Source organism: Bradyrhizobium sp. AUGA SZCCT0105, from assembly GCF_018129565.1.
Classification (GTDB): Bacteria; Pseudomonadota; Alphaproteobacteria; order Rhizobiales; family Xanthobacteraceae; genus Bradyrhizobium.
Window position 1 is genome coordinate 451,384 of the sequence record NZ_JAFCMK010000005.1, and the last position, 177,640, is coordinate 629,023.

Sequence of the window (177,640 nt, forward strand, 5' to 3'; positions counted from 1 at the left end):
ACCAGTCCGCCTTGCCGGTCTCACCCTCGACGTAAGGAAGGCTGGTCTTCCTGCGGTCGCCGACGAAGAAGAGATAGCCGAGGGTCTCGACGCTCGTGCGCTGCTGGCCTTCGCCGAGCAGCGCTGCGACCGGAAGATTGAGATGCTGGCCGAGCAGATCGAGCAGCGCGGATTCCACCGCGGTAACTGCATGGATGGTAACGCGCAGGTCGAAAGTCTGCTTGCCGCGGCCGCCGGCGTCGCGGTCGGCGAAGGTCCGGCGCATCGACGCCAGGATGTTGTTGCAGGCGCCGATGCTCTGGCCGACGACGAGGTCGCGGGCGTCCTCGAGCGTCTTGCGGATCTTCTCGCCGCCCGGCACCTCGCCGACGCCGGTGTGGCCGGAATTGTCGGTGAGGACCACGAGGTTGCGGGTGAAGAACGGCGCATGTGCGCCGCTCAGATTGAGGAGCATGCCGTCGCGGCCGGCGACCGGGATCACCTCCATCGCCGTGACGACGGGGGCGCCGGCAAAGCCGGTGCGGATCGTGTCTTGAATCATCTGCTCCTCCCTTGGTCGTTGGCCGTTCGGCTTATTCCGCCGCCTGCTGGGTCGCGGCCTGCGGCAGCTTAGCCACCAGCGCCGCGAGCTCGGCGATCTCCTGCTCGGTGAGATCGGTGAGCGGCGGCCGCACCGGGCCGGAATGGCGGCCGATCACCTTCATGCCGGCCTTGATGATCGACACCGCATAGCCCTTCTTGCGGTTGCGTATCGCGATCAGCGGCAGGATGAAATCCTTCAAGCCTGCATGGATGGTCTGATGATCGCGCCGGCGTACTGCCGCGTAGAACCTGATCGCGAATTCCGGCACGAAGTTGAACACCGCCGACGAATAGGTGGTCACGCCCATGTCGAGATAGGGCAGCGCGAAGGTCTCTGCCGTCGGCAGGCCGCCGATATAGGTCAGGCGGTCGCCGAGCCTGGTGTAGACGCGGGTCATCAGCTCGATGTCGCCGATGCCGTCCTTGTAGCCGACGAGGTTCGGGCAGCGCTCGCAGAGGCGCGCCAGCGTATCGGGCTGCAGGATCGCATTGTCGCGGTTGTAGACGATGACGCCGATCTTGACCGACGAACACACCGCCTCGACATGGGCGGCGAGGCCGTCCTGCTCGGCATGGGTGAGATAGGGCGGCAGCAGCAAGAGGCCATCGGCGCCGGCCTTTTCGGCGCCAACCGCGATCTCGCGCGCGATTGCGGTGCCGTAGCCGGTGCCGGCCAGCACGGGAACGCGGCCCTTGGTCTCTTCGACCGCGATCTTCACGACGTGCGGAACTTCAGACGGCGTCAGCGAGAAGAACTCGCCGGTGCCCCCGGCGGCGAACAGGCCGGCGACGTCATAGCCGCACAGCCAGTCCATGTTGGCGCGATAGGTCACCTCGTCGAACGAATAGTCCGGCTTGAACGGGGTCACGGGAAACGACAGGAGGCCGCCACCGATTCTCGCGGCCATTTCCTGAGGGGTCATCTTGCTCATGGCGCCACTCCTTGAATGATGTTGGGATCAGGGATGCGCGAGCAGCGCGCGTCCATGGCCGAATTCTTAGGGAATGCTTCGATGCGCGTCCAAGCCAAACGCGGTATCGAGCGATGCACAATCTGCATCAATCGCCGCGCAGATGCGGCGCGGCGATTTCGGTTGCGATCTCGATCAAGGACGGCAGCAACTGGTTCTCGTGATCGCGCCGCCACACCATGAACAGCTCGACCGGCACCGGCGTGCGCAGCTTCAGTGGCTTCAACTTGACGTCCGCGATCTTCAGGCTGGCGGCGGCCTCCGGCACGATCGCGATGCCGAGCCCGGCGCGCACCATCGCGAGGATCGAGTGGATCTGGCTGAGATGCTGCATATAGCGCGGCAGCACGTCGGCGCGCGTGAACAGCGACACCAGCAGATCGTGGAAGTAGCGCGCCTCATAGGGCGAATACATCACGAAGGGCTGGTCGTCGAAATCCTTGATGCTGACGGTCTCGGCCGTGGCCAGCGGATGCTTCTTCGGGATCGCGGCGAGCAGCGGCTCGGCCACAACGCGCCGGCTGGCGAATTCCGGCCGCGCGATCGGCGGGCGCAGCAGGCCGGCATCGATCTGGCCTGTGGTGAGCGCCTCGAACTGGTCGCCGGACACCATCTCCTTCAGGGAAAAATCGACTTCGGGCAGGCGGGAACGGGCGGCCGCGATCAGATCGGGCAGGAAGCCGTAGGCAGCGGCGGCCGTGAAGCCGATCTTGAGCGAGCCGGTCTTGCCGAGCGCGATGCGGCGGGCGACTTGCGCAGCGGATTCAGCGAGCTTGAGGATGCGCCGCGCCTCGGGCAGGAAGCTGCGCCCCGCCGGGGTCAGCCGCACCGAACGGCTGGTGCGCTCCAGCAGCGGCGCGTCGATGATGTGCTCGAGCACCTGGATCTGCCGACTGAGCGGCGGCTGTGTCATGTTGAGCCGCGCCGCGGCGCGGCCGAAGTGCAATTCCTCGGCCACCGTGACGAAACAGCGGAGCTGGTTCAGGTCGAACATCGATGCTAGCCTGGAATGGATCGCGCGAGGATTTGTACGTTCTAGCATCGATGCCTCCCACTGGCCAAGAAGACAAACAAGAAGACAAAGGCGGCGGCCGAAGCCGCCGTTTTGGGTTTGTGCCCAACTCCATCCCCGTCTTTGCGAGCGAAGCGAAGCAATCCATCGCGCGGCATATGCGGAACCATGGATTGCTTCGTCGCTGTCGCTCCTCGCAATGACGGGCGATAGACGTCGGCGGCCCGCTCAGGCCGCCTTCAGCTGCACCCGCTTGATCTCGCCGACGATGAACAGATAGGCGATCGCCGCGACCAGCGCGTTGGCGCCGACGAATACCAGCGCGCCGTTGAACGAGCCGGTGGCGGCGAGGATGTAGCCGATGATGATCGGCGTGGTGATCGAGGACAGATTGCCGAAGGTGTTGAACAAGCCGCCGGAGACGCCGCCGGCTTCCTTCGGCGAGGTGTCGGAGACGACGGCCCAGCCGAGCGCGCCGATGCCCTTGCCGAAGAAGGCGAGCGCCATGAAGCCGACCACCAGCGCCTGGCTGTCGACGTAGTTGCAGGCGACGATCACCATCGAGAGCAGCATGCCGCCGACGATCGGGATCTTGCGCGCCATGGTCAGCGAGCCGGTGCGGCGCAGAAGGTAGTCCGAGATCACGCCGCCGAGCACGCCGCCGACGAAGCCGCACAGCGCCGGCAACGTCGCAACGAAACCGGCCTGCAGGATCGAGAGCCCGCGCTCCTTCACCAGATAGACCGGGAACCAGGTCAGGAAGAAGTAGGTCAGCGTGTTGATACAGTACTGGCCGATATAGACGCCGAGCATCATGCGGTTGGCCAGCAGCTGGCGGATATGGCCCCAGCTCGGGCCGCTGTCGTGAGTCTTGCCGGCCTTCGCCGCATCCATGTCGACCAGCGCGCCGCCCTGCTTGATGTAGTCGAACTCGGCCTCGTTGATCGCGGGATGGTCCTTCGGCTCGTAGATCGTCTTGATCCAGGCGATGCCCATCACGATGCCGAGCCCGCCCATCACGTAGAACACGTGGCGCCAGCCGTATTCGTGCGCGATCCAGCCCATCAGCGGCGCGAAGATCACGGTCGCGAAATACTGTCCGGAGTTGAAGAACGCCGATGCGGTGCCGCGCTCATTGCCGGGGAACCAGGCCGCGACGATGCGGGCATTGGCCGGGAACGATGGCGCTTCGGCGAAGCCGACCAGGAAGCGCAGCCCGAACAGCAGGGCCACGGCCGCGCCCGCGGAGAGGAACCCGACCAGACCCTGCATCGCGGTGAAGATCGACCAGACGATGATGCTGATCGCATAGACCCATTTGGAACCGTAGCGGTCGAGCAGCCAGCCGCACGGCACCTGCGCGATCACATAGGACCATCCGAACGCCGAGAACACGTAACCCATCGCGACGGGGTCGAGATGCAGTTCCTTGGAGAGGGCAGGGCCGGCGATCGAGAGCGTGGCGCGGTCGGCATAGTTCACGGTGGTGACGAGAAACAGCATCGTCACGATCAACAGCCGGACGCGGGATCGCCGCGCGTCCGTGGCGGACACAATTGCGCTCATTCGCGCCTCCTTAAGATTTCCTCGGGGTCTGTCCTAGAGAGATGACGGCAATGGGTCCAAGCCGAAACGGGTATTGATCGATACCGATTTTGAATGGATCGGCCCGGTGCGATGCCACCTTCGCCGCTCTTGCTTCGGTTCCCAATTAGTGTACTATAAGTACAGTTATTGAGCGCGCAGCGCCGCGCCTGCTGTTCGAGGTCGAATGCGCATGACCACGTCACGCGACTACGAGGTGTTCGAGGCAGGCGAGGTGACCTTGCAGGGCGGCGCGGTGTTTCCGCAGCTTGCGCTCGCCTACAAGACCTACGGCACGCTGAATGCGGCCAAGGACAACGTCATTCTCTATCCTACGTCGTTCGCGGCACAGCATTACGACATCGAATGGCTGGTGCGGCCGGGCGGGGCGCTCGATCCCGAGCGCTACTTCATCATCATCGCGAACCTGTTCGGCAACGGCCTGTCATCCTCGCCGTCGAATTCGAGCGAGCTGCTCGGCGGCGCACCGTTCCCAGCCTTCACCTATCATGACGCCGTCGCCATCCAGCGGCGGCTGCTGGTCGAGCGGTTCGGCGTGACCAAGCTCGCGCTGGTCTACGGCTGGTCGATGGGCGGCATGCAGGCCTATCACTGGGCCGCGCGCTATCCTGACATGGTGGAGCGCGCAGCGGTGGTCTGCGGCAGCGCGCGGTGTTCGCCTTACAATCATGTCTTCCTCGAAGGCGTGAAGGCCGCGCTGACCGCCGATCCCGCTTATCGGGATGGATACTTCGTCACCAAGCCGACAATGGGCCTTCGCGCGATGGGGCGCGTCTATGCCGGCTGGGCGATGTCGCACGAGTTTTTTCGCGAGGAATCCTGGCGCGACGCCGGCTTCAACTCGCTGGAAGACTACCTCGCGGGATCCTGGGACGGGGCCTTCGCGCGGCGCGATGCGAACAATCTGCTGGCGCAGATTGCGATCTGGCAGGCCGGCGATATCAGCCGCTGCGACGAATTCGGCGGTGACTTCGACCGCGCAATGGCGGCGATCAAGGCGCATGTGCTGCTGATGCCCGGCCGTACCGACCGCTACTTCGATCCGCGCGACAACGAGGACGAACTCGGCCGCCTGGTCAATGCCCGCTCCGCGGCGCTGCACGCGATCCCCTCGATCCACGGGCACCGCGCCGGCAATCCCGTCAACAACGCCGAAGACCGCGCCTTCATCAACGCCGAAATCTCGGCGCTCCTGCAACGCTGACAGGTGAGACGACCATGAGCACCGCAGAGACCAGTGATGCCGGACCTCGCCTGAAGCCGCTCAACCCGCTGACCTTGCGCGATCTGTCGACCAAGTCGAACCTCGCCGGCGCAGTGCGGGCGGCAAGCCATTACGGTATGATCGTTATGGTCGGCGCGCTGATCTGGTTGGTCTCGTCGCGCTACGGCTTGCCATGGGCGTTGCCGCTGATTGCGATCCAGGGCTATTTCGTCGCGTTCCTGTTCATGGTGGTGCACGAGACCGCGCACAAGACCGCGTTCCGCAGTCACGTGCTCAATCTTGTGGTCGGCAATCTGTCCGCCTTCATGATCGGATTGCCTTACCAGTACTACTGTCTGTTTCACTGGGACCATCATCGCTACACCCAGGATCCGGAGAAGGACCCGGAGCTGATCGTCGGTCCCAAGCCGGCGTCGGACACCCAGCTCGCGATCGCCTATTCGGGTCTGCTGCAGGTGCTGGTCCGGATCCAGCTGATGTTTCGGCATGCCCTCACCGGGAAGGTGATCGTGCCGTGGATTCCGCAACACAAGCGTGCCGCGATCGTGCTGGAAGCGAGGCTTTATCTCGCGGGTTACCTGCTGTTGCTCGCGGCATCGCTTGTTCTGCACAGCGCGATCCTGCTCTTTGTGTGGATCGTGCCGCTGCTCGCCGGTCAGCTCATCCTGCGCCCGTATCTTTACGCCGAGCATACCGGTTGCGAGCGGACGCGGAGTGCGTTCGAGAACACCCGCTCCACGATGACAGGCCGGATCATGAAATGGTTCGCCTGGAACATGCCCTACCATGTCGAGCATCATGCCTATCCGACGGTGCCGTTCCATGCGTTGCCGAAGCTGAACGCCATCGTCGACGGCCACATCGTGTATCGCGGCAGCAACTACCGCGCCGTGACGCGCGAGACCTGGGCCTGGTTCCGCCGTCAGCGGCAGCGCTCTGCTTGATATTCACGCCTCGGCGTGCGGCCGCAGCACCAGATTGACGAGGTTACGGGCATAGGCCGGCGTCAGCGGCTTGATGCCGAAGACATAGCGATAGAACAGGCTGCCGTAGATCGCGTCATAGATATCGCCGGGGACGCCCGGCGCGCCGATGCTGCCGTCCTTCTGGCCGGCGGCGATGATTTCCAGCATCCTGGCGCGACGAAGGCCGAGGTAGCGCTCGTAAAACAATTCCGCCGTGCCGGTCTGCGAGATGCATTCCGAGATCACCGCGAGCTGCACCCGCCCGAACTCGCCCTGCAACGCCTCGACATAGGTCGCGACGTGGCGGCGGATGCGGGCCACCGGATGGCCCGCTTCAGGCAGCGGCACCGCGCGCGAGGCCTGGTCGAGGAAGGCATCGATCAGCAAGGCCTCGCGCGACGGCCACCATTTGTAGATCGTCATCTTCGAGACGTTGGAATGTCTGGCGATCGCGTCGATGGTGGTGGCGGCAAGGCCGGTGGTCGCCATCAGCGCATAGGCGCTGTGCAGGATCGCGGCCGTGGTCGCGGCAGAGCGCGGCCGGCCGCGCCGCCCCGCTGTCGTATCCTCCGTCTCCGCCTTGCTTCCCGCCATGGCCGGGATTCGTCTCCTGCGTGTTTGAATCATTGCGCTGCCTGCGGACATAGCATGAAATCGCGCGCTGTTTCAGATCATCGCCGCCGCTGGTACTGTACAACTCGCCAGCGAAGGCTCAGCTCAACTGCTCACCGAACAGGAGTATCCCGTGAAGGCCGTCTACAGTGATCTGCACCGCAGCCATGATCCGCAATTCTTCCTGGTCCGCGGTGTGGTCCAGCGCACCACCGAGCAGCCCGAGCGCGCCGACCGCCTGCTGGCGGGCCTGAAGGCCGGCAAGCACACGCTGATCGAGCCGACCAAATTCGGGCAGGGCCCGCGGGCGCGGGTGCACAGTCCGGAATATCTGAGCTTTCTCGCCGATGCCTGGGACGAATGGTCGGCGCTCGGCAATGCCGGGCCGGAGATGATCGCGAACATGCATCCGGTGCGCAACGCCGGCACCTATCCCACCCACATCGTCGGCAAGCTCGGCTGGCATACGGTCGACACCGCGGCTCCGATCGGACCCGGCTCCTGGGCCGGCGCCTGCGCCTCGAGCGACGTCGCGGTCACCGCGGCGCAGATGGTGCTCGACGACGAGGACGCCGTCTACGCGCTGTGCCGTCCGCCCGGTCACCACGCCTATCGCGATCTCGCCGGCGGCTTCTGCTTCCTCAACAACAGCGCGATCGCGGCCGAGCATCTGCGCCAGAAGCACGAGCGCGTCGCGATCCTCGATGTCGACGTGCATCACGGCAACGGCACGCAGGGCATCTTCTACGAGCGGCCGGACGTCTTCACTGTCTCGATCCACGCCGATCCGTCGTTCTTCTACCCGTTCGTCTGGGGCTATGCGCATGAGCGCGGCGCGGGGGCCGGCCTTGGCACCAATCTCAACATTCCCCTCGCCAAGGGCACCGGCGACGACGATTACATCAAGGCGCTCGCGGCGGCCGAGAAGGCGATCCGTTCCTTCGCGCCGACCGCGCTCGTGGTCGCGCTCGGCCTCGACGCCTCCGAGAAGGACCCGCTCGCGGGCCTCGCCGTCACCACAGACGGCTTCCGCCGGATCGGCGAGGCGCTCGCCCGTTTCGGCCTGCCGACCGTGCTGGTGCAGGAGGGCGGCTATCTCTCCGACATCCTCGGTGCCAACCTGGCGGCGGTGCTCGGCGGATTCGAGGCCGCGCGCTAGCGCGGTTTCGAATGGCGTGGTGACCGGTTCGCGTGAAGAAAACCCGTCAAAAACAACAGTCTGGAGCATCGGTTGTGATGGATCAGGACCGATGCCCCTGCCGTGCGGCGCACAACAAGGCGTCGTGGAGCTGCGCCTTTGCAACCAATGCCGGATCATGCCGTTGGTATCCGGTGCTGGCCTATGACCTTGCCTGGCGGCATTGGCCGTCCGGGCGGGCAGCAACGCGAGGACGGCCATGAGCGATCTGCTTCGCATCGCCATCGTCGGTTTCGGGGAGATCGCGTGCCGGCAACACGTGCCTGCGATCGCGAAGACATCCGGCGCCGCACTCGTCGCGGTGGCCGATCCCGCCAAGGCCCCGTCCGGCCTGCCGCATTTCCGCGACTTGCAGGAGTTGTTGCGCGACGGGCCGGAGATCGATGCGGTTGCGCTGTGCACACCGCCGCAGGCGCGTCACGCGCAGGCCGCCGCGGCGCTTGCTGCTGGCAAGCACGTGCTGCTGGAGAAGCCGCCGGGCGCCACGTTAAGCGAACTCACGCCGTTGATCGCGGCCGCGGCCGAGGCGGGCCGGACATTGTTTGCGACATGGCATTCGCGCTACGCACCCGCGGTTGGACCAGCGCGGCAATTGCTCACCGGTCGCACGATCAACAAGGTGACCATCATCTGGAAGGAAGACGTCCGCGTCTGGCATCCAGGCCAAGCCTGGATCTTCGAGGCCGGTGGCTTCGGCGTGTTCGATCCCGGCATCAACGCGCTGTCGATCCTGACTGAGATCCTGCCGTGTCCAGTCTTTGTCAGGAGCGCGATGTTGGACGTTCCTTCCAACCGGGAGGCGCCGATTGCCGCAGCAATCGAACTGTCCGATGAAAACGGCCTGCCGATCCACGCCGAGTTCGATTTTCGCCAGACCGGGCCGCCGAGCTGGGCCATCCTGTGCGAGACCGAGGCCGGGCCTGTGATGCTGTCGAAAGGCGGACGGCAGCTGCGCGACGGCAACAGGTTGGTGGTCGATGCCACGGATGAGGAATATCCCGCGCTGTACCGCCGCTTCGTTGCGCTGACGTCGGACGGAAAATCCGACGTCGACCTCGCGCCCTTGCGGCTCGTCGCCGATAGCTTCATGCTGGGGCGACGGCGCCTTGTCGAGGCGTTCGGGGACTGACAATGACATCAGCCAACTTTGCTTGCGCGCCCTTCGGCAAATTGCCCGACGGCACCGTGGTCGAGCGCGTTACGCTGCGCGGCGAACACGGCTTCGAGGCCAGCATCCTTCCCTTCGGCGCCACGCTGCAAGCGCTGCTCGTGCCCGATCGCGGCGGGCATTGCGACGACGTCGTGCTGGGTCACGACGAGTTCGACGGCTATCTCGCGCAGCGCAAATTCTTCGGCGCGACCATCGGGCGCTACGCCAACCGGATCGCCGGCGCGCGCTTCATGCTCGATGGCGAGACGGTGAAACTCGACGCCAACAACGGCCCCAACGCGCTGCATGGTGGCCTGCAGGGCTTTGATCGCAAGCTGTGGCGGATCGCCGAACTATCCGATCAACCGGGTCCGGCGCTGGTGCTGGAGCGCGAAAGCCCGCATGGCGAAGAGGGCTATCCGGGCAATCTTCAGACCCGCGTGACCTATCGCGTGCGCGCCCCGATGGAACTCGCGGTCACCTACGAGGCGACCACCGACCGGCCAACCTACGTCAATCTCACCAATCACAGCTTCTTCAATCTCGACAGCGCACGCTCGGGCACGCAGATCCTCGATCATAGGCTGACGATCGCGTCAGACCATTTCCTCGCGGTCGACGCCACCGCGATCCCGCTATCGGGGCCGCCGCGGCCGGTTGACGGCACGCCGTTCGACTTCCGCGAGCCCACCGCGATCGGTGCGCGGATCAGGATGAATGACGAGCAGCTGCGGCTCGGGCGCGGCTACGACCACAATTTCTGTCTGGCCTCCGGGACAGGCCTTCGCTTCGCCGCGCACCTCGAGGCGCCGCTCAGCGGCCGCGTGATGGAGCTGTTCACCGATCAGCCGGGGTTGCAGTTCTATTCCGGCAATTTCCTCGACGGCTCGAGCGCCGGCAAGAGCGATCGGCTGTATCGCCAATCCGACGCGCTCTGTCTCGAACCGCACGCCTGGCCGGATACGCCGAACCGGCCCGACTTCCCGTCGGCGCGGCTCGATCTCGGGCAGGTCTATCGGCGAACTGCAATTTATCGATTTTCGACCACGTGAGTGACGCCATGACCGACCGTGCCGCCGAGCCGCTGATCGAACAGGTGCCGACATCGGTGCTGTCCGCCGAGCGCTGTCATCTCGGCGAGGGCCCGACCTATGACGCGACGACCGACACCGCCTGGTGGTTCGACATCCGCGAGCGTCGCCTGTTCGAGCATCGTTTTGCAGGCGGCCGCACCGTGATTCACGAGCTGCCGAAGATGGCGAGCGCATTGGCGCGGATCGACGGCGAGCGGCAGCTGATCCTCACCGAGGATGGGCTTTACGTCCGGCAGGTCGCCAGCGGCCGCCTGGAACTCTTCGCCGCACTCGAAGCCGACAATCCGGTGACGCGCTCCAATGATGCGCGCGTGCATCCGTCGGGCACGTTCTGGCTCGGCACAATGGGGCGTCAAGCCGAGCATGGCGCCGGTGCGATCTATGCGCTGCATCACGGCCGCGTCACGCGGCTCTATCCCGGGATCACGATCCCCAATGCGATCTGCTTCTCGCCCGCAGGCGACGTCGGCTATTTCGCCGATACCGCGACCAATGTGCTGCATCGCGTCCCGCTCGATCCATCGACGGGATTGCCGACCGGCGAGCCGATCGACTTGATCAGACATCAAGGCACCGGCGGGCTCGACGGCGCGATCGTCGATGCCGACGGGATGATCTGGAACGCGCGCTGGGGCGGCGGCTGCGTCGATGTCTACGACCCCAGCGGTCGGCACCTGCGCTCGCTGAAGGTGCCGGCGAAGCAGTCGAGCTGCCCGGCCTTTGTCGGCCGCGATTTCGCGCGCGTGCTGGTCACCTCGGCCTGGCAGGACATGGACGAGGCCCAGCGCGCGGCCGATCCCGGCCACGGCCAAACCTTTCTGCTCAACGCCGCGGCGCGCGGCCGTGCCGAGCCCGACGTCAGACTGTCTTGAACGGGGCTCGCGGCCGCGTTGTTGACGCGACCTGAATATTTGGACGATAGTACAAATATGGTCCGTAAACCTGCCAAGTCCGGCGTGAAGGCCGATGCCAAGGTCGCCAGCACCCGCAAGCCGAACATGCGCGAGGCGATCCTCGCCGCGGCGGAGGAATTGTTCTCGACCTACGGCTTCAACGCCGTCTCGGTGCGCGACATCGCACAGGCCGCCGGCGCCAATCCCGGCAGCGTGACCTATCACTTCAAGACCAAGGACGGCCTGCTGCTGGAGATCTATCGGCGCCATTGCGGCCCGATGAATCGGCGGCGCTCGGAGCTGTTGGCGGCGGCGCGGCGGGTCCGCGATCTGCAGGACCGGCTGGAGGCGATCGTGCGCGCTTACGTGCTGCCGGCCTTCACCTCGGGCAGCGATCTTGCCGGCGGCGGGACGCGGTTCACGCGATTGCGCGCGATCATGTCGGCCGAGGGCAACGAGGTCGTGCGCAAGATCATCGCGCAGACCTTCGACGACACCAGCCATGCCTTCATCGACGCGATCCATGAAAGCCTACCGCATATTCCGCGCACCGATCTGGTCTGGCGCGGTCACTTCCTGCTCGGCGCGCTCTACTACACGCTGGTGACGCCGGAGCGCGTCTCGCGCCTGTCGCGCGGCAGCGCCGACGGCACCGATGCCGGGCATGCCATCGAGGAGCTGGTGCGCGCGACGGTTGCCGCCCTGCAAGCTGCGCCGCTCGATCAACCAGCGCCTGTGCCGCGCAAGGCCGCAAGCGTGAATCCAGGGCGCGCGCTGACCTGACCCCGCGGAGTTCGTCGCCATGGAGAAACTTCGGCTGCGCACGGTGCTTGGCAATCATCCGCACGTCCAGGCGGTGAAGAGCGGCGAGCTGCGCTCGGAGCTGTTCGATCTCGATTTCACCGAGTTCACGCCGACCAACGCTGCGTTCAAGCCGATGGTGCGCGAGCAGGCGTTCGACGTCTGCGAGATGGCGGTGGTGACCTATCTGATGGCGAGGGCGCACGGCAAGCCGCTGGTGCTGTTGCCCGCCGCGATGGTCGGCCGCTTCCAGCATGGCCATGCGCTCTATCGCGCCGACCGCGGCACGCTCACGCCCGCCGATCTCGAAGGCAAACGGGTCGGCATCCGCTCGTTCACGACCACGACGGGCGCATGGATGCGCGGCATCCTTGCCAACGATCATGGCGTCAACCTCGACCGGATCGACTGGGTCACCTTCGAGGGCCCGCATGTTGCGGAATATGTCGACCGCACCGAACGGGCGCCGAAGGGCAAGGCCATCATCCAGATGCTGAAGGACGGCGAGCTCGATGCCGTGCTGGGCGAGACCTCGAGCGATCCGGCGCTCAAGCCGTTGTTCGCCGATCCGGCCGCAGAGGCGGCGCGGTGGTACGCACGGCACGGCGTCGTGCCGGTCAATCATCTGGTGGTGGTGACGACGCAGCTTGCGACATCGCGCCCGGACGTGGTGCGCAGCCTCTACGAACTCCTCAAGCGCGCCAAGGCGAAGGCCGGTCCGCCTGATGTGCCGGACCTGCTGCCGTTCGGCGTGGAGGCGAACCGCAAGCCGCTCGAACTGATGATCGACTATTGCGTCCAGCAGGCGTTGATCCCCCGGCGGATCACGGTCGATGAGCTGTTCGACGACACAACACGGGACTTGAACTGATGACAATCTCCAGCGATCCGCGGCAGTGGCAGGTCGGCATGCTCGGCTATGGCGAGGTCGGACGCATCCTCGCCGAGGACCTGCGCCAGCAGGGCGTCAAGGTCGCTGCCTACGACATCAAGCTCGACCGCGGGGAGGGCGCGGCCCTGCGCGCCCACGCGGCGGAGACCGGTGTCACGCTCGCGCAGTCCCATGCCGATCTCGCGGCGCGGGCCGATTTCATCATCTCGGCGGTGACCGCGAGCCAGGCGGTGGCGGTGGCCGAGGCTTGCGCGCCCGCGATCCGGAACGGCGCCTGGTTTCTCGATTTCAATTCCGCCTCGCCCGGCGCTAAGCAGCGCGCGGCGGCGCACATCGATGGCGCCGGCGGCCGTTATGTCGAGGGTGCGGTGATGACCTCGCTGCCGCCCTACCGGATCAAAGTGCCGCTGCTGCTCGGCGGCCGCGGTGCGCGCGAGCTGGCGCCGCTATTGGTAGCGCTCGGTTTCGCGGCGAAGGTCGCAAGCGATGAGCTTGGCGTGTCCTCGGCGGTCAAGATGTGCCGCAGTATCATGATCAAGGGCCTTGAGGCCATGGTGATCGAGAGTTTTACCACCGCACGCGCCTATGGCGTCGAGGATGCGGTGCTGGCCTCGCTCAAGGAGACCTTTCCAGGCATTGATTGGGAGAAGCAGGGCGCCTATTTCTTCCAGCGGGTGATCGAGCATGGCCGGCGGCGTGCCGAGGAGGTGCGCGAGGTGGCCGAGACCGTGCGCGAGGCCGGGCTCGCGCCATGGTCCGCGTCGGGGACCGCCGAGCGGCAGGGCTGGATCGCCGATCTTGCTGATGACGGCGTGTTTGGGCCCAAGGGAACGCCGGACTTCGCGCGCAGCGCCGATTGGCGCACCGAGGCGGACCGGATTCTCGCGCGCATCAAATCCTGAGTGCTGCGCGCGGAGAATCCGCCGCGTTTCCCTGCCGACGCGCAATGCGCTATTGCTCCGTGAACAGTTTTGGTCTGGAGGCACTCCCATGAAGAATTCCGGCAAGGTCGTCGCCATCACCGGAGCGGCGCGCGGTATCGGCAAAGCCTGCGCCGCGCGGTTCCTGTCCGATGGCGCCAGGGTCGTTATCTCGGATGTCGATGCTGCGGGGCTCGTCCACGCCGCCCAGGAGCTCGGACATGAGGATCGGTTGCGGGCCGTCGAGGCCGACGTCAGCAAGCGCGCCGATGTCGATCGCATCGTAGCTCACGCGGTGAAAGAGTTCGGCCGGCTCGACGTCATGGTCAATAATGCCGGCGTCGCGCGCAACCGCGACTTCCTCGATATCAGCGAGGCCGAATTCGACGACGTGATGGGGATCAACCTCAAGGGCGCGTTCTTCGGCGTCCAGGCCGCGGCGCGCCAGATGATCGCGCAGGGCGGTGGCGGCGTCGTCGTCAACATGTCCTCGGTCAACGCGCTGCTCGCGATCCCCTCGCTTGCGACCTATGCGATGTCCAAGGGCGCGATGAAGCAGCTCACCTCGGTGGCCGCGGTGGCGCTGGCGCCGCACGGCATTCGCGTCGTGGCGGTCGGCCCCGGCACCATCCTGACCGAGATGGTGGCGACGGCGATCTTCTCGTCGGAGGACGCGCGGCGCAGCGTGCTGTCGCGCACCCCGGCCGGCCGTTGCGGCGAGCCGAGCGAGGTTGCCTCGGTCGTGGCGTTCCTCGCCAGCGACGACGCCTCCTACATCACCGGCCAGACCATCTATCCCGACGGCGGGCGGTTGATCCTCAACTACACGGTGCCGGTCAACGAGAAGAAGTAGGGGCAGGTTCAATCGCGAGCCCGCTGCCCAAAATATCGAAAACAACCCCATGCAAAGTAGCCGGCGGCTGCCGGCATTGGTCACGGCAACTTGACATGTCGGGCAAATCAGGGATATTCTTCTATTATTCCGAAATAGTGTAAACGACGTCCTCATCATCGTCTGTCATCGCCCGGTTTAACCGGGCGATCCAGTACGCCGCGGCCCGTCGGCTCAAGCACAACCGCCTCTGGAATACTGGATCGCCCGGTCGAGCCGGGCGATGACAGTGTGTTGTGTGGCAATGACGATGGCGGGTTGGACCACCGCTGTTACCGCACCCTCAGCTACCCGCGAAAGCATGCGCGGATGATGACACCGGATCGCTAGCGGCCCTTGAACTGCGGCTTGCGCTTTTCCATGAAGGCGTTGCGGCCTTCGCGGAAATCCGCGCTGTCCATGCAGTCGATGCCGATCTGCTTGATCGCGGCCATGTCGCGATCGGCGGGATCCTTCAGCACCTGCGCGATGGTGATCTTGGCGGCCTTGATCGCCAGCGGCGCGTTGCCCGAAATCGTGCGCGCGATCTCCATGGTCGCATCCCACAGCTCGGCATCCGGCAGCACGCGGTCGACGAGGCCGATCCGCAGCGCTTCCGCGGAGTCGATCCGCATGCCGGTATACATGATCAGCCGCGCCCAGGACGGGCCGACCAGCGACACCAGGTGGCGCAGCCCGTCATAGCCGTAGGCGATGCCGAGCTTGGCGGCGGGAATGCCGAACTGGCCGCTCGTGCCGGAGATGCGGATATCGGTCAGCATCGCGACCTGCATGCCGCCGCCGAGGCAGAAGCCGCGGATGCAGGCGATGGTCGGCTTCGGATAGTCGGCAAGCAGGGCGCGCTGGGCGGCGCTGCGCCGTGAATATTCCTCGGAGGCCTCGGCGTTGTGGCGGGTCTTCTCGAACTGGCTGATATCGGCGCCGGACACGAAGGCCTTGTCGCCGGCGCCGACCAGGATCACGACACGGACAGCCGGATCGTCGCGCAAGGCGGTCAGTGCCTCGCCGAGCCCCTCCCACATCTCCAGCGACATCGCATTGCGCTTGTCGGGATTGTTGAAAGTGATGACGCCGACGCCGTCGACCACGCTTTGCAGGATCTTGCCGTCGGCAAGCGACTTGTCTGAGATGGTTGGCATAGGAGAATCCGGTCTGATTTCGGCCAAGGCTAGGATCAAGGCTAGCACCCGGTTGCGAGCCGAGGCAGGCCGTTTGGAGCACGGCGCGATTGCAACGGCGTGCGGCAACTCTCCCGGTAGTTGTACGGCTCGCAAAATAAACACACCCGTAAGGGTTGCGCCATAGAGTGCGCCCCCCGCGCTCTGTCCCGGCTTAACTTTTTCCCTGGTGTTTTGACGGTACGACTGTACGCACCTGCGCGCCAGGACGATGCGCGACGCGCTGGGACGCAACCCGCGGCCTTCCCGCTGCAATCGCGTCGGTAACGGAAGTCCCCGCCACCAGACCGGCCGCCGATGTCGGTCAACCCCAGACCTCCGTGCACTCAGATCACCTCGGGCGAGGTCCAGTCGTGTCTGTCGAAAAGTTTCTCAAGCAACGCGCGGTCAGGATCATCGTCAACGGCAGCTACACGCTGCCGAACTGGTACGATGCGCAGGGCAAGCTGCGCAGCTTCGCCTGCCGCACCACGCGCGTCTCGCCGTTCCGGATGATCGTGGACGTGCCTGTTGTCGGCAAGGTCGGCGACTGGCTGACCTCGTACTTCGAGGAGTTCGGCAAGTTCGAAGGCTGCATCACCGACACGATGAGCGGCAGCTTCCTGCTCGAGCTCGAGATGACGCATGCCAGGCGCGAGAAGTTCGCCGACAAGTTGACCTGGATCGAGAAGAAGCAGAAGGATCCGAGCGTCCGCGAGGCGCGCAACAATCCGCGTTTTGCGCCCGTCGCTCCGCATGCCATGCTGACGCTGGCGGACGGCACCATGCAGAGCTGCTTCATCATCGACATGTCGCTGTCGGGCGCGGCAGTGTCCTCCGAGCTGCAGCCGCCGATCGGCATGCCGCTGGCGATCGGCGCCTGCGTCGACCGCGTGGTCCGGCATCTGCCGAACGGCTTCGCCATCAAGTTCGTCGAGACCTACAAGCAGGGCGATCTCGGCCGCTTCATCGCGCGCAAATCCAAGGACCTGCAAGTGGTGTCCGAAGACGCGGGTCCTGTTGCCTAGAGAAACCGCGCCCACCGAGGCCGGGACGGTACTGGCGAAGGCAGTTATGCGAAAGGGACGGAGAGGCAGCACGCGGGCAGCAAGGAAGCGAAGTTCATTTCACCCGGCCATGATGGCGTCCGTTGGACGAAAGGGGTGCTGGCTTACGCATCGCCAGGTTGTATAGTCCCGTCTTTAAGAATTGAGGCGGGGAAATGGACGAGGCCAAGGACGGCAGTGCCAAGGGCACTCGCCAAGCATTCCAAGTTGCCTATCATGGGGACGATCCGGACGACCATACGATCGGCGTCGAGGCGCTGGTCCCGGCGTTGAGGGGATTCGATCGGCTTGTCCGGGAATCGAACGCTATCCTCAACGGCGATCGGTCGCGAATGCGGGTGGTCGTCGCCTCAGACTTCGAGCACAAATGCTTTCATATCAACTTCGATGTTATCCAGCACGCGATCGAAGTGACGAAGACATTTTTGCAAGATGATTACGTCAAGACTGCGAAGGACATCCTTCAGGTAATCGGCGTAATCCGTAGTGTGGCCGGTAATAGCTCGTTGCTCGACTATTTGAAATGGAAGAAGAACAATCAGGTTGAAACGATTAAGCCGTCCGAAGTGCCAAGGCCTGCCGACGGACCGCAAACCCACGTTACCATTCAAATTGTTGGTGGTGAGCACAACACGATCAATGTTCACCCCGATGTTCTAAAGCTGGCGGAAAACCCTCGTGTTCTAAGCGCGGTGAAAGACACTCTTGCGCCTATTGAGATGCATGAGGCGGCTTGCGTTGAATTTCGCGATGACGCTCAGCTCGTTTCGAGCATCGATAAAGCTGATGTTCGCGATATCGTCCTTGCAGCTGACGCGCCCAAGAAGATTGAGGAACCCGAAGAACCGCCCCCGGAGACGGTCGTTGCAACGCTCTTCGTATATTCACCCGTTTTCGACGAGAAGGCGGAGCGTTGGCGATTTGTGTATGGGGACAAGCACATCTATGCCGACATCTCCGAAACGTCGATCGGAGTAGATGCGTGGACCCGCGGTGGTTCGTTCAGGGACGATCGGTATCGAGTACGAATGGAGGTGACGCCCCCGGCGACCCCAAATAGCGAAGTTCACTACAAAGTCGTTGAAGTGTTGGAATTCACGTCCGCGTCCCAACAACCCGGTCTTCCATTGCCCGTACCCAAACAGCGGAAGCGACGCGCACGAAAGGCAACAAAGAAGACATCGAAAACGAAGCTGAAGGGGAGACCGAACAGAGGCACATAATCGCGAGCCGGTCTCGTGCGGATGAAGCCCATGTTCGTATTTGTTTTGTAAGATTGCGGGAATGCCATGCCAGATTTGGTCGATCGGTTAGCGCGAGAGGTTACCTCCCGGCTTCGGGCGCTTGGCTTCAATGAGCCGAACCGCCAAGTGGTCGGCACCCTTCTTGAAATGGCCTACCTCGGAACGATGCGCAGCGAAGAGGGGCGATTTGTCAGAGGGAGCTTGACGTTCGCGAACCCAAAGCGGCCAGACGTGGATCCTCCGCCTCGGCGAAGAGCAGACTACCCAGCATTCACCAAATTCGAAACACCTGAGATTCTCACCGTTCAGACGCTCGTCAAGCTCGCATGCGCGATCGACCGATGGTCGGGATCCATTGCGGTATATTCAGCACGCCGAAACACGATTGTTGCGTGGGGAGTGGTCGATCAACTGGTCCAACAGAACGTGCGGTGGCATCGAGAATCGGATGGTGGTTTCACAAACCCTGGCTTGTTGACCGTCACAATGGACGGTATTGGCGATATTTCCGCGTACCATGGTGACCTATTCTTGGGCGGCCTGAAGGCGCAAACCTTTATAACTCGCGAATTTGATGCACTAGGTTCTGATATTGTCTCCGAGTACGCTTCTGACGCGTTGGCGCCGTTCGCGAAGGCGATAGCTCACGTTCTTGACCGCACTGGACGCGAATCAGAAATCCTCGCCCGGCTCGAAAGGATGTGGGTAACCTCCATTGCTCGGCTCTGCATAGGGCTGCGGCAGCGTGGGACCGGGGGAGCATTTCTGCTAACACCGAAGCCAATCAAGCGCATGCTGCAAGTTAAGACTCAGCTTGCGTATCCGCGCTTGGGTGACGCTGCGATCCTTCGCGTATTAGAAGAGCGGCATTTATGGGAAGTTGGAACTGTGAGGCGTGCATTCACGGACAAAAACGCGCCAGTTCCAGCAAGCTTGGTAAGACGGCTTTCGCTGGCTGAAGCGGATGCGGAAGATAGAGAAGAAGAAATGACCGGCGCGGTTAAGCTGATTGCTTCTTTAGCTGCAGTCGACGGGCTGGTCCTGATGACTCCAACACTTTCAGTGTCGGGCTTTGGTGTGAAGATCGGTTCAACACCGAATGTTGCAGCGGTCTATGACGGCGCAAGTTTCTCCCGTCGAGGAACTCGCGCGCGGAAAATCGATCCTTCAAAGTTCGGAACGCGACATGGATCTATGCTCCGTTACTGCACACAAGATCGCAAGGCTCTTGGCATCGTTGTGTCCCAAGATGGGTATGTACGCTTGATCATAACTGTCCGAAACAGCTTGTTGTTCTGGGACAACCTCAAACTGTTGGATCACGAGGATTTTTCTCGTCAAGAAGCTTCACACAGGAAATCTAGGCGCGAGTCTCGCAGTCGCGGTTGGAAATCGTTGGGACTAGGATACACGGACCTTCCGAAGACCATTAATGATTTAATGAAGGCGGCGTCTGGGCGTAAAAAAAGCTAAGACGTTAGCAACCGAACAGAGCATGAAATCATCGGGAAATGTGGGCCGGGCGTCCGGTTTGCCCGACTTTGTCTATCATCGCATCAATCAACGCGATGATCAGTCGTGCTTAGCTAGGGCGTGTACACCATAAATTCGTCACGTCCGCTTCGGTCTCGGAAGCTGACGTCGAAACCGACGTCGCTGCATGTCGGCCTTGGGCCAAGAGGCAACATTGTAGATCAGCCCGAACGTGACCTGAAAGGCGCGTCCTTAGCGTTTGCGTCATCATAGAGGCGGCAGAAGAATTGACGCCGCGCCATGGCAGCTTGTAACAGTCCTCGCTTTAAGGGCAGCTTGGAGAATTGCACTTTGATGCGGTTCAGAAGGTTAATCGTCGTTTTAGGTGTCCTCCTCGTGTCGGTGGGCGCCGTAGTGCTCGGACGTAGGGCCTATGTTGAGGCGTTCGGCAGCGATGAGATGGATTACCGCGGCGAGAAGATCCGACTGTCAAAGAAGTATGTCGATTACGACGACTACAAGAACGATCCGGCCAACCTTGCAGCATCGGAGATTCCGCGCGTTGAGAAGCTCATGACAGATGCGCAGGTTGGCCCGGATTTCGCGGACTGGCACGACGTCGCGCATCAGCTCAGCAACATCAAGTTTCCGGGCTACGGCATGGCAAGCGGTGCAAACGTTGTCGCCGCCGGACGAGAGTTTGCCGTCCGATCCATGGAAATCCCGCAAGTCGCGAAGGAACGCTATTTCGTTCTCGAAAAGCTGGCAGAGGGGAGGTTCCGTCTGGCTGATGATTTCGTGACCCGGCGCGACCCTGGGTCGGCTTTTGCCCCGATATCCTCCATTCACCTCGTTGACGACAGACTGGTTTATGCCGACCGCAATGGCAGGGTTGTCCGCGAGACGCCTGCAGCACACTGAGAGGCCGCGTTCATTCCATCTACCGCTCACAAGGAATGGAGTCCGCTTCGGGTCAAAAGGCGACATCCTTGCGGTCGGGGCTGCGAGTCCGCTTTACCTCTCGAAAGCGGACGTCCTGGATTTATGAGTATGCGCCCTACGTCAGCTGTTCCGGATCTTCGGCCGCGCGCATGCGCGCGATACTGTCTTCGGTCGCCGCTGCGCCGGCCGCCGCGATCGCGATCTCGCGCGCAAGGTTGGTGCATTCGGCCCACAGCAGGAAGAACACCAGCGGCGGCCGCTCGCGCGCCTCCAGCATCTGCCGGCAGCGTTCCGCGGCGCCGTCGAGTGCCCACCACTGCCGGGCGACGACCATGACCTTGCGGAAGCTGCGCAGCGTGCCGGAGAATTTTTGCGGATCGGCACCCACGATGGCGCCGCAATGGTTCAGCCAGTTCAGCGCCGCATAGATCGCGATGCCGTAATCCTCGATCGCAGTTCCCGTGAAATCGACGACGGTGTTGTCATGCGCGCGCTGGCGCAGGAAGGCGTCGATCATCTCGGCCTGGCGCGCTGGATCGACCAGCAGCGAGGTGTCTTTCCGCGGCACCATCGGGACGTAGCGCATCGCCTCGAGCCGCGTGTGCTCCCAGATCGCCCTGACATCGCCGGGCAGGTCGCCGGGCTTGCGCTTGCAAGCCGGATAGACCAGCACGCCGTTGTCGGCGAGATCGAGATAACGCGGCACCACCTTGTCGAGCGCGGCGAGAAACGCGGATGGATCGGTGAGGCCGCGCAAGTCGCTGGCGGCGTCGTCCGTCTGTGCAGGCTTGTTGCCGCGTGTCCAGCCGAAATTGGCCATCCCCGGACGCCCCGATCTCAACCTCGCCATCAGGTTAAATGGAAAATGTGGCGATGCAAATGCGGCATTTGCTGCTGCGCGGCCGCGCGCGTCCGCTGCTGCCGGTTGACGCGGGAGACCGCCGCGCTTAGCTCATGGTTAATGGTGCGCAACGCGGGTTGCTGCCGCTTTCGGGATCTATCGCCGTGACCGCTTCTGATCGTCAGTCGCATTGGCAGACCGTCTACCTGACCAAGGGCGAGCAGCAGGTGAGCTGGTCGCAGGCCGATCCGCAGCCCTCGCTGCGTCTGATCGAATCCGTCGCGCCCGGCCGCGACGCGTCGATCATCGACATCGGCGGCGGAGCCTCGCGCCTCGTCGATGCGCTGCTGGCGAGTGGCTTTCATGATCTGACCGTGCTCGATCTCTCGGAAGCTGCGCTGGCGAGCGCGCGGCAACGGATCGGCGCGAGCGGCCCGGCGGTGCGCTGGGTCGCCGACGATGCGACGGTCTGGCAACCACCGAAGGCCTTCGACATCTGGCACGATCGTGCGGCGTTCCATTTTCTCGTCGCGGAGAGCGACCGCGCGGCCTATCTCGAGAGACTGCATCGCGGCGTCAAGGCAGGCGGCCACGCCGTGATCGGTACCTTCGCGCTCGACGGTCCGGAAAAATGCAGCGGCCTGCCGGTGCAGCGCTATGATCCCGCAACGCTCAGCCGGACCATCGGCCCGGCATTCGAGTTGATCGCGCATGAGGCGCATCGGCACGTCACGCCCTGGGGCGCGACGCAGTCGTTCCAGTTCAGTGTGCTGCGGCGGACGTGACCGGCCGCGGAAGGAGAGGCGAGATGACGGACGGGCCACGGACGATCGGCGAGATCGCAAGCTATCACGCCCATGTCTATTACGACCCCGCCACCAGCCGGGGCGAGGCCGAACGCCTGCGCAACTGGATGGGCGAGCGTTTCCTGGTCACGCTCGGGCGTTGGCACGACGTCAAGGTCGGCCCGCACGATCAGGCGATGTATCAGGTGGCGTTTGCGGCCGAGCTGTTTCCGACCCTGGTGCCGTGGCTGATGTTGAATCATGGCAGCCTGAGCATCCTGGTCCATCCCAACACGACCAATCCGCGCCGCGATCATCGCGACGATCCGCTCTGGATCGGCACGCCGCTTGCCGTCCATGCCGACAAGCTGCCCGAAGAGTCCGAAATGGAGCAGGCGCCGGCCCCGAACACGTCGCCGACATTGCGTCCCTGAGCGTCGCGGCAGTTGCATAAAGTTTGACGCAATTCCGTTACAGCCAAGTCGCTTCAAACTCATCGCGTTTTGCAACGTGAGGTTAAGCCGGCATTCCTAGGCTTACCCGACATTTCAGGGTCGGGCGCATTGGGCATGTTCTTTTCGTTTCGAAGCTGGTCACTGTGGCGGGTGGTCGGGCCTCTGCTCGCCATCGTGCTGCTGCTGGGCAGTCTGTCCGCCGGCAGCCTGCAGGTGATGTCCGCGGTGCGCGCCTATGTGGCGGGCGAGAGCCTGTGGTCGAAGGGACAGAAGGACGCCATCTACTACCTTCAGACCTATGTCAGCACCGGCGCGCCGCTCTATCTGCAGAAGTTCGATGCCGCGATCGCGGTGCCGCTGGCCGATCGCACGGCGCGGCGCGCGCTGGAAGCGCCCGGCAACAACGACGCCGTGGCGAGGATCGGCTTCGCCAAAGCGGGCAATCATGACGACGACATTGGCGGCCTGATCTGGCTGTTCAAATATTTCCGCACGATGCACCACGTGGCCGGCGCGGTGACGGCCTGGCGGAACTCGGACGCGCTGCTCGATCAGCTGATCGAAATCAGGAACGAGGCCGCCAACGACGTCGCGCTGCATGATCCCTCGGCTGCGACCATCAAGCACTGGGCCGAGCGGATCGGTACGGTCGACGCCGCGCTGAGCACGCTCGCCGTCGATTTCTCCGACCAGTTGGGGAAGGCGTCGCGCCAGGTCTCCGCGCTGCTGCTGCTGGTCAATCTCGTGATCGCGGCCTGCCTTGCCGGCATCGTGCTGTTCCACACAAGGCGGATGCTGTGGCGACGCTGGCTTGCCGAGACCGCGCTCGCGGTCGAGAAGGAGCGCGCCCAGCTCACGCTGGCCTCGATCGGCGACGCTGTGATCGTGACCACGCAGGACGATCGCGTCGGCTACATGAACGGCGCCGCGCAGCGGCTGATCGCGTCGGGGCAGGACGTGACCGGATGGCAGCTTTCATCGCTGTTCAGCATTGCCGAGCAGCCGGTGCGCGGATCGTTCCGGAGCGCCGATGCCGACGACGAGAGCCGGCCGCAGCAGCGGCTGCTGGTGCGGACGGACCATTCCAGCGTGCCGGTCTCGGTGGTCGAGACGGCGATCGTGCATGCCGGCGAGCCGGCCGGCCGCGTCATGATCATTCACGACATGACCGCGGAGCGGCGGCTGGTCGAGGAACTGGCGTGGGCTGCGTCCCATGACGCGCTCACCGGCCTTGCCAACCGGCGGCAATTCGAGTTCGAGCTGCACAAGGCGATGTCGGGTTCGCCGATCGTGGGCGCCGATCTGATGCTGATCGACCTCGACCAGTTCAAGATCGTCAACGATACCTGCGGCCACATGGCGGGTGACCGGCTGCTGAAGCAGGTGGCGAAGCTGCTGGTCGCCGAGGTCGGCGACAGCGGGCTGGTTGCGCGTCTCGGCGGCGACGAATTCGGCATTCTGCTGTGTGACGATGGCTCCGCCACGCACGACGTTGCTGCCGATGTCGCGGAGCGGATCAGGGCGGTGGTCGAGCAGTCGAGCTTCGTCCATGAGGGCTCGAGCTTCCGGATCAGCGCGAGCATCGGTCTGGTCGCGCTTGCCGACAGCGCCGGCGTGCAGGACGCGTTGCGGCTTGCCGACGTCGCCTGCTTCCTCGCCAAGGACAAGGGGCGCAACCGCGTCCAGGAACACCGTCCGTCCGATACCGGCATGGCGGTGCGCGTCGCCGAGATGAGCTGGGTCAATCGCATCCGCAAGGGATTGGACGAGGGGCGCTTCTGCCTCTACGAGCAGGAGATCCGTCCGATCAACGGTGCGCTGAAGGGCAATGAGCGGCGCGAATTGCTGCTGCGGCTGCGCGACGAGAACGGCGCGCTGGTGCCGCCCGGCAGCTTCCTGCCCGCAGCCGAACGCTACGGGCTGATGCCGCTGATCGACCGCTGGGTGGTTCGCCGCGCCTTCGAGATCATCGCCGAGCGCAAGCGCCACCCGCGCAAGATTGCGAGCTACGCCATCAATCTCTCCGGCGCCACCATCGGGGACGGCGACTTCGTCGACTTCGTCGCCGAACTGTTCGCGCAGTATGATGTTTCGCCGGCATTGGTGTGTTTCGAGATCACCGAGACCAGCGCAATCTCGAATCTCGACGAGGCGCAGACGTTCATCGCGCGGCTGCGCGAGATCGGCTGCAGTTTCTCGCTCGACGATTTCGGCACCGGCATGTCCTCGATCGCGTATCTGAAGCACCTGCCGGTCGACATCATCAAGATCGACGGCTCGTTCGTGAAGGAGATCCTGAACAGCAAGGTCGATCGCGCGATGGTCGAGATGATCACCAAGACCGCGAAGATCATGCAAAAGCAGGTGGTCGCCGAATTCGTCGAGAGCCTCGCGATCCTGGACGAGCTGCGCCAGATCGGGGTCGACTACGCGCAAGGGTACGCCATCGGGAAGCCGGTTCCGGTGCTCACCCTCCGGGAAGAAAAGATCGCCTGAGTCGCCGAAATTGTCCCGAAACGGGACTTTTTCGGCCATTTCAGCCCGCCAGGGGCTGATTCGCTGGCACTTTCCAGCCGAAAAACGTTTAAAAATCCTGTCGTTGCCCGCTTCGTCTCGATTATGCCTTACTCTAATTCCCTGATATAATGAGCAAACGGTGAATCCAGCGTGGGCCGGGTAACAGGCCCCACAGCACCGACTTGGGGATGATGGGTCAACGTACGACGAAAGCTGCCGCGCGCAAGACAAGCCGCGGCATGTCTCTGGTGGGCAGCACGGCGTTTGCCGTGACCGCGCTCGTCATGTCGTCTGGCCTTGCCGCCTGGATGGTCGGCATCGACCCCACCGCATGGCTGCATGGACCGGCACTCGCCAACACCACCGCCTCGCTGAACTTCGACGATCGCTTCGGCGCTCGTTCCACGATCAATTCGGCTTCGCTCTATTATCCTTTGCGCCGCGGGTTCCGTTCGAGCCGCGGCGATTTCAATTCCGAGTTCGGTCAGATCGAGGACGCGCTGGCCGGCCAGCTGCGTGACACCCAGACCGAACTGCCGACCAGCCAGCCGGCGTCGGCGTCCGTCGCCGCGGCCGCCACGGCGACATCCACTGTGCCGATGCCGCGGTCGCGGCCGGCCGAGGCCAATCTGCTGGCGCGCAACGATCAGCCGCTGCCGCCGCAGGCGCCGGTGCAGCAGGGCGACAACCGGACGTTCCTGCAGAAGATCGCCGACATGATGCCGGGCAAGCTGCAACTGGCCTCGATCGATCCGAATGATGGCTTGTTGTCCGGCCCGAGCCTCGATCTCGGTGCACTCGGTTATGACAGCACCACGGCGGTCTACGACATCACCGGCCGCATCGTGTACATGCCCGACGGCACCAGGTTCGAGGCGCATTCAGGCCTCGGCAATCTGCTCGACGATCCGTCGCATGTGACCGCCCGCAACGCCGGTGCGACGCCGCCCGGCGTCTACGAGATGAAGCCGCGCGAGAAGTTGTTCCACGGCGTGCCCGCGCTGCGCATGACCCCGGTCGATGGCAGCGATACGTTCGGGCGTGTCGGCCTGCTCGTGCACAGCTACATGCTCGGGCCGAACGGCGACTCCAACGGCTGCATCTCGGTCAAGCACTACGACAAATTCCTGCAGGCCTATCGCAGCGGCACGATCAAGCGCATCGCCGTCGTGGTCAGCATCAAGGACGTCAAGTCGGCCTCGACCCGCGCGGCGTCGAACTCGTAAGCCGCACACCGGCGCGGCCGGTTCAGCGAATCCGTCGATCCTCAGTGAGCCTCCTCGCCTCCGGCGCGACAAGCGACGGGCGATGCGCCGTTGGCGTGGCGGAATGCGCCGGCAGAGCTCCCCGGCTTTCAACATTGGGTGTCAGTATACATTTTTATCCAGTATAGGTATTATAATACTTCGTATTGCCAAAATTGAAATGTTTATGTATGCATAAGGTATCCGATGCGATCCCGAGAGGGCGACCCGATGCCAAAACCCTTCCCAATGAACGCGTGGTACGCGGCCGGCTGGGATGCCGAGATCAAGCACGCGCTGTTACCGCGGACGATCTGCGGCAGGCATGTCGTGATGTTCCGGAAGGGCGACGGCGAGGTCGTGGCGCTCGAGGATGCCTGCTGGCATCGCCTTGTCCCGCTCTCCAAGGGCCGGCTCGACGGTGACACCGTAGTCTGCGGCTATCACGGCCTGAAATACAATGCGCAGGGCCGCTGCACCTTCATGCCCTCGCAGGAGACGATCAATCCGTCGGCCTGCGTGCGCGCCTATCCCGTCGTCGAGCGCCACCGTTTCATCTGGCTCTGGATGGGCGATCCCGCGCTCGCCGATCTCGCGCTGGTGCCGGACATGCACTGGAATCACGATCCGGCCTGGGCCGGCGACGGCAAGACCATTCACGTCAAATGCGACTATCGCCTCGTGGTCGACAATCTGATGGACCTGACCCACGAGACCTTCGTGCACGGCTCGAGCATCGGCAATGATGCGGTTGCCGAAGCGCCGTTCGACGTCACCCATGGCGAGAAGACCGTGACCGTCACGCGCTGGATGAGGGGCATCGAGGCGCCGCCGTTCTGGGCCAAGCAGTTGCAGAAGCCGGGCCCGGTCGACCGCTGGCAGATCATCCGTTTCGAGGCGCCGTGCACCGTCAACATCGACGTGGGCGTTGCGCCGGCGGGATCGGGCGCGCCGGAGGGCGATCGTTCGCAGGGCGTCAACGGCTATGTGCTCAACACCATCACGCCGGAGACCGAGAAGACCTGCCATTACTTCTGGGCCTTCGTCCGCAATCACCGCATCACCGAGCAGCGCCTCACGAGCGAAATCCGCGACGGCGTCGCCGGCATCTTCCACGAGGACGAGATCATCCTGGAAGCGCAACAGCGCGCGATGGACGAGAATCCGGACCGCGTGTTCTACAACCTCAACATCGACGCCGGCGCGATGTGGGCGCGGCGCGTCATCGATCGCATGGTGGCGAAGGAAAATCCGCCACAGCAGTTGCAAGCGGCGGAGTAGGCCGGGCCATGGCGGAACGCGAAGCCGATCGCTCAGTATCGCACACCGTGCGGGCGCAGCTCGCGCTGCGTGACCTGGTTCTCTCGGGCCGCCTGCGGCCAGGCGAGCGCATCTCGGAGCTGCAGGCGGTCGAGATCACCGGGGTGTCGCGCACGCCGGTGCGGATGGCGCTGGTCCGGCTGGAGGAGGAGGGCCTGCTGGAGGCGATCCCGTCCGGCGGGTTCATGGTCAAGGCATTTTCCGAGCGCGACATCCTCGATTCGATCGAGCTGCGCGGCACGCTGGAGGGGCTTGCCGCGCGCTTTGCCGCCGAGCGCGGCGTCTCGTCGCGCGATCTCGAGCCGCTGAAGGAATGCCTCAACGAGATCGACGGCCTGGTGCGGCAGGACCCGATCTCGGTCGAAGTATTTTCGTCCTATGTCGCGCTCAATGCGCGCTTCCACGCGCTGCTCACCGAGCTGTCGCGCAGTCCGCCGCTGATCCGGCAGATCGACCGCGCCTCGGCGCTGCCGTTCGCCTCGCCGAGCGGCTTCGTGATGGCGCAATCGGCGTTGCCCGAGGCGCGCCAGATCCTGCTGATCGCGCAGGACCACCATCGCGTCGTGGTCGACGCCATCGAGAACCGCGAGGGCGCGCGGGCCGAAGCGATCATGCGCGAGCATGCCCGGCTTGCGGCACGCAATCTGCGGCTGGCGCTGCGTAACCGCACCCACCTCGATCTGCTGCCGGCGCTGGCGCTGGTCACGGCCGGCTGAACGGAGCGCGCGATGCGATTCATTGAAACCTGGACGTCGGCCACGCTGCTGGCGACGCGCGATCTCACGCCCGGCATCCGCGAATTCCTGCTGCGGCCGGACAATTTCACCGGTGCGCCCTATCCCGTCGGCAGCCACATCGATGTCGGCGTCACCATCGACGGCCAGCCGCAGACCCGGTCCTATTCGCTGGTCGGCGAAGTCGATCCGCAAGGCTTCCGGATCGCGGTGCGGCACGCGCCGGATTCCCGCGGCGGCTCGCGCTACATGTGGTCGCTCGCGCCGGGGGCGCGGCTCTCCATCACGCTGCCGACCTCGCTGGTGCAACTCGACTGGACGCGGCGGCATTTCTGCCTGATCGCGGGTGGCGTCGGCATCACGCCGGTCGTCGGTGCGGCCGAGGTGCTGGTCCGCCGCGATGCCGACGTGACCTTGCACTATGCCGTGCGCACGCGCGGCGACGCGGCCTATCTCGATACGCTCGAGCGTCTGCTTGGCGACCGCCTCATCGTCCATGCCGGCGACGAGGGCAGACGGCTGAACCTCGACGGCGTCTTCGCAGGCTTGCCGCAGGATACGATGACGTTGTTTTGCGGCCCGATGCGGATGCTGGATGCGGCGCGGCGTGCGTGGGAGGCGTCCGGCCGCCCGCTGACCGATCTGCGTTACGAGACCTTTGGATCGAGCGGGCTGTTGCCGACCGAGGCGTTCCGCGTGCGCCTCAGGGGTGAGGGGACCGAGTTCGTGATCCCGCGCGACCGCTCGATGCTGGACGTGCTCAACGAAGCCGGCCATGAGGTGATAAGTGACTGCCGGCGCGGCGAATGCGGCGTCTGTGCGATTGACGTGGTCGATGTCGACGGCGCAATCGACCATCGCGACGTCTTCTTCAGCGACCACCAGAAGCAGGAGAGCCGCAAGATCTGCGCGTGCGTCTCGCGTGCCCGCGGCACCATCACGGTGGACACCCTGCATCGCGCCGACGCGCTCTGATGTGCCGGACCGGTGCGCGGCGCCCGATCGGCGTTACGCCGCGTGCTCCGAGTGCTGCGGATTGTGATCGAGCAGCGCGGAGATATCGCTGCCCGACATCGGCCGGCCGATCAAATAGCCCTGCACCTCGTCGCAGCTGGTCTGGCGCAGATATTCGAGCTGATCGGCGGTCTCGACGCCTTCGGCCACGACGCCGATCTGCAGGTCCTGCGCGAGGCCGATCACCGATTTGACGATCGCAGCGCAATCCGGCTGGGTCAGCATGTCCCGGATGAAGGATTGATCGATCTTGATGCGGCTGAACGGCAGCTTGCGCAGATAGGTGAGCGATGAGAAGCCGGTGCCGAAATCGTCGAGCGCGACCGTCAGGCCGAGCTCGAGCAGCCCGTTCAGGATCACCGGCGCCGATCCATATTTCGAGATCAGCATCGATTCGGTGATCTCGATCTCCAGCCGGTTCGGCGCGACATTCGCCTCGGCAAGCGCCTCGACGATGGTCTGCAGGATGCCGACGTTCTGGAACTGGACCGCGGAGAAATTCACCGCGATCCTGATGTCATCAGGCCAGCGGGACAGCATCGCGCAGGCGCGGCGGATCACCCACTCGCCGAGCTGGTGGATCAGTCCGCTCTCCTCGGCGATCGGAATGAAGACGCTCGGCGGAATCAGACCCCGTGTCGGATGCTGCCAGCGCAACAGCGCCTCGAAGCCGGTGACGCGGCCTTCGCGGATGTCGAGGAACGGCTGGTAGACGAGAAAAAGCTGGTCGGCCTCGATGGCCTGTTCGAGGTCGCGCTGCAGGGCGCGGCGGTCGCGCGCCGACTGGTCGTCGTTGGCCTCGAAGAAGCAGATGGTGCCGGGGCCGGATTTCTTCGCCCGGTAGAGCGCGATGTCGACATGCTTGAGCAGATCGTGGGAGGTGTTGCCGTCCCGGGGCGCGAGCACGATGCCGATGCTGATCGCGCTGGTGATCTCGAACCCGTCGATCGGGAACGGATCGGCGAAGGCCGCGACGAACCGCTCGGCGATCGCGAGCGCGTCCTCGGGCCGCGTCAAATTGGACATGATCAGCGCGAACTCGTCGCCGCCGATCCGCGCGACATGTTCGGCCGCGCGCGTGCAGCGCTGCAACCGGGCCGCAAGCTGCACCAGGAGCTCGTCGCCCGCCGGATGGCCGAACCTGTCGTTGATCTCCTTGAAGCGATCGAGATCGAGCAGCAGCACCGCGAATTCCTCGCCCGAGCGCTCCAGCCGGCTCAGCGCGCCATTGAGCGCCTCGTTGAAGGCGACGCGGTTCGGCAGATGCGTCAGCGGATCCTGCCGCACCGTCCGTTCGGCTTCGTGCTGGGCGATGATGCGGCGCCTGAACTCGAACGCATTGACGAACACGCCGCGCAGCAGCACGGAGCCGTAGACCAGGACGAGCACGACCATCAGCAGATAAATGAAGTCGCCGTCCCTGCCGAGGCAGATCGCGGTGCCGACGAAGATCGGCCCGGTGAAGGCAATCGCGGCGATCGGGATCGTGGAGAAGGCGAAGGCGCCGCCGGCCAGCATGCCGGCGCAAAGACAGGTGATCACCAATTGGGCGCCGCTCGATGCGTTCGCGAAGAAGGCGACGGGGACGACGCCCCAGGCCGCGCCCAGCGCCAGCGCATTGCGCACCAGCCGGTACATGGTCCGGCGCGACACGAATTGCGGCTTGGCGATGCGGCGCGATGCGCGCACCTGCATGCCGAAGAACAGCGCCGCGCTGCTCACCGCAGCGGCCCACACCAGCGCGAAGGCCCAATCCGGCGATTGCCACAGCGCAGCCGCGAGCACCAGCGCGTTGCAGGCGTTGGCCAGCATGATGCCGAAGGAATAGCCGAGCACGAGCGAAACCTGCTCGGCGCGGATGTGGCCGGCGAGCGCTTCATCCGTCGGTGGTGCGCCGAAGGCCGCGAGGTCACCCGCGAACAAGGCCGCGAAATATGATCTGAGATCGATACGCATCTCACTACGTTGCCTGCATGGTCTGGCCATCGCGGTGCCGAAGAATTCTCTGCAAACCTTTGACAAACTATGAACTATTGGAACGGACCGTGCCACCGCGGGCGCCCGCTTCGGTTTCACCGGGAGGCATTGCTAACAAATCGATACAAATGCGTGATGTGACGTCACGGATCGGCAGAGATTGCCCAATCCCACGCGGCTTGATCGCTTGCCGGTTTTTCGCAATGAGTTGGGTTCCCGCGACCGGCAAAACCAGAAGGTGCGCATGAGGTTCCCGACCACGAACCACGATCCCGGGTTTCGGATCACGCGGGCCAGCCACGTCGTCCTGACCGTCTGTGATCTCGCGGCAAGCCGGCAGTTCTACGAAAATGTGATCGGGCTGATCCTGACCGCGGAGGAGGGCGATGCGCTCTATTTCCGCGGCGTCGAGGAGGCCTGTCATCACAGCCTTGTGTTGCACAAGGGCGAACGCGCCGTCTGCGCGCGGCTCGGCCTGCGGGTGTTTAGGGATGATGACCTCGACCGGCTCAAGGCCTTCTTCGAAGCGCATGGCTGCGAGACCGCCTGGGCCGAGGTGCCGCACCAGGGCCGCACGCTGCAGGCGACCGATCCGGCCGGCACGCCGCTGGAGTTCTGCGCGACCATGCCGGTCGAGCCGCGCATGATCACCAAATTCACCCGCCATGCCGGCGGCTCGGCGCTACGGCTCGATCATTACCAGGTGCTGACGCCGGAGGTGCGCAAGGCGTGCGAGTTCTATACCGCGGCCGGCTTTCGGCTCAGCGAGTATATCGCGCCTGCCGGCACGTTCGATCTGCGCGGCGTGTTCCTGCAGCGCAAGGGCAATCCGCACGACATCGTGTTCTTCAACGGTGCGGGGCCGCGGCTGCATCATTTCGCGTTCCTCGCGCCCGAGGTCCATCACCTGCTGAACGCCTGCGATCTCGCCGGCGAGCTCGGCCATGGCGCGGCGGTCGAACGCGGACCCGGGCGGCACGGGCCGGGGCACGCGATGTATGTCTACATGCGCGATCCCGACGGGCACCGCGTCGAGCTGTTCAACACGCACTACCAGATCATGGACATCGAGAACGAGCCGATCGGCTGGGATCCGTCAGACACCAAGATCTCGTTTCCATGGGGGCTGCCGGCGCGACAGGCTTGGTTCGAGGAGGCGACGCCGTTCGAAAGTGTCGCGATCCGCGAGCCGCAGGTGAAGCCGAAGCCGTTGACGCTCGAGAGTTACCTCGCGAAATAGCATGTCGATGTCTCTCGCGAACCCCGGGCATGATCCCTTGTATGACGCGGCCATCGTCGGCCTCGGGCCGGTCGGCGCCATCTTCGCCAATCTGCTCGCGAAAGCCGGCCTGAGCGTCGCGGTCGTCGAACGCACTGCCGACATCTACGACAAGCCGCGCGCGATCACGCTCGATCACGAGGCGCTGCGCGTGCTGCAGGCGATCGGGCTCGGCGATTTCATGGAGCAGGCGATCGCCCCGCATAACGGCTCGCATTATCTCGGGGTCGACGGCGAGATCATCAAGATCTTCGACCCGATGCCGCCGCCATATCCGCTCGGCTGGATTCCGAACGTGACGTTCGTGCAGCCGGATGTCGAGCAGGCGCTGCGCGAGAAGCTTGCCGGCTATCCGCAGGCTGACGTTTTCCACGCAACCGCCGCCGTGGCGCTGGAGCAGGACGAGCGCGTGGTGACGTTGACCGCGCAGCGCGAGGGAGGCGAGGAGTTCCTGATCCGCGCGCGTTATCTGGTCGGCTGCGACGGCGCCAACAGCTTCGTGCGCAAGCAGCTCGGCATTGGTCTCGACGACCTCGCCTTCGACGAATGGTGGATGGTGGTGGACACGCTGACCAGCGATCCCGCCAAGCGGCCGGCCAGGAGTTTTCAGTATTGCTGGCCGTCGCGTCCCGGCACCTTCGTGCCGGGGCCGCGCAATCTGCGGCGCTGGGAGATCAAGCTGCTGCCGGGCGAGGATCCCGAGGCGTTCGGCGCACCCGACAACGTCGTGACGCTGCTGAAGGGCTTCACCGACATTTCCGACCTCACGATCTGGCGCTCGGCGGTCTATCGCTTCCACGCGCTGCTTGGGCAGCGCTGGCGCGACCGCCGCGTGCTCCTGATGGGCGATGCCGTGCACCAGACGCCGCCGTTCCTCGGCCAGGGGCTGTGCGCCGGCATCCGCGATGCCGTTAACCTGGCCTGGAAGCTGAGGCTGGTTCTCCGTGGCGACGCCCACGAGGCGCTGCTCGACGCTTACGAGATCGAGCGCAAGCCGCATGTCCGCGCCGTCGTGGCCAGCGCCAAGGAGTTCGGCAAGATCATCGGCGAACTCGATCCTGTAGCGGCCGCCGAACGTGACGTGCGGCTGCGCGCCGACCTGAAGGCCGGCAAGGCCGAAACCATCAGGCAGAAATTCATCCCGGATCTCGTCTCCGGTCTGATCGCGCGCGATGCCGTTCTGGCCGGGCGGCTGTTCGTGCAGCCGCATGTGCGTGCGCCGGATGGACGGACGTGCCGGCTCGACGATTTGCTGAGGCCGGAGTTCGCGATCGCGACGGCGGCCGCGGAGCCGATGGCGTGGCTGTCGGACGCGTCTTGTGCCGCCTGGCAGCATCTCGACGGCGAACGTGTCGTCATCGCCACGTCAGGTGAAGGCGGCGATGCCAACGGCATTCTGAACGTGGTCGAGCGCGACGGGCTGTTCGCCGACTGGATGCGGCAACATGGCGCCACCGCGGTCATCGTGCGGCCCGACCGTTACGTCTTCGGAGCCGCCGGCAGCGCCGACGAGCTCAATATGCTCGTCGGGCAACTGCTCGAAGGTCTCGGTGCGAGACATCAGCCGTTCCCGGCGACACCAGTCACTTCTTGATGTCGGCTGCGACCAGCACACGATGGCCGCGCAGCAACTCCTGCAAGGCCTGCAGGGCTGCGACGCCGCATTGGGTATCCTGCTCGCCATTGCCGCCGCTCAACCCGATGCCGCCGACAACCGCGTCGTCGACTACGATCGGAAAGCCGCCGACGAACACGGCGAATTTTCCGTCAAAACTCCACTGAATGCCGAAGGCCTCGTTGCCGGGCAGGGCAGGTCCGTTCGGTGGCTGGTTGAACAGATGGGTGGAGCGCTTGTGCCCGGCCGCCGTGAACGCCTTGTTCCAGGCAATCTGGGGACCGGTGATCCGCGCGCCATCCATCCGCTCCAGCGCCAGCGGATAGCCGCCGTCGTCGGTCACGCAGACCGTCTCCGCAACGCCGATCTCGGCGGATTTGCGGATCGCGGCCGCGATCATGTGGCGGGCTTCGGCAAGTTCGAGTTTGAAAGACTGTCTCATCGCTCTGGTCCAGGATTGGAGTGGGCGGTCGACCGCGGCTCAGGTGCCGCGGTAGACCGTCTTGATCTGGGTGTAGAATTCGAGGCCGGTGCGGCCGGACTCGCGGAAGGTCGAGGTGCTCGACCGTTTCAATCCGCCGAACGGCGCGTTGATCAAATTGCCCGTGGTGGTGCGGTTGATCTTCACCGTTCCGGACTGGATGTCATTGGCGAAATCGTGCATCGCGCGCGGGTCGCGCGTCACGATCGCGGCCGACAGGCCGTACTCGCTGGCATTGGCCTTGGCGATCGCGTCAGTATAGCTGTCGACCTCGATGATCGCGATGACCGGGCCGAAGATTTCCTCGCGTGCGATCGTCATGTCCTGGGTCACATCGGTGAAGATCGCGGGTGAGACGAAGTAGCCGCCGTCATAGGCGGCACCGGTGAGCCGGTCGCCGCCGTGGAGGTGCGTCGCTTCCTTTTTCCCGATCGCGACGTAGCGCAGCACGGTTTCGAGCTGCCTGGCTGTGGCGAGCGGCCCCATCTCCATTCCGCTTGTGAGGCCGCTGCCGATCTTGATCGCCTTCACCTTGGCGAGCAGCCGTGCGGTGAACTCGGCGCGCACCTGCTTCATGACCAGGACGCGGCTGGTGCCGGTGCAGGCCTGGCCGGCCAGCGACAGGCCGCCTTTGACGGTCAAATCGACCGCCAGATCGAGGTCGGCGTCGTCCATGACGATCAGTGGATTCTTGCCGCCGAGCTCCATCTGCGTACGGGTCGTGAAGCTGACCGCGCGGCAAATCTGTTCGCCGGCGGACGTCGATCCGGTGAAGGAAATCGCCCGAATGACCGGCGGCTCGGTGATGCTAGGCCCGATCTCGCCGGCCTTGCCGGTGATGAAGTTGAGCGCGCCGTTCGGCAGGCCTGCCGCAATCAGCGCCTCCGCGAGGCGATAGCCGCTCAGCGGCGCATCGGACGACGGCTTGAACACCACCGTGTTGCCGGTGACGAGGGCCGGCGCGATCTTGCGCGCCGGGATGGAAATCGGAAAATTCCAGGGCGTGATCACCGACACGACGCCGAGCGGCTCGCGCAACGTATAGACCGTCATATCTGCATCGTCGTTCGGAAACACCTCGCCGGTGAGCGACTGTCCCTCGACGGCATAGAACCGCAGGGTTTGGGCCGAGCGCAGCACCTCGTCGCGGGCGAGGCCGAGCGATTTGCCCATTTCCCGCGTCATCTCTCGCGCAATGTGATCTGTGCGTGCCTCGAGATGATCGGCGGCCCGGTTCAGGACGGCCGCGCGTTTCGTGATCGGCGTCCGCCGCCAGCCCTCGAACGCGGCGGCCGCGGCATTGACGGCCGCTTGCGCATCGGCGGCGGTCGATTCCTGGAAGCGTCCGACTAGGTCGCTGGTGTCGGCGGGATTGATGTTCACGAATAGTCGGCCGGACGCGCTCGCGACCCGCTCGCCGGCGATCAGGTTCGGAAATTGTTCGATCCCTGCGCTGCCCTCCGCGGAAGGGGGCGCGTTGCGTATCGTCGTTTCAGCTATCGTCACAGGATTCTCCTCAATGCCAGATCAGTACCGCGCAGACGGTCGACACCGCGAGCCCGGTCAATACGGGGATCATCGCCGTCCGCACGATCTGGAAGACGGGGACGCGCGCGAAGCCGGCCACTGCGATCAGCGACGACCAGGCCACCAGGGTGCCGCCGCCGGTCCACACCGCGCCCATCTGGCCGATCGCGGCGAGCGTCGCGGGCTCCATTCCGACCGACGGTGCCAGCGCGCCCGACAGTGAGCCGGTCAGCGGCAAGCCGGCAAAGCCCGAGCCGTCGATGCCGGTGATCATGCCTGATATCAGGATGCCGAAGGCGACGAAAATCTCGTTGCCGGGGATCCAGGCTTGCGCGGTCTGGATCAGTTCGAACAGGAGGCTCGGCGCCTGGGCCGCAGGCACCCCGAGGATCGGCGCAGACAGGCCCGGCTCGGCGCCGAGAAAGAAGAACCCCGCGATCGGCAGCACGGAGCCCATCGCCTTGAATGCGAAGACGAAGCCTTCGGTGACGTGGTCGGCGCTGGTGTCGAGGAATTTGCGCAGGTCGTCGGTGATGAAGGATGCGCAGATCATCAGGATCGCGGCGACGCCGCCGACCAGTGCGGCAGCGTCGCCGCCCTTGAGGTCGTGGCCGATGCCAAGCTTGGCCAGCACCATCACCGCGATGACGCAGAGAAAGGCGAGCGGGGTCGCAACCGCAAAGAATTTCGACCAGCCTTCGCGGCGGGTCGGCACCCCGGCGAGTTCCTTGTCGATCTGCGCCTGGGTCGCGAGCGGCCGCTGGCCGTCGGCGGTGCCGCGTGCGATCTCCGCCTTGTCGAAGCTGCCTTCCTGCTCCAGCCGTGCCAATTCGCCGTTACTGGACTGCGCCTGCCAGCGCTCCAGCAGCCGCTCGTCGGCCTTGGTGATCGACTTGCGGATCGAAAGATAGGCGAGCGTCAACGCGATGCCGCCCGTGATGAGGGATAGCACCAGCGCGCGGTCCGCGACGGTGGCGGCGCTGACCGCGGCGCCGGCCGCCTTGGCGCTGATCCCGGGCGCGACGCCGATCACGTAGTCCGACGACAGCGCCATGCCTTGCCCGGCGATCGCGATCGCAATGGCACCGCCGAGCGGCGACAGGCCGGCCGCAATCGCCGCGGGCAGCAGCACCGCGGAAACCAGCGGCACTGCCGGCGTCGGCCAGAAGAACAGCGAGATCACATAGGTGATGGCGGCAAGCACGAAGTAGGCGGTGTGTCCGCTCTTCATAATGGCGCGGAACGGTTCGACCATGCGAATGTCCGAGCGTAGCACCTTGAGCGCGTTCAGCAGCGCCGTCATCAGCGCGATCACCAGGAAGATGTTGAAGAGCTCCTTGGCGGCGGTGAAGCTCGCGTTGAAGACGCTGGCGAGTGCCGCGACCGGGCTGTGCGTCCAGGCAAGCGCGACCAGGAGTGTCGCGATCACCGACGGCACCACGACGTTCGCGCGCCAGATCATGGTGAGAACGATGACGGCGACGCCGAGCAAATAGACCCAGTGCGCGGCAACGATCGGAGCGTGCTGCATGGTTGTTGCTTCCCCCTCTAATGCGGCGAATAATGTATACTGTATTCCGTATTGGCAAGCGCAAATTGCGAGCTGCCAATCCGCGCGTCGCAGAAGGATGGGAGCATTTGCGACCGCATTTTTGTGCACGTGAAGCACAAAATAGCGGCGATTCAATGCGGTTGGTGTCGGGTGGGAGGGATGGCCGGGAACCCGGCCTTCGGTGTTGACAGGCGCGAAGATAGTATACAGTATACCCAAATAGCCGAACCGAAACGGACCGATGGTCGTTGCCGGACGGCCATTTCTTCACGGCACAGGAGCGCCACGATGCAAAAGCTGATGGATCACGTGGAATTTCGAGCGGCCCTCGAAAATGCCATCAAGGGAAAGAGCGCCAACAAGGCTCCGTTCAGCGTCGCCTGGGCGAGCGGCAAGCTCAGCCGCGCGCATCTCGCGCGCTGGGCCGAGAACCACTACCACTATGTCGGTCCGTTCGCCGACTACCTCGGCTACATCTATGCGCGGATGCCGGAGCAGTACCAGGAAGCCAAGGACTTCCTGCTCGCCAATATGTATGAGGAGGAGATCGGGGGCGACCGTCACACCGATCTGCTGATCCGCTTCGCGGAGGCCTGCGGCACGACCGCGGCGCGCATCAAGAATCCCGACAACATGACGCCGACGACGCGCGGGCTGCAGAGCTGGTGTTATTCGGTCGCGATGCGCGAGGATCCGATCGTCGCGGTGGCCGGCCTCGTGGTTGGCCTGGAGTCGCAGGTACCTTCAATTTACCGAAAGCAGACGCCGACCCTGCGCGAGAAGTACAAATTCACCGATGAGGAAGTCGAGTTCTTCGACCTTCACATCGTGTCGGACGAAATTCACGGCGAGCGCGGCTACCAGATCGTGCTCGAGCACGCCAATACGGTCGAGCTGCAGCAGCGCTGTCTCAAGATCTGCGAGATCGGCGCACAGATGCGGCTGCTCTACACCACCGCGCTGTACCACGACTATGTCGCAAGCGACATTCCGCTGGCGGAGCTTGATCTTGCCAGCGGCGTCTCCGCTGAAGAACGCGTGCTGTTGCAGGCCTGAGCCGCAGGGAGCAGCGGCGCGATGCCCAACGTCATCTTTCACCGCAACGGCGAGACCTTTGTCGGCGAGGTCAAGGAAAACACCAATCTGGTGGTCCGCGCCGGCATCCGCCAGTTTCCCTATCCCAACTTCCTTTACGGCTGCGGGATGGGGAAGTGCGGGAAGTGCGCGTCGCTGATCATCAAGGGCGGCGAGCACCTGCCGGAGCCGAACTGGAAGGAAAAGAAGCGCCTCGGTGCCAGGATCGAGCAGGGATATCGCCTCGCCTGCCAGCTCTGGCTCACGCATGACGTTGAACTGTCGCAGGAGGCAGCCCCGCTGGTCGACGTCGTCGCGCCGGCCGGCGCCGCGGTTGGGAGGACGTGACCGATGTATGTGATACTGACGAGCAAGCCGGGGCAGTTTCGCACCGAGATCACTGACGGCCTGCGGCCGCTCGCGGCCTATGACTACCTGTTCTACGGCATCAGGAAAGCGACGTTCGTGATTGCAGAGCTGGTCGAGGAGACCAAGGTCAAGGTGATCGACGAAGCCTGGTCGCCGCCGATCGTGAACGAGGTGCCCTCGAAATTCCTCGAAAAGTTCGAGACGCCCGAGCGGGCGCTGAACGAACTCGAGCACCTCATCACATTCGGTCACATGGACACCAAGCTGCGCAAGCGCTGAGCGGATGGCGGGATGATCGAAGTCACGTTTCTGACCAACGGCGGGAAAACCGTCACCGCGGCGGAGAACAGCAATCTGCTGCGCGTCTCGCTGCGCGAGCAGGGCGGCATTCCGTTCAAGTGCGGCGGCGGCCTGTGTGGAACCTGCAAATGCCTGATCGAGAAAGGCATCGAGAACACCGATGCGATCAAGCCGAAGGAGCGAAAGCACCTCACCGACGCGCAGTTCGCCGCCGGCTATCGGATGGCGTGCCAGACCTTTCTCACCGGCAGCGTGAGCGTGTCGTGGGTGCCGAAAGCCGCGGTGCCGGGGGCTCGACCTGTAGCTGTTGACGGCGAATGAGCGCGGCTTGATGGCATGCAGCCGGCGGTCTAAATACGCAACAGCGGTCATTCGGCCAGGACTCTGGCAGCTCGCTGGACCTCCGGTGTCCATGCATTGAGCGAGGCGCGGCCGGACAGGTCGGTTCATGGCAGGCAAGCTCGGAAGCTCCAAACGTCTCGGCGACGACTATCTCTCCCTCCACGGCAAGGTCATCGAGGAGCTGCGGCAGGCGATCCTGAGCCGGCGGCTGAAGCCGGGCGAGCGGCTGGTCGAGGGCCGCCTCGCCGACGAGCTCGGGGTTTCCCGCAATCCCGTGCGCGAGGCGATCCGCGTGCTGGAGTCGGAGGGGCTCGTCGAGGTGACCGCGCGGCGCGGCGCCTCCGTCATCACGATGAGCGATGAGGAAGCCCGCGAGACGGTCGAAGTGCGCGCGCTGCTCGAGGGACAAAATGCGCGCCTGGCTGCGCGTCGCCGCGAAGAGAGCATCATCAAGCGGATCGCGGCGGTGTTGAAGCAGGGCAACGAGGCGGTCGCGGGGCGGCGCTACGACCTGTTGTCGGATCTCAACCAGCAATTCCACCATGAATTGGCGGAGGCCGGCCGCAACCGCGTGCTTGCCGATCTGCTGAAGCGGCTGCGCGAACGCACGGCGATGCTGTTCTCGCCCACCGATCCGGTGCGCCAGGCGCGGACCTGGGATGAGCACGCTGCGATCCTGCGCGCCATCATCGCCGGCGACGAGCGCGCCGCCGCCACGCTTGCCGCCGAGCACGTGATGCGCGCCGGTGCGGACTTTCTCTCGAGCCTCCATGTGCCCGATGAGGAGACCTCGCTGGAGGCGGCGTCGGCGAAATACGGCCTGCCGTCCGGCTCCCGCGTGGATCAGACGGCGACCAAGCCGGCGCGCCGGAACCAGCAGCGCGCCGGTACGCGGCGGCGAAAAGCAGAGAGCTGAACGCACCCGTCGCGTTGATGGTTTGTGGCCGCCGATCCCGCGGTCAAAGGTCCGGTGGTACCGCTCCGGATCGTCAGCTAACTTTCTTGACCGTATCTGCCACGCTCGCTACGTCTCTTCCCAATGCTGGGCAGGGGCGCAACCCTGCCGGCCGCGCCGCATGGCCGGGGGAAACGAATGAACAACAACAAGGATGGCGCGTCGCCGAACGACGTCGCCGAATTTGATTACGTCATCGTCGGCGCCGGCTCGGCCGGCTGCGTGCTCGCCAACCGCCTGAGCGCCGACGGCAGGCACTCGGTGCTGCTGCTCGAGGCCGGGCCGAAGGACACCAACATCTGGATCCATGTCCCGCTCGGCTACGGCAAGCTGTTCAAAGAAAAATCCGTCAACTGGATGTACCAGACCGAGCCCGAGCCCGGCCTGAACGGACGCCAGGTGTTCCAGCCGCGTGGAAAAGTGCTCGGCGGCTCCAGCTCGATCAACGGCCTGCTCTATGTGCGCGGCCAGCACGAGGACTATGACCGCTGGCGGCAGCGCGGCAATGCCGGCTGGGGTTATGACGACGTGTTGCCCTATTTCAGGAAGGCGGAGGATCAGCAGCGCGGCGGCGACAAATATCACGGCGCTGGCGGTCCGCTGCCGGTATCGGACTGGCGGCATGCCGATCCGCTGTCGGAAGCTTTCGTGCATGCCGCGGCCGAGGTCGGCATCCCGACCAATCCGGATTTCAACGGCGCGACCCAGGAGGGCGCGGGCTTCTTCCAGACCACGACGCGGCGCGGCCGGCGCGCCTCGACGGCGCGGTCCTATCTGCGGCCGGCGCTGACGCGCGGCAATTTGCATGTCGAGACGTCGGCGCTGGCGCAGCGCATCCTGTTCGACGGCAAGCGCGCGAGCGGCGTCGCGTACAAGCAGAACGGACAGTTGCGGACGGCCAAAGCGCGCAAGGAGGTGCTGGTGTCGAGCGGCGCGTACAACTCGCCGCAATTGCTGCAGCTGTCCGGCGTCGGCCCTGCCGATCTGCTGAGGCAGCATGGCATCGAGGTTCTGCTCGATGCGCCCGGCGTCGGCAACGACCTGCAGGATCACATGCAGGTGCGCATCGTCACGCGCTGCGCCCAGACCGTCACGCTGAACGACGTCATCAACAATCCGGTGCGCCGCGTCATGGCGGGCCTGCGCTACGCGGCGTTGCGCAAGGGGCCGCTGACCATCGCCGCCGGCACCTCGGGGGCGTTCTTCAAGACCAGTCCGCGGCTGGCGTCACCGGACATCCAGATCCACTTCCTGCCGTTCTCGACCGACAAGATGGGCGAGAAGCTGCATCCGTTCTCGGGCTTCACGGCTTCGGTCTGCCAGCTGCGCCCGGAGAGCCGTGGCTCGCTGAAGATCAGGAGCGCGGACCCGGGCGCGCCGCCGGAAATCCGCATCAACTATCTGGCGACCGAGACCGATCGCCGCGCCTTCATCGACGGCATCCGCATCCTGCGCAAGATCCTGGCCGCGCCGGCGCTGAAATCATACTCGGTCGGGGAAGTGGATCCCGGCGCCAAAGTGGTGAGCGACGACGATTTGCTCGATTTCTGCCGCCGCACCGGCAGCACGGTCTATCATCCGACCTCGACCTGCCGGATGGGCAACGATGCGCTCGCGGTCGTCGACCAGCGGCTCAAGGTGCGCGGTGTCGAGGGTCTGCGCGTGGTCGATGCGTCCGTCATGCCGGACCTGATGTCGGGCAATACCAACGCGCCGACGATCATGATCGCGGAGAAGGCGTCGGACATGATTTTGGAGGATGCAAGGTAATATCTCGCGCCGTCATCCTGAGGTGCGAGCGAAGCGAGCCTCGAAGGATGCACGGCCACAGACGGGCCGTCGACCCTTCGAGGGCCGCTGAAGAAGCGGCCACCTCGGGGTGACGGTGAGAGGGCAGTGCCGCGAGGCCTCACCCCCTATACGCGCGCACCCGTGCGACCATCTGCTCGACATGGGCGATCGGCGTCTCCTGCAGGATGCCGTGACCGAGATTGAAGATCAGCCGCCCCTTGCCGAAGTTCTCCAGCACATCGTCGACCGCGCGGTCGAGCGCGGCGCCGCCGGCAATCAGGGCCAGCGGATCGAGATTGCCCTGCACGGCGACGCGGCTTTGCACGCGCTCGCGGATCATCGACGGCTCGGCGGCCCAGTCGATCGAGACGGCATCGACGCCGGTTTGCTCGACATAGGCCGGCAGCATGCCCGCCGCGCCGCGCGGAAAGCCGATGATCCGGGCACCGGGGACCTGCTTGCGCACCCCGGCAACGATGCGCCGGGTCGGCTCGATCGACCAGCGGGCGAACTCGCGCGGCGGCAGCACGCCGGCCCAGGTGTCGAATATCTGCAGGCAGTCGGCGCCGGCCTTGAGCTGGCCGACGAGATAGTGGATCGAGTTCTCGACCAGCACGTCGATGATTTTGGCGAAGGCGTCCGGATGGCGATAGGCGAGCATCCGCGCGGGGGCCTGGTCCGGCGTGCCCTGTCCGGCCACCATGTAGGTCGCGACCGTCCATGGCGCGCCGCAGAAGCCGATCAGCGTAATGTTTGGCGCAAGCTCGCGCCGGACGCGGCGCAGCGCTTCAAAGACCGGCTCGAGCTTGTCGAAATTGGCCCGCGTGGCCAGCGTCGCGATCTCGCCGGGCGTTGCCAGCGGATCGAGCCGCGGCCCTTCGCCGGCCTCGAAGCGCACCGAACGGCCGAGCGCGTAGGGGATCACCAGGATGTCGGAGAAGATGATGGCGGCGTCGAAGTTGAACCTGCGGATCGGCTGCAGCGTGATCTCGGTGGCGAATTCGGGCGTGAAGCAGAGATCGAGAAAGCCGCCGGCCTTGGCGCGCAGCTCGCGATATTCCGGCAGATAGCGGCCGGCCTGCCGCATCATCCAGAGCGGCGGCACGGCTTGCCGGTGGCCCGATAGGAGGTCGATGAGCGGCTTCTTGGTGGGATCCTGGGGCACGCGAAAGTTCCTGATCACGGTCAAAATTTGGCCCCTGATACACGCTGCGGCGCAATGGGCCAAGGCGATACTCAAGGCGGTTCTGGAACCCCGGTTTGCGGAGGGGCGTTGTCCCCCGGAATGGAGGGACGACATGGCCGAGAAATTCGATCCTGCAGCACATGACAAGCACGCCGAGAAGCCGCACGAGGCACGGGCTGCCGACCGCAAGGCGCGCTCCCGATTGAAGGAGGGGCTGGAGGATACCTTCCCGGCCTCCGATCCGGTCAGCGCCACGCAACCCGCGCCGTCGAAGCACGACGGCAATCGGGACAATTAGCTGTTATATCCCAGCGGTCGCTAACCACGATGCGACATGGGTTCAGCCGTGCGAGGAACGGCTCACTGCGGAGCGGTGGTTCGAAGGGCAACGCGCCCGCGGTGTGGGGCGCGATCGTCGCGGCAGGAATCGCCGTATCGTGATGCGCTGGACCGGCTAGACCGGACCGCCTTCGGGGCGCTGCACCCGGTCAAATTCGAAGGTCACGCCGAGCCGGCGCTCCAGGTGCCAGACCAGAATGCAGTGCCGCCGGATCGGTTCGCTCTCGATCTGGAGATCGAACGCGAACGGAATTGCGGCATCGCCTTCCACGGCCAGCCCCGCGCCGCCGGTCGAGATGTTGAGCACAAGACATCCGACGCTGGTGTTGCGGAAGAAGATCGTTCCGCGCTTCATCAGGACGGTTCGCTGGCTGTCGATCTTGTATCTTTTTATTGTTGTACTCACGCCAGTCTCCTACCCCGATGTGATGCCCGCGCGCATCGTTCCCCCGAGAACGCCCTAGAGCGGGATGACTTTTCGTCGAAACATCATCGCGCTCTATCTCTTTGTTTTGAGCATGATCGTTTCGGAAAACCGCTACACACTTTTCCGGATCATGCTCTAGTTCACCAGCACCGCGCCGTCGCAGCGGACGCCCAGCACCCAGACGTCGACCTGGCCGAGCCCGATGCCGAGCGTCGAGAGCAGGGACGCCAGCACCTGATCGATCGGGCTCGTCACGCCGTTCAGGATGCTCATGACGAGCGCGCCCAGTCCCGGGATCGGAAGCCCGAGCGGTCCGACATTGATGGTGAGCGAGAGGTCGCCGAGCAGGGTTGATGTGAGCGAGGTGAGGAAGTTGGTGGTCGTCACCGTCTTCTTCGTCCCCGACTGGATGTCGCTGTAGCTGAAGTTGACGTTGGTCGGCGTGGTGTTGCCCATGCCGGCATGGGCGAGGCCGGTGACGGTGATGAGGCCAAGATTGACCAGCAGCGCCGGCGGCGGATTGGGCTTGGTCGTGAAGTTGGTCATGTCGGCAACCGTGACGTTGCCGATCCAGGCGTCGACGATTCCCGGCGTCACGCCGATCGTGACCTGCGAGGTGTTGATGTTCGGATGGCCGCAGGAGACCGCGTTGAGCGTCGCGGTACCCGAGGCGACCTCGACATAGACCGGGAGGTTGATCGCGGAAACGCTGCCGGAGCCGAGCACATTGATGGTCGCCAGGATCCTGGTCTGCGCGGTGTGGACGCTCACGCCCTGGGTGCCCATCGCGATCCAGCTCGAGCCGACCGGACGCTCGCCGATCGTTGCGATCACGGATACGTTGGCGATGCCGGGCAGGCCGAGATTGACCGAGGTTGCGATCTGATGGTTGCCGTTGGCGATCTGCGCCACCGTGTTGATGAGGTCGAAGACCGAAACGCTGGCGCCGACCTTCGGTTTCTGTCCCACCGTGAGGTTGGCAAACGGGCCGAGATCGACCAGGGTGCCCGGCGAAATCTTGGTTGAGGAGCCGGTGACGGCCTGGGAGATCGTCGACAGTGCGGTCGTCGCCGCGTTGGCGCCGTTGGTGATCTGCTGTGTGGTCAGCGCGGCCGCCATGATATCGCCGACCTTGAGGTTGCTGCTCAGGAGGTCGCTATAGGTGACGCCGGTCAGGTTGACCCGGGTTGCCAGCGCCGACAGGAAGTCGAGGGCGTCGATCTTGGCGCTGATCAGCGAATTGTAGTCCATCACCGAGAGCGACAGTGTGGTGCCGAGCATCGAGCCGAGCAGCGCATTGATCACGCCGCCATTGACCGAGAGCAGCCGCGAGCCGATCGCGAACGTGGCCATTTCGGTCGATGTCGCGGTGGCGGTCGTCGTGATGTTGAAGCTGCTCGCGCCGGTGATATAGCGCGCGAAGTAGAGCGGGGTCTTGGTCGTCAACGTGACGCGCGCGGCGTTCGGAATGCCGACCGCCGGGGTCACGAAACGAGCCTGCGGCGCGATGGCGCTGCTTGCGGTGTAGGTCCCGGTCTCGACCTTGACCAGCGCGCTGGCCGGATAGTTGTTCTGCGTCACCGTCGCGGAGGCGGCGTTGACCGGATTGCTCAGATTGGCGGCAGCGACGATCGCGGCGAGGTCGGCGGTGCTCTGGGTCTTGCGCCGGTCGGCGAAGATCGTGCCGAGATCGATGGCAAGCCCGGCGCACCCGATCAGGAGCGTCATCAGGCCGGCCGACATCATCGCGAAGTTGCCTCGTTCGTCGGCGCCGAAACGCCGCATCAGCATGAGGATGCCGCTCATGCTAGAATCCCCCGTACTGGATCGCAGCGGAGCGGACGATGGTGCTCGCCGGAGTGGGGACGAAAGGCAGCTTGTAGATGAAGTTGCCGGCCGCGTTGTAGTTGACCGTCACGACGTAGACGTTGGCGTTCAATGGGGACGGTGCGGCATTGACGGTGAGATTGCTGGCTACCAGCAGCGGATAGGTCGATGCGTTGGCGGTGACGTAGCTCGTCGCGAGGCTGTTGCGTTCGGTGTCGGTCATTCCGGCGATCGACGACCGCGCCGCTTCGGCGGCGAGTTGCTGGACGCCATGCACCATCGCGAGATACGAACCGAATACAATGATGCCGAAAATGAAGGCGAGAAACAGCGGCAGCATCAGCGCAAATTCGACAGCAGAAGCGCCGCTTCGACACCGAAATAACCTGGTCATGGCACACCTCGAAACGCAATCTAGGGCGCCACGTTGCGAGGCTTTGATTAAGGAAAACTATGAAAACGCTTCCGCGAATCAGTGACGTCAATTCAGCTGAATGGCAGCGTTCGAATTTATTGGGTGGGCGACACGTTATGGGGCGATCAGGATTTTTGATGCCGTGTCCGCAGAAACCCGGGGTCTGATTGTGTTGAGGTGCTGCATGCGCGTGCAGATGCAGTCGTCCGATACCGTAGCACTACGTGGCAATGCACGTAACAATACATAAGGCCTGCAACTACAATAGCATCGCGGCAAATTGAAGCTAAACGAAAGTGCAACCAAATGTTAGTATAGCTGAATCGCATACTATGGAGATCGTAATTGCGTCCCGTGCTGAGATTGGAGGGCTCGCGATGCACAGACCACGTCAGCATTTGAATATTCCGACAGAGATCGTTCGCACCGTCGTTGCGATTGCGGAGACGGGAAGTCTATCGAAGGCCGGCGAGCGTCTCGGCCTCAGTCAGCCGGCGATCAGTTCGCAGGTCAAGCGACTGCAGAGCCTGGTCGGCGGCGCGCTCTTCGTCAGAACGGCGAACGGCACCACGACGACGGAGCTCGGCAAGGTTGCCGTGCAGCAGGCAAGGCGAATCCTCGAAGCGAACGACCAACTGCTTCGGCTCGGCGGCAATCACGAAGGACCGCAGCCGTTGCGGCTCGGAATAAGCACGATGCTCGCCGAGGAATTCCTCAAGCTGCATCCGGCCGACGTACTCGCCGACGTGCTGGTTCACGCCGACATGTCGCCGATCGTCATCAGAGGATTGATCGACGGCTACATCGACATCGCCTTCGTCTACAGCAACCCTTCGCTGGAGAACGAACACGAGGTGACGATCGCCGCCGAGGCCGAAGAGCGCTCGGTTTGGGTACGGTCACGCGATTTTGTTCTGCGGCCGGGCGCCCCGATCCCGATCCTGGCGTGGCCGGGCGACGACTGGATGATCCGGACGCTCACCAAGCACAACATCTCGTACAAGATCGTGTTCAGGAGCCCGAACCACCAGCTGCGACTCGAAGCCGCACGGGCCGGATACGGCCTGACGGCATGCCCAGAGCGGATGATCCCGTCCTCGCTGATCTCGGCGAAGGACTATTACCTGCCGGAGCTTCCGTTGCAGAAGCGCCTGCTGTGTGTTCGGCCGGGCCTCGAGGGAAGCCGCGCGACGGCGATGGTGCAGCGGTTGTCCAGCCTGTTCTTCAGCGGCGCGAAGCCGATGCGTCAGGTGAGCAACATGTAATCCGGCGCCGCCGGACAGCGGCGGCGCCGATCAGTAGTGCGGTGGGCGCTCGTTGGCGGGGCCCGGCGCCTGGCGTTCCGCCTCCTGAAGCCGGTCGCGCAGCTCGGCGAGCTGGCGCGTCAGCGCGTCGATCTGCTTCCATTGTGTCGTGATGGTCTGATTCAGCGTCTCGATGGCTTCGTCCTGGTAGGTCAGGCGGACCTCCAGCGCATCGATCCGTTCGCTCAGCTTGGCCGCGTCATTCATGGACGGCATCCTCGTGCCCACGTTCACGCAGGCCGTGGCCGAGCGCGACCCGTTCGTCGAACACAAAGCAGTCGCCGCGCCAGCGGCTGTCCTGCCGCGGCGTTTCCTCGAGATATTTCAGGATGCCGCCCTTGAGGTGATAGACCTCGCCGAAGCCTTGCGCGAGCAGATAGGCGCTCGCCTTCTCGCAGCGGATGCCGCCGGTGCAGAACATTGCAATCCTGCGGTGCTTCGCCGGATCGAGGTGCCGCGCGGCAAATTCCTTGAATTGTCCGAAGCTCGCGATCTTGGGATCGACCGCGCCTTCGAAACTGCCCATCGCGACCTCGAACGCGTTGCGGGTGTCGAGCACCATGATGTCAGGCGAGGCGATGAGTTCGTTCCAGTCGCCGGCGTCGACATAGGTGCCGACCTGCCGCGTCGGATCGACCGTGGTATCGCCGAGTGTCACGATCTCCTTCTTCAGCCGCACCTTGAGCCGCTGGAACGGCATCTGCGCGGCTTCGGAAAATTTCAGCTCGAGATTGTCGAGGCGGCCGCCGAACAGCGGCCCGTGCCTGAGCTCAGCGACGAAACCATCGATGGCTTCGTCGCTGCCGGCGATGGTGCCGTTGATGCCCTCATACGCAAGCAGCACGCTGCCCTTGAGATCAAGGTTGGTGCAGAGCGCGCGCAGCGGCTCGCGCAATGCGCGGAAGTCGGGCAGCGCGGCGAACTGGTAGAAGGCGGCGACCTTGAGGGGCATGGCCGGGGTGTTTATCAGGCCCGCCTGAGCGGCGAAACCCCGCAAAGCCATGCATTATCGGGATAATTCCTCTGGCATACCATGCATTGCCCTGCCGGGGACGAATGTGCCATGTACTCCGCATCCCCTTGGCATCCACCCGCCGCAGCAGCATCAGACCATCACGATCAAGCGAGCTCTCCGTCATGAGAAATTTCCACTTCGCCGGCCGTTCCACGGTCCACGCCCAGAACGCGATGGTTGCAACGTCGCATCCGGAAGCGGCGCTGGTGGCCATCGACGTGATGCGCGCGGGCGGCACCGCCGCGGACGCTGCGGTTGCGGCCTGCGCGCTGCTCGGCGTCATCGAGCCGCAATCGACCGGCATCGGCGGCGACTGCTTTGCGCTGATCCAGCCGAAGGGCGAGGGCAAGATCACGGCCTATAATGGCAGCGGCCGGGCGCCGATGGCGGCTACCGCCGAGTGGTATCTCGAACGCAAGATCCATTCGGTGCCGCTGACCTCGGCGCATGCCGTCAGCATTCCCGGCGCGATCGACGCCTGGGACGTGATCCTCAGGGATCACGGCAAGTTCGGCTTCGACCGGCTGCTGCAGCCCGCGGTCAAGGCCGCCGAGGAGGGCTATGTCGTCGCTCCGCGCATCGCCTTTGACTGGAAGAACGGTTTTGAGAAGCTGAAGAACGGTACCAACACCGAGCGCTATCTGCTGCCGCACGGCAAGCCCGCGGTCGCCGGCGACGTGATCCGCCAGCCGGAGCTCGGCAAGACGCTGCGCGCCATCGCGCAAAAGGGCCGCGACGCTTTCTATAGCGGCGAGATCGCCGCCGACATGGTCGACACGCTGCGCGGCATCGGCGGTCTGCATACGCTGGAGGACTTTGCGGCGCATTCGACCGAGACGACCGCGCCGATCGGCACGATGTACAAGGGCCATGACGTTTGGCAGTGCCCGCCGAATGGCCCCGGCATCACCATGCTGGTCATGCTCAACATCCTGTCGCGCTTCGACCTGACCAGGTTCAAGCCGCTCAGCATCGAGCGCTTCCACCTCGAGGCCGAGGCGGCGCGCATCGCCTACATGATGCGCGAGCAGTACATCGGCGATCCCCAGCACGCCCATGTCGACGTCGCCGGGATCCTCTCCAAGGAGTTCGCCGACGAGCACATCAGGAATATCCGGATGGACCGGCTGCTCGAACTGCCGAACGTTGCGCCGCCGATGAATCCCTCGACCGTCTACATCACGGTGGTCGACAAGGACCGCAACGTCTGCTCGTTCATCAATTCGATCGCGCATTCGTTCGGCTCGGCGATCGTCTCCAACAAGACCGGCGTCCTGCTGCAGAACCGCGCCGGCGGCTTCCGCATCCAGCCCGGCCATCCGAACTGCATCGCGCCGGGCAAGCGTCCGCTGCACACCATCATCCCGGCGCTGGCCACGAAAAATGGCCGCGCGGTGATGCCGTATGGCGTCATGGGCGGGCAGTATCAGCCGGTCGGCCAGACCCGCGTGCTGACCAACATGCTCGACTATGGCTGCGACATCCAGGAGGCGATCGACATGCCGCGCGGCCTGCATTACGAGGGCGTCTACCAGCTCGAGGACAGCGTGCCGGCGGAGACCGTCGAAGGCCTGAAGAAGATCGGCCACAAGACCACCAGCGTGGTCGCGCCGCTCGGCGGCGGCCAGGGCATCTGGATCGATTGGGAGAAGGGCACGCTGACCGGCGGCTCCGATCCGCGCAAGGACGGCTGCGCGCTCGGCTACTGATTGTCGCAGGCGGCAGCGCCGGATATGCGTTGAGGAACTAGCTGTTCTCGCAGGGATTGGTGCTGGAAGCCCTTTCCCGCGAGGCCCGCCATCAGCTCCCTCGATCCAGATGATACGGACCAGGCCGATTTGCGCGGCGGCATCTCGCCGTGGTTTGTCGCCGCAACGCCACCGCCGCGTCCCACGCTATCGGAAAATCTCGGCTGCGATGCGCTTGTCGTCGGCGCCGGCATCACCGGCTCGCTGGTCGCCGAGCGCCTGACCCGTCAGGGGCTGGACGTCGTCATTGTTGATCGAGAGCGTCCGGGCCGGGGCAGCACTGTAGCCAGCACGGCGATGTTGTTGTGGGAGATCGACCGCCCGCTTGTCGAACTGACCGCGATGTATGGCTTCGATCGGGCTGCGCGCGCCTATCGCGCTAGCCTCGATGCCGTGACCGGTCTGATCTCGCTGGTTCGTGACCACAACCTGCCCGGAGAGATCAGAAAGAAGCGCTCGCTCTATCTGGCGGCCGGCAGCTCTGCAGCCGAATTGCTTGATGAGCATCGGCTCCGCCGCCGCGCCGGTCTGCCCGGCGAGTTCCTCGATCATGGACAACTGCTCGAGAGCTACCGGATAGCGCGCGCCGGCGCGATCGTCTCGCCCGGCGCGGCGGATGTGGATCCGCTTCAACTTGCCCGCGGGCTGCTCCACCTCGCACTCGCGCGCGGTGCGCGGCAGTTCGATGCGGAGGCCATAGCCTTCGATCCGGCGGGCGAAACGGTGACCGTGGGATTCGAGAATGGTCGCGAAATTGCCGCGAAGGCCGTCGTGCTGGCGACCGGCTATGTGATGCCGGACATCGTTCGGTCTATGATCCAGACCGTGTCCTCGAGCTGGGCGATTGCGACCACGCCGCAGCCGCAGAACATCTGGAAGGACGGCGCGCTGATCTGGGAGAACGCCAGGGATTATCTTTACGCCCGGACGACGCCGGCGGGCCGCATCATCATCGGTGGCGAGGATAGCGATGAGATCATCGCGGCTGATGCCCGCGACCGCTTGATCCCGGAGAAGGCGCGGCGGCTCGTGCAACGTCTCGCCGCGCTCTGGCCGTTCGCCGCAACGGAGATCGAATACCGCTGGGCCGGGACGTTCGACACCACGAGCGATGGCCTGCCGCTGATCGGTCCGGTGCCCGGCGCGAAGCGCGTCTATGCGGCGTATGGCTATGGTGGCAACGGCATCACCTTTTCCTATCTGGCGGCGCAACTGATCGGCGATCTCATCGCAGGCGGCACCTCGCCGTTGCTCGATGATTTCGCGCTGGACCGCGATGGCGGCATGGCCGGTCACTGAAAAACGGCTAGGGAATTGCCGCGCGCTGGGCTAGAGACGGCGGTCCTTCACGAGAGGTGCAAGATGCGATCTTCACGACGCACGATCATCACGACTGCATTCGCCGGCCTGGCGGCGGCAGTCTCAACGTCCGTTGCCGGCAGGACGGCAACGGCCCAAACCGCAGGAAAGCCCATGACCACAGCTTCAGGCCTCCAGATCATCGACAGCAAGGTCGGCACCGGCGCCTCGCCGAAGACCGGCCAGACCTGCGTCATGCACTATACCGGCTGGCTCTACGAGAACGGCCAGAAGGGCAAGAAGTTCGACTCCTCCGTCGACCGCAACGAGCCGTTCGAATTTCCGATCGGCCAGGGCCACGTGATCAAGGGCTGGGACGAGGGCGTCGCCACCATGAAGGTCGGCGGCAAGCGCACGCTGATCATCCCGCCGAACCTCGGCTATGGCGCGCGCGGCGCCGGCGGCGTGATCCCGCCGAATGCCACGCTGATGTTCGACGTCGAACTGCTCGGCGTAAAATGACCTGATGGCCGTCAAGTAACCGGCCCATGACAAGAGGGGCGCAGCGATGAAGATCTCGATCCTCGACGATTATTTCGACACGCTGCGCACCCTCGATTGCTTCCGCAAGCTCGACGGCTACGACGTCACGATCTGGAACGATCATGTCCAGGACGTCGACGCGCTCGCCGAGCGGCTGCGCGACACCGAGGCGCTGGTGCTGATCCGCGAACGCACCCAGATCCGCACCCCGTTGCTGGAGCGGCTGCCGAAGTTGAAGCTGATCAGCCAGCGCAGCGTCTACCCGCATATCGACATCGACACCTGCACGCGGCTCGGCATCATCGTGTCGTCGGGCCAGCATGCGGATACGCCGTCCTACGCCACCGCCGAATTCACCTGGGGCCTGATCCTCGCGGCGATGCGTGCGATCCCGCAGCAGATGGCGGCGCTGAAGGCCGGCAAATGGCAGATCGGCGTCGGCCATACGTTGCGCGGCAAAACGCTCGGCATCTACGGCTACGGCCGCATCGGCGCCGTGGTCGCGGGCTACGGCAAGGCGTTCGGCATGAACGTGCTGGTCTGGGCGCGCGAGGCGGCGCTGGCGAAGGCGCGCGCCGACGGCTACGAGACCGCCGCCAGCAAGGCCGATTTCTTTGCCCGCTGCGACGTGCTGTCGCTGCATATGCGGCTGGTCGACGCGACGCGCGGCATCGTCAAGGCGGACGATCTAGCGCGGATGAAAGACACCGCGCTGATCGTCAACACCAGCCGCGCGCCGCTGATCGAGCCCGGCGCACTGGTCAACGCGCTGCGCGCCGGGCGACCCGGCATGGCCGCGGTCGACGTCTACGAGAAGGAGCCGCTGCGCGACACGTCGGACCCGCTGCTCAACATGGACAATGTGGTCTGCACGCCGCATCTCGGCTACGTCTCGCGCGACGAATACGAGATTCAGTTCACCGACATCTTCGACCAGATATTGGCCTATGCCGCAGGTACGCCGACCAATGTGGTCAATCCCGATGTGTTGACACATCCGGATGTGCTGGCACATCCCCGCCCGCGCGGCTGATTGATCGCGGCATGAAAAGGACCGGCCGAACGGACCGGTCCTTCTCAAAAGCTGATCGCCTGCAGATCAGAGCTTCTTGTTCGCTGCGGCCGCGGCCCTGTTCACGGCATCCTTTGTGATCTCCTTGGCGTCGCCGAGTGCCTTCTGGCCCTTGCCCTTGGCTTCCTGGATCGCGCCTTCGCCCTGCATCTCCTCAGATCCAGCGGCTTCGCCGATCTTCTGCTTGGCCTTGCCCATCGCCTCGTTGGCGGTGCCCTTGATCTTGTCGGTGGTGCTACCCATTGGACTGTTCCTCCAAATACATTGAAACTTCGCTGGAGCAACGCGCGGCGGCGCCGGAACGTTCCGATTTTCCGCTCGCCTGCGCGCGTGCTTTTCGGTAGCGTTCCACGCACGAAAACTTGACCAACGAAAGCAAGAACGATGAGCGGTTCCCACGATCACACCCATTCCCACGACCACGATCATCACCATCATGACGACGAGCGCTGGAAGCACGACGGCGTCCGGGTGATACCGGGTAACCAGCTCGATCCGAACGTGCCGTCGACTGCCGGCATGGACCGCAAGGCCGCGATCAATTTCGCCCGGGTCGGCGCGCAGAAATTGTGGGCGGGTACCGTCAGCATCAAGCCGGACGCCAAGACCGGCGCGCATCATCACGGCCATCTCGAAAGCATCATCTATGTCGTGAAGGGCAAGGCGCGGATGCGCTGGGGCGAGAAGCTGCAGTTCACCGCCGAGGCCGGTCCAGGCGATTTCATCTTTGTGCCGCCCTACGTGCCGCACCAGGAGATCAACGCCAGTCCCGACGAGGTGCTGGAATGCGTGCTGGTGCGTTCCGACGGCGAGGCGGTCGCGATCAATCTCGACATCGAGCCGGTCGAGAAGCCGGAGAACGTGCTCTGGGTCGATCCGGTGCACCGGCATCCCGACGAGAGGAAGTAATGGGGCCTCGTCATTCCGGGGCTCGCGAAGCGAGAGCCCGGAATCCATCGGGCCGCAGCGTTGGTGGATGAATGGATTCCGGGCCCGACGCTGCGCGTCGCCCCGGAATGACGGCAGAGCAGGGAGGCCAGCATGACGCTCGTTCGCTACGAGAGTGCCGACCACGTCGCGACCATCACGATGACGCGCAGCGAGAAGCACAATGCGCTCAACAACGCGTTGTGTACCGAGCTGCGTGACGCCTGGCTGCGGTTTCGGGACAGCGACGATCGTGTCGCAGTGCTGGCTTCGGCGGAGGAAAAGTACTTCTCAGTCGGCGCCGATGTTGGTGATCTCCCCGCCAACATGTGGCACGCCGTGCCTGGCCTCGGCGTCGAGCTGGACAAGCCGGTGATTGCAGCGACATCCGGCTGGGTCGTGGGTGGCGCCTTCGTGCTGGTCCAGATGGCCGATCTGTGTGTGGCGTCGGAGACGACACGCTTCATCTACCCCGAGGGAAAGATCGGCACCACCGCGGGCGGCGTCTCATCGGTGATGGCGCGGATGCCGCACAAGATCGCGATGGAATTTCTGCTGGTCGGCGACGAGATGTCGGCGGAACGCGCCTTCCAGATCGGTTTCGTCAACAAGGTCGCGCCGAAAGGTCAGCACCTCGCGCTGGCGCAGGAGATGGCTGCGAAGATCGCCGGCAATGCTCCGCTGGTGGTCCGCGCGCTAAAGAAGCTCGCCCGCGAGGCGATGCCGAAGGGACCTCTTGAAACAGTCGCCGACGCGCGGCGGTTGCTCGATGAGGTCAGGGACAGCGAGGATCTCAAGGAGGGCGTGAAGGCCTTTGCCGAGAAGCGCAAGCCGAACTTTACGGGGAAGTAGGACGAGCGGCAGCGCTCGCTGTTTCGTCATTCCGGGGCTCGCGAAGCGAGAGCCCCGGAATGACGGGGAGTGAGACTTACGCAAACACCCGGTGATCGATCGCCCCGTTCGGCACCACATAGCCGTAGCGCGTATTCGACGGCTCTACGCCAGCCTTCTCGTACTGCGCCTTCATCATCGCGAAGCGGTCGCCCTTGATGTCCAGCATCGCGCGCTTCGGCTGGATGTTGTAGAGCCGGGCATTGTTGTCGCCGAAGATCGCCGTCTTCACCGGTCCGTCGGCGGGCCCAAGCGGTGCGTAGCCGAACTTCTTCTGCATCACTTCGGGGAGTTCCAGCCGCCGCAGGCCCTCGATCTGCCATTGCGGCGCGCCGGTCCACAGCGCGTCGGTGCCCCAGCAGACGTGGTCGACGCCGAGGCCCTTGATCAGGGTGCCCATCAGCGCGGCGCAGACATTTGGCTCGGCGACCAGCGTGGTCGCGAACAATTGCCCGACATCGCCGTAGACATTGTTGACGCCGTATTGCGCCGGGATGTCGGCGAGGTCGGAGGTCCAGGCGATCCGGCCGGTGCGCTCGAATTCGGCCAGCGCGACCTTGGGATCGCCCCCGACATGGCGATAGGCCGAGTGATAGATCACGAAGTTGAGCTGCGGCCAGTCCTTGGCCGCCTGGCCGACATCGACAACGTCGGCGAAGCCGCGCAAATTCGGATACTGCTTCTCGATCCCGGGTGGGAACAGCCCCTTGTGCACGCAGACATTCTTGATGCCTGCCTTCACCATCTTCTCATAGCCCTTGTAGGCGACCTTCTCGTCGTCCAGCCGCCACGGATAGCGGCTGATCTCCTTGTGGGTATTGTCGCCGATCGTGTAGCCCTTGCAGGATTCCGGCTTTAGCGCCAATGCAGCATCGAGCTTGTCGAGCCAGCCGGGCTGGCCGGGCGTGAAGATCGCGTGACAGAACACGCGGCGCGAGCCGGCCTCGTCGTTCATCTTCTTGCGTGCATCGGCCATCTGCTCGTTGGTCAGGAACCAGTCCTGCTCGATGTCCGACGGCGCCGAGGAGATCAGCGCGATCTTGGTGTCGGAATCAAGAAACATCTCCTTCTTGTAGTTGTTGAACTTCAGATCCTCGATGGTCTGCTCGTGATCGTTGAGCTCCTTGTTCCAGCCGGTTTTGCCGACCGCCTTGCGCATTTCCACAAAGCCCAGGATGCGGGTGTCGTCGCGCAGGAAATGCGTGTGCATGTCCATGATGAACTGGTCTTTCAATCCGTTGGCGCGCTCTTGCGCCATCGCGGGCGTTGCAGCCTCGGCCGGCGTGACGTCGAACAGCGGGCCATAGACCTGGTTCATCGCGACAAAGGAAGCGGCCATGCCGGCCGCGGTCTGAAAGAACCGGCGGCGATCGAGGCCCTGTTTGCCGCCGAGATCGTCGGCCATCGCCAGCAGACGCGCCTCGACCTCGCGCTGCCGTTCGTTCTGCGGGTCGGGATAGAACTCGTCGCTGGAGACGATCTGGGTCGGGATCGGCGTCCGGTGCTGGCACAGTTCGGAGGGCATCAAGGCGGCAAGTTCTTCGTCGGTGAGATTGCTGCTCATTCTTCGCTCCCGCATCGCGCCGGGTTTTTCCGGGTCGGACCGCGGCGGAGACTAGGACCAAGTCCGTCCGTCGTCCGCGCCGATTGCCGGAAACCGCGTTCACAAAATCGTGCGCTGTATTTGCTGTCATTGCGAGGAGCGCAGGCGACGAAGCAATCCATACTCTTGCTGCAAGCGGCGCCATGGATTGCTTCGCTTGCGCTCGCAATGACGGTTGTGGATGCTAACGTCGTGCAAAACCCGAGGGGCCGAACGAAGCCCGATCGTTCAGAGGGAGGCGAACCATGACGCCAGCAGACCATTCGCGGCGCACCATCATCAAGGGCATCGGCGTTGCGACAGCAGCCGGTGTGCTCGGCGCAGCGCCGGCGCAGGCCGCGGCCGCAGTTCCTGCCGAGGGAGAAATATGGAGCAACGAATACTGGGCGAAGAAGGGTGACATCCCGCTGTGGATGTTCCGCAAGCGGGTCGGCGCGCCGAAGCCGGGCGAGCCGGCGCGGCCCGTGGTGTTCTTCGTTCATGGCTCGTCGGTGACGTCGAGGGTGTTCGACCTCACGGTGCCCGGCAAGGGCGAGTATTCGCTGCTCAATGTCTTTGCGCGCTACGGCTTCGATTGCTGGACCATGGATCACGAGAACTACGGCAAGTCGGGCCGCACCTCGGGCAATGCGGATATCGCGAGCGGCGTCGAGGATCTGAAGGCCGCGGTCGAGGTGATTGCGCGCGAGACCGGCGAGAGGCGATATCACTTCATCGGCGAATCCTCCGGCGCGCTGCGGGCAGGTGCCTTCGCGATGGCCGCACCCGAGCGCATCGATCGCCTGGTGTTCGCCGCCTTCACCTACAAGGGCGAGGGCTCGCCGACACTGGCCAAGCGCGCCGAGCAGCTTGCCTATTACCGCAGCCACAACATGCGCAAGCGCGACCGCGACATGATCCGTTCGATCGCGACCCGCGACAGGCCGGGCACGTCGGACCCCGCGGTGATGGAAGTGTTGGCCGATGTCGAGATGCAGTTCGGCGACCAGATCCCGACCGGCACCTATCTCGACATGACCGCCAATCTGCCGGTGGTGCATCCGGAGAAGGTGCTGGCGCCGGTGCTGCTGGTCCGCGGCGAATATGACGGGATCGCGGCGGTCCCCGATCTCGAGGAGTTCTTCAACAAGCTGCCGAATGGCGATCGGCAGTTCATCATCCTGCCCGGCACCGCCCATTCGGTGGCGCTCGCCACCAATCGTGAGCTGTTCTGGCATGTGACACGGGCATTTCTGACCATGCCGACGCCGATCGTGACCTGAGGCGGCCTGCGGCAGGACGCCGCAAGAAAAATCTGCGCGGCGATGTCGGGATCCGGCTATGCGGTTCGTCCTCGGGGCACAACCCGCAAAAAGGAGCGCCTTTCATGGCCAAGCCGACAATGATCTTCGTCAACCTGCCGGTCAGCAATCTCGCCCGTGCCACCGCCTTCTACGAGGCGATCGGCGCGACGAAAAATCCGCAATTCTCCGACGACACCGCATCGGGCATGGTGATCTCCGAGACCATCCACGTCATGTTGCTGACGCACGACAAGTTCCGGCAGTTCACGCCGAAGGCAATCGCCGATGCCAGGACCACGAGCGAGGTGCTGATCTGCCTCTCCGCCGAGAGCCGCGAGGCCGTCGACAGCTATGTGACGAGGGCGAAGGGCGCCGGCGGCACCGCCGATCCGTCGCCGCAGCAGGATTACGGCTTCATGTACGGCCGCAGCTTCGAGGATCCCGATGGTCACATCTGGGAAGTGATGTGGATGGATGTCGAGGCAGCGATGAAGGCGCAGTCTGCAGCCACCGCGTGAGCGGCCGCGCATGCAGGCGTTCGAAGCCGACCATAAGCGACAGTTGGCAATCCGCCTGACGGATTGAGACGGCGCTCAGGCTGCGGAGATGCCGTCCGGCCGGACTTCGGTCATGGCTTGGGCGGCTTTTCTCCCCTGAGGCAGGTCGGCTTGCCGGCAGCCAGCGACCGGAAAGTTCAGTTCGACCGTGGTGCCGCCTCCAGGGGTCTCGCAGAGGGAAACGGTGCCGCCGTGGGTGGTCATCACCTGGGAGACGATCGAAAGCCCCAGCCCTGTTCCTTCCGTGCGGGTGTTGCCGCGCTTGAACGGCTCAAGCAGCAGCTCGGGCTGACCGAGTTGGAGTCCCGATCCGTAGTCAATAACGCTCAACCGCGCTGGTGCTCCGACCTCGATGAGGACGGAGCCACCTGCGCTGCCATGCGTCACGGCGTTTCGGATCAGGTTCGAGAGCGCGACGGCGATCGCGGCTTCCGAGCCACGCACCCAGACCGGGTGACGAGGCTCGGTGAACTCGACATCGCTTCCGTTCTTCAACGCCATCGGCACGTGTTCGGCCGCAACCCTGCGCGCCAGCGCCGCAAGATCCATCTCGATCAGTTCGGCAGGTTCGGCGGAGATACGCGCGAGCTGGAGCAGCATGGTGACGATCGACGACAGCTTCTGGTTTTCGGCTATCAGCCTGGCACGCAACGGAGCGTCCTCGACCTGCTCGAGTATGGTGCGCGCATTGGTCAGGGGCGTGCGAAGTTCGTGTGCCGCATTCGACAGGAAATTTCGTTGCGATTTCGACGCGACGTCTATTCGCGATAGCGCGATTGAAAGCCGCGACGAGAGGCAAGAGCTCGGCTGGTGCATCTTGTTCCGGCAGTCGTCGGCCATCTGAAACCCCATCGATCATCTCGGCGGCCGCTGCGACGGCCCGGACGGGGCGCGCGATCAGCGTCGGCACGAAGACCATCGCGGTAAACGCCGTCGCCGCCAGGACAAGGATGATGGGGAGCGCGACAATCGTCGCATCGGTAAGCATTCCGGTCGTCAGTTGCGCGGCCGTATAGGCCACGCCGCCGGTCTCAATCCACACCTCGCCCACAGGCGTATTTCTGACCGCCGACATCTTCTTCAGATTGGTGGTTTCGCCGTCAAACGCGTAGGCGAGGAAACTCGTCCCGTCACGCGATGTCTGGGTCTTTTGTGGACGCCACTTCGGGATTGGGCCGTAGCTGACCTCTCCACTCTTGTCGGACACGACATACCAGAATGTCGGGAAATTGCGGGTGATCTCGTCCAGCCTCGAGGTCCGTTTGAGAGCCAGTTGCCCGGTCTCGTTGCGGATGACGGCTTCCTTCAATGCATCGGCGACGTCGGCGGCGGCCCAGGTGCCGTCATCGTCGCCGCCAAATCGGATCAGCAAGGCTGCTGCGCAGAGCAGCATGATGGTCGTTACGGCGCCGATCAGCGTCGCGGACAGCACCGCGATCGAGCGATGGACACGCTTGAGCCTTTGCCATTGCAAAATCATCATTCGCCACTCAGCAGATATCCGAGGCCACGGACCGGTTTGATGACGACCTTGCAGTTGGCCGCGCGGAGGCGCCGGCGCAGCCGCGACACGTGAGCCTCGATCGCGTTTGATTGAATCTCGTCGTCAAAGCTGTAAGCTGCGACTTCGAGGGTCTCGCGCAGGACGACGCGCCCAATGCGCCGGACCATCGCTTCCAGAATCGCCAATTCACGCCGCGGGACAACAATCGGCGCGTGATCGACGCAGACCTCGCGATTAAGCACGTCGTAGCTCAGATTGCCGATGCGAACGATCGCCCCTCTATCCAGAAAGAGACGTCGCAGCACCGCCTTGGCTCGCGCGATCAGCTCGATCGGTTCGAATGGCTTGGCCACGTAGTCGTCCGCCCCGTCGTCGAGGGCGCGCGCGATATCAAGGGGGTCATCAAGCGCCGTCAGCACGATTGTCGCGGGGCTGGGCTTCTGCTGCTTGAGATCGCGCAGCAACGCCAGACCGTCGCCATCCGGCAGTCCACGGTCGATCACGACGAGTTCAAAGCTTCGCACGGCGACTGCGGCGCGACCCTCTTCAAGCGTCGTGACCATGTCGGATGCGCCGAAGGCCGTAGCCAAGGTATCCCGCAGCCATGGCCCAAGCTGAGGGTCATCCTCCACGACCAGAACTCGCACCGCATTCTCCCAAGCATAAACCACGGCTTCTACCATTACGGACGGATTACAATAAGATTACGGCCGGCAAGAAAACTGCGGTGTCCACACGAATGCGTTGATGTGATTGGCCTTTTCCTTGTGACTCTAGAGGCATTCTCGAATGGCAGCGGTGATCGGATCGACGCCTGATGGGGGCTCGTCCGAAAGACTCAATCAGGGGCGCCGCACACATCAGCGCTCCAGGGCCGATCAGCGTCATGACAGCGAGCGAGCTTTTCGCACGCGCATCCCCTCTCTGCGCTGTCCCCGCCAGAGACGTCGATCAACATGACCGGCGAGTGACAGCGCGTCGGCGCGCGCAAGAATACGTTGGCAGCGGCGTGAACGGAGCCACGTCAGGCTATCGTAATGGTCGCTGTGAAAAGCATGGCGGACAACGCGGCTCGCATCGCGCTTTCCGATCTCCGTCCCCAGGCTTCCGAACGATATGCCGGTCGATTTTGCGTTCTCAGCGATGGCCAAGCGGTCAGATCGCAGCCCGGCGTCATGGCGCCGTCCGTTCAATCGATGGCTGGAAGGAGTCGAGTCAGGGTGGTCGGTGCCGCTGCTGCTCGCCTGCTTCGTCGGCATCTGGACGGTGTATCTGTCGGTGGCCTATCACGGCGCCGGCCTGCATCCGGACGTGCTGGAGACCTGGACGTATGGCAGGCATTTCGCATGGGGTTATCCCAAGCATCCGCCGTTGATGGGATGGACGACCGGTGCGTGGACCTCGGTCTTTCCGCTGACCGATTGGTCGCTGCAGCTGATGGCGATGACAAATGCGGCGTTGGCGTTGTGGTTCGTTGACCTCATCGCACGAAGGTTCGTGACTGGGCACAAGCGCCTGATCGTGCTGCTCCTGCTGATGCTGACCCCGGCATACCAGTTTCATGCGCAGCGCTTCAACGCCAACGCCGTGTTGCTCGCGGTCTGGCCGCTTGCAACCTACTGCTTCCTCCGCGCCGTTGAAACGAGGGCACCGCTCTGGGCGATTGCTGCGGGTGTCACGGCGTCGCTTGCAATGCTGGGCAAGTATTACTCCATCTTCCTGATCGCCAGCTTCGCGTTGTCGGCAATCATCCATCCCTTGCGGCGAGCCTATTTCACGTCCAGTTCGCCCTGGATCTCTGCTGCCGTCGGGCTGATTGTGCTATCCCCGCATCTGCACTGGCTGGCCACGACAGGCGCGGAGCCTGTCCATTATGCCGCGACGCATGTGGGAGCCGATTTCCCCCACTCGCTGCGGGATGCCGTCAATTTCCTGTTGGGCCTTGCTGCGGCGACGAGCGTGTCCGCCGTGACGTGGGCGATGATCGCCGGGTATCGAATCAAGCGCCTTCCGCGGGATCTCGCGGCGGCGGATCCCAACCTGAAGCTCATCGGCCACGTCGCGATCGGCACGATCGCTCTTCCTTTCATCACGTCCATATTCCTTGGCACCGACTTGCCGTCGCTATGGGCGCTTCAGGGATTGTTCCTGCTCGCCGTGCCGGTCGTGGGCAGCACGCGTTATCGGATCGAGCGGTTCTACACGGTCAATGCAGCGCTCCTGGTTGCCGGAATTGCAATCGTCGCCGCCGTGTTGGCGGCCCCAGCCCATGCGCTCTACCGCAACAGCTACGGTTATGAGGAAGGGCGAAACGTCTATCACCAGGCCGCAGACAAACTCACCCGGCTGTGGCACGAGCAGATGGGCACGCCGCTGTCGATCGTCGGCGGCAACGACAGCCTTGGGGTCGCGGTGGCCTTCTACAGCTCCGATCACCCGTATTATGGCGATCCTTACGCCTACCAATATTCATTGGCACTGCCTCGCGAGGTGACACCGGTGCGCGGCTGGGCAGCGCTCTGTTTCGATGACCAGGACGATTGCCTTGAATGGACCGGGCGAATGGCGGCTCACGCCGGAAGCTATGTCAAACGCGAGTTTTCCGTTCAATCGAGCTTGTTCGGAATTCCAGGCATCAAGCGAAACCTCGTTGCATTCCTGGTGGCGCCGCTTCGTGAGCCGCACGACTCACCGCCAAGCCTCGTCAATGATGCCGGTCAGGGCGGAGGACGTGTTTCTCCGCAAGCAGATCCGCCACTCCGCGCGGAGCCGGATGTTGCGCTGCCGGAGAATCAGCCGCCGGAAAATGCGCCGCAGACGAACGATCCAGGAGCCAACATGCTGGTGGATCAGCGAGCCGCAAGGCTCTTCGTCGTGCTGCGTTGATCAGGCTTATTCCAGGAATGCCGCCGTGATGATCGCACCCGTAATCTTGCGGTAATCGGCTCCCGCTTTATCGGCGGCGGGGTCAAGGGCGTCGTATCACGAAGGATAGCGGTCCATGCTTATCAGGTTGGTTTGCATCAGCCTCGGCGTTTGCGGAGTCATCGGTGCCACCGCGGTCGCGCAGACATCTCCATCAATGACCGGTTCAACTCGCCCGGCAACCGCAACACGGCCATCGATCAGTCGCGCCGACAAGATCAACCTCAACACCGCTCCTGTCAGCGAGCTGGTGAAGCTTCCGCACCTCAGCGTGCGCGGCGTCACTGCGATCACGGAGGCGAGAGCAAAGTCAAAGTTCAAGGATTGGAATGATTTCGTGGCCCGACGGGTTGTGCCGCGATTCGTCAGGAGCGAGCTCAAGGAGCTCGTCACGTTCTAGACGAGCTCTGCCGATCGCCGCCAAGGGGCGGCGCGGTTGTTGAACGCGAACAAGGATATGCTTCAATGAAACGAGTAGCTGTTTTTGCGACCATGGCGGTGATCGCTGTGGGGTGCCTTGGGTCGACAGAAGCCACGGCACGCGGCCGGCGGGGGGATGCGGTCGCCGTCGGCATCGTCGGCGGCTTGGCCGTCGGCGCCCTGTTGGACTCCACCATGGCTGCCGGTGCGGCTCCGGCCTATGTCTACGAGAGGGACTATTATTCGCCGGCCCCCGTCGTCCATTACCATCGTCACGTGTACGAATACGGCGACGAATATCCGGGCGGATATGACTACGGTTATCGATCCGGGTACCGGGAAGGCTACTCGGACGGCTATTGGGACAACGATTGAACGTAGACCGGCGTCGGCGCTGATCCGGTTGCTCGATGGTGCAGGTCCGGACCAGCGGCTCCGTCCTAATAGCTGATCCGCAAGCCGACGCCGCCGTGAACCGTGTTGCCGACCGGCTGCGGCCCGGCGGTGCCGTTGAGGAAGATATCGGCGATCCAGCCCTTGGTGATGCGGAAGCCGACGCGGCCGCCGTATTCGAACCAGCCCTGGTTGCCGATCGTCGGCACGATGGTGCCATCGCCGGTGACGGTGGCGACGATGCCGGAATGGGTGGCGAAGGATTGCACCCAGCCGCCATTGATGTTGGTTTCGATGTTCGATCCGAACAGACGCGTCCACTGGCCGCCGATCTTGACCAGGCTGGTGCGATCGGTGCCGTCAGCGATGGTGGCGTCGAACGGATTGAAAGCCATCGCAGGATCGCTGTAGCCCTTGACCCGCTGCCACAGTTGCCAGACCTCGACCGAAGCCGCGACCTCGTCACGCGCCGACAGCCGGTTGATCCAGCCCGCGCGCCCGTACACGCCGTAATTCTCGCTCGATGTCTGGCCGGTGACCGACACCGGTCCGAGGCTGGTCGCATAGCTGCGGGTGTAGCGCACCTTCTCCGACGGCGAGAGGATGGCGCCGATATCGAAGAACGGTCGCGACGAGCCCCAGTCGACGAAGTCGTAGCGCAGCGCGAAGGCGCCGATCGGCGCGCTGGTGACGTTGTAGCCGCCCTCGCCATACTGCGTGTAGGCGATGCCGGCGAGCAGCGACAAATTCGGTGTAATGGTCTTGCGGCCATGGATACCGGCCGAGAACGAGCCGGCGGAGCCGAAGGCACTGACGCAGTCGTCGCAATTGACCTGCTCGTTGACGCCGAGCAGCACCGATCCGAGCACGCGGTTGGTGATCATCTGGTTGAAGCGCTGGTCGGCGAGGTTGTTGATCGAACTGCCGCTCGACGGCGCGCCGGTGATCGGTGTCGGCGACGGGCTCGGCGTTGGTGTCGGCGTAGGCACAGGCGTGGGGGTCGGCGTTGGCGATGGTGTGGCGGTAGGTGTCGGCGTCGGCGTTGGGGTCGGGGTCGACGTACAGTTCGGCGATGCTGAAAACGAATCCGGATTCGAAGTGCAGTTCGGCGTCGGAGACTGCGCCTGAGCCGGCACAGCCCACGCCTGCAGCATCGCGAGCGACAGCGTCATTGTCAGCGCCGCCGACAGGATCAAATGATGGATGCGCCGTAGCATGCTCACCGTCCGCACAGCATGCCGGTCGGGTCGTCGACCGGCGGCGTCACCGGCGAGGCATCCGCGAACTGGGTGACGGTGCAGAGGCCTGCGGCCTGGGTGCAGGTCGCGGCGAAGGTCCATGGCGGGTTGTTGGTCTTCTGGATCGTGGTGCGGCCGCCGCTCGAGGTGATGATCGCGGTGTCGCCGGGCTGCGTCAGATCGATGCATTGCCGGTTCGACGTACACACCGTCGATGCGCCTTCCTGCAACACCACGGTGGTCTTGCCGCGCTGCGACAGGATGTCGAGCACGGTGCCGCGAACGCCGATGGTCGCGAGCGGCGTCGTGATCGTGTAGGCGGCCTTGTTGGAGTGGCCGGTGACGAAGCGGAACGCTCCCGAGGTCAGGCGGATCGCAACATCGCGATAGTGATGCTCGTCGTCGAACACGGTGCGATCGAGCTTGAGCGAGGCGTTCGGTCCGAGCGACAGGTTGGTGCTGTCGGCCATCACCAGCCGCGCGGCACTCTCGAGGCCGGTGCGCACCGTCTCGTCGCGCAGCAGCGCGTCGCCGACATTGATCGGCGTGGTCGCGGCCGCAACGCGGACGACCTCGTTCTTCACCATGGCCGCTTCGCCGACGCGCGTCTGCGCCTGAACGGGATGAGCCGTCAATGCGACCGCAAGACCGAGTGCAAGTAAGGAGAAAAAGCTGTGGCGCGAATTCATTGCAATACCGATCGAACTAACCCTCTCATCGTACCGGATCGCGGACGCAGCTGATATTGTATAATTGTCACAAGCCGTGTTGAGTTGCGCCGGATGGTGAGGGTCGATGGATTCGAAAATGCTCGCGGCTGCGGACATCAACGTGAGATTTGATCACACTCGTCACATACATCACACTCGCGGCCGTCGTAGCTCACACTTCGCTCACACTGGTTCCCCTCGCAGCGTGCTCGTCCTTTGATCACCGCATCCAAATCTCCTTCTGTTCTGCGGCGTCCCGCCGCGCGCACGGCGATCGTCGCGGCCATTATCTTCATCGTCGCCCATGTCGTGCTGCTGCTCGGGATCACCACACCGGACAAGCTCTATTTCGATGAGGTGCATTACGTGCCGGCGGCGCGCCAGATGCTGTTGCCGGTGGTCGAGGGCCCGATCCTCAACCCGATGCATCCGCCGCTCGCCAAGGAGATCATCGCGCTGTCGATCAAGGCGTTCGGCGACGTGCCGCTCGGATGGCGCTATCCCGCGGCGCTGTTCGGTGCGCTCGCGCTGGTCGCGGTCTATCTCGCCGCCCTGGCGCTGTTCGCCTCGCAGGAGCGGGCCATCGCGGCCGTGCTGCTCGCCTTCTTCAACCAGATGCTGTTCGTGCAGTCGCGGATCGCGATGCTGGATATTTTCGCGCTCGCCTTCTGTCTGTTCGCGATCGCGGCCTTCATCCACGGCTTCAGGCAGAAGCGGCCGCAAGCTGCCTTCGCGCTGACGGGGGTTTTCGCGGGGCTTGCCTGTGCCTGCAAATGGAGCGGGTTGTTCGTGCTCGCGACCTGCATCGCGATCGTCGCGGTGATCCGCCTGATGCAGGGCTGGCGCACGCGCTTCGCCGACGCCAATGCGGAGGACTGGTACCGGCCGGACCTGTGGCCGGATTTCCGTCTTCCCCACTTCATCGTCTGTTTCGTGCTGATCCCGGCGGCCGTCTATCTCGTGAGCTTCGTGCCGCTGTACGGCTTCTCGTTCACCGACCTCGTCGAGGCACAGCGCCGCATCTTTGCCGACAACACCACGACCGCGATCGCGGGCCACACCTATATGAGCGCATGGCCGTCCTGGCCGTTCCTGGTGCGTCCGGTCTGGTATCTGTTCGAGAAGGTCGGCGACGACAGCTTCGCCGCGATCGTGTTTCTCGGCAATCCGCTGATGCTGTGGCCGGCGTTGATCGCGCTGATCGTCGCGCTGCGCGACTGGATCGTGACCCGCAGCCGCGATGCGTTTCTCGTGCTTGCGTTCTATCTCGGCCCGTATCTCGCCTGGGCGCTGCTGCCGCGCACGCTCGGTTTCATCTATTACTACCTGCCGGCAGCTGTTACCGCGAGCTTCGTGCTGGTCTACGCATTGACGCGCAAGGGGATGCCGCGCTGGCTGTTGTGGGCCTTCGTGGCCGTCGGATGCGCCGGCTTCATCGCGATGCTGCCGATCACGGTTGCAGCCATCGGGACGTCGATGGCGACCTTCAATCGGCTGATGCTGTTCCAGAGCTGGATTTGAATCTCTCTGAAACAAGCGATCCGCCTGCCGGGTGTGGCAAGCGGATCGGAAGTTGGGGAGATTACTGCGACGCCGTCTTGGTATCCATGTTGACGACCTGCACGCGACGGTTGGTCGGGTCCATCGGCGCGCTCGGATCCTTCGGCCGGGTCTTGCCGTAGCCGACGGTCACGAGATCAGAGCCGTTCAGGCCGTAATGCTCGACCAGATAATTCTTGATGGTGTCGGCACGGCGCTCAGAGAGATCCTGGTTGTAGGCCTCGCTGCCGATCGCGTCGGTGTGGCCGGCGACGACGAAGGTCGAGCCCTTCATGCTGGCATCCGACAGCGCCTTGCCGAGCTCCTGCACCGCCTGGGTCGAGCCCTTGGCGATCTCAGCCGAGTTGTAGTCGAAGTGAATCTCCAGATCGATCTTCGGCTTGTTGGCGGCGATGTCGGCGATCTCCTGGCGTTCGCCGAGTGACAGCGAGCGGGTCTGGCGGTTGCGAACGGTGTTGAGGAAGCTCGCCTCCTTGGCCGAAGCGGCCGGGTCGACCTGCGTGCCGGCGGAGAGGCCGCGGGTGGCCGACTTCGGCTTCAACGCATTGAGGATCTGGGCGGCCGGAACGGTGTCGCTGCCGGCCAGTGCGACGCCCGCCGTCATCGACAGCGCAGCGCCGATCGTCAAAAGAGACAGGGAAAAGGAGCGGGTCATGGTTTTCGTCCTTAAATGTCAGGCCAGCCAATCCGGCTGTTGTCGTTTTGATGCTGCGAACCTAGGACTGGTTCAAAGCCCGCAATGTGATCTGGATCACAGTTGAATGGACCGGCCCCTGTCCCGCGCCGTGCAGGGCCGGCGACGGAGAGGAGAGCATCTTGGCCCACGTCGATCGCGTCCTCCGCTCGATCAACGACGAAGGCGCTTCGCGCTGTGTCGATATCTTCGTTCGCCCGGAAGGGACCATCGGATTCGAGGAATATCGGCGGGACGTGGAGGATGGCCGCGGTTGGTTTCCGGTTGGCGGTCATTCGTCCCGGGTTTTTCATGAGGAAAACGCCGCGCTCGCGGCGGCGATGGCGGACGTTCCCTGGTTGCGGCGGGCCGTTGGATCGCAGTAGCCGGTCCGAAGCGCCCCACACGTCCAGAGGGCGATGATTCTGCACGGCTGATTTCCCTCGCGCGGCTCTCCACAGCTGCGCGAATCTCACTACATTGCTCGGGCAATGCCCCGCGCCGCCGAACCCTTATCCCTGAACAATGCCGCCGCCCGCCATATCTGGCTGCGCGCGCAACGGCTCGATACGACGGCGCCATTCGGGGACGGGGCATCAGCCGTGGCGGCCGCCGTCGACCATCTCGGCTATGTGCAGATCGACACCATCAACGTGATCGAGCGCTGCCACCACCACATCCTGTTCAGCCGCATTCCGGACTACCGCCGCGCCGACCTCAAGCAGGCGCAGAGCCAGGACAAGAGCGTGTTCGAATACTGGACGCATGCGCTGTCCTACGTGCCGTCCAAGGACATCAACATCTTCCTGCCGGCGATGAAGGCGCACAAGCGCGAGGGCCATAAATGGTTCTCGTCGGTGACGCCATCGGATACCCGCAAGGTGCTGCGGCTGCTGCGGTCCGGTCCGCTGACCATCCGCGACATCGAAGACGACGTGCTGACCGAGAAGGAGCATCTCTGGCAGAGCCGGAAACCCTCGAAGCGCGCGCTGCAGCTCGCCTTCTATGGCGGCGTGGTCACGGTCAGCGAGCGCGCCGGCATGCTGAAGACCTACGAGCTGATGGCTCGGCATTTCGGCTGGGACAAGCCGCCGAAGCCCGCACCGGCATCGGCGCGGATCGCCTATCTGCTCGACCGCGCGCTGCGCTCGCAAGGCATCGTCAGCCTGGACTCGATCTGCCATCTGGACGCGCCGAGCAAGAAGGCGGTGCGCGGCCTGATCGAGGCCAGGGTGCGCCGCAAGGAACTGGTGCGGATCGCGCTCGATGGCGCCGGCAAGCAGGAGCATTGGGCGCGGCCTGAGGTGCTGGAAGAGACCGGCGAGGGTGATCCCGCTCTGGTTCACATCCTCTCGCCGTTCGATCCGCTGATCATCCAGCGCAAGCGCACCGAGCTGTTCTTCGGCTACGGCCACCGGTTCGAGGCCTATGTGCCGAAGGAGAAGCGCCTGTTCGGCTATTTCGCGCTGCCGGTGCTGGTCGGCGACGATATCGTTGCCGCCCTCGACCTGAAGACCGACCGGCAGAACAGGAAGCTGCTGATGCAGAAATGGAGCTGGGTCGGCAAGGGCAAGAAGCAGGCGGCGCGCAAGGAGCTGAAGCGCCGCATCGAGGAGGAACTCGACCGCTTCGAGCGTTTCCAGCTCGCCGAGTAGGGCAGGCTCGCCGTCATTGCGAGCGCAGCGAAGCAATCCATCGCGCCACAAGCGGAGAAGTGGATTGCTTCGCTACGCTCGCAATGACGCCGTGGAAAACGCCCGGGTTCCTGTCTGGCCTGTGTGCTATGAGTTTTTGCCATTGCTCAATGCGGGGCCACCCAATAATCCTCAAGGCAAGCAATAGCTTTGGGGGGAACAGATGAGCCAGACCGCAACTGTCGCGCCCGATCGCGGCGCCCGCAGCGAGATCGAGACGTCGACGATCCGCGCGATCTCCTGGCGGCTGATCCCGTTCCTGATCCTGGCCTACTTCTTCTCCTATCTCGATCGCGTCAATCTCGGCTTCGCCGCGCTGACCATGAACAGCGAGCTGAAGTTCTCGCCGGTGGTGTTCTCGTTCGGCGCGGGCATCTTCTTCATCGGCTATTTCATCTTCGAGGTGCCGAGCAATCTGGCGCTGGAGCGGTTCGGCGCCAGCAAGTGGATCGCCCGCATCATGGTGAGCTGGGGCATTCTCTCGGCACTGATGGCGGCGGTCTATGACGAGCACAGCTTCTACGCGTTGCGCTTCTTCCTCGGTGTCGCCGAGGCCGGCTTCTTCCCCGGCATCATCCTCTATCTCACTTACTGGTATCCGGCCGAGTATCGCGCGCGCTTCCTCGCCGCCTTCGCGCTCGCGGTGCCGATTTCGACCGTGATCGGCGCCCCGATCTCCGGCCTGTTGCTCGGGCTCGACGGCGTGATGGGGCTGAAGGGCTGGCAGTGGCTGTTCGTCATCGAGGGCATCCCCTCGGTGCTGCTCGGCATCGTCACCTGGTTCTATCTCACCGACCGGCCGGAGAAGGCCGATTGGCTCTCGGCCGAGCAGAAGGCGTGGCTGAAGGCGAAGCTCGATGCCGAGGTCGCGGCCAAGCAGGCGGCGCAGCACTTCACGCTCGGGCAGGCGCTGTCCTCGCCGAAGGTGCTGGCGCTCAGCGCGATCTATTTCGGCTTCGTCGCCTCGCTCTACGGCATGCAGTTCTGGCTGCCGCAGATCGTCAAGGCGTTCGGTCTCACCAACGCGCAGACCGGCTTTGTCACTGCGATCCCCTATGCGTTCGGCACCGTCGCGATGATCCTGTGGGCGCGCCGGTCCGACGCCATGCGGGAGCGCGTGTTTCATGTCGGCGCGCCGCTCTTGCTCACGGCGCTGGCGCTCGCCGTCTCCAGCTACATCACCGATCCGACCATGACCATGGTTGTGCTGACGCTCGCCGCGATCGGCGTGTTCTGCACCTTCGCGGTGTTCTGGACGCTGCCGACCGCCTGGCTGTCAGGCACCGCCGCCGCCGGCGCGATCGCGCTGATCAACTCGATCGGCAACCTCGCTGGTTTCGGCGGGCCCTATCTGATCGGCTGGGTGAAGGAGACGACCGGCAGCACGTCGACGGGCCTGCTGGTGCTGTCGCTGTTGCCGCTCGCGGCCGGCCTGCTGGTCTTCCTCGGCAGCCACGAGACCAAGACCGAGTTCGCGAGCGCGAAGTAGGGTAACGGCTGGCTTTGCCGCGTAGGATGGGTAGAGCGCAGCGAAACCCATCGTTCTTTGTCCGCGGCGAGATGATGGGTTTCGCTGCGCTCTACCCATCCTACAGATCCCGCCAACACACGCCGCCGCCGTAGCCCGGATGGAGCGAAGCGCAATCCGGGGTCGCCGTGTGCAGACCGCCCCCGGATTTCGCTGCGCTCCATCCGGGCTACGCAATTTCCAGAATTCCCCGCTTAACCCCACGTTAATTACTGCCGTCCTCACGAATTGGTTACTACTGACGAATATTGACATTCATCAGTGATAAATCGATACTCTTCATCAGTCGTCAGCCGATGGAGATTTCAGATGTTCGTTCGTTCCGTTTTGTCGAGCTATTACAGGCTCTTGACCGGAGCAACGCTGGCTTTCGCGGTGTTCGCGCTGACCGGCTGCAATGAAAAGGCAGCCGAAAACGCGGATCCCGGACGCCCCGTTCTGGTGGCGACCGTCCATTACGAGGCTGAAACCCCTGAGCGCAGCTTTGTCGGCACCATCAAGCCCCGTATCGAAGCCGATATGGGCTTTCGGGTCGCCGGCAAGGTGGCCAAGCGGCTGGTCGAGGTCGGACAGACAGTCGACGTCGACCAGCCCTTGGCCACCCTCGATGAGGTCGATCTGAAGCTGCAGGCCGAGCAGGCCGAGGCGGAATTCCGCGCCGCCACCGGCGTGCTGGCGCAGGCCGGGGCCGCCGAGCAGCGCGCCAAGGACCTGAAGGCCAAGGGCTGGGCCACCGATGCGGCGCTCGATTCCGCCAAGGCCGCCGGCGACGAGGCGCGGGCGCGGCTGAACCGCGCCGAGCGCTCGGTCGAGCTGACCAAGAATTCCCTCTCTTATGCAACGCTGGTGGCCGACACGAGGGGTGTCGTCACCGCGACCATGATCGAGCCCGGCCAGGTGGTTGCCGCGGGCCAGGCTTCGATCCGTGTCGCCCGACTTGGCGAGAAGGAAGCTGTCGTCGCGATCCCCGAGACGCTTCTCGCTCGTGCCAAGTCGGGCGTTGCCACGGTGATGCTGTGGTCGGATGCCAAGAAGACCTATGCCGCCAAGCTGCGCGAGGTCGCGCCGCAGGCCGATCCCGCCACCCGCACCTATCTCGCGAAGTTCTCGCTGCCGGACGCCGACGAGACCGTCTCGCTCGGCATGACCGCAACGCTGACCCTGGCCGACAAGGCGACCGAACGGGTCGCCAAGCTGCCGCTGTCGGCGCTGTACAGCCAGGGCGGCGATCCCTCGCTCTACATCGTCGATGACAAGGGCGACATCGCGCTGAAGCCGGTCAAGGTGAAGGCCTATGAGAGCAACAACGTCGTCATCTCCGGCGGCGTCGACGATGGCGCCAAGGTGGTCGCCCTCGGCGTGCAGAAACTCGATCCGAGCCAGAAGGTCCGGGTCGTCTCGTCGCTGTCGTTCTGATCCTCGCAATATCAGCAGAAACGGTTCTGGGACCTGATCTAGAACTTGGAGAGTTCGATGAAGCGCTTCAACCTTTCGGCCTGGGCGGTCAGCCATCCGACGCTGGTGCTGTTCCTGATGATCATCCTCGGCGCCGCCGGCTACTTCTCCTATCAGAAGCTCGGCCGCGCCGAGGATCCGTTCTTCACCGTCAAGGTGGTGAACGTCTCGGTGATGTGGCCGGGGGCGACCTCGCAGGAAATGCAGATGCAGGTCGCCGATCCGATCGAAAAGAAGCTGCAGGAGCTGCCGTTCTTCGACAAGGTGCAGACCTATTCCAAGCCGGGCTTCACCGCGATGCAGGTCTCCTTCAAGGATTCGACCTCGCCGAAGGACGTGCCCTATCTCTTTTATCTCATCCGCAAGAAGCTGGTCGACGTGCAGGGCGAGCTGCCCTCCGGCATCCTCGGGCCCGTGGTCAACGACGAATTCTCCGACGTCGATTCGATCCTCTATATGATGACCGGCGACGGCGCCGATTACGCGCAGCTCAAGAAAGTCGCGGAAGGCTTCCGCCAGCGTCTGCTGAAAGTGCCTGGCGTCACCAAGATCGACCTTTACGGCACCCAGGACGAGCGCATCTTCGTCGAGTTCTCGCATGCCAAGCTTGCGACGCTCGGCATCACGCCGCAGGCGCTGTTCGACTCGCTCGCCAAGCAGAACAATGTCACCCCGGCCGGCACGGTCGAGACGTCGTCGCAGCGCGTGCCGCTGCGCGTCACCGGCGCGCTTGACGGCGTCAAGGCGGTTGCCGAAACGCCGGTCGAGAGCAACGGCCGCGTGTTCCGGCTCGGCGATATCGCAACCGTCTCTCACGGCTATGTCGATCCGCCGAGCTTCAAGGTGCGTCAGGAAGGCAAGCCGGCGCTCGGTATCGGCGTCGTCACCGCCAAGGGCGCCAACATCCTCGAGCTCGGCAAGGAGGTCCAGCAGGCGACCGCCGAGTTCCTGAAGGCGGTGCCGCAGGGCGTCGACATCCAGCAGATCGCCGACCAGCCCAAGGTGGTCGAGCACGCCGTCGGCGAGTTCGTGCACTCCTTCGTCGAGGCGCTCGCGATCGTGCTGTTCGTCTCCTTTGTCGCGCTTGGCTGGCGCACCGGCATCGTGGTGGCGCTCTCGGTGCCGCTGGTGCTCGGCATCGTCTTCATCGTCATGAACGCGATGTCGCTCGACCTGCACCGCATCACGCTCGGCGCGCTGATCATTGCGCTCGGCCTCCTCGTCGACGACGCCATCATCGCGGTCGAGATGATGGTGGTGAAGATGGAACAGGGCTGGGACCGCATGAAGGCGGCGTCCTTTGCCTGGGAATCTACTGCGTTTCCAATGCTCACGGGAACGCTGGTCACAGCCGCTGGCTTCCTCCCCATCGGCTTTGCCAATTCGGCGGTCGGCGAATATGCCGGCGGCATCTTCTGGATCGTGGCGATCGCGCTCGTTGCTTCCTGGTTCGTCGCGGTGATCTTCACGCCCTATATCGGCGTCAAGCTGCTGCCCAACATCAAGGTGCACCAGAACCACGATCCGCACGCGATCTATGAGACGCGGATGTATCGCGGCCTGCGCAGCGTGGTGCAGTGGTGCGTCGATCACCGCATCAAGGTGGTGGTGGCGACCGTCGGCGTCTTCGTGCTTTCGATCGTGGGCTTCGGCCACGTCCAGCAGCAGTTCTTCCCGCTGTCGGAGCGGCCCGAGCTGTTCCTGCAGCTCCGTCTGCCCGAGGGCACGGCCTTCAACGTCACCGAGAAGGCGGTGAAGCAGGCCGAAGGGCTCTTGAAGGACGACCAGGACATCCAGACCTATACTGCCTATGTCGGCCAGGGCTCGCCGCGCTTCTGGCTCGGCCTCAACCCGCAGCTGCCGAACGAGGCCTTTGCCGAGATCGTGATCCTCGCCAAGAACGTCGAGGCGCGCGAGCGCGTCAAGGCGAAGATCGAGCAGGCCGCCGCCGACGGCGCGCTGAACGAGGCACGGGTCCGGGTCGACCGCTTCAACTTCGGTCCGCCGGTCGGTTTCCCGGTCCAGTTCCGCGTGATCGGGCCCGACGCCAACAAGGTGCGCGACATCGCCTACCAGGTGCGCGAGGTGATGCGGCAGAACAAGAACGTCAAGGACGTCCAGCTCGACTGGAACGAGCAGTCGCCTTACCTGAAGCTCGCCGTCGACCAGGATCGGGCGCGCGCGCTCGGCCTGACCCCGCAGGACGTCTCGCAGGCGCTGGCCATGCTGATCTCGGGCGCGCCGGTCACCACCATCCGCGACGGCATCGAGAAGGTCGGCGTGGTCGCCCGTGCGGTGCCGTCCGAGCGGCTCGATCTCGGCCGCGTCGGCGATCTCACCATCACCACGCGCAACGGCGTGGCGGTGCCGCTGCAGCAGATTGCCAAGATCGAATATGCGCATGAGGAGCCGATCCTGTGGCGGCGCAACCGCGACATGGCGATCACCGTGCGCTCCGACGTCGTCGACGGCGTGCAGGCGCCCGACGTCACCAACCAGATCGCGCCGAAGCTGAAGGACATCCAGGCCCATCTCGAGCCGGCCTACCGGATCGAGCCGGGCGGGGCGTTCGAGGAATCCGCCAAAGGCAATGCGTCGATCTTCATCCTCTTCCCGGTGATGGTGATGGTGATGCTGACGCTGCTGATGATCCAGCTGCAGAGCTTCTCGCGCCTGTTCCTGGTGTTTCTGACCGCCCCGCTCGGCATCGTCGGCGCCTCGCTCGGATTGAACGTCGCCAACCAGCCGTTCGGCTTCGTGGCGCTGCTCGGCCTGATTGCGCTCGCCGGCATGATCATGCGCAACGCGGTCATCCTGGTCGATCAGATCGAGAGCGACGTGTCCTCCGGCCTGACCAGGCGCGAGGCGATCGTCGAGGCCACCGTCCGGCGCGCCCGGCCGGTGGTGCTGACCGCGCTCGCGGCGATCCTCGCCATGATCCCGCTGTCGCGCTCGGCGTTCTGGGGCCCGATGGCGATCACCATCATGGGCGGTTTGTTTGTTGCGACTTTCCTGACCTTGCTGTATCTGCCGGGCCTTTACGCCCTCTGGTTCCGCAAGACCTTGGACGAAAGCGGCCCCGAGCAAGTCAATACTGCGCCGCAGCATGCGGGTGAGGGACAACTCGCATTTCCACTTGCTGAGGCGGCCGAATAATTGAAGATTGAGCAGGCCAACATGACGCTGATCTCGGAACATAGCGAAACCGACACCCGCGAGCGGATTCTCGTGGTGGCGGAGCGCTTGTTCCGGCAGATCGGCTACCAGAAGACCACGGTCGCCGACATCGCCAAAGAGCTGCGGATGAGCCCCGCCAACGTGTATCGCTTCTTCGATTCGAAGAAGTCGATCCACGAGGGCGTGGCGCGCGGCCTGATGGGCGAGGTCGAGATCGAGGCGCAGCGGATTGCCCGGTCGGAAGGACCGGCTGCGACGCGCTTGCGCCAGATGATGACGACCATCAATCGCATGAACACCGAGCGCTATGTCGGCGATTCCAAGCTGCACGAGATGGTCGAGATCGCGATGCAGGAGGACTGGGAAGTCTGCACTGCCCATATGGAGCTGATCGCCATGACCATCGGCCAGGTGATCGCGCAAGGCGCGGCCTCAGGCGAATTCGAGGTCAAGGATCTGGAGCTTGCCGCGCTGTGCGCCTGCACGGCGATGATGCGGTTCTTCCACCCGCAGATGATCGCTCAATGCGCCACCAAGCCCGGCCCGACCATCGACCAGATGATCGATTTCGTGATCGCCGGCCTGTCGCCGCGCACCCGCGCCAACTGAGCGCCGGCACTGACGTTTTCGTCAGTTGACTCTTCCCGCATTGCAAGCGAAGCGAAATTGTAGCCCGGATGGAGCGCAGCGTAATCCGGGAATGCTTCGACGTGTGAGACGAGTCCCGGATTGCGCTGCGCTCCATCCAGGCTACCGTGAGAGGGGCCCAGCGTGACCGCCAAAGACCTGCATTTCTACGAGCCGAAGAACGGCCACGGCCTGAAGCACGACCCGTTCAATGCCATCGTGGCGCCGCGGCCGATCGGCTGGATCTCCTCGCGCGACAAGGGCGGCAACGTCAACCTCGCGCCCTACAGCTTCTTCAACGCCTTCTGCTACGTACCGCCGATCATCGGCTTCTCCTCCACCAACTGGAAGGACAGCGTCGCCAACATCCAGGACACCGGCGAGTTCGTCTGGAACCTGGCGACGATGGATCTGGCCAAGCACATGAATGCGACCGCGGCGCATGTCGCGCGCGATGTCGACGAGTTCAAGCTCGCAGGGCTCACGCAGGTTGCCGGCAAGCTGGTCAACGTGCCGCGCGTCGCCGAAAGCCCGGTGTCGTTCGAATGCAAGGTGAGTCAGATCGTCCAGCTTCAGGGCGCCGACGGCAAGAAGGCCGAGGCCTGGCTGACGCTCGGCGAGGTGGTCGCCGTCCACATCGACAAGGCCTTCATCAAGGACGGGGTCTATCAAACCGGTCTCGCCCACCCGATCGTCCGCGCCGGCCGCCGCGGCGACTATTTCGAGATCAAGCCGGAGAACATGTTCGAGATGATCCGGCCAGATTGAGTACTGCTCTATCCTCCCTCTCCCCGTTCTTCACGGGGAGAGGGAGGGTGAGGGGCTGCTTCCGCGAATTGTGAACGTCGTGAGACCTGTACCCCCTCACCCGGAACGCATCTGTCGATGCGTTCCGACCTCTCCCCGCAGGCGGGGCGAGGTAAGAGGTGCCACGTGTCGCGACGACGGCTTGCATCGCAACAATGTGAAATTTCCGACCGCAGTGATGAAAAACCGTCACTCGCAACCTCCGAGCGAGCGGTCTAACCTCCCGCGCGCCAAGCCGGATCAACGGCCGGCGAACACAGTGGGAGGATGCGATGACACGCCAGGAGCGGAGCGGTCCAAACGGCGCGCAAAGCGGTCAGAAGGAAGAGCGGCGCGATCCGAACGTTTCACGTCGAACACTCGTTCAGGGATTGGCGGTGGGGGCGGCCGCTGCCGCCGCCGGCGTCAGCAGCGCGCTGGCTCAGAACGCGCCAGCGCCGGTCGGACCGCCGACGACCATCACCAGCCCGCCGCGCGACTTCAGTCCGCGCGGTGCGCCGACCACCTATTTCTGGGACCCCGACATCATCGCGGTCGATCCGTCCTTCAACGATCTTGCCCAGCCCAACACCTCGATCAAGCGCCTCCATACCGGGCTGTTGTGGGCGGAAGGCCCGGCCTGGAGCTCGCAGGGTCGCTATCTCCTGTGGAGCGACATCCCGAACAACCGGCAGATGCGCTGGTCGGAGGATGACGGCCATGTCAGCGTGTTCCGTACGCCGTCGAACTACTCGAACGGCAATTCGTTCGACTTCCAGGGCCGCCAGCTCTCCTGCGAACATCTCACCCGCCGGGTGACGCGCTACGAGAATGACGGCACTGCGACCGTGCTTGCCGATAACTATCAGGGCAAGCGGCTGAACTCGCCGAACGACATCGTCGCGCATCCCGACGGCAGCTACTGGTTCACCGATCCGCCCTATGGCGGCCAGCTCTACGAGGGCGAGCCTGACGCGGCCGGTGGCCCGAGCAACGCGGCCGGCAAGCTCAACCCGCGGATCGGGCAGCCCGCGGGCTTCGCGCCGGCCAAGCGCGAACTGCCGACCAATTGCTATCGCATCGATCCCTCGGGCCGCATCGATCTCGTGGTGAGCGAGGACCAGGTGCCAGATCCGAACGGCCTCTGCTTCTCGCCGGACTACAAGAAGCTCTACGTCGTCTCGACCGGCAAGGGACCGGGCGACACCGGCCCGGGCGGCAAGGGCGACGTCTTCGTGTTCGATGTCGGCGCCGACAACAAGCCCGTCAACGGCAAGCGCTTCAGCGATTTCACGATCGACGGCGTGAAGTGCGGGCCGGACGGCATCCGCTGCGACGTCAACGGCAATGTCTGGTGCTCGAGCAATGCCGGCCGGGCGGTCGGTTACAACGGCGTGACGGTGTGGTCGCCGGAAGGCAAGCTGCTCGGCCGCATCAGGCTGCCAGAGGTCTGCGGCAACATCACCTTCGGCGGCCCCAAGCGCAATCGCCTGTTCATGGCCGCAAGCCAGTCGCTCTACGCGGTCTATACCGCGACCCAGGGCGCCGGGCCGGCCTAGCGCGCGGGAGCGGGGTGCCGGCACGAGCTGCCGGCGCCACCCTCGGCTACCTGATTGTCGCAGCTCAGCTTTCGGAACTGAACGCGTGGTCTGCCGTTAACAAACGGCGGCTTGGCCGCGTCAATTTCGCTTTATTTGAACAGCGAAGTGTTCACCGGTGAACGGCACTTTCCGATAGGATCATCACCCATCCGCGCTGCCGTTTCATGAGGACCCCACCATGAGCTTCCGCCGCGATTACTTGTCCAAGCCGATCTTCTCCTGGGCGCGTGGTGTGCTGCCGACCATGTCGGACACCGAGCGCGAGGCGCTGGAAGCGGGCGACGTCTGGTGGGACGCCGATCTCTTCACCGGCAATCCCGACTGGTCGAAATTGCTGGCGTTCGCGCCGGCCAAACTGACCGACGAGGAGAACGCCTTCCTGCACGGCCCGGTCGACGAGCTCTGCGCGATGCTCGACGAGTGGAAGATCAATTGGGAATGGCGCGATCTGCCGCCGGAGGTGTGGAGCTTCATCAAGGCCAAGAAATTCTTCGGCATGATCATCCCGAAGGAATTCGGCGGCCTCGGCTTCTCGCCTTATGCGCATTCCGAAGTGGTGCGCAAGATTTCCTCGCGCTCGCTGACCGCGGCCGTCACCGTGATGGTGCCGAACTCGCTCGGGCCGGGCGAACTCTTGATGCGCTTTGGCACCAAAGAGCAGCAGGACAAATGGCTGCCGCGTTTGGCCGCGGGCCAGGACATTCCCTGCTTCGGGCTGACCAGCCCGGAGGCCGGCTCGGACGCCGCCTCGATGATCGACACCGGCATCATCTGCAAGGGCAATTTCGAAGGCCGCGAGGTGCTTGGGCTGAAGCTGAATTGGCACAAGCGGTACATCACGCTGGGGCCTGTCGCGACGCTGCTCGGCCTCGCCTTCAAAGCCTATGATCCCGATCACCTGGTCGGCAGCGAGGACGAGCTCGGCATCACGGTCGCGCTGATCCCGACCCATCTGCCCGGCGTCTCGATCGGCCAGCGCCATCTGCCGGCTATGCAGGTGTTCCAGAACGGCCCGAACTGGGGCCGCGATGTCTTCATCCCGCTCGACTACATCATCGGCGGCCAGGAGCGCCTGGGCCAGGGCTGGAAGATGCTGATTACGGCGCTCGCCGCCGGCCGCGGCATCTCGCTGCCGTCGCTGTCGGCCGCCGGCGCCGCCTATGCCGCGCGCACCACCGGCGCCTATGCCCGCATCCGCGAGCAGTTCGGCATCTCGATCTCGAAATTCGAGGGCATCGAGGAGCCGCTCGCGCGCATCGCCGGCACCGCCTATCTGCTCGACGCCGCGCGGCGGCTGACCTGCGCCGCGCTGAACGAGGGGCGTCACCCTGCCGTCATCTCAGGGATCATGAAGCTGCACGCCACCGAGCGGATGCGGATCGTGATCGACGACGCCATGGACATCCATGGCGGCAAGGCCGTGATCGACGGGCCGCAGAACTATCTCGGCGGGCTCTACCGCTCGGTGCCGGTCGGCATCACGGTCGAGGGCGCCAATATCCTGACCCGCAACCTGATCGTGTTCGGGCAGGGTGCAATCCGCGCGCATCCTTATCTGTTGCAGGAGATGAACGCGCTCAGCGAGACCGATCGCGACAAGGGGCTCACCGCGTTCGACACTGCGTTCTGGAAGCATGTCGGCCACAGCTTTGCGACCATGTTCCGCGCCTGGGGCCGTAGCTGGACCTTCGGCCTGTTCGCACCGGCGCCGGATGCCGGCGATGCAACGGAGTTCTATCGCCAGCTCTCGCGCTACTCGTCGGCGTTCGCGCTGTGCGCCGACATGGCGCTGCTCACCCTCGGCGGCGCGCTGAAGCGCAAGGAAATGCTCTCGGCGCGCTTCGGCGACATCCTGTCCGAGCTTTACTTGCTTTCTGCCGCGCTCAAGCGCTGGCAGGACGAGGGGCGGCAGAAGGAGGATCTTCCCGCGCTCGAATGGTGCATGGCGTCGGGCTTCAAGACCATCGAGAACCGCTTTGCGGAAATCCTCGCCAATCTGCCGAGCCGCCCGATGGCATGGATGCTGAAATTCCTGATCCAGCCGTTCGGCGCGCGCGTCACGGGGCCGTCTGATAGCGTCGTGCATCTCTGTGCACAGCTCGTGCTGTCGCCGTCGGCGGCACGCGACCGCCTGACGCCGGACCTCGCCTTTGTCGAGGACGACGGCGGCATCGCGCGACTGGAAAAAGCCTTCCGCCTTGTCACCGAGTCCGAGGATGCGGCCAAGCAGCTGCGCGCGGCGCGGCTGCATGACTGGAAGGAGGCCGTCAAGAAAGGCGTCATCACCGAAGCCGACGGCGAGAAGCTCGCCGCCGCCCATGAGGCCGTGGCCAAGGTCATCGAGGTCGATGATTTTGCGCCGGAGGCGTTGTCCCCGATTTACAAGAAAACCGCCGACGTGCATCAGTTCTTCCAGGAGCTTGGTGAGCAGAGGGCGGCAAGCTGATGGCGCGACCAGTCTTTATCGTCGACGGCAGCCGGACGCCGTTCCTGAAGGCGCGTTCCGGTCCCGGCCCGTTCACCCCGGTCGATCTCGCCGTGCAATGCGGCCGGCCATTGCTGGCGCGGCAGCCTTTCGCGCCCACCGCGTTCGACCAGGTCATCCTCGGCTGCGTCAACGTCATCGCCGACGAGATGAACCCGGCGCGGGTCGCAGCACTCCGGCTCGGCATGGGCGAGCAGATGGTCGCCTTCACGATGCAGATCAATTGCGGCTCCGGCATGCAGTCGATCGACACCGGCTATCGTTATATCCGCGAGGGCATCTCCGACCTGATCCTCGCCGGCGGCGCCGAGGCGCTGAGCCACGCGCCGCTGGTCTGGCCAAATTCCGGCGTCCGCTGGTTTGCCGGCTTTGCCGGCGCCAAGGGGTTAGGGGCAAAGATCGCCGCGGCGCTGAAGGTGAGGCCGAGCTACTTTAAGCCGATCATCGGGCTGGAGCGCGGGCTGACCGATCCCATCACCGAACTGAACATGGGCCAGACCGCCGAGAAGGTCGGCCATCTCTTCGGCATCACCCGTGCGCAGTCTGATGCTTACGCCGCCGAGAGCCACCAGCGGCTGGCCAACGCGCAGAAGCAAGGCTTTCTCAAGGGCGAGGTCGAGACCGCGTTCTCCCGCGACGGCAAGTTCTACGACCATGACGACGGCGTCCGCCCGGATTCGACAGCCGAAACGCTGGCAAAGCTGAAACCGGTGTTCGAGCGCCCGTGGGGTCAGGTCACTGCCGGCAATTCCTCGCAAATCACCGACGGCGCATCCTGGGTGATCCTGGCGTCCGAGACGGCGGTGGCAAAGCATGGGCTGACGCCAAGGGCCGTCATCCTCGACAGCCAGTGGTCGGCGCTCGATCCGTCGATCATGGGCCTCGGTCCGGTGCTGTCGGCGAGTGCACTGCTCAAGCGTAATGGGCTGACCTTGCAGGAGGTCGAGACCTGGGAGCTGAACGAGGCCTTTGCCACGCAAGTGCTCGGCTGTCTCGCAGCCTGGAACGACGACAAATTCTGTCGCGAGATTCTTGGGCTCGACGGCGCGGCCGGCGAGATCGACCGCGCGAAGTTGAATGTCGATGGCGGCGCGATCAGCCTCGGCCATCCCGTCGGCACCAGCGGCAACCGCATCGTGCTGCATCTGGTCAATGCGATGAAGCGGCTCGGCACCAGGCGCGGCGTCGCCACCGAATGCATCGGTGGCGGGCAGGGCGGCGCGATGTTGATAGAGACGGTGTGATCATGGATTCACGGATCATGGACGTTCTCGCCGATCGCGTGCTCGAGCTCGGGCCGAAGCCGGCCGCCGACAGCCCGTACAAGAACTTCAAGCTGACGCGCGACGAGGACGGCATTGCCTGGCTGCTGTTCGACCGCGCCGGCACCAGCGCCAACACGCTGTCCGCCGATCTGCTCGAGGAGCTCGATGCCATCGTCGCGGCGCTGGAGAACCAGCGGCCGACCGGCCTCGTGGTGCGCTCCGCGAAAAAGAGCGGCTTCATCGCCGGAGCCGACGTCAATGAATTTCGCGGCGCCAACGACCCGCGCGCAGTCGAGACCGAGATCGGCCGCGCGCACGCGGTGATCGACCGGCTGGAGGCGCTGCGCGTGCCCTCGGTCGCGGTGATCCACGGTTTCTGTCTCGGCGGCGGCCTCGAGGTCGCGCTGGCCTGCCAGATGCGGATCGCGATCGACGATGCCAGGTTCGGCTTTCCCGAGGTGATGCTCGGCCTGCATCCCGGCCTCGGCGGCACCGTGCGCTTCACCGAGCTGGTCAACCCGATGCAGGCGATGACCTTGATGTTGACCGGCAAGACGATCGACGCGCGGCGCGCCAAATCGCTCGGTCTGGTCGACGCCGTCACGCAGGAGCGTCACGTCCGCAACGCCGTGAAGGACGCGGTGTTCGGCCGGCTGAAGCGCGCCAAGCCGGGCGTGCTCACCGCAATCCTCAATTTCGCGCCGGCGCGGGGCTTGCTTGCCTCGCGGATGCGCAGCGAGGCCGAGAAGGCCGCGCCGCGCAAGCATTATCCGGCGCCCTCAGCGCTGATCGATCTCTGGGAGAAGCACGCCGGCAACCGCTCGGGAATGCTCAACGCGGAGAAGGCGTCGTTCGCCAATCTGATGGTGACGCCGACTGCGCAGAACCTGATCCGGGTGTTCTTCCTGCGCGAGCAGATGAAGAAGGCGGCCGGCAGCGGCAACAAAGTGCAGCACGTGCACGTCATCGGCGCCGGCGCGATGGGCGGCGACATCGCGGCCTGGTGCGCCAACCAGGATATGCGCGTGACGCTCGCCGATATGAAGGCCGAGCCGATCGCGGGCGCAATGAAGCGCGCTGCGGATCTGTTCGGCAAGATCATGCGCAGGAAGATTGACCAGCGCGATGCGCTCGACCGGCTGATCCCCGACATGGACGGTGAGGGCGGCCGCAACGCCGATCTGATCATCGAGGCGGTGCCGGAAAAGCTCGAGCTGAAGCAGAAGGTCTATGCCGGCCTCGAGCCGAAGACGAAGCAGGGCGCGATCCTCGCCACCAATACGTCGAGCATCCCCTTGCAGGATCTGCGCACCACGCTGGCACGGCCGGAGCGGCTGCTCGGCCTGCACTTCTTCAATCCGGTGTCGCGGCTGCAACTCGTCGAGGTCGTCAGCCATGACGGCACCGATGCCGCGATGCTCAAGGAAGCGCTCGCCTTTGTCGGCGCCATCGATCGTCTGCCGCTGCCGGTGAAGAGCTCGCCGGGCTTCCTCGTCAACCGCGCGCTGACGCCCTACATGCTGGAAGCGATGATGATGCTGGACGAGAAGACCGACCAGCGCCTGATCGATGCGGCTGCCGTCGAGTTCGGCATGCCGATGGGCCCGATCGAGCTCGCCGACCAGGTCGGCCTCGATATCTGCCTCGATGTCGGCGACATGCTGCGCTCGAAGTTCGGCGACGCCCTGTCGCCGACGCCGGCCTGGCTGCGCGAGAAGGTCGCCAAGGGTGAGCTCGGCCGCAAGACCGGCAAGGGCTTCTACACCTGGAGGGACGGCAAGGCGGAGAAAGCGCCGCTGCCGGAGACCGGTCCGAAAGTCAGCGACGAGATGATCGACCGCCTGGTGCTGCCGATCTCCAATGTCTGCATCGCCGCCTTGCGCGAGGGCATCGTCGACGACCCCGATATGGTCGACGGTGCGATGATCTTCGGCACCGGCTATGCTCCGTTCCGCGGCGGCCCGCTCAACTACGCGCGCACCCGCGGCGTCGAGGCTGTCGTATCCGCGCTGCGCGCGCTGGCGCAGAAATTCGGCGATCGTTTCGCACCCGATGCAGGCTGGGAGACCTTCAAGTGACCGACACCCAAGCGCCTGAAACGCATGTTCACGCACCGCCGATCAGCGGCAACGAACCGCAGGGCGATCTCTGCATCCGCACGCTGGCGATGCCGGCCGACACCAACGCCAATGGCGACATCTTCGGCGGCTGGCTGCTCAGCCAGATGGACGTTGGCGGCGGCGTGTTCGCTTCCAAGCTGGCGAAGTCCCGCACCGTGACGGTTGCGATCGAGGCGATGAACTTCCGCAAGGCGGTCTATGTCGGCGATCTCGTTTCGGTGCATGCCAATCTGGTGCGCGTTGGCCGCACCTCGATCACGGTGCATCTCGAAGCCTGGGTGCTGCGCCGCCGAGAGCAGCAGTCGATCCTCGTCACCGATGGCAATTTCACCTATGTCTCGATCGACGATCAGGGCCGTCCGCAAACAATCCAGCGCGATGGTGCGACGATTTCGACCTGACGTCTTTCGCGCGAAAAGCGCCGCTGATTCGGTGCAAGAGAAAACGCGTCGAAACTGAGACAGGAGCGCGGCTCGATCGCAAAAGCGGCGCTTCGCTTCGCAAATAAACCGAGGAACAAACAGACGGTGATGCAGTTGTCGGCTCGGAATCAAACCGAGGCCGATAATGTCTGACTGCTACGTCATCGAAGTGAGTTCACAGACCGCGGGTATCGTGGTGCGCGATACCAAGGGTTACGCGTTTTTTGCAGCCTCGCAGCGCTTCCAGGCCCTCGAAGGCCAGATCTTCCGCAACGCACGCGAGGCCGAGCGCGCGGCGCGACGGCTTGTCACTGGGCAAGATCTGCAGCTGGCCTCCTGACATCCGGCCTCGGCGGCGCGTCATTTGCGCGCGCCGCCAGAGTCTGTATTGATGCATCCGAACTCACGGAAACGTTTTCGGATGTCGCAGACACAAGGCAAAGCACTGCTGTTCGATATCGACGGCACGCTCGCCGACACCGATCCGCTGCATCTGGCGGCGTTCAACCGGGTGCTCGGCCCCCATGGACACAGCTTCGATCACGCGCGCTTCGGCAAGGAGCTGCAAGGCTTCTCCAATGCGTCGATCGGCGAGCGCTTCCTCGCCCACGAGCCGGCCGACCGCCGCGCCAGCATCCTTGGCGAGAAGGAGCGGATTTTCCGCGAATTGGTCTCCGGCCAGATCGTGCCGGTGCCGGGATTGATGGCGCTGCTCGACCGGGCCGATCGCGCCGGCGTGCCGATGGTGGCGGTGACCAACGCGCCGCGCCCGAACGCCGAACTGCTGCTCGCGGGACTGGGCATCGCGCACCGTTTCAAGGCTGTCGTGATCGGCGATGAACTGGCGCACGGCAAGCCGCATCCATTGCCGTATCTCGAGGGGCTGCGCCGCGCAGGCGCGGAGGCTTCGGCTTCGCTCGCGTTCGAGGATTCGCGCTCCGGCATCCAGTCCGCGACGGCGGCGGGCATCGCGACGATCGGGATGCGAACCGGGCTCGGTCATGCCGATCTGCTCGCGGCCGGCGCGGCCGCCAGCGCGGCGGCATTCGATGATCCGGAATTGATTCGCCTTGTTGCATCCGCCATGGCTTGGTGAGGAAATGGCTTGGTGAGGCATTGTGCCGAAACGTTGCCGGCTCCACATTGCTGCAACGCAGTCCTTAACCCCGGCGATGCTTGCTCGTTGACCTCGGTGCCGAACGGTCGCACGATGGGTCATTCGCCGTTTCAAGGGGGCCGCCGTGGCCGGACTCTCCCATCGCCAGACTGAAATCCTCAACATTGCACGCGCATTCGGCCGGGTCATGGTCGAGGACCTTGCCAAGCGGTTCGAGGTGTCGGCGCAGACCATCCGCAAGGACCTCAACGATCTCTGCGACGAGCGGTCGCTGACCCGCATCCATGGCGGCGCCATCATCGCCTCGGGTGTCGAGAACCTCGCCTATGAGGCGCGCCGATTCGTCGCCGCCGAGGAGAAGAAGGCGATCGGCGCCGCTGCGGCCGCGCGGATTCCGAACGGCTGCTCGCTGTTCATCAACATCGGCACCACGACGGAAGAGGTCGCCAGTGCGCTGACCTCGCATGAGGACCTGCTTGTCATCACCAACAACCTCAACGTCGCGATGCTGCTGTACCGCCATCCGCGCATCGAGGTGGTGGTGGCCGGCGGCACGGTGCGCCGCGCCGACGGTGCGGTGGTCGGCTCGACCGCGACGCAGCTGATCGGCCAGTTCAAGGTGGACTACGCGATCATCGGCGCGTCTGCGATCGACGAGGAGGGCGCGCTGCTCGACTTCGACTATCGCGAGGTGCAGGTGGCGCAGGCGATCATCGCCAACGCGCGCAACGTGATGCTGGTGTCGGATGCGACAAAACTCCGCCGCAGCGCGCCGGTGCGTATCGCCCATATGAGCCAGATCCAGACCTTCGTCACCGATTCGCCCTTGCCCGCGGGCCTCGCCAACATCTGCCACAGCCGCGGCATCGAGGTTGTCGTCGCGATGGACAAGCCGCAGGCCGATATCGACGACAACGGCGCCGACGCCGCACCCGCGACGCTGCGCAGCGCGTAATTCCGAACTCTCTGATCAAAGCGTTCATCATCGGACCCGTCACCCTGAGGTGCGAGCGGAGCGAGCCTCGAAGGGTGCGCGGCCCGGCCGGTGGCCGTCGACCCTTCGAGGCTCGCTCCGCTCGCACCTCAGGGTGACGGGTTCAACAGGAGAGTTCGGCGTGATGGCGATAAATCCGGAACCCGCTGCCCCCGCCACGATCATTCCGCCCAAAAAATCCCCAGCAAGAGTTCCCTATTTTCACTTTGCTTTCGTTTTCGGTTGTGATCTACTGCAATCCGAAAGTAAAACCGTCAAAGCGAAAACGGTTGCCGGGGGAAGCGTTCTTTGGACCGAATTTACGACCTCGCCATCATTGGAGGCGGCGTTAATGGCTGCGGCATCGCGCGCGATGCGGCGGGCCGGGGCAATTCTGTTTTCCTCTGTGAAATGAATGATTTGGCCAGCGGAACGTCGTCCTGGTCGACCAAGCTCGTGCATGGCGGCCTGCGCTATCTCGAGTATTACGAGTTTCGTCTGGTGCGCGAGGCGCTGATCGAGCGCGAGATCCTCTGGCAGATCGCGCCGCATATCATTCGCCCGCTGCGTTTCGTTTTGCCGCACCACGCCGGCCTGCGCCCGGCCTGGCTGCTGCGGCTCGGTCTTTTCCTCTACGACCACATCGGCGGCCGGCACCTGCTGCCGGCGACGCGCTCGGTCGACCTGACACGCGACGTGGTCGGCAAGCCGCTGATCCCCGGGCGCTACACCAAGGGCTTTGAATATTCCGATTGCTTCGTCGACGACGCGCGGCTGGTGGCGCTGACCGCGCGCGATGCCGCCGATCGCGGCGCCGAGATTCGCACCCGCACCCGCGCGGTCGAGATCAGGCAGATCGACGGCGTCTGGCATGTCACGGTCGAGGACGGCGCCACCGGCGCCCGCGACACCATCAAGGCGCGCGTGCTGGTCAACGCCGGCGGTCCCTGGGTCGAGCAGGTGCTCGCCACCGGTGTCGGCGTCAACGCGCGTGCCAAGGTGCGGCTGGTGCAGGGCTCGCATATCGTCGTGCCGAAACTCTACGACCACGACCGCGCCTACATCTTCCAGAATGCCGACGGCCGCATCATCTTCGTCATTCCCTACCAGAACGATTTCTCGCTGATCGGCACCACCGATCGCGACTATGACGGCGATCCGGCCGAGGTGAAGGCGACGCGTGAGGAGATCGAGTATCTCTGCGCCTCCGCCAGCGAATACCTTGCCAAGCCGGTGAAGCCCGAGGACGTGGTCTGGAATTACTCCGGCGTGCGTCCGCTCTATGACGACGGTGCGAGCGAAGCCAAGGCCGCGACTCGCGACTACGTGTTCGAGCTCGATACGCCCGGCGGTGCGCCGCTGCTGTCGATCTATGGCGGCAAGATCACCACCTATCGCCGCCTCTCCGAAGAGGCGCTGGAGCGGCTGTCGCCCTATCTCCGCGGCGCGAAAGCGCAGGAGGGCTGGACCGGCAAGGCGCCGCTGCCCGGCGGCGACATGGACGTCTCCGCGGTCGCGGCGCTGAGCGCCGAGCTGGTTCGCAACTATCCGTTCCTCGCGCAGTCCCACGCCAACCGTCTCGCCCACGCCTATGGCACGCGCGCCAGCAAGGTCTTGGGCAATGCAGCAACGGCTGATGATCTCGGCCGCTCCTTCGGCGCCACCTTGACGGAGAGTGAAGTCCGGTACCTGATGGCGAACGAATGGGCGCGGACCGCGGACGATGTCGTCTGGCGACGATCCAAGCTGGGCTTGCGGATGACGGCGGGTGAAATCGCCGCGCTCGACGAGTGGATGGTCGCCAACCGCGTGTCAGGTGAACGTCCCCTCCGCGAAGCGGGAGGACGGGCATGAGCGTTACACTGCAGAACGTCACGCGAACCGTGGATGGCATCCAGACCATCCGCGATGTTTCGCTGACGCTGGAGCGTGGCACGCTCAGCGTGCTGCTCGGGCCGACGCTGTCGGGCAAGACCTCGATCATGCGGCTGCTCGCCGGTCTTGACAAGCCGACCACCGGTCGCGTGCTGGTCGACGGCAAGGACGTCACCGGCGCCGACGTGCGGCAGCGCTCGGTCGCGATGGTCTATCAGCAGTTCATCAACTATCCCTCGCTGACGGTCTACGAGAACATCGCCTCGCCGCTGCGGGTGCAGGGCAAGCCGAAGGCCGAGATCGAGCAGCGGGTGGCGGAGGCGGCAAGCCTGTTGCGGCTCGAGCCCTATCTGAAGCGCACGCCGTTGCAGCTTTCCGGCGGCCAGCAGCAGCGCACCGCGATTGCGCGCGCGCTGGTCAAGGGCGCCGACCTCGTGCTGCTCGACGAGCCGCTCGCCAACCTCGACTACAAGCTGCGCGAGGAGCTGCGCGCCGAGCTGCCGCGGATCTTCGAGGCCTCGGGTGCGATCTTCGTCTATGCCACCACCGAACCGTCGGAGGCGCTGCTGCTCGGCGGCGACACGGTGTGCATGTGGGAAGGCCAGGCGCTGCAGACCGGCGCGACGCCGAAGGTCTACCGCCATCCCGACACGCTGCGGGTCGCGCAGGTGTTCTCCGATCCGCCGCTCAACATCATCGGCATCGAGAAGAAGGGTGACCGGGTGATCTATGCCGGCGGCGAGCAGGCGCCCGCGGCCGGGCTGTACGCCAACCTGCCTGACGGCAGGTACAAGATCGGCTTCCGTGCGCACCAACTCGAGGTCGGGAGCGTCGTGCCCGGCCGCCACAAATTCTCCGCCACCGTCACGGTGACCGAGATCACGGGGTCGGAGAGTTTCGTGCACGTTCATGTCCATGATTCGAACTGGGTCGCGGTGCTGCACGGCGTGCATGAATATGAACCCGGGCAGGTGCTCGAGGCCGCGCTCGATCCCGAGAATATCTTCGTGTTTGACGCCGCTGACCGCCTGGTCGCGTCGCCCGCGACCGCGTTTGCTAGCGAATTGTATGGCAGTTCGCTTGCGGCACGCGCGTCAGCCAGCAAGAGCAATTGAGGGAGATGCCCGATGGCTCGCATTGACCTCGTCGATCTCGCGCAATCCTACAGCGGCAATGACGCGCCGCTGGAATCCTTTGCGCTGAAACCGGTGACGATGACCTGGCGGCAGGGCGGCGCCTATGCGCTGCTCGGGCCCTCCGGCTGCGGCAAGACCACGCTGCTGAACCTGATTTCCGGCATCGTGACGCCGTCGCGCGGCAAGATCCTGTTCGACGGCCAGGACATCACGCCACTGTCGACGCAGAAGCGCAACATCGCGCAGGTATTCCAGTTCCCTGTCATCTACGACACCATGACGGTCGGGCAGAACCTGGCCTTCCCGCTGAAGAACCGTGGCGTCGCGAAGGCCGAGGTCGATGCGCGGGTCAGGCAGATCGCCGATTTGCTCGACCTCACACCGTATCTTAACCGCAAGGCGACGCGGCTCACCGCCGACGCCAAGCAGAAGATTTCGCTCGGCCGCGGCCTGGTGCGCTCCGACGTCGCCGCCGTGCTGTTCGACGAGCCGCTGACCGTGATTGATCCCGAGCTGAAATGGCAGCTGCGCTCGAAACTAAAGGCGCTGCATCGCGAACTCGACCTCACGATGATCTACGTCACCCACGACCAGACCGAGGCGCTGACCTTTGCCGATACCGTCGTCGTCATGCATGACGGCCGCGTGGTGCAGAGCGGCACGCCGGCCGAACTGTTCGACAAGCCGGCGCATACCTTCGTCGGCTACTTCATCGGCTCGCCCGGCATGAACATCGTGCCCGCCGAGGTCTCAGGCCACGAGGCGCGGATCGACGGCCATGTCATCGGCCTGCATCGAAACTATGGTGTCCTGCCTGCCGGCAAGAAGATCGAGATCGGCGTGCGGCCTGAATTTGTCGATGTCGCGGCACCCGCGTCGGGGCTGCTGTCGGCCACCATCGAGCGGATCGACGATCTCGGCCGCATCCAGTTCGCCCGCGTCCGGATCGGCAACACCAAACTCGCGGCGCGCGTGCCACCGGGCTTCTCGATCTCCGGCGATACCGCCGGCCTGATCTTCAATCCCGCCAACGTCCACGTCTATGCCGACAGCCATTTGGTCGAAGGGGTCGCCTGATGGACAAGACCATCAACCAAAAAGCCTGGTTCCTGGTGCTGCCGGTGTTCCTGGTGGTGGCGTTCTCGGCGGTGCTGCCGCTGATGACGGTGGTGAACTATTCGATGCAGGACACCTTCGGCAACAACCAGTTCTTCTGGAACGGTGTCGGCTGGTTCAAGGAGCTGCTCGATCCCTCGACCGATCTCGGCGGCCGCTTCCTGGCCTCGCTCGGCCGCAACCTGTTCTTCTCGGCCGTGATCCTTGCGATCGAGGTGCCGCTCGGCATCATCGTCGCGCTGTCGATGCCGCGCGAAGGCTGGAGCGTCGCCGCCTGCCTCGTCATCCTCGCACTGCCGCTCTTGATTCCGTGGAACGTGGTCGGCACCATCTGGCAGATCTTCGGCCGGCCCGATATCGGCCTGCTCGGCTATGTGCTGAACCACCTCGGCTTCAACTACAACTACGTCTCCAATGAGGTCGACGCCTGGGTCACGGTCATCGTGATGGACGTCTGGCATTGGACCAGCCTGGTCGCGCTGCTCTGCTACGCCGGCCTGAAGTCGATCCCCGACGCCTACTACCAGGCGGCGCAGATCGACGGCGCCTCGCGCTGGGCGGTGTTCAAGGCGATCCAGCTGCCGAAGATGAACCGCGTGCTGCTGATCGCGGTACTGCTGCGCTTCATGGACTCGTTCATGATCTACACCGAGCCGTTCGTGGTCACCGGCGGCGGTCCCGGCAACTCGACGACCTTCGTCTCGATCGAGCTCGTCAAGATCGCGCTCGGCCAGTTCGACCTCGGCAAGGCCGCGGCGCTGTCGCTGGTCTACAATTTGATCATCCTGATCGTGTGCTGGGTGTTCTACACCGTGATGACCAATGCCGGCTCCGAGCGCCCGGTCAAGCAAGGAGCGGCGTGATGCATTCGATCCCCGGCCGCCGCCTGATCATGGCGCTGTTCCTGATCTTCCTGCTGTTGCCGATCTACTGGCTCGTCAACATGAGCTTCAAGACCAACGCCGAGATCGTCTCGACGATGACGCTGTGGCCGCATACGCCAACGCTGCAGCATTACCGGCGCATCTTCACCGACGAGAGCTGGTATTCGGGCTACATCAATTCGCTGGAGTATGTCGTCATCAATACCGTGATCTCGATCGCGGTGGCGTTGCCGGCGGCCTATGCGTTTTCGCGCTACCGCTTCCTCGGCGACAAGCATTTGTTCTTCTGGCTGCTGTCCAACCGCATGGCGCCGGCGGCGGTCTACGCGCTGCCGTTCTTCAACCTGTATTCGGCGATCGGCCTGTTCGATACGCCGTGGGCGGTTGCGCTCGCGCACTGCATCTTCAACGTGCCGCTGGCGGTGTGGATCCTCGAAGGCTTCGTTTCCGGCGTGCCGCGCGAGATCGACGAAACCGCCTTCCTCGACGGCTATTCGTTCCCGCGCTTCTTCATCAAGATCCTGGTGCCGCTGATCGCGAGCGGCATCGGCGTCGCCGCCTTCTTCTGCTTCATGTTCTCCTGGGTCGAGCTGCTGCTGGCGCGCACGCTGACCTCGGTGCAGGCCAAGCCGATCGCAGCGATCATGACGCGCACGGTCTCGGCTGCCGGCATGGACTGGGGCCTGCTTGCTGCGGCCGGCGTGCTCACCATCATCCCCGGCGCACTCGTGATCTGGTTCGTCCGCAATTACATCGCGCGCGGCTTCGCGCTCGGCCGGGTCTAGGAGGCGCTCATGGACAGCATCGCATGGATGGCATGGACCTTGCCCACCGCGGTCTTCTTCGTGCTGCTTGCCTCTACGCTCGGGATGATGACCTGGCTCGCAATCGCCTATCCGGAAGCCGAGCGGGTCGGCGTGCTGCGCATTCCGACCACGCGCGGCGACCGTCTGTTCGTCTCGCTGGTGCTGGCGGCGGTAATCCACCTGCTGTGGGTCGGCCTCGTCGGCACCGATCCGATTTTCACCCTGCCGATCGGGGAGGGCGTCGAGATTTCGAGCCTGTGGCTCGGAACGGTAATTTCGCTTCTTTCAGCCGTGGTGATTTTTCGCACCGTCTGAAGAACGCGAAAAAGAGCAGATCCGGGGTCTACCCGGGCCTGATTTAGTCGCTGCAACCGGAGGAATCTAATGCGACATTTACGAATGACTAAAGATAAGCTTTTGACGATGACCAGCGCGGTCGCGCTCGTCGCAGCATCGGTCACTCTTGTCGCGCCGGCCCGCGCCGACGAGGCGGCCGCCAAGAAGTGGATCGACAGCGAATTCCAGCCGTCGACCCTCTCCAAGGACGACCAGATGAAGGAGATGCAGTGGTTCATCAAGGCCGCTGCCCCCTTCAAGGGCATGGAGATCAACGTCGTCTCCGAGACCCTGACGGTGCACGAATATGAATCCCGCACGCTCGCCAAGGCGTTCGAGGAGATCACCGGCATCAAGGTCAAGCACGACATCATCCAGGAAGGTGACGTCGTCGAGAAGATCCAGACCCAGATGCAGTCCGGCAAGAACGTCTATGACGGCTGGATCAACGACTCCGACTTCATCGGCACCCACTTCCGTTACGGCCAGGCCGTCGACCTGACCGATTGGATGAAGGGCGAAGCCAAGGACGTCACCGATCCGATGCTCGACATCGACGACTTCATCGGCAAGTCGTTCACGACGGCACCGAACGGCCACCTCTATCAGCTGCCCGACCAGCAGTTCGCGAACCTCTATTGGTTCCGCTACGACTGGTTCACCAACCCGGAATACAAGGCCAAGTTCAAGGCCAAGTACGGCTACGATCTCGGCGTGCCCGTGAACTGGTCGGCCTATGAGGATATCGCCGAGTTCTTCACCAACGACGTCAAGGAGATCAACGGCGTCAAGGTCTACGGCCATATGGACTATGGCAAGAAGGACCCCTCGCTCGGCTGGCGTTTCACCGACGCCTGGCTGTCGATGGCCGGCAACGGCGACAAGGGCCTCCCGAACGGCCTGCCGGTCGACGAATGGGGCATCCGCATGGAAGGCTGCCGTCCGGTCGGCTCGTCAGTCGAGCGTGGCGGCGACGTCAACGGCCCGGCGTCGGTCTACTCGATCGTCAAGTATCTCGACTGGATGAAGAAGTATGCTCCGCCGCAGGCGCAGGGCATGACCTTCTCCGAGTCGGGCCCGGTGCCGTCGCAGGGTAACATCGCCCAGCAGATCTTCTGGTACACCGCCTTCACCGCCGACATGGTGAAGCCGGGGATCGCCGTGATGAACGCGGACGGTACGCCGAAGTGGCGTATGGCTCCGTCGCCGCACGGCTCGTACTGGAAGGACGGCATGAAGCTCGGCTACCAGGACGTGGGTTCGGCCACGCTGCTGAAGTCGACCCCGGTTGATCGCCGCAAGGCGGCCTGGCTCTATCTGCAGTTCATCGTCTCCAAGACGACGAGCCTGAAGAAGAGCCAAGTCGGTCTCACCTTCATCCGTGAATCCGACATCTGGGACAAGTCGTTCACCGAGCGCGCGCCGAAGCTCGGCGGTCTGATCGAGTTCTACCGTTCGCCCGCGCGCGTGCAGTGGACCCCGACCGGCAACAACGTGCCTGACTATCCGAAGCTCGCTCAGCTCTGGTGGCAGAACATCGGCGATGCGTCGTCCGGTGCGAAGACGCCGCAAGCTGCGATGGACGCGCTCGCCGCGGCCCAGGATTCGGTGATGGAGCGTCTTGAGAAGTCCGGTGTGCAGGGTGCCTGCGGACCGAAGCTGAACAAGAAGGAAACTGCCGAGTACTGGTACAAGAAGGCCGAGAAGGACGGCACCATCGCTCCGCAGCGCAAGCTCGCGAACGAGAAGCCGAAGGGCGAAACGATCGACTACGACACGCTGATCAAGTCGTGGCCGGCGAGCCCGCCGAAGCGCGCCGAAGCGAAGTAAGAAGGCTTGACCGCCCACGCCATCCGCAAACTGCAAAAGGCCGGGAGCAATCCCGGCCTTTTTTGCTGGATCTGTGGCTGTGGAGACCGGTTCAGGATTGTGCTCAAATGACGCGATGAGGTCATATGCGTCTCCTTGTCATCGCATCATGACCTCCGGAGTTTCGTCATGCGCATGACTTTTCGCTGCGACCCGCGGCTCGCCGATCATCTGCCGCGACCGTTCCCGGCCCGCACTGCGTTGCCCGATTGGCTGCGCGCGATGCCGGCGAAGGCGCATTCCGACATCCACGACCGCGAGATCCGCACGGTCAAGCAATGCCCGCCCTTCGTCGATGCGATGGCCCACGGGGTCATGATCCCGCTGCCCTGCGATGTCAGGGTCGAGCGTGGTGCCCTCGCCTGGGACTGGGACATTCCGGAGCCCGCAACGCAGGGTCATCCGCGTGCACCGCTCAGCTTCCATCCGGTCGCGCAGTTCGCCGGCGCGCCGTTCGCCAACGGGCAGGCTGCGCTGAAATTCAACAGCTTCTGGACCATCGAGCTCGAGCCGGGCTGGTCGCTGTTCGCGACGCATCCGGTCAATCGCGACGACTTGCCGTTCCGGGTGATCTCGGGGCTGGTCGACGCCGACCGGTTTCACGACGGCGGCATCAATTTCCCGGCGGTCTGGACCCAGCCTGATTTTGCCGGCGTGTTGCCGAAGGGAATGCCGGTCGTGCAATGCTTCGCGGTGCCGCGCGCCGCCCCCGAACTGGTGTTCGAGGCCTTCGACGACGCGCACCGGGAAGCCTATTCCAAGGTCGTCGGCGAGGTGTTGGCCGCACCCAACGTCTATCGCAAGCATTTCCGCGCCAAGCGCGGCCGGCTAGTGACCTAAGGCTGCACGCAGCGCGCGCTCATCGAGCCACAGCCGACCGTGTGGGGCCGAGGTCAGCGCCATGGCGATCGATCCGAACAGATGCGGACGCAAGGCATAGGCGCGCGCGAAGGCCTGCATCGCGGCGTCGGGCTCTCCGCTCTCCTGCAGCGTGATCCCCAGATTGAGCGCCGCTTCGGCGTAATCCGGCTTGATCTCGAGCGCCTTGCGATAGGCGCGTGCGGCGCCGTCATGATCGCGCAAATCCTGCTTTGCGACGCCGAGATCGAACCACACCGAGGCCGGCGCCGTGCTTGCAACAGCGCGCTCGAGCAAGCTCACCGCAGCGGCGAGGTCGCCAGCCTCCCAGGCCAGCCGGCCAAGTCTTGCGTTGGCTTCCTGATGCTCCGGGATGGCCTTGAGGATCGCCTCCCAGGCCTCGCGGGCCTGTGCCTTGCGGCCGGCCAGTTCCAGCGTGCGTGCCTTCTCGACGAAGGCTTCGCGTTGCGGCTTGAGCGCGACGGCGCGGTCGAGATGCGTCAGTGCGGCGTCGAATTCGCCGCCGCTGCGGGCGAGGCGCGCCGCGAGCAGCCGCGCCGCCGCATTGTCCGGGCGCCGCGCCAAGCTGGTCTCGACATGCCTGCGGGCCGGTGCGATCTCGCCTTTGGCGAACAGCACCGCGGCGAGCAGATGGCTCAGCATCGGCTCGCCGGGCTGGCGCGCAAGGCCGCGCTCGCAGAGCTCGATCGCTTCGCCATGCCGGCCGCCATTGAAGGCGACGGTGGCGCGTCGAACGATATCCTCGGCGTTGTCCTTGCTCATTCCCGCATGCGACCGTGTTCAGGCTTGCTCGATCCGCTTCATGTTATGCGGCGCCGGAGATCATGACCAGCGCTTACCGCGCCGCGGAGTCGCCGGCTGCCGCGCGCATCTGCACGTACGCCTGGTGGTGCGCCAGCGTCAGTTCCTGGCTGATATGTGACAGCTCGGTCGCGGCGGCTTCGGCGGCCTCGCCGGCGGGCTTGGCGACGCGCACGAACATCCCGGTCTCGTAAGCACTAACGGCCTCGCGCCAATCCTTTGATCCCACCAGATGCGCCGCCAGCTCCACCGCATCCAGCATCGCGGCGTTGACGCCTTCACCACCGAACGGCGACATCAGGTGCGCGGCGTCGCCGAGCAGGGTGATGCCTGGGCGGTTGGTCCAATGATGCCCGACGGGCAGCGCGTGGATCGGCCGGAGCGCGAATTGATCATTGCTGGCGCGGAGCAGGTCGAGCAGGGCATCGGCCCAGCCTGCGAATTCGCCGAGCAGCGCGTGACGCATCGCGGCAGGCGAGGTGACGTCGAACCGCCGCTCGGCCCATTCGACGGGTACGCGGAAAATCGCATAGCCGCGCAGATGGGCGTTGCCGTTGCGCAGGACCATCAGGCTGCGGCCGGCGCTCTCCGCGCCCATCTTGCCGCGGCCGACCAGCTCCGACAGGGCAGGGCGCCTCGTGTCGACATCGTCGATGCCGAACTCGATGAAGGTCAGCCCGCTGTATTGCGGCTGATAGCGCGACACCAGCGGCCGCACCCGGGACCAGGCGCCGTCGGCGCCGATCACGAGATCGAACGGCCCTTCGCGCGCATCGTCGAACAGGAGATCGTAACGGCCGTCATTGCGTGGCGCGACCTCGCGCAGGCAGCGCGCCCAGGCGACGGCATCCGTCGGCAAGGATTGCAGCAGCAGGTCGCGCAGTGCCGTGCGGTCGACCTCCGGACGGTCGCCGGTCATGTCGTCGTCCGCGAGCAGCAGCCGGCCATCGCTCGTGTAGAGCCGGCTGCCCTGGTCCTCGTAACGTGCGATGCGCAGGAAGCTGTCGGTAAGCCCGGCGCGCGCCAGCGCCAGCTGACCGCTCTCGGCGTGCAGGTCGAGCGTTCCACCCTGCGGCCGCTCGGTTGCCGAGCTCTCGCGTTCGAACAGGCTGGTCTTGATGCCGGCAACATGCAGCAGGCGGGCGAGCGTCAGACCGCCGGGGCCGGCGCCCACAATGGCAATTCGAATGGGATCTGAACTCATGGACACCACGCTCACAACAGGATACATAGGGGCCTATCTAATATAAATAGGGGCCTATGTAAATGGTGGGATCGTGACCGATTGGGACCTGTTCGATCGTCCGGCGCCGCTGGTCAACATGGCCTCGCGCAGCTTCCTCAGGCTCGGTGAGCGGCGGGTGAAACCGCACGGTTTCAGCATCGGCCAGTTGCCGGTGATCTATCTGTTGCGCGACGGCAAGGCGATGTCACAGCGCGATCTCGCCCGCGCCGCCAAGGTCGAGCAGCCGTCGATGGCGCAGATCCTGGCGCGGATGGAGCGCGACGGCCTGGTGCAGCGCACGCCGATGCCGGGTGACGGCCGCAGCCAGTTGGTGTCCCTGACCAAGGCGGCCAGGGCGAAACTGCCGGCCGCGCGCAAGGCCTTGCACCGCGATCAGGACCAGGCGCTGGCCGGCTTCAGCGCGGCCGAAGCCGCAACCCTGCTTGACCTGCTGCGGCGGCTCAATCGAAACCTCGACCGCATGGTCGCGGAAGAGGTGGAGAGCGGCGAGGCTGCCGAGGCGTAGGAATGCCCGAGAGCGCGGAGGCATAACGAACAAAGGCCGGGAGCGATCCCGGCCTTGTTGCCTTCCGTCATTGCGAGGAGCAATAGCGACGAAGCAATCCATGCTTCCACGTATGCGGTTCTATGGATTGCTTCGCTCCGCTCGCAATGACGATGCTGAGAAAGCGAGGCCTTACTCCGCCGCTTCGGTCGCCTTCAGCGTCGGATAATCCGTGTAGCCCTTGGCGCCCCCGCCGTAGAAGGTCGCCTTGTCCCAGTCGTTGAGCGGGGCGCCGGCCTTGAGCCGCTCGACCAGATCGGGGTTGGAGATGAACGGCTTGCCGAACGCGATCAGGTCGGCCGCACCTGCCTCCAGCACCTTCTCCGCCAGCGCGAAGTCGTAGCCGTTGTTGGCGACATAGGCCTGCTTGAAGCGCTTGCGCAGCGAAGCGTAGTCGAACGGCGCGATGTCGCGCGGGCCGCCGGTCGCGCCCTCGATGACGTGGATATAGGTCAGCTTCAGCGCATTGAGCTGGTCGACGATGTAGTCGAACAGCGGTTGCGGATTGCTGTCGGAGACGTCGTTGGCCGGCGTCACGGGCGAGATGCGGATGCCGGTACGGTCGGCGCCGGCCTCCTTGGCGACGACCTTGGAGACCTCCAGCATCAGCTGGGCGCGTTTCTCGATCGAACCGCCATAGGCGTCGGTGCGCTTGTTGGTGCCGTCCTTCGCGAACTGGTCGAGCAAATAGCCGTTGGCGCCATGGATTTCGACGCCGTCGAAACCGGCCGCCAGCGCATTCGCGGTGCCGCGCTTGAAATCCTCGATGATCCCGGGGATTTCCGACAGTTCGAGCGCGCGCGGCTCGGACACGTCGGCGAAGGTGCCGTTCACGAAGGTCTTGCCCTTGGCGCGGATCGCGCTCGGCGCCACCGGCGCGCCGCCATTCGGCTGCAGCGAGGTGTGCGAGATGCGGCCGACATGCCAGAGCTGGATGAAGATGTGGCCGCCGCGCTCATGCACGCGATCGGTAACCTTGCGCCAGGCCGCGACCTGTTCCTTCGAATAGATGCCGGGCGTGTCCTGATAGCCCTGGCCCTGCTGCGAGACCTGGCTCGCCTCGGTGATCAGAAGGCCGGCGGAAGCGCGCTGGCCGTAATAGTCCACCGCGAGCGGGCTTGGCACCATGCCGGGCGGCACCGCGCGGTTGCGCGTCAGCGGCGCCATCACGAAGCGGTTCGGCAGCGTCAGCGGGCCAAGCTTGTAGGGCTCGAGAAGTTTGGTCGGTTGGCTCATGTGAAACGGTTCCAGACAATGACGGATGAGGAGAGATTTGTGCATTGCCGCGACGAGCGCAATGGCCGGGATATGCCCAGTTTGCAGGCTAGCCGCGCACAATTCCGCCCATGTGGCCGGCATCGAGGAACAAAGTGTGCGCGTTCACATAGGAGGATTCATTCGAAATCAGGAACAGCGCAGTATAGGCGACCTCCCAGCCGGTGCCCTGGCGGCCGAAAGGTACTGTCACGGCGCGGTCCGATCGCCTGCGGCTGGCATCTCGGCCCATCGGCGTGTCCATGAAGCCGGGCGCGATCACATTGCAGCGAATGCCGTTGTCCTCGCCGGCCCGCGCGATCGCGCGTCCCAGCGCGATCTGCGCCGCCTTGGAGGATTCATAGGCCGGGTTGCGGCCGCCGGCGCGCTGGCTCGCCATCGAGGAGATCAGGATGATCGCGCCGCCCGGCGCCATCACCTCGAGTGCCTTCTGCGCGAACAGCATGTGGCTGCGCACATTGACGGCGTAGTCGCGGTCCCAGGCTTCCGCCGTCATCTTCGGCAGCGACAGGCCGGAGGAAATGCCGACATTGAGCGCCAGCCCGTCGAGCCCGCCGAGCTTTTGCGCGCAGCGTTCGACCGCGGGCGCGATCGCCGCGACGTCGGAGACATCGACCACGTCGGTGAAGGCCTTGCCGCCTTCGCCTGTGATCTGCGCGACGGTATCGTCGGCGGCGTCCTTGTTGACGTCGAGGCACGCGACCGAGGCGCCCTCACGCGCGAACAGCACGCTCATGGCGCGGCCGTTGCCGATCGGCGGCGCTTCATCCACGGTGGTGCGCTGGCCCGCACCGACCACGATGATGCGCCGTCCGGCGAGGCGGCCGTGGTTCTTCGCCAGCCCCAGCGATTCCGCATGCAGCGAGGCGGACGGATTGACGGCTTTCGGTGCGTGGGTGGTCGGCATGGCGTGCTCCCTGACGTCTTGTTGTTGTCAGGGAGCAGTAGCACGGCCGGGCGTGCGAGGCGACGTGTCGCGCCGAAGCCTTGGCGAGAGGTGAGAAAATCCCGCCGCGGGGAATATCGCGTCAGCTGACGCCGAGGAAGTCGCGCTTGCCGATCTCGACACCGTTGTGGCGGAGGATGCCGTGCGCGGTGACGGCGTGGAAGTAGAAGTTCGGGAACGAGAAGGCGCTGAGGAATTGCTGGCCCTTCAGGGTCATGGTGCGCTCGGCGCCGATCGGGAAGGTGACGTCCTTGGCGTCGGCGCCGTCGAACTGCTCCGGCTTGAACGACTTCACATAGTCGATCGTCTTCGCCAGCCGCTGCTTCAGTTCGCCGAAGCTCTTCTCGGTGTCGGGCGTCGACGGCACCTCGCTATGGGTCAGCCGCGCACAGCCGCGTGCGGCGTGATCGCAGACCAGCTGCACCTGCTTGGTCAGCGGCAGCATGTCCGCATAGAGCCGCGATCCCAGCAGCACCTCGGGCGCGATCTTCTTAGCTTCGCAATGCGCCTCGGCCTTGGTCAGCTCGCCGGTGAGGCTGTTGAGGATCTGCAAGTACGCGGGGACGACGGCGTCATGAAAGGACATGGGGTGCTCTTTGTTCTGATGAAATCCGGATCTGCCGAACGGCGATGCTGCACATGGGGCCGCGAAGGGAAGAATACAACTGCGGACGTCTGTAACACTTGGTCAATTATTTCGCGGCGCATTCGCGCCCCGTCATCCTGAGGAGCGCGAAGCGCGTCTCGAAGGATGCACGGCCCGGTTGGTGGCCGTCGACCCTTCGAGGCTCGCTCCGCTCGCACCTCCAGCGACAAAGGCGAAGCCTTTGCGCGGGGGTGACGGTCCAAGAGCAATGCGGCCTGTTTAGACACCCCGATGCTGTCCTACCGCGTCGGCGGCATCGCGGCGTCCGCGGCCGGCTGCGTGCGGCCACCGCCGCGCATCCGGGCCAAGAGCTCCGCGGTCGGCCAGGAATCCGCCGGCAGGCCGTACTTCATCTGCATCGCCTTCACCGCGCTGCGGCTCGCCTGGCCGAGCACGCCGTCGATCTTGCCGACGTCGTAGCCGGCGCGCGCCAGCAGCGATTGCAGCTCCTTGATCTCGCCAAACGGCAGTTGCGCCACCGGCGCGTGCGGCCGCTGCATTGGCGGTGCGCCCGCGATGCGGCCGGCGAGATAGCCGGCGGTGGTCGAGTAGATCAACGAGTTATTCCACTCGGTATAGGCGGCGAAGTTTGGATAAGCGAGAAACGCCGGACCCATCCGGCCCATCGGCAGCAGCAGCGAGGCCGGCATCTCGTCATTGGCGAGCGCCTTGCCGTCGGTCAAGGTGACGCCGAGCGCAACCCATTTCGAGCGCGGCAGCTTGACGGTGAGGTCGGCCTGGTCCCAAGGAAAATTCGCGGCCTGCGGCACGCGCACCTCCTGCAGCCACGGCTCGCCGCGCCGCCACTTCAATCCGTTGGCGATGTAGTTCGCGGTCGAGCCGATCACGTCGGGGCCGCTGGCGAGCAGATTGCGATGGCCGTCGCCGTCATAGTCGACGGCATAGTTGAAATAGTGCGTCGGCAGGAATTGCGTCTGGCCGAGCTCGCCGGCCCATGAGCCGATCATTTCGTCGGGCGTCAGGTCGCCGCGCTCGATGATCTTCAGCGCCGCGATGGTCTCGCCCTGGAACATCTCCGAGCGGCGGCAATCATAGGCCAGCGACACCAGCGATTTCAGCGTCGGCAGATTGCCCATCTGGACGCCGAAGTCGCTCTCCAGTCCCCAGAACGCGGCGATCACCGCCGGCGGCACGCCATACTCCTTCTCGGCGCGCGCGAACGCGGCCGCGTAGGTCCGGATGTATTGCTGGCCCTGCTGCATCCGGTAGTTCGCAGCCATGCGGCCGGCGAACTGGGTGAAGATCTGCCCGAACACGCGCTGGCCGCGGTCGCGGTTGACGATGCCCTGGTCGTAAACCAGGTAGGGCGTGGCCTCCGCAATCGTCCGCTGCGAGACGCCGGCGGCGACCGCCTTCTGCTTCAGCTCGGCGAGGAAGCGATCGAAGCTCTGCCCGTTGTGGCAGGACGCGGCCCTTGGCGCGACCACCGTGGCCGGACGCGGCCTGACCGGGGCGGAGCCTGCGGGATTGGGCAGCGGCTGCTGCGCCTGACCCAGCGAGGAGAGCGCCAGCGCCCCCGCGATCGCTGCGAACATGATCGGGGCGCGGAGGGGAGAAGCTGGCATCGATGTCACCGGCTGGGAAAGGGGGATCAAGGTCCATCCTGCATACACCAGGGCGACACCGGGCAACAACGGGGATGCCCTGTTAGACCAATTGAGCTTCGGCAGAGTGAAGAGCCGCCGCTATGATCGGCGGCTGATTCGCGGGCGGGGGTGTCGGCGGATCGATCACGCCCGGAGGGACCCATGTGGAGTTTTCTCGAGCGTCTGTTGGATTCGTCAACGTTTTCGCCACACGGTATCTGCCTGTTGTGGGAGCCGGAGCTGATCTGGCTGCACGTGATTTCAGACGCGATCATTGCCGCTTCGTATTTCTCGATTCCGTTTGCGCTGGCGATCCTCGTCTCCAAGCGGCGCGACTTCCAGTTCGGCTGGATGGCCTGGCCGTTCGCCGCGTTCATCCTCGCCTGCGGCCTCACCCATGTGTTCTCGATCTACACGCTGTGGGTGCCGATCTACGGCCTCGAAGGAATAGTCAAGGCGCTCACCGCTGTCGCCTCGATCTTCACCGCGGTGCTGCTCTGGCCGCTGATCCCGAAAATCCTGGCGATCCCGACCGAGGCGCAGCTGCGCGAGGCGCATGTCGCGCTCGCCGAGGAGGGCCGGCAGCGCCAGCGCTCGGAAGTCCTGCTCGAGCGTTTCCGCGAGGCCGAGGTCAACGAGAGCAGGATCCGCCAGGCGCAGAAGATGGAAGCGGTCGGCCAGCTCACCGGCGGCATCGCGCACGACTTCAACAACATCCTTACCGTCATCACCGGCACCATCGACATCCTGGCCGAGGCGGTCGCCCACAACCGCCAACTCACCGAGATCACCAGTCTGATCCGCGACGCTGCCGAGCGCGGTGCATCGCTGACGCGGCATCTGCTCGCCTTCGCGCGCAAGCAGCCGCTGCAGCCGAGCGATGTCGACGTCAATGCGCTGATGGTCGACACCATCGAGCTGCTCCGGCCGACCATCGGCGACCATGTCGATATCGATTTTCGCCCCGCACCCGATCTGCCGCGCGCGCTGGTCGATTCCAACCAGCTGGTCACCGCGATCATCAATCTCGCGCTGAACGCGCGCGATGCGATGCCGAAGGGCGGCCGGCTGCGGATCGAGACCCGCACTGCCGAACTGAAGCCATCAGACGTGCACGGCCATGACGGACTTGCCGCCGGCGACTATGTCGCGATCGCGCTGATCGACAACGGCCAGGGCATCGCGGAAGCCGATCTCGCCAAAGTGTTCGAGCCGTTCTTCACCACCAAGGACGTCGGCAAGGGCACCGGCCTAGGGCTTTCCATGGTCTACGGCTTTGTCAAGCAGTCCAACGGCCACATCGCGCTCGACAGCGAGGTCGGTCGCGGTACAAGGGTGATGCTCTATCTGCCGCGCGCGGCGGTGCTCTCGCCGGCCGTGCTACCCGAGCGGCGGCAGCCGGAGGTGCGCGGCGCGCAGGAGATCGTGCTCGTCGTCGAGGATGACAGACTGGTGCGCTCCTACGTGCTGACCCAGATCGAGAGCCTCGGCTACACCACGCTGTCGGCAAATAATGGCGGCGAAGCGCTTGCCGTGCTCGACAGCGGCGCGCCGGTCGATCTGTTGTTCACGGATGTCATCATGCCCGGTGCGATGAACGGACGCGACCTGGCCACCGAGGTCGAGCGGCGGCGCCCCGGCTTGCGCGTGTTGTTCACCTCGGGCTACACCGATGACGCCATCGACCAGGACGGCAAGCTCGAGCAGGGCATTCTGTTCCTGGCCAAGCCCTATGGCCGCGCCCAGCTCGCCCGCATGCTGCGGGTCGCGCTGCGCGCGGAGGAGGCGGTGATCGCGCGGGAGCCGGCGGAGTAATTCGCAACTTCGTAGCCCGGATGGAGCGAAGCGCAATCCGGGGCAGTTTCTCCGCGGTGAGATAGTCCCGGATTTCGCTTCGCTCCATCCGGGCTACCGATCGCGTCACATGACCAATCGTTAACCCGCGCCGCGTCGCTGCGACGCACACCTTCCCCTTGCGGCTTCCGCGGCAAAATCCCTACCTCAGCGGCGTCAGTTGTGGCAGCATTCCGCTCGCCGTGAGGGAACCACGATGAATTATTTCCGCACCGCGCTCCTGCTTGCCGGCCTCACCGCCCTGTTCATGGGCGTCGGCTATCTGATCGGCGGCGGCACCGGCGCCGTGATCGCGCTGATCGTCGCGGCTGCGACAAACCTGTTCACCTACTGGAATTCCGACCGCATGGTGCTGTCGATGTACGGCGCCCGTCAGGTCGATGCGCGTTCGGCGCCGGACCTCTACAATCTCGTCGCCGAGCTCGCGCAGCGCGCGAGCCTGCCGATGCCCCGCGTGTTCGTGATGGACGAGGCGCAGCCGAACGCATTCGCGACCGGCCGCAATCCGGAGAACGCCGCGGTTGCCGTCACCACTGGCTTGATGCAGCAGCTCAGCCGCGAGGAACTCGCCGGCGTGATCGCGCATGAGCTTGCGCATATCAAGCACCACGACACGCTGACTATGACGATCACCGCGACGATCGCCGGCGCGATCTCGATGCTGGCGCAGTTCAGCATGTTCTTCGGCGGCAACCGCAACAACAACGGCCCCGGCATCGTCGGCTCGATCGCGATGATGATCCTGGCGCCGCTCGGCGCCATGCTTGTGCAGATGGCGATCAGCCGCACCCGTGAATACGCCGCCGACAATTTCGGCGCACGCATCGTCGGCCAGCCGATGTGGCTGGCATCCGCGCTCGCGAAGATCGAGAACGCAGCGCACCAGTTGCCGAACATGGAAGCCGAGCGCAATCCGGCCACCGCGCACATGTTCATCGTCAACCCGCTGTCGGGCCACGGTGTCGACAATCTGTTCGCCACCCACCCCTCGACCGCGAACCGCATCGCCGCGCTGCAGCAACTCGCCGCCGAACTCGGCACCCAGACCGCGCCACGCCCGGCCGGCGCCAGCTATCCGCCGCGCAGCCCCTGGGGCGGTGCCTCAGGCCAGCGCGGGCCGTGGGGCTAGGGCGTGATGAGATTAGGCTGAATTGTACCCGCAAAGTCGGTGTGCTCCCTCGCCCCGTTCTTACGGGGAGAGGGTTGGGGTGAGGGGCTGTCTCCGCATATTCGGTGATGGCTATATTTGCCGAGACTCCCCCTCACCCGGAACGCATCTGACGATGCGTTCCGACCTCTCCCCGCACGCGGGGCGAGGTGAAGTGAATCGCCCCGCTACGCGCTCGCGGCGTCCAGCCGCTCGACCTGCCCCTTGCTCAGCTCGAGCCTCGCCGCCGCGACAAGCGTTGCGACCTGCTCGGGCTTGGTTGCGCTCGCTATCGGTGCGGTGATGCCGGGCTTCGCCATCAGCCAGGCGAGCGCGACCGCGGCCGGCTCTGTGCGGGTCTCCGCGGCGACCTCGTCGAGGCCGGCGAGGATCCGCATGCCGCGCGGGTTCATGTATTTTGGAATGCTGCGCGCGCCCCGTGGGCTCTTGGCGAAGTCGCTCTCCGAGCGATACTTGCCGGTCAGGAATCCGGCGGCGAGGGAGAAGAACGTGATCACGCCGACGTCGTTCTCCTCGCAGACGCGTTGCAGCGCGCCTTCGTAGCTCGACCGCTCCGCCAGGCTGTATTCGGGCTGCATGCTCTCGTAGCGCGGCAGCCCGTTCGCCCTGGAAATATCCAGCGCGCTCTTGAGCCGCTCCGCCGAGAAATTCGAGGCACCGATCGCCCTGATCTTGCCGGCCTTGATCAATTTGTCATAGGCTGCGAGCGTCTCTTCCTGCGGTGTGGTCTCATCGTCCTTATGAGACTGGTAGAGGTCGATGTGGTCGGTCTGCAGCCGCCGCAGCGAGTCCTCGACGGCGCGCGCGATGTAGTCCGGCTTCAGGCCGACATTGCCGTCTCCCATGTCCATGCCGACCTTGGTGGCGAGGATGATGCGGTTGCGATTGCCGCGCGCCTTCATCCATTCGCCGATGATCGTCTCGGACTCGCCGCCGTGATGACCCGGCACCCAGCGCGAATAGACGTCGGCCGTATCGAGGAACGTCAGTCCATGCTCCAGCACGGTGTCGAGCAGCCGGAAAGATGCAGCCTCGTCCACCGTCCAGCCGAACACATTGCAGCCGAAGCAGAGGGGAGGGACGGTGATGCCGGAGCGGCCGAGCGCGCGATGCTTCATGCGTGTTCTTTCTCTTGTTCTTGACGGGAGGTGCAGGACACTGAGGCAGATCGGCCTTGTTTGCAAGGCGCGGTGTCCGAATTGCGCTGCTTCCGCGTGGGTTACGACCGCAGTCACGAACGCAACGCCGCCGGCCGGCGTGGTGAGCAGCGTTGCGTGTGATTTCGTCCCGGGATCCGTCGGCATTGCCCTATCGGAATGCCGACGGATGATCGCGGAGATTTCGCCGCCGGCGGCTCGGCTACTTGCGCTCGACGAAGATCGCCTTGCACTCGTCGCCGCTGATGTTCTCGGCGGTATGGGAAACCACGATTGGCCCGGCAAACGCCGTGCCTGCCTTGCTGGGGGTGTCTCGCGTGGTGCCGTCGGTATTGTGCAGGCGAATGGTGCAGTCGGTCAGCGGATAGACCACGAACGGCACCGGATGCGAATGCGGCTTGTCTGTCGTCCCCTTCTTCCAGGTCGCGGCGATGATGCGGAAATTCTGATCCTCGAAGATGACCTTGTAGGTGTCGGGATCGCTTTGATAGCTCGGCGGAGAATCCGCAGCCGCCGTCGCAGAGACCGCCGCAAGCAATCCGACAATTGAAAAGCCAAATGCACGGAAATTCATATCTGAAAACTCCCTGTTCAATCAGTCTACGCGCTCGGCAATGAGCGCGGGTGACATCTACCACAGGACGTCTATCGCCACGAGGTTCGTTCCGTCCTGCGCCTCGGGACGTTGTGCTGCGTGCGATGGGCTGCCCGCTCCGAGACGACCGCCCGTGCTCGCTCGCGCATCAGGTCAGGCGGGCTGCCCTTCAAGGCCGGTCGATGACAGGGCGAACTTTCCGGAGCCACGAAACGCAATTTCATTTGCCTGTCATTTGATGTAGATTGCGCGGCGAGCTGCCACCGGTCACGCCGAGTTCCGGAGAATAAGCGGCAGCGCAACTGGCCATCGGCAGGCCGCTTTTTCCTCATTTCAGTACGAAATCTTCTTCTGCCCGGGCGACGCTCGGGTGAATGCCTTTTTCCATTCCTAGCCAAGTGGAGGGATTGCCATGCATTTCTGCCTCTCAGGGGAATACACGCCGCGTTCCATCAACAGCATCATGGAGAACCCGACAACCAATCGGCTTGAGGCGGCCAAGAAGTTGATTGAGACGGCCGGCGGCAAATTGATTTCGATGTACAGCATGGCGGCCGATGGCCCCGGCGTGATGGTGATCTTCGACGTGCCGGATCCGACCGTCGCACCCGCCATCACCGGCGTGGTCGTGGCGTCCGGCGCCATCCAGAATGTGAAACTGGTCCGGCTGTTCACGCAGGACGAGATCAAGGTGGTGCGTCAGCACGCGAGCAAGCTCAAGGCTGCCTACTCGCCTCCAGGAAGTTAGCAGGCACGGACGACGAAACGCGGCGCAGATCGATCTGATGACCGCTGTCCCTCTCGCGCGGCGGCGCTTCGCAGCGTCCCGCGCGGAGACGAGGACCGTTGCGTGCCGCAGATCCGGGGCGCGTTCAACGGGTGGGCAGTCGCTCAGGCGGATGTCGCGCGCGCATGCTGGCTCGCATAGCCCCGGCCGGTTGTGCCGTCGCATGACGTCCGCCGCCTCGTTCAGCGTGTCTTCGGCGCGGCGATCGCGGCAACACGCCACCGCCGCTCACAAGGGCGGAGAGTCCAAATACACGTAAAGCGCCGCGATCTTGCCGTCCCGTGCGATGATGAAATCCACGCCGGTATAGACCGGTGTTTCGCCTTTCGGCCCGGAGCCCCATGCCAGGCGCCCGGAATTGTGCAGCGCCTGCGGCGCGCCGTGCGGCGTATAGACAAAGTGCGGATGCGTCGCGCGGAGATCGCCGGCGAACTTGTCGAGTGCGTCGCGGCCTACGAGAACGCCCGGCGGCGCGTAGAGCACGCAGTCCGCGGTGTAGAGCTCTTCAATTGCGGCCCTTCGGCGCACCGGATCGCCTTCGCCGAAAACCTCCGGAAGGTTTCGGGTGAGCAGCGTCTCGATCACGCGGACGTCAGCTCCCGCGGAAGGGGCGACGCTGGTTTTGCTGGCATGCTCATTCATCTGAGACCTCCATGTGATGCCTGAAATCATGTGGTCGCAGCCGCCGTTGCGAAACGGCAATGATGGAAAGTCATCGTTTCACATTTTGATGCATCGACGTGACGGCGTTGCGGGCGAAAGCGCTTTGGCGCGCCTCATCGTACGTCGAGCCCTCTTCAGCCACCCTTCAGTGCGGTGTATGTGCAAACGTTGCTGCCAAGCGATTTGCGGCGGCGTTGAAGGGCAGGCGCTTGGGGTCTACGGGGTTGGGGTCTGAAGGTGCATCACTTGGTTTCGATGTTGGACGCGGCGTCGACGGCGCGCACGGGATTGCCTGTCCACAATGTCCGGTTGGCCTGCGGCCTGGTGATCGGTTGCGCCCTCATTGGCTTCGCTCCGCAGCGCGCGGCGGCGCAGGTGCCATTCTCCCCGTTTCAACCAGTGCGACAGATGGAGGCTGCGAAACCGCTGGCGCGTGACGTCACTGGTCCGCCGGCCGCCAGCCAGCGGCTCGACGGCACTGCGTTCTTTGTCGACGATCTCGGCCACATGCTGACCGCGCGTCATGCGGTCGCGGATTGCGCCCGCATTGTCGTCAGCAAGGAGGGCCGGGCCGTCGCGGCGCGCGTAGTGGCGCTTGCCGCGAGCGACATTGCATTGATCAAGGTGCCACGCACGCTGGGTCTCGCAGCGGTATTTCCGCGCGCCGACACGCCCGTTGCCAACGACATGGTGTTTGCCGAGGCCTATGACCGCCTGAAGCCGATGCTCGCGCATGGCGGATCGCTCGGCAATGCGTTCGTCGATACCATCCTGCGCGATCCTGAGCACCTCGTGCTGCGCTCGAATGTCACCTTCGGCACCAGCGGAGCGCCCGTACTGGATTCCCGCGGCCTCGTCGAAGGCGTGGTGAGCCGCAGGACCACGGTCGACCGCGTGCTGGCGGTCGATGCCGTGCACGCCAAATCCTTCCTTGCCGCGCACGGCGTGCGCTTCCAAGAAGACGACCGACCGCAGATGAGTGGCACCGCGTCACGCGCGCATCGCGCCGCCAGCATCTCGGCACACGTCACATGCCTGCAATAATGAGCGACTAGTTGCTGCGTTGTCCTGTCAGCCGGCTGTCCGCGGTCAACCCTTGTCCAGAACCATGCTCATCTTGCGGGGCACGCTCGTGCTCTCGTTCGGCCTCTTGATCCTGTCCCCAGCGCCGGGCCACGCTCAAGACGCCAACTTTCGCAATCCGGAACAGGCGCCGCCGTCATGGGCGCAGTTCGCCAAGCTGGTCAAGTACCGGTTCGAGGAATGGATTGCGGCCGACGAGACGGTTGCCAATCGCTTCCGCAACTGGGTCATCGAGCATTCCGGCAAGGAGAACGGGCCGCCGCCGACGCTCGTGGTGCGCGCCTGGCTCAACCCGGACGGCACCGTCGAGCGCGTCTCGTTTCCGGCCTTCAATGACGCCGGCGCGACCGAGGACCTGCGGACCATCCTGAAGCGCGGCAATGTCGGTGAGGCACCGCCGCCGGAGATGTTGCAGCCGCTCAACCTGCGCTTCTCGCTCAATCTGCGGAAGCCCTGAGCGGGTTCGGTCGCGCGTTCGCACTCCTGGCGTCACTCCCCGGTGCGCAATTGCGCACCTGAGGGCTTGCGAAGCGCGAGCCTCGAAGGATGAACGGCCCGGCTGGTGGCCGTCGACCCTTCGAGACGCGCTCCTCCAGCGACAACGGCGAAGCCGTTGCGCGGAGTGACGGAGCTAATAGCGGCGCGCGTTGGGTGAGAATTTCAACGTCGTCCCTGCGAAAGCAGGGACCCATAACCACAAATGATCATTGTTGTGCTGGAACGACGAGTCCCGTTTACAATGCCTGCCACGGAGTATGGGTCCCGGCTTTCGCCGGGACGACGCATGGGGTGAACACCATGGCCAAACAACAGTTCGGACGTTCGCGGCGCGCGTTCGTCGTCGCCGCCATCGCAGGAATTCCCGCGGCCCTTCTGCCGCGAACGGCAGCGGCCTCCGACAAAATGACACAACCGCAAGCCGAATATCGGGACACGCCGAACGGCATCTATTCGTGCGGGCTGTGCACGCTGTTCGTCGCGCCCGACGGCTGCAAGGTGGTGGAGGGCGCCATCAGCAAGGGCGGCTGGTGCAAGGCCTTTGCCGCGGTGGATTGATCTCACAGCTCCCGTGCATTCGAGAATGCGAACGACGACACCCGTCGCGTGGTCTCGTCCAGGATCAGGCTGCGCGTGATCGGCGGCTCGGCACGCTGGCTGCAGTTCTCGCGCTCGCAGAGCCGGCAGTTGACGCCGATCGGCGTGCCCTCGACCTTCTCCAGATCCATGCCGGTCGCATAGACGAGCTTTGCCGCATGACGGATTTCGCAGCCGAGCCCGATCGCAAAGCGCGGCTGCGGCTGCGGATAGGGCGCCACCGGCCGCCGCACCGTCTGCGCGATCGAGAAGTAGCGCGTGCCGTCCGGCAGCTCGATCACCTGGCTCAGCAGCCGGTCGGGCATGTCGAAGGTCGAATGTACGTTCCAGAGCGGGCAGGTGCCGCCGAATTTGGAGAACGGGAAGGTGCCCGAGGAAAACCGCTTCGACACGTTGCCGGCGTTGTCGACGCGCAACAGGAAGAACGGCACGCCGCGCGCGTTCGGCCGCTGCAGCGTGGTGAGGCGGTGGCAGACCTGCTCGAAGCCGGCATTGAAGCGCTGTGCCAGCACGTGGACGTCGTAGCTCAGGGCCTCGGCCGCGGAATGGAATGCCTGGTAGGGCATCATCGCGGCCGCCGCGAAATAATTGGCGAGCGTGATGCGGTACAGCCTGCGCGCGGTGTCGTCGAGCGGGCCGGCGCGGCTCACGATCGCGTCGATCGCGGCGCCGCATTCGACAAAGCCGATCTGCAGCGCGAGCTGGAAGCTGCGGCCGGCACTGTCGACCAGTTCGGAGATCAGCAACTGCCGGCGATGGCGGTCGAAACGGCGCAGCGTCTCGCGCATCACGTCGACCGGCATGACGCGGGTGACGATCGAATGTTTTTCGCGCAGCCGCGTGGCGAGTGCCGTGAACAGGCCTTCGGTGGGCACGTTGAGCTCGTCGCGCAGATTTTCCGCCGCGGTCTCGAGCTCCGGAAAATAGTTGCGGTTGGCCTCGATCAGGTCGCGCACCCGCTCGATCGGGTTGGCGTCGAACTGCGAGCCTTCGCGATCGGCCATCTGCGCCGCCACCAGCGTCTCGCCGCGGCGCGCCTCGGTATAGGCGGCGTAGAGCCGTTGCAGCGCATGCGTCACGCCGGGGCACAGCTCGGCGAGATCACGCAGTTCCTGCTTCGGCAGGTCGATCTGGCGGAACAGGGGATCGGAGAAGATCTCGTTGAGTTCCGCGAAGAAGCGGTCCTCGTCGGCGGTGGCGAGGTCGCGCAAATCGAGGTCGTAGGTCTCGGCCAGCCGCAGCAGGATCTGCGCGGTCACCGGGCGCTGGTTGCGCTCGATCAGGTTGATGTAGGAGGGCGAGATGCCGAGCCCCTCGGCGATCTGGGTCTGCGACAGCCCCAATTGCTGCCGGATCCGCCGAAAGCGCGGACCGACGAACAGCTTCTTTCCGGACTCGCCCGGCATGACAGCCTTCCTGACCCATTTTGTTACAAAATTTACAAATCGACATTTATTACAAGTTCAGATGTTACATGACATCACCAATAAAAAACAAGGCGTCTGTACGAACTTCCCGTTTTCGCGTTTATCTCCTGACACGCGCTTCGCAATGCTCTGTCAAGAATGTCGATACGGCGAGTAGATCGCGGGGATCAGAATTCAGGCGGCTGAGCAAGGGCAGGATTTTTTAGAGGAGACTGACGATGAGCAAGGGCAGCAATTTCTGGGTGATCGGCGGCGAGTTCGGCTCGATGAACTTCCACAAGCTCGTCGAAGGCTCGGCCCAGGTCCGCGGTCCGTTCAAGACCCGCAAGGAAGCCGAAGAGTGCTGGAAGGAAGTCTCGGAAGAGAGCCGCCACAAGGCCGGCGTGCGCTTCTCGATCGTCGAGGAGCCGTCCCGGGTTTCGGCCTGACACCAAAATTACCTGAGCTAAGAAACGTCCAAGGACGGCGGCCCCATCCGGTTCATCCGGGTGGGGTCGACCGCTTTTGGGACAGTGCCGGGATCTTTCATCTGGGGATAAGTGGCCACCTAAGTGCTTGGGAACCAACGTGCTTTGCGGACGTCATGGTTGCTGATAGGTTAATGGGTAGGCAACCCGTCACCACGAGGCCGTAAGGCATGTCCGATCCGCACAACACCGGCAGCGAGGCGCGCGAGATGCGTCCGACGCTGCGAGAGGCGCTGCGGCGGGCGCGGATCGAGGCGGCCGATCGCACCGGCGTCGTCGTCGAGTTGCGCGATGCCGAAGTGGCGCGGCTCGAGATCCTCAACGACGCGCTCGATCCCTTGTTTGCGCAGGTGCCGGAGAAGGTCGATCTGTTCGACCGCGGCATCAGCCAAGGCGAGACGCCGCGGCTGTGGATCGACGTGGTCGCGCATGTACTGATGGGCCGCGACAAGCGCATCTACCGCTTCGTGCAGGACACGAGATTCGGCCGCATCGTGCTTGCCGAATCGCACGACGTGGCCGTGATGGTCGATGCGGTCACCGACTATGTCGCGCGGCGCATGATCGAGCGCGAGCATGCGATGGTGGCAACGCCGCTTCCGGTTGCCGAGCCGCCGGCTCCGCCGCCCGTGCCGATGGTGGCACCGAAGCGCCGCGGCGGGATCGGCATGTTCGTGCTCGGCTTCATCCTGGGCGCGCTGGCGCTGTTCGGCTTCGCGCTGCTGGCGAGCGTGCAGAACTTCTAGCCGCTGACGGGCGGGGGGCATCGTGGTCGTAACTCCCGCCTCGGCATTTTTCGGCATTCTGGCGGCGGCCGCGGTGGTCGGCAGCGCCGTGCTGTTCGGCAAATGGCAGACGCTGCGGCGCGCCGAATATATCCGCACCTTCAAGTGGCCGGCGGGCCTATTGGCGCGGCTCGAGAAGCATCACCCCGGCTTCGCCCGCAAGGACAGTGCGCTGGTGTCGCGCGGCCTGCGGCAGTTCTTCCTCGCCCATCTGATGAGCGGCAAGCGTTACGTCTCGATGCCGTCGCAAGCGGCCGACGACCTCTGGCACGAATTCATTCTCTACACCCGCGAATACGACGCGTTCTGCCGCCGGGCCTTCGGATCCTTCCTGCATCACACGCCCGCCGTCGTGCTGGTGAAGGAGCGGCGCCGGAGCAACGAAGGGCTGCGGCGGGTCTGGTGGTATTGCTGCAAGTACGAGAACATCGATCCGGTCAGGCCGACGCGGTTGCCGCTGTTGTTCGCGCTGGACGCCAAGCTCAGCATCGCGAACGGCTTCATCTATCACACCGACTGCGAGGCACTGCGCCGCAGCGGCATCGGTGGCAGCAGTCCGTATTGCGGCGGCGATTTCGCCGACTCGTCGATCGATGGATCGTCGGCGGGTTTTGGCGATGCCGGCAGTGACGGAAGCCATGGTGGCGACGGCGGTGGCCACGGCGGCGGTGATGGAGGTGGCGGCGACGGTGGAGGTGGCGGCGACAGTGGAGGCGGCTGCGGCGGTGGGTGTGGCGGCGGCGGGGGCGGTGATTAGGATAGCCGCACTTGTTTCAGTTCGTGAATGCCGTCGTCAGCGCCGAGCCCGCGCACGGTCTGCTCGCAGCGCCAGCCATTGCCGTCGCGCTCGATCGAGAACAGATTGTAGGCCGCCGCCGGATAGTGCTTGCGCGCCAGCGCCGATGCCGACGGCACGCCGATCGCCGGGATTTTCCGCTCGGGGCCGTCGAACCACATCGTCGAATGGATGTGGTCATGGCCATGCAGCACCAGCTCGACGCCATGCCGCTTGAGCAGCGCCAGCAGCTGATGCGAATCGGTCAGCCGTTTGGCGCGCCCGTCGGAGTGCAGCGGGTGGTGCACCAGGAGGACGCGAAAGGCCTCCTCCCGCGCCAACTGCGCGAGGATCGTATCCAGCGCAGTGAGCTGGGCATGGCCGAGCCAGCCGGTCGCCATCAGCGGCGGCGTCGGCACGGCCGAGGAGACGCCGATCAGCGCCACCGGGCCGCGGCGGCGCACGAACGGAAAATGTGTCGCCGCGCCATCGGCGTCGCCGCGCAGATAGTCGCCGAAGTGACTGACGAAGCGATGCCGGGTCGCGCGCACATAGGCGTCGTGATTTCCTGGGACCACAGTGACGTCGGCAGCGCCGCCGACACCCTCGAGCCATTGCCGCGCCGGATTGAACTCGGCATCCAGCGCCAGGTTGACGAGGTCGCCGGTTACGGCGATGTGGTCCGGCTGCTGCGCCTGCATGTCCGACACCAGCGTGTCGAGCACGTCGCGGCGATGATATTTGTGACGGTTGCGCGTCCAGTTCAAATAGCCGAAGGCGCGCTTGCCGGCGAGATCGCGCAGCCGCGCCGCCGGCAGCGGCGGCAGATGCGGATCCGACAAATGCGCGAGACGGAACGCCGCCATCACGCGATTCCCTTCGGATTGTCGGCGAAAAGTGGCCGGCAGCCGGTCATGTCGTGCTATCCCGAACGTCCTGCCCTGTATTGGCAAGAGCTGCGCAGGCGCGCAAGGATCAAAGCACGGATCAAGCACCATGATGTCGAGGGTTCAGTGACGGTCCTGCTCGATTTACGCAAGCGCTACGAGCCGCAGATCAGGTGGGTGTTTCATCTCTACTGGCGGCTGGCCCGCAGCATGACGCTCGGGGTCCGCGCCGTGGTGCTCGACGCCGACAACAAGGTGTTCCTGGTCAAGCACAGCTATGTCCAGGGCTGGTATCTGCCCGGCGGCGGGGTCGAGGTTGGTGAAAGTTTTATCGAAGCGCTGCGGCGCGAGCTCAAGGAGGAAGGGCGGATCGAGCTCGACGGCACGCCGGTGTTGCACGGCATCTTCCACAACAGCCACGTCTCGCCGCGCGATCATGTCGCGGTCTATGTCGTCAGGAACTACCGGCAGGACCGGCTGCCGGAGCCGAATCGCGAGATCGTGGCCTGCGGCTTTTTCGACACGGCTGACCTGCCTGATGACACCACCCCCGGTACGCGGCTGCGGATCGCGGAGGTGCTCGACGGCAAGCCGCCGCCGGCGACATGGCGGTGATGGACCGCGCGCGCGCCAGATGCTATCCCGCGCCCCACAATGACAGAACTGTCCCTGACCATCCTGCCCGAGACCCCGAAAGACGCCCAGGCGATCGAGCGCCTGCACGAGCGCACCTTCGGGCCTGGCCGCTTCGCGCTCAGCGCCTACCGGTTGCGCGAGCATGTCGATCATCTGCTCGACGTCTCCTTCACGGCGCGGATCGGCACGCTGCTGGTCGGCTCGGTGCGCCAACTCCCGGTCACGGTCGGCGATACGCCGGCCCTGATGCTCGGACCGTTGACGGTCGAGCCGCCGTTCCGCAGCCGTGGCGTCGGCCGCGCGCTGCTCGAGCGTGCGATCAACGACGCCCGCGCCAAGGGCCATCGGCTCATCGTGCTGGTCGGTGACGCGCCGTACTATTCGCGGGTTGGCTTCAAGCCGGTCCCGAAGGGACGGATGACGATGCCCGGCCCCGTCGACTACAGTCGCCTGCTTGTCATGGAACTGGTCGACGGCGCTGCCGAGGGCGTATCCGGGCCGATCCAGCCGGACTGGGGCAAGGCGATCTGACATCCGCGCGAGCGTCGCCCGGAACGGTTGCGCGCTATCGGAAACTGAAGCACAGTTGAGCCAAGCGCCGGGACAAGACCGGCGCATGTCATATCAACAGGGAGAGTGCGCGCCATGATCAAGGTCAGTGTGATGTATCCGAACAATCCAGGCGCACGCTTTGACCACGAGTATTATCGCGACAAGCACATGCCGCTGGTGAAGGCGCGCCTCGGCGACGCCTGCAAATACTACACCGTCGACAAGGGTCTCGCCGGCGGCGCACCGGGGACGCCCGCAACCTATGTCGGGATGTGCCACATCTTCTGCGACTCGGTTGAGGCCTTCGCGGCCGGCATGGGCAAGCACGCCCAGGAGATCATGGGCGACATTCCGAATTACACCGATCTGCAGCCGGTGATCCAGATCAGCGAAGTCGTCGTCGGCCACTGATCGTTTCGATCGAGCGAATCTCGCGACTCCGCTCGCGTCAGAGACGCTTGTAGCCCGGATGGAGCGAAGCGAAATCCGGGATCAGTTCCGCCGCGGGCGCAGCGTCCCCAGATTGCGCTGCGCTCCATCCGGGCTGCGCGGACCATTGATCCCTCTGCCGCTGATGGCAGAGGGATACGCTTGTCTCAGAACTTCAGATTGGCGAAGGCCCGCACGCCGAGGCCCGGCATCAGCACCTCGTCCTTGGTGTAGGACACCGAGTTGCGGATGTTCTGGTTGAGCAGATTGTTGCCGGCCAGACCAAGCGTCATCTCGCGCGCACCGATCCATGATTGATTGAGCTTGGTGTTGTAGGTGATCTCCGCGTTCAGCAGATTGTAACCCGCGGTCGGGGTCTCACCGATGACCGCGATGTCGTTCTGCGCGAAGGCGTGCACCAGGTTGATGCGGGTGAACCAGTTGCTGTCGCGCCAGTAGACGCCGCCGCCGAGCCGCACCGGCGGAATCCGCGGCACGTTGCTGCCGTCGGTGAAGGTGGCGCGCACCACGTCGAACTGGTTCTCGATGCCCCAGATGCCGCCGTTGAGCGGGCCGATGTCGATCTGGCTCTGGAATTCGGCGCCGCGGAAGATGGCATCGCGCTGCGAATAGACCGCCTGGCGGCCCTCGTTGTTGGGATCACCATTGCCGCAGGAATCGAAATCGCTGCCGCACATCACCCCGGTCAGGCGGCGATAGATGAAATTGCTGAAGCGGGTGTAGTAGGCGGTGGCCTCGAAGCGGAACGGGCCGGTCGCCTTGCGCAGGCCGACCTCGACCGATTTCGCGGTCTCGATGGTCAGGTTCGGATTGCCGATGTCGAAGGTCGCGGTCGCATCGTGCGCGCCGCGCGAGAACAGCTCGGCGGGCTTCGGCGCACGCTCGACATATTGCGCCGTGATGCTGCCGACGAGGTCGCCGGGCAGGTTCTGGATCAGCCCGACACTGCCGCTGACCGGCGTGTAGGACGGATTGCGCGCGACCGAGCTTTGCGGCGCGCCGTCGGGCAGGAAGTCCGCCGGGAAATCCGGCGTCGATCCGTGCAGGTCGACATGCTCGATGCGGCCGGCGAGTTGCGCCTTGGTCGAATCCGTGAACTTGAACTCGTTGAAAACATACCCCGCGATACGGTTGTTGTTGTTCGGGCTCCATAGGCCGTTGAACAGTGCGCCTGGGTTGTCCGGGCTCGGCGCGGTCAGCTCCTGGTGTCCGCCCTGCAGGCCGAACGCCGTGGTCACCGTGGCGAAGCGCGCGTTGAACGGCATCATCTGCACCTCGACGCGGGCCTCCTGCTCCTTGCTGGTGAAGGTCTGGCGCACGCCGTCGCTGAACAGGTCGGTCGGATCGGCGAGGCCGAGCTCGTTGTGGCGATAGTCGGTTGCGCCGACCCAGAACCGTACGGCGTCGATCGCAGCAGCATCGGGCCGGTACTCGCCCTTGACGGCGATCTTGGTCTGGTGCGCGTCGATCCGGGTCTGGTGATCGGCGCCGTCGATTCCCGGAATGTGATAGAGCGAGTCGTTCTGGGTGATCGACGCGCCGATATAGCCGCCCTGGAAGAAATAGGACGCGCCGACCGAGGCACCGTCCGACTGCGTCGCGGAGTTCGGCTGGCGGCCGTTCACCGGCCGGGTCTGATCGAACAGATACGGATAGCTCGGGATGCTGTAGTCGCTGCTGGTGCGGCCATAGACATCGGCATGCACGGCGACATTGTTGCCGCCGGCGTCCAGCAGCATGCCGCCCTCGACGCCGCGATTGACCGAGCTCACCGACGTGCGGGTCTCGACATTGAGGCAACCGGGCGCGGCGCTGTCGGCCAGCGGCGCCTTCACCGGCAATCCGTAGCTCTGGAACGGCGTCGCCGCGCAGGTCGGCATCGCGTCGGGAATCCGGTTATTGGTGGCACTCACCACGCCGCCGATCGAGGTCGAGCCGTAGCGCAACGCGGCAGGTCCCCGTACCACCTCGATCTGGTTGGTCGAGAACGGATCGATCGGCACAAAATGATCTTCGCCGAGATCCGAGACGCCGCCGCCGCCGAGGCCGTTCTCGACAATGCCGACGCGGTTGACGTCGAGGCCGCGGATGATCGGCCGGCTCGATGCGCCGGGTGCGAAACTCGAACCGGTGATGCCGGGCTTCGAGAACAGGAGATCGCCCAGCGTCGCGCCGCCGGAGCGCCGCAGCTCCTCGTTGGGCACCACGGTGACCGTTGCGAACTGGTCGGTGACGACAGGCAGCACGCCCTGCTGCGGTGCCGGCGCTGCTTGCGCGGGTTGCGCGGCTGGGGCGCGTTCGCGGTTGCGGCTAGGTGCAGCCCGGACGACATGAACCGGCGCGCGCGTGGGCACGGTCCGATGCCGCTGGATCGGGCTTGGCGCCGTTACCGTGATGTCAGGGAGTTGCGTCGGCGTGTCGTCGGCCAGCGCGCCGCCATGCATTGCGCCGAGCAGCAGCCAGCTCGCGCCTCCAATGTGGAGTGCTCGTTTCTTCTGAAGTGTCATTGTCCCGATCCAAGTCCTGATCCAGGCCCGTCGAAATGACGGATCGATCCCGATTTGCCCTGGCGGAGCAGGCCGCAACTGTGGCGCGGCCGTCCGCTCAGGGCGTGCAGCAATCAGTCGATGTCAGGACAAGGGAGGTGCGCGGGAGTGGAAGGCCGCAGGCGCCGACTTCAGATGGACGAATTCGGCATTGGTGGTGCGGAACAGAAGCTCGACGGCTTCCGGCAGCAACAGCACCGGCGGCGCCGTGAACAGCATGCTGCTCGCGAGCGAGATGACGGTGCAGATTGCGCAATGATCCGCCGGATGCCGGTCGTTGTCGTGCCTCGTGGGCGGCGCGGTCCCGTTCACCTGGACCGCAAGGTCCGGCGTCGCCGAGGTCCCGATATAGGCGAGATCGAGCAGCGACAGGCCGGTCTGGACCGCGGGCGCCGCTTGCACGGCCGCAATGGGGTGGAAGTGCCCGAACGACAGCACGAACTGGACGGCGAGCGCGAACAGCGCCAGCCGCGAGCCAGTCTTGATGCGCCTCCGGAACCACTTCATGCGATAGCGCCCACCCAGTCGGGAGCGCGCGAATACCCCAGCGGTCCCGATGTTACATTATAACATCGGATGGCGGACGCGATGTCAACCAACGTTCAGACACACTGTGTCGATGTGTTGCCGGTGTGTGTTTGCCGCAACGCAGACGCGAGCCCCGACCGGACTCAGCGTCCCTCACGCAGCCAGGTTGCCGCGAATGCGCCGAGCAACAGCAGCAGGCCGACCAGGCCGGCGAACATCGGCAGCACGCCGACGCCCTTGACCACGCTGGCGTCGCGCATCTTGACGCCGAGCCAGCCGTCGCCGCGGAAGATCGTCGACGCGCGCACCGGCACGATGCGCGGCATGTCGAGGCTCGATCCGTCGACGATGCGCCGCGCGTCGCCGCCGGTCGCCTGCGCCAGCGGCTTCAGCATGTCGGTGGTCGAGGTGACTTCCGAGAATTCCTTCGGGTTGGTCGGGCCGACATTGATCAGCGCCTTCAGTGTGCCGTCGGTGGCCTGCCACAGGCCGAGCTCGCTCGCGGGCAATGTTGCGCGCCACTCGCCGGGATCGCCCGCGGTCAAAGTCAGTTCATGCGTGGCGCCGCTCGGCGACGTCACGGTGACCGGCGCGACGGTGTCGGCCATGGTCTGCCGCACCACCATGAGATCCTTGCCCTGCACCTGCATGCGCAGCGCCTCTTCGTCGAGGTCGGGCTGCTTCATCAGCCAGTGCGACACCCGCCGCAGCAGATCGAGATGCGGTCCGCCGCCTTCATAGCCGCGCGCCCACAGCCAGATATGGTCGGAGAGCAGCAGCGCGACCCGGCCTTCGCCGAACCGCGACAGCAGCAGCAGCGGCTTGCCGTCGGCGCCGGTCATGACCGGCGGGTTGATCGCGTTGCGGGTGTCGACGGTGCGGAAGAACCGGCTCCAATGCGGCGGCTCGGCATTCGAGCCTTCCAGCCCGCGCGTCACCGGGTGACGTTTCCCGGCATCGCTCAGATGCGCGTAGAACGGCTTCTCGGTGACGCCGACCGGCTCGGCCGGCAGCACCGAATCCAGCGGCGTGCGCCAGATGCTGGTGGTCGAGGCGTAATCGGGACCGGCCGACACCAGCACCGCGCCGCCGGAGCGGACATAGCGCGCGATGTTGTCGAAATAGGCGATCGGCAGCACGCCCTGGCGGGCGTAGCGGTCGAAGATGATCAGCTGGAATTCGTTGATCTTCTGCTGGAACAGCTCACGGGTCGGAAACGCGATCAGCGACAGCTCGTTGATCGGCGTGCCGTCCTGCTTCTCCGGCGGGCGAAGAATGGTGAAGTGCACGAGATCGACGCTGGGGTCGGACTTCAAGAGGTTGCGCCAGGTACGCTCGCCGGCATGCGGTTCGCCGGACACCAGCAGCACGCGCAGCTTGTCGCGCACGCCGTCGATCGCCACCACGGCGCGGTTGTTGACCGGCGTCAACTCGTTCTCGAGCGGCGAGGCCTCGATCTCGACGATGTTGGGACCGGCATGCTTGATGTCGATGTCGACGCTCGAGGTCTGGCCGCTGCTCAGCGTGCGCTCGTTGATCACCTCGCCGTCGCGGCGGATCGTGACCTTGGCGCGCTCGCCGGTGACGCCCTGGTCGTCGAGCCGGTAGGTGATGGTCTGGGTCTGGCCGACGATGCCGAAGCGCGGTGCGGCCGTGATCGCGATGCGGCGGTCGCGCTCGTCCTTGCGGCCGGTGATCAAGGCGTGCACCGGCGCCTGGAAGCCGAGCGCCTGGGCGTTGGCGGGAATATCGTGCACGCGGCCGTCGGTGATCATGAACGCGCCGGCGACGCGCTCGACCGGAACGTCCGACAGTGCCGACGTCAGCGCGCCGAACAGCTTTGTTCCGTCGGTTTCGCCGTCGGCCTGGCCGGCCTCGACGACGCGCACCTCGAGGCCCTTGACCTGCTTCAGGCTGTCGACCAGCGCCTGCCGTGCCTTGTCGGTCTCCTGGTTGCGGGTGCCGAAATTCTGGCTCGGGCTCTTGTCGATCACCACGGCGGCGACCGAGGTCAGCGGCTCGCGGTCCTCGCGGGTGAAGGAGGGATTGGCCAGCGCAAGCAGGATCAGCGCCAGCGCGGCGACACGTACCGCGGCGCCGCGCGCGCGCGACAGCAACAGCAGTGCCGCGATGACGACGATCGCGCCGAGCGCGATCCACAGCACGAGTGAGGGAACCAGCGGTGTGAACGCGATACCGTAGTTCATTTTATCCACCCAGCGAAGTTGGCGTCATCCTGAGGTGCGCGTCGCACTTGCGGCGCGCCTCGAAGGATGTGTTTGCGGCCATCCTTCGAGGCTCGCCCAGCGGCGCAATTGCGCCGCAAGGCTCGCACCTCAGGATGACGGTGGTGCTCATTGTCCCAGCCGCTCGATCAGGGCAGGCGCGTGCACCTGGTCGGCCTTGTAGTTGCCGGTCAGCGTGTACATCACGATGTTGACGCCGGCGCGGAAGGCGAATTCGCGCTGGCGCGGCTCGCCCGGGGTCAGCGGCAGCATCGGCTGCCCGTCGGGACGGATCGCCCAGGCGCCGGCGAGATCGTTGGACGTGATGATGATCGGCGAGACGCCGTCGCCGCCACGCGCCGGGCGCTGTGCGGCTTCCTCGTCATCCTCGCGCGGCAGCGCCTCGACCCAGGTCTGGCCCGAGTTGAAGCGGCCGGGGAAGTCGCGCAGCAGATAGAACGTCTTGGTCAGCACGTGCTCGCGCGGCACCGGCTCGAGCTCGGGCACGTCGAGGGTCGACAGCAATTCGCGCAGCGTCTGCATGCCCGGCGTCTGCGACGCGCCATTGTCGCCCGGCGGCGCCTCGACGGCGTCGCGGGTGTCGAAGATCACGGTGCCGCCCTGCTTCATGTAGGCGTCGATCTTGTTGATGGCGTCCTGCGCCGGCTTCGGCGCGCCCGGCACGATCGGCCAGTAGATCAGCGGGAAGAATGCCAGCTCGTCGCGCGCGGGATCAATGCCGACGGGATCGCCGGCTTCCAGTGCGGTGCGCTGGCCGAGGAACAACGTCAGGCCGGACATCCCGGCCTTGACGATGGAATCGACGTCGGCATTGCCGGTCACGACATAGGCCAGCCGCGTCTGCGACACCGCCTTGATGGCGAAGTCATCGCTGCTGGCGTTCTGGGCGCGCGTCGGCGACGGCACCATCATGGTGGCAAGGATGAAGGCCAAGGCAAGCACCGCCGGCGCGGCGCGCCGCCGGATCAGCGCGGCAAGGCCGCCGCCGAGCATCGCCACCACGATCGCATCGAGCAGGAACAGCGCCAGCGCCGTCGACAGCATGATGCCGCGCAGGTCACGCGGCTCGGTATTGGTGTAGGTCGCATGCTTCGCGCGCAGGCCGGAGGTATCGAGCGGCGCGATGCGGTCGGCGGAGGCCAGCGTGTTGACCGCGATCGGGCTCTCGGCGGTGCCGTAGAAGCCGGGCGGATGGTCCGAGGTGCCGCGGTCGCGATAGTCCGCCGACATCGGCTTGGCGGTCGACGGCGGCGGGCCGAAGGCGCCGAAGCCGTCGAGCGTGCGCAGCGGCGCCACCGTCTCGGCGTTGGGATCGCTGGCGACGCCAGGGCCGGGCTTGGAGGTGTAGCCGGACATGTCGATCAGCCGGCGCAGCATCTCTACGAAAGTGCCGGACATCGGCAGGTCAGACCAGCGCATGTCGGCGCCGACGTGGAACAGGCTGACCACGCCCTTGCCGCGACGCTCGCCGGTGACGAGCGGCGTGCCGTCCTCCAGCGAGGCCCAGCTCTTGGTCGCGAGCACGGCGTCGGGCTCGGCCAGCACCTGGCGGCTCACGGTGATGTCCTTCGGCACGGTGAGGCCAGTGAACGGGCCGTCGGCGGCGAACGAGGCCATGTGTTGCGGCTTCTCCCAGGTCAGGCTGCCGCCGAGCGTGCGTCCGCCGCGGCGCAGCTTGACGGGAACGAGGTCGTCATCGGCCTGGGCGAGGCGAGGGCCTGCGAAGCGCACCAGCACGCCGCCTTGCTCGATCCAGGCATTGAGCCGGTCGCGGATCTCCGGCGACAGCGTGCCGACATCGGCCATCACGATCATCGGCAGCCGCTGGTCGAGGAATTGTCCGATCACCTGCTGCGGCGCGCCGCGATCGCCGAGCCTGACGTCGGCGAAGGGCGACAGCGCGCGGGAGAGATAGAAGGTCGAGGCCAGCAGCGGCTGGGCGGTGTCGTTGCTCGCGCCCGAGACCACGCCGATGGCGCGGCGGCGCCAGCGCCGGTCGAGCAGCTGCACGGCGCCGGCCGAATGCTCACCGGAGATTTCGAGGCGCGCGATGTCGTTGCGCAATTCGACCGGAAGATCGAAGGCGGCTTCGGTCTCGCGCTCCTGCGGGCCGAATGCGTAGCGGGCCTCGCCGATCGGCGAGCCCTTGGCGTCGACCGCGCGCACCGTACCAGCCGCGATGCCGCTCTCGGTGCGCAACACCTTCACCGTCATCTTGGCGGCGGCGTTCTCGGCCGCGACCAGCGCTTGCGCGGATTGCGCGCCGCCGGCATAGATCGTCAGATTGCGGCTCTCGATCACCTTGCCGAGACCTTCGGTGAATTCGCTGCCGCGGCCGGTGTCGACGCCGTCGGACAGCCAGGCGATGTCGCAGTCGCCGGTCGATTTGAGGAAACGTTCCAGCGTCGCCAGGGTTTCAACGCGGTCGACCGAGTAGGGTTTTGGCGCAAGCTGGCGCAGCGCGACGCGCGCGGCGCCGGCCGGCATCAGCGTGATGTCGCGCGTCGGCTCGGACAGCGGCACCAGCGCGACGCCGCGGCGGTCGCTGTCGGCATTGGTGACGAGCTCGTCCGCGGCCTTGATCCGCGCATCCCAGCTCGAGGCCGCGCTCCAGCCGTCGTCGAGCAGGATCACCAGCGGCTGCTTGCCGGCGGCAACGCCGGTCTGCGGATTCCAGATCGGCCCAGCGGCGGCGAAGATCACCAGCGCGGCGGCGGCGAGCCGCAGCAGCGTCAGCCACCACGGCGTGCGCGACGGCGTCTCCTCCTTGGGCGCGATGTCGAACAGCAGCCGCGTCGGCGGGAATTCGATCCGGCGCGGCCGCGGCGGCATCACACGCAACAGCCACCACAGCACCGGCAGGCTGACCAGCCCCAATAGCAGCAATGGTTCGGCGAAGGAGAGCGGGAGGCCTGCGATCATGCGCTGCGTCCCGCCTTGACGGTTGAGCGGCCGCCGCCCTTGCTCACCATCATGCCGGCGTGCAGGAACAGCAGCAGTTCGGCCGCGGAGCGGCTGGTGGTGTGGGTCGAGAACAGCCAGTCGAGCCGGTTGGTCTCGGCACGGATCTGGTCGCGATGCAGCGCGACGCGCGCGACATAGTCGCTCGCCCAGCTCTCGGCGCGGCCCGCGGTGATGACGCTGCCGGCCTCCGGCTCGACGAATTCGACGCGGCCCGAATAAGGAAAGCTCTCCTCGGCGGGATCGACGACCTGGATCATCGTGCCGTGCGCGCCCGACGAGGCGAGCCCGGCCAGCATGGTCGTGATCTCCGCGATCGGCGACCAGAAATCCGACAGCACGACGACTTCGGCCAGCGACGACGGCACGAAGGACGGCGGCAGGCTCGCGCGCGTCGTCTCGTCGTGCAACATCGCCTCCGCCATCTTGTCGATCACGTTGAGGCTTGCGGTCGGGTTCAGCAGGCCGGGAATGCCGACGCGTTCTCCGCCCGCAACGAGCAGCTCGGCAAGCGCGAAGGCGACGATCAGTCCGCGCTCCAGCTTGCTGTCGCGTGCCTCGCGCGAGGCAAAGGCCATCGAGGGCGAGCGGTCGGGCCAGATCCACACCGTGTGTGCGGCCTCCCACTCCTGCTCGCGGACATAGAGATGGTCATCGCGTGCCGAGCGGCGCCAGTCGACGCGCTGCGACGGCTCGCCGGATACGAAGCGGCGGTATTGCCAGAAATTCTCGCCCGAGCCGGCGCGGCGGCGGCCATGCAGGCCATGGATGACGTTGGCGGCGACACGGCGGGCCTCAAGCACAAGACGCGGCAGCGATGCGGCGAGCGTTCGGCTTTCGCCATCGGCACGTCGAACCGCCAGGATCTCCTCGTTCTGGTGCCTGTTGTCTGCCGCCATCAACCGATCCGCGTCTTCAGCTGCTTGATCACGTCAGGAATGGTGCGGCCCTCGGCGCGCGCCGAGAAGGTCAGCGCCATGCGATGTTTGAGCACGGGCTCGGCGAGATCGAGCACGTCGTCGATCGACGGCGCGAGCCGGCCGTCAAGCAGCGCGCGGGCGCGCACCGCCAGCATCAGGGCCTGGCTGGCGCGGGGACCGGGTCCCCAGGCGATCAGCTTGCCGGCTTCGCCGCCCTCGGTGCCGGGGCGCGCGGCGCGCACCAGCGTCAGGATCGCCTCGACCACGGAATCGCCGACCGGCAGGCGGCGCACCAGGCGTTGCGCGGTGATTAGCGTCTCGGCGTCCATCGACGCCTTGGCGAGCGTCTCATCGGCACCGGTGGTTTCGAACAGGATGCGCCGCTCGGCGTCGCGATCGGGATAGTCGACGTCGATTTCCATCAGGAAGCGGTCGAGCTGCGCCTCGGGCAGCGGATAGGTGCCTTCCTGCTCGAGCGGATTCTGCGTCGCGAGCACGTGGAACGGCTTCGGCAAATCGTGCCGCGCGCCGGCAATGGTGATGTGCTGCTCCTGCATGGCTTGCAGCAGCGCCGACTGGGTGCGCGGGCTGGCGCGGTTGATCTCGTCGGCCATCAGGAGCTGCGCGAACACCGGACCCGAGATGAAGCGGAACGAACGCTTGCCGGCGGAGCTCTCGTCGAGCACTTCGGCGCCGAGAATGTCCGATGGCATCAGGTCGGGCGTGAACTGGATGCGCTTGGCGTCGAGCCCGAGCGTGACGCCGAGCGTCTCGACCAGCTTGGTCTTGGCGAGGCCGGGGACGCCGATCAGCAGCGCGTGGCCGCCGGACAGGATCGTCACCAGGGTGTTTTCGATCACCTGGTCCTGGCCGAAGATGACGGTGGCGACCGCTTCCTTGGCAGCCTTGATCTGGCTCGCGACCTGCTCGGCCGAGCGGACGATCACATCTTCCAGTTTTTCGACGCTGTCTGCACCGGCCATTCGATCCGCTCCTTCTTGACGATGCGCTCGATTCTCGCGTCGTCACCACATGGACCGCATGCTAAACCTATGCGAAGGCCATGTATTCGTTGAATTAAACTATCCCCACCTTATCGGTATTTCAGGGTATGAACGGCATCACGATGTGGCGAGAATGACATCCCGACCACATCTCAGGATACGTGCACCAATTGTGCCAGATTGAGGGTGGGAAACTTCAGGGCAAACAATGGCGAAGCAAGGGCAGAGCGATTCCGGCAGTGAAACTACGGGGCTCGAAACCAAGGCCTTCGGAGGCAAGAGCCTCGAAGGGCTGACCACTGCCGCCAATCAAGCCGCGACATCGGGTCCAGCCGGACGCAAGGGCCTGCCGCCGGTTCATCTATGGAATCCGCCGTTCTGCGGCGATCTCGACATGCGAATCGCGCCCGACGGCACCTGGTTCTACATGGGAACGCCGATCGGACGCCCCGCGCTGGTGCGGCTGTTCTCCACGATCCTGAAGCGCGAGGACGGCAAGCACTTTCTCGTGACACCGGTGGAGAAGGTCGGCATCCGCGTCGATGACGCGCCGTTCCTTGCGGTGGAAATGCAGACGGAGGAAGACGCGCGCGGCCGTTTGCTCCGGTTCCGCACCAATGTCGACGACTGGGTCGATTGCGAGAAGGGCCACGGCCTCAGATTCGAGGCTGCCGCGGATGGCGGATTGACGCCCTATCTGCATGTCCGCGCCGACCTGTGGGCCAAAGTCACCCGCGCGCTCTACTACGATCTGGTTGACATGGGCGAGGAGCGGATGGTCGATGGTCAGGAGATGTTCGGCATCGAGTCCGGCGGCGAGTTTTTCGCGATGGCCGATGCCAGCCAAGTGAGGGGCGCACTTTGAACGAGCCGTTGCTGAAGGTGAAGCCGGCGACGATCAGCTCGACGGAATTCTTCGCGCGAGCCCGCACGCGGCTCGATTTCGAAGTGCCGCCGGGTCTGGTCGATCCGCATATCATTCCGCGCACCGGAGATTCCGGCAACGATCGCATGCTTGAGATCGTCGCACAGGAGCAGCCGGTGCGGCCGGCGGCGGTGCTGATCCCGGTGGTCGATCATCCCGAGCCGACCGTGCTGTTGACGCAGCGTTCGCCCAATCTGTCGAGCCACGCCGGTCAGATCTCGTTTCCCGGCGGCAAGATCGACGCCACCGATGCCTCGCCGCTCGATGCGGCGCTGCGCGAAGCCTGTGAAGAAGTCGGGCTGAAGCGGGAATTCATCGACCCTGTCGGCTATCTCGACCTCTATGGCACCGCGTTCGGCTTCCGCATCCTGCCGACGGTCGCCAGGGTGAAGCCGGGATTTGCCCTAGAGATCAATGAGGCCGAGGTCGTCGATGCGTTCGAGGTGCCGCTCGCTTTCCTGATGAACCCAGAGAACCATCAGATCCACACCAAGGAATTCCGCGGCATGGACCGGTCCTACTACGCGATGCCGTTCGCCGAGCGCTACATCTGGGGCGCGACCGCCGGCATCCTGCGGGTGCTGTATGAGCGGATCTATCTGTCATGATCCGCACGGTGTTGACCGAGGTCGGAATCTTCCTGATCCCTTTCGCGGTCTATGCCATCTTCCTCATCGCGACGCGGTCCGGCGTGACGCTGCCGACATCCTGGCCGCTCGACATGATCGCGAAGCTGACGCTGGCGGCGCTGGTGCTGGTCATCGTGAGCTTCGTGCTGCTCGCCGAATTGACCGGCGCGCCGCCGAACTCCACCTACGTTCCCGCCCATATCGAGAACGGCAGGCTGGTGCCGGGAGCTGAGAAATGAGCGAGGTGCGCCTGTTGTCCGACGCGCCATGGCTCGCTTCGGGGCCCGCGGCGCGCGTGCTCGGCCTGCTCAATGCCAACGGCGAGGAAGCGCGGGTGATCGGCGGCGCTGTGCGCAACGCGCTGATGCGGATTCCGCTTGCCGACATCGACATCGCCACCACCGCATTGCCGGAGGAGGTGATCCGCCGTGCCAAGCGGGCGGCCATCAAGAGCGTGCCGACCGGCATCGAGCACGGCACGGTGACCCTGGTCGTCGACGGCCATCCCTTCGAGGTGACGACGCTGCGCGAGGACACCGAGACCTATGGCCGCAAGGCCAAGGTGGCGTTCGGGCGCGACTGGGTGCGCGACGCCGAGCGGCGCGACTTCACCATCAATGGCCTGTCGGTCGACGCCTCCGGCGTCGTGCATGATCACGTCGGCGGTCTCGCCGACATCGAGGCGAGGCGCGTGCGCTTCATCGGCGATCCCGCGCAGCGGATTGCCGAGGACTATTTGCGCATCCTGCGCTTCTTCCGTTTCCACGCCGCCTATGGCGCAGGCGAGGTCGATCGCGCCGGCTACCTCGCCTGTATCAGCGGGCGCGCCGGGATTGCCGGCCTCTCGGCCGAGCGCATCCGGATGGAGATGCTCAAGCTCGTGGTCGCGAACGGCGCCGCCGGCGCGGTGGTCGCGATGGGCGATGGCGGATTGCTGCTGCCGCTGTTCGGCGGCGTCGCCTATACCGGGCCGTTCGCGGCGATGATCGAGATCGAGCAGCTGATGGCGCTTAAGCCGAGTGCGACGCGCAGGCTGGCTGCGCTGACGGTCGCCGTGACCGAGGACGCGCGGCGGATCGCGAGCCGGCTGCGGCTCTCCAACGCCGAGGCCAAGGCGCTCGACTCAATGGGCCATCGCTGGTGGCGCCTGCCCGGCATGGACGAGGCGCGTGCCAAGCGCAGGCTCTACCGGCTCGACGAGGAGCCCTATCGCGACCGGCTGCTGCTCGCCTGGGCGCGAACCGGCGCGAACCGCGACGTCGAGCAGTGGCACGCGCTCGCCACGCTGCCGCAACGCTGGCGCGCCCCTCACTTTCCCTTGAGGGCTTCGGATTTCATCGCGCGCGGGATTGCCGAGGGACCGGCGCTGGGGCATGTACTGACCTTGGCCGAGGATGCTTGGCTTGCCGCGGATTTCCCGCTGGATCCGCAGGTGCTGTCTGGCATCGCCGACCAGACCGTTTCTCGTTTCACCCGCGATCATCGACTGTGAACTTTCTCTCCGGCTTCTCCGACATCTCGCTCCTTCAAATATTTCTTGTCGCAGCCGTTGCCCTGTTTGCTTCCGTGATCGGAGGCCTCGCCGGCTACGGCACCGGCGCATTGATGCCGCTGGTGCTGGTGCCGATGGTCGGCGCCGAGCCGGTCGTGCCGATCATTGCGATCTCTTCGATCTTCACCAATTCCAGCCGCTTTGTCGCCTTTGTCAGATTTGCGGACCGCCGCAAGGCGATCATCGTGATCGCGGCGGCGCTATTCTCTACGGCGCTTGGCGCGTACGGCTATACGCGGCTGACCAGCGTCGGCGCCGCGCTCGTGATCGGAGGCATGCTGATCCTGAGCGTCCCGCTCAGGCGGCTGCTGCGCAAGCACAGCGTCAGGATCGGTGAGCGCGGCCTTGCGGCCGGCGCTGTCGGCTATGGCATCGTGGTCGGCGGCACCGCGGGCTCGGGCGTCATCCTGCTGTCGCTATTGATGGCGGCGGGCCTCGAGGGCGCCGCTGTGATCGCAACCGATGCGGTGATCTCGCTCACAAGTGCCGCGGTCAAGATCTCGGTGTTCGGTTTGACCGGCGTCATTACCGCGCAGGTGCTCGCGCTTGCGCTTCTGATCGGCCTGGTCGCCATTCCCGGCGCGTTCCTGGCCAGGGCCTTTGTCGAGCGGATGCCGGTGCATATCCACACCGCGATCCTCGATGCCGCCGTGATCACCGGCGGCGTGGTGATGATCTCGAGCGCGCTGCGCGCATTCTGACCAGAAGCGGTGGCGATGCTGTCGGCGGCGCGCCGGGCAGCATCGCCTGAATCTCACGCAGCCTTGTCAAGCCGCCTTACGCTTCTTCTTGCGGTCGCCGTCGTCGTCCTCGTCTTCGTCGTCCTCTTCTTCCTCGTCGTTGTCTTCGTCCTCGTCGTCTTCCTCTTCATCGTCTTCCGGATCGATTTCGGCCGACTCGAGTGCGACGAGCGGCAGGGTTTCGCGAAACAGGTCGCCGTCCGTGCCCATCCACAGGCACTCGACCTTGTCTTCGTCGACCTCCACGACCGTGATCGGATGGCCGCCGGATTTCAGCATGACGACATCGCCTGGTTTCAGTTCCATGATTATCCCTCCGCGCTGGATGACGCGGACGGAAAGCTAGCGACCGGTGATGACAGTGCGATCACGGCCGGCGCCTGGCGCGGTGGATTTGCTCTGAAAACAGAAGCTGCGTTATTTCGGCGCGGCCGGAACCAGTTCGGTCAGCGAGCGGATGATGCGGTCGGGCTTGATCGTCGATCCCGGCGGCAGCCCGACACCGTGCACGTCCATCCAGATGGCGTAGATGCCAAGCCGCTGCGGCGCCACGACTTCCCACTCCAGATTGTCGCCGATCATCCAGGTATCCGATGCGGTGACGCCGAGCGCCTGCATCGCGTGCAGGTAGGCGCGCTCCTCGGGCTTCCCGAAACCGTGCTCACCCTCGATCTGGATGTGATCGAAGCGATGGCCGAGCGCGAAGCGCTCAACCTTGGCGCGCTGCATGTCGGCGGCGCCGTTGGTGACCAGCGCGAGCTTGATGCCGAGCGCCTTGAACGCATCGATCGCTTGATGCGCGCCGGGGAAGACGAACATCTCCTCCTCGCGATAGGCGGTGAAGCGATCGGCGATGCGGTCCGCAAGATCGTCCGGCAGCGCACGGTGGCCGGCCGCCGCAAGCTGAGCGAAGCCGCCCTTCACGGTCAGCCGGCGCGCTTCGCCGAGCTTGATCCGCCAGATCGGCTCGGCCGTCGACCAGAATTGCCGTGCATAGGCCAAGAGCGCGGTCGCGACCATGTCCGGGGGCAGGGGAGCGAGCTCCGCGGCGAACTCGGTGGTGATCGTGTTCCAGGCGATCTCGGGACGTCCATAGGCCGACAGGATGGTGTCATCCATGTCGATCAGCATCGCGCGCGGCAGCTTGGTCACGGCCATTTCACCTCCGGCGGCAGCGACGACAGGATCGAATCGACATTGCCGCCGGTCTTCAGGCCGAAGATGGTGCCGCGATCGTAGAGCAGGTTGAATTCGACATAGCGCCCGCGGCGGATCAGCTGCTCGTCGCGATCCTCCGCGCTCCAGTCGGCCTCGAAATTGCGCCGCACCAGGTCGGGATAGATCTTCAGGAAGCTACGCCCGACGTCCTGGGTGAAGGCGAGATCGGCTTCCCAATCGCCGCTGTCGTGCCAGTCATAGAAGATGCCGCCGATGCCGCGGGCTTCCTTGCGGTGTGGCAGATAGAAATAGTCGTCGCACCATTTCTTGTACTTGTCGTAGTCGGCGACGCCGTTCGGCCCGCTGCAGGCCTCTTTCATCGCGGCATGGAAGGCGACCGTATCGGGGTCTTCCTGGGTGCGTCGCCGGTTCAGCACCGGCGTCAAATCGGCGCCGCCGCCGAACCAGGCCTTGGTGGTGACGACGAAGCGGGTGTTCATGTGCACGGCGGGCACGTTCGGATTGCGCAAATGCGCGATCAGCGAAATGCCGGAGGCCCAAAATCGTGGATCGTCGGCGGCGCCGGGAATCTGCGCGCGGAATTCGGGAGCGAATTCGCCATGCACGGTCGAGCAGTGCACGCCGACCTTCTCGAACAGCCGGCCCTTCATGATCGACATCACGCCGCCGCCGCCGGGCTTGCCGGTATGGTCGGTGCGATCCCAGGGGGTGCGCGCGAACCGGCCGGCATTGCCGGGGTAGAGCGCTGCGGGGGCGTCGTCCTCGAGCGTCTCGAAGGCCGCGCAGATGTCGTTGCGCAGCGCCTCGAACCAGCCGCGCGCACGCGCCTTGCGGTCTTCGATGATGGCGGGGTCTGTTGGCAGCATGGCTAACCTTGCGGGCCGAAATAGGTGCAGCTCTCGTTGCAGCTGTCGCGATGGACGCTGACGCGGGTCAGCTTGCCCGCGTGTTGCAGCCGCTCCCAGATGAAGCGTGAGAGATTCTCCAGCGTCGGGACACCGATCGCCTCGATCTTGTTGAGGAACTTGTGGTCGAGCGTCTTCTGCACCTCGGCCATGGCTCGTTCGAGCAGGCCGAGATCGACCACCATCCCGGTTTTCGGATCGGGCGTGCCGCGGACGGTAACCTCGGCTCGAAACGAGTGACCGTGAATCTCCTCGCTGGCGGTGCCAAAGGTCGTTCCGGATAGCGCATGCGCAGCTTCGAACCGAAACGCTTTCGTCAATTCCCACATCTCGTTCAACAATCCGGTTCTGTCAGTTCATCTGATGCCGAGCGTCTTGTGCGTCTGCACGCTGAGGCGCCACTGCGGGTGCTTCAGGCAGTATGCGATCGCAAGCTCGGTATTCTCGATCACGTCGGGCCCGTCCATCGGCTGCAGCGAGAAGCGCTCGAAGGCGAGCCCCGCAAAATCCTCCGGCGCGTTCTCCGGCTGCGGATAGACCAGCTTGAGCTCGTGGCCCTTGCGCACCACGAGCTCGGAGGCGGCCTTGGGGCTGACGCAGATCCAGTCGAGCCCGTCGGGCGGGGCGATGGTGCCGTTGGTCTCGATCGCGATCGCAAAGCCGTGGCCGTGCAGGGCTTCGATCAGGGCGGTATCGACCTGCAGCAGCGGCTCGCCGCCAGTCAGCACCACGTAGCGGTCGGCTTCGCCCCCGGTCCATTGCGCGGCAATGGTGCCGGCAAGCTCGGCTGCGTCGGCATAGCGGCCGCCGAGCGTGCCGTCGGTGCCGACGAAATCGGTGTCGCAGAACCGGCAGACTGCCCCGGCGCGGTCCTGCTCGCGGCCGGTCCAGAGGTTGCAGCCCGCGAAGCGGCAGAACACGGAGGCCCGGCCCGCATGGGCGCCTTCGCCCTGTAGGGTGAGAAAGATCTCCTTGACCGCGTAGCTCACCAAAAATCCCTTAAGTTACCGAACCGGCAATTCCTGAACCGGTCTGCCGCAGCGCTTCTCCGACTGCCATGGCCGCGGTGACCGCCACATTGAGCGAGCGCAGGGACGGCTTGATCGGAATCAGCAGCCGCGCATCCGCGGCGGCCACGACCGCCTCGGTTACCCCTGCCGTTTCGCGCCCGAAAAGCAGGACATCGGAGGCCGTATACGCGAAATCAAGATAGGATTTCGCCGCCTTGGTCGTGAACAGGACCAGCCGGCATCCGGCCTCGGCCCGCCATTCCTCGAATTTCGACCATGAGTCGTGACGCTTCAACCGCACATGGTCGAGATAGTCCATACCCGCCCGGCGGAAATTCCGGTCCGAGGTGTCGAACCCTGCCGGTTCGATGATATGGGCTGCCACGTCCAGGCAGGCGCAGAGGCGCAGAATCGTCCCTGTATTCTGGGGGATGTCAGGCTGGAACAGCGCGATCTGCATGGTGCGGGCGACCTGTGAAATCCGGATGAAATTGTCTCAATAAAACATCGCTTGGCGCGGATTTCGTGCATTGCACGTGTGCGAGCCGATAGCGGGCTTGCGCTCGTCCGGCAAGGGTGCCAATAGAACGATTCTGGACTGCTGTTCCGCCATTTGGGGTGGGGAATAGTGGTTTTCTGCCGCCGCGGGGGCCGCGGGCGCCGGCAGCCTTTCTTGGGGCGCGTTCTGCGTCTCCGGGGCGGTTCCACCGGCTGCAGAAAAGAAAGGGCTAGGAATCGTGACGACAGCGTCTTCGGCGGACCATCCGACACGCCGTGATTTTCTCTTTGTTGCAACCGGAGCTGCCGCCGTCGTCGGCGCAGCCGCGACCGTCTGGCCGCTGGTTGCCCAGATGAACCCGGATGCCGCGACGATCGCGGCCGGCGCGCCGATCCAGGTCGATCTGACGCCGATCGCCGAGGGCCAGGACATCAAGGTCTTCTGGCGCGGCAAGCCGATCTACATCAGCCATCGCACCAAGAAGCAGATCCAGGAGGCCCAGAGCGTGGCGCTCTCGAGCCTGCCCGATCCGCAGCCCGATTCGGCCCGCGTCAAGGCAGGCCACGACCAGTGGCTGGTCGTGATCGGCATCTGCACCCATCTCGGCTGTATCCCGATCGCCCATGAGGGCAATTACGACGGCTTCTTCTGCCCCTGCCACGGCTCGCAATACGACTCCTCCGGTCGTATTCGCCAGGGGCCGGCGCCCGCCAACCTGCCGGTGCCGCCCTACGCCTTCCTTACCGACACCAAAATCCAGATCGGCTAAGTCCCGGACCCTCCGGGATTTCGGCTTCCCCTTGGACCCATCGCGTCGTTTTTCTTCTTCAGGATCGCATCAATGAGCGGACCATCTGATTTTCAACCGAGCAACCCCGCTTTGAAGTGGATCGAACGGCGCCTTCCGATCTTCGGCCTCGTTCACTCCTCGTTCGTGGCCTATCCGACGCCGCGCAACCTGAACTACTGGTGGACCTTCGGCGCCATCCTTTCGATGATGCTGGCGCTGCAGATCCTGACCGGCGTGATCCTGGCGATGCACTACACACCGCACGCCGATCTCGCCTTCAAGTCGGTCGAGCTGATCGTCCGCGACGTCAATTACGGTTGGCTGCTGCGCAACATGCATGCCTGCGGCGCGTCGATGTTCTTCTTCGCCGTCTACATCCACATGTTCCGCGGCCTCTATTACGGGTCGTACAAGGAGCCGCGCGAGGTACTGTGGATCCTCGGCGTCATCATCTACCTCCTGATGATGGCGACCGGCTTCATGGGCTACGTGCTGCCGTGGGGCCAGATGAGCTTCTGGGGCGCCACCGTCATCACCAATCTGTTCTCGGCCGTGCCGTATTTCGGCGAGAGCATCGTGACCCTGCTGTGGGGCGGCTATTCGGTCGGTAACCCGACGCTGAACCGCTTCTTCTCGCTGCATTACCTGCTGCCGTTCGTGATCGCCGGCGTGGTCGTGCTGCACGTCTGGGCGCTGCATGTCGCGGGTCAGAACAACCCGGCCGGCGTCGAGGCCAAGACCGAAAAGGACACCGTGCCGTTCACGCCGTATGCGACGATCAAGGACGCGTTCGGTGTGTCGTGCTTCCTGATCTTCTTCGCCTGGTTCATCTTCTACATGCCGAACTACCTCGGCGACGCCGACAACTACATCCCGGCGAACCCCGGCGTGACCCCGGCGCACATCGTGCCTGAATGGTACTATCTGCCGTTCTACGCGATCCTGCGTTCGATCCCGAACAAGCTCGCCGGTGTCGCGTGCATGTTCGGTGCGATCATCGTCTTGGCATTCCTGCCCTGGCTCGACAACGCACGAACCCGTTCGTCGAAGTATCGTCCGCTGGCCAAGCAGTTCTTCTGGATCTTCGTGGTGGTCTGCATCCTGCTCGGCTATCTCGGCTCGCAGCCGCCGGAAGGCATCTATGTGATCGCCGGCCGGATCCTGACGGTGTGCTACTTCGCCTACTTCCTGATCGTGCTGCCGCTGCTCGCCCGTATCGAGACGCCGCGCCCGGTGCCGAACTCGATCGCCGACGACGTGCTGGCGAAGAGCAAGGGCAGGGCCGCGACCGCAGCCTCCGTCATGCTTGCGCTGGTGGTGGCCGGTGGCCTGTTCGCCGGCAGCACCCAGAACGCCAAGGCCGAGGAGGGCGGCGACGCCCCGCCCGCCCAAAGCTGGTCGTTCTCCGGCCCTTTCGGCAAGTATGATCGCGGCTCGCTGCAGCGTGGCCTGAAGGTCTACAAGGAAGTCTGCTCGGCCTGCCACGGCCTGAACTATATCGCGTTCCGCAACCTCGCCGATGCCGGTGGCCCCGGCTATTCGGAGGCGCAGGCGGCGGCTCTCGCGGCCGAGTACAAGATCAAGGACGGCCCGAACGACCAGGGCGAGATGTTCGAGCGCCCGGGCCGCCCGGCGGATTACTTCCCGGCGCCGTTCCCGAACGAGCAGGCCGCGCGCGTGGCCAATGGCGGCGCGGCACCGCCGGACCTCTCGCTGATCACCAAGGCGCGGTCCTACAAGCGCGGCTTCCCGCAGTTCGTGATCGACTTCTTCACCCAGTACCAGGAGCAGGGCCCGGACTACGTCGACGCCGTTCTGCAGGGCTTCGAGGACAAGGCCCCGGCCGGCGTGACGATCCCGGAAGGCTCGTACTACAACAAGTACTTCCCCGGCCACGCCATCAAGATGCCGAAGCCGCTGTCCGACGGTCAGGTGACCTTCGACGACGGCTCGCCGGCGACGGTCAAGCAATACGCGCACGATGTCACCACGTTCCTGATGTGGGCGGCCGAGCCGCGCATGGAAGAGCGCAAGCGGATCGGCATGCAGGTGTTCTTCTTCCTCGTGATCTTCGCCATCCTGATGTACTTCACCAAGCGCAAGGTCTGGGCCAACGCTCACTGACCTCGGGTATGGTATCGCGCGTTTGAAAAAGCCCCTTCGGGGGCTTTTTTGTTTATGACGTCATTCCGGGGCGATGCGTAGCATCGAACCGCAGGTGCGCAATTGCGCATCTGAGGTCTGGCGCTAACGCACCATCCCGGAATGACAGTCTCGTCAATTGCGTCCGTCGCCGAGTACGGACAAAATGCCGGCCAATCAGCCGGCAAACATCGCGGAGGAACTCATGGGTACCAGCATCAACTTCAAGCGTCCGGACGGCAAGGAAGCGTCAGGCTATCTCGCCAACGCCGCGCGCGGCAACGCGCCCGGGGTCGTCGTGATCCAGGAATGGTGGGGCCTGCAGGACCAGATCAAGGGAATGTGCGACCGCTTCGCGCGGGCCGGTTTCGATGCGCTGGCGCCCGATCTCTACAAGGGCAAGGTGGTGCCGTATCACGACACCGACGCGGCCGGCAAAGAGATGAACTCGCTCGACTTCATGGACGCCACCACGCAGACGGTGCGCGGCGCCGCGCAATATCTCGGCAAGAACGGCGCCAAGGTCGGCCTGACCGGCTTCTGCCTCGGCGGCGCGGTGACCATCATCGGCGCCACCAAGATCCCGGAGCTGACCGCCGGTGTGGCGTTCTACGGCATTCCGCCGGAGCAGGCGGCCAAGCCGGCCGACGTGAGAATTCCGCTGCAGGGCCATTTCGCCACCAAGGACGACTGGTGCACGCCGGCGCTCGTCGATGGTTTCGAGAAAGCGATGAAGGCCGCCGGCAAATCGCTGGAGCTGTACCGCTATGACGCCGACCACGGCTTCGGCAACGAGCAGCGCCTGTCGGTGCACGACCGCCAGTGTGCGGAACTGGCCTGGGACCGGGCGACGGACTTCTTCAAGAAGCATCTGGGGTAAAGACGCGTCCCGCACACGCTGTGTCGTCCCTGCGAAAGCAGGGACCCATAACCACGGGATGCCGTTGTCTGGCGAGATGACTGCCGGTGTGCCCTTTACCAAAGCCGCGGCGTATGGGTCCCTGCTTTCGCAGGGACGACGGAGAACTAGTGTTCCGCCTTCACCCCGTCCCACCACGGGCAGGTCCCCGACATCAGCTTGAAATTGCCTTCCAGCACTTGAACCGGCGCGCGCTTGCCTTCCGAGGCAGCGCGCATCCGCATTTCGCGCGCGACGGCGCGGTCCTCCGGCGACAGCCAGACGCGCTCGTGGCCCCACAAGCTCGGGCCGTCATGCATCTCGAACGGCGTCCAGTTCGCGGGATCGATCTCGCGGCCGCCCCAACCGCACTCGACCATGAAAGCTGACGGCGACTTGGCGTAGAACGAGGTCATCAGATCATTGGTGTGACGGCCGAGCGTGACGTTGACCCGGTCTTCCTTCATCGCGATGTCGTAGGCCTGACCGACATCGTCGAGCGAGAACAACTCCACCATCAGATGATGCATGCCGTTCGTGCCGGTCTCGATCAGCGCCAGCGAATGGTGGCGCGCGTTGACGTGGAAGAAATAGGCGCGGAATGGTTTTTCGATGTAGTCGCTGAGGCCGAAGCCGAGCACGTCGACATAGAAGCTCATCACGGGCGCGATGTTCTCGACGGTCAGCACCGCATGGCCGAGCCCGAGCGCGCCGGTGCGGAATCCGGAGATCGAGCGCCCCGGCCGGAACGGCGTGTCGTCGATCTCGGGGCCATGAAACGCCTCCAGGCGGTTGCCGGCCGGGTCCTGGAACGAGATCAGGCCGTGCACCCGCCTGCTATCTGCGAGCGCCTGCGGTTCGGTGGTCACGGCGACGCCGGCGCGCTCCAGCCGCGCCGCCAGCGCGTCCAGCGCCGCGGCATCCGCCACCTCCCAGCCGAAGAACCTTGTCCCTTCGCCCTGGGCGCGGTCGATCACGATGCGCTGCTTGCGGTCGTCCATCCGGAAGGCGAGCAGCGAGTTGCCGCGCTCGATCGCCTGCAGCCCGACCAGGCCGGTGCCGAACTGCCGCCAGTCGTCGAGCGCGTCGGAGCCGAAGCCGGCATATCCGAGACCCAAAATCGCCATCTGCGCCTCCACCATCTGTCTGTTTTTTGGGCGGCTGATCGGCCGCCATTTCGTCAAATCCTACGCGGATTCCCGTCGCTTCAAACCCCGAAAATGCCGTCCCGCCTTGGGGCAGGGGTGTCGGGCGATCCCTTGACACGGCCCGCGCCCGGTGGTGAGTAGCGGCCATGAGCACCGTTGCCAGTCCATCCCGTCGTTGGTGGCCCACCTTCTCATAGGTGGCCGGTGCGTTTTCATTTCTCAAAAACGTCGAAGGTCGCCATCGCAGTGCGACGGTCTCCCTTCGTTTGTCCTGTGTGGCGCTCTCTTCCCAAGTTTCGTAAGAGGATCACATGAACAGGACAGTCTTCTCCCTGCCGGCCAAGAGCGAATACCTGACCAATGGCGGCCTTGCGGTTGCGCGCGTGGTCGAGCAGTTCACCGGCGGCGCCAACCGCCTCGATGAGCTGATCGCGCTCTTGGACCGCCGCCGCGGCGTGGTGCTGTCCTCAGGCACGACGGTGCCGGGCCGTTACGAGAGCTTTGACCTCGGCTTTGCCGATCCGCCGCTGGTGCTGGAGACGTCAGGCACCGATTTCTCGTTGCAGGCGCTGAACCCGCGCGGCGAGGTCCTGATCGCCTTCCTCGGCGACGTTTTGCGGGAGCCCTGCGTCGTGATCTCGGAGCGGAGCGCCACGCGGCTCGCCGGCCACATCATCCGCGGAGCCGCGCCGGTCGAGGAGGACCAGCGCACCCGCCGCGCCAGCGTGATGTCGCTGGTGCGCGACATGGTGGCGGCATTCACCTCCAATGCCGATCCGCTGCTCGGCCTGTTCGGCGCCTTCGCCTACGACCTCGTGTTCCAGATCGAGGACATCGTGCAGAAGCGTGCCCGCGAGGCCGACCAGCGCGACATCGTGCTTTACGTGCCGGACCGCCTGTTGGCCTATGACCGCGCCACCGGCCGCGGCGTGGCGCTGAATTACGAGTTCGCGTGGAAGGGCAAATCCACCGCCGGCCAATCGCACGAGACCGCGCCGAGCCTCTACGCCAAGACCGGGCGTCAGGGCTTTGCCGATCACGCCCCGGGCGAATACCAGGCGACGGTTGAAGTGGCGCGCGCGGCGTTCGCCCGCGGCGACCTGTTCGAGGCAGTGCCCGGGCAGCTGTTTGCCGAGCCCTGCGAGCGCTCGCCGGCGGAAGTATTCCAGCGGCTCTGCCGCATCAATCCGTCGCCCTATGGCGCGCTGATGAATCTCGGCGACGGCGAATTCCTGGTCTCCGCCTCGCCGGAGATGTTCGTGCGCTCCGACGGCCGCCGGGTCGAGACCTGTCCGATCTCGGGCACCATCGCGCGCGGTTCGGACTCGATCGGCGATGCCGAACAGATCCGCAAGCTCCTGAACTCGGAGAAGGACGAGTTCGAGCTCAACATGTGCACCGACGTCGACCGCAACGACAAGGCGCGCGTCTGCGTGCCCGGCACCATCAAGGTGCTGGCGCGGCGTCAGATCGAGACCTACTCAAAGCTGTTCCACACCGTCGATCACGTCGAGGGCATGCTGCGGCCGGGCTTCGATTCGCTCGACGCCTTCCTCACCCATGCCTGGGCCGTGACGGTGACCGGCGCGCCGAAATTGTGGGCGATGCAGTTCGTCGAGGACCATGAGCGCTCGCCGCGGCGCTGGTACGCCGGCGCGATCGGCTGCGTCAATTTCGACGGCAGCATCAACACCGGCCTCACCATCCGCACCATCCGCATGAAGGACGGCCTCGCCGAGGTACGCGTTGGCGCCACCTGCCTGTTTGATTCCGATCCCGCTGCCGAGGATCGTGAGTGCCAGGTCAAGGCCGCGGCGTTGTTCCAGGCGCTGCGCGGCGATCCGCCGAAGCCGCTGTCGGATTTCGCGCCTGACGCCACCGGCTCGGGCAAGAACGTGCTCTTGATCGATCACGATGACAGTTTTGTGCACATGCTGGCGGATTACTTCCGCCAGGTCGGCGCCAACGTCACCGTGGTCCGGCACATCCATGCCCAGGACATGCTGAAGCAGCGCGGTTGGGACTTGCTGGTGTTGTCGCCCGGACCGGGCCGCCCGGAGGATTTCGGCATCGCGAAAACCATCGACACCGCGCTGGAAAAGAAGCTGCCGATCTTCGGCGTCTGCCTCGGCGTGCAGGCGATCGGCGAATATTTCGGCGGCCAGCTCGGCCAGCTCGGCCAGCCCGCGCATGGCCGTCCGTCGCGCGTCCAGGTCCGCGGCGGCAGGCTGATGCAGAATTTGCCCAATGAGATCGTGATCGGCCGCTATCACTCGCTCTATGTCGAACGCGACAGCGTGCCCGAGGTGCTGGCGGTGACCGCGACCACCGAAGACGGCGTCGCGATGGTGATCGAGCACAAGACCCTGCCGGTCGGCGGCGTGCAATTCCATCCGGAATCGCTGATGTCGCTCGGCAACGAGGTGGGCCTGCGCATTGTCGAGAATGCATTCCGGCTTAATCCGCCGGCCAACTGAGGATTGCGAGACCAATGACCTTCGACCACGACATCAAGGCGACCGTTCGCACCATCCCGGACTACCCGAAGAAGGGCATCCTGTTCCGCGACATCACGACGCTGCTTGCCGATGCCCGCGCCTTCCGCCGCGCGGTCGACGAACTGGTGCATCCCTGGGCGGGGGCGAAGGTCGACAAGGTCGCGGGCATCGAGGCGCGCGGCTTCATCCTCGGCGGCGCGGTGGCGCATCAGCTCTCCGCCGGCTTCGTGCCGATCCGCAAGAAGGGCAAGCTGCCGCACACCACGGTGCGGATCGCCTACTCGCTGGAATACGGTATCGACGAGATGGAGATGCATGCCGACGCCGTGCAGCCCGGCGAGCGCGTGATCCTGGTCGACGATCTGATCGCGACCGGCGGCACCGCGGAGGGCGCGGTGAAGCTATTGCGCCAGATCGGCGCCAACATCGTCGCCGCCTGCTTCATCGTCGACCTGCCCGATCTCGGCGGCGCCGCCAAGCTGCGCGCGATGGACGTCCCGGTGCGCACGCTGATGGCGTTCGAGGGGCATTAATCTTCTCTTGCCTCGCCCCGCTTGCGGGGAGAGGCCGGATCGCATGGCAATGCGATCCGGGTGAGGGGGAGTCTCCGCGCGCTCCAATCCTGATTGAATTTGCGGAGGCAGCCCCTCACCCCAACCCGCTCCCCGTAAGGACGGGGAGAGGGAGAAGACTCATCCCCGCTGCAGCAGCATGCTCAGTTCGAGATCGCGGAATGTGGTGTAGTTCTTCCGGATCCACTGATGCAGCTCGGTCGATGAGTCCCTCTCCTGGCGCAGATAGCCGGTGAAGGAGAAGGTCAGCCGGTCGATATAGGTCTTCAGGAACACCGGCAGCGCGCGGAAGCGCAGCACCCGGCTGGCGGTCATGACCGGCGGCAGCTCGCCTCGCACGACGAATTCATTGTCGATCACGACGAGCGCGTTGGGCGGGATCATGCCCTGCAGCGTCTGGTAGCCGTGCACCGAGGCGCGGTCGGTATCCGCCACATACAGGATCACAGGCGAGACGCGGCGGCGCAGCGCCTCCTTCATCAGCCCGATCTGGTCGACCATTTTGAAGAATTCGTCGAAGGCGTGGTAGCCGAGGTCGATCACCTTGGCGATGCCGTCATTGACGATGACCCGGTCCATCAGCTGCATTTTGCCGTAGGTGTCGATCACGTCGGCGGTTTCGGTGATCCGCGGCAGGTAGTCGAGCAGCGACGGCTCCTTCAGATTGATGTCGTAGCAGACGACGTCGCCGTTCTTGAGCAGCAGGAATTCGCCGAGCAGCCGCGCGATCAGCGTCTTGCCGACCTGCGGGCGGGGCGAGCAGATGATGTAAACGGGCGTGGACGACATCGCCCGCTATATCAGGCCAAATTTTCGCCCAATCCAGCCCCATCGCCGCCCCCCGGCGCGATTTTTTTCGCTGCCGGGCGCGACTCTTTCGCTGCCCCCGGGCGCGACCTTTCGCTGCCCCGGGCGGGACTTTTCGCCCCCTGCGCGCGCGACTATTTTTCGCCCTTGGCCGACTTGGCGCCGACCAGATCGGTCAGCTTGATCCGGTCGAACTCGCTCCAGACATTGGCGAGCCAGTGCCGGACATAGCCGCGCAGCACGAAGGAGTAGTTCGCGGCGTCGTCGTTGATGCCCTTGTTGGCAACGAATTTCAGGAACGGAACCGAGGAAACCTCGACCTGCTCGTAGGCCATTTCGTTGAGCTTCGGGATGGTGAGGTCCACGGCATCCTTGATGCGGTGGAAGTAGGAATTGTAGGTCGCCTGGTCCCACTGGAAGAACTGGGTGTCGTTGATGAAGTTCTTCACCAGGAAATATTTCGCACCGTTCATGAAGTTGGCGGTCTCGGCGATCTCGTCCAGCGAGGCGATCGAGGGGCCGAGGATGTGGAATACGGCGAAGGTGATCTGGCCGGAGCGCGCCGCGTCGAGGAAGCCGATGTCGCGCAGCGAGGCCAGCGCGGGCGACAACAGGCCGGCGCGGACGTCGATCACGGTGACCGAGGAACCGGCGTTCAGCGTATCGAAGATCTTCATCTGGTCCGCGGTCGTCGTCATGTCGACGATCTCGGTGATGTCGGGGTGGAAGCGCTTCAGCGTGCCGCGCGGCGACTCGGTGTCGAACGCCCGGGTCTGTACGTTGTTGGCACTGAAATAGTCCAGGAGCGTCCGCGAGACGGTGGTCTTGCCGACCCCGCCCTTGTCAGCGCCCACCACGATCACAACCGGCTTTGCCATGGAAGTCCCTTAAAGCGCGCTCCCGACCGCGATGGCGATCGGCAAGTCCCCACACTGCTTTGGGCGCGAACATGGCAGAAACGAGGGAGAATTCAATTCCTTAAGGTGCCCACATTGGGTTTGGTAGGGATTTCCTTAATGGACTGAGTAGCCTAGGGTATGATCAGCGGTGCCGGCCCCAGGGGCCTTGAAGAGGGCCTTGCAGAGGACCCCGCGGTCCCAATGGTCCCTGTGCGGGGCTGGCGCCCGGCAGCGGCGGCGGATTGTTCGGTTGTGCAGGCGGCGTGTCGCCCCAAGGGCCGTGGGTTGGGCCGTGGGTCACAGGCGGAGGCTGATCGCCCGACACCGACGGCTGGTCCGGCGTTTCCGTCGCCTCCGATGTCTCATCCGGCAGCGCCAGCGGTCCGGGATCGTGGCCGCCGGCGTATTTCACCAGGGCATCGACCCGGGACTTCACCGACGGATGGGTGGCAAACAGGTCGGCAAAGCCCTCGCGCGGATTGTCGACGCAGAGTTCCATCACCGCCGAGGTGGCGCCCGGCAGCTCGCCGCGATTCTCGATCTTGCGCAGCGCCGAGATCATTGCATCGGGATTCTTGGTCAATTCGACCGAGCCGGCATCGGCGAGAAATTCGCGCGACCGCGACAGTGCGAGCTTGACCACCTGCGACAGCAGCCAGGCCAGCATGATCAGCGCGACCGCGATGATGATGATGATGATCGCGCCGCCGCCCGAGCCCTTGCTGTCGCGGTCCGAGGAGGATGATGACGATGAGGAGGATGACGACGACGACCAGCCGCCTCCGCTGCGGCTGCCACCGCTCCACGACAGATTTGTGAACAGGCGGAAGAACAGCTCGCCGAAGAAGCCGACCACGCCGGCGATGATCACGGCGACCACCATCAGCTGCACGTCGCCGTTCTTGATATGGGTGAGCTCGTGGCCGAGCACGGCCTCGATCTCCCGGTCGTTCAGTGCCCTCAACAAGCCCGTGGTGACCGTAATGGCGTATTGCCGCGGGTTCAGTCCGGTCGCGAACGCGTTCAGCGCCGGGCTCTCCATCACCTTCAGCTTCGGCATCGGGATGCCGCGCGAGATGCAGAGGTTTTCCAGCAGATTGTAGAGCCGCGGCTGCTGCTGCCGTGTCACGCTTTCGCCGCCAGTGACGGCGTCGATCATCTTCTGGTGGAAGAAATAGGCGATCACGATCCAGGCCACCGCCGCGATCGTCGCCCATGGGAAGGCCGAGACCAGATCGCGCGAGGCATGGGTCAGATAATAATCGGCCGTGCGGCCGCTATCGATCATGACCTCCGCGACCAGCGCGCCGGCATAGACCAGCACGTAGATCAGCAGGAACAGGCCGGCGAGCAGCAGCATCGAACGAAACTTGTTCGATGCGATATGCGTGTAGAGACCGTAGGCGGCCATGACGGAGCGGCCTCTCGCCGGCGCGCGTTGCGCCTCAGAACTTCACGCTCGGTGCCGCCTCGACCTCCGTGCGGCTGGCGCCGAGGTCGAAGAAATCCTTGCGGGTGAAGCCGAACATGCCGGCGAACAGCGCGGCCGGCATCTGCTGGATGCCGGTGTTGTATTCCTGGACCGCGTTGTTGAAGAACCGGCGGCTGGCGGCGATCTTGTTCTCGAGATCGGAAAGCTCGGAGGCGAGCTGCTGGAAATTGGCGTTGGCCTTGAGGTCCGGGTAGGCTTCCGACAGCGCGATCAGCCGGCCGAGCGCGCCGGAGAGCTGGTTCTCCGCCGCCGAGACCTGGGCCGGTCCCTGCGCCGAGATCGCCGAGTTGCGCGCCTTGATGACGTCGTCGAGCGTGCCGCGCTCGTGGGCGGCATAGCCCTTCACGGTCTCGACCAGGTTCGGGATCAGGTCGTGGCGCTGCTTGAGCTGCACATCGATGTCGGCAAAGGCCTGGCTGACGCGCTGGCCGAGCGCGACGAGGCGGTTGTAGGCGCCGAACGCAAACAGCACGAGAAGGACGATGACGCCGATAACGATCCAGCTGGTCGACATGACAGGGCAGCTCCTGATGGACGAGACGGCGGCACCGTAGCCCAAGATCGGGGCGCAAGGCACCCCGCCGCGAAAAGGTGGGCAAGGGTTGGTCGGCACAGAACCAAGATTGGTTCAACATTCGTCGTCCCGGCCTAGTGCGCAATTGCGCGCTAGGCCGGGACGACGCAAGTAGCTAAACCGCATCGCCCCAACGCCAGCGCCGGGCGCTTGCGTAATCGGCCTTGGCGCGACGGGGCACCCTGGCGAGGACGACGCCCTCAGGTGTGCAGAGCTTGGCCGCAACCTCGACCTTGCCGACATCGGGCTGCGCCAGCACGCGCGATGGCCGGCTCTCAACGCGCGCGCGGCTCAGTGCGACATAAGCGAAGCGCTCGTCCTCGAACGGGGCATCGGCGCCCTTGACTTGCTTGTGCGCGCGCGAGCGTTGCAGGCGCTGCGAGAAATGACACCAGTCGGGCGCCACCAGCGGGCAGCCGCCGTCATGCGGGCAGGGGGCTGTGACATGCGCGCCGGCGGCGATCAATCGGGCGCGCAGCGCGATGATCCGCGCATAGCCCGCGGGCGTGCCGGGTTCGACGACCAATAGCGTATCGCCGGTTTTGGACCACAGCGCATCGGCCAGTGCCGCGCGCTCGGCTTCGCCGAGCTCGCCGATCATGTAGCTGGCGACGACGAGATCGGCCGGGTCGGCCTTGTCCAGCAAGGCGCGGGCCTGGCCGAGTTGGTAGCTGGCGTCGTGCAGGCGTGTGGTGCGTTGAAACAGCCCCTCGGCGAGCGTTCGCAACGCGCCGTTGGCGTCGAGCAGGGTGAAGCCCTGCAGCGATGTGAACGTCTCCGCGGCCGCCCAGGTCGCGGTCCCGGGGCCGGCGCCGACGTCGAGCAGGCTCGCTGGCGCAAAATCCGGCCGGATCTCCGTCAGCGCATTGAGGCTCGCCACCACGGCCGCATAGGTCGCCGGCATCCGCGCCAGCGCATAGGCGAGCGCATCGGTCTCGGTCCGGATCGTCCCGGAGCCGCCGCCCTTGCGATAGGTCTGTGAGATCACTGCCGCGCGGCCGGCCGCATCGCTGCGCGACAGGCCTTCGAGCCTGGCGTTGAGGGCCGTCCTGAGTTCGGCGGGGAGGTCGGGTGAAGTCATCGCCTCATCGTCACGTCTGCCGTCGTCATTGCGAGGAGCGACAGCGACGAAGCAATCCATTTCTCCGCAAGCGGTGCCATGGATTGCTTCGCTTCGCTCGCAATGACGATGCGGATCCACTTGAATGCAATCATCCGCTTTCGCGGACGACAACGTCAACGGATGCGACGAGTTGCGAGCGTCAGCCTACGCCACGTTCTGGTCGAGGATATCGACCGCGCCCTGCAGGTCGACCGACACCAGCTGCGACACGCCGCGCTCGGCCATGGTGACGCCGAACAGCCGGTTCATGCGCGCCATCGTGATCGGATTGTGCGTGATGATGATGAAGCGGGTTTCGGTCGACGCCGTCATCTCGTTCAGCAGGGTGCAGAACCGTTCGACGTTGTGGTCGTCGAGCGGCGCGTCGACTTCGTCCAGCACGCAGATCGGCGACGGGTTGGTCAGGAACACCGCGAAGATCAGCGCGAGCGCCGTCAGCGCCTGCTCACCGCCTGATAGCAGCGACAGGGTCTGCGGCTTCTTGCCGGGCGGCTTGGCGATGATCTCGAGGCCGGCTTCGAGCGGATCGTCGCTCTCGATCAGATGCAGCGCGGCTTCGCCGCCGCCGAACAGCTCGGTGAACAGCCGCTTGAAGTGGTTGTTGACGGTCTCGAACGAGGTCAGCAGACGCTCGCGCGCCTCGCGGTTGAGGCTCTGGATGCCCTGCCGCAGCCGCTTGATCGCCTCGACCAGGTCGTCGCGTTCGGTGGTCAGCGCGGTGTGCTGGGTCTCGACTTCCTTGAGTTCCTCCTCGGCGCGCAGATTGACCGCGCCCAGGCGCTCGCGGTCGCGGCGCAGCTTCTCGAGTTCTTCCTCGACCTGCGCGACGGGCGGCAGCTCCGCACCCGGCTCGATCTCGGCCATGCCGACCACCGCGCTCGGCTCGACCTCGAGCATGTCGTGGATCTCGCGCTCGATGTCGGCGAGGCGGCGGCGCGTGCCTTCCATGCGCTCTTCGGCGCGCGCGGTGGCTTCGCGGGAGGACGACAGCGCTTCGAGCGAGGTCTTGGCGAGGCGATCGGTTTCCGCCATCGCGGCTTCCGCCGTCGCAAGCGCATCCGCGGCGATCCGGCGATCGCCCTCGGCATGTTCGATCTCCGTGATCAGCGCGCTGCGCTTCTCGGCGAACACTTCCGGCGCATTGGCCAGCTCCTCGCGCTCGGCCGACACCTCGGCGATGCGCTCCTCGATGGTCCCGACCTGCGAGGCGGCGCTGGTCTTGCGGCTCTGCCACTCGTTGCGTTCGGCAACGATGGCCTGCACGCGGCGGTCGGCGAGTTCGGCCTCGCGGGCGAGCGCCTGCGCCTCGGCGCGGACTTGCGCCGCCGCACGGCGCTGGTTGTCGATCTCGGCGCGAACAGCGGCGAGCTGGGCTTCGGTCTCGACACCCGGCGGCAGTTCGGACAGCGCGGCAACTGCGTTCTCATGCGCGGCTTCGGCCTCGGCGCGGTCGGCGGCGACGCGGCTGTGCGCCTCGGTCAGCGCCGATTTGCGCGCAGAGTGGCGGTTGATCTCGCGTTCGGTCGCGGCATGGCGCTCACGCGCAGCGTCGGTCTCGCGGCGGGCGGCACGCACGGCTTCGCGCGAGGCACCCTCGGCGGCGGATGCCGAGCGCAATTCTTCTTCAGCCGTCTCCAGCGCCTGGCGCTTGGCGGCGGCATCGATGCGGGCCTGTTCCAGCTCATGCTCGATATCGACCAGGCGGGCGCGCTCGGCGAGGCGGCGTGCGGCACCGGTCGGGGCATGGGCGTCGGCGACAAAGCCGTCCCAGCGCCAGACGTCGCCTTCGAGCGACACCAGCCGCTGGCCGGTCTTCAGCTGCGACACCAGCGCAGCGCCGCGTTCCTTGGCCACCACGCCGATCTGGGCCAGACGGCGGGCCAGTTCCGGCGGCGCCTGGACGTGATCGGCCAGCCGTTCGACACCATCCGGCAGCGCGGGGTCGCCCGCGGCTTCACCGACATTGGTCCAGCGCATCGGCGCAGAGGAATCCACCGGCGCGTCGAGGTCGTCGCCGAGCACGGCGCCGATCGCCTTTTCATAGCCCTTGGCGACCGTGATGCCGTCGATGATCGGTGGCCACAGATTCTTGGTCTCGCTGGTGACGAGCTTGGAGATGGTGCGGGCTTCGGTCTCGAGGCGCTGCACGCGCTTCTCGGCTTCGGCGAGCGGATTGCGGGAGGCTTCCAGGGTCTGCCGCACGGCGGCGTGATGCGCCTCGCTGGACTGCACGGCCGCCTCGGCTTCGGCGAGCGTCTGCTGCGCCATCTCCATGGCGGCGGCGAGCGCGTCGATGTCGCCGAGATTGCCGGTCTCCTGCGCGAGCTTGGTTTCCTCGGCCTGGACGTTGGCGATCTCCTGATCGAGCCGCGCCAGCCGGTCGCGATGCGTGCGCACGCCGGCTTCGAGCTGGTTGCGCTTGGCGGTCAGGTCGGCGAGCTGCGTGGTCAGCTCGGAGAACTGGCGCTCGGTCGCGGCCAGGATCTCCTCGGCCTCGGAGACGCGCTCGTCGACGCCGGAGCGCTTCTCGACGCGCGACTTGATCTCTTCCTTGAGCTCCGCGTCTTCGGTGTCGAGCCGCTGCAGCGCGATGTCGGCATCGGAGGTCTGCTGCTGCTCGCGCGCGATGTCCTGGGCGAACTGGGTGAGGCGGCGATCGAGCTCGCCGACGCGCTCCTTGGCGCGCTGCTCCTCGCGGTCGAGCATCTCGCGCGCATTGGTCAGGCGCTGCAGGCCGGCGGCGGCGCGCGCCTCGGCGTCACGGAGCGCCGGCAATTCGGCGGCGCGGATCGCCTGGATGCGGGCGGATTCGGCCTGCTCGCGGGTACGCTCGGCCATCTCGCGCACGGAGATATCATGGGTGTGCGCGGCGTCGTTGACGTCGGCATTGGCCTCGATCCAGCGCAGATGGAACAGCATGGCCTCGGACTTGCGCACCTTGGCCGCGACCTCGCGGTAGCGGATCGCCTGGCGGGCCTGCTTCTTCAGGCCTTCCATCTGGCCGCTGAGCTGGCCGATCACGTCCTCGACGCGGGTGAGGTTGGTTTCGGCCGCCTTCAGCCGCAGTTCCGCCTCGTGGCGGCGGGCGTGCAGGCCAGCAACGCCGGCGGCGTCTTCCAGCACGCGGCGGCGCTGCTCGGGCTTGGCCTGGATGATTTCGCCGATCTTGCCTTGGTGGACCAGTGCCGGCGAACGCGCGCCGGTGGCGGCATCGGCGAACAGGATCTGCACGTCGCGGGCGCGCACGTCGCGGCCGTTGATGCGGTAGACCGAGCCCGCCTCGCGCTCGATGCGGCGGGAGATTTCGAGCAGCTGGCTGTCGTTCATCGCGGCCGGCGCCGAGCGATCGGAATTGTCGATCGTCATCACGACTTCGGCGTGGTTGCGCGCCGGACGATTGCCGGAACCGGCAAAGATCACCGCATCCATGTCGGCGGCGCGCAGCGACTTGTGCGAGGTCTCGCCCATCGCCCAGCGCAGCGCTTCGACCAGATTGGATTTGCCGCAGCCGTTCGGTCCGACGACACCGGTCAGGCCCGGCTCGATCATGAAATCGGTGGGTTCAACGAACGACTTGAAACCGTGCAGGCGGAGGCGCGTGAGCTTCATGTACACAAATCTCGTTTGGCCGGGCGCGAATCTCCCTGCCGTGACAATACCATGGATGGCAATGTCGGTGTCTGGGGTGAATAGCTGCGTGCAGCTCTCATGAGCGGCGACAATGGCGATGCCGGTGCGTCAGGGCAACCGCTTGACCAAGCTTTTCCCAAGGGATTTGCAAGGGATTTACAGGGGTTTTGCGGCCTCTGCATGTCCTCCAAGATTCGCATCGTGCGAATCAAGTTTTCAACAACCAAATTATGCGACGGCCGCATGCGGCGATCGCAAATCATCCACAATTATCGTGCCGCGACTCGAACGCGGGCACGACGACGTCGGATTCGCGGGGCGCGTGATCAGCTCTTCAGCAGCGGGTCGATGTGCTTGCTGAACTCCTCGAACGAGGTCTCGCCCTTCAGCATCTCGCCATTGACGAAGAAGGTCGGCGTCGAGTTCACCTTCAGCACGTCGTTGGCGTATTTCTGGTCGGCGGCGATCTTGTCGAGCAGCGTCTGATCCTTCAGGCAGTCCTCGACCTGCTGCTGGCTGAGGCCGGCCTGCTTGCCGATCCGCGTCAGCGTCTCGGTGGTGTTCTTGACCACCCAGTCGTTCTGCTGGCGGAACAGCAGGTCGATCACGGCAAAGAACTTCGGCGCGTCGTCCTTGGCGATGCAGCGCGCCAGCATCGAGCCGGCGGCGGCCTTGATGTCGAGCGGGAATTCGCGGAACACGTAGCGGACCTTGCCGCTGTCGATGTAGGTCGACTTGATCTTCGGGAACACGGTCTCGTTGAAATTGGCGCAGTGCGGGCAGGTCATCGAGGCGTATTCGATGATGGTCACCTTGGCGTCCTGCGGGCCGAGCCCCATGTCCGGCAGCGATTGCGGCTTGGCGACCTCGGCGGCGGTCTGCGCGAACGCGTCCGTGATCAGGCGCAGCGGCGACAGCCCGGCGAGGGCGGCAAGCCCGGTCAGCGAGAGAGCGGTGGTGAAAGCGCGGCGCGTGATGATCAAGGTCAGCTCCCGGATTGGCGCATTCACGCCAGAATGAAGGGGGTCCCGAAAAGAAGCCTTCGCTAGCTTGAAACGACCATTGTGGCAATGCCGGGATCTCGCGGCCGAGCCTGCGAAAAGCGTCAATTTCGCTTGATCGAGGCACCCAGCCGGGCCAGCGCGGCGCGCAGATCATCGTCCTCGACGGCCGCAAGATTTGCCGCCTCCCGGGCCACGTCCTTGGCGTCGGGCTGGCGCGGCCGGGTCGGGGGGGCGCGGCGCGAAAGCGGCGCCTGCCGGATCGTCAGGCGGCCGACCGCGTGCCAGCCGAAGAAGCGGTTCACGCGCTCCAGGATGACGTCGGAGGAGTGCTGGATCTCCAGCGCCATCGGCCCCTCGACCCGCAACACCAGCGTGGCCGGCTCCTGCGGCTGGCCCTCGACCGGCCGTGGCCACTGGATCTTCAAGGGCTCGCAATAGGCCGCGATCCGCTCGCCCGCGATCTCGGTCCAGCGCGTCACCAGTTCGCGCGCGGCAAAGCCCTGCTTGGCATAGGCGTCGGTGAAGACGTCGCTGAGCAGGATCGACAGGGGCTTTGCGCTGATCGGGCCGGGTCTGGGCATGACGGGGTTATAGCAGCAGTGGCGATGCGGCCGAAACCGTGTTCATCAATGTGGCCGCGCTTCCGTCCAAGGATAAGAAAGACGTGGATGCCCGGGTCAGGCCCGGGCACGACGTCGCAAGATTTGCCTTAAGATACGTCCATGAGCTCTCGCGCAGCCGCCAAGACCAAATCGACCGACCAGCAAGCCAGCCGTCCGGCGCGGCTGCTTGCCTGGTATGACCGGCATCGCCGGCGGCTGCCGTGGCGTGCGGAAGCGGGGGAGCGGGCCGATCCGTACCGTGTCTGGCTGTCCGAGATCATGCTGCAGCAGACCACGGTCAGGGCGGTCGGACCTTATTTCGAGAAATTCCTGTCGCGCTGGCCCGACGTGTCCGCGCTCGGTAGCGCCTCGCTCGACGATGTCCTCAGAATGTGGGCCGGGCTCGGCTATTATTCGCGGGCGCGCAACCTGCATGCCTGCGCGGTTGCGGTGCTGACCGACCATGGCGGGGTGTTTCCGGACACCGAGGACGGCCTGCGCGCGCTGCCCGGCATCGGGCCCTACACCGCGGCGGCGATCGCCGCCATCGCGTTCGACCGCCGCACCATGCCGGTCGACGGCAATATCGAGCGCGTCGTCACCCGGCTCTACGCCATCGAGGAGGCGCTGCCGCAGGCCAAGCCGCTGATCAAGGAGTTGGCCGCGACATTGCTCGGCCCGTCCCGCGCCGGCGACGAGAACTCCCGCGCCGGGGACAGCGCGCAAGCGCTGATGGATCTCGGCGCCACCATCTGCACGCCGAAGAAGCCGGCCTGCGCATTGTGTCCGCTGAATCACGATTGCGCAGGCCGCGCCCGCGGCGACCAGGAGACGTTCCCGCGCAAGGCACCGAAGAAGAGCGGCACGCTGCGCCGCGGCGCCGCCTTCGTGGTGACGCGCGGCGGCGAGCTTCTGGTGCGTTCGCGCCCGGACAAAGGCCTGCTCGGCGGCATGACCGAGGTGCCGGGATCGCAATGGCTTGCCGGGCAGGCGGATGCCGCCGCGCTGGCGCAGGCGCCGGAGCTCAAGGGCGTCACGCGCTGGCACCGCAAGACCGGCGTGGTCACCCATGTGTTCACGCACTTTCCGCTCGAGCTCGTGGTCTACACGGCCAATGTTCCGCTGCGGACCCGCGCGCCGGTCGGCATGCGTTGGGTGCCGGTGGCGACGCTGGATGGCGAGGCGTTTCCGAACGTGATGCGCAAGGCCATCGCACACGGGCTGGATCTCTAGGGGGAGACGACCTGCTGACACCATGCTGGCAGCAGGTCTCGGCTATGACTTCCAACACGGAGGCCGCCATGATCGCAACCGCACTCGACCGCATCCCGATGCCGCCCGTCGCCAAGCTGCTGGGTTGGCACGTGGCTGACGCACGTCCGCAGGACGGCTGGATCAGGATCGTGTTCGACGGCAAGCAGGATTTCTGCAATCCGGCCGGCTTCATCCAGGGCGGCATGCTCTCGGCGATGCTCGACGACACGATGGGCCCGGCGGTGTTCATCATGACCGAGGGCAGGCTCTTCACCACGACGATCACGATGACGGTCAATTTCCTCGCACCCGCGAAACCCGGACCGATCACCGGCGAGGCGACCGTCACGCAGCTCGGCAAGACCATCGCCTTCGTCGAGGGCCGGTTGACCGCCGCGGACGGCAGTTTGCTCGCCACCGCGAGCAGCAGCATCCGCCTGGTGGAAGCGTCGCGGGCGCTGCGGTAGAGCCGCTTGCGCTCCAGCCCTATCCCGTCACCCTGAGGAGCGCGCATCTCGCGCGCGTCTCGAAGGGTCGACGGCCACCGGCGGGGCCGTGCATCCTTCGAGACGCGCTTCGCGCCCCTCAGGATGACGGGATATGAAGCTGCTTCAAGTCACGCAGCCCTTAGGCTCCCGTCCGCTGCACGATCGGCGGCTTGGCGTTCAACCCCTCGACCTGGAAGCCGGCGACGCGCTTGTAGTTGGCGGCGATGTCTTCCAGCTCCTGCTGCGACAGCACGTCGGTGACGACGCCAAAGCCGTTGGGTGCGCGCTCCTCGACCAGCTGCATCACCTGTTCCGGACCGTTGCGGCGGTTCAGCATCACGAGATCGGTCGTCGCCGGACGCCGCTCGGCCTCATAGGCCAATAGCGCCGCCTGCGTCGGGCCATGCGCCAAAATCTCGCGCGTCAGCGTGCGCGCATCGAGGATCGCCTGGGAGGCGCCGTTGGAGCCGATCGGGTACATCGGGTGCGCGGCGTCGCCCATCAGCGTGACGCGGCCGAAGGTCCATTGCGGGATCGGGTCGCGATCGACCAGCGGATATTCGTAGGCATGCGGACAGTTCCGGATCAGCCCGGGCACGTCGAGCCAGTCAAAATTCCAGCTCTCGAACCACGGCAGGAACTCGTCGAGCTTGGCCGTGCGGTTATAGTCCTCGCGGCGCCACTGATAGGTCGGCGGCATGTGGCGTTCAGCGACCCAGTTGAGGTCGAACTTGCCGTCGGGGCCGGCTTCCTTCGAGATCGGATAGCAGACGAATTTCAGGGTCTCGTGGCCGGCCATGATCATGGTGCGGCCGGTCAGGAAGGCATTTCCGCGGGTGATGCCGCGCCACAGGATGCGGCCGTTCCAGATCGGCGGCCCCTCCTGCGGATAGAGTTTCTCGCGCACCGCCGAATGGATGCCGTCGGCGGCGATCAGCACCGCGCCGCCATGGCTGCCGGCCGGCTTGCCGGTCGCCTTGTCGACGAAGTCGGCGCGGACGCCGTCGGCGGTCTCGGTCCAGCCGGTGAGGTGATGGCTGGTCAGGATGTTCTCACGTCCCAGCCGTTCGGTCGCGGCGTCGAGCAGCAGCTGCTGCAGCCGGCCGCGATGGATCGAGAACTGCGGCCATTTATAGCCGGCCTCGAGGCCGCGCGGCTCGCTCCAGATCGGTTTGCCGTGCTTGGAGAAATAGGCGAGCTCGCGGGTGCGCACCGCTGATGCGTCGAGCACATCGTGCAGGCCGAGCTCGATCAGTTCGCGCACCGCATGCGGCAGCACGTTGATGCCGACGCCGAGCGGCCGCAGCTCGGGCACGCTTTCGAAGACGCGGCAGGGCACGCCGATCTGGTTCAGGCTGAGCGCCAGCGTCAGCCCGCCAATTCCGCCACCTGCAATCAGCACAGTCATGAAAAGCCCTCTCGATTGGCCATGGTCATCGCATGGCGGCCCGACTGCGGGCAAGGTCCGCGGCACCGCGCGGGGTGGACGGCAAGGGGGGCTGCCGCTAACGTCCGCCGCATCTCAAAACAAGCCAGGCCGGGTTCGCAACGAACCGACAAGGCCCGCAGAGGACAACGACATGCTCAAGCTCTATACCGCCCCCGGCACCTGCGCCCTCGCGTCCCACATCGCGCTGGCCGAGGCCGGCGCGCCCTATTCGGTCGAGCGGCTCGATTTCAAGATCAACCAGCAGAACAGCCCGGAGTATCTGAAGATCAATCCGAAGGGCCGCGTCCCGGCGCTGGTGACCGACCACGGCGTGCTCACCGAGACGCCGGCGATGCTGGCCTACATCGCGCAGACCTATCCGCAGGCGAAGCTCGCGCCGCTCGACGACGCCTTCGCATTCGCCAGGCTGCAGGCCTTCAATTCCTACCTCTGCTCGACGGTGCATGTCTGCCACGCCCACAAGATGCGCGGCGCGCGCTGGGCGACGCAGGAGACGTCGTTCGCCGACATGAAGACGATGGTCCCGAAGACCATGGGCGCCTGCTTCAACCTGATCGAGCGCGACATGCTGAAGGGTCCGTGGGTGATGGGCGACAGCTACACGGTCGGCGACGCCTATCTCTACACGCTCGCGCTCTGGCTCGATGGCGACGGCGTCGACATCGCGACCCTGCCCAAAGTGAAGGCGCATCGCGCCGCGATGGAGCAACGGCCGGCGGTGCAGAAGGTGCTCGCTGAGCAGAAGGTGTAAGCGCGAGAAATTCGGTGTCGTCCCGGGCAAGCGCAGCGCGACCCGGGACCCATAACCACCAACGATCATTGTCGCGCGACGCTGGGGCCGCAGCTCGCTCTCACAACGCAACCCTGTGGTTATGGGTCCCGGCCTTCGCCGGGACGACGCGCGGAGAGAGAGCGCCTTCACACCTTCCGCGTCTCCAACTCGCGTCCGGTCTCCAGCATCAGCCGGCGCAGCCAGATCGAACCGGGATCCATCTGCGCCCGGGTCGGATAGAACATGTGCTGCTCGTCGATGCCGGGATCGAGCGGCGGCGTTACCGTTACCAGCGATAGTTGTTTTGCCAGCGCGGAGATCAGCCGGCGCGGCACGAAGGCGACGAGGTCGGTGCGCGCGGTGACGTGCAGCGCCTCGATATAGCCCGGCACCACCAGCGCGATCCGCCGCTGGATGCCCTTGGCGCGCAGCCAGGTGTCGATCAGATCCTCGTTGTGGCCGCGGATGATCACGGCGACATGCCGCGCGGCCAGGAACGCCTCGCGCTTCCTGAGTTTGACGCCGGCGGGATGGCCGCGCCGCACTGCGAGCGCATCGATGTCGGTGTAGAGCCGCTGGCGGTGAAATCCCTTGAAGGAATTGCCGATCGAGATCACGAGATCGATGGTGCGGGCGAAGTCGGGGGTGAAGATCGGGGAGCTCCGCCACGGCACCACGTCGATGGTGACGTTCGGCGCCAGCTGCGTCACCTTCTCCATCAGCCGCGGCATCAGGAGCTCGACGGCGAGGTCGGGCATCATCAGGCGGAAATGCCGCTCGCTGCGCGCCGGATCGAAATCATCGGATACGAACAGCGTGCGCACCTGGTCGAGCGCCTGCGCCAGCGGTGAACGCAGCGCCTGCGCCCGCGGCGTCAGCTCCATCCGCGCGCCGTTGCGCACCAGCAGCGGATCGCCGATCAGGTCGCGCAGCCGCTGCAACGCGTGGCTGGTCGCCGGCTGCGACAGGTTGAGCCGCATCGCGGCGCGGCTGACATTGGCATCGCGCAGCAGAGCGTCGAGCGCGACCAGCAGATTGAGGTCAAGCGAATTCAAATTCATCGGGTGAATATATATCATACCATCTATCGATTGGAAGAATGCACGCTGGCGCTGCATGGTCTGGAGGCAAGGCGTTTTCACCGAAACCGATAGTGGTTCACCGTGGCAAACGCCTCAAGTCAGAGCCAATTCATCGCAAGGAGACGCGCCATGAGCGCAGCCGACAACAAGAAACTGGTGCAGGAGATATTCGCGATCGCGGGCGATCCCGATCCCGCGGTGCGCGAGAAATCGCTGCTGGTGGCAAATCTCGCCGACGATGCGATCTGGACCGTGACCGGGCAATATTCCTGGGCGCGCAACTTTACCGGCAAGCAATCGATCATGAACGACCTGCACGGCCACGTCCGCTCCAGGCTGGTGGAGCGTGGCCGCACCATCGCCCATCGCTTCATCGCCGACGGCGACATCGTCGCGGTCGAGGCCAAGGGCAACAACCTCACCAAGGAAGGCCAGCGCTACGACAACGATTATTGCCTGGTGTTTCGCTTCGACGGCGGCCGGATCAAGGAGATCCGGGAATATTGCGACTCGGTGCTGACCGAGAAGGCACTTGGTCCGTTTCCGGCGGCCGCGGTTCGCGCGGCGGGTTGAAGCACTGACTGCCGCAGTCGCGGCGGCGCTCGCCTGGATCCGGCGGTGGCGTGAGAACCGGCGCGCATGGCGGCAGCTTGCCGCCATGAGCGAACGCGAGTTGCAGGATATCGGGATCTGCCGCGCCGACGTCGTCGACCACGGCCGCTATGACAAGGGCAGGCCGTACTGGCCGCCGTGAGAGCGAAACGATCGCCGCATGCAGGGTGGGCATGGCGCTGTGCGTCCTTGCCCACCCTGCGCAGTGCTTATGCCACCTTGGACTTGAGGTGGCCGAACATGATGTCGCGGGCCGCGTCGTCCATCTCCGTCTTGAAGGTGTGCTTGTCCTTCAGCGCGATCGCGCGCGCCGCTGCCGGCCGCGCCGAGATCTCGTCGACCAGCCGCTTCACGTTCGGATATTTGGCGTAGCCTTCCTCGCCGAGGATGAACGGCGCCATCCGCGCCCAGCCCCAGAACGCCATGTCGACGATCGTGTAGCTGTCGCCGACCATGTAGCGCGATTTCGCCAGGTGATCGTCGAGGATCTTGTAGTGGCGATGCGCCTCGTACTGGTAACGGTTGTTGGCGTAGTCGAGGTCCTTCGGCGCGAAATGCTTGAAATGCACCGCCTGGCCGGAATAGGGGCCGAGGCCGGTTGCGATGAACATCAGCCAGGACAGCGTCGCGGCGCGGTTGGCGGGCGTGTTGGCGGGCAGGAACTTGCCGTTCTCCTCGGCGAGGTAAAGCAGGATGGCGTTGGAGTCGAACACCAGCACCCCGTCATCGTCGATCGCCGGCACCTTGCCGTTCGGATTGACCTTGAGGAATTCCGGCGCGAACTGCTCGCCCTTGCGGGTGTCGACCGGAATCGCCTCGAACGGCAGGCCGGATTCTTCCAGGAACAGGGCAACCTTGTTCGGGTTCGGCGCACCGTTGAAATAGAATTTGATCATGAAGGGACTCCCTTGGTTTTGTGACCGGCGAGATCGGGACGCGGCGGGGCAAGGCCGCTTGGCCCCTCATGCGCAAAATTCGCTGCAATGCGCAAGCGACGAGTTTGTGAATCAGGGTCGCGTGGCGCGCCGGTCAGCCGGCCCAGAAGAAGCCCAGGATACCCGCGACGATCAGTGCCACGCCCGCGACGTCCAGCACGGCGGCGGAGCGGGTCGCGGCGTGCAGGTTGGAAAGCTGCGTCGCGCGCTCGGAGCCGCGGACATGGCCGTGCACGATGATCTCTTCATTGAACTCGCCATGCGCCTCGAGGGCGAGCGTGAGGCCGACGCAGACCAGCAGGATGCCGAAAATGATCAGGCCGAAGAATCCGAGCAGGCCGATCAGCAGCATCGGAAACATGCCGAGCAGGAAGATCGGCAACAGCGGCACCAGCAGCAAGGTCTCGGATTGTCTTCGCATCGGGCGACCAATCGAAACGGCAAGTGACGGACGTCAATGTAGGCCCGCCGCGGTGGCGCAACAAGGCGGCCTGCGTTCAAGACGGCGTCATCTGTCCCAACGCGTCATTCCGGGGCGCCGCGAAGCGGCGAGCCCGGAATCCATTGGGCCGCGGTTTATGTGGGGCGATGGATTCCGGGTTCTCGCTTCGCGAGCCCCGGAATGACGAAGGAAGGATAATCCGGATCGCGTGCCTGCTCAGCCCACCGCCATGCCGGAGCGGATCTCGGCGCGCAGTTCGTCGATCAGCCTGAGGCCGGTCTTGGTCTCGACGTGCCAGAAGGTCCAGCCGTTGCAGGCGCCGGAGCCTTGCGCGACCGCGCCGATGCGGTGGATCGAGCCGACCTTGTCGCCGAGCATGATGGCGCCGTCGGCGCGCACCAGGGCGCCGTGGCGCTTCTTGGCATCGACGAGTTTGGCGCCGGGCACGATCATGCCGCGTTCGATCAGTTCGGAGAATGCCACCCGCGGCGCCTCGCGCGCGGTCATGAACGGGGCCAGGGTCTCGGCCGGCAGCGGCTCGATCGCGGCGATGCGGGCTTCGGCGGCGGCGGCATAGGTCCGGTCGCGCTCGAAGCCAATATAGTTGCGGCCGAGCCTTTTGGCGACCGCGCCTGTCGTTCCGGTGCCGTTGAACGGATCGATCACGAGATCGCCGGGCTTCGACGACGACAGCAGCACGCGGGCGAGCAGTTGCTCGGGCTTCTGCGTCGGATGGACCTTCTTGCCGTCGTCGCCCTTGAGGCGTTCCTCGCCGGTGCACAGCGGGATCAACCAGTCGGAGCGCGCCTGCACGTCCTCATTGGACGCCTTCAGCGCTTCGTAATTGAAGGTGTAGCCCTTGGCCTTCTCGTCGCGCGCGGCCCAGATCATGGTCTCGTGGGCGTTGGTGAAGCGGCGGCCGCGGAAATTCGGCATCGGATTGGACTTGCGCCACACGATGTCGTTCAGGAGCCAGAAGCCGAGGTCCTGCATGATCGCGCCGACGCGGAAGATATTGTGATAGGAGCCGATCACCCACAGCGTTGCAGACGGCTTCATCACGCGGCGACAGGCGAGCAGCCAGGCGCGGGTGAAATCGTCATAGGCAGCGAACGACGAGAACTTGTCCCAGTCGTCGTTGACGGCATCGACATGCGATTCGTCGGGGCGCTTGAGATCGCCCTTGAGCTGCAGATTGTAGGGAGGATCCGCGAAGACCAGGTCGACCGAGCCGGCCTGAAGCTTCGACAACTCGGCCACGCAATCGCCAATGACGATGTGGCTCGACGGGGCACTCTCAAATTTAGTGCGGGGCGCCCTTGCAGACGCCCCGCGACGCGACACTACCATGACTCAAGAACTCTGACTCAGGCGACGCTGTCGGCGACGCGGGACTAAACAACCGACTGGCGCCACATTGACCCGGCAAAGTAAAAATCGACTTAATTGGAAATGTTCTTGCAAAAGATTGCAGCAGCTTTTGAACGGCGTGGCGCATTGTCGTTTGCGTTGTGCTGCAACATCAGCGCGTTCGGCGAAAAATTTTGCGGATCATCAAACCGGCACGATTCGGCCGGTAAATTGGCCGCTGCTTGTCGTGTTCGCACTGCAAAGGATGCACGTCTGCGGACTAGGCAATTTTTGCCGGGCAGGATATTGATTAACAGAATGGAAATTTTAGGTTGGTGTGTCCCGCATTGGGGCGCCGACTGGAATGAAGGGAAACCGCCATGCGCTATGATGATTTCCGCCGCAGCGACGATGTCGAAGACCGTCGCGACGACAGCGGAGGCGGCGGTGGTGGCGGCTTCGGCATTCCGATGGGCGGCGGTGGTGGGCTCGGCATCGGCACGGTCATCGTGCTCGGCCTGCTCGGCTACGCCTTCGGCATCGATCCGCGCATCCTGATCGGCGGCGCCGAGATTCTCACCGGCGGCGGCCAGGCGCCGACCTATCAGACCGATCGGCAGTCGTCGGGCGGGCAGGCCAAGCGCGGCGCGCCGACCGACGAGATGGGCAGCATGATCGCCGGTATCCTCGGCGAAATCGACGATCGCTGGAGCGAGATCTTCCAGGCCTCGGGCCAGACCTACACCGGTCCGAAGATCGTGCTGTTCCGCAACGCCACCAATGGCGGCCGCTGCGGCATGGCGCAGTCGGCGATGGGACCGTTCTACTGCCCGCCGGACAAGACCATCTTCCTCGACACCGGCTTCTTCCGCGAGGTCGAGACGCGCTTCCGCGGCTGCTCGGGCAACGCCTGCAAATTCACCGCGGCCTATATCATCGCGCATGAGGCCGGCCATCACATCCAGAACCTGCTCGGCATCATCCCGCGGGTGAACCGGTTGCAGCAGCAGGCCGGCAGCAAGGCCGAGGCCAACGCGCTTCAGGTCAAGGTCGAGTTGCAGGCCGATTGTCTCTCCGGCGTCTGGGTCAACCGCGAGGAGAAGAAGCGGCCGGGCTTCCTCGAGGCCGGCGACATCGACGCCGCGCTGACCACGGCGAACGCGATCGGCGACGACACGCTGCAGCGGCAGGCGACGGGCAGGGTGGTGCCTGATTCCTTCACCCACGGCTCCGCCGCGCAGCGCAAGCAATGGTTCATGACCGGCTACCAGCAGGGCACCGTGCAGGCCTGCAACACGTTCGGTGGGGGTGGGTAGCTCTCTAGATCGCGTCATCCTGAGGTGCTCGCCTCTCGGCGAGCCTCGAAGGATGAAGCGCCCGTGACCCATCCTTCGAGGCTCGCTCCGCTCGCACCTCAGGATGACAGCTGTGGAGCTGGAAAGAGGTGCACGATGTCTTCGACCGACGAATCCAATACCTTCATCCCGCTCAACATCGCGGTGCTGACGATTTCCGACACCCGCACGCTAGCGGATGACAAGTCGGGCACCACGCTGGCCGACCGTCTCACCGCGGCCGGCCACAAGCTCGCGGCGCGCGAGATCGTCACCGACGATGTCGAGGCGATCCGCGCCGTGATCCGGCGCTGGATCGCGGACCCGGGCGTCGATGCCGTCATCACCACCGGCGGCACCGGCTTTACCGGCCGCGACGTGACGCCGGAGGCGGTCGAGCCGCTGTTCGAGAAGCGGATGGACGGCTTTTCGATCGCCTTCCACATGCTGAGCCATGCCAAGATCGGGGCATCGACGATCCAGAGCCGCGCCACCGCCGGCGTTGCGGGCGCGACCTTCATCTTCTGCCTGCCCGGTTCGCCCGGCGCCTGCCGCGACGGCTGGGACGGCATTCTGGCCGCGCAGCTCGACTACCGCACGCGGCCCTGCAACTTCGTCGAGATCATGCCGCGGCTGGATGAACATCTGCGCCGCCCGAAGGCGAAGGGCGCGAGCGCGTAGTCTCCACTGTCATTCCGGAGCATCGCGCAGCGATGAGCCCGGAATCCATCGCCCCGCATGACCTGCGGCAAAATGGATTCCGGGCTCGCGCTTCGCGCGCCCCGGAATGACGGGATATTGAGTCCTAAAGCTCCAGCTCCCAGGTCTCCCCGACCAGGTCGACGCCAAAACTGTGGTGCTTCTCTTCCTTGACCCGCTGGAAACCGGCACGCGCATAGATGCCGCGCGCGGCGACCAAAATGCTTTGGGTCCACAGCGTCATCTTCGTGTAGCCCATCTCGCGCGCGGAGCGGACGCACTGGTCGACCAGCGCGCGGCCGACGCCGAGCCCCCGCGCCTTCTCCTCCACCGCGAGCAACCGCAGCTTGGCGACCCCGTCGCCGCCGTTGACCAGGAAGACCGAGCCGACCGGCTCGCCGTCGACCTCCGCGATCCAGCAATGCTCGCAGGCCGGATCGAACGATCGCAGAAACTGCGCGCAGATCTCGGCCACCAATGCCTCGTAGCTGATGTCCCAGCCGTACTCTTCGGCGTAGGCGCGTCCCTGTCGCGAGATCACCCAGCCGATGTCGCCGACGCGATGACTGCGCAGCAGGAAACTCACCGGCTTCTCGGCCGGCGGCTCCAGCGATTGCTCGATCGTGCTCATGGCACGCACCACCGCGGCGCGGCGGTCGCCGTCCATCTGCTTCAGCAGCGCCCCGACCTCGCTGCGCGAGCGGCGGTCGAGATCGGCGGCAGCGGTGCGGCCCTTGGCGGTGAGGGCCACCTCGTTGACGCGCTTGTCGGCCTTTGACGGCTTGCGGGTCACGATCTGGCGGCGCTGCAGTGCCTGTAGCGTCCGGCTGACGAAGCCGGCATCGAGGTCGAGATCGCGCACCAGATCCGTCGCGGTGCAGTCCGTGCGATGCGCGAGCTCGTAGATGATCCGCGCTTCCTGCAGCGTGTACGGGGAGTGCAGCAGCTTCGGCTCGATGATGCCGAGCTTGCGGGTATAGAACCGGCTGAAGCCGCGGACCGCAGCGACCTGGCTCTCGAGGGCGGTGTCATGGGAGTTTGATTTCATCAAACATATTATTTGACGGAATCAAATAATCCGCAAGCGCTTTCTGGCGCGTTTGCTGCGCGCGAACCGGTGCCTGCTTCGCTTGAATATGCCTTACGCCACCATGATCCGGCTGCGCAGCATGGTGCGCGAGGAGCGGCCGAGCCGGCGCAGCAGCCGCGCCTCGGAGCGGCGGGCGTCCGGCCGGTAGCCGCCGATCCGCTCGTAATGCTCGCGCGCGATCAGAAGGCCCTGTTCGGCCGAGGGACCGGTGATCATCCGGGCGACGAATTTGAGGCCGTCGCGCAGACCGGGGTCGGTATAGGGCGCGCGGGCGTAGCGGAAGATGCCGGCGCGGTCCTTGCCGCTCGCCGCCACCATCTGGATGAACTGGGTGGTCTCCTCGATCCAGCCGGCATCGAGCACCGCGCCCGGATGCAGGAACATCAGCCAGGGCGAACGCGCCTGCCGCGCGCCTGCGGCGAGCGCCGCAGCGCGGGTGCCCTCGAAACGCAGGAAGTGACAGCCGGCGATGTCGGCAACGCGCTCCATCACATCACTGTTGGTGCGGTCGACCAGCAGCACCTCGCGGATGACGCCGGCGGCCGCGCCCGGCACCAGCGCCGCGAGCGTTGCGACTGCGGTGCGCTCGACTCCGTCGGTGGGGATGATCACGCTCAGCATGATTTGAGGCTTCGCTGGCTCAAACGGTGGAGAAACTCCGGCCGTGTTATCACCTTGTCATATTCAAAGCAGCCTTTTCGCCTGCAGATTTTTGCGCCATCACTTTGTGGATTTTCTCAGTTCGTGTTCTTGATTTGTTCTCAAGCTGTGTTAGCTTTAAAGCATGAGCCGAGCATCCTCTCATGCCCTCAAGCACCCGCCGGTAACGGCGCCCTCCGATAACCCGGCGGGTGCACCTTCACCTGTTCCTGCCCCTTTTCCCGAGCTTGCGGTCGCGATCGAGCGCGAGCGGCGGCGCGGCCGCGGCGCGCAGTCCAACGCCAGCGGCCGCTACGAGGCAGAAGCGCGGGTTGCCTTCGACGACGGCTGGCAGAGCCTCGAAGACCTGCCGCCGTTTTCGACCAGTGTGGCGCTCGACGCCTCGCGCAAGGTGATCACCCGCAACGACTCGCCCGATATCGGCTTCGACCGCTCGATCAATCCCTATCGCGGCTGCGAGCATGGCTGCGTCTATTGCTTCGCGCGGCCGACCCACGCCTATCTCGGCCTGTCGCCGGGGCTGGACTTCGAATCCAAGCTGTTCGCCAAGCCGGATGCGCCCGCGCTGCTCGAGAAGGAGCTGGCGGCGCCCGACTACGAGGCGCGGATGATCGCGATCGGCACCAACACCGATCCCTATCAGCCGATCGAGCGCGAACGCAAAATCATGCGCGGCATCCTCGAGGTGCTGGAGCGCGCCGGGCATCCGGTCGGTATCGTGACCAAGTCGGCGCTGGTGACCCGCGACATCGACATCCTGGCGCGGATGGCCAAGCGCAATCTCGCCAAGGTCGCGCTCTCGGTGACGACGCTCGACCCGAAGCTCGCCCGCACCATGGAGCCGCGCGCTTCGACCCCGTCGAAACGGCTCGAGGCGATCAAGCGGCTCGCTGATGCCGGCATCCCGACCACGGTGATGGTCGCGCCCGTGATCCCGGCGCTGAACGATTCGGAGATCGAGCGTATCCTCGATGCCGCCGTGCATGCCGGTGCCAGGGAGGCGAGCTATGTGCTGCTGCGGCTGCCGCTCGAGGTGCGCGATCTGTTCCGCGAATGGCTGATGGCGAACTATCCCGACCGCTATCGTCATGTCTTCACGCTGATCCGCGACATGCGCGGCGGCCGCGATTACGACTCGCAATGGGGCACAAGGATGAAAGGCACCGGCCCGATGGCCTGGATGATCGGTCGCCGTTTCGAGATCGCCTGCGAAAAGCTCGGCCTCAACAAGCGTCGCACCAAGCTGACCACCGATCACTTCGCCAAGCCGAAGCGCAGCGGGCAGCAGCTCAGTTTGTTCTAGGTGGAAGCCCGTAGCCCGGATGCAGCCAACGGGTCGCGCGAACGCGCGCGGCCGATGACAGGCTCCGCGAAATCCGGGGCCTTGCGTCCGCGGCCAAAACTTTCCCGGATTACGCTTCGCTCCATCCGGGCTACGAAGAAGCAAGATCGCGACGACGTCATAAAATGGCAACGTCACAAATAAAGTGAGTGCAACAATGAGTAACGCCCCGACCGCCCGCTTTACCGTCCTCACGCTCGGCGTCAGCGACATGCGCGCCAGCATCGCCTTCTACGAATCGCTCGGCTTCACCAGAAAGATGCGCGCGACCGGCGAGGAGGTCGCCTTCTTCGAGACCGGCGGCACCGTGCTCGGGCTGTTCCCGTGGCATCTGCTCGCCGCCGACGCCGGGTTGCCCGATCAGCCGCGGCCTTCAGCGTTCCGCGGCGTTGCGATTGCCTGGAACTGCAACGACGATGCCGAGGTCGATCGTGTGATGGCGTTTGCGCGGTCGAAAGGCGCCGCATTGCTCAAGCCCGCGCAGCCGACGAGCTATGGCGGCTATTGCGGCTATTTCGGCGATCCCGACGGCCACGCCTGGGAAGTGGTGCGCGCGCCGGGCTTCGAGGTTCTCGATAGCGGGCGGGTGTCCATTCCGGATTAGAGCGAGCCGAATTGAATAACGGGGAAGGGCGTCGGGTTCCCGGTTGCGCCGCGGAGCCGGCTTGATCACCATCCCCGCATGATTCGGGATAAAGCCAAAAGCGCGTCAAAAGCCACGTCGAAGCAGGCGCCGGCGAAATCAGCCAGGCCGGCCAAGCGCGTCATCGCGGTGACGCGGCCGAGCTTTCGGCGCGAGCGTGCGCTGATCAAGCGCGGTATCTGGCCGGTCGCCGGCTGCGACGAGGCCGGGCGCGGCCCGCTGGCGGGTCCCGTGGTCGCCGCCGCCGTGGTGCTGGATCCTGCTCGTGTTCCCAAGGGGCTCGACGATTCCAAGCGGCTGACCGCCGAGCGCCGCGAGGAACTGTTCGAGGAAATCTGCGCCACCGCAGCGTTCTCGGTCGCGGTGGCCTCGCCGGCGCGAATCGACCGCGACAATATCCTGCGCGCCTCGCTGTGGGCGCTGGCGCGCGCCGTCCATGCGCTGCCGGAAATGCCGAAGCACGTCTTCGTCGACGGCCGCGACAAGCTCGCCACGTCCTGCGACTGCGACGCGGTGATCGGCGGCGACGGCATCGTGGCCTCGATCGCGGCGGCCTCGATCATCGCCAAGGTGACGCGCGACCGCCTGATGTGCGCGCTGGCGCTGGATTGCCCGGGCTACGGTTTCGAGCAGCACAAGGGCTATGGCGTCCCCGAGCACCTCGAGGCGCTGGACCGGCTCGGCCCCAGCACCCATCACCGCAGCTTCTTCGCGCCGGTCGTCGCCGCGCGGCTGAAGCATTTCCCGATCCCGGCCGAGCCCGACCTGTTCACGGCGGAGGCTGAAAGCGAAGCCGCGGCATCCGCGGCGGCGTAGGATCGCCGGACCAAGCCACAATCTCGCTTGTCATCGCCCGGCTCGACCGGGCGATCCAGTATTCCAGAGACCGTTGTGTTCAAGCCCAGCCGCCGCGGCGTACTGGATCACCCGCTTTCGCGGGTGATGACAACGGAGACTGACTTTACAGTGCAGTCTGGCGCGACACCGTTGCCTCCACCGTCGCCGCCGTTTATCAAAACCCTCGGGATCAGATGACGCCGCTACGTGCGGGTGGCTGGGGCATTTCAGGCGTTTCATGCGGTTTACCTCCCTGGTTGTCGAACTGATTCGCGCCCGGCCGCGCCTCGTGGTGTGGGTCGTGGTGCTGGTGCAGGCCGCGATCTGGCTGCTTCTGCCGCTGATCTTCTACGGCAGCCCGCCCGGCGATCTCGCCACCGTCCTCGCCTTCGGCCGCGAGTATCAGGTCGGCACCGACATGGGGCCGCCGCTTTCGTTCTGGCTCGCCGACATCGCCTTCCGCGCCGCCGGCAATCACGTGTTCGGTGTCTATCTGCTGGCGCAGGTCTGCGAGATCGCCACCTTCATCGCCTTCTACCAATTGGCGCGCGCCATCGTCGGCGGCCCGCAGGGCGTGCTGGCGGTGCTGCTGTCGATGACGGTCGTGGTGTTCTCCTCGCCAAGCGTCGAGTTCGGCCCGCTGATCCTGGCGCGTCCGCTGTGGGCGCTCCTGCTGCTGCATTCCTGGCAGCTGATCGGGCAGAACCGGCGCGCCGCCTGGTTCGCCTGGTCGATCGATTGCGGCCTGCTGCTGCTGACGACGCCGGCGGCGCTCGGCATGATCCTGCTCGTGGTCGGCTTTGCGCTCGCAACCGAGCGCGGGCGACGCACGCTGCGCGCGGTCGATCCGCTCTATGCGCTGCTGGTCATTATCGTGCTGGCGCTGCCCTATCTGATCTGGCTGGTCCGCGCCGACGTGCTGGCGCTGCCGGCCTTGCCCGCGGCTGCCGATCTCAAGGCGCGCGCGCTGCGCTGGGGCGTCGTGCTCGGCGGGCTGATCGTGGCGACCGCCGGAATCGTGGTGCTGGCGATCCTCAATTCGCGCTGGTTCGCCCGCGACCGTGAGGATGCCCCGATCATCTACCGTCCGCCGGTCAGTCCGCTGGCGCAGCACTTCGTTTATTTCTTCGCGTTCGCGCCGGCGATCGTGAGCAGCTTCGTCTCCGGGCTGTTCGATCTGGATCGCGCCTTCGGCGGCGCCGGCGTGGCGCTGCTGATGTCGGGGCTCGCGGTCGTCGTCGCGACCGGCGATCTGATCCATCTCAGGCGGCAGCGGCTGTTGCGCTCGGTGTGGGCCTTCGCTGTCGCGGCGCCTGCCGCGGTCGCACTGGCGGCGGCGCTGTTCCTGCCCTGGACCAGCACCACCGAGGTGCCGACCTCGCTCCCGGCAGCCGCGATGGGACGCTTCTTCGACGACAGCTATGAACGCCGCACCAACCAGCGCCTGCGCGCGGTCGCCGGCGATCCAGAGCTCGCCAGCCTGATCGCGATGAACGGGCGCCGTCCGCATCTTTTGCTCGACGCCGCGCCGCAACGGACGCCGTGGCTGTCGGTCGCAGGGTTCAACGAGACCGGCGGCGTCGTGGTCTGGCGCGCGCAGGACACCGCCGGCACGCCGCCGCCCGAACTCGCGCAACGCTTCCCCGGCCTGGTGCCGGAAGTGCCGCGCTCGTTCGACCGGCTGGTCAATGGCCGGCAGCCGGTTCTGCGGATCGGCTGGGCGATCGTGCGGCCGAAGGGGTAGGGATCAGTCGATCTGTAGGGTGGGGAGAGCGAAGCGAAACCCATCGATTGATGCCCGCTGCGCTAAGGATGGGTTTCGCTGCGCTCTACCCATCCTACGAAGCAAGCACCTTCGCGATCGCGCGCAAATCCTGCCACGACAATCTCTTGTACGACGGCGAGCGCAGCAGGTAGGCCGGATGGAAGGTGGCGACGGCGCGGATCGTGCGCGTGCCAGTGTCGTAATCGATCCATTTGCCGCGGGTGCGCATGATGCCCTCGCGCGTGCCGAGCAATGCCTGCGTCGACGGATTGCCGAGTGTCACCAGCACGTCGGGATTCACCAGCTCGATATGGCGCTGGATGAAGGGCAGGCACACCTGCGTCTCCTGCGGCGTCGGCGTCCGGTTGCCCGGCGGCCGCCACGGAATGACGTTGGCGATATAGGCTTTGCTGCGGTCGAGCCCGATCGCCGCGATCATGCGGTCGAGCAGCTTGCCGGAGCGGCCGACGAACGGCAGCCCCTCGATGTCCTCGTCGCGGCCCGGCGCCTCGCCGACGAACATCACGCGCGCCTGCGGATTGCCATCGGCGAACACCAGCCGGGTCGCGGTGTGCTTCAGCGCGCAGCCGTCGAATGTCTCCATCAGCGTGCGCAAGGCTTCAAGCGTCGGCGCGGTGCGTGCGGCCTCGCGCGCGGAGGCGATTGCGGCGTCCGGCGCGATGGTGATTTCGCTGCGCGGAACGACCGGCATCGGTGGCGGGCGCAGCGGATTGAGTGCAGCTGGACGCGGCGCGGCGGGGGCGGGAACTGGCTCGGGCTCTTCCAGCCGGTTGATCGGCTCGTCGCCAAGCGCGCAATCGACCCCGGCCTCGAGGTAAAAGGCCAGCAATTGCTGCAGTGTAGGGGTGGGCTCGGGCGTCAGGGCCATGATGGCTGCAATCTAGAGCATGGCGGAGAAAAGTGGAGGCTCGATTTCGGAAAAGATTATTCTCTGCGGTATCCGGGCCGTGCAAAGCCATGGAAGCGCAATTCCATGGTTGTCCTTCCGCCAAAAATCGGAAACAACGACTTTTGAAAAGCTTAGAAGCGTTCTCAATGGGCTGAGATCAAGATCATGAGTGCTGAAGACCTTCCCCCGCGCGAGTCTATGGAATTCGATGTCGTCATCGTCGGCGCCGGCCCCTCGGGCCTCTCGGCCGCGATCCGGCTGAAGCAGCTCAATCCCGAGCTCTCGATCGTCGTGGTGGAGAAGGGCTCCGAGGTCGGCGCGCACATCCTGTCGGGTGCGGTGATTGATCCGGTGTCGCTCGACAAGTTGATCCCGGACTGGCGCGAGGACGCGGACTGTCCGTTGAAGACGCAGGTCAAGGAGGACCGCTTCTACTGGACGACGTCGCAAGGCTGGTTCCGCATTCCGAACTTCATCATGCCGCCGTTGATGCACAATCATCACAACTATATCGGCTCGCTCGGTAATGTCTGCCGCTGGCTGGCGCCGAAGGCGGAAGCGCTTGGCGTCGAGATCTACCCGGGCTTTGCCGCCACTGAGGTGCTCTATGACGACAAGGGCGCGGTGCGCGGCATCGCGACCGGCGACATGGGCATCGCCAAGGACGGCAGCCACAAGGATTCCTACACCCGCGGCATGGAGCTGCTCGGCAAGTACACGTTGTTCGCCGAAGGCGCGCGCGGCTCGCTGTCGAAGCAGCTGATCGCGAAGTTCAAGCTCGATGCCAACTCCGAGCCGCCGAAATTCGGCATCGGGCTCAAGGAGGTCTGGCAGATCGATCCGGCCAAGCACCGCAAGGGACGGGTTCAGCATACGCTGGGATGGCCGCTGAACGACAAGACCGGCGGCGGCTCGTTCCTCTATCATTACGACGACAACCGCGTCGCGGTAGGCTTCGTCGTGCATCTGAACTACAATGACCCGTACCTGTCGCCGTTCGACGAATTCCAGCGGATGAAGACGCATCCCGATATCCGCGAGCTGTTCGAGGGCGGTAAGCGGCTTGCCTATGGTGCGCGCGCCATCACCGAGGGCGGCTACCAGTCGGTGCCGCGGCTCTCCTTCCCGGGCGGCGCGCTGATCGGCTGCGCGGCCGGCTTCGTCAACGTCCCGCGCATCAAGGGCGTCCACAATGCGATGGGCTCCGGCATGCTCGCCGCCGAGCACGTCGCGGCCGCGCTCGGCGCCGGCCGCGCCAATGACGAACTCGTCGAGTACGAGAATGCCTGGCGTTCGTCCGCGATCGGCAAGGACCTGTTCAAGGTCCGTAATGCCAAGCCGCTGCTGTCGAAGTTCGGCAACCTGCTCGGAATGGCGCTCTCCGGCTTCGACATGTGGTGCAACACGCTCGGCTTCTCGCTGTTCGGCACCCAGTCGCACGCCAAGCCGGACCGCAAGACGCTCGATCCGTCGAAGCAGCACCAGCCGATCGCCTATCCGAAGCCGGACGGCAAGATCTCGTTCGACAAGCTGTCGTCGGTGTTCCTGTCCAACACCAACCATGAGGAGGACCAGCCGGTCCATCTCAAGGTCGCCGACATGAATCTGCAGAAGACGTCGGAGCACGACGTGTTCGCCGGTCCCTCCAACCGCTATTGCCCGGCCGGCGTCTATGAGTGGGTCGAGGAATCGGCCGGCCCGCGCTTCCAGATCAACGCCCAGAACTGCGTCCACTGCAAGACCTGCGACGTGAAGGACCCCAACGGCAACATCACCTGGGTTCCTCCGGAGGGCGGCGGCGGGCCGAACTACGAGGCGATGTAAGGCCAAGGGTGAGGCTGACGCGGCCGACCACATTTGCGTGAGGCCCGTCGCAGCGTCCGCTTGTCCTCTCGTCGTGTGGAGCGGCCGGATTGCACCGCCGGATACAATGGTGAGGCGGAACAGGGGGCCGCGGCGCCAGTATCCGGCGCTTTTTGCTTCCGCACGCGAATATGCCGGGGCCGGTCACGATACCGCCATAGTGGGAGGGTCTTGCGGTGGGCTGGCTGGATCGGCAGGCCTAACGGCCTAATCTGCCAATCGATTCGGCATGGGTTACCTTTGGGCGATCCTTGCGGATAAACGCCAAAAGCGGCATTGTCGCTCGCCGGGATGCCGCCGCTTGGGTTCGCATTTTGAGACTGATCGCAGGATCTTGTCGCGAAGATCTTGGCCGTAAATCCTTCGTGGCCTTAAACCCCTGGAGCAAGGCGACCGTGATGCTGTCCACCCGTTTCAACCGCCTGACGATTGCCGTTCTTGCTGCCGCGGCGCTTGCCGTGCCTGCGCAGCTGTCGGCGCAGACGCCCGACCATCCGACCGACAATGCCGCGCAATTCCCGAGCAAGACCGACCTGAAGTCGCTGACCACCGCCGGCAGCTATCTGGCCGCCCGCCACGCCAGTGTCGAGCGCGATGCGGCCTCGGCTGCTGCGTTCTACCGCTCGGCGCTGCGCACCGATCCGAAGAATTCCGAGCTGCTTGACCGCGCCTTCATCTCCTCGCTCGCCGACGGCGACATTGATGAGGCGGTGAAGCTCGCCGACCGCATCCTGACCCAGGACAAGGCCAACCGCGTCGCCCGCCTCGTGGTCGGCGTGCGCGACCTCAAGCTGAAGAAATACGCCGCCGCGCAGTCCAACATCAACCAGTCGGTGCGCGGTCCGATCACCGACCTGGTGGCGACGCTGCTGTCGGCCTGGGCGGCCTATGGCGCCGGCGACAGCAAGGGTGCGGTCGCATCGATCGACAAGCTGACCGGCCCCGAATGGTATCCGATCTTCAAGGACCTGCACGCCGGCATGATCTACGAGCTGTCCGGCAAGGAGAAGGATGCCGGGGCCCGCTTCGAGAAGGTGTTCAAGCTCGACGATTCGATGCTGCGCACGGTCGACGAATATGCGCGCTGGACCTCGCGCAACAAGGAAGCCGCCGCCGCGACCGCGATGTACGAGGCGTTCGACAAGAAGCTGCCGCGTCATCCGCTGGTGCTGGAAGGCATCAAGGAAACCAAGGCCGGCAAGAAGCTGCCGCCGCTGATCGATTCACCGCAGGCCGGCGCCGCCGAGGCGCTGTACGGCATCGGTGCGACGCTGACCCGCCGCGGCGGCGAGGACCTCGCGCTGGTCTATCTGCAGCTCGCGCTCTATCTGCAGCCGAACCACCCGCTGGCCCTGCTGTCGCTCGCCGATCTCTATGAATCGGTGAAGAAGCCGCAGATGGCGATCAAGGTCTATGAGCGGATGCCGGCGTCGTCGCCGCTGAAGCGCAACGCGCAGATCCAGCTCGCGACCAATCTCGACGCCGCCGACCGCAGCGACGAGGCGATCAAGATCCTGAAGGAAGTCACCTCCGATCAGCCGAAGGATATCGAGGCGATCCTGGCGCTCGGCAACATCGAGCGCGGCCGCAAGAAGTTCGCCGACTGCGCCACCACCTATTCGCAGGCGATCGACGCGCTGCCGGTCGCCGGCGGCGACAAGAACGCCTGGGTCACCTATTACTACCGCGGCATCTGCGAGGAGCGCTCCAAGCAGTGGAACAAGGCCGAGGCCGACATGCGCAAGGCGCTCGAGCTGCAGCCCGAGCAGCCGCATGTGCTGAACTATCTCGGCTATTCCTGGATCGACCAGGGCATCAACCTCGACGAAGGCATGAAGATGATCAAGCGTGCCGTCGATCAGCGTCCTGACGACGGCTACATCGTCGACTCCCTCGGCTGGGCCTATTACCGGATCGGCAATTACGACGAGGCGGTGAAGAACCTCGAGCGCGCGATCGACCTGAAGCCGGAAGATCCGACCATCAACGACCATCTCGGCGACGCCTACTGGCGCGTCGGCCGCACGCTGGAAGCCAGGTTCCAGTGGGCGCATGCACGCGACCTGAAGCCCGAGCCGGAGGAGCTGCCGAAGATCCAGGCCAAGATCGACAACGGCCTGCCGGACGACACCTCGAACGCCGCCTCCGCCGACAAGAAGAAGGACGACGACGGCAAGGGCGGTTGATCTGGCGCAATTCGCCAGCGTTGCATTGCCGGTTGAGACGTCATGCCCGGGCTTTGTCCCGGGCATCCGCGTTTCTGGCTCCCGTCATTCCGGGGCGATGCGGAGCATCGAACCCGGAATCTCGAGATTCCGGGCTCGCCCTTCGGGCGCCCCGGAATGACGGAAGCATACATGGCCATGACGCTTTGCCCGCGCCCAGCGCATGCCAAGGGCGGAATTTCCGTGCAAACAAAGGGATAGGATCGTGAGGCGATTTACGCTAATCGCAGCACATGTTTGTTTTTAGGGGTTTATCGCCGTGCCGGCGCTGATTGAAGAAGGGCGTGCCAAGGTCAACCTGACGCTGAAGGTTGTCGGGCGGCGCGTCGATGGGTTTCACGACCTGGAGAGCGTCGTCGCGTTTGCCGATTGCGCCGATCGTCTCACGCTCGAGCCGGGGCCTGAGCTGTCGCTCTCGATGCTGGGGCCGCTGGCCGATGCCTGCGGCGATACGTCTGATAATCTCGTGCTCAAGGCCGCGCGGCTGCTCGGCGAGCGCGTCGCGGACCTCGAGGTCGGCCACTTCACGCTGGAGAAGGTGCTGCCCGTCGCGGCCGGTATTGGCGGCGGCTCGGCGGATGCCGCGGCTGCGCTGCGGCTGCTGGCGCGGCTCAACGAGCTCTCGCTCGACGATAGCAGGATCATGGAGGTCGCGCTGCAGACCGGCGCCGACGTGCCGGTATGCGTCGCCTCGCGCGCCTGCGACATGACCGGCGTCGGCGAGGGCCTGCTGCCGCTCGACCTGCCGAAAATGCCGTGCGTGCTGGTCAATCCGCGCGTGCCGGTTGCGACCAAGGATGTCTTCAATGCGCTTGGGCTGCGCCATGGCGAGCTCCTGATCGGCGCCACCGATGTCGTGATGCAGGCGTCGTCCTGGCCGGACGCCGGCCACGCGGTCGACGACTGGATCGCGGCGCTTTCGCGCGGCACCAACGATCTCGAAGCGCCCGCCGCGCGCATCGAGCCCGTCATCAGCGACGTCTTGTCCGCGCTGCGTGCGACCAAGGGCGTTCGCCTGGTGCGCATGTCGGGCTCCGGCGCGACCTGCTTTGCGGTGTTCGGAACCGATGTCGATGCCCAGGCCGCCGGCGAAAAGCTCCGCGCCGCACATCCCGGCTGGTGGGTGCATGCGGGCGCGCTGAGCTGAGGGCGCTCGCAATTACTTCGTCGGGTGGGTTAGCCGTAGGCGTAACCCACCGACCGATCTCTCATCGATCGATCCGTTCATTTTGGCTGACAATGGTGGGTTACGCTTCGCTAACCCACCCTACGCACCGTGTTCCGGGCGGGTGCGACAAACTGCCCCGACGGGCAACTCAGATTGTAGGATGGGTAGAGCGCAGCGAAACCCATCGCCTTATACCGTGGCGCCAATGATGGGTTTCGCTGCGCTCTACCCATCCTACGGAACTGCGCGCCGTCAGCGCCCACTAATTTGTTCCGATTTTCAGAATTTGACTTGACGCCTGACCCAACTCAGATGTTCAATACATGCGTCTCACCCGATCGAGGGGCGCTTCGCGGTCGTCACGAACGTGGGTCGAGATGCGGTGGACGCCGATCGTGCAACTGACGAGTGCGCGTGAAGCGGACGGTGAAGTCGTGTGGTCCTGACGCCCTAGCGGCAGGTGTCCTCTCGCAAGATGCAACGCGTCTTGCGAAGGCGGTGACAAGCAAGCCCAGTCTCGCCGGGGAGAGCACGAAGTAAGCCGTAACCCATCGCGCAGGGAAAGCCGGAATG

The 177,640-nt window shown here is 65.0% G+C and carries 169 protein-coding genes (1 of these 169 cut by a window edge); 104 read left to right on the forward strand and 65 right to left on the reverse strand.

The window, feature by feature from the left end:
- From gudD to JQ573_RS25160, 4 genes are all read right to left on the reverse strand, one after another.
- Nucleotides 1-541, reverse strand: partial view of a glucarate dehydratase gene (gene gudD, locus JQ573_RS25145; protein WP_212315721.1) — the 5' portion only. Its footprint begins 815 nt before the window's first position; only the first 541 of its 1,356 coding nucleotides appear in the window; the start codon lies at nucleotides 539-541; its stop codon lies off the left edge, out of view.
- A 31-nt stretch (nucleotides 542-572) separates the two neighbouring features.
- Nucleotides 573-1,514 (reverse strand): 5-dehydro-4-deoxyglucarate dehydratase, encoded by a 942-nt coding sequence (gene kdgD / locus JQ573_RS25150; RefSeq protein WP_212315719.1) that lies wholly within the window; start codon nucleotides 1,512-1,514, stop codon nucleotides 573-575.
- Nucleotides 1,515-1,641: 127 nt separating this feature from the next.
- Nucleotides 1,642-2,547, reverse strand: a complete 906-nt coding sequence (locus JQ573_RS25155; protein WP_212316442.1) for a LysR substrate-binding domain-containing protein — start codon at nucleotides 2,545-2,547, stop codon at nucleotides 1,642-1,644.
- A 246-nt stretch (nucleotides 2,548-2,793) separates the two neighbouring features.
- The gene (locus JQ573_RS25160) at nucleotides 2,794-4,131 is read right to left on the reverse strand and encodes an MFS transporter (protein ID WP_212315717.1); all 1,338 of its coding nucleotides are present in this window, start codon (nucleotides 4,129-4,131) and stop codon (nucleotides 2,794-2,796) included.
- 211 nt (nucleotides 4,132-4,342) lie between these two features.
- Between JQ573_RS25160 and JQ573_RS25165 the strand changes: the two genes are divergently transcribed.
- Both JQ573_RS25165 and JQ573_RS25170 read left to right on the forward strand, forming a co-directional pair.
- A complete protein-coding gene (locus tag JQ573_RS25165) occupies nucleotides 4,343-5,374 on the forward strand; it encodes an alpha/beta fold hydrolase (protein WP_212315715.1) in 1,032 nt (343 codons plus the stop codon).
- A 14-nt stretch (nucleotides 5,375-5,388) separates the two neighbouring features.
- Nucleotides 5,389-6,339, forward strand: a complete 951-nt coding sequence (locus JQ573_RS25170) for a fatty acid desaturase (RefSeq protein WP_212315713.1) — start codon at nucleotides 5,389-5,391, stop codon at nucleotides 6,337-6,339.
- Between the two features lie 3 nt (nucleotides 6,340-6,342).
- Here the strand turns inward: JQ573_RS25170 and JQ573_RS25175 are convergent, their stop codons facing one another.
- The gene (locus JQ573_RS25175) at nucleotides 6,343-6,954 is read right to left on the reverse strand and encodes a TetR/AcrR family transcriptional regulator (RefSeq protein WP_212315710.1); all 612 of its coding nucleotides are present in this window, start codon (nucleotides 6,952-6,954) and stop codon (nucleotides 6,343-6,345) included.
- Between the two features lie 151 nt (nucleotides 6,955-7,105).
- Between JQ573_RS25175 and JQ573_RS25180 the strand changes: the two genes are divergently transcribed.
- From JQ573_RS25180 to JQ573_RS25215, 8 genes are all read left to right on the forward strand, one after another.
- Nucleotides 7,106-8,131, forward strand: coding sequence for a histone deacetylase family protein (locus JQ573_RS25180; protein WP_212315708.1), 1,026 nt, complete (start codon nucleotides 7,106-7,108; stop codon nucleotides 8,129-8,131).
- A 238-nt stretch (nucleotides 8,132-8,369) separates the two neighbouring features.
- Entirely contained in the window at nucleotides 8,370-9,299 is a 930-nt protein-coding gene (locus tag JQ573_RS25185) for a Gfo/Idh/MocA family protein (RefSeq protein WP_212315707.1), read from the forward strand.
- A 2-nt stretch (nucleotides 9,300-9,301) separates the two neighbouring features.
- A complete protein-coding gene (locus tag JQ573_RS25190) occupies nucleotides 9,302-10,372 on the forward strand; it encodes an aldose epimerase family protein (RefSeq protein ID WP_212315706.1) in 1,071 nt (356 codons plus the stop codon).
- A 35-nt stretch (nucleotides 10,373-10,407) separates the two neighbouring features.
- Nucleotides 10,408-11,286, forward strand: coding sequence for an SMP-30/gluconolactonase/LRE family protein (locus tag JQ573_RS25195; protein WP_212316440.1), 879 nt, complete (start codon nucleotides 10,408-10,410; stop codon nucleotides 11,284-11,286).
- 57 nt (nucleotides 11,287-11,343) lie between these two features.
- Nucleotides 11,344-12,090 (forward strand): TetR/AcrR family transcriptional regulator, encoded by a 747-nt coding sequence (locus JQ573_RS25200; protein WP_212315705.1) that lies wholly within the window; start codon nucleotides 11,344-11,346, stop codon nucleotides 12,088-12,090.
- A 19-nt stretch (nucleotides 12,091-12,109) separates the two neighbouring features.
- Nucleotides 12,110-12,979 carry an ABC transporter substrate-binding protein gene (locus JQ573_RS25205; protein WP_212315704.1) on the forward strand — a complete coding sequence of 290 codons (870 nt, stop codon included), beginning with the start codon at nucleotides 12,110-12,112 and terminating at the stop codon, nucleotides 12,977-12,979.
- Nucleotides 12,979-13,902, forward strand: coding sequence for a DUF1932 domain-containing protein (locus tag JQ573_RS25210; protein WP_212315703.1), 924 nt, complete (start codon nucleotides 12,979-12,981; stop codon nucleotides 13,900-13,902). Before JQ573_RS25205 ends, JQ573_RS25210 begins: the two co-directional genes overlap by 1 nt.
- Before the next feature lie 88 nt (nucleotides 13,903-13,990).
- The gene (locus JQ573_RS25215) at nucleotides 13,991-14,773 is read left to right on the forward strand and encodes an SDR family NAD(P)-dependent oxidoreductase (protein WP_212315702.1); all 783 of its coding nucleotides are present in this window, start codon (nucleotides 13,991-13,993) and stop codon (nucleotides 14,771-14,773) included.
- Between the two features lie 365 nt (nucleotides 14,774-15,138).
- Here JQ573_RS25215 and JQ573_RS25220 read toward each other — a convergent pair whose 3' ends face one another.
- On the reverse strand, nucleotides 15,139-15,951 hold the full coding sequence (locus tag JQ573_RS25220; RefSeq protein ID WP_212315701.1) for an enoyl-CoA hydratase: 813 nt from the start codon (nucleotides 15,949-15,951) through the stop codon (nucleotides 15,139-15,141).
- 392 nt (nucleotides 15,952-16,343) lie between these two features.
- Between JQ573_RS25220 and JQ573_RS25225 the strand changes: the two genes are divergently transcribed.
- The 4 genes from JQ573_RS25225 to JQ573_RS25240 all read left to right on the forward strand — a co-directional run bounded on the left by JQ573_RS25225 (nucleotide 16,344) and on the right by JQ573_RS25240 (nucleotide 20,674).
- The gene (locus tag JQ573_RS25225) at nucleotides 16,344-16,997 is read left to right on the forward strand and encodes a PilZ domain-containing protein (protein WP_212315699.1); all 654 of its coding nucleotides are present in this window, start codon (nucleotides 16,344-16,346) and stop codon (nucleotides 16,995-16,997) included.
- 194 nt (nucleotides 16,998-17,191) lie between these two features.
- The gene (locus tag JQ573_RS25230; RefSeq protein ID WP_212315697.1) at nucleotides 17,192-18,259 is read left to right on the forward strand and encodes a hypothetical protein; all 1,068 of its coding nucleotides are present in this window, start codon (nucleotides 17,192-17,194) and stop codon (nucleotides 18,257-18,259) included.
- Nucleotides 18,260-18,325: 66 nt separating this feature from the next.
- Entirely contained in the window at nucleotides 18,326-19,753 is a 1,428-nt protein-coding gene (locus JQ573_RS25235) for a putative sensor domain DACNV-containing protein (RefSeq protein WP_212315695.1), read from the forward strand.
- A 354-nt stretch (nucleotides 19,754-20,107) separates the two neighbouring features.
- Nucleotides 20,108-20,674 (forward strand): hypothetical protein, encoded by a 567-nt coding sequence (locus tag JQ573_RS25240; RefSeq protein ID WP_212315693.1) that lies wholly within the window; start codon nucleotides 20,108-20,110, stop codon nucleotides 20,672-20,674.
- A gap of 136 nt (nucleotides 20,675-20,810) precedes the next feature.
- On the opposite strand, the gene JQ573_RS25245 is transcribed toward JQ573_RS25240, so the two are convergent.
- On the reverse strand, nucleotides 20,811-21,515 hold the full coding sequence (locus tag JQ573_RS25245; protein ID WP_212315691.1) for a hypothetical protein: 705 nt from the start codon (nucleotides 21,513-21,515) through the stop codon (nucleotides 20,811-20,813).
- Nucleotides 21,516-21,700: 185 nt separating this feature from the next.
- Between JQ573_RS25245 and JQ573_RS25250 the strand changes: the two genes are divergently transcribed.
- The 7 genes from JQ573_RS25250 to JQ573_RS25280 all read left to right on the forward strand — a co-directional run bounded on the left by JQ573_RS25250 (nucleotide 21,701) and on the right by JQ573_RS25280 (nucleotide 29,566).
- Nucleotides 21,701-22,321, forward strand: a complete 621-nt coding sequence (locus JQ573_RS25250) for a trans-aconitate 2-methyltransferase (RefSeq protein ID WP_212315690.1) — start codon at nucleotides 21,701-21,703, stop codon at nucleotides 22,319-22,321.
- A 23-nt stretch (nucleotides 22,322-22,344) separates the two neighbouring features.
- Nucleotides 22,345-22,755 carry a DOPA 4,5-dioxygenase family protein gene (locus JQ573_RS25255; protein ID WP_092124462.1) on the forward strand — a complete coding sequence of 137 codons (411 nt, stop codon included), beginning with the start codon at nucleotides 22,345-22,347 and terminating at the stop codon, nucleotides 22,753-22,755.
- A gap of 135 nt (nucleotides 22,756-22,890) precedes the next feature.
- Nucleotides 22,891-25,272: a bifunctional diguanylate cyclase/phosphodiesterase gene (locus JQ573_RS25260; RefSeq protein ID WP_212315688.1), complete on the forward strand. Its 2,382-nt coding sequence runs from the start codon at nucleotides 22,891-22,893 to the stop codon at nucleotides 25,270-25,272.
- A gap of 260 nt (nucleotides 25,273-25,532) precedes the next feature.
- Nucleotides 25,533-26,519 carry a DUF2778 domain-containing protein gene (locus JQ573_RS25265; RefSeq protein ID WP_212315686.1) on the forward strand — a complete coding sequence of 329 codons (987 nt, stop codon included), beginning with the start codon at nucleotides 25,533-25,535 and terminating at the stop codon, nucleotides 26,517-26,519.
- Between the two features lie 249 nt (nucleotides 26,520-26,768).
- Complete coding sequence (locus JQ573_RS25270; protein WP_212315685.1) at nucleotides 26,769-27,818, forward strand: aromatic ring-hydroxylating dioxygenase subunit alpha; 1,050 nt, start codon at nucleotides 26,769-26,771, stop codon at nucleotides 27,816-27,818.
- Between the two features lie 8 nt (nucleotides 27,819-27,826).
- Nucleotides 27,827-28,573, forward strand: coding sequence for a GntR family transcriptional regulator (locus JQ573_RS25275; RefSeq protein ID WP_212315684.1), 747 nt, complete (start codon nucleotides 27,827-27,829; stop codon nucleotides 28,571-28,573).
- A 12-nt stretch (nucleotides 28,574-28,585) separates the two neighbouring features.
- Nucleotides 28,586-29,566, forward strand: coding sequence for a PDR/VanB family oxidoreductase (locus JQ573_RS25280; RefSeq protein ID WP_212315683.1), 981 nt, complete (start codon nucleotides 28,586-28,588; stop codon nucleotides 29,564-29,566).
- A 33-nt stretch (nucleotides 29,567-29,599) separates the two neighbouring features.
- Here the strand turns inward: JQ573_RS25280 and JQ573_RS25285 are convergent, their stop codons facing one another.
- Nucleotides 29,600-31,561 carry a bifunctional diguanylate cyclase/phosphodiesterase gene (locus JQ573_RS25285; RefSeq protein ID WP_212315682.1) on the reverse strand — a complete coding sequence of 654 codons (1,962 nt, stop codon included), beginning with the start codon at nucleotides 31,559-31,561 and terminating at the stop codon, nucleotides 29,600-29,602.
- A gap of 265 nt (nucleotides 31,562-31,826) precedes the next feature.
- Here JQ573_RS25285 and JQ573_RS25290 point away from each other — a divergent pair, with 265 nt between their 5' ends.
- Nucleotides 31,827-32,822 (forward strand): VOC family protein, encoded by a 996-nt coding sequence (locus JQ573_RS25290; RefSeq protein ID WP_249132255.1) that lies wholly within the window; start codon nucleotides 31,827-31,829, stop codon nucleotides 32,820-32,822.
- A gap of 1 nt (nucleotide 32,823) precedes the next feature.
- Entirely contained in the window at nucleotides 32,824-34,455 is a 1,632-nt protein-coding gene (locus JQ573_RS25295; protein ID WP_212315681.1) for a bifunctional 3-(3-hydroxy-phenyl)propionate/3-hydroxycinnamic acid hydroxylase, read from the forward strand.
- Here JQ573_RS25295 and JQ573_RS25300 read toward each other — a convergent pair.
- From JQ573_RS25300 to JQ573_RS25310, 3 genes are read right to left on the reverse strand one after another with little or no spacing between them, the layout of a single operon-like run.
- Entirely contained in the window at nucleotides 34,445-34,918 is a 474-nt protein-coding gene (locus tag JQ573_RS25300) for a heme-binding protein (RefSeq protein ID WP_212315680.1), read from the reverse strand. The genes JQ573_RS25295 and JQ573_RS25300 overlap by 11 nt on opposite strands.
- 39 nt (nucleotides 34,919-34,957) lie before the next feature.
- Nucleotides 34,958-36,463, reverse strand: coding sequence for an aldehyde dehydrogenase family protein (locus tag JQ573_RS25305; RefSeq protein WP_212315678.1), 1,506 nt, complete (start codon nucleotides 36,461-36,463; stop codon nucleotides 34,958-34,960).
- A 10-nt stretch (nucleotides 36,464-36,473) separates the two neighbouring features.
- Nucleotides 36,474-38,015 carry a hypothetical protein gene (locus JQ573_RS25310; RefSeq protein ID WP_212315676.1) on the reverse strand — a complete coding sequence of 514 codons (1,542 nt, stop codon included), beginning with the start codon at nucleotides 38,013-38,015 and terminating at the stop codon, nucleotides 36,474-36,476.
- Nucleotides 38,016-38,324: 309 nt separating this feature from the next.
- Here JQ573_RS25310 and JQ573_RS25315 point away from each other — a divergent pair, with 309 nt between their 5' ends.
- From JQ573_RS25315 to JQ573_RS25340, 6 genes are all read left to right on the forward strand, one after another.
- Entirely contained in the window at nucleotides 38,325-39,092 is a 768-nt protein-coding gene (locus JQ573_RS25315) for a TenA family transcriptional regulator (protein ID WP_212315675.1), read from the forward strand.
- A gap of 21 nt (nucleotides 39,093-39,113) precedes the next feature.
- Entirely contained in the window at nucleotides 39,114-39,458 is a 345-nt protein-coding gene (locus JQ573_RS25320; RefSeq protein ID WP_092124472.1) for a 2Fe-2S iron-sulfur cluster-binding protein, read from the forward strand.
- 3 nt (nucleotides 39,459-39,461) lie between these two features.
- Nucleotides 39,462-39,758 carry a ferredoxin gene (locus JQ573_RS25325; protein ID WP_212315674.1) on the forward strand — a complete coding sequence of 99 codons (297 nt, stop codon included), beginning with the start codon at nucleotides 39,462-39,464 and terminating at the stop codon, nucleotides 39,756-39,758.
- A gap of 12 nt (nucleotides 39,759-39,770) precedes the next feature.
- Complete coding sequence (locus JQ573_RS25330) at nucleotides 39,771-40,100, forward strand: 2Fe-2S iron-sulfur cluster-binding protein (RefSeq protein WP_212315673.1); 330 nt, start codon at nucleotides 39,771-39,773, stop codon at nucleotides 40,098-40,100.
- Nucleotides 40,101-40,227: 127 nt separating this feature from the next.
- Nucleotides 40,228-41,037 (forward strand): GntR family transcriptional regulator, encoded by an 810-nt coding sequence (locus JQ573_RS25335; protein ID WP_212315672.1) that lies wholly within the window; start codon nucleotides 40,228-40,230, stop codon nucleotides 41,035-41,037.
- A 177-nt stretch (nucleotides 41,038-41,214) separates the two neighbouring features.
- Nucleotides 41,215-42,846 (forward strand): GMC family oxidoreductase, encoded by a 1,632-nt coding sequence (locus JQ573_RS25340; protein ID WP_212315671.1) that lies wholly within the window; start codon nucleotides 41,215-41,217, stop codon nucleotides 42,844-42,846.
- 139 nt (nucleotides 42,847-42,985) lie between these two features.
- Here JQ573_RS25340 and hemE read toward each other — a convergent pair whose 3' ends face one another.
- Nucleotides 42,986-44,032, reverse strand: coding sequence for a uroporphyrinogen decarboxylase (gene hemE / locus JQ573_RS25345; protein WP_212315669.1), 1,047 nt, complete (start codon nucleotides 44,030-44,032; stop codon nucleotides 42,986-42,988).
- Between the two features lie 133 nt (nucleotides 44,033-44,165).
- On the opposite strand from hemE, the gene JQ573_RS25350 reads away from it, so the two are divergent.
- On the forward strand, nucleotides 44,166-44,351 hold the full coding sequence (locus tag JQ573_RS25350) for a hypothetical protein (RefSeq protein ID WP_092124477.1): 186 nt from the start codon (nucleotides 44,166-44,168) through the stop codon (nucleotides 44,349-44,351).
- A 156-nt stretch (nucleotides 44,352-44,507) separates the two neighbouring features.
- Here the strand turns inward: JQ573_RS25350 and JQ573_RS25355 are convergent, their stop codons facing one another.
- From JQ573_RS25355 to JQ573_RS25365, 3 genes are all read right to left on the reverse strand, one after another.
- Nucleotides 44,508-44,798, reverse strand: coding sequence for a PilZ domain-containing protein (locus JQ573_RS25355; protein ID WP_312011619.1), 291 nt, complete (start codon nucleotides 44,796-44,798; stop codon nucleotides 44,508-44,510).
- A gap of 156 nt (nucleotides 44,799-44,954) precedes the next feature.
- Nucleotides 44,955-46,625, reverse strand: coding sequence for a pilus assembly protein TadG-related protein (locus tag JQ573_RS25360; RefSeq protein ID WP_212315668.1), 1,671 nt, complete (start codon nucleotides 46,623-46,625; stop codon nucleotides 44,955-44,957).
- A 1-nt stretch (nucleotide 46,626) separates the two neighbouring features.
- Nucleotides 46,627-47,040, reverse strand: a complete 414-nt coding sequence (locus JQ573_RS25365; protein ID WP_212315666.1) for a TadE/TadG family type IV pilus assembly protein — start codon at nucleotides 47,038-47,040, stop codon at nucleotides 46,627-46,629.
- A 398-nt stretch (nucleotides 47,041-47,438) separates the two neighbouring features.
- On the opposite strand from JQ573_RS25365, the gene JQ573_RS25370 reads away from it, so the two are divergent.
- Nucleotides 47,439-48,326, forward strand: coding sequence for a LysR family transcriptional regulator (locus JQ573_RS25370; protein WP_249132260.1), 888 nt, complete (start codon nucleotides 47,439-47,441; stop codon nucleotides 48,324-48,326).
- Nucleotides 48,327-48,356: 30 nt separating this feature from the next.
- Here the strand turns inward: JQ573_RS25370 and JQ573_RS25375 are convergent, their stop codons facing one another.
- A complete protein-coding gene (locus tag JQ573_RS25375) occupies nucleotides 48,357-48,572 on the reverse strand; it encodes a SlyX family protein (RefSeq protein ID WP_212315664.1) in 216 nt (71 codons plus the stop codon).
- Complete coding sequence (locus JQ573_RS25380) at nucleotides 48,565-49,317, reverse strand: rhodanese-related sulfurtransferase (protein ID WP_212315663.1); 753 nt, start codon at nucleotides 49,315-49,317, stop codon at nucleotides 48,565-48,567. The genes JQ573_RS25375 and JQ573_RS25380 overlap by 8 nt, the downstream gene beginning before the upstream one ends.
- A gap of 185 nt (nucleotides 49,318-49,502) precedes the next feature.
- Here JQ573_RS25380 and ggt point away from each other — a divergent pair, with 185 nt between their 5' ends.
- The 4 genes from ggt to JQ573_RS25400 all read left to right on the forward strand — a co-directional run bounded on the left by ggt (nucleotide 49,503) and on the right by JQ573_RS25400 (nucleotide 54,003).
- Nucleotides 49,503-51,089 carry a gamma-glutamyltransferase gene (ggt, locus tag JQ573_RS25385; RefSeq protein ID WP_212315662.1) on the forward strand — a complete coding sequence of 529 codons (1,587 nt, stop codon included), beginning with the start codon at nucleotides 49,503-49,505 and terminating at the stop codon, nucleotides 51,087-51,089.
- A 129-nt stretch (nucleotides 51,090-51,218) separates the two neighbouring features.
- The gene (locus JQ573_RS25390; RefSeq protein ID WP_249132262.1) at nucleotides 51,219-52,427 is read left to right on the forward strand and encodes an FAD-binding oxidoreductase; all 1,209 of its coding nucleotides are present in this window, start codon (nucleotides 51,219-51,221) and stop codon (nucleotides 52,425-52,427) included.
- A gap of 63 nt (nucleotides 52,428-52,490) precedes the next feature.
- Nucleotides 52,491-52,949 carry an FKBP-type peptidyl-prolyl cis-trans isomerase gene (locus tag JQ573_RS25395; RefSeq protein WP_249132263.1) on the forward strand — a complete coding sequence of 153 codons (459 nt, stop codon included), beginning with the start codon at nucleotides 52,491-52,493 and terminating at the stop codon, nucleotides 52,947-52,949.
- A 46-nt stretch (nucleotides 52,950-52,995) separates the two neighbouring features.
- A complete protein-coding gene (locus tag JQ573_RS25400; RefSeq protein WP_212315661.1) occupies nucleotides 52,996-54,003 on the forward strand; it encodes a D-2-hydroxyacid dehydrogenase family protein in 1,008 nt (335 codons plus the stop codon).
- Between the two features lie 66 nt (nucleotides 54,004-54,069).
- On the opposite strand, the gene JQ573_RS25405 is transcribed toward JQ573_RS25400, so the two are convergent.
- Nucleotides 54,070-54,285, reverse strand: a complete 216-nt coding sequence (locus JQ573_RS25405) for a CsbD family protein (protein WP_212315660.1) — start codon at nucleotides 54,283-54,285, stop codon at nucleotides 54,070-54,072.
- Between the two features lie 141 nt (nucleotides 54,286-54,426).
- On the opposite strand from JQ573_RS25405, the gene JQ573_RS25410 reads away from it, so the two are divergent.
- Together JQ573_RS25410 and JQ573_RS25415 are read left to right on the forward strand one after the other, a co-directional pair.
- On the forward strand, nucleotides 54,427-54,951 hold the full coding sequence (locus tag JQ573_RS25410; protein ID WP_212315659.1) for a cupin domain-containing protein: 525 nt from the start codon (nucleotides 54,427-54,429) through the stop codon (nucleotides 54,949-54,951).
- Nucleotides 54,952-55,083: 132 nt separating this feature from the next.
- Nucleotides 55,084-55,821 (forward strand): enoyl-CoA hydratase/isomerase family protein, encoded by a 738-nt coding sequence (locus JQ573_RS25415; protein WP_212315658.1) that lies wholly within the window; start codon nucleotides 55,084-55,086, stop codon nucleotides 55,819-55,821.
- A gap of 76 nt (nucleotides 55,822-55,897) precedes the next feature.
- On the opposite strand, the gene JQ573_RS25420 is transcribed toward JQ573_RS25415, so the two are convergent.
- A complete protein-coding gene (locus JQ573_RS25420) occupies nucleotides 55,898-57,424 on the reverse strand; it encodes an amidohydrolase family protein (RefSeq protein ID WP_212315657.1) in 1,527 nt (508 codons plus the stop codon).
- 284 nt (nucleotides 57,425-57,708) lie between these two features.
- On the opposite strand from JQ573_RS25420, the gene JQ573_RS25425 reads away from it, so the two are divergent.
- Together JQ573_RS25425 and JQ573_RS25430 are read left to right on the forward strand one after the other, a co-directional pair.
- A complete protein-coding gene (locus JQ573_RS25425; RefSeq protein ID WP_212315655.1) occupies nucleotides 57,709-58,725 on the forward strand; it encodes an alpha/beta hydrolase in 1,017 nt (338 codons plus the stop codon).
- 104 nt (nucleotides 58,726-58,829) lie between these two features.
- Nucleotides 58,830-59,264 carry a VOC family protein gene (locus tag JQ573_RS25430; protein WP_212315653.1) on the forward strand — a complete coding sequence of 145 codons (435 nt, stop codon included), beginning with the start codon at nucleotides 58,830-58,832 and terminating at the stop codon, nucleotides 59,262-59,264.
- Between the two features lie 75 nt (nucleotides 59,265-59,339).
- On the opposite strand, the gene JQ573_RS40815 is transcribed toward JQ573_RS25430, so the two are convergent.
- A complete protein-coding gene (locus JQ573_RS40815; protein ID WP_312011621.1) occupies nucleotides 59,340-60,143 on the reverse strand; it encodes a HAMP domain-containing sensor histidine kinase in 804 nt (267 codons plus the stop codon).
- Between the two features lie 639 nt (nucleotides 60,144-60,782).
- On the reverse strand, nucleotides 60,783-61,454 hold the full coding sequence (locus tag JQ573_RS25440) for a response regulator transcription factor (protein ID WP_050401724.1): 672 nt from the start codon (nucleotides 61,452-61,454) through the stop codon (nucleotides 60,783-60,785).
- Between the two features lie 469 nt (nucleotides 61,455-61,923).
- Here JQ573_RS25440 and JQ573_RS25445 point away from each other — a divergent pair, with 469 nt between their 5' ends.
- The 3 genes from JQ573_RS25445 (at nucleotide 61,924) to JQ573_RS25455 (ending at nucleotide 64,527) form a co-directional block, all read left to right on the forward strand.
- Entirely contained in the window at nucleotides 61,924-63,693 is a 1,770-nt protein-coding gene (locus JQ573_RS25445) for a glycosyltransferase family 39 protein (protein ID WP_212315651.1), read from the forward strand.
- Nucleotides 63,694-63,889: 196 nt separating this feature from the next.
- Complete coding sequence (locus JQ573_RS25450; protein WP_212315649.1) at nucleotides 63,890-64,132, forward strand: helix-hairpin-helix domain-containing protein; 243 nt, start codon at nucleotides 63,890-63,892, stop codon at nucleotides 64,130-64,132.
- A 65-nt stretch (nucleotides 64,133-64,197) separates the two neighbouring features.
- A complete protein-coding gene (locus tag JQ573_RS25455; RefSeq protein WP_249132266.1) occupies nucleotides 64,198-64,527 on the forward strand; it encodes a hypothetical protein in 330 nt (109 codons plus the stop codon).
- A 65-nt stretch (nucleotides 64,528-64,592) separates the two neighbouring features.
- Here the strand turns inward: JQ573_RS25455 and JQ573_RS25460 are convergent, their stop codons facing one another.
- Nucleotides 64,593-65,762 (reverse strand): hypothetical protein, encoded by a 1,170-nt coding sequence (locus tag JQ573_RS25460; protein ID WP_212315647.1) that lies wholly within the window; start codon nucleotides 65,760-65,762, stop codon nucleotides 64,593-64,595.
- 2 nt (nucleotides 65,763-65,764) lie between these two features.
- On the reverse strand, nucleotides 65,765-66,472 hold the full coding sequence (locus tag JQ573_RS25465; RefSeq protein ID WP_212315645.1) for a FecR domain-containing protein: 708 nt from the start codon (nucleotides 66,470-66,472) through the stop codon (nucleotides 65,765-65,767).
- Between the two features lie 237 nt (nucleotides 66,473-66,709).
- Between JQ573_RS25465 and JQ573_RS25470 the strand changes: the two genes are divergently transcribed.
- Nucleotides 66,710-68,014: a phospholipid carrier-dependent glycosyltransferase gene (locus tag JQ573_RS25470; protein ID WP_212315643.1), complete on the forward strand. Its 1,305-nt coding sequence runs from the start codon at nucleotides 66,710-66,712 to the stop codon at nucleotides 68,012-68,014.
- A gap of 61 nt (nucleotides 68,015-68,075) precedes the next feature.
- On the opposite strand, the gene JQ573_RS25475 is transcribed toward JQ573_RS25470, so the two are convergent.
- The gene (locus JQ573_RS25475; RefSeq protein ID WP_212315641.1) at nucleotides 68,076-68,708 is read right to left on the reverse strand and encodes an OmpA family protein; all 633 of its coding nucleotides are present in this window, start codon (nucleotides 68,706-68,708) and stop codon (nucleotides 68,076-68,078) included.
- A gap of 161 nt (nucleotides 68,709-68,869) precedes the next feature.
- Here JQ573_RS25475 and JQ573_RS25480 point away from each other — a divergent pair, with 161 nt between their 5' ends.
- The 24 genes from JQ573_RS25480 (at nucleotide 68,870) to JQ573_RS25595 (ending at nucleotide 96,838) form a co-directional block, all read left to right on the forward strand.
- Complete coding sequence (locus JQ573_RS25480; RefSeq protein ID WP_212315639.1) at nucleotides 68,870-69,112, forward strand: hypothetical protein; 243 nt, start codon at nucleotides 68,870-68,872, stop codon at nucleotides 69,110-69,112.
- Nucleotides 69,113-69,217: 105 nt separating this feature from the next.
- A complete protein-coding gene (locus JQ573_RS25485) occupies nucleotides 69,218-70,381 on the forward strand; it encodes a winged helix-turn-helix domain-containing protein (RefSeq protein ID WP_212315638.1) in 1,164 nt (387 codons plus the stop codon).
- Between the two features lie 202 nt (nucleotides 70,382-70,583).
- Entirely contained in the window at nucleotides 70,584-71,909 is a 1,326-nt protein-coding gene (locus tag JQ573_RS25490; RefSeq protein WP_212315637.1) for an MFS transporter, read from the forward strand.
- A 348-nt stretch (nucleotides 71,910-72,257) separates the two neighbouring features.
- Nucleotides 72,258-73,364, forward strand: a complete 1,107-nt coding sequence (locus JQ573_RS25495; RefSeq protein ID WP_212315636.1) for an efflux RND transporter periplasmic adaptor subunit — start codon at nucleotides 72,258-72,260, stop codon at nucleotides 73,362-73,364.
- Nucleotides 73,365-73,421: 57 nt separating this feature from the next.
- Nucleotides 73,422-76,559 carry an efflux RND transporter permease subunit gene (locus JQ573_RS25500; protein WP_212315635.1) on the forward strand — a complete coding sequence of 1,046 codons (3,138 nt, stop codon included), beginning with the start codon at nucleotides 73,422-73,424 and terminating at the stop codon, nucleotides 76,557-76,559.
- 21 nt (nucleotides 76,560-76,580) lie between these two features.
- The gene (locus tag JQ573_RS25505; protein ID WP_212316431.1) at nucleotides 76,581-77,189 is read left to right on the forward strand and encodes a TetR/AcrR family transcriptional regulator; all 609 of its coding nucleotides are present in this window, start codon (nucleotides 76,581-76,583) and stop codon (nucleotides 77,187-77,189) included.
- A 162-nt stretch (nucleotides 77,190-77,351) separates the two neighbouring features.
- Nucleotides 77,352-77,975, forward strand: coding sequence for a flavin reductase family protein (locus JQ573_RS25510; protein ID WP_028338596.1), 624 nt, complete (start codon nucleotides 77,352-77,354; stop codon nucleotides 77,973-77,975).
- 311 nt (nucleotides 77,976-78,286) lie between these two features.
- On the forward strand, nucleotides 78,287-79,552 hold the full coding sequence (locus JQ573_RS25515) for an SMP-30/gluconolactonase/LRE family protein (RefSeq protein WP_212315634.1): 1,266 nt from the start codon (nucleotides 78,287-78,289) through the stop codon (nucleotides 79,550-79,552).
- A 220-nt stretch (nucleotides 79,553-79,772) separates the two neighbouring features.
- Nucleotides 79,773-82,040 (forward strand): acyl-CoA dehydrogenase, encoded by a 2,268-nt coding sequence (locus JQ573_RS25520; protein WP_212315633.1) that lies wholly within the window; start codon nucleotides 79,773-79,775, stop codon nucleotides 82,038-82,040.
- Nucleotides 82,040-83,323 (forward strand): acetyl-CoA C-acetyltransferase, encoded by a 1,284-nt coding sequence (locus JQ573_RS25525; RefSeq protein WP_212315632.1) that lies wholly within the window; start codon nucleotides 82,040-82,042, stop codon nucleotides 83,321-83,323. The genes JQ573_RS25520 and JQ573_RS25525 overlap by 1 nt, the downstream gene beginning before the upstream one ends.
- 2 nt (nucleotides 83,324-83,325) lie before the next feature.
- Nucleotides 83,326-85,422 (forward strand): 3-hydroxyacyl-CoA dehydrogenase NAD-binding domain-containing protein, encoded by a 2,097-nt coding sequence (locus JQ573_RS25530; protein WP_212315630.1) that lies wholly within the window; start codon nucleotides 83,326-83,328, stop codon nucleotides 85,420-85,422.
- Nucleotides 85,404-85,865 carry an acyl-CoA thioesterase gene (locus JQ573_RS25535; RefSeq protein ID WP_409334657.1) on the forward strand — a complete coding sequence of 154 codons (462 nt, stop codon included), beginning with the start codon at nucleotides 85,404-85,406 and terminating at the stop codon, nucleotides 85,863-85,865. The genes JQ573_RS25530 and JQ573_RS25535 overlap by 19 nt, the downstream gene beginning before the upstream one ends.
- Nucleotides 85,866-86,031: 166 nt before the next feature.
- Nucleotides 86,032-86,226: a hypothetical protein gene (locus JQ573_RS25540; protein WP_212315628.1), complete on the forward strand. Its 195-nt coding sequence runs from the start codon at nucleotides 86,032-86,034 to the stop codon at nucleotides 86,224-86,226.
- 81 nt (nucleotides 86,227-86,307) lie between these two features.
- Nucleotides 86,308-86,982 carry an HAD family phosphatase gene (locus JQ573_RS25545; RefSeq protein WP_212315626.1) on the forward strand — a complete coding sequence of 225 codons (675 nt, stop codon included), beginning with the start codon at nucleotides 86,308-86,310 and terminating at the stop codon, nucleotides 86,980-86,982.
- Nucleotides 86,983-87,127: 145 nt separating this feature from the next.
- A complete protein-coding gene (locus JQ573_RS25550) occupies nucleotides 87,128-87,958 on the forward strand; it encodes a DeoR/GlpR family DNA-binding transcription regulator (protein ID WP_092124510.1) in 831 nt (276 codons plus the stop codon).
- 160 nt (nucleotides 87,959-88,118) lie between these two features.
- Nucleotides 88,119-88,391, forward strand: coding sequence for a hypothetical protein (locus JQ573_RS25555; protein ID WP_212408750.1), 273 nt, complete (start codon nucleotides 88,119-88,121; stop codon nucleotides 88,389-88,391).
- The gene (glpD, locus tag JQ573_RS25560) at nucleotides 88,286-89,830 is read left to right on the forward strand and encodes a glycerol-3-phosphate dehydrogenase (RefSeq protein WP_092124511.1); all 1,545 of its coding nucleotides are present in this window, start codon (nucleotides 88,286-88,288) and stop codon (nucleotides 89,828-89,830) included. Before JQ573_RS25555 ends, glpD begins: the two co-directional genes overlap by 106 nt.
- On the forward strand, nucleotides 89,827-90,966 hold the full coding sequence (locus JQ573_RS25565) for an ABC transporter ATP-binding protein (protein WP_212315624.1): 1,140 nt from the start codon (nucleotides 89,827-89,829) through the stop codon (nucleotides 90,964-90,966). Before glpD ends, JQ573_RS25565 begins: the two co-directional genes overlap by 4 nt.
- Nucleotides 90,967-90,978: 12 nt before the next feature.
- A complete protein-coding gene (locus tag JQ573_RS25570) occupies nucleotides 90,979-92,064 on the forward strand; it encodes an ABC transporter ATP-binding protein (protein ID WP_092124513.1) in 1,086 nt (361 codons plus the stop codon).
- Nucleotides 92,064-92,966: a carbohydrate ABC transporter permease gene (locus JQ573_RS25575; protein WP_212315622.1), complete on the forward strand. Its 903-nt coding sequence runs from the start codon at nucleotides 92,064-92,066 to the stop codon at nucleotides 92,964-92,966. Before JQ573_RS25570 ends, JQ573_RS25575 begins: the two co-directional genes overlap by 1 nt.
- Nucleotides 92,966-93,772, forward strand: a complete 807-nt coding sequence (locus JQ573_RS25580) for a carbohydrate ABC transporter permease (protein WP_021075985.1) — start codon at nucleotides 92,966-92,968, stop codon at nucleotides 93,770-93,772. Before JQ573_RS25575 ends, JQ573_RS25580 begins: the two co-directional genes overlap by 1 nt.
- Before the next feature lie 9 nt (nucleotides 93,773-93,781).
- The gene (locus JQ573_RS25585; RefSeq protein WP_212315621.1) at nucleotides 93,782-94,108 is read left to right on the forward strand and encodes a DUF2160 domain-containing protein; all 327 of its coding nucleotides are present in this window, start codon (nucleotides 93,782-93,784) and stop codon (nucleotides 94,106-94,108) included.
- A gap of 108 nt (nucleotides 94,109-94,216) precedes the next feature.
- Nucleotides 94,217-95,959: an ABC transporter substrate-binding protein gene (locus JQ573_RS25590; protein WP_212316430.1), complete on the forward strand. Its 1,743-nt coding sequence runs from the start codon at nucleotides 94,217-94,219 to the stop codon at nucleotides 95,957-95,959.
- 168 nt (nucleotides 95,960-96,127) lie between these two features.
- Nucleotides 96,128-96,838, forward strand: a complete 711-nt coding sequence (locus JQ573_RS25595; RefSeq protein ID WP_212315620.1) for a hypothetical protein — start codon at nucleotides 96,128-96,130, stop codon at nucleotides 96,836-96,838.
- On the opposite strand, the gene JQ573_RS25600 is transcribed toward JQ573_RS25595, so the two are convergent.
- Together JQ573_RS25600 and JQ573_RS25605 are read right to left on the reverse strand one after the other, a co-directional pair.
- Nucleotides 96,827-97,639, reverse strand: a complete 813-nt coding sequence (locus tag JQ573_RS25600; RefSeq protein ID WP_212315619.1) for a tetratricopeptide repeat protein — start codon at nucleotides 97,637-97,639, stop codon at nucleotides 96,827-96,829. The genes JQ573_RS25595 and JQ573_RS25600 overlap by 12 nt on opposite strands.
- Nucleotides 97,640-97,712: 73 nt before the next feature.
- Nucleotides 97,713-98,882 (reverse strand): NAD(P)/FAD-dependent oxidoreductase, encoded by a 1,170-nt coding sequence (locus tag JQ573_RS25605; protein ID WP_212315618.1) that lies wholly within the window; start codon nucleotides 98,880-98,882, stop codon nucleotides 97,713-97,715.
- Between the two features lie 73 nt (nucleotides 98,883-98,955).
- On the opposite strand from JQ573_RS25605, the gene JQ573_RS25610 reads away from it, so the two are divergent.
- Entirely contained in the window at nucleotides 98,956-99,429 is a 474-nt protein-coding gene (locus JQ573_RS25610; RefSeq protein WP_312011623.1) for a MarR family transcriptional regulator, read from the forward strand.
- A gap of 171 nt (nucleotides 99,430-99,600) precedes the next feature.
- Here JQ573_RS25610 and JQ573_RS25615 read toward each other — a convergent pair whose 3' ends face one another.
- From JQ573_RS25615 to JQ573_RS25630, 4 genes are all read right to left on the reverse strand, one after another.
- Nucleotides 99,601-100,704 (reverse strand): alkene reductase, encoded by a 1,104-nt coding sequence (locus JQ573_RS25615; RefSeq protein ID WP_212315617.1) that lies wholly within the window; start codon nucleotides 100,702-100,704, stop codon nucleotides 99,601-99,603.
- Nucleotides 100,705-100,792: 88 nt separating this feature from the next.
- Entirely contained in the window at nucleotides 100,793-101,650 is an 858-nt protein-coding gene (locus JQ573_RS25620; RefSeq protein ID WP_212315616.1) for an SDR family NAD(P)-dependent oxidoreductase, read from the reverse strand.
- 121 nt (nucleotides 101,651-101,771) lie between these two features.
- Nucleotides 101,772-102,275, reverse strand: coding sequence for a DUF1993 family protein (locus JQ573_RS25625; RefSeq protein WP_212315614.1), 504 nt, complete (start codon nucleotides 102,273-102,275; stop codon nucleotides 101,772-101,774).
- Nucleotides 102,276-102,574: 299 nt separating this feature from the next.
- Nucleotides 102,575-103,921 (reverse strand): lytic murein transglycosylase, encoded by a 1,347-nt coding sequence (locus JQ573_RS25630; RefSeq protein ID WP_249132267.1) that lies wholly within the window; start codon nucleotides 103,919-103,921, stop codon nucleotides 102,575-102,577.
- A 183-nt stretch (nucleotides 103,922-104,104) separates the two neighbouring features.
- Here JQ573_RS25630 and JQ573_RS25635 point away from each other — a divergent pair, with 183 nt between their 5' ends.
- Both JQ573_RS25635 and htpX read left to right on the forward strand, forming a co-directional pair.
- Nucleotides 104,105-105,757: an ATP-binding protein gene (locus tag JQ573_RS25635; protein ID WP_212315612.1), complete on the forward strand. Its 1,653-nt coding sequence runs from the start codon at nucleotides 104,105-104,107 to the stop codon at nucleotides 105,755-105,757.
- 235 nt (nucleotides 105,758-105,992) lie between these two features.
- Nucleotides 105,993-106,925: a zinc metalloprotease HtpX gene (gene htpX, locus JQ573_RS25640; protein WP_212315610.1), complete on the forward strand. Its 933-nt coding sequence runs from the start codon at nucleotides 105,993-105,995 to the stop codon at nucleotides 106,923-106,925.
- A gap of 206 nt (nucleotides 106,926-107,131) precedes the next feature.
- Here htpX and JQ573_RS25645 read toward each other — a convergent pair whose 3' ends face one another.
- Together JQ573_RS25645 and JQ573_RS25650 are read right to left on the reverse strand one after the other, a co-directional pair.
- Nucleotides 107,132-108,082, reverse strand: a complete 951-nt coding sequence (locus JQ573_RS25645) for an aldo/keto reductase (protein WP_212315608.1) — start codon at nucleotides 108,080-108,082, stop codon at nucleotides 107,132-107,134.
- 241 nt (nucleotides 108,083-108,323) lie between these two features.
- The gene (locus JQ573_RS25650; RefSeq protein WP_212315607.1) at nucleotides 108,324-108,695 is read right to left on the reverse strand and encodes a hypothetical protein; all 372 of its coding nucleotides are present in this window, start codon (nucleotides 108,693-108,695) and stop codon (nucleotides 108,324-108,326) included.
- A 433-nt stretch (nucleotides 108,696-109,128) separates the two neighbouring features.
- Between JQ573_RS25650 and JQ573_RS25655 the strand changes: the two genes are divergently transcribed.
- A complete protein-coding gene (locus JQ573_RS25655) occupies nucleotides 109,129-109,464 on the forward strand; it encodes a GYD domain-containing protein (protein ID WP_092124526.1) in 336 nt (111 codons plus the stop codon).
- Nucleotides 109,465-109,731: 267 nt separating this feature from the next.
- Here the strand turns inward: JQ573_RS25655 and JQ573_RS25660 are convergent, their stop codons facing one another.
- Nucleotides 109,732-110,145 carry a nuclear transport factor 2 family protein gene (locus JQ573_RS25660; protein ID WP_212315606.1) on the reverse strand — a complete coding sequence of 138 codons (414 nt, stop codon included), beginning with the start codon at nucleotides 110,143-110,145 and terminating at the stop codon, nucleotides 109,732-109,734.
- A 429-nt stretch (nucleotides 110,146-110,574) separates the two neighbouring features.
- Between JQ573_RS25660 and JQ573_RS25665 the strand changes: the two genes are divergently transcribed.
- The 3 genes from JQ573_RS25665 (at nucleotide 110,575) to JQ573_RS25675 (ending at nucleotide 112,305) form a co-directional block, all read left to right on the forward strand.
- On the forward strand, nucleotides 110,575-111,210 hold the full coding sequence (locus JQ573_RS25665; RefSeq protein WP_212315605.1) for a serine protease: 636 nt from the start codon (nucleotides 110,575-110,577) through the stop codon (nucleotides 111,208-111,210).
- A 64-nt stretch (nucleotides 111,211-111,274) separates the two neighbouring features.
- Nucleotides 111,275-111,706 carry a hypothetical protein gene (locus tag JQ573_RS25670; protein ID WP_212315604.1) on the forward strand — a complete coding sequence of 144 codons (432 nt, stop codon included), beginning with the start codon at nucleotides 111,275-111,277 and terminating at the stop codon, nucleotides 111,704-111,706.
- A 332-nt stretch (nucleotides 111,707-112,038) separates the two neighbouring features.
- On the forward strand, nucleotides 112,039-112,305 hold the full coding sequence (locus JQ573_RS25675; protein ID WP_212315603.1) for an iron oxidase: 267 nt from the start codon (nucleotides 112,039-112,041) through the stop codon (nucleotides 112,303-112,305).
- A gap of 2 nt (nucleotides 112,306-112,307) precedes the next feature.
- On the opposite strand, the gene JQ573_RS25680 is transcribed toward JQ573_RS25675, so the two are convergent.
- Entirely contained in the window at nucleotides 112,308-113,750 is a 1,443-nt protein-coding gene (locus tag JQ573_RS25680; protein ID WP_212315602.1) for a short-chain fatty acyl-CoA regulator family protein, read from the reverse strand.
- Between the two features lie 239 nt (nucleotides 113,751-113,989).
- Here JQ573_RS25680 and JQ573_RS25685 point away from each other — a divergent pair, with 239 nt between their 5' ends.
- The 3 genes from JQ573_RS25685 to JQ573_RS25695 all read left to right on the forward strand — a co-directional run bounded on the left by JQ573_RS25685 (nucleotide 113,990) and on the right by JQ573_RS25695 (nucleotide 115,780).
- Complete coding sequence (locus JQ573_RS25685) at nucleotides 113,990-114,199, forward strand: hypothetical protein (RefSeq protein WP_016839740.1); 210 nt, start codon at nucleotides 113,990-113,992, stop codon at nucleotides 114,197-114,199.
- 209 nt (nucleotides 114,200-114,408) lie between these two features.
- Complete coding sequence (locus tag JQ573_RS25690; RefSeq protein ID WP_212315601.1) at nucleotides 114,409-114,984, forward strand: hypothetical protein; 576 nt, start codon at nucleotides 114,409-114,411, stop codon at nucleotides 114,982-114,984.
- 22 nt (nucleotides 114,985-115,006) lie between these two features.
- Nucleotides 115,007-115,780, forward strand: a complete 774-nt coding sequence (locus JQ573_RS25695; protein ID WP_212315599.1) for a hypothetical protein — start codon at nucleotides 115,007-115,009, stop codon at nucleotides 115,778-115,780.
- Here JQ573_RS25695 and JQ573_RS25700 read toward each other — a convergent pair.
- Nucleotides 115,777-116,664, reverse strand: a complete 888-nt coding sequence (locus JQ573_RS25700; RefSeq protein ID WP_212315597.1) for a metallophosphoesterase — start codon at nucleotides 116,662-116,664, stop codon at nucleotides 115,777-115,779. The two genes, JQ573_RS25695 and JQ573_RS25700, sit on opposite strands and share 4 nt — an antisense overlap.
- A gap of 147 nt (nucleotides 116,665-116,811) precedes the next feature.
- Between JQ573_RS25700 and JQ573_RS25705 the strand changes: the two genes are divergently transcribed.
- From JQ573_RS25705 to JQ573_RS25715, 3 genes are all read left to right on the forward strand, one after another.
- Nucleotides 116,812-117,300: an NUDIX domain-containing protein gene (locus tag JQ573_RS25705; RefSeq protein ID WP_212315595.1), complete on the forward strand. Its 489-nt coding sequence runs from the start codon at nucleotides 116,812-116,814 to the stop codon at nucleotides 117,298-117,300.
- A 39-nt stretch (nucleotides 117,301-117,339) separates the two neighbouring features.
- Complete coding sequence (locus JQ573_RS25710) at nucleotides 117,340-117,852, forward strand: GNAT family N-acetyltransferase (protein ID WP_212315593.1); 513 nt, start codon at nucleotides 117,340-117,342, stop codon at nucleotides 117,850-117,852.
- A 114-nt stretch (nucleotides 117,853-117,966) separates the two neighbouring features.
- Nucleotides 117,967-118,284, forward strand: a complete 318-nt coding sequence (locus tag JQ573_RS25715; RefSeq protein WP_092124536.1) for an EthD family reductase — start codon at nucleotides 117,967-117,969, stop codon at nucleotides 118,282-118,284.
- A gap of 185 nt (nucleotides 118,285-118,469) precedes the next feature.
- Here the strand turns inward: JQ573_RS25715 and JQ573_RS25720 are convergent, their stop codons facing one another.
- From JQ573_RS25720 to JQ573_RS25745, 6 genes are all read right to left on the reverse strand, one after another.
- A complete protein-coding gene (locus JQ573_RS25720; RefSeq protein WP_212315591.1) occupies nucleotides 118,470-120,830 on the reverse strand; it encodes a TonB-dependent receptor in 2,361 nt (786 codons plus the stop codon).
- 123 nt (nucleotides 120,831-120,953) lie between these two features.
- Nucleotides 120,954-121,376, reverse strand: a complete 423-nt coding sequence (locus JQ573_RS25725; protein WP_212315588.1) for a DUF2946 family protein — start codon at nucleotides 121,374-121,376, stop codon at nucleotides 120,954-120,956.
- 164 nt (nucleotides 121,377-121,540) lie between these two features.
- Entirely contained in the window at nucleotides 121,541-123,604 is a 2,064-nt protein-coding gene (locus JQ573_RS25730; RefSeq protein ID WP_212315586.1) for a hypothetical protein, read from the reverse strand.
- A 147-nt stretch (nucleotides 123,605-123,751) separates the two neighbouring features.
- Nucleotides 123,752-126,562 (reverse strand): DUF4159 domain-containing protein, encoded by a 2,811-nt coding sequence (locus tag JQ573_RS25735; protein ID WP_212316427.1) that lies wholly within the window; start codon nucleotides 126,560-126,562, stop codon nucleotides 123,752-123,754.
- Entirely contained in the window at nucleotides 126,562-127,503 is a 942-nt protein-coding gene (locus JQ573_RS25740) for a DUF58 domain-containing protein (RefSeq protein ID WP_212315584.1), read from the reverse strand. Before JQ573_RS25740 ends, JQ573_RS25735 begins: the two co-directional genes overlap by 1 nt.
- The gene (locus JQ573_RS25745; protein WP_212315582.1) at nucleotides 127,503-128,507 is read right to left on the reverse strand and encodes a MoxR family ATPase; all 1,005 of its coding nucleotides are present in this window, start codon (nucleotides 128,505-128,507) and stop codon (nucleotides 127,503-127,505) included. The genes JQ573_RS25740 and JQ573_RS25745 overlap by 1 nt, the downstream gene beginning before the upstream one ends.
- Nucleotides 128,508-128,736: 229 nt before the next feature.
- On the opposite strand from JQ573_RS25745, the gene JQ573_RS25750 reads away from it, so the two are divergent.
- From JQ573_RS25750 to JQ573_RS25770, 5 genes are read left to right on the forward strand one after another with little or no spacing between them, the layout of a single operon-like run.
- A complete protein-coding gene (locus tag JQ573_RS25750) occupies nucleotides 128,737-129,393 on the forward strand; it encodes a DUF1285 domain-containing protein (protein WP_249132271.1) in 657 nt (218 codons plus the stop codon).
- A gap of 32 nt (nucleotides 129,394-129,425) precedes the next feature.
- Nucleotides 129,426-130,061 carry a CoA pyrophosphatase gene (locus tag JQ573_RS25755; protein ID WP_373852386.1) on the forward strand — a complete coding sequence of 212 codons (636 nt, stop codon included), beginning with the start codon at nucleotides 129,426-129,428 and terminating at the stop codon, nucleotides 130,059-130,061.
- On the forward strand, nucleotides 130,058-130,321 hold the full coding sequence (locus tag JQ573_RS25760) for a DUF6111 family protein (protein ID WP_212315578.1): 264 nt from the start codon (nucleotides 130,058-130,060) through the stop codon (nucleotides 130,319-130,321). Before JQ573_RS25755 ends, JQ573_RS25760 begins: the two co-directional genes overlap by 4 nt.
- On the forward strand, nucleotides 130,318-131,574 hold the full coding sequence (locus tag JQ573_RS25765; RefSeq protein WP_212315576.1) for a CCA tRNA nucleotidyltransferase: 1,257 nt from the start codon (nucleotides 130,318-130,320) through the stop codon (nucleotides 131,572-131,574). The genes JQ573_RS25760 and JQ573_RS25765 overlap by 4 nt, the downstream gene beginning before the upstream one ends.
- A complete protein-coding gene (locus tag JQ573_RS25770; RefSeq protein ID WP_212315575.1) occupies nucleotides 131,571-132,335 on the forward strand; it encodes a sulfite exporter TauE/SafE family protein in 765 nt (254 codons plus the stop codon). The genes JQ573_RS25765 and JQ573_RS25770 overlap by 4 nt, the downstream gene beginning before the upstream one ends.
- A gap of 66 nt (nucleotides 132,336-132,401) precedes the next feature.
- Here the strand turns inward: JQ573_RS25770 and JQ573_RS25775 are convergent, their stop codons facing one another.
- From JQ573_RS25775 to JQ573_RS25800, 6 genes are all read right to left on the reverse strand, one after another.
- Nucleotides 132,402-132,653, reverse strand: coding sequence for a DUF2158 domain-containing protein (locus tag JQ573_RS25775; protein ID WP_229164830.1), 252 nt, complete (start codon nucleotides 132,651-132,653; stop codon nucleotides 132,402-132,404).
- A 138-nt stretch (nucleotides 132,654-132,791) separates the two neighbouring features.
- A complete protein-coding gene (locus JQ573_RS25780; RefSeq protein WP_212315573.1) occupies nucleotides 132,792-133,532 on the reverse strand; it encodes an HAD family hydrolase in 741 nt (246 codons plus the stop codon).
- Nucleotides 133,523-134,419, reverse strand: a complete 897-nt coding sequence (gene hemF, locus JQ573_RS25785; RefSeq protein WP_212315572.1) for an oxygen-dependent coproporphyrinogen oxidase — start codon at nucleotides 134,417-134,419, stop codon at nucleotides 133,523-133,525. Before hemF ends, JQ573_RS25780 begins: the two co-directional genes overlap by 10 nt.
- 2 nt (nucleotides 134,420-134,421) lie before the next feature.
- Nucleotides 134,422-134,787 (reverse strand): 6-carboxytetrahydropterin synthase, encoded by a 366-nt coding sequence (locus tag JQ573_RS25790; RefSeq protein WP_092126881.1) that lies wholly within the window; start codon nucleotides 134,785-134,787, stop codon nucleotides 134,422-134,424.
- A gap of 27 nt (nucleotides 134,788-134,814) precedes the next feature.
- Nucleotides 134,815-135,447 (reverse strand): 7-carboxy-7-deazaguanine synthase, encoded by a 633-nt coding sequence (queE, locus tag JQ573_RS25795; protein ID WP_212315571.1) that lies wholly within the window; start codon nucleotides 135,445-135,447, stop codon nucleotides 134,815-134,817.
- A gap of 10 nt (nucleotides 135,448-135,457) precedes the next feature.
- Complete coding sequence (locus tag JQ573_RS25800; protein ID WP_212315570.1) at nucleotides 135,458-135,928, reverse strand: tRNA (cytidine(34)-2'-O)-methyltransferase; 471 nt, start codon at nucleotides 135,926-135,928, stop codon at nucleotides 135,458-135,460.
- 277 nt (nucleotides 135,929-136,205) lie between these two features.
- Between JQ573_RS25800 and petA the strand changes: the two genes are divergently transcribed.
- The 3 genes from petA to JQ573_RS25815 all read left to right on the forward strand — a co-directional run bounded on the left by petA (nucleotide 136,206) and on the right by JQ573_RS25815 (nucleotide 139,779).
- A complete protein-coding gene (petA, locus tag JQ573_RS25805) occupies nucleotides 136,206-136,736 on the forward strand; it encodes a ubiquinol-cytochrome c reductase iron-sulfur subunit (protein ID WP_173641229.1) in 531 nt (176 codons plus the stop codon).
- A 72-nt stretch (nucleotides 136,737-136,808) separates the two neighbouring features.
- The gene (locus tag JQ573_RS25810; protein WP_212315569.1) at nucleotides 136,809-138,881 is read left to right on the forward strand and encodes a cytochrome c1; all 2,073 of its coding nucleotides are present in this window, start codon (nucleotides 136,809-136,811) and stop codon (nucleotides 138,879-138,881) included.
- A gap of 223 nt (nucleotides 138,882-139,104) precedes the next feature.
- On the forward strand, nucleotides 139,105-139,779 hold the full coding sequence (locus JQ573_RS25815; RefSeq protein WP_212315567.1) for a dienelactone hydrolase family protein: 675 nt from the start codon (nucleotides 139,105-139,107) through the stop codon (nucleotides 139,777-139,779).
- Nucleotides 139,780-139,925: 146 nt separating this feature from the next.
- Here JQ573_RS25815 and JQ573_RS25820 read toward each other — a convergent pair whose 3' ends face one another.
- Complete coding sequence (locus JQ573_RS25820; protein WP_249132275.1) at nucleotides 139,926-140,924, reverse strand: VOC family protein; 999 nt, start codon at nucleotides 140,922-140,924, stop codon at nucleotides 139,926-139,928.
- 332 nt (nucleotides 140,925-141,256) lie between these two features.
- Between JQ573_RS25820 and JQ573_RS25825 the strand changes: the two genes are divergently transcribed.
- On the forward strand, nucleotides 141,257-143,422 hold the full coding sequence (locus JQ573_RS25825; protein WP_212315563.1) for an anthranilate synthase component I: 2,166 nt from the start codon (nucleotides 141,257-141,259) through the stop codon (nucleotides 143,420-143,422).
- A gap of 14 nt (nucleotides 143,423-143,436) precedes the next feature.
- Nucleotides 143,437-143,976 carry an adenine phosphoribosyltransferase gene (locus JQ573_RS25830; RefSeq protein WP_212315561.1) on the forward strand — a complete coding sequence of 180 codons (540 nt, stop codon included), beginning with the start codon at nucleotides 143,437-143,439 and terminating at the stop codon, nucleotides 143,974-143,976.
- Nucleotides 143,977-144,135: 159 nt separating this feature from the next.
- On the opposite strand, the gene JQ573_RS25835 is transcribed toward JQ573_RS25830, so the two are convergent.
- The 9 genes from JQ573_RS25835 to JQ573_RS25875 all read right to left on the reverse strand — a co-directional run bounded on the left by JQ573_RS25835 (nucleotide 144,136) and on the right by JQ573_RS25875 (nucleotide 154,125).
- Nucleotides 144,136-144,804 (reverse strand): hypothetical protein, encoded by a 669-nt coding sequence (locus tag JQ573_RS25835; RefSeq protein ID WP_212315559.1) that lies wholly within the window; start codon nucleotides 144,802-144,804, stop codon nucleotides 144,136-144,138.
- 152 nt (nucleotides 144,805-144,956) lie between these two features.
- Complete coding sequence (locus tag JQ573_RS25840; RefSeq protein ID WP_212315557.1) at nucleotides 144,957-145,700, reverse strand: hypothetical protein; 744 nt, start codon at nucleotides 145,698-145,700, stop codon at nucleotides 144,957-144,959.
- 163 nt (nucleotides 145,701-145,863) lie between these two features.
- Nucleotides 145,864-147,132, reverse strand: coding sequence for a M48 family metallopeptidase (locus tag JQ573_RS25845; protein ID WP_212315555.1), 1,269 nt, complete (start codon nucleotides 147,130-147,132; stop codon nucleotides 145,864-145,866).
- A 34-nt stretch (nucleotides 147,133-147,166) separates the two neighbouring features.
- Nucleotides 147,167-147,727, reverse strand: a complete 561-nt coding sequence (locus tag JQ573_RS25850) for a LemA family protein (protein ID WP_092124555.1) — start codon at nucleotides 147,725-147,727, stop codon at nucleotides 147,167-147,169.
- 175 nt (nucleotides 147,728-147,902) lie between these two features.
- A complete protein-coding gene (locus JQ573_RS25855) occupies nucleotides 147,903-148,868 on the reverse strand; it encodes a small ribosomal subunit Rsm22 family protein (RefSeq protein WP_212315553.1) in 966 nt (321 codons plus the stop codon).
- On the reverse strand, nucleotides 148,865-149,002 hold the full coding sequence (locus JQ573_RS25860; RefSeq protein ID WP_171948072.1) for a hypothetical protein: 138 nt from the start codon (nucleotides 149,000-149,002) through the stop codon (nucleotides 148,865-148,867). The genes JQ573_RS25855 and JQ573_RS25860 overlap by 4 nt, the downstream gene beginning before the upstream one ends.
- 52 nt (nucleotides 149,003-149,054) lie before the next feature.
- Nucleotides 149,055-152,519, reverse strand: a complete 3,465-nt coding sequence (gene smc / locus JQ573_RS25865) for a chromosome segregation protein SMC (protein ID WP_212315551.1) — start codon at nucleotides 152,517-152,519, stop codon at nucleotides 149,055-149,057.
- A 347-nt stretch (nucleotides 152,520-152,866) separates the two neighbouring features.
- A complete protein-coding gene (locus JQ573_RS25870; protein WP_050403998.1) occupies nucleotides 152,867-153,523 on the reverse strand; it encodes a DsbA family protein in 657 nt (218 codons plus the stop codon).
- Between the two features lie 122 nt (nucleotides 153,524-153,645).
- A complete protein-coding gene (locus tag JQ573_RS25875; RefSeq protein WP_212315549.1) occupies nucleotides 153,646-154,125 on the reverse strand; it encodes a DUF721 domain-containing protein in 480 nt (159 codons plus the stop codon).
- Nucleotides 154,126-154,266: 141 nt separating this feature from the next.
- Here JQ573_RS25875 and mutY point away from each other — a divergent pair, with 141 nt between their 5' ends.
- Nucleotides 154,267-155,379, forward strand: coding sequence for an A/G-specific adenine glycosylase (gene mutY / locus JQ573_RS25880; RefSeq protein WP_212315547.1), 1,113 nt, complete (start codon nucleotides 154,267-154,269; stop codon nucleotides 155,377-155,379).
- A 68-nt stretch (nucleotides 155,380-155,447) separates the two neighbouring features.
- Complete coding sequence (locus tag JQ573_RS25885) at nucleotides 155,448-155,867, forward strand: PaaI family thioesterase (protein WP_212315545.1); 420 nt, start codon at nucleotides 155,448-155,450, stop codon at nucleotides 155,865-155,867.
- Between the two features lie 160 nt (nucleotides 155,868-156,027).
- On the opposite strand, the gene JQ573_RS25890 is transcribed toward JQ573_RS25885, so the two are convergent.
- Nucleotides 156,028-157,296 carry a flavin-dependent oxidoreductase gene (locus JQ573_RS25890; protein WP_212315544.1) on the reverse strand — a complete coding sequence of 423 codons (1,269 nt, stop codon included), beginning with the start codon at nucleotides 157,294-157,296 and terminating at the stop codon, nucleotides 156,028-156,030.
- A 172-nt stretch (nucleotides 157,297-157,468) separates the two neighbouring features.
- Here JQ573_RS25890 and JQ573_RS25895 point away from each other — a divergent pair, with 172 nt between their 5' ends.
- Nucleotides 157,469-158,089: a glutathione S-transferase family protein gene (locus JQ573_RS25895; RefSeq protein ID WP_212315542.1), complete on the forward strand. Its 621-nt coding sequence runs from the start codon at nucleotides 157,469-157,471 to the stop codon at nucleotides 158,087-158,089.
- Between the two features lie 167 nt (nucleotides 158,090-158,256).
- On the opposite strand, the gene JQ573_RS25900 is transcribed toward JQ573_RS25895, so the two are convergent.
- Nucleotides 158,257-159,171: a LysR family transcriptional regulator gene (locus tag JQ573_RS25900; protein ID WP_212315540.1), complete on the reverse strand. Its 915-nt coding sequence runs from the start codon at nucleotides 159,169-159,171 to the stop codon at nucleotides 158,257-158,259.
- A gap of 150 nt (nucleotides 159,172-159,321) precedes the next feature.
- On the opposite strand from JQ573_RS25900, the gene JQ573_RS25905 reads away from it, so the two are divergent.
- Nucleotides 159,322-159,765, forward strand: a complete 444-nt coding sequence (locus JQ573_RS25905) for a nuclear transport factor 2 family protein (protein ID WP_212315539.1) — start codon at nucleotides 159,322-159,324, stop codon at nucleotides 159,763-159,765.
- Nucleotides 159,725-159,946 (forward strand): DUF1127 domain-containing protein, encoded by a 222-nt coding sequence (locus tag JQ573_RS40665; protein ID WP_283815111.1) that lies wholly within the window; start codon nucleotides 159,725-159,727, stop codon nucleotides 159,944-159,946. Before JQ573_RS25905 ends, JQ573_RS40665 begins: the two co-directional genes overlap by 41 nt.
- Nucleotides 159,947-160,013: 67 nt before the next feature.
- Here JQ573_RS40665 and JQ573_RS25915 read toward each other — a convergent pair whose 3' ends face one another.
- From JQ573_RS25915 to JQ573_RS25925, 3 genes are all read right to left on the reverse strand, one after another.
- Nucleotides 160,014-160,700, reverse strand: coding sequence for a glutathione S-transferase family protein (locus JQ573_RS25915; RefSeq protein WP_212315537.1), 687 nt, complete (start codon nucleotides 160,698-160,700; stop codon nucleotides 160,014-160,016).
- Between the two features lie 133 nt (nucleotides 160,701-160,833).
- A complete protein-coding gene (locus JQ573_RS25920) occupies nucleotides 160,834-161,160 on the reverse strand; it encodes a hypothetical protein (RefSeq protein ID WP_212315535.1) in 327 nt (108 codons plus the stop codon).
- 237 nt (nucleotides 161,161-161,397) lie between these two features.
- A complete protein-coding gene (locus JQ573_RS25925) occupies nucleotides 161,398-162,531 on the reverse strand; it encodes a site-specific DNA-methyltransferase (protein ID WP_097672884.1) in 1,134 nt (377 codons plus the stop codon).
- 380 nt (nucleotides 162,532-162,911) lie between these two features.
- Between JQ573_RS25925 and JQ573_RS25930 the strand changes: the two genes are divergently transcribed.
- Entirely contained in the window at nucleotides 162,912-163,847 is a 936-nt protein-coding gene (locus JQ573_RS25930) for a neutral zinc metallopeptidase (RefSeq protein WP_212315533.1), read from the forward strand.
- 135 nt (nucleotides 163,848-163,982) lie between these two features.
- Nucleotides 163,983-164,546, forward strand: coding sequence for a molybdenum cofactor biosynthesis protein B (gene moaB, locus JQ573_RS25935; RefSeq protein ID WP_212315531.1), 564 nt, complete (start codon nucleotides 163,983-163,985; stop codon nucleotides 164,544-164,546).
- 124 nt (nucleotides 164,547-164,670) lie between these two features.
- Here the strand turns inward: moaB and JQ573_RS25940 are convergent, their stop codons facing one another.
- Nucleotides 164,671-165,612 carry a helix-turn-helix domain-containing GNAT family N-acetyltransferase gene (locus JQ573_RS25940; RefSeq protein WP_212315529.1) on the reverse strand — a complete coding sequence of 314 codons (942 nt, stop codon included), beginning with the start codon at nucleotides 165,610-165,612 and terminating at the stop codon, nucleotides 164,671-164,673.
- Between the two features lie 93 nt (nucleotides 165,613-165,705).
- A complete protein-coding gene (locus JQ573_RS25945; protein ID WP_212315527.1) occupies nucleotides 165,706-166,275 on the reverse strand; it encodes a glycosyl transferase in 570 nt (189 codons plus the stop codon).
- A gap of 163 nt (nucleotides 166,276-166,438) precedes the next feature.
- Between JQ573_RS25945 and JQ573_RS25950 the strand changes: the two genes are divergently transcribed.
- From JQ573_RS25950 to JQ573_RS25965, 4 genes are all read left to right on the forward strand, one after another.
- Nucleotides 166,439-167,617, forward strand: a complete 1,179-nt coding sequence (locus tag JQ573_RS25950) for a PA0069 family radical SAM protein (RefSeq protein ID WP_212315525.1) — start codon at nucleotides 166,439-166,441, stop codon at nucleotides 167,615-167,617.
- Nucleotides 167,618-167,813: 196 nt separating this feature from the next.
- Complete coding sequence (locus JQ573_RS25955) at nucleotides 167,814-168,260, forward strand: VOC family protein (RefSeq protein WP_212315524.1); 447 nt, start codon at nucleotides 167,814-167,816, stop codon at nucleotides 168,258-168,260.
- Between the two features lie 78 nt (nucleotides 168,261-168,338).
- Nucleotides 168,339-169,115, forward strand: a complete 777-nt coding sequence (locus JQ573_RS25960; RefSeq protein WP_212315522.1) for a ribonuclease HII — start codon at nucleotides 168,339-168,341, stop codon at nucleotides 169,113-169,115.
- A 259-nt stretch (nucleotides 169,116-169,374) separates the two neighbouring features.
- Nucleotides 169,375-170,880 (forward strand): glycosyltransferase family 39 protein, encoded by a 1,506-nt coding sequence (locus JQ573_RS25965; protein ID WP_212315520.1) that lies wholly within the window; start codon nucleotides 169,375-169,377, stop codon nucleotides 170,878-170,880.
- Between the two features lie 94 nt (nucleotides 170,881-170,974).
- Here the strand turns inward: JQ573_RS25965 and JQ573_RS25970 are convergent, their stop codons facing one another.
- Nucleotides 170,975-171,784: a uracil-DNA glycosylase family protein gene (locus JQ573_RS25970; protein ID WP_212316422.1), complete on the reverse strand. Its 810-nt coding sequence runs from the start codon at nucleotides 171,782-171,784 to the stop codon at nucleotides 170,975-170,977.
- Nucleotides 171,785-171,976: 192 nt separating this feature from the next.
- Here JQ573_RS25970 and JQ573_RS25975 point away from each other — a divergent pair, with 192 nt between their 5' ends.
- The 3 genes from JQ573_RS25975 (at nucleotide 171,977) to JQ573_RS25985 (ending at nucleotide 177,046) form a co-directional block, all read left to right on the forward strand.
- Nucleotides 171,977-173,635, forward strand: coding sequence for an electron transfer flavoprotein-ubiquinone oxidoreductase (locus tag JQ573_RS25975; RefSeq protein ID WP_092124577.1), 1,659 nt, complete (start codon nucleotides 171,977-171,979; stop codon nucleotides 173,633-173,635).
- Between the two features lie 437 nt (nucleotides 173,636-174,072).
- Entirely contained in the window at nucleotides 174,073-175,860 is a 1,788-nt protein-coding gene (locus tag JQ573_RS25980) for a tetratricopeptide repeat protein (protein ID WP_212315518.1), read from the forward strand.
- 298 nt (nucleotides 175,861-176,158) lie between these two features.
- The gene (locus JQ573_RS25985) at nucleotides 176,159-177,046 is read left to right on the forward strand and encodes a 4-(cytidine 5'-diphospho)-2-C-methyl-D-erythritol kinase (RefSeq protein ID WP_212315516.1); all 888 of its coding nucleotides are present in this window, start codon (nucleotides 176,159-176,161) and stop codon (nucleotides 177,044-177,046) included.
- The last annotated feature ends 594 nt before the right edge of the window (nucleotides 177,047-177,640 follow it).

Bases quoted from the DNA above. Each gene is read 5' to 3' on its own strand.
- kdgD (WP_212315719.1), bottom strand. From the start codon at position 1,514: ATGAGCAAGATGACCCCTCAGGAAATGGCCGCGAGAATCGGTGGCGGC.
- JQ573_RS25155 (WP_212316442.1), bottom strand. From the start codon at position 2,547: ATGTTCGACCTGAACCAGCTCCGCTGTTTCGTCACGGTGGCCGAGGAA.
- JQ573_RS25160 (WP_212315717.1), bottom strand. From the start codon at position 4,131: ATGAGCGCAATTGTGTCCGCCACGGACGCGCGGCGATCCCGCGTCCGG.
- JQ573_RS25165 (WP_212315715.1), top strand. From the start codon at position 4,343: ATGACCACGTCACGCGACTACGAGGTGTTCGAGGCAGGCGAGGTGACC.
- JQ573_RS25170 (WP_212315713.1), top strand. From the start codon at position 5,389: ATGAGCACCGCAGAGACCAGTGATGCCGGACCTCGCCTGAAGCCGCTC.
- JQ573_RS25175 (WP_212315710.1), bottom strand. From the start codon at position 6,954: ATGGCGGGAAGCAAGGCGGAGACGGAGGATACGACAGCGGGGCGGCGC.
- JQ573_RS25185 (WP_212315707.1), top strand. From the start codon at position 8,370: ATGAGCGATCTGCTTCGCATCGCCATCGTCGGTTTCGGGGAGATCGCG.
- JQ573_RS25190 (WP_212315706.1), top strand. From the start codon at position 9,302: ATGACATCAGCCAACTTTGCTTGCGCGCCCTTCGGCAAATTGCCCGAC.
- JQ573_RS25200 (WP_212315705.1), top strand. From the start codon at position 11,344: ATGGTCCGTAAACCTGCCAAGTCCGGCGTGAAGGCCGATGCCAAGGTC.
- JQ573_RS25205 (WP_212315704.1), top strand. From the start codon at position 12,110: ATGGAGAAACTTCGGCTGCGCACGGTGCTTGGCAATCATCCGCACGTC.
- JQ573_RS25210 (WP_212315703.1), top strand. From the start codon at position 12,979: ATGACAATCTCCAGCGATCCGCGGCAGTGGCAGGTCGGCATGCTCGGC.
- JQ573_RS25215 (WP_212315702.1), top strand. From the start codon at position 13,991: ATGAAGAATTCCGGCAAGGTCGTCGCCATCACCGGAGCGGCGCGCGGT.
- JQ573_RS25220 (WP_212315701.1), bottom strand. From the start codon at position 15,951: ATGCCAACCATCTCAGACAAGTCGCTTGCCGACGGCAAGATCCTGCAA.
- JQ573_RS25230 (WP_212315697.1), top strand. From the start codon at position 17,192: ATGGACGAGGCCAAGGACGGCAGTGCCAAGGGCACTCGCCAAGCATTC.
- JQ573_RS25235 (WP_212315695.1), top strand. From the start codon at position 18,326: ATGCCAGATTTGGTCGATCGGTTAGCGCGAGAGGTTACCTCCCGGCTT.
- JQ573_RS25240 (WP_212315693.1), top strand. From the start codon at position 20,108: ATGCGGTTCAGAAGGTTAATCGTCGTTTTAGGTGTCCTCCTCGTGTCG.
- JQ573_RS25245 (WP_212315691.1), bottom strand. From the start codon at position 21,515: ATGGCCAATTTCGGCTGGACACGCGGCAACAAGCCTGCACAGACGGAC.
- JQ573_RS25255 (WP_092124462.1), top strand. From the start codon at position 22,345: ATGACGGACGGGCCACGGACGATCGGCGAGATCGCAAGCTATCACGCC.
- JQ573_RS25260 (WP_212315688.1), top strand. From the start codon at position 22,891: ATGTTCTTTTCGTTTCGAAGCTGGTCACTGTGGCGGGTGGTCGGGCCT.
- JQ573_RS25265 (WP_212315686.1), top strand. From the start codon at position 25,533: ATGTCTCTGGTGGGCAGCACGGCGTTTGCCGTGACCGCGCTCGTCATG.
- JQ573_RS25270 (WP_212315685.1), top strand. From the start codon at position 26,769: ATGCCAAAACCCTTCCCAATGAACGCGTGGTACGCGGCCGGCTGGGAT.
- JQ573_RS25275 (WP_212315684.1), top strand. From the start codon at position 27,827: ATGGCGGAACGCGAAGCCGATCGCTCAGTATCGCACACCGTGCGGGCG.
- JQ573_RS25280 (WP_212315683.1), top strand. From the start codon at position 28,586: ATGCGATTCATTGAAACCTGGACGTCGGCCACGCTGCTGGCGACGCGC.
- JQ573_RS25285 (WP_212315682.1), bottom strand. From the start codon at position 31,561: ATGCGTATCGATCTCAGATCATATTTCGCGGCCTTGTTCGCGGGTGAC.
- JQ573_RS25290 (WP_249132255.1), top strand. From the start codon at position 31,827: ATGAGGTTCCCGACCACGAACCACGATCCCGGGTTTCGGATCACGCGG.
- JQ573_RS25295 (WP_212315681.1), top strand. From the start codon at position 32,824: ATGTCGATGTCTCTCGCGAACCCCGGGCATGATCCCTTGTATGACGCG.
- JQ573_RS25300 (WP_212315680.1), bottom strand. From the start codon at position 34,918: ATGAGACAGTCTTTCAAACTCGAACTTGCCGAAGCCCGCCACATGATC.
- JQ573_RS25310 (WP_212315676.1), bottom strand. From the start codon at position 38,015: ATGCAGCACGCTCCGATCGTTGCCGCGCACTGGGTCTATTTGCTCGGC.
- JQ573_RS25315 (WP_212315675.1), top strand. From the start codon at position 38,325: ATGCAAAAGCTGATGGATCACGTGGAATTTCGAGCGGCCCTCGAAAAT.
- JQ573_RS25320 (WP_092124472.1), top strand. From the start codon at position 39,114: ATGCCCAACGTCATCTTTCACCGCAACGGCGAGACCTTTGTCGGCGAG.
- JQ573_RS25325 (WP_212315674.1), top strand. From the start codon at position 39,462: ATGTATGTGATACTGACGAGCAAGCCGGGGCAGTTTCGCACCGAGATC.
- JQ573_RS25330 (WP_212315673.1), top strand. From the start codon at position 39,771: ATGATCGAAGTCACGTTTCTGACCAACGGCGGGAAAACCGTCACCGCG.
- JQ573_RS25335 (WP_212315672.1), top strand. From the start codon at position 40,228: ATGGCAGGCAAGCTCGGAAGCTCCAAACGTCTCGGCGACGACTATCTC.
- JQ573_RS25340 (WP_212315671.1), top strand. From the start codon at position 41,215: ATGAACAACAACAAGGATGGCGCGTCGCCGAACGACGTCGCCGAATTT.
- JQ573_RS25350 (WP_092124477.1), top strand. From the start codon at position 44,166: ATGGCCGAGAAATTCGATCCTGCAGCACATGACAAGCACGCCGAGAAG.
- JQ573_RS25360 (WP_212315668.1), bottom strand. From the start codon at position 46,625: ATGAGCGGCATCCTCATGCTGATGCGGCGTTTCGGCGCCGACGAACGA.
- JQ573_RS25365 (WP_212315666.1), bottom strand. From the start codon at position 47,040: ATGACCAGGTTATTTCGGTGTCGAAGCGGCGCTTCTGCTGTCGAATTT.
- JQ573_RS25370 (WP_249132260.1), top strand. From the start codon at position 47,439: ATGCACAGACCACGTCAGCATTTGAATATTCCGACAGAGATCGTTCGC.
- JQ573_RS25375 (WP_212315664.1), bottom strand. From the start codon at position 48,572: ATGAATGACGCGGCCAAGCTGAGCGAACGGATCGATGCGCTGGAGGTC.
- JQ573_RS25380 (WP_212315663.1), bottom strand. From the start codon at position 49,317: ATGCCCCTCAAGGTCGCCGCCTTCTACCAGTTCGCCGCGCTGCCCGAC.
- ggt (WP_212315662.1), top strand. From the start codon at position 49,503: ATGAGAAATTTCCACTTCGCCGGCCGTTCCACGGTCCACGCCCAGAAC.
- JQ573_RS25395 (WP_249132263.1), top strand. From the start codon at position 52,491: ATGCGATCTTCACGACGCACGATCATCACGACTGCATTCGCCGGCCTG.
- JQ573_RS25400 (WP_212315661.1), top strand. From the start codon at position 52,996: ATGAAGATCTCGATCCTCGACGATTATTTCGACACGCTGCGCACCCTC.
- JQ573_RS25405 (WP_212315660.1), bottom strand. From the start codon at position 54,285: ATGGGTAGCACCACCGACAAGATCAAGGGCACCGCCAACGAGGCGATG.
- JQ573_RS25410 (WP_212315659.1), top strand. From the start codon at position 54,427: ATGAGCGGTTCCCACGATCACACCCATTCCCACGACCACGATCATCAC.
- JQ573_RS25415 (WP_212315658.1), top strand. From the start codon at position 55,084: ATGACGCTCGTTCGCTACGAGAGTGCCGACCACGTCGCGACCATCACG.
- JQ573_RS25420 (WP_212315657.1), bottom strand. From the start codon at position 57,424: ATGAGCAGCAATCTCACCGACGAAGAACTTGCCGCCTTGATGCCCTCC.
- JQ573_RS25425 (WP_212315655.1), top strand. From the start codon at position 57,709: ATGACGCCAGCAGACCATTCGCGGCGCACCATCATCAAGGGCATCGGC.
- JQ573_RS25430 (WP_212315653.1), top strand. From the start codon at position 58,830: ATGGCCAAGCCGACAATGATCTTCGTCAACCTGCCGGTCAGCAATCTC.
- JQ573_RS40815 (WP_312011621.1), bottom strand. From the start codon at position 60,143: ATGGCCGACGACTGCCGGAACAAGATGCACCAGCCGAGCTCTTGCCTC.
- JQ573_RS25445 (WP_212315651.1), top strand. From the start codon at position 61,924: ATGCCGGTCGATTTTGCGTTCTCAGCGATGGCCAAGCGGTCAGATCGC.
- JQ573_RS25450 (WP_212315649.1), top strand. From the start codon at position 63,890: ATGACCGGTTCAACTCGCCCGGCAACCGCAACACGGCCATCGATCAGT.
- JQ573_RS25455 (WP_249132266.1), top strand. From the start codon at position 64,198: ATGAAACGAGTAGCTGTTTTTGCGACCATGGCGGTGATCGCTGTGGGG.
- JQ573_RS25460 (WP_212315647.1), bottom strand. From the start codon at position 65,762: ATGCTACGGCGCATCCATCATTTGATCCTGTCGGCGGCGCTGACAATG.
- JQ573_RS25465 (WP_212315645.1), bottom strand. From the start codon at position 66,472: ATGAATTCGCGCCACAGCTTTTTCTCCTTACTTGCACTCGGTCTTGCG.
- JQ573_RS25475 (WP_212315641.1), bottom strand. From the start codon at position 68,708: ATGACCCGCTCCTTTTCCCTGTCTCTTTTGACGATCGGCGCTGCGCTG.
- JQ573_RS25485 (WP_212315638.1), top strand. From the start codon at position 69,218: ATGCCCCGCGCCGCCGAACCCTTATCCCTGAACAATGCCGCCGCCCGC.
- JQ573_RS25490 (WP_212315637.1), top strand. From the start codon at position 70,584: ATGAGCCAGACCGCAACTGTCGCGCCCGATCGCGGCGCCCGCAGCGAG.
- JQ573_RS25495 (WP_212315636.1), top strand. From the start codon at position 72,258: ATGTTCGTTCGTTCCGTTTTGTCGAGCTATTACAGGCTCTTGACCGGA.
- JQ573_RS25500 (WP_212315635.1), top strand. From the start codon at position 73,422: ATGAAGCGCTTCAACCTTTCGGCCTGGGCGGTCAGCCATCCGACGCTG.
- JQ573_RS25505 (WP_212316431.1), top strand. From the start codon at position 76,581: ATGACGCTGATCTCGGAACATAGCGAAACCGACACCCGCGAGCGGATT.
- JQ573_RS25515 (WP_212315634.1), top strand. From the start codon at position 78,287: ATGACACGCCAGGAGCGGAGCGGTCCAAACGGCGCGCAAAGCGGTCAG.
- JQ573_RS25520 (WP_212315633.1), top strand. From the start codon at position 79,773: ATGAGCTTCCGCCGCGATTACTTGTCCAAGCCGATCTTCTCCTGGGCG.
- JQ573_RS25525 (WP_212315632.1), top strand. From the start codon at position 82,040: ATGGCGCGACCAGTCTTTATCGTCGACGGCAGCCGGACGCCGTTCCTG.
- JQ573_RS25530 (WP_212315630.1), top strand. From the start codon at position 83,326: ATGGATTCACGGATCATGGACGTTCTCGCCGATCGCGTGCTCGAGCTC.
- JQ573_RS25540 (WP_212315628.1), top strand. From the start codon at position 86,032: ATGTCTGACTGCTACGTCATCGAAGTGAGTTCACAGACCGCGGGTATC.
- JQ573_RS25545 (WP_212315626.1), top strand. From the start codon at position 86,308: ATGTCGCAGACACAAGGCAAAGCACTGCTGTTCGATATCGACGGCACG.
- JQ573_RS25565 (WP_212315624.1), top strand. From the start codon at position 89,827: ATGAGCGTTACACTGCAGAACGTCACGCGAACCGTGGATGGCATCCAG.
- JQ573_RS25570 (WP_092124513.1), top strand. From the start codon at position 90,979: ATGGCTCGCATTGACCTCGTCGATCTCGCGCAATCCTACAGCGGCAAT.
- JQ573_RS25575 (WP_212315622.1), top strand. From the start codon at position 92,064: ATGGACAAGACCATCAACCAAAAAGCCTGGTTCCTGGTGCTGCCGGTG.
- JQ573_RS25580 (WP_021075985.1), top strand. From the start codon at position 92,966: ATGCATTCGATCCCCGGCCGCCGCCTGATCATGGCGCTGTTCCTGATC.
- JQ573_RS25585 (WP_212315621.1), top strand. From the start codon at position 93,782: ATGGACAGCATCGCATGGATGGCATGGACCTTGCCCACCGCGGTCTTC.
- JQ573_RS25590 (WP_212316430.1), top strand. From the start codon at position 94,217: ATGACCAGCGCGGTCGCGCTCGTCGCAGCATCGGTCACTCTTGTCGCG.
- JQ573_RS25595 (WP_212315620.1), top strand. From the start codon at position 96,128: ATGCGCATGACTTTTCGCTGCGACCCGCGGCTCGCCGATCATCTGCCG.
- JQ573_RS25600 (WP_212315619.1), bottom strand. From the start codon at position 97,639: ATGAGCAAGGACAACGCCGAGGATATCGTTCGACGCGCCACCGTCGCC.
- JQ573_RS25605 (WP_212315618.1), bottom strand. From the start codon at position 98,882: ATGAGTTCAGATCCCATTCGAATTGCCATTGTGGGCGCCGGCCCCGGC.
- JQ573_RS25615 (WP_212315617.1), bottom strand. From the start codon at position 100,704: ATGAGCCAACCGACCAAACTTCTCGAGCCCTACAAGCTTGGCCCGCTG.
- JQ573_RS25620 (WP_212315616.1), bottom strand. From the start codon at position 101,650: ATGCCGACCACCCACGCACCGAAAGCCGTCAATCCGTCCGCCTCGCTG.
- JQ573_RS25625 (WP_212315614.1), bottom strand. From the start codon at position 102,275: ATGTCCTTTCATGACGCCGTCGTCCCCGCGTACTTGCAGATCCTCAAC.
- JQ573_RS25630 (WP_249132267.1), bottom strand. From the start codon at position 103,921: ATGCCAGCTTCTCCCCTCCGCGCCCCGATCATGTTCGCAGCGATCGCG.
- JQ573_RS25635 (WP_212315612.1), top strand. From the start codon at position 104,105: ATGTGGAGTTTTCTCGAGCGTCTGTTGGATTCGTCAACGTTTTCGCCA.
- htpX (WP_212315610.1), top strand. From the start codon at position 105,993: ATGAATTATTTCCGCACCGCGCTCCTGCTTGCCGGCCTCACCGCCCTG.
- JQ573_RS25645 (WP_212315608.1), bottom strand. From the start codon at position 108,082: ATGAAGCATCGCGCGCTCGGCCGCTCCGGCATCACCGTCCCTCCCCTC.
- JQ573_RS25650 (WP_212315607.1), bottom strand. From the start codon at position 108,695: ATGAATTTCCGTGCATTTGGCTTTTCAATTGTCGGATTGCTTGCGGCG.
- JQ573_RS25655 (WP_092124526.1), top strand. From the start codon at position 109,129: ATGCATTTCTGCCTCTCAGGGGAATACACGCCGCGTTCCATCAACAGC.
- JQ573_RS25660 (WP_212315606.1), bottom strand. From the start codon at position 110,145: ATGAATGAGCATGCCAGCAAAACCAGCGTCGCCCCTTCCGCGGGAGCT.
- JQ573_RS25665 (WP_212315605.1), top strand. From the start codon at position 110,575: ATGGAGGCTGCGAAACCGCTGGCGCGTGACGTCACTGGTCCGCCGGCC.
- JQ573_RS25670 (WP_212315604.1), top strand. From the start codon at position 111,275: ATGCTCATCTTGCGGGGCACGCTCGTGCTCTCGTTCGGCCTCTTGATC.
- JQ573_RS25680 (WP_212315602.1), bottom strand. From the start codon at position 113,750: ATGCCGGGCGAGTCCGGAAAGAAGCTGTTCGTCGGTCCGCGCTTTCGG.
- JQ573_RS25685 (WP_016839740.1), top strand. From the start codon at position 113,990: ATGAGCAAGGGCAGCAATTTCTGGGTGATCGGCGGCGAGTTCGGCTCG.
- JQ573_RS25690 (WP_212315601.1), top strand. From the start codon at position 114,409: ATGTCCGATCCGCACAACACCGGCAGCGAGGCGCGCGAGATGCGTCCG.
- JQ573_RS25700 (WP_212315597.1), bottom strand. From the start codon at position 116,664: ATGGCGGCGTTCCGTCTCGCGCATTTGTCGGATCCGCATCTGCCGCCG.
- JQ573_RS25710 (WP_212315593.1), top strand. From the start codon at position 117,340: ATGACAGAACTGTCCCTGACCATCCTGCCCGAGACCCCGAAAGACGCC.
- JQ573_RS25715 (WP_092124536.1), top strand. From the start codon at position 117,967: ATGATCAAGGTCAGTGTGATGTATCCGAACAATCCAGGCGCACGCTTT.
- JQ573_RS25720 (WP_212315591.1), bottom strand. From the start codon at position 120,830: ATGACACTTCAGAAGAAACGAGCACTCCACATTGGAGGCGCGAGCTGG.
- JQ573_RS25725 (WP_212315588.1), bottom strand. From the start codon at position 121,376: ATGAAGTGGTTCCGGAGGCGCATCAAGACTGGCTCGCGGCTGGCGCTG.
- JQ573_RS25730 (WP_212315586.1), bottom strand. From the start codon at position 123,604: ATGAACTACGGTATCGCGTTCACACCGCTGGTTCCCTCACTCGTGCTG.
- JQ573_RS25740 (WP_212315584.1), bottom strand. From the start codon at position 127,503: ATGGCGGCAGACAACAGGCACCAGAACGAGGAGATCCTGGCGGTTCGA.
- JQ573_RS25745 (WP_212315582.1), bottom strand. From the start codon at position 128,507: ATGGCCGGTGCAGACAGCGTCGAAAAACTGGAAGATGTGATCGTCCGC.
- JQ573_RS25750 (WP_249132271.1), top strand. From the start codon at position 128,737: ATGGCGAAGCAAGGGCAGAGCGATTCCGGCAGTGAAACTACGGGGCTC.
- JQ573_RS25760 (WP_212315578.1), top strand. From the start codon at position 130,058: ATGATCCGCACGGTGTTGACCGAGGTCGGAATCTTCCTGATCCCTTTC.
- JQ573_RS25765 (WP_212315576.1), top strand. From the start codon at position 130,318: ATGAGCGAGGTGCGCCTGTTGTCCGACGCGCCATGGCTCGCTTCGGGG.
- JQ573_RS25775 (WP_229164830.1), bottom strand. From the start codon at position 132,653: ATGCTGAAATCCGGCGGCCATCCGATCACGGTCGTGGAGGTCGACGAA.
- JQ573_RS25780 (WP_212315573.1), bottom strand. From the start codon at position 133,532: ATGGCCGTGACCAAGCTGCCGCGCGCGATGCTGATCGACATGGATGAC.
- hemF (WP_212315572.1), bottom strand. From the start codon at position 134,419: ATGCTGCCAACAGACCCCGCCATCATCGAAGACCGCAAGGCGCGTGCG.
- JQ573_RS25790 (WP_092126881.1), bottom strand. From the start codon at position 134,787: ATGTGGGAATTGACGAAAGCGTTTCGGTTCGAAGCTGCGCATGCGCTA.
- JQ573_RS25800 (WP_212315570.1), bottom strand. From the start codon at position 135,928: ATGCAGATCGCGCTGTTCCAGCCTGACATCCCCCAGAATACAGGGACG.
- JQ573_RS25810 (WP_212315569.1), top strand. From the start codon at position 136,809: ATGAGCGGACCATCTGATTTTCAACCGAGCAACCCCGCTTTGAAGTGG.
- JQ573_RS25815 (WP_212315567.1), top strand. From the start codon at position 139,105: ATGGGTACCAGCATCAACTTCAAGCGTCCGGACGGCAAGGAAGCGTCA.
- JQ573_RS25820 (WP_249132275.1), bottom strand. From the start codon at position 140,924: ATGGCGATTTTGGGTCTCGGATATGCCGGCTTCGGCTCCGACGCGCTC.
- JQ573_RS25825 (WP_212315563.1), top strand. From the start codon at position 141,257: ATGAACAGGACAGTCTTCTCCCTGCCGGCCAAGAGCGAATACCTGACC.
- JQ573_RS25830 (WP_212315561.1), top strand. From the start codon at position 143,437: ATGACCTTCGACCACGACATCAAGGCGACCGTTCGCACCATCCCGGAC.
- JQ573_RS25835 (WP_212315559.1), bottom strand. From the start codon at position 144,804: ATGTCGTCCACGCCCGTTTACATCATCTGCTCGCCCCGCCCGCAGGTC.
- JQ573_RS25840 (WP_212315557.1), bottom strand. From the start codon at position 145,700: ATGGCAAAGCCGGTTGTGATCGTGGTGGGCGCTGACAAGGGCGGGGTC.
- JQ573_RS25845 (WP_212315555.1), bottom strand. From the start codon at position 147,132: ATGGCCGCCTACGGTCTCTACACGCATATCGCATCGAACAAGTTTCGT.
- JQ573_RS25850 (WP_092124555.1), bottom strand. From the start codon at position 147,727: ATGTCGACCAGCTGGATCGTTATCGGCGTCATCGTCCTTCTCGTGCTG.
- JQ573_RS25855 (WP_212315553.1), bottom strand. From the start codon at position 148,868: ATGACTTCACCCGACCTCCCCGCCGAACTCAGGACGGCCCTCAACGCC.
- JQ573_RS25860 (WP_171948072.1), bottom strand. From the start codon at position 149,002: ATGATTGCATTCAAGTGGATCCGCATCGTCATTGCGAGCGAAGCGAAG.
- smc (WP_212315551.1), bottom strand. From the start codon at position 152,519: ATGAAGCTCACGCGCCTCCGCCTGCACGGTTTCAAGTCGTTCGTTGAA.
- JQ573_RS25875 (WP_212315549.1), bottom strand. From the start codon at position 154,125: ATGCCCAGACCCGGCCCGATCAGCGCAAAGCCCCTGTCGATCCTGCTC.
- mutY (WP_212315547.1), top strand. From the start codon at position 154,267: ATGAGCTCTCGCGCAGCCGCCAAGACCAAATCGACCGACCAGCAAGCC.
- JQ573_RS25885 (WP_212315545.1), top strand. From the start codon at position 155,448: ATGATCGCAACCGCACTCGACCGCATCCCGATGCCGCCCGTCGCCAAG.
- JQ573_RS25890 (WP_212315544.1), bottom strand. From the start codon at position 157,296: ATGACTGTGCTGATTGCAGGTGGCGGAATTGGCGGGCTGACGCTGGCG.
- JQ573_RS25895 (WP_212315542.1), top strand. From the start codon at position 157,469: ATGCTCAAGCTCTATACCGCCCCCGGCACCTGCGCCCTCGCGTCCCAC.
- JQ573_RS25900 (WP_212315540.1), bottom strand. From the start codon at position 159,171: ATGAATTTGAATTCGCTTGACCTCAATCTGCTGGTCGCGCTCGACGCT.
- JQ573_RS25905 (WP_212315539.1), top strand. From the start codon at position 159,322: ATGAGCGCAGCCGACAACAAGAAACTGGTGCAGGAGATATTCGCGATC.
- JQ573_RS25915 (WP_212315537.1), bottom strand. From the start codon at position 160,700: ATGATCAAATTCTATTTCAACGGTGCGCCGAACCCGAACAAGGTTGCC.
- JQ573_RS25920 (WP_212315535.1), bottom strand. From the start codon at position 161,160: ATGCGAAGACAATCCGAGACCTTGCTGCTGGTGCCGCTGTTGCCGATC.
- JQ573_RS25925 (WP_097672884.1), bottom strand. From the start codon at position 162,531: ATGGTAGTGTCGCGTCGCGGGGCGTCTGCAAGGGCGCCCCGCACTAAA.
- JQ573_RS25930 (WP_212315533.1), top strand. From the start codon at position 162,912: ATGCGCTATGATGATTTCCGCCGCAGCGACGATGTCGAAGACCGTCGC.
- moaB (WP_212315531.1), top strand. From the start codon at position 163,983: ATGTCTTCGACCGACGAATCCAATACCTTCATCCCGCTCAACATCGCG.
- JQ573_RS25940 (WP_212315529.1), bottom strand. From the start codon at position 165,612: ATGAAATCAAACTCCCATGACACCGCCCTCGAGAGCCAGGTCGCTGCG.
- JQ573_RS25945 (WP_212315527.1), bottom strand. From the start codon at position 166,275: ATGCTGAGCGTGATCATCCCCACCGACGGAGTCGAGCGCACCGCAGTC.
- JQ573_RS25950 (WP_212315525.1), top strand. From the start codon at position 166,439: ATGAGCCGAGCATCCTCTCATGCCCTCAAGCACCCGCCGGTAACGGCG.
- JQ573_RS25955 (WP_212315524.1), top strand. From the start codon at position 167,814: ATGAGTAACGCCCCGACCGCCCGCTTTACCGTCCTCACGCTCGGCGTC.
- JQ573_RS25960 (WP_212315522.1), top strand. From the start codon at position 168,339: ATGATTCGGGATAAAGCCAAAAGCGCGTCAAAAGCCACGTCGAAGCAG.
- JQ573_RS25965 (WP_212315520.1), top strand. From the start codon at position 169,375: ATGCGGTTTACCTCCCTGGTTGTCGAACTGATTCGCGCCCGGCCGCGC.
- JQ573_RS25975 (WP_092124577.1), top strand. From the start codon at position 171,977: ATGAGTGCTGAAGACCTTCCCCCGCGCGAGTCTATGGAATTCGATGTC.
- JQ573_RS25980 (WP_212315518.1), top strand. From the start codon at position 174,073: ATGCTGTCCACCCGTTTCAACCGCCTGACGATTGCCGTTCTTGCTGCC.